Here is a 223,555-nt window from a genome sequence, read left to right as displayed (position 1 = left end):
ACTGGAAATTTTTTCGGATCTTTAATGGTGAAGATAGGCGGATAGCTGTGTTTATGGTTATTGTGTAATTTAGTCTGCCGGCTCTTTAGCACAAAAAGAACTGCAGGCTTGTACCGTCAATAACGATTACATCATTGTTGCTCAGTTTGAGGGAGTTATCATCCAAAGGTTGGTTATTGACTGTGATCTGACTCTTATTTTCCAGTGCGGCGATGAAGTAGCCTTCCTTTCTTCTCGATATGACGACCAGACCGCTACCGCTATGGCCAAGCCGCGTCATTGCATTTTTCAAAAGCAGGATTTTGCCTATATTCGGGCCATCCATAACCTGCAGATTAGCGGCAGTTATGGGTGGATGGGCGCCGGTTTTATGATCAGTTGGCTTGTTGTCCTTGTTGCTTGCGGCGTTCTGTCGAACCTGCTCTGATGCCGATTCAGTTGTATTGTAGATGATGTCATGCTTGCCGACAGAAATCGTGTCATTGTTATTGAGATGGCATTCTTTAACTTTTACACGATTGACGATTAATGGAAAATCATCATTCAACTGCTTGATGATGCAACTGCCGTCGCGAATGACAAGAGCCGCATGAGCCGGAGCCACTGCGAGGCTATCGATAGTTAAATCATTAGTCTCATCGCGGCCAATATGTATAACGCCGTTTTCAAACAGGTCTGAGTGGATCGCTTTATCTTTAAAGAAAACAGTGAGTCTTGCCATTGCTGCCGTAAATTAACTCCTAAACGGTTTTAATTATAGACGGATTCTTTTAGTTAGCCAAAAAAACACAAGTTTTTTGATGGGACTTATCGGTATGAATGCAACTGTCTATTTTTGCGGCAGAAACTTAACCAATTTAACGGTATTTTCATCGCGCTTTAGAATTTCCAATGGATAGCCGTGTAATTTTATACTGGTGCCCGGCTCCGGGATGGTTTCCATGAACTCAAGGATAAGTCCGTTCAGAGTCTTTGGGCCTTCAGTCGGTAGCGACCATTGCGTGACACGGTTTAATTCTCTTACAGTAATGTTGGCATCCACCAGAAAACTGCCGTCGCTTTGTTCTCTGACGGTGACATCGTCGGTAATCAGTTCGCCTACTATTTCTTGCAGCAAATCGTCCAGAGTAACGAGTCCTTCCACATCTCCGTACTCGTCAACAACCAGCCCGATGCGTATTTTCTCGATTTTAAACCGGTGGATCTGCTTATGCACAGGGGTGCTTTCCGGGATGAAAGAAGGCTTGATCAGCTGATTGATAATAGTTTGTTTGTCAAAATCCTCATTATTGACTACCATGAGGATTTTCCTTAAATGCAGGAAACCGATTACTCTATCGATGCTTTTTTTATAAACAGGCAGACGGGTGTGCGGGCTGGCCTTGATCTGCCGGATGATCTCTTCGATCGGCAATTCGAGGTCAATGCCGACAATTTCATTGCGCGGCGTCATGATGTCTTCAACCGTCGCCGATTCAAGATCAAGTATGCCCATCAGCATTTTCTGGTAGCGTGAAGGCATTAGGCTTTCTGCTTCAGCCACGATGCTTTTCAATTCTTCTTTATTGAGCAGGTCATGGTTGTGCTTTTTAACATTGATGCCGACCAAATTTAGTAGCTGGCCGGTAATCAGGTTGACGGTCCATACAATCGGATAGAAGAGCTTCAGTAAAGGGGTGAAGACCCATGCCGCCGGAAAGGCGAGAAGTTCAGGCTTGACCGCAGCCAGTGTCTTCGGCGCAACTTCTGAGAAAATGAGAAGCACGATAGTTAAAATCCCGGCGGCGATGGCAATGCTGGATTCGCTTTCGCCATATAAACGGATGGCAATGACTGTTGTTATTGATGAGGCAACAACGTTGACAAAGTTGTTGCCCAATAAAATCAGACTGATTAGGTGATCGGGTCTTTGCAGCAAATGATGAGCTTTTATGGCGCCGGAATGCTTGAGCTTCACTAAATGCTTCAAACGGTAACGGTTCAGGGTCATTAGAGACGTTTCGGAACCGGAGAAAAAAGCCGAAATAATAAGCATTAAAGCCAGTATGCCAAAGAGCATACTAAGGGGTATGTCGTTCAAAGAAGGATTGCTCTGAGTAGTGAAAACTCCTCTAGTGTCTACAGTGGGAAATTTTTGTCAAGCCTGAATGTAAGCTGAATGCGATCTTTATGCTTGCGTTTATTTTTAAATTATTTAGAAAAGTTATAAAACACTTTGAAAATTAAGGTTATTTTAACATTGGCCAGGTTTCTGTCCGTTTTTCGAGTTGTTCATGGCATCCTGATTTTCGCGCCATTGATGGCTGCGAAGATCATCAATACTATAAATATCGTTCAGTTTTGTCGTTTGAGTCTCTTACTTGAGAATCTTCAAGCAATGAGAAAGTTTTCTGCAAACTAAAGCCGATAAAAAATTAATATTGCTGATTTTTTAATCAGTTTAGATTCACTTTTGCCTTGATGTTTGTGTTTGGCCTTTCCAATGTTTTAAAAAGCCCCTATAATAGTTGGTTCTTTGAGGCATTCGGCCTCTCCTTGCTTTACCATTTTATTAAGAGAGATGGAAGGCTTTAAACCGTAAGGAAAAATTATGCGACATTATGAAATTGTCTTTTTAGTCCATCCCGACCAAAGTTCTCAGGTTCCTGCGATGATTGATCGTTATAGATCAACTATCGAAGGCGCAGCCGGCAAAATCCACCGTTTGGAAGACTGGGGTCGTAGGCATCTGGCTTATCCCATCAATAAAATTCATAAAGCTCATTATGTGTTAATGAATGTTGAATGCGATCAAGCTACATTGGAAGAGCTGGAAAGCGGCTTTCGTTTTAACGATGCCATTTTGCGTAGCATGACTTTGCTGCAAAAAGAAGCTATCACTACGCCATCCCCCATTGCCACAGCAACTGCTGAAGAAGGCAGAGCGGCTGAATCCAGAGCTAGAGATGCTGCAGCCAAAGAAGCGGCAGCAGAAGACAGCGACGAAGATGTCAGTCTGGACGATGAAGGTTTCGACATTGACGAAATCGCTTCTGAATAAAACTTTTAACACTTGGACAAGAGATTATTATGGCACGCAATGTAAGACGTAAAAAATTCTGCCGATTCAGCGCAGACGACGGCACACAGATCGATTATAAAGATCTGGATCTATTAAGCGATTATATTACTGAAACCGGCAAGATTGTTCCTAGCCGTATTACAGGAACCAGCGCTAAATATCAAAGACAGTTAGGTGTGGCAATTAAACGCGCGCGTTTTATTGCATTATTGCCTTTCTGCGACGCTCACAAATAATCAGTACCGGGGCCGTCAGTGAGCTTTTTAGCCGCTTACATCATGCGGGGACGGCTGCAAGCCATGATAGTGGCTTCCAGCCTCGCATTGCTATCGCTGATTATGCCTCCGGTAAGTATAGTAAGTTCAGCCTCCGTTGCTCTCGTCACATTGAGGCGGGGCGCTTTTGAAGGCTTGTATGTTTTAGTCTGTTCAAGTGCGGCGGCCTCATTACTGGGGCTCTTCCTGTTAGGCAGTTACCAGTTTGCCTTGCTTTACAGCATGGTGTTGTGGCTGCCTGTCTGGTTGATTTCAATCGTCTTGAGAGAAGGGCGTCATTTATCTCTGGCGGTTGAATTTGCGGTGTTGATAGGTGTGCTCGGGGTTGTTGGTTTCTACCTCTATGAGGCGGAGCCTGCGGCCATGTGGAAAGAGGCTCTTTCTCATATGGTGCCACCCAATATGCCTGTTGATGAGATTCAACGCACTTTGGATGTTCTGTCTCATTATATGACCGGAGTGGCGGCAGCAGGAACCGTATTCGGTTTGTTGTTTGGCCTGTTTCTAGGGCGCTGGTGGCAATCGGTGCTTTATAACCCCGGCGGCTTCAAGCAAGAGTTTCTGTCGCTGCACACGAAACCCCGGCTGGCAATGGGCAGTATAGTCGTTGTAGCGGTTGCCTGGGCAAGTTCCGGAGCGCTCTCCGAGGTTGCCTGGAATATGACTATTTTGCTGTTTGTGTTATACACCTGTATCGGAACGGCCGTACTGCATGCGGTTTTTGCTTCGATGAAACTCGGCCGCTATCTGGTGCCGATGTTTTATCTGACATTGTTTTTGATACCCCATGCCATGTTGCCCGTGGCTTTAGTGGGCTTAAGCGACGCATGGATGAACTTACGAAACAAAATTTCAAATCAAACTAACGCCTGACGGCGAAAAATAATTAGCTAAAACCGAAAGGTGAGGTATTAAAAGATGGAAGTTATTCTTCTTGAAAAGATAGCAAACTTGGGTAACCTGGGCGATAAAGTCACAGTTAGACCCGGCTATGGCAGAAACTATCTGGTTCCACAAGGCAAGGCTGTTGCTGCAACGGCTAAGAAAATTGCTGAATTCGAAGCGCGCCGCGCAGAGCTTGAAAAAATCGCCGCTGAAAAATTGGCCGCCGCTCAAGCACGTGCGAATGCGCTGAGCAAGCTTGAAGTCGTCATTACGCACAAAGCGGGGGACGAAGGCAAACTGTTCGGCTCTATCGGTACACACAATATCGCTGATGCGATCACTGCAGCAGGTGTTGCGGTTGAAAAGCAGGAAGTGCGCATGCCGAAAGGCGTTATTCGTCAAGTTGGCGAATACGACATCGACATCAACCTGCATACCGATGTCGTCGTAACGATGCCTATCAAAATTGCTGCTGAAGCGTAATAGTTAAAGGCAAAAGGTGCAAGGCAAAAGGTGAAGCGACGGCTTTTCAACCTTGCGCCTTGAGCCTTGCGCCTTTCTAGTATGCGTTTTTTCTATTCACTCCTTTTTTACCTGCTCGTCCCTTTTATACTGTGCCGCCTGCTTTGGCGGAGTGTCAAAGCGCCTGCCTACCGCCATCGATGGCTCGAACGGTTTGCCTATTATCCTAAACATTATGCGCCAGGCGTCATCTGGTTCCATGCCGTTTCAGTCGGCGAGGCTGAAGCCTTATTTCCGTTAATCCGGCAAATACAAACTCTGCATCCTGATGCGCGACTTTTAATAACGACCACGACGCCGACCGGATCCGCACGTGTCAAGGCGGTGCTGCAGGAAACGGTTGAGCATGTTTATCTGCCGTATGATACGCCCGACGCTGTCAATCGTTTTATGCATTGCTTTAAACCGGGCATCGCCGTGATTGTGGAGACGGAAATCTGGCCCAATCTGTTTGCCTGCTGCGGCAGAAACGGTATTCCGCTCTATATGATCAATGCCCGGTTATCTGAAAAATCGGCGCGCGGTTATCAAAAAATTCCCTCGCTGGTTCATCCAGCCTTGGCGCAAGTTAAATCAATTGCCGCGCAAACCCAGGATGATGCGGACCGATTCATTGCTATCGGCGCCGAAAAACGGCAGGTGACTGTCGCCGGCAATATCAAGTTTGACATTGACATCGCCAATGAAACGATAGAGCAGGGCCGGCAGCTAAAGGAGGATTTGTTCAAGAGTCGATTCGTCTGGATTATTGCTAGCACGCATAAAGATGAAGAAGCGATATTTCTTGAGATTTATAAACAGATAAAGCTGCAAATCCCCGAGTTGTTGCTGGTACTGGTGCCGAGACATCCCGAGCGCTTCGGCGAAGTCGAGAAATTGTGTAAGCTGCGGCAGTTGTCAGTAATAAGGCGCACATCCGATGAGAGCTGTCATCAGGACGTTGATGTATATCTGGCCGATACCATGGGGGAGCTGAAGATGCTGTATGCGAGCGCTGATGTCGCGTTTGTCGGCGGCAGCATGGTGGCGGTAGGCGGACATAATGTGCTTGAGCCTGCTGCAGTGGGCGTGCCGGTAATGTTCGGACCTTTTATGGCCAATTTTAAAGAGATTGCCGGAGGGATTCTGCAGCGAGGCGCGGCCATACAATGCCAGAATAAAGACGATGTTGCCAGAGCCGTCTATGCACTATATGAAGATGCCGGCTATAGGGCGTCGTTAATTGAAAAAGCCAAAGTATTTGTCTGCCAGAACCGGGGCGCGAAAGCCAAACTCTCTGACATGCTTGATCAGGCCATTACTCAAGTGGCGCGGTGAATCCATTCAACACCATTCAGGCTCTGGCGCATGCCCAGACGTCAACCCGACTGGCTCCGGCTTTTTTCAATAGCGCGGCAAGTTCATCGACGGTAGAGCCGGTCGTCATGACATCATCGATAATGGCTATGTGTTTGACCTGAATCGGCTTCATCAGCGAGAAGGCATTTTTCAGGTTTTTACGCCGCTGCTTGGCCAGCAAACTGGTTTGATGCGGCGTATTGCGATGTCTCTGGCAGGACGAAAGATCGACGGGCAGCTGTAATTCACGGGCGACGGTTCTGGCGATTTCAATAGACTGGTTAAATCCGCGCTGGCGGTAGCGGGCTTTATGCAACGGTACGGGCATGATGCAGTCCGGCCTTTCCGCCGACTCTTTGATATGTTCCGCCAGTAATTGGCCCAACAGGCGTGCATTCTTGTAATGGGCATGAAATTTTAGCGAGGTAATCAGGTGTCGCATGGCGCCCTGATGCACGAATGGCGCGTAAGTTCGATCATAGGCCGGCGTTCGGCTTTGGCAGCGGCCGCATAGAACCGTTATTGACGTCGGCGTTTCAAAAGGCTGGGCACAGCGATAACAGCACGGGTCGTTTCTGTGTAAATGCCGGTAACAGGAATGGCAGAGGTCGCGAGAGGAAAAGCCAGCGTTTCCGCATAAGATGCAGATAGGCGGAAGCAGGTAATCCTGTATAATATTGATCCAGTTGTAATCTATTTTCATTTGAATAGGTTGACAAGTACCGTGACTGTCTTCCTTAAAATAATAATGTAGCCGGAGATTAACAGAATGTCTGCAAGCCCTGCAATAAGCCCGACCCAACAGTCGACGACCATTCGTCATGACTGGCAATTGGATGAAGTTCAAGCGCTTTATGCGTTACCGTTTAATGATCTGATTTTTAAAGCACAGACGATTCATAGAGAGAACTTCGATCCGAATGAGATTCAGGTGAGCAGTCTGCTGAGCATTAAAACCGGTTCATGCTCGGAAGATTGCGGTTATTGCCCGCAAAGCGCGCGCTATGATTCGGATTTGACGCCCGAAGCGCTAATGCCGGTTGAGGTTGTTTTGAAAGCCGCCCAAAAAGCCAAGGAGCAGGGTGCATCCCGGTTCTGCATGGGCGCGGCTTGGCGCCAGCCGAAAGACAGAGACATCGAGCGCGTGGTCGAAATGGTGCAGGGTGTCAAGGCGCTGGGCATGGAAACCTGCGTCACGCTGGGCATGCTGACCGATACGCAGACAGCGAGGCTGAAGGAGGGCGGACTCGATTACTACAATCATAATCTGGATACGTCGGAAGATTATTATTCCGAGATTATCACGACACGCACTTATCAGGATCGGCTCGATACGTTGGCGCGCGTCAGAGAGGCCGGCATTAATGTCTGTTGCGGCGGTATCGTCGGTATGGGCGAAAGCGACGTCGACCGCTCAAAGCTGCTGATAGAACTGGCCAATCTGCCCAAACATCCTGAAAGCGTACCGGTTAATATGCTGGTGCAGGTCGAAGGAACGCCGCTGATGGGTACCGAAGCGCTGGATCCGCTTATTTTCATCAGAACCATCGCCGTGGCACGCATCATGATGCCTAAGTCGCGCGTGCGCCTGTCGGCAGGCCGCAATAATATGAGTGATGAAATGCAGGCTTTGTGTTTTCTGGCCGGCGCCAACTCGATCTTTTACGGCGACAAATTATTGACGACCGACAACCCGATGACCAACCATGATCGCCGGTTATTCGAGCGTTTGGGCCTGCATTCAGGCGGTTCCAGCTACGCAAATGACTGATGCATTCTCGGCTTTGCCCGGCAATCTCGAAGCCATTGCCGGGCAGGGACTATACCGTTCGCGACGTATTACAGAATCGTCTCAAGGCATCCATCTGCAGATCGACGGCAGGAAAGTACTGAATTTTTGCAGTAACGATTATCTGGGGTTGGCCAATCATCCTGCCGTGGTGCAGGCGTTTAAGGCAGGGGCTGATCGTTACGGGGTTGGCAGCGGATCGGCGCATCTGATTTGCGGGCACAGCGCCGCGCATCATGCTCTGGAGGAGGAGTTGGCAGCCTTTACCGGTCGAGATAGGGCTTTATTGTTTTCGACTGGTTACATGGCGAACATGGGCGTTATTTCAGCCTTGATCGGACGAGGCGATACAGTGTTCGAAGACCGCTTGAACCATGCTTCCTTGCTGGATGGCGGTTTGCTGTCCGGTGCCAGGTTCAATCGTTATGCCCATGGCGACATCAGTCATTTGAATGCCAATATCGCAACAGCAAAAGGGCGCAAGTTGGTCGTGACAGACGGCGTCTTCAGCATGGACGGCGATTTGGCGCCGTTGCAGTCATTGTCGGAAACGGCAAAAAGTCATGATGCCTGGCTGATGGTCGACGATGCGCATGGCTTGGGCGTGATTGGCGAGCAGGGCCGCGGCATCGTTGACTATTATGGCCTGGGCCAGGACGATGTGCCGATACTGATCGGTACGTTGGGCAAGGCCTTCGGCACGTTCGGCGCCTTCGTGGCAGGCTCTGATGTATTGATCGAAACGCTGATCCAAAAAGCCCGGACTTACATTTACACGACGGCATTGCCGGCGGCCGTTGCCGAAGCGACAAGGGCCAGCTTAAAAATAGTCGTGGCCGAAAGCTGGCGCCGGGACAAGCTCAAAATGTTGTCCGAGCGTTTCAGACAAGGTGTACAGCAGCTCGGTCTGCAGTTGATGCCGTCTTCCTCGGCCATTCAGCCTGTCTTAATAGGCGACAGTCAGCGCGCTGTTGACATCAGCAATGCCTTGCTGAACGCAGGGTTACTGGTCAGCGCGATACGCCCGCCTACCGTGCCGCAGGGCAGCGCCAGGTTGCGTGTGACTTTCTCGGCGCAACATGAAGAGCAACACGTCGACCGGTTGCTTGCCGCACTGGATAACTTGCGTCCATGATAAAACTCCATAGTGAAACATTCGGCCAAGGCGCGCCGGTTGTGCTTGTGCACGGCTGGGCCATGCATTCCGGCGTGTGGCGTGATTTTGCCAGGGCGCTGGCACGGCATTGCCGAGTCACTTGCATCGATTTGCCGGGGCATGGGCGCAGCGAAAAAATCAGTCCGTTTACACTGGAGCAGATTAGCGTTGCATTGGTCAATTCGCTGCCCGAACAGCCATGCAGTTGGCTGGGCTGGTCCTTGGGCGCGACAGTCGTGCTCGACATCGCCGAGCGCTTTCCCGAACGCGTTAGCTCGCTGGTGTTGCTGGCCGGTAATCCGCTGTTTATGCAAGCAGAAGCCTGGCCTGGCATGGAAGCGGGTTTGCTGGATGCGTTTGCCGATGGCTTGAATGATAATTGTCAGGCGACCTTATCACGTTTTCTGGCTCTGCAGGTGAATGGCCTGGCGGATTGCAAGATTATATTGAAAGAGCTGAGAGAATCCGTGTACGAATGCGCTATGCCGGACTCGCAGGTATTGCAGAGCGGTCTGGCTATCTTGAAACAGTCGGACCTCAGGCCGGTCCTGTCCAGGCTGAAATGCCCTGTATCGGCCATATTGGGCGGCAAAGATATGCTGATTCCTGTCGCAGTCGGTCGGCAGTTATCACAGCTGAATGCCGGTTGCGAAGTCAATATTATTGAACAGGCCGGTCACGTGCCGTTTTTATCGCACCAGCAAGAGGTTCTGGCTGTTGTTTCACGTTTTCTTGGTCAAGCATGAGTGCTGTTTCATGTTAGATAAAAGCAAAGTCAAGCGCTCTTTTTCTGCAGCCTGTGCATCTTACGATGCTGTCGCCGAATTGCAGCGCACGGTAGGCAGAGACCTGCTGACCCGTATCGAAACAGACAGTTTGACCGGTACGATACTGGATATCGGTTGCGGTACCGGGTTTTTAACCGCGGAATTATTGGCTTGGCCGGGCAGCAAGTACATGCTGGCGCTGGATATTGCATTGCCTATGCTGCAAATCACGCGCAGAAAATTGGCTGATGCTGACAATGTCATGTACTTGTGCGCCGATGCGGAATCATTGCCGGTTGCCAGTCATATTGCCGATCACGTGTTCTCGAATCTGGCTTTGCAATGGTGCGAAAATCTGGAGGAGGTTTTCACCGGTATCAAGCGCACGCTAAAGCCTGGCCGCCAGTTGATTTGTTCGACATTCGGCCCCCATACCCTGCAGGAATTGAAAAGCGCATGGGCAGAGGTTGACGACTATAGTCACGTTAACGAGTTTTATAATCAGGAGCAGATCGGTTGTTTTCTTAGAAGAGCCGGCTTTCGTCAGATAAAGATGGAAAGCAAGATGCACAGGCCGGCTTATGACTCCGTTTTGGCGTTGATGAAGGAGTTGAAGCATATCGGGGCGCACAACATGACGGTTGGGCGCAACAGGAGCATCACCACCAAAGCACAAATGCAGGGCATGATTGCGGCTTATGAAGTCTATAGATCCCAGGGCCTAATCCCGGCGACTTTCGAAGTTATCATGATTACAGCGCAGGCGTGACAGCATGAAGCAGGGTTATTTCATTACCGGTACTGATACCAACGTTGGAAAAACCTGGGCTACGATTGCGCTGATGCGTTATTTCAAGAGGCTGGGCAAATCCGTCGTCGGCATGAAGCCGGTAGCGTCCGGATGCCTGATGCAAAACGGCGTCTTGCGAAATGAAGATGCATTGCTGATTCAGGAAAATGCCTCATTATCTGTTGAATATGAACTGATTAACCCTTATGCCTATGAGGCGCCCGTCTCGCCTCATATTGCCGGTGCCGATAATCCGGTGCTGCTGCATAAAATTGTTGCCGACTTTAATACTTTGAAAAAAAAGGCTGACATTCTGTTGGTTGAAGGGGCTGGCGGCTGGATGTCGCCGATCAACGCTACTGAAGATATTACCGACCTTGCAAAAGCGCTGGCCCTGCCGGTCATTATCGTCGTGGCGATCAGGCTGGGCTGCATCAATCATGCAAAATTGACTTACCAGGCCATTCGCTCTTCGGGTATCCCCTGTGCAGGCTGGATTGCAATGTGCACTGAACCTGGCTTGTTGAGCCAGGATGAAAATATTCAGACTATAGCTACCTCCTTGGATTCGCCTTTACTAGGCGTATTGCCACACTGTGCTCAAGCTGACTTTGATGCATTCTCATTAAATCTCTCGGTTGATCTAAGCAAAAATTGATTTAGGTCAACATTTGAGAGAGAGTAAAAACTATAATTTTTGTGCGGTTATTAATTACTATAACAATTTTGAGGAGTACATTTATGGCTTTAATCACTTGGACAGCTGCACAATTCGGCACTAATGTAGGGTTTGCCGATGAAGAGCACCAAATTCTGTTTGATAAATTGAATAAATTATATGATCTGGCAACCGGTGGCGCTGACCGTTCCGCTGTGGGTGCCCAGCTGGACGATTTGATCTCTTATGTCGTAGGGCATTTTGCTCATGAAGAAAGAGAAATGCTGGCGAAAGACTTCAATAATTACACTGCCCACAAGGCCGAGCATGAGGCTTTAATCGGCATTTGTGCCGGATTGCAGACAAAATTTCATGCCGGCGAAGCTGAAGTTACCGAAGAAGTCGGTCAAATGGTGAAAGGTTGGTTGGATAATCACATCCCTGTATTTGATAAGGCTTATGCCGATGCATTGAATAGCTGAGGAATAGTCATTCCATAAGTCTAAAAAGGCTTGTGAAGCGACGTTTCACAAGCCTTTTTTATATCATAAAACAAAAACTCAATTGGCACACTTTGTGCAGAGAGCATATCATTATGCATATGTTCTTCAAATTATATAAAGTTCAGGCAAATTTAATTATATTTTTAGTTTTTAACCCCTTGTATCTGTTTTTTTGGGTAAAAACAGCTAAAATTCATGTAGAAAATCTTTCGCATGAATTTTGAGAGTTAATGCATGATTATTTGCCAGAAATTGATTACTTGCGGTGAGGGACAAAATGACACTCATGGATTCCACGAGTGGAATAATATTTTTCCGCCATCAGATTCGGATGCTTTTAGTTTTGTCGATAACGGATTACCTGATCAGGTCTTAAGAAATCTTGTTTTTCGCATTTCCAGAAAGCCCAGGCAATTAATTACTCATATTCAGCGTATCTATTATTGTTACCATGCAAATTTATCGGAACAGCTTTTTGCCGCGCTTGTTGATTTTCTGGTTATTTTAGAACGGCGCGGCGCGGACATTAGTCGGCGCATGATAATCGGGACAAGCTCCAAATTATCTCGGGAGCAGTATAAGTCGCTAAGGGCATTCATGATGAACGAAATGGATGTTGCACTGTTAGAAGGAAATCAATATTCCATTTTCACAAAAGGGCTGCTCGGTACTCAAAACCTAGTGCAGCAGGTCATCTCTTCAGATGAACAAGCCTATGATCCGTTGGATTTGGCGCGTGATTATATTGAATATAGTCAGCTATCCGAGGCAAAAGATGTGCTGGAAAACGCTATCATAAACGAACCGCACAGGCTGGAGTTACATCAGAGCTTGTTAGAACTTTATAAATCAACACAGGATATTTCAGGATTGAAAAAAATGGTTGAATTTTTCGCCAGCTTGAATATACCTAAACCTGATGGTTGGGATGAATTAATGACGCTTTTCATGAGCGCTAGCAATGAACGATAAACGCAAAAGCTCTTTAAAAGTTGCGCTCCACGGCATGGATGGGCGCACTTATAAAACAATGGTGATGTATCTTCAAGGTCCTTGCAAAGGAGCCGCGGCTGTCGTTGAAGATTTGGACGCTGAAGTCGATATAATTGATGCCGATTCCATCAATGCCAAAGCATTGCTTGAACAGAAATTGGCTGAGAATTCTAGCAGGCCCATTATTGTATTATCTTTGCAGGAACTGAAACTGGATAATGCATTGTATGTAAGAAAACCGATCAAGACGGTCGAGATGTTAGAGGCCTTGAGCAAAGCCGAAGCTTTGTTGGCTGTGAAGCAGAAATCGAATGAAAATGTTCAGACTAGCAAGAAGCTGTTTATAAATACGGATGAGCGCAAAAAGACATCCAAACATCAAACGGCGATGCATCTTGATGAAGGGAATTTCAATGCGTTTATAGGTTCCATTCCTGGTCTGGATGTAAATGATCCGAAGCAATTTCCCAATGCTTCTTATAATCCCAAAGAATATTTTCAGGGCTATTTTCAGTCCGCTTGCCTTATAGCGCAGACAAAAAAGCAGGTATTACATCTTAACTCTGGCTGGAAGTCGCTGATTATCTTCCCTCATAATCATGAAATCTGGTTCGATGCGGATGACAAACAGCTGAGGTCGTTTGCCGGCTTACCAATAAAAAGCCTGTCAGGCGCAGGCATGTCGCTTACTCCGGCCAGCGCACATGCCTTATCTGCCAACAGAGAGTTGGATAAATTCCACAATGTGGACGCCTTTTTATGGAAACTGGCCGTATGGTCATCCAGAGGCCGCTATCCGGTTGCCCTGGATATTGATAGGCCGGTTTTTTTAAAACACTGGCCGAACTTTACGCGTCTCATTGTTACGCCCCATGCATTAAGGATTTCGGCATTGCTTATAGCGGGGCCGAGAACCTTACCTGATATTGCTGAAACTTTAAAAATTAAACCTCAATATGTATTTGTTTTTATCAGCGCAGCGCATGCACTTGGCTTGGTTAAACAAGCTAAACGGCAATCCGATGAAATCATCCAGCCGCCAGCTATCAAGAAAAATACTGAGCGGCAGGGATTATTAACTCGAATTCTTAGCAAATTACGCGGAAACAAATCATAAAGTTAGGAACAATATGAGCCAATACAAAATCATCTTTACCGGTCCTGTTGGCGCTGGTAAAACAACAGCTATTGAATCAATAAGCGATGTGCCGCCGGTTAAAACGGACGCGGCTGCCAGCGATATGACAAAGAACAAAAAAGCATCAACCACTGTCGCCATGGATTACGGAATCATGAATCTCGCCGGAGGTGAGAAGATTCACCTTTATGGTACCCCTGGGCAGGAACGCTTTGACTTTATGTGGGATATTCTTACTACAGGCGGCATAGGACTGATTTTGTTGCTTGATAATACCCGAGCGGATCCTTTCCAGGATATGAAGTTTTTTTTGGATTCGTTTCAGTCGTTTATAGCAAAAACGAATGTAGCCATCGGTGTAACGCAGATGGATCTGAGCGATAAGCCTGCCATCAATGATTATCATGTCCAACTGCAAGGAATGGGGCTCAATCCGCCGGTGTTCTCTGTGGATGCTCGCGTTAAAAATGATGTATCTATTTTAGTGCAGTCTCTATTGTACTCCTTGGACCCTGAACTCGAGGAGTAACGTATGAGCAACTATGTCTTGACGGAAGGATTGCATTTGTATCCGACTCCAGCTGGCGCTTATTATGCAGCCTGTTCTGTCAATAAGGATAAAACCCGGCAGTTCTTGAGAGCCTTGTTATTACAGGAGAAAACCCCAGCGCTTAACTTAGCCAATTTGCGGAAATTAATGGACCAGCATGAAGAAGCAAAATGCCTGGAACTGTTGCATCATTGCCAAAAATTAGGTTGGGTTCAAGGAATTGATACTGCACTGCATTATCCGCAGGATGCACTTGAAGATATTCTGCCTGATCTATTAAGTAAAATTTCGGAAAATGGCAAGGTGCTCCTGGCGGACAGTCAAGGTTTCTATCTGTCCAGCCATGGGTTTCCGCATGAAGTTGCTGAAGAGCTATCGGCATTAAGCGCGGAAATTGCTACCATTCACGAGCGGCGGTCAGGTTTATTGATGAACAATATGGGGCTGGCCAGCAACGCATGGGCTGTTATTGATGCGTACGGTAATAGCCAGCTTGGATTTTGGCCTTTATTTATTGGTAATAATCGTTTTGTTATTGCTATTTCAGGTATTCCCCATTTTAACCATCCGGAATTCGTTTCTCTGGTTTGGGCATTGAGCATGCGTTATGCCACTAAATAACGCTTAATAATTTATCAATTAATTATCCAAGATAAGAGACAAAAATATGCGCGCAGATATGCTAGCTTCAATACTCACAGAACTTAATGGCACTTCAGCAGATATTGAAGCATCGGGAGTAATATCGACTGACGGTTTAATGATGGCTTCTGTATTGCCTGCTGGACTGGATGAAGATCGGGTAGGTGCTATGAGCGCCGCAATGCTGTCATTGGGTGATCGTACTGCTCAGGAATTGGCAAGGGGATCACTAGAACAGGTTTTAATAAAAGGCGCCAAAGGCTATGTCCTGATGGTTTATGCCGGAAATGAATCGGTGTTAACCGTTTTGGCAAAACCTAATGCTAAGTTAGGCTTGATTTTCCTGGACGTAAAACGGGCTGCGAGCAGTATTTCTGAATTGCTGTAGGGACTTTATTTAGCACAGAATTAACTGGTTTTAAATATCCTACAGTTATTTGTCTAAATAACTATAGGGTTTATATGATAAAAACGAATAATTATTGAAATATTGCCAATAATATTATTGAGGTAATAAGTTCAATATATTCAATGCCAGGAAAAATAAATGTCATTAAATTTCAACGAATTAATTGAATATGCCAAGGCATTTTCCGGTTTGACGCCTGAGCTTGAGGCATGCCTGAAAGATATCGGTCCGGAAATCACACCACAACTGCAAGCTGTCACCGATTCCTTTTATGACCAGCTAGCTACCATACCTGAGACCGCTAAATATTTGGAAGGTCGCGTGGCAACTTTAAAAATAGCCCATTTAAGATGGATGACAGGGTTGTTTTCCAGCAATATCGATGCTGATTTTGCACGAAGCATGTATCAGGTAGGTGATATTCATGTCAAAGTCAATTTGCCTGTTGAATTTATGGCGGGTGCTATGACTTTGATCAATAATGAACTCACCCGCATAGTTATCGAGACATTCGGACATAATAGTGAAAAATGCACGAAAGCGCTGCAAGCGATCGCTTCGGTTACGGGGCTTGCGCTAATGATAATGCAACAGTCCTATCAAGAATCCACACTTGCCGAAGAACTGGAGAAGTTTCTCACTATCTCTGGCATGAGCAGAACGCTATTTGCCAATCTTGCCAAGGCGTATAAATAATCAAAAGTTAACTCCCAGTATCAATACTCAACCATTTCTGAAAATGGTTGAGTATTGATACCCTTGATTCTGCAGCGAAACAGCAGCGTTTTTGACCTAGATCACAAGAAATAGTAACGACTCAATTATTCTATGCGTCTACATTGAATTATTTGCCCCATAAAGTTAAGGCTCAGTTTATCGGGACGCTACCAGAATGGAGATATGCAATGCTTTATGATATGAAACCTGAGGATATAATCGGTGATTATCAGGAGGTTACTCTGAATTTATATGGCGGTATAAAGCGTAAGGTTTTATATACCCAAATTGAGACACCCTATCCTGACGGTAAACTGATCGTTTCAACGACAGATCCGGACGGCATTATTACTCATGTAAATCAAGCTTTTATTGAAATGTCCGGATACAACGAAGATGAGCTGATCGGTGCGCCTCATTCGATTCTCAGACATCCTGATATGCCCTCGGTAGCGTTCAAGGATTTGTGGGATACTGTGCAGCAAGGCAATAAATGGCAGGGATTTGTTAAGAACTTGCGTAAGGACGGCGGTTATTACTGGGTTAAGGCTACCGTTATTCCCAATGTAAGAAAAGGCAAGGTCGTTGGTTATACCTCTGTGCGGCGTAAGCCTTCCCGAACTAAAGTGGAAGAATGCGCCAAGCTTTATCCGACCTTGTTTTAACTTATACGGAGCCTAGTTATGCCGAACATGTTCACAGTCAGCCCAGATTTTCCTCCTGACCATATTTCCGGCTGGTATATCTTTAATACCTGGCTTCAAAAACAGAGCGGAGAGGCCATTCACTTGGAAATGTATGACAACTTCCCCAAGCAGAGAGAAGCTATCAGCCAGGATAAAATTGATTTGATTTATGCTAATCCATTTGATGCCGCCATGCTGGTACGCGAAAAAGGTTTTTTACCTTTGGTAAGGCCGGCCGGTAAATCTGATGAGGCCATTATCGCCATTAATGCCCAAAATACTGTGGATGATGTCGCTCATTTGTCGCCGGGTATTCGAGTTGCCGTTACTGAAGATCCTGATGTTCATTTGATGGGCATGATAATGCTGGAAGCTGGGGATTTGGATGAAAGCAATATAGAGACAATGGTTTGCGATTCGTATGTTCTGATTGCAAAACAGTTACTGCGAGGGAACGCCGATGTCGGTATTTTCTTGGCTGAAGCTTATGATAACTTATCAAATATCATTAAAAGTCAGCTAAAAGTGCTGGTCCGCAGCCAGATTAGTGTTGTCCATCATTCACTGATGATCGGGCCGAAATTGGCCGAAAAAAGAGCTGTCTTACAAAAATTGCTGGTCGACATGAATAATGATGAGAAAGGGCGGGGTGTTCTGGAAAGTCTGGGTTTTGACGCCTGGATGCCTGTCGATGATGAGGAAATGGAATTCATGATTGATCTGATGGATACTTTAAATACATAAAGTATCCATCTTCTAGTAAAACGCTTGTAAAAGTCTGCTTCAGCCAGTAAAGTTCGAGGCTGTCAGTTTAAATCACTGTCATCATTTCGCTTTTGCGCGTTCGTCACAAGGGAGGGGCTTGGCGTCGAAATGAGTCAATTCTGCTTATTCTTAAGGTTATTTCATGTGTATTTCTTCTGCTGTGCTTGAAAGAGTGGTCCGTGAAGCCGGATCTGTCGCTTTGAATTATTTTAGAAATCTGAAGCATCTGGAAGTTAGCAAGAAAAGCCCGCGCGATTTTGTGACCGAGGCAGATATCGCTGTGGAAGCTTTTTTAAAAGAAGCGCTATCTAGAGAGTATCCGCAATTCGGTTTCTGGGGAGAGGAAAGCGGAGAGACTGAAAATCAATCCTCCCGCTGGATTGTCGACCCGATCGATGGTACGCATTCTTTTTCCCGAGGCCAGTATTTTTGGGCACTGAGTGTGGCGCTGGAAATTGACCAGGAATTGGTGGCGGGTGTGGTCTATGCGCCTGCGCTTGATGATTATTATTACGCTGAGAAAGGTAAAGGCGCATGGAAAAATGGCCAGCCTATCACCGTTTCATCTCAGGCTGAACTTGCTACGGCGATGGTGTCAACGGGGTTTGCCTGTGTGCGCAATTATCTGGAACACAATAATCTGGAGCGTTTTTGCCGTATTGCCCAGGCTACGACAGGGCAGCGCCGTTTTGGCTCCGCCGCTCTGGATGTGTGCCTGGTTGCCGACGGCCAGGTCGATGCCTTCTGGGAGCAGGAGCTGATGCTGTATGATATTGCCGCTGGCGTTGTGATTGCTAGAGAGGCGGGGGCCACGGTAACGGACTTTCAGGGGAATGAGGGAATTTTTCCAAAGCAGATTTTAGTCACAAACGGGAAGATCCTTGAGCAGATCCTCCCGCTTATGTAGAGTTTTAAACGCTTATTCCGCTTTGGCTATTTCAGCGCGCATGGCGTCGATCACTGCTTTATAGTCAGGCTGGCTGAAGATGGCCGAGCCTGCTACGAAGGTATCGGCGCCGGCTGCTTTGATTTCGCGGATATTGTCGACTTTGACGCCGCCGTCAATTTCCAGACGAATATTCAGGCCGCTGTCGTCAATGCGTTTTCTGACTTCGCGCAGTTTGGGCAATGCGGACGGGATAAAAGACTGGCCGCCGAAGCCCGGATTGACCGACATCAACAAAATCATATCGATTTTATCCATCACATAATCCAGATAGCTTAACGGCGTAGACGGATTGAATACCAGGCCTGCCTTACAGCCGCAGTCATGGATCAGTTGCAGCGTTCGGTCGACATGAATCGACGCTTCCGGATGGAAAGTGATATAGCTGGCGCCCGCCTTAGCGAAATCAGGAATTATGCGGTCCACCGGCTCAATCATTAAATGTACGTCGATAGGTGCAGTAACACCGTGTTTTCTCAGCGCTTCACAGACCAGCGGGCCAATGGTCAGGTTAGGTACAAAATGATTGTCCATGACGTCAAAATGCACCACGTCGGCGCCGGCTTTTAAAACATTGTCGACTTCTTCACCCAGCTTGGCGAAATTCGCGGACAGGATGGAAGGAGCAATCCAGTTTTCATTCATTGTTTTATATCCTCTTAATGTAATTGAAATGATTGAATGTCTGAAATAGAAGCCGCCTAAGCTTTAGACGGCTTCTATTGCGATCTATGGCGGGAACGGGCTCTGATGAGCCTTCCGGTATGAACCTTATAAAGTAACGACTTCGTTGCCTTTGCCAACCAGCACGATATCGGCGCCTCTCAGTGCAAACAGACCGACGGTCACAACGCCCGGAATATTGTTAATGATTTTTTCCAGTTCGACAGGATTGGTAATATTCAGGTTGCGGATATCAATAATCTCATTACCGTTATCGGTAATGAAATTTTCTCTCCAAACCGGCTGGCCGCCCAGTTTAACCATTTCGCGTGCAACGAAGCTGCGAGCCATCGGAATGACTTCGATAGGCAGTGGGAATGCGCCTAATACGTCTACGCATTTGGTTTCATCAGCAATGCAGACAAATTTTTCACTGGCTTCGGCAATGATTTTTTCGCGTGTCAAAGCACCGCCGCCGCCTTTGATCAATTTCTTGTCGGGATTGACTTCATCCGCACCGTCTATGTAGATTTTAAGATCGTTGACAGCATTCAGATCCAGAACCGGAATACCGACTTTTTTCAAACGTTCGGTAGTGCCAATGGAACTGGAGACGGCGCCTTCGATATCGGCTTTATAGTCGGCCAGCATTTCTATAAAGAAATTAACCGTTGAGCCAGTGCCGACACCAATGATAGGAATATCTTTAACATATTGCAGGGCGGCTTCAGCAACTTTTTTTTTCAGTTCGTTTTGAGTCATAGGTCGTTTTTAATATGAAGGGTTAATGGTGCCGCATATAGGCGGTTCGTATTTTTCGTATTTAAAGCAATAACCGATAATCGGCTCGTTTAACAGCAATGGTGGGAAATTATATAAAAAATAACACCGTTTGAGTAATGGTAAGTAAGGATAATAAGCATTTATCACTGATTATAAGTCTTAACGCTGATCGCCCGATTGTCGGGCATCATCTTATAATCACTAGGTCTATTCAAAATCTTCACAACCATTTAGGAGGAAAGTATGGCGGCAACCGCTTCAAACATGATGCCTTTAGGCACTATTGCACCGGATTTCGATTTGTTCAACCCTGTTACAGGTTCTTACAATAGTCTTCATGAACTGAAGGGGAAAAAGGGTACGGTGGTGATGTTCATCTGTAATCATTGTCCGTATGTGCAGCATATCAAGGATCAACTGATCGATATTGCCCGGCATTACGCCCCGCTTGGGATCAGTACTATCGCGATCAGTTCCAATGATATCGAAAACTATCCAGAAGATGCGCCTGATAAAATGAAGGATATGATGGACGCCTGGGGACACCCTTTCGCTGCCTATTTATATGATGAAAGCCAGGGTACAGCCAGGGATTATCAGGCAGCCTGCACGCCGGACATTTACTTGTTTGATCAGGAATTGGCCTGCGTCTACCGCGGCCGTCTGGATGGCTCAACGCCTAAGAACGATGTGCCGTTGACCGGCGAGGATTTGCGCAATGCGCTGAATGATCTGTTGGCAAACAGGCCCATCAATGAAAAACAGCTGCCCAGCATTGGCTGCAACATTAAATGGAAGGAAGCCTAGAAAAGGTTCGCTACAGGATACATCTGTATCCTGTAGCGGTTGGGGAAAACTTATTTTCTCAGCGCAGCCGCTTCAGTGGCGCGGCGTTTGATTTCGTCCCAATCTTCCTTGTCCACGAGATCGGCAGGCGCCATCCATGATCCACCGATACAGGCGACATTGCTCAACGCCAGATAATCGGCCGCATTTTTCAGGCTGATGCCGCCGGTAGGGCAGAAAGTCACCTGCGGCAGCGGGCCGCCGATCGATTTCAGCATCGGGATGCCGCCGGCGGCTTCGGCCGGGAAGAACTTCATTTCGGTAATGCCTTTTTCCATCAGGCGCATGACTTCGCTCGGGCTGATGACGCCTGGCAAAATAGGTACACCGGATTTAATTGCCGCATCGATCAGGCTTTCGGTTACGCCTGGGCTGACAATAAATTCAGAGCCGGCATCGATGGCTTTCTGCAAGGTGTCCACATTGATGACCGTACCGGCACCGACAATAGCGCCTGGTACTTCGGCTTTGATTCGTTTGATCGCATCCAGGGCAATCGGCGTGCGCAGGGTGATTTCCAGCACTTTCAAGCCGCCCTCAACCAACGCATGCGCCAGCGGTACGGCATGTTCCAGTTTGTTGATGACCATCACCGGCACGACCGGGGATGTGTACATAATATCTTTAATAGATACAGTCATTATAAATTCCAGTTTATAAAATAAAAGATAGCCGCTCAGGCTCTGTAAAGAGGCGGCCCGGAATAGAACCCGAGCCGCAATATTGCTTAGTCTTCAGCCCACAGGTTTGAGGCGCCTGTTTCTGACGATGATGCGCCGCGGCGGAAAGCGCCGAACAGTTCGCGTCCCATGCCGTAGTGATGGTTAGTGGCTGTATTGACGGCCGGCGTACGCGCATTGAATTCGGCTTCATCAACCAGCACATTGATTTCGCCGGTCTGCGTATTCAAATAAATCATATCGCCGTCGCGGACTTTAGCCAGCGGACCGCCGTCGGCACATTCAGGGCACATGTGGATCGCTGACGGCACTTTGCCGGAAGCGCCGGACATACGGCCGTCGGTGACGAGCGCGACTTTGAAGCCTTTGTCCTGGAGCACGCCCAGCGGCGGTGTCAGTTTGTGTAGTTCGGGCATGCCATTCGATTTAGGACCCTGGAAACGGATGACTGCAATAAAGTCTTTTTCCAGTTCGCCGCGCTTAAACGCCGCCATCATGTCGTCCTGATCATCGAATACGACCGCTGGCGCTTTAACGATTTGATGCTCCTCCGCGACAGCAGATATTTTGGAGACGCCGCGGCCCAGGTTGCCGTGCATCACGTGCAGGCCGCCGCTGGTCGCGAACGGCTTGGCAGCGGTGCTGAGCACTTCGGTATCCAGTGGGGCTTCAGGGCAAGGTTCCCAAGTCAGCTTGCCGTCTATCAGACGAGGTTCCTGCATGTAGTTCTTCATGCCGCGCTCGTCAGCGACGGTCAGGAGGTCTTCATGCAACAGACCGTTTCGCAGCAATTCGGCGATTAGGACGCCCATGCCGCCCGCAGCCTGGAAGTGGTTGACGTCGGCCTGACCGTTCGGATAAATGCGCGTCAGCAGCGGAATGATGCGGGACAGTTTGTCAAAGTCATCCCAGTTGATGATGATGCCGGCGGCGCGCGCAATAGCAATCAGATGGATGGTGTGGTTGGTTGAGCCGCCTGTAGCCAATAAGCCAATGATGGCGTTTACGATCGCTTTTTCGTTGATCATGTGCGCGATCGGACGGAAATCATTGCTTTGGGCCGTGAATTTCAGAACCTGTCTGGCGGCGGCTTTAGTCAGTTCGTCACGCAGTGGTGTGTAAGGGTTGATGAATGAGCTGCCGGGCAGGTGCAAGCCCATGATTTCAACCATCATCTGGTTGCTGTTGGCCGTGCCGTAGAAGGTGCAGGTGCCGGCGCTGTGATAAGACTGCGATTCCGATTCCAGCAATTCCTTGCGGCCGACTTTGCCTTCCGCATACAGTTGGCGAATGCGGACTTTTTCCTTGTTAGGCAGGCCGCTGGGCATGGGGCCGGCCGGTACGAACACAGCCGGCAGATGGCCGAAGCTCAGCGCGCCGATCAACAGTCCCGGCACGATTTTGTCGCACACGCCCAAGTACAAGGCGCCGTCGAACATGTTATGGCTCAAGCTGACTGCTGTCGCCATGGCGATTACGTCGCGGCTGAACAGGGACAGCTCCATGCCGGGCTGCCCTTGCGTGATGCCGTCGCACATGGCCGGCACGCCGCCGGCAAACTGGGCAACGCCGCCCGCTTCCTTGATGGCTTGTTTAATCAGCGCCGGCGCGTCTTTAAACGGCTCATGAGCGGATAGCATGTCATTATAAGAAGAGACAATCGCAATATTGGGTTTCTCGCTGCCGGCCAGATCGGCTTTTTCACCGGCCGCACAGGCGGCGAAGCCATGCGCGAGGTTGCCGCACGCCAGCTTCGCGCGATGCGGGCCTTTTTCAATGGCCGCGTCGATGCGGGCCAGATAAGCGCTACGTTTTTCACGGCTGCGCTCAATGATTTCTTCAGTAACTTTTTCTAATACGGGATGCATAATATTCTCTTCTTACGACAGCTTATAATGACGGCTTAACATTTAATAATACCTCAAGGCGCCCAATACAGTTCAACCGGCACTTTGTTCTGGCGCAGCACGGCGCGCACAGGCATGTCTTCTACAGGACCTTCGGCCATGGCCTTACGGAATACGGCGAGTTTTTCTTCGCCGGTCAATAAAATGATCAAGCGTTCGGATTGCAACAGGCCGTTCAGCGTCAATGTCAAGCGTTCAGTGTTAGGTCCTGTAACATCGCTCTGCTTGGCAGTGATGGGCGCGGTAAGCTGCTGATTATCTTCCGACAGCGCTTCCGCCAGGCCATTCGCATGCGGAAATAGGGACGCTGTATGGCCATCATTACCCATGCCTAAAATGGAGATGGCGAACGGTTTGGGCAACGCCTGATATAAGGACTCTGTTTCAGCACAGCCTTCAGCAGCGCTTTTGGCTGCCGTCTTCATGCCGGTGAAAGGCGCTTTAGCCGCATTATTGATCAGCAATGAACGGTAGATAAGTGCTTCGTTGCTGGCGCTGTGCTCTTTGTCCACCCAGCGTTCGTCGACCAGCGCGACATTGATGTTATTCCAATCCAGATCGGACAGGGACAAGGCTTCAAATAATGGGGCTGGAGTGCTGCCGCCTGAGACCATGAAGGTTGTGGCGCCTCGGTCAGCCAGGGCTTTTGCCAGATGCGCCTGGCAATTGCTTGCCAAGGCGGCAAATAAGCCGGCGCGGTCTTCATATAAAAATTCTTTAACCATGAAGTATGCTCTTTAATTCTTTATATTTATAGCCCTCTCCGTATAGACAAAGAGGGCGGCCTTTTATTTATAGCAAGGTTCTATCCAGGCTCTGCCGTCCCGGGCAAGCAGCTCGTCAGCTTCGGCAGGTCCCCAAGTGCCTGCCGGGTAAGGTTTAGGGGTTGCATCAATATGCTTCCAGGCGTCCTGGATGGAATCAATCCATGTCCAGGCCTGCTCAATTTCTTCACGGCTGATAAAGAGCGTAGGATTGCCTCGCATGGCTTCTAGCACCAGCTTTTCATAACCGCCGAAAAGGCTGCTTTTTCTGAAGGTTTCGTCAAAGCTCAAGTCCAGTTTGGTTTTGTGTAATCTGATTTGCTCATCAATACCCGGCACTTTGTTCAGCATGACAAAATCGATGCCTTCATTCGGTTGGAGGTGGATGATGAGCTTATTGGATGGCAGAACGTCGAAGCTGTCTTTAAAAATATTGTGCGGCAGCTGCTTAAAGTAAACGACAATCTCGGTGCGCTTGCCGGCCAAACGTTTGCCCGTACGCAAATAGAAAGGCACATCCGCCCAGCGCCAGTTATCGATGTCGACGCGTAGTGCGACAAAGCTTTCCGTTGTGCTGTCCTTGTTGGCGCCTTCTTCGTCCAGATAGCCTGGCACCGCGCTGCCTTTGATAACGCCGGTGGAGTATTGCCCGCGCACGGTTTTTTCTTCAACATTTTCGAGGGTGATGGGGCGCAGGGCTTCAAGTACTTTGATCTTTTCTCTATGGATGTTCTGTGCTTCCAAGTTGACTGGCGGATCCATGGCGACAAAAGTCAGAATCTGCAGCAGGTGGTTCTGCAACATGTCGCGCAATTGCCCGGTTTTATCGAAATACTCCCAGCGGCCTTCAATGCCGACTTCCTCTGCAACCGTAATCTGAACATGATCAATAGTATTGTGATCCCAGTTGGAGGTGAAAATGGAATTGGCAAAGCGCAGCGCCAATAAGTTCAGCACGGTTTCTTTGCCTAAATAATGATCGATGCGGAAAACCTGATCTTCACTGAAAACTTCAGCGACGACATCATTGATTTCTTTAGACGACTGAAGGTCATGGCCGATAGGTTTTTCCATGACCATGCGTGATTCTTTGTTTAAAACCCCTGATTGATCAAGCCCATGACAGATGCTTTTGAATAAAAACGGAGCCACGGCAAAATAATTGACCATAACCCTTGAATCTGGATCAAGGACGTCATGCAATTTCTTGTATTGATCCAGTTGAGTCAAATCGATTTGCAGATATGAAAGTCTCGCTGACAGCAGTTTCCATACGCTGGTGTCGATTTCTTCATTCAAAAACGCTTGCAGGCTTTTATAAGCAATATCGACATAGGTTGCGCTGTCTTGATCAACTCTATCTACGCCTATGATTTTCGTATCAGGCTCAATTAAATTGGCTTTTTCGAGCCGATACAAAGAAATGAGCAGCTTGCGGCGGGATAAATCTCCCATGGCCCCATAAATGACTAAATCGCAGGGTTTAAATGTTATTGTTTGCATTTTTATTATGTTGAGAAATAAGATGAAATTTAATGAATATCGTTGTTGCTATTGGGAATCAGGCTGACGCGCGCTATTTGCATTTGCTGATGAAAAAAACAAATATAGTGAAAACTCGGGAATAATTCCGGCACTGGCTGGAAAAAACTGAAAAGTATTATCGGCCCAGAATTTATTACCTAGAAGATAACTATTGCCTGTGCGTCGGGTAATGGTGGAAGATAGTTGCTTCATGGGCTTTTTGACAAGCAAATAGTTAATTATGTTTCCAAGGAATAGTTGACGTGTCAATACTTTTCTGCTCTTTGGTATTTCATGCCGTCCCGACACATATAATAGCGGACAGGCTCTTATCTACCGATTAAATATCCATAATCCAGGCAAGTGGATCATCCAGTTATTATACATGAAGGTCTTTATGCTGCTCGAGCCAGGTGTAATGTTCTTCTCTTGAAGGAATGCCCAGGCGAGCGCCTATCTTCGTGCAGCAAAGTGCCCCGGCAGCGCTGGCGTAGCGCAGTAGTTCAAGCCATTCCATGTCTAAAGCGACACCGGCGGCAAATGCGCCATGAAAAGCATCGCCCGCGCCGGTTGTATCGATTGCAGCAACTGGAAATGCAGGCATGGCGCCGCCGTGCTTTTTGCCTCGCCGCCAAAGCAGTCCTTTTTCGCCCAGCGTGACGACGACGGCAGGAACTGCTTCCGACAGGCGTGTTAAGGCTGCCTCTACATCGCCGGCAAATTGCCGGGCAAATTTTTCCGAACAGACCAAATAATCGACCTTGTTCATTAAGGCTAGTGTGCCTTCATGCAGGGAGCCGGCATCCAATACGCTGGGAATGTGATCGCGGCGGGCATGCTCGGCCAAAGGCACGGATAAATGCGGCTCATGGCCATCGAACAGAATGACTTTGGGTTTGACTGAAGAGAAGTCCACCGCATTTGACGGCAAGGCTTGGGTATCGCCTTTGTAATTAATCAAGGCTCTTTTTCCATCCGGCTTGACCAGTATTGTCGACAGCGGCGTAGGCGATGGGCCTCGGGCGATGAGTTGGGTATGCACATCGTACTCGGCGAACTCCTGGGCGTGCTTGTCTCCATAAAGGTCCTGGCCCAGATAACCGGCGAAGGCTGATTTGAGCCCCAATCGCGAAACCATTACCGCTGCATTAGCGGCCGGCCCTCCGCCGCAGCTGATAAGGCTGTCCGCGAAAATCTTTTCATCTTCGGTCGGGTGATGCGGAACTGAGAAAATCAGATCGTAAGAAGCGTGGCCTACGCACAGTACGTCCACTTGCATTGGGTAAGTCGTCATTAAGTCAAAGTGATTCGGTATCAAAAACAACCTGTATTAAGAGGGTAATTTTGCAGATTATCATTTCGCCGCATTTACTGGCAAGCCATTACATTAAGAGAAGAATAGTCAGGATTTTTGCCTATTTGATCAAATTGTTCTGATTTAATTATATTGAGTACGGATCTGACATCTCAACTGGACAGGATGATAAATTGCACGCTATTCTCCTGGTTCTCAATGTTCTGAATGGGAAACAGCTATGCAACTCACTCCTCAATTATTGCCTGACCTGATTCAGGTCATAGCCGATGCAATCGAAAATAACGCTGAAGAAGTAACTGCTCTGGATCAGGCTATTGGCGACGGCGATCATGTGTTTAACTTGCAGCGCGGCATCCAGGCCCTTAAGGCACAAAGCGCCGAATTAGGCCAAATGGATTGGGCTGCTGCCTGGCAGAAAATTGGCATGACATTGATGACAACTATAGGCGGTGCGTCGGGCTCACTATATGGCACCTTGTTTATGGCCATGAGCAAAGCCGCTCGCGATCGATCTTTGGATTTGCGCGCTTTTGCAGAGGTTTATGCTCAGGGCGTGGAGGCTGTTAAGCAGAGAGGAAAAGCTGATGTTGGTGAAAAAACCATGCTTGACGTTCTGGTTCCTGTGGCGGACAGCCTGCTTCAGTCATCAGCGGAGGCTGTTGAGTTGCCTGTGGCATTGGGCAAGCTGACGGATGTCGCACTCGCGGGCATGGAGTCTACCCGCGATATGGTGGCTACCAAGGGCCGTGCCTCTTTTCTGGAAGAGCGGAGCAGGGGGCATATTGATGCCGGCGCCAAAACCGCTCAGTTAATGATCTGCGCGATAGTCGCTTTGCTGGTCGAGCGTCTAGCAGCCCCAACGTAAAGCCGCGGTATGGACCGGCGCATCCCAGAGGCGAATCAATTCATCATCAAGCAGCGTCAGCGTGACTGAACAGCCGGCCATATCGAGTGACGTGGTATAGTTGCCAACCAGAGAGCGGCAGATAGTAATGCCGCGTTTTTCAAAGAAGCTGGCAGCCAAGTCGTAAACCAGATGCAATTCCATCAGCGGTGTAGCGCCGAATCCATTGATATGCAACAACACCGGCTGGCCTTTTTGCGGCTTCAGTTCTTCATCGATGGCATGTGCCAGATGCTCGACAATTTCGGTAGCGCTGGTTAATGCCATCGTTTCACGCCCTCGCTCGCCATGTATGCCGACACCCATTTCCATTTCATCGTCGCCAATGGTAAATGTAGGATGGCCGAGAGCCGGTACGGTGCAACTGCTCAGCGCCACGCCCATGGATGCCGTAGCCAGATTGACGCGCTCGCCGAGGGCTTTGCAGGCAGCCAAATCCGCACCGTTTTCTGCTGCCGCGCCGACGATTTTTTCTACAATCAATGTGCCTGCTACGCCGCGTCGTCCGGTGCTGTGGTTTTTAGGCAACGATACATCATCGTTTACCAGGACGGTTTCATGCGGGCAGTCCAGCATTTCCGAGGCAATCTCGAAATTCATGACGTCTCCGGCATAATTTTTGACTATGAACAAGACGCCGCCGCCATTCTCGACGGCCTGCGCAGCGGCCAGCATTTGATCGGGCGTAGGCGAGGTGAATATCTGGCCGGGGCAGGCGGCATCCAGCATGCCGCTGCCGACAAAGCCTGTATGCAAAGGCTCATGGCCTGAGCCGCCGCCGGAGATCAGCGCTACCTTACCCGCAAGGGGAGCACTTATGCGCCTGACAAAGTGAGGCTGAGTGTTGAATTGGATAATATCAGTATGGGCTCTGGCGAAACCGCGCAGGCTTTCGTCGAGCAACGTGTCAGTACTGTTAATGAATTTTTTCATGGCGGCGATTCCGGTTTTTTATAGTTTTGCTTATGGTAGCGTGCACTGATGAAGCGATCAATCGACTTCTGAGGCACTGGTGTTTGATTTATAGCTACAAGAAATATTCCGGTTGGCCTTGTAATGCCTGGGTTATGGTGCGGATATCGGGCATGACCCAGGTCGGCTGATAATCCGACTTTTGCAAGTCTTTTTCAGTAGATATGCCCGATAGAACCATAAGACTGCGTATGCCGGCGCGTACGGCGCCCAAAATATCCGTTTCCAGCCGATCGCCGATAGCCACCGTTTGCGATGGATCAGTTCCCAGTAAAGAAAGCGCTTGCTGATACATGATCGGTTCCGGTTTGCCTATGATGGTTGGCGTTACACCGGTGGCGACCTGAAGGGCGGCCAGAATGGCGCCATTGCCAAGTATGGTGCCGTGCTCTGTTGGCAATGTGGTATCGGCATTCGTGCCTATGAATGTTGCTCCTGCCCGGATATTCAAGGTTGCTGTCGCGAGTTTGTCCCAGGTCAGCGTATGGTCCTTGCCGCAGACGACAATATGCGCGCCCAGGTTGGACGTTTCTTTGCTGCTGTCGTTGACTTCATAGAGTCCTGTAAGCGTAAAGCCTTGATCCAGAAGCGGGCGCCTGAGACCTTCTTCACCGACAATAAATACCCGGGTTGCCTCGGGGCGGTTATGTTTAGCTAGATATAAGGCTGTAGCCGTGGCAGAAGTCAGGATATTATCCCGAGTTACCGTCGTTACGCCCATGCGTGTGAGTTTCGCAACATACTGTTCCGGCGTCAGGCTGGCGTTATTGGTTGCCAAAATAAACCGGATCTGATGATCATGCAGGGCTTGAAAAAAGCCCTGTAATCCTGGTTGCGGTTGCTCGCCGTGCCATAAAACGCCATCCATATCGATGATAAAGGCGCGGATATTATTAAAAGAGGCCATTAGTAAAATTTCTCAAATAATTAATTGTATTGGATTGAAAGTGTAATAAAGAATTAGGTGTAGTCTACCGCTTAAATGTGAGATATGCTGATTCAACGCATTGAATGCAAGGCCAAAGCTGTCTCTGATTTTCCTGTATTGGCCTAATTCACCGGCTATCGGTTAAGTCGTTTGCGCAGAGAGTAATAGGGTTGGTTTTACGTCGAACTGCGTTTTCAAGGTATTTTACTTCATTGCTTAAAGCCCTGTGCATTATGCTCATCTAGCTTGCTGGTATGGAAATGCATTAAATTTTTAGAGAGGCTGTTTTAGATCGAAGGATTAATGGTTTTCTTCGCAATGGCGGTTGTAACTGCTCAATTCCATATATAAAAATGCATAATTGCAGGTTTGAAAATGCCAGTTCCAATACATTCGATCAGTTCTCATCCTTGTATTGCCGTCGGGATTGGGCATTGACAGGCGTCCCCTTTCTAATTTACAGTTAGCATCGCATTAAATTTATGTAACCAAACTATAAATAAATAAAACATATCGGAGCACGATCATGGCAAAACCATTAATTCAAATGGCATTAGATTCATTAGATTTCAACGCAACAATTGCACTTGCAGAGCAAGTAGCGCCTCATGTTGACATTTTTGAAATCGGAACACCATGCATTAAGCATAACGGCATCAATCTGGTTAAAGACTTGAGAAACAGATTCCCAGATAAATTGCTGTTAGTTGACTTGAAAACAATGGACGCTGGCGAGTACGAAGCAACTCCTTTCTATGCTGCAGGTGCTGATATTTGTACAGTTCTGGGTGTATCAGGCCTTGCAACTTGCGCTGGCGTTATCAAAGCAGCGAATGCGCATGGTGCAGAAGCGCAAATCGACTTGATCAATGTTGAAGATAAAGCAGGCTGCGCACGCGCTACTGCTGAATTGGGCGCTCATATCATGGGTGTTCACACTGGTCTTGACGCACAAGCAGCTGGTCATACTCCATTCGGCGACTTGAACGATATCGCTAGATTAGGCTTAAACGTCAGAATTTCAGTTGCTGGCGGTATTAAGCAATCTACTGTTCAAGACGTTGTAAAAGCTGGCGCAAGCATTATCGTTGTTGGTGCAGCAATCTACGGTGCTCCATCCCCAGCAGAAGCAGCTAAAGAAATCCGTCAATTGGTTAATGCAGTTAGGGTATAAGTATGCATCAGCGACTTATCATTGATAAAATTTCCGGTATTCTGGCAGCTACAAACGACTCATACGACGTACAGCTGACTGAGATGCTTGATAAAGCGTCTCGCATTTTTGTTTCAGGCGCAGGCCGGTCAGGTTTGATCGGAAGATTCTTCGCCATGAGACTGATGCACAGCGGTTATGATGTGAGTGTCGTTGGTGAGATTGTTACGCCGAGCATTAAAAAAGGTGACCTGTTGATCATTATCTCAGGCTCCGGAGAAACTGAACAATTGGTGGCCTTCACCAAACGTGCTAAAGACATAGGCGCTCAAATTGTTTTAATCACGGCGAAAAGCGAATCAACCATTGGCGATATGGCAGATGCGGTATTCCAAATCGGCACTTCTGAACAATATGGTAAAGTTGTCGGTATGCCAATGGGAACGGTATTTGAATTGTCCACATTGCTCTTTTTGGAAGCCTTAATTTCTCATGTAATCCATGAAAAAGGAATTCCTGAAGAAGAGATGAGGTCAAGACACGCTAACTTAGAGTAGCGTTGAAAAGCGAGTGGCGATCGCCACTCGCTTTTAACCGTATCAGATGTCAGATATCGAAATTATGTCGTGACAAAGTTGATAAGGCTGATTAATTCATCATTTATACTCAACGCAGATCAAAATTCGGATAATTTTATTCTCTTTTCTATAACCGAAAATAAACGGTAAGAAGAGATATAATGATCCGGGTTTTGGTCTGTAAACATTTTAGAAACTTATCTCTAAGGAGAAGAATATGACTTCGCGCCGAGAATTAGCGAACGCCATACGCGCTTTGAGCATGGATGCCGTACAGAAAGCAAATTCTGGTCACCCAGGTGCCCCTATGGGCATGGCGGACATTGCTGAAGTTTTGTGGAATGACTTCATGCGCCATAACCCGACCAATCCAAAATGGTCAAACCGCGACCGCTTCGTTCTATCCAACGGTCATGGTTCAATGCTGATTTATTCACTGCTGCATCTGACCGGCTATGATCTGTCTATCGAAGATCTGAAAAACTTCCGTCAATTGCATTCTAAAACAGCAGGCCATCCTGAATATGGCTATGCTCCCGGCGTTGAAACCACTACGGGTCCATTAGGTCAGGGTATTACCAATGCTGTCGGTATGGCTATCGCTGAAAAAGCACTGGCTGCTGAATTTAACAGACCCGACCATAAAATTGTTGACCACCACACCTATGTGTTCATGGGCGACGGTTGCTTAATGGAAGGTATCTCGCATGAAGCTTGTTCTTTGGCGGGCACCTTGGGATTGGGCAATCTGATTGCGTTCTGGGACGACAATGGCATTTCCATTGACGGCCATGTTGAAGGCTGGTTCACTGATAACACGCCAATGCGCTTTGAATCGTATGGCTGGCATGTAATCCCTGATGTTGACGGCCATGATTCGCAAGCTATTCATAAAGCGATCGAGATGGCTAAAGCCATGACCGACAAGCCAACATTGATCTGCTGCAAGACAACAATCGGCTTTGGCTCTCCTAACAAAAAAGGTTCTCACGCTTGTCACGGCGCCCCTCTGGGTCAAGACGAAATCAACCTGACCAAAGCTGCTTTAGGTTGGGACCATGATGCGTTTGAAGTTCCAGCTAATATCTACGCCGGTTGGGATGCAAAAGCCAAAGGCGCTAAAGCTGAGCAGGAATGGAATGAAAAATTCGCTGCTTATAAAGCAGCTTATCCTGAATTGGCAGCCGAATATGAGCGTCGTATGTCTGGCGAGCTGCCAAGTAACTGGACAGCCGAAGCAGACAATTTTGTCAGCGCCGTTAATGCTGAAGCTAAAACTACGGCTACACGTCTTTCTTCACTGGCTTCAATTGAAGGTTATGCAAAAGTATTGCCTGAAATCTTTGGCGGGTCAGCTGATTTAGGTTGCTCTAACATGACTGAATGGTCCGGTTACAGACCAATGCGCGCAGATAAACCGCATGCCAATTACATCAATTACGGTGTACGTGAGTTCGGTATGTCAGCCATCATGAACGGTTTGGCGTTGCATGGCGGCGTTATCCCATTCGGTGCAACTTTCCTGATGTTCTCAGAATATGCACGTAATGCGATCCGTATGGCGTCATTAATGAAGATCCGTTCGATCTTTGTTTATACTCATGACTCTATCGGTCTGGGTGAAGACGGTCCGACACATCAGCCAATCGAACAGACCGCTACTTTGCGTATGATTCCAAACATGCACGTATGGCGTCCATGCGATGCGGTAGAAACAGCCGTATCGTGGAGATCTGCCATTGAACGTAAGGATGGCCCTTCAGTTCTGGTATTTTCACGTCAGAACCTGCCACACATGGCTCGCACTCAAGAACAAATTAGCGCCATTTCCCGTGGCGGCTATGTTTTGAAAGACAGCGATGGCCAACCTGAAGCTATCATCATCGCTACCGGTTCTGAAGTTGAGCTGGCAGTGAAAGCTGCGGAAGAGTTGACAGCTAAAGGGCGGAAAATCCGTGTGGTCTCTATGCCTTCTACTAACATTTTCGACGCTCAAGATGCAGCCTATCGCGAGTCAGTATTGCCATCTGCCGTGACCAAACGTGTAGCTGTGGAAGCGGGTGTGACCATTGGCTGGTGGAAATATGTGGGCACCAACGGCAAGATCGTAGGCCTTGATCGCTTCGGTGAGTCAGCGCCAGCGGGAGTACTCTTCAAAGAGTTCGGCTTCACCGTTGAAAACGTAGTCAAAAACGTAGAAGCAGTACTTTAATTTAAAAGTAATATATACACTATAAATTTGGCGAGGGTCCCCTTTTATATCTGGATGAATCCAATTGCCCGTCCAGCCTTAAGGGGGCCCGATCCGTTTATTATGACTCATAGGTGAACAACGTGAAAAAGAATAATTTGACGACAGGCGTGCTTGCAGCGCTGCTGCTGGCAAGTCCTATAGCGGGAGCAGAAACAGAATATCCAGCATCCGATTTCAAACCGAAAGTTCTGTACAAGGACGCTGAATATAAGCATCAGGCCGCTACTCCATCTGCATCGGCTGCGAAATCTAAACCAGTTGCTGCAGAAACTGCTAAACCAGATCCAAACTATCCTGCGGCAACCTTCAAACCGCAAGTTGTCTATAAAGATGCCGAGTATAAGCACTCTTCATCGGCTCCTTCTGCTCCAGCATCAAAACCAGCTGCTTCTGAATCAGTTTCTGGTGGCGAGTCAGAATCTACTGGCGCGGTAGCTACTACAGAAAAGAAAGAAGAACAGTCAATGACTAACTATTTAGTCGGTTTAGGCGCATTTGCACTGGCTGGGCTGTTTTTCTTTGGCAGAAAACCTAAAGCTCAAGCTGAAAGACCTGCTCCTGTATATACCAGAGACACTACTGGCGGACTTACCGGTGTTGCCAAATACCTGAAAGAACAGGAAGCCGCTTCAGCAACTGGAGTTACCAAATACCTGAATAGACAGGTTGCGTCTGAAGAAGTGGCAACTGCTGCGGCTCCAGTGACTGGTGTTGCCAAGTATCTGGATAAAAAAGCAGAAGCAGATGCAACGGGCGTAGAAAAATATCTGCGCAAACAGGGTTAATACATACCTGAAATCCGGGGCATATCCGCTGCCCCGAATCCAAGAGAACTAGGTTCCTACTCAAAGCAAGAGTGCTTAAGTGGGCTCGATTGGTGTGTGACTGCCCCCGACTATTCGAGGGCAGTGGCCTTTTCTTGACGAGAAGCGGAAAATCCGCGCTTAAATGGCATTTAGTTATCATTGACCAAATAACTGATTCACGCCAGCATCCTGATCACGGATGAAAAAATCGTTGCTGGATCGCTTGAAGCCGGAATGATTCCATTCCGGAGCAAAACGTCACAAAGAAATTACAATCCCCATATTTCTTAACTTAGGATTGAGGTAAGATATGCTCACGGATTTACTTCAATGGTGAGTTGTCCGCTCACAGTCTAACTAGTGCATTCTTTATTATATTTTGATTATAATGAGCGGCTCTGCGGATTTTTTTAATTTGAAAACGAAAGGTACCATTTATGGCAAAGAACTTACTTGAACAACTGAGGGAAATGACCGTGGTTGTAGCCGATACAGGCGATATCCAGGCCATTGAAACTTTCAAACCACGCGATGCTACAACCAATCCTTCATTGATTACTGCCGCTGCTCAAATGCCTCAATATCAAAGTATCGTTGATGATACACTGAAAGGTGCCAGAGCAACATTGGGCGGCAGCGCATCGGCAGCAGAGGTTGCTAATCTTGCTTTCGAACGTCTGGCTGTTGCTTTCGGGATTAAGATACTCGAAGTTATTCCAGGCCGCGTTTCTACTGAAGTAGACGCACGTCTGTCTTATGACATCGAAGCCACTATCGCTGTTGGCCGTCAGTTAATTAAGATGTACGAAGAACAAGGTATCTCACGCGAGCGAGTACTTATCAAAGTTGCAGCAACTTGGGAAGGTATTCAGGCTGCGGCGGTACTGGAAAAAGAAGGCATTCATTGTAACCTGACGCTGTTGTTCGGCTTGCACCAAGCGATTGCTTGCGCCGAGAATGGCATTACCCTGATTTCTCCGTTTGTCGGACGTATCCTCGACTGGTACAAAAAAGATACCGGCCGTGATTCTTATGCACCTGCCGAAGATCCAGGCGTAATTTCAGTTACTGATGTATATAACTATTACAAAAAATTTGGTTATAAAACTGAAGTCATGGGCGCCAGCTTCCGTAACATCGGCGAAATTACAGAATTGGCCGGTTGCGACCTGTTGACTATTGCTCCATCTTTATTGGGTGAATTGCAAGCTACCGAAGGCGAATTGGTACGCAAACTGGATCCGCAAAAGGCGGCCGCTGCATCAATTGAAAAAATCACTATGGATAAAGCCACTTTCGATCGCATGCATGCCGAAAACCGTATGGCTAACGAAAAACTGGCAGAAGGCATCGACGGCTTCAAAAAAGCCTTGGAAACGCTTGAGAAACTGCTTGCGGACAGATTGGCTGTACTTGAAGGCTGATCCTTGAGTTTATCCGACTGTAAGCAACTTATCGCACTAACAGTCGAATAAAATTTGTTCATCACTCCCGTGCTAAGCATGGGAGTGATGAACCATACTAAATCTGCATTCTCACCGTTGGCTAGCTCTAAGCATAGCATTAACTTCTTTATTGCATTTCCCGCAATCTCCACCTGCACCGAAACACCGGTTAGGCCGCATGTGACTGCAAATACTTATTCTCATAGTAACCTGAATATATGAGCCGGTTGCGGCTTGGCAAATGCCAATATGCTTTGTTGATTCGTGCTTCTAAGGTTGAGCGGATTCATTGATTCTACGCCGTTTAACCTGCGCAGGATCTGCGGTGATCTGACGATAGATTTCCACGCGATCGCCATCCTGAACAGTGGCGTCCAATTTGGCGATTTTGCCGAAAATGCCAACTTTCTGCTTGCTCAAATCGATCTCAGGGCAATGGACTAATAGCCCGGACAGATGGATGGTCTTTTCCACAGTACAGTTATCGGGCACTTCCAGTCGCAGCCATAATTGCCTATCAGCCTGTGCGTAACATACACCCACATTCATCGTATTTCCTCCGGTATCGCTTCGGATAATAATGTCGCCTGCGCCTTGTTCGCGACTCGTTTCCGGTCCAGTAACCGTTTGCCGGCAATGATAAACGCCAGCATAATGAAACCGCCCGGAGGCAGCGCCATCAACAAAAAACCTTTGTAATCAGGAATTAAAGTTAATTCTATAAACTTAACCCCATCACCGAGCAGCAACGATGCATTGGCGAATAATGTTCCGGCCGAGGCGATTTCCCTGGCTGCGCCCAAGGCGACCAGGGCCATGGTGAAACCTAATCCCATCATGAGGCCGTCCCATAAGGAGAGCGCAACAGGCTGCCTGGAAGCGAACGATTCGGCGCGCCCCAATATCGCACAATTGGTTACGATAAGCGGAATGAAAAGGCCCAGTACTTTATGCAGCTCATGCAGCCAGGCATCCATGAGCATATCCACGACGGTAACCACTGCAGCAATCAACAGTACGAAAATGGGAATGCGGACTTCCGAAGGAATAAGATAACGCGTAACCGAAACGATGGCGTTAGTGCTGATGAGCACCGCCAGGGTTGCCAGTCCCATGCCTAATCCATTAGTGGCTGTAACCGTAACAGCCAGTAAAGGGCACAATGCCAGGTACTGGCTAAATACAATATTATTGTCCCAGATACCGTCCCGCATTATTTTTCGATAGCTTTCGGAAATGAACATATAACCACCTTCTGTTTAAGAGCCGATTAATTCGTTACGGTGCCGGTTAAAAAACTGCAAGCCTCGATGAGCGGTTTTTACAACCGCGCGGGGCGTAATAGTTGCGCCGGCAAACTGGTCAAAAACGCCTCCGTCTTTTTTGACCGCCCATTGTGCATCGGCGAGGCCAAGCAGGGATTGGCCATTGAAATCCAGTATCCAGTTTGATTTCGCGATCTCGATTTTATCGCCCAAGCCAGGTGTTTCGGCATGATTGACGACGCGTACGCCTAGAATTTCACCATCGCGGTTTATGCCTATGACCATGTTGATTATTCCCGAATAACCGTCAGGCGCAGCAAGTTTGAAACAAACCGCGCTGACTTGTCCGGCTTTTCTGGCGATATAAACGGTCGTTTCATTGGCGCCCAGGTTATCCTCACCGGACGGGACAGTTACCGTATCCTGCAGCAAATCATTGTCATGCAATGTCGACGGTACAACTTCTGCCAGTGATTTCTGTAGATCTTCATTCAGCCGCTGCTGGATGGCATCGTGTGTACTGCAGTGGGTGACGCCGAGCAGAAAGCTGGCGATCAGGGCGAATCCGGCCAGAACACCGGTCTGAAATGCCAATCTGGGCCTCAGCCGTTCAAGGTTCGACGGCTCCAGCCAGCGTTTCAGGAATTCCTTATAGGCGACCGTTTCTTCGATCAGCCACTTGATGTGGTCCGAATCAGATTTCATTGCTTATGCTCCTGTACAGCGACTTTTTGCGCCAAAGGCTTTCCGTTGCGATAGCGGCCGTATATCCTGGGCCGCATGTAATGGTCTATCAGCGGTGTCGCCGCATTCATGAGCAGCACGGCAAAACCGGCGCCTTCGGGATAATTCCCCCAAGTGCGGATAACAAAGATCAACAGCCCGCAGCCTGCGCCGAAAACGAGCTGTCCTGCCGGTGTATTCGGCGATGTGACATAATCCGTGGCAATAAAAAACGCGGCGCACATCAAAGCGCCCGAACTCAAGTGCACCAACGGGGAAAGATAATGTTGTCCATCCATCAGATGAAAAATGCCTGACAGCACCGTGACAGTCAGTAACAGAGAAATCGGGATATGCCATTTGATCACGCCCTGACGGATCAGCCAGACCCCGCCTGCAGCCAGCAGCAGCGAGGAGGTCTCGCCCAGACTGCCGCGCGTCCAGCCCAGAAAATCCAGGAAAATGGAATGATCCGCCAGGATGTCAGGCAGCCAGTGTTTTTGCGAAAATTCGGTCTTGATATAGCCCAGCGTTGTCGCGCCGGTCATTGCATCGGCAGAGGCCATGCCACCCAGGCCGTAGAAGGTGATTGACCAGCTCTCGATAAGGCCGGGCGCCTGTGCTGAGAAAACAGGCGCGACATTGGGCCACGTCGTCATTTCGATAGGAAAAGAGATCAGCAGGGCGATCCGGGCCAGCATGGCCGGATTGAACAGATTCTGCCCCAGACCGCCGTAAACCTGCTTGCCCAGTATAATTGCAATTCCGGCACCGGCAACGCCTATCCACCAGGGCGCCCACGGAGGCAGCGTCATGGCGACCAGCCAGCCGCTCAAGAGCGCCGAGCCATCCATGATCACCGGTCTGGCAACCCTGCCTGCCAGACGCAGACAGAAGGCTTCAAACAGAACGGCAGACAGCAGGGTAATAATGAACAGATTCAGGGCGGGCCAGCCGAAACAGAAAAGCCCGAACGCCGTCGCCGGCGATATCGCCAGCATCACCTGCCGCATAATGTGCTGGACTGTCGTGTTCGCTCCTATATGAGCGCCGCTGCTGAGCTTGCTGTGTACAATCATGCCAATGTTCCTTGTTCGTTTTGTAAACGTTCTCTTTCGGCTTTGGCCGCCAAACGCGCCTGTTCTTCTTCTTGCTGCTGTTTTTTGATGCGGTCCATGCGCGCATTGCGTTCGTCCATCAGACGCTTAGTGTGCTCCGATTTGTGCTGTGCCTGCTGCCTGGCTGCGAGTTCGCCGCTGGCGTATTTGAAATACTGCACCAACGGAATGTTGGAAGGGCAGACATAAGAACAGGAGCCGCAACTGATGCAGTCCTTGAGGCCGATATCGACGGCCGCGTCGAGCTGGTTGTTGCGGATCCGGTTAGCCATCTCCAGCGGCAACAGGCCGGCCGGGCAGGCGCTGACGCACTGCGCGCAACGGATGCAGGGCTGCTGGGCCTTGTTTCGGATCTCCTCCTGAGTCAAGGCCAGGATGCCGCTGGAAGCCTTGACGATAGGCAGGCGGCTATGCGGCAGCGCATCGCCCATCATCGGCCCGCCCATGATGATGCGTTTGGCGGCTGTCTGATCAACGCCGCAGAAGGCGAACAGTTCATTGATCAGCGTGCCGATGGGCACTTCGATATTCATCGGCGAGGCTACGGCACCGCCCGAGACTGTCACGATGCGGCTGACCAGCGGCTGATTGAAGCGGACGGCCCGGTGCACCGCATAGGCTGTGCCGACGTTATGCATGATCACGCCCACGTCGGCGGAGCGCCCGCCGGCCGGCACTTCCCGGCCGATGAGGTAGCGGATCAGCTGTCTGTCCCAGCCCATCGGATAACGGGTCGGCACCTGTTCAACCTTGATGAACGGATAGGGCAGGCCGGCCTTCCGCATGGCTGCATAGGCTTCGGGCTTGTTATCCTCGATGCCGACAATCGCCTGTCCGGTTTCCATGCCATGCAGCATCAGTCGTATGCCGTCGATAATGCCTACGGCCCGCTCCTGCATCAAGCGGTCGTCACAGGTCAGATACGGCTCGCATTCGCCGCCGTTGATCAGCAGCGTGTGAATTCTGTTTTCACGGCCCAGATTCAATTTGACGGCCGACGGGAAGGCGGCTCCGCCAAGACCTACGATGCCGGCCGCACCGACGCGCAGGCTGACCTCTTCGGGCGCCAGTTGAAACGGGTCATCGACAGGCGGAGCGCTGATCCACTTGTCCTCGCCATCGGTTTCCAGCACGACCGTTCGTATCGGCAGCGCCGAGGGGTGCGGTGCCGGATAATCGTCGATATCGATGATCACTCCCGAACTCGATGCATGCACCGGTGCGGAAATCATCCCCTGGCTGTGAGCCAGCAATTGCCCTTTCAGTACATGATCGCCGACCCTGACTACCGGTTCCGCGGCTTTGCCGACATGCTGCTGCAACGGGATATAGAGTTTTTTTGGCAGCGGTAAATCAATCACGATAGGCTGGCTGGAGGTCGAGGCCTTATGCGCCTCGGCATGAACCCCGCCGCGAATGCGCGGCTCTTTAAACAGGGTGGACAGGCTCAGCATGTGGCAACTCCTTCGGCAACAGCCGGTTTGGGCCAGCGCCAGTTCCGCAAGGTGACCTCAACCGGATGCATTTGCAGACACTCAGTCGGGCAGACGGCTATGCATTTCTTGCAGCCGATGCAGGCGTCACTGATCACGGCATGAATCTGCTTGGGCGCGCCGACGATCGCATCGGTGGGGCAGACCTTGAAGCAGCGCGTGCAGCCAATGCAGGTATCTTCACTTACTCTGGCGACCAGCTGTTCTGGGTCTTGTACATCGTTCAGATCGATTTCCACGCCCAGCAATTTTGCCAGCTGCTCGGCCAGCGAACTGCCGCCGGGCGGGCACAGCGTGGGCGGCGCCTCGCCTGCGGCTAGCGCTTCGGCTGCCGGCCTGCAGCCCGGATAACCGCATTGGCCGCATTGAGAGCCGGGCATTAATGCTTCCAGTTCATCGACGATCGGGTTGCTTTCAACTTTCAGATACCTGGCGGCGATACCAAGCAGGAACCCTAAAATTAGCCCTAATGTCGTCAAACTTACAATGGCAGTTAAAATGTACATGATGTCCCCTCAGGCAGGCTATTTGTACAGTCCGGCGAAACCCATGAAAGCCAGCGATAAGATTCCGGCCGTGATAAAGGCGATCGGCGTGCCGGCAAACAGGCTCGGCACGCTCATCAAGGCCAGGCGCTCGCGCAGGCCCGCGAACAGCACCATGACCAGCGTAAAGCCGATGGCCGACCCAAAACCGAAAACCATGCTTTGCATGAACCCGTATTGCGCCTGCACGTTCAGCAGGGCCACGCCCAGGACCGCACAATTGGTGGTGATCAGCGGCAGGAAAATCCCCAGTATCTGATACAGCACCGGGCTGGTTTTATGGACCACCATCTCGGTGAACTGAACCACAGCCGCAATCACCAGAATAAAGGCCAGTATGCGCAGAAACTCAATATGGAACGGCGCCAGAATGAAATGCTCGATCACCCAACTGGCGATGGCCGCCAGCGTCAGCACGAAGGTGGTTGCCATGCCCATGCCTAGTGCCGTATCCAGCTTGTTGGACACGCCCATGAACGGGCAAAGCCCCAGGAATTTGACCAACACCACGTTATTGACAAGGGCAGTGCCTAATAAAAGTAACAAATATTCACTCACTGTTTTTTCCAAGCTGTTTTTGCTCAAAATACAGCATCAAGTGTGCCAGATTGACAAAAACAGCCATTCATAAGCTAAATGCCTAAAACGAGTGCGGATATGCACCTGAATGGTGCGTAAATCCTGTCGGAATTAGGACATAACCCCACAGCGCATAATTTTTATGTCGCAAACCTTACATTAAGTCAGGTGCAACCAATAAGGCGGTAGAGGTGATGCTGCATACGTGCCTTTCATTTTTTAATTCCCTTATAAAATTTGGCTTCATTTTTGCTTGAGTGGTTAAGCTATTGTTCAATTCCTGACATGACGTATGAAAAAAACATCGTTGCAATTTTTGTGGACTCACAGCAGTAAAGGCAAATGCATTAATAAAGAGCTTGAAGCCATTATGCTCGGAGAGGACATCGACAACCGGGGGCCATGTGGACTGTTTATCGAAACGGTCGAGCAGGCGCCTATCGCTATTTCCATTACCGACAAGAAAGCCAGCATTCTTTATGTGAATGAGGAATTCACCTTGGTCACCGGTTATAACCCGGCCGATATCCTGGGTCAAAACGAATCCCTGCTATCGGACAAGTCCACGCCGCGGCATGTCTATCACGATTTGTGGCGCACCATCAGCAGCAAAAAAGTTTGGCATGGCCGGCTGGTTAACCGGCATAAGTCAGGTCATCGTTATCTGGCTGACCTGACCATCACGCCCATGCTGAACAGCGAGAAGCAAATTACGCACTATATCGGCATGCATCGCGATGTGACTGCTGCCTATGAATCCGAGAAAAAAGTGCACAATCAGAAACTGCTGATTGAATCTGTGCTCAATTCATCGCCGATTGCTATGGTGGTGCTCGATGACCAGGATCGGGTCATTCTGGATAACCAGTTGTATAAAGCGTTGGTTACCGATCTTAACAAAGGCGAGCCGGCGCTGTTTTTTCTGAAGCTGCTGCGCGATGAGATGGGCGATTTATGGCAGCAGCTGCAACTCGCCGAACAGGGCTTCAATAACCGGGAGTTCAGGGTGGAAACCCGCGGCCAGGGCGTACGCTGGTTTTCCTGTGCCGGCAATTGGTTTGTGGAAAAAGAAATCAATGCCGATGCGTTTTTTGAAGACAACTCCAAACGCTATTTGATCCTGACCCTGACCGACATCACCAAGCAACGCCGGCAGATGGAAGAGCTGCATATCCAGACCCTGAAAACCATGATGGTCGAGGATGAGCGGGTGCGCGGCATTCGGGAGACGCTGCTGGGCGCCATGCACCAGATTCAGATGCCGATGAATCAGATCAAGGCCGCTGAGCAGATCATCCGGCACAAAGGCGACGCCCAGCATGACGGCCTGCTGCAGATTTTGCGGCAGATTCAGGCATCGGGCGAAGAGGCCGTGGCCATGATGAAAAAATGCATTCCCCAGATTTATCAGGCAGCCGTTGTGCCGGTCAATCTCAATAAAGTGCTGCATGAGATGATGATGCTCAGCGAGTCGCGTTTCCAGAGCCATGACATCGAAGTGCACTGGCAGCCCATGCAGGCCTTGCCGACGATTCTGGGTTCCGAAAATCGCCTGCGCATCCTGTTCAAGCAACTCATCGATAACGCCATCGAGGCCATGGTGCAGTCCGACTGCCCGGAGCAGCGGCTTAGAATCACCACCGATTCAGATGCCGATCTAGCTTATGTCATCGTTGAAGATACCGGGCCCGGCATTCCCGTCGGCAAACGTGCCAAAGTATTCGAGCCCTTCTATACCACAAGACCCATGGGCGGCAATCAGGCCGGCATGGGTCTGGTCATGGTCAAGGAAATCATCAACCAGCATCAGGGACTGATCGAGATAGACCCTAATTACCATCAGGGTTGCCGCTTTATTATCAGTTTTCCCATGCGCAGAGTTTCGGCATAGAGAGTCAATAGCATGATTGAGCGTACAGAGTTAATCGAAGCTGAACTGGATACCCTATACCTGATCAGCCAGGTACTGAACAGCACCCACGACTTGCAGGCCAAACTGCAAGGCGTGCTGGAAATTCTGCATAAAAGATCGGGCATGCGCTCCGGGATGATTACGTTGCGCGAGACGGAAAACGACGCCATGGTCGTCACGGCCGTACACAGCGACAGCGCCGTCAAGCCGGCCCAACCGGTCAGGTATCAGTCCGGCGAAGGTCTGATCGGCACCATACTGGACGCGGGTAGTACCCTCGTCGTTGAAAAAGTGGCCGAGGAGCCGCGCTTCCTGGGCAAATTGGGGCTTTATGATCCTGAATTGCCGTTCATAGGCTCGCCCATTTATGTGGAAAAAAGCGAGCTGGTCGGCGTGCTGGCGGCGCAGCCCACCAACAGCCTGTTCCTGGGCGAGCGGGCCCGGTTCATGGAAATGGTCGCCAACCTGATCGCGCAAAGCGTCAAGATGCTTCGGGCCATGGAACGCAAGCAGCGCGATCTGCTCAGCGAGCGCGATCATCTGAAGCAGGCGCTGATCAAGAATTACAGCTTTGAAAACATCGTCGGGCATTCGGCGCCAATGCTGAAAGTGTTCGATTCGATCCGCCAGGTCGCCAAGTGGAACACCACGGTGCTGATACGCGGCGAGTCGGGCACCGGCAAGGAAGTCGTCGCCAACGCCATCCATTTCAACTCGGGCTGCGCCAGCGGGCCGTTCCTGAAACTCAACTGCGCGGCCCTGCCTGATACGCTATTGGAATCCGAATTGTTCGGCCATGAAAAAGGCGCTTTCAGCGGTGCCCTGGCGCAACGCAAAGGCCGCTTCGAACTGGCCGACAATGGCACCCTGTTTCTCGATGAGATCGGCGAGATATCGGCCTCGTTTCAGGCCAAGTTGCTGCGCGTGCTGCAGGAAGGCGAGTTCGAGCGCGTGGGAGGCACCAAAACCATCAACGTCAACGTGCGCATCATCGCCGCGACCAACCGCAACCTGGAAGAGCAAGTCACCGAAGGCACGTTTCGCGAGGATTTGTATTATCGGCTGAATGTCATGCCAATCCACATGCCGGCTTTGCGCGACAGAACCGAGGACATCCCGCAACTGGCCGAATTTTTATTGGGCAGGATCTCAGCCCAGCAGGGAGGACGTTACCTGGAAATCAAAGACAGCGCCATCAGGATATTGATGAAGCACAGCTGGCCCGGCAATGTCCGGGAACTGGCCAACCGCCTGGAGCGCGCCGCGATCATGAGTCCCAACGGCATCATCGACAGGGATGTCATGGTCAATACCGGGCTCGAAGATGAAATTGGCCATCAAGTCGCGCTCAAACCCCAGAAAGTGCCTCCGGTCGATCTCAACGATGAAACACTCGATGACCGCGAGCGCGTGATCGCTGCGCTGGAGCAATGCGGCTGGGTGCAGGCCAAGGCCGCAAGGCTGCTTAACATGACGCCGCGTCAGATCGCCTATCGCATCCAGGTGCTGGATATCGCCATGAAGCAGATTTAGCAAGCCTTATCATTCCTACGCTCCAGCGTGGGAAGGATAAGACTCGCTTGGAATGCGGATTGAGTCCTTTCGTGAGACGATCTTTGGAATAACTGCGACCATTTCGTTGTCATGATTCTTATATGAACTATGGACGCCGGAAATCTATGGGGAGCAGTAATGACGACAGTGAACATCATATGGGCGTCTCGCTTTAATCGTGCCAGCCGTCAGGTTCCTCGGTGACCAAGCGAGATGATCAATGGATGGCCTTTCTGCAATGGGCCTTGCCGCGCCTGGAGCTGCGCTGGCCGGGATTCCGTAAAGTGCGGCGGCAGGTGATCAAGCGCATCACCCGGCGTATCGAGGAATTGCAGTTAGTCGATCTCGATGGTTACCGCCGCTATCTTGAGGCGCATGAACAGGAGTGGCTTCGGCTCGACGGTTTCTGCCGGATCACGATCTCGCGCTTTTACCGCGACCGTTGGGTTTTCGATGCTCTCGCCCAAGAAGGATTGCCGGAACTGATCCGTTTATGCCAAAACCGCAATAAACGCAGGCTCGACATTTGGAGCGCAGGCTGTGGTGCTGGCGAGGAAGCGTATACGCTGGCGCTGATCTGGGCGCTGCAAATCGCGCCGCAGGCTCCGGCTGTCCCGCTTGCGCTGACTGGCACGGACGCCGATCCGGTCCAGGTCGCGCGAGCCCGGCGCGGATGCTACCCGTCAAGCAGTCTTAGGGAATTGCCCGCACCTTGGCGCGACCTTGCCTTTACTGCGGAGCAGGGACAGTACTGCATCAAGTCGGAATATCGCCGGCCGATAAGCTGGGCCGTGCAGGATCTGCGCAAAGCCTTGCCGGACGGTTCTTTCGATCTCATCCTGTGCCGGAATCTGGCGTTCACCTATTTCTCGTCCGACCTGCAGCGGGCAATCCTGCGCCATCTTGATGCCCGACTGTCGCCGAGCGGATTATGCGTGATCGGCGTGCACGAATCGCTGCCGGAGATGCCGGCTGCGTGGAGTCTGTGGCGGCCGGGGCTACCCATCTACCACAAAGCCGGGTAAGCTGGGCGCATTCAGGCATCACAATCCTTGGGGCTGTTGTTCGATTAATTACAAAAAACTCATACATACCTGTTGCGTGTGCGACATCCTCCACATAAACAAAAGCAAAAAACAAATAAAAATCAGTAAGATAAGATATTGGCACGGCCTGTGCATTCATCCAGAGTAACAGCAACTTACCGAGGTCAATATTATGGAATTGCCAGTACTCAATGATGCACCAAAAGCAGGCGGATGTTCAGCAGGTTCTTGCGGTTCAACCGATGACCAGATGAATCAACTGCCCGACTCGATCCGGGAAAAAGTACAGAATCATCCCTGTTATTCGGAAGACGCCCATCACTATTTCGCCAGGATGCATGTGGCGGTGGCGCCAGCCTGCAACATCCAATGCCATTATTGCAACCGTAAATACGATTGCGCCAACGAATCGCGCCCCGGCGTGGTGTCCGAACTGCTGACGCCGGATCAGGCCGTGAAAAAGACCATGGCCGTGGCTGCCACGATTCCGCAGATGACCGTGCTCGGCATCGCCGGCCCCGGCGATCCGCTGGCCAACCCGGAACGCACGTTCGAAACTTTCCGCCGTTTAAGCGAGGAAGCGCCCGATATCAAATTGTGCGTATCCACTAACGGCTTGGCTCTGCCCGATGCGGTCGAGGAGTTGTCCAAACACAATATCGACCATGTCACGATCACCATTAACTGCGTTGACCCTGAAATCGGCGCGAAAATCTACCCGTGGATTTTCTGGAACAACCGCCGCATCAAGGGCGTCAAGGCTGCGAAAATCCTGATCGAACAACAGCAAAAAGGTCTGGAAATGCTGATTGCCAAAGGCATCCTCGTCAAGGTCAACTCGGTCATGATTCCGGGCGTCAATGACAAGCATCTGGCGGAAGTCAGTAAAGTCGTCAAATCCAAGGGCGCATTTTTGCACAACGTCATGCCGTTGATCGCCGAAGCCGAGCACGGCACATTCTACGGCGTCATGGGGCAACGCGGTCCTACGCCCGACGAGCTTCAAGACCTTCAGGATGCCTGCTCCGGCGACATGAACATGATGCGCCACTGCCGCCAGTGCCGTGCCGACGCCGTCGGGCTGCTCGGCGAGGACCGCGGCGACGAATTCACGATGGACAAGATCGAAACCATGGAAATCGATTACCAGGCGGCCATGGAAAAACGCAAGGTCATCCACGATGCCATTCAGGCCGAGATGGACAGCAAGCGTCTGGAGAAAGCGGCCAAGACTGAACAGTTCAAACAGGAGCCCAAACTCAATACGCGTCCGGTGCTGATGGCCGTGGCGACCAGCGGGCAGGGCCTCATCAACGTGCACTTCGGCCATGCCAAGGAATTCCTGATCTACGAAGCCTCGCCGGAGGGTGTGCGCTTTATCAGCCATCGCAAGGCCGATCAGTACTGTGGCGGCGATACGACCTGCGGCGAAACCGAATCGACCCTGATGCGCACGATCAGGGCGCTGGAAGGCTGCGAAGCGGTGCTGTGTTCGAAAGTCGGTTATGAGCCCTGGGAGATGCTGGAAACGGCCGGCATCCAGCCGAACGGCGAACATGCCATGGAACCGATCGAGGATGCCGTCATGGCCGTGTACAAGGAAATGGCCGCGGCAGGCAAGCTGGATGCAAAACCTGACGCAGCCAGAGCGAGTGCTTAGAAATCACAAAGTAGGGTACGCACTGCGTACCATTTTTTAAAGGTACGCAGTGCGTACCATTTTTTAAAGGTACGCACTGCGTACCCTACGATTAAGGAGTTTGTTTTATGGCAGTAAAAATTATTGAATCCTGCGTTAACTGCTTTGCCTGCGAGCCGGTGTGTCCCAGCAAGGCTATTTATGAAGCCAAACCGCATTTTCGGGTCAACAGCAATAAATGCACGGAATGCGAAGGCGATTATCCGGTTTATCAATGCGCCAGCATTTGCCCGATAGAAGGCGCCATACTCAATTCGCTGGGTGAGCCGATCAATCCGCCGGGATCTTTGACCGGCATTCCGCCGGAAAAAATGGCCGAGGCGATGGCCGAGTTGCAGGCGCATTAAAAGGACGGCAGCCGTGGCTACGGTTTACTTCTACGAAAAACCCGGATGCATCAACAACACCCGGCAGAAGCAAATGCTGACGGCGGCGGGCCATCAGGTGATCGCGCGAAATTTGCTGACCGAGCCCTGGCAAAAGGAATGCTTGCGTGCTTTCTTCGGCAGCGAACCCGTGCATCAGTGGTTTAATTACAGCGCACCGGCGGTAAAAAACGGCGCGCTTGACCCTAACCAGATCTCGGAAGAACAGGCTCTGGCCTTAATGCTGAAAGATCCGCTATTGATCCGCCGTCCTTTAATGCAGGTGGGCGATGTCAGGGTTGCAGGATTCGATCAGCATAAGGTTCATCATTGGATAGGGCTGACGGAAATCCTGGGGGCGGATCTGGAAAGCTGCCCCCGGTCATCCGAACCCAAGCCGCACGCCTGTCTGTCCAGCGCAACGGAAAAATGACCCCAATTTCAAGGAGCCGCTTTATGGTTTCAGGTATTTTTTCAATCTTCCATGCCGCGACCGGCCCGAGATTAGCATCATGTCCATAGCGCTCAAACTTCAGGACGACAGGATAAGCCTGTATGCCCGGCTGAAATCGCAAGCAATGGCCACGCCCAACCAAGAATGGCTGGCCTGCATGGTTTCCAGCTGGTGCCTGGGCAAGAGCGCCCTGCCCGATTGCCTAGGGCTGGAACCTGCGCAGTTTAAAAGGCTGGTCGGCCATTATTTTCCGGACTGCCGCATACCCGAACTGGCGCCTTCGGGCATTCGGCCGGATTTCAGCCGCATGCTGGAAAGAGACGACCTGGTTAATCTGCTCAAGCATTACAGCCAGTCCGACGGCTTCGAAAGCGACTGCATCATCGGCATTATCGTGGCCGGTTGCCTGGGCAACGATCACCTATGGCAGGATTTGGGCCTGTTAGACCGCGGTCAGTTGAGCGCCATGTTGCACTACAACTTTCCCGAACTGGCTGCCAAAAATGACAAGGACATGAAATGGAAAAAATTCCTGTACAAGCAGCTCTGCGAAGCGGAAGGGCTGTATCTCTGCCGCGCGCCGTCCTGCGCTGTTTGCAGCGATTACCCGAAATGTTACGGTCCTGAAAATTAAACAATAGATTGCGGGGGAATTGCGGGGGCGGCTTTGCCCAAGGAATGGGCAAAGCCGCTCTCACACTTTATTTCCATCACCAAAATTAGACCTTCAACAAAAGTCGTAATTATCGTAGACTTTTCACCCTTAAAGCCAACCTGGCACAGCAGGTTTGGCCTGCCATACCAGATCAATAAACCGTCCTGACTTTTTTGGAGTGGAAAATAGTGGACAGAGAGAATTTACAGAAAAAACTGGATGAATTGCTGCCGATGGTCGAATCCTTCCGGTTTGACGAACAATACGACAACGAAGAGCTTTATACCAAGCTCAACATTCTGGAAGCCGATATCCGGGCCATACTGAAAGTGCTGGCCAATCCCAAGCCCAATCCCTTCATGGTGGTTTAACTGCCATTCGCCGCGTAACGCGCCGGTAAATCGATGCGTTACGCGCTTCCCTTACAACCGCAACGGCGCGACCTGGCCGGTCATACGGTAATTGCGGTAATCATCCAGCACCATCGCATGATCGAACGCCAGCTCGGCGGGAAGATTGTCGAAGGTAAAAATGCCGCAGTTTTTGGCGTCATCGGCCGCGACAGGCATGCCATGCGCTTCGGCGATATAGCAGGCCGTCACGGTATGATTGCGCGGATCGCGCTTGGGATTGGAATAGATGCCCAACAAAGCCGTCAGCCTGATATCGAGGCCGATTTCCTCCTTCGCCTCGCGCACGGCGGCCATCTCCATCGTCTCGCCGACATCGACAAACCCTCCCGGCACGGCCCAGCCGTAAGGCGGATTGGCGCGCTCGATCAAAACAAACGGCCGACCGGGCAGATCGATCAGTTCGATCAAGGTATCGGCGGCGAGCAACGGTGTGACGGGTTTGAACATTCTGGCTCCTGATGATAAACGGTAGTGAAAAACGTCCGGTAGGGTCGTTTTGAGAAGCGCTGAGTATAAAGTATTTGTAACCGGGGGATAAATCTTATGGTTTCAGCGCGGGAATGATCCAGTCAGTTTTATTTTGTAGGATAAATACCTAATATAATGAAATTTTATCTAATGGGAACGACAGTATGGCTAAGAAATACAGGGTGCGCCTAACAAGGGCTGAGCGTACGTATTTGGTAGGGTTTGATCCGCAAGGGGAAAGCATCTGCTCACTAACATCCGGTCTAGCCCCGATTCAATAAAGCGTATTGTTAGAGTTCTTCGTCTTCTGCAGTTAGGAGCAGATCAATTTGAGCCTTAAGTCTTGCTTTATCCGCATCGTAAAAAGGAGTCGGAATGAAAAGCCAAGCTCGACGTCCGCCTGGAAGACGAACTGGAATTCGATCCAACTCGGCGTCATCCACCTCTACTTGAGGGATAGCTACTGCTGATGATGGAGTAGTTAGGCTTACTTTGCCAGCAGAAGATTGAAAATCATTTGCAACCAGAATTGAGTTGTCCTGGGCATCGTAAACACTCCCCTCAACTTCATCACTGGGTTCGCCACCGAAATAATCAGCAAAAATGACTGACCGTTTAAATACAACTAATGCAGATTCTGCGGCTTGAGGTGCAAAGCCTCGTTGTATCAAATCAAATTTTAAGTTTGCATCCGAAGGTAGCCCTGACTCATACTTCTCTAACAATTCACTGTATAGCGCCGGACGTTCGAGAAAACCTAGCAGCAAAGAACGCCTCAGTTTTTCATCTGGTGCAAAGTTGTATGACTCTACTTCTTTAGCCACAGCAAGCATTCCCTCTTTTGGGCGCCCCAATAACCCAAAATACCGAAGAGACGCTAAAGTACTCAATGCGCTTCCATTGTTGGCACTTTTATAGCCCAAATGCTGTGCAACAATTTCTATGGGGGTAGAATGCAACCTTTCACGATCATATACTTTCATGACTCGCGCAAGCGCTTCATCTAGAGACATGGACGGCGCACGTGGACTTTTTTTTCGTATAATCTCAGACATACTTACCTAGAAAATTTAATTAAGAGTAAAATTTATACGTTTAAATTTACCCCGTATAATTATGTTTATTCTTAATAACACATTTATCTATTGTTTTACAATGATTTTTTTATAGGTTTTTCTATAAGCCGCTTACAATTTTTATTTTTAATAAAGTTAAAAAGAGTTTAAATGCTGTTTTTAGTATTCGCGAATAGCGAATACTTGTTAAATTTTATCTAAAATGAGATGATAAATTTATTATTCTGGATTCGCGAATAGAGAAAACTCATGGTTAGAATTGTGACTCGACAAAAGCAACCAGTATTAAAACCACAAGACCTTCTTGTAGCATTAAAGATTGCAGTAAACGAGAACAGGATCATAACCTTTGCCGAATTAGGGCACGAGCTATCGATGTCAGCGTCAGAGGTATATGCCGCTACTCAAAGGGCTGTGATGTCTCGGTTAGTGATACGAGAAGATGGTCAATTACGAGCTGTTCGTTTATCACTACAAGAATTTATTCTGCATGGGGTAAAGTATGTATTTCCCGCCTTAGAGGGAGGTATTACACGTGGAATGGCAACAGGTATTGCGGCTCCTCCATTAAAGAAGTTCTTTGCGCAGTATGAAGCATTAAACCCTGTGTGGCCAGATCCCCAAGGTGAGGAACGTGGTTTAAGCTTACAACCCCTCTATCCATCTGTGCCATTCGCCGCACGTGCTGATTTCCAACTATATGAAGTTCTTGCACTAGTTGATGCTTTAAGAGCCGGTGCAGCACGAGAACGAGAGATCGCTGCATCCGAATTAATGGAGCGCTTGTCGTGATAAAAAATGACCCGAATATCGAAACGCTCGAATTGGCAGCTCACGCACTAAAGCCACTATTAAATGAGCTAGTGCTTGTCGGTGGCTGCGCCGTAGGCTTATTAATTACAGACCAAGCACGACCACCTGTAAGACATACGGTTGATGTAGACCTACTGGCAGAAGTTACTCCTCTCTCCAATTATTACAAACTATGCGATAAACTTAGAGATCTAGGGTTCAAAGAACAAAGGGATATTATTTGCCGCTGGATCAAAGGCGAACTCGTGATTGATGTTATGTCAACAGACGAAAAGGTTCTCGGGTTCACTAATATATGGTACAAACTAGCTGCGGAGATACCACTTACAAGCAAGTTACCGAGCGGAATCGAAATTCAGCATATTTCAGCTCCACTATTGATAGCGACAAAAATTGAATCATTCTATGGTCGTGGTAAAGGCGATTACCTTCATCATGATATCGAAGACATTGTTAATCTCGTAGATGGTCGGCCAGAAGTTATAGATGAACTCCGTGAATCACCTCAAGATTTACGAGAATTCGTTGAACAGGAAATTGACGATCTACTTGCCGATATACGTTTTATTGATAGCATCCCAATGCATCTTAATCCTAGTCAAGCAGAGCAGTCGAGAGTACCTATTTTAATACGGCGGTTGCGTCAAATAGCTGGGCTATAGTATCGAACAATCAGCTCGATAGGTTAGCTTGACAAACCCAGCAATTTACCGCTCCGATATGCTGGGTTTCCGCAAAGCTCCAGCCCAGTCTGCTTGGCTGAGCCTCGCGTTATGTATTAAAAAACAAATGGAGAATTATGTGAATCATCTCAATGGATCATGCCTGTGCGGAAAAGTTAAATTCAAGCTTAACTCTGAGATACGGAACGTCGTCAATTGCCATTGCAATTTTTGCCGCTCACATTCAGGGGCTGCATTTTCCACTTACGTAGCCTTGCCGCATTCTGCGCTTGAAATAACTTCTGGCCACGACAGCCTGCATTCCTTTCAAATCAGAGGGGTCAAAAAGCATTTTTGCCGCGAATGTGGCACTCCCATTTTCAATTTAAACGACAAATATCCAGGTGCATGTATGGTGTACTTTGGCACCTTTGAGCGGTCACGAGACATATTCCCCCAAGTAAACGTCTGGTGTGAAAGCAGGTTGGGATGGATTGATTCATTGCCATCGCTGACTTCTGTGGGCCGAGGGGTTGAAGAAAAAGCGCGGTTAGGCTGAAGCCAGGTAGGGTACGAGACTGTGAAAGTATTCAATTTAAAAGATTTAACCACGAAGGACACGAAGAGCACGAAGTTTTAAGCTTTTGATTAACTTAATTTTTTCTTCGTGTCCTTCGTGATCTTCGTGGTGAATAAGGCTTTTTATGACGTTTTTCACTAATTCTTTCACACTCTCGTACGCATTGCGTACCGTACCATTTTCCACATGTTCAGGTGACTGAAACTCCCAAAGGTACGCGGTGCGTACCCTACTTCTTTAAATTTGATCATACAAGGTTGGATTGATAAAACCAGCTTCACCGCTCCGATATGCCGGGTTTCCGCAAAACTTCCATTCAGCCCGCTTGGCTGCTGCATATATAAAATCTAAATAACATAAGCTATCATGTATTTGTAGTAGTTGCGTACTACATAGAACGGATTGTCGAAAATACGACGCCATATATTGCGTTAAACAATAAAAACAAAAGGAAAACAATGAGACAAAGACTAATAATATTGCTTGCGGCTTTAATGCCGTTTACTGCGTTAGCCGATTCGAAGGCGGATAAAGTCAAGACTTTAATGGATGCGACCGGGCTGACTGAAACATGGACTACACAGTTTCAGGCAGTGAAGGCTCAAACGGAGAAAGTGGGGCAGCAGACTCTGGATCAAGTACTGGCTCAGCTGAATCCTAATGAAGAATTCAAGAAACGACTCGCCAATGCTTATGCAAACTATACAAAAAAATTGGTAATTCCCTGGTCCGATCAAAAAATTGTAGATGTATGGGTGGGGTACTACGGCCCGAACTTTACGGAAGAAGAACTGGATAAGCTTATTGAGTTTCATACATCCGATTTAGGTAAAAAAGATATTGCCGCCAAGAAACAGGCAATGGGCAAGTTTATTGAAGAATATCAGCAAGCATGGCAGCCGGTATTAACAAAGGCAAACAAGGAATATGTCGAAGAGTTGAAAACTGTTGCGGCCGAGTGCAACTGTAAGAAGACGGCTCCTTAATAGGACACAGTAAGGCGGTGCTTCGTCCAGGTGGCGATTCATCCGGACCTGGCCCTTCGATCAATCGGGACCCGGCCTATGAATCTTAAGCCAGTTTTGCGCGGGATTGTTGTTTCGTGACTTCGGCCAGATTCATCCCTGGCCGGATCCGGTGATCTAGGGGAAACTGAAGCATGTTTGATATTCAGAACTACGCGAGCTTCATCGCAGCAATTCTCGTTTTTCAGTTAATCCCCGGGCCCGGCACGCTGACGATTCTCAATGCCACTGCGCACAGCGGCATCGGAGCTGGGTTCGGTGCGGTTATAGGCACTTTGCTTGGCGATTTCATATATATGGCCGGCGCTGCCCTCGGCCTGGCAGCCGTGATGCATGCGCACCTGCTTGTGTTTGAGATGTTGCAATGGTTTGGTTCCGTCTATCTGTGCTGGCTGGGCATCCAATTGCTCAGATCGCCTGTTTCCATCGATGCGAGTGCGTCCGATCAGAAAAAGAGCGGGCGGCTTTATTTTCGATAGGCATTTATGGTCAGCCTCACCAACCCCAAGGTCATCCTGTTCTTCATGGCTTTCTTTCCTCTGTTTCTGCGTACCGATGCATCATCCGTTGCCCTTGGCATCCTGATGGCGCACGTTACCATCATCAGCTTCTTGTATCAGGCTGGCCTCGTGTTCGTCGGCAACGCTCTGGCACGCAAGCTGTCGTCGCTGCCATCGGCGCGCAAAGCCGCGGCTCGGCTTGCGGGCATGGCGATTATTGGATTTGGCATAAAATTAGCCGTAAATAACCGATGAGGCTGCCGTTCAGCCCATTACTCCACGGGGCTCATTGCAAGCGGCGTTCACCAGTATCTCAATGATTTTCTTTACGATTGACGGGAATGGATTGCTGCCGTCATAATCGAGCGAAGTGCCTTGGCAGCCCCGCATGAGTTTTAGTCGGACAGGTTCAGGCACTTCATTTTTACCATCATCTGAATAGTACTATGGTTAACGATTACTTCCAGCCAATGGACGAGACGTCGTGTTTCTCACCATTCCTTAATGCATGGGGCTGAATCAAATTGTCAGATATCAACAAAAAAGGAAACATGCTGTGAACGAACTAACAGAAATAGCCGAGCGCCCAACCTCGATAACAGTCATCTGTGTGATTGGGTTCGTCGGCTCATTGATAGCACTGCCTTTGATTTTTTCACCCGTAGCTCAGCAATTGGGTTTCGGGTATCTGCTATACCTGGGCCTTTCGTCTTTCATAGGACTGGCGTGCATGTTCGGCTTGTGGATGATGAAAAAATGGGCCGTTTATACTTACACCGGTCTTACAGCGCTCAACCAGATTGTCCTGCTGGCAATGGGCTTATGGAGCGTCATGGCACTGCTTATGCCGGCAATGGTTATCTTCTTTGCACTGAAGCATGTTTCCAAGATGTCATGATCAGGTTACCCCTCAAGAAGCTCATTTCAGCCAGGTAGGGTACGCACCGCGTACCTTTTGGAGTTTCAGTCACCTGAATATGTGGAAAATGGTACGCAATGCGTACCCTACTTCCTACAACAATCAGCTCGGTAGGCTGATGATATGGACTCCTCTTCACTCCCACGGTGTCATAATGCACCCAAGAGTAACAACGGAGCAAAGAGGAGCCCGAAATGAATAATAATGTAGTTGGCCTGGACATCGCAAAGAACATTTTTCACTGCTATAGCCTGAGCGCCGAGGGCAAAGCGATCAGGAAAAAGCTCAAGCGAGCAGAATTGCTGGCTTTTTTCGCCAATTACCCCGCGAGTCTGATTGGCTTAGAAGCTTGCGGTGGCGCCCATCATTGGGGGCGGGAACTGACTAAGCTGGGGCATCAGGTTGTGTTGCTGAATGCCCGTTACGTCAAAAACTTCGTGGTGGGCAATAAGAACGACTTTAACGATGCGCAGGCGATCTTTGATGCCGTGACCCGGCCGAACAAGCGCGTGGTGGCGATCAAGACGTTGGAACAACAGGATGTGCAACTGGTTCATAACATCCGGCAGGATTTGGTGGACCAGCGTACGGCACTGGTCAATCAGCTCCGGGGCCTGTTGAGCGAAAGAGGCATTGTCATAGCCAAAGGGATCGATCGGGTCAGAAAAGAACTGCCCTTGATTCTGGAAGAGGCGGAAAACGGCTTGGCCCCGCTCAGCCGTGAAGTGTTGGCCGAACAATATAAACAACTGAAGGCGTTGGATCAAGCCATCAAGGACCAGGACCGACGGATCAGCCGGCTGTGCAATAGTAATGCCTTAAGCCGGCGATTTCTGGACGTGCCCGGCGTGGGGCCGATCACTGCCACGATCGTCGCCGCCGACCTCGGTCACGGCAAGGACTATGCCCGCAGTCGGGATTATGCCGCCAGTTTGGGCGTCGTGCCCAGGCAGCATAGCAGCGGGGACAAAGCGGTGTATTTGGGCATCAGCAAACGGGGCAATCGCTATATCCGCACCAAGCTGATCCATGGCGCCCGGGCGGTGGTCAAGTACTGCAGTGGCAAGACTGATCCATTAAACCGATGGCTGCAAGCCCTGGTCGAACGGCGGGGCTTCAATAAAGCCGCGGTCGCCCTGGCCAACAAGAATGCTCGGATCCTGTGGGCGATGGCGACTAAAGAGCAAGCTTACGAGCCTAAGGTAGCCTAATAGGCGCCGGGTTATCCACGCTTTGCCCACCGACTGCGTGAAAGTGAAGCACTGCGTCCGTGGGCAAAGCGTGGATAACCCTCTTGGGACATGTTTTAACCGAGTACACAAGATTACGGAGGCAAGTTAACCATCAGTGATGACAACAACAGGTCAGACCGGTGCTTTCCAAACCCGTTCAACCCAGAGAGTTCATTAAGAAACCGTTAGGCTGGTTGAGGTGAAAGCGCGCGGATAGATTCATCAGGAGTCCTGAGGTATGAAAACCTCTGTTGAGAGACCGAATATATGGCGGCAATCTTGATCTCTGTTACTGACATTACAAAATTGAAAACTTGGCTTGCAATAATCGAGGAGTCCATATATGGGTTGATAAACCCAGCATTTACCGCCCCCGATATGCCGGGTTTCCGCAAAGCGCCAGCCCAGCTTCCTCAATCGGACGGCCAAGGCCGCACTTTCGCCCCGGCCTTTTGTCTTAACGGTAACAATGATACTGAAGGCGGAACACAGAGTATGGTATTCAGATCAGGCTTACTGAATAGTGCTGCTTGCGGGAAACGCGCACAATGCGTATCGAAGAAAAGGTAGCCTTTCTTCGGCAACCGGACAGCTATCCGGACAGGCCTGCATATGTCGAAGTCATCAAAACTCACATGTCCTGGGTTTTTCTAACCGATAGGCTGGTTTACAAGCTGAAGAAATCCGTTCGATATGATTACCTGGATTTCAGCACCTTGGAAGCCAGGCACAAAAACTGCGAGCGTGAAGTAAATCTCAATCGGCGGTTGGCTAAACATATTTATCTCGGCACCGTGCCGCTCACGCTGGAAGCCGATGGCGGCATGAAACTGGGCGGCAAAGGGCGAGTGGTGGACTGGCTGGTGCAAATGCGCCGCCTGCCCGCCGACCGCATGCTCGATGTTGCGATTCGCGAAGGGACGGTCTCGGCCGCGGATATGCGGAAGGTGAGCCAGGTGCTGGCCGATTTTTATCAATTTTCGCCTTCCTTAGCCATAAGCCCGGCCGAGTATCGGCGCAGCTTCGAGGCGGATATTCGGAGCACTCTGATCGAATTGAGCGACAGCCGATACGCTTTGCCCGGCGTGCAGGTGGACGGGCTCATGGCGGCGCAAAGGCAATTTCTGACAGAACAGGGAGACCTTCTTGAACAGCGCGCAAGGGACGGGCGCATCATCGATGCACATGGCGACCTCAGGCCGCAGCATATCTGTCTGATCTCAGAGCCGGTGATCATCGATTGCCTGGAGTTCAACCGGCAGTTCCGCACGCTGGACCCCGTTGACGAATTGGCTTACCTGGCCCTGGAATGCGAGCGTATCGGTGCGCCCGTTATCGGCGACCAGATTCTGGCGTACTACAAGAAAGCCGTCCGCGATGCCTGTCCCACTGAACTGATCGCGTTTTACATGGTTTTCCGTGCCTGCCTGCGCGCCAAGATCGCTGTATGGCACACGGTGGATCATGACGTTGAGGATCATCAGCGCTGGCTAAGCCTTGCCCGAACCTATCTCGACCAAGCAGAGCGGTATGTGCCTCATTGATGAAGGCAGGGATGAAGTGTGTTTGCGCCTACAGGAACTCTACGCTGGAACCGCTGGTGTGAATATGCCGGATGGCGTCCGCGAATAGCGGCGCGACGTCCAGCATCGTCAGCCGGTTGCGCACGAGTTCCGGGTCGAGCCGAAACGGCGGCAGCGTATTGGTGACCACCAGGCTATCCAGGGCGGGATCGGCCACGACCTGATCGGCCTTGCCCACGAAAATGCCGTGGGAAGCGGCTGCATGGATGCTTTGTGCGCCCTGTCTGCGGCAGGCATGCGCGGTCCGCAGGATCGTGCCGCCGGTGCTGATCATGTCGTCGATGATGATGGCGACTTTGCCTTTTACATCGCCTACCAGCGCTTCGCCGCTGACGACCCCGGCGCTGCGCTGCTTTTCCATGAAGGCGCTGCCGGCAGGCCCGCTCAGCCGCTGGCTCAGCGCTTCGCGAAACAGTTCCGCACGTTTGACGCCGCCGACGTCCGGAGAAACGACGACCACATCGGCATCGGCAAACCGCGCTGCGAAATGTTCGACGAACAGTTCCTTGGCTTCCAGATGGTCCGTAGGACATCGAAAAGCGTTTTGAAAAGCGGCAAGGTTATGCACGTCGAGGGTCAGCACCCGATCCGTTCCCACGGCCTCCAGCAGCTGCGCCATGTAGCGGGTCGTCACCGGATCGCGCGACTTGGTTTTCCGGTCTTTGCGCGCATAACCGAGATAGGGCAGGACGGCGGTCACCGATCGGGCCGAGGCATCTTTCAGGGCGCCGATGAAAAACAGCAGCCGGCACAGCTTGTCGTTGACGCTTTTTCCAGGCTCGCTGTACAGCGACTGGATCACGAAAACGTCGCAGCCCCGCACGCTCTCCAAAGGGCGTATCTTGTGCTCGCCGTCTTCAAAGTCTCGTTCCTCGTGCAGAGCCAGCGGTATATTGAGAGCCGCTCCGATTTTTTCTCCAAGCACCCGGCTTTCGCTCAGTGCAAACAGGCGCATCGCGTCGAGATTCATGAGCCGGACAGATAGCGCAGGAACCAGTCACGGGTGAGCTTCGCCACCTGTTCCAGTTTACCCGGTTCCTCGAACAGGTGAGTGGCGCCGGGAACGATCTCCAGGCGATGCTCGGCCTGCAGATAGCGGGCCGCCTGTTGGTTGAGCCCGATGACCACAGCGTCTTCCCCTCCTACGATCAACAGCGTAGGCGCTCTCACCTTGGCCAGATGGCGTAGCGCCAGATCAGGCCGTCCGCCGCGCGAGACGACTGCGGCGACTTTCCTGGTGCGTGCGGCGGCAGCGCCCAATGCAGCCGACGCGCCGGTGCTGGCCCCAAACAGCCCAACGGCAAACCCGGCGGTCGTTGCGTTTTGGCTCACCCAATCGATCACGCCAATGAGCCGGTCGGTCAGCAATTCGATATCGAAACGGAATTCGCGCGTGCGCAGATCGATGTCTTCCTCATCCGAAGTCAAAAGATCGAAAAGCAGCGTGGCAAGCCCGGCCTCGTTCAGGATTTCGGCCACGAAACGGTTGCGCCGGCTGAACCGGCTGCTGCCGCTGCCATGAGCGAAGACTACCAGACCCTTTGCACGCTCAGGAACGGTAAGGCTGCCGTCAAGGGAGATGCCTTCAAACATCATGCTGACTTCAATGGGCGCCGGGGATGCGGGATGAGTCATGGCTTTTCCGTGTAGTTTGCGGAACTGAATTCCGTAGACCAGACGGATTCGAGGAGGGACTTGACGTCCTCATCGGTGGTCTGGGAAAAATCCCTGTACCAGCGGCCGACGGCTGAAAATGGCTCTGGCATGGCCAGGCAGATCACCTCATCGGCTTCCTCTTTCAGCATCGCTACCGTATCAGGCGGAGCTACGGGGATGGCCACTATGACCGAAGCGGGATTGCGTTGCCTCAAGGCGGCGACAGCGGCACGCATGCTCGCCCCCGTAGCCAGACCGTCGTCCACCAGAATCACATGGCGGTTCTCGACAACAGGTAGCGGATGATTGCCCCGATAGGCCTGCTCGCGCCGTTGCAGTTCCTGTTGCTCTCTTTTAATGGCGGCTTCCATGAGCTCCGGACCGATATGAAGTCGTGACACCAGCTCAGCGTTGAACACTGTTATGCCGCCGCTGGCGATTGCGCCCATGGCCAGTTCCTCATGGCCGGGCGTTCCGAGTTTGCGCACCAGCATGATATCCAGCGATGCGTTAATCGCCTGGGCGGCCTCGAACCCTACCGGGACTCCGCCGCGGGGCAAGGCAAGGACAATCACGTCCGGCCGGTTGGCGTATTTGGCCAAGGCCTGTCCCAGCAGGCGCCCGGCGTAGGCGCGGTCTTCAAATGGCAGTCTCAAGGCGGCTTCCTCATCTACACATCATAAGTTTGTTCCTATGACCGGAATACCTGGTCTATGTATCCATGTCAGGCGATGAAAACTTATAGCCATTTTTGCAAACTGGTATTCGGAGCTTTCGGATGGAATGATGGTCAATGGGACTATTAACCTACCTCTATTTGCCGGCGATGCGTGATTATCAGTTAAAACCGAGAACGCGAAGGGATTTCCTGAAATTAGCCGGGCTTACGGCGATCGCACTGGGCATGGCCGATGCGCGATCAGCGCCGGACAGGAAAGAAATGATGTACGATCAAGGCCTTTCAGCTCAGACGACTTCCCGCGATAACCGGACAGTTACGTTATTTCTGTGCGGCGATGTGATGACCGGCCGGGGTATCGACCAGGTGCTGCCGCATCCTTCCAACCCGCGGATTCATGAGTCTTATATGAACTCCGCCCGAGGCTATGTGCAGATCGCGGAGGAGGCCAACGGCCCCATTCCGGAACCGGTCGGTTTTGACTATATCTGGGGCGATGCGCTTGAAGAACTCCGGCGCACCGGTCCCGACGTCCGCATCATCAATCTCGAAACGGCAGTAACGACCAGCTCTGATTTCTGGCCTGGCAAGGGCATCAATTACCGGATGCATCCGAAGAACATCCCCTGCATTACTGCGGCAGGTATCGACTGCTGCGTGCTGGCCAACAACCATGTCCTGGACTGGGGCTATGATGGCCTGAAAGAAACCTTGACCACTCTGGCCGATGCCGAACTCAAGTGCGCCGGGGCGGGCCGGAGCCTATCGGAAGCCGAAGCGCCAGCGATTATCGAGGTGGCAGGGAAAGGGCGCGTGCTGGTATTCGGCTTCGGCGATGACAGCAGCGGCATTCCCTTGCAGTGGGGCGCCCGCCACGATAAGCCGGGCGTGAATCTGCTGCCGGATTTCTCAGAGCACACGCTGAGCCGTATCGCCGAGCGGATCGCGGATCTTAAGCAGAGAGGCGATTGCGTGGTGGCCTCGATACACTGGGGCGGAAACTGGGGTTACAAGATAGTAAATGCGCAAAGAGAATTTGCGCACCGGTTGATAGATCTGGCCCATGTGGACGTGGTGCATGGCCATTCATCGCACCATCCCAAAGGCATCGAAGTCTATCAGGGCAAGCCGATCCTGTACGGCTGCGGCGACTTTCTGAACGACTATGAGGGCATTTCAGGCCACGAAGAATTCCGGGGCGATCTCTCGCTGATGTACTTGGTAACGCTGGACCTGACGACAGGAAAACTGGTCAACCTGATGATGTCGCCCCTGCAAATCAAACGCTTCCGGTTGAATTACGCGACGCCTAAAGATGCTTTCTGGCTGCAGCAGGTGCTGGACAGGGAAAGCCGAGTGCTGGGCACGAAGATTGATTTGATCGACAGAGACCGACGTCTGGCTTTGTCGGTCAGTTGTTGATGACTGATTGCCCGACTGCCTGGGCATTATCGTTAAAATTCATGATGAGCGATGGCGGGATAACAGGTCAATGTTCCAACAATTTCATTTTGCTGGCATTGGCAAACGCTCTAATACCCGGATCGTTGATGAGGGGGCTGGACAGTTGATCAACCATATCAAAACTTAACGCAAAATCGAACCCGATATCGGACTCATCGTTGTCGGTCTCTTGATCGTTTAATCCCAGCAAGGTCATTTTTTCTCTGATCCAGTTCAGCAACATCTCTATACCTGTCGTTCTTTAAGTGGTGGCCGCCAGCATAGAGCAGTCAGATGACATTTGTATGACAGCTGGCTTAATGAGCCGGTCTTTAATTGAAAGACAGGCGTATCTGCCCGGCATTGGTTTGCTGTACAAGTATCGGATAATGCGGTAAAAATGATTCAATGACGTTAAAATATAAGGACTTTGGAAAGCCATAGGCTTAAACAAATCCTGTTAAATTCCATAACCTACAAGTCGAGTGAGAAATATGTCATCCGCATGGGCAGGTGGCACCGATGCCATCATGGAGCGAATGGAACAAATGACCACGCTCTTTATTGAAGAAACACGAAAATCAATGTATACCGGCGAATCGGCTATCGATTGCGAAGAATGCGGCGAACCGATACCGGAAAGTCGCCGAAAGGCTATCGCCTGCAAATATTGTTTGCCTTGCCAGACGGCATTGGAAAAAAATTCAAAATAAGGCGATAGGCGCACTTTGCCGCTGACGCCTGCAAGTATCCGGTTCGAGGGCACGGCTCAAGAACTGAAGACGGCGCCTGACCTGTCTGTTGACGGCCAGGCGTTGTGCCATGTGAACATTTTTCAGGTATCTTTCATGTCCGACTCGCTTATGCCTCCGTCTACTGATGCTTATAATCACTTTATTTCGACGCCGCTGGATGCGCTTCTGGCAGAGCACCAGACCGTCAATCCTGAAGACAAGGCGCTGGCCCTGTTTCGCCGGTGCGTAGCCGAGGTTCCCGCTTACCGGCAGTTTCTGGAGTCGCAAGAAGTAAATCCCGCTGAGGTTAACTCCTATCAGGATTTCCAGAAACTGCCGCTGATGACCAAGGCCAACTACATGCAGGCTTATCCGCTGCCGGAGCGCTGCCTGGGCGGCAGTCTTCGCGGAGCTGACCGCGTGGCGGTCTCTTCCGGCTCTACGGGACAGCCGACTTTCTGGCCGCGCTCTGCCGATTATGAACTGGCTGTGGCCCAGCGCTTCGAGCAGATCTTTCACGACAGTTTCCATGCCCATGAGCGCAGCACGCTGGCGGTGGTCTGCTTCGCGCTGGGCAACTGGGTGGGCGGTTTGTACACGACGTCCTGCTGCTGGCATCTGGCGCGCAAGGGCTACCCGTTGATGGTGGCGACGCCCGGCAACAACAAGGCGGAAATCTTTCGGGTCGTGCGCGAGCTGGCGCCCCATTTCGAGCAGACGGTGCTGCTGGGCTATCCGCCGTTCGTCAAAGACGTGATAGACGCCGGCGCCGCCGAAGGTATCCACTGGCCTAGCTTTAATCCCAAGCTGGTTTTTGCCGGTGAAGTGTTCAGCGAGGAATGGCGCAGCCTGGTGGGGCAGCGCATCGGCTCCGGTTCGCCCTGCTTCGATTCGGCTTCGCTGTACGGCACGGCCGATGGCGGCGTGCTCGGCAATGAAACGCCGTTCAGCATTGCAATCCGCCGCTGGCTGGCCGATCATCCCGAAGCGGCCCGTACCTTGTTCGGCGAATCGCGGCTGCCGACGCTGGCGCAATACGATCCGGCCCGGCGCTTCTTCGAAGTGCACGAAGGCACGCTGGTGTTTTCAGCAGAAAATAGCGTGCCCCTGGTGCGCTATCACATTGCCGACAAGGGCGGTATACTGGATTTTGATGAGTTGTGGGGTTTTCTGCAGGCGCAGGGCGTGCGGTCATTCAACGAATTAGGTCTGGACGAAGATTTTCAGCCTCGCCATTTGCCGTTTGTGTATGTGTTTGGGCGGGCCGATTTTACCGTGTCCTACTACGGCGCCAATATTTATCCGGAAAACGTCACGGTCGGCCTGGAGCAGCCGGAGATCATGAATTGGGTGACCGGTAAATTCGTGCTGGAAACAGCGGAAACCGAAGCGGGCGACAGTTATCTGCACATTGCCGTGGAACTGCTGCCCGACGTTGAGCCCGACGAAACCATGGTGCCCGTGATAGCCGAATCTATTCGCGCGCAGTTGCTGCGCTTGAACAGCGAATTCGCCAATTACACGCCGCAGGAGCGGCAATTGCCCCAAATCACTCTGCACACGTTTGCAAGCCCTGATTATTTCCCGGCAGGGGTGAAGCATCGGTACACCCGCCGTTGAAAAGAAGGCGGGCTAAAGCCGGGCAAGACTGGAATCTATTTTACGTTTTCGATCATCTGACAGGCCGGATTTCCGCAGAGCGCCAGCCCAGCCTGCACAAATCGCCCAAAGCCGCACTTTCACCTCATCCCCTTGTCTTAATGGCAATAATGACACTGGAGGCAAGCGATGAAAGACACGGCATGGTATTCAAATATGGCCAGACTGGCGTCACGGATCAGCGGACGCCCGATGACCTTTAGCGTAGCGGTAGGGTTTATTATTGTCTGGGGCATCACCGGCCCCTTTTTTGGTTTCAGCGATACATGGCAACTGGTCATCAACACAGCTACGACCATTGTGACGTTCCTGATGGTGTTCCTGATTCAGAATACGCAGAACCGCGACACCGAGGCCATTCAGATTAAGCTTGATGAGTTGATTCGGGCCACCCAGGGCGCCCATAACGCATTGCTGGACCTTGAGGAAATGGAGCAGGCTCAGCTCGATGAATTCCATGACCATTACGAGAAACTGGCGGAGGAGGCAAGGCGAGGGTTGAAGAAAGGGCATCTGGATACGAATAATCCAGAGCCCGAGCAAGCCGCCGCGGATAAAAGAATACACTGACCGAAGCGCCGGCTGGGGGATGCTAGGCCCGGCACTGACGGCTACATCTGCGACTGCAGATAATTTTGCAGGCCGATTCTATCGATCAGGCCCAGTTGCTTTTCCAGCCAATGGGTATGGTCGTCCTCGGTGTCCTCCAGCATGCCTTCCAGAATCTCCCGGGTGACGTAGTCATTGACCGACTCGCAATAGGCAATGGCTTCCTTTAACGCGCTGATCACCTGCATTTCCAGGGCAAGGTCGTTTTTCAGCATGTCAGGAACCGTGCTGCCGACAGCCAGAGGATTTCGGACCGACAGGTTCGGCATGCCCTCAAGAAACAGGATGCGCTTGATCAGCGCATCGGCATGGCCTGTCTCGTCCTGCATTTCATGATTGATGCGCTCGTACAATTTATTGAAACCCCAGTTTTCATACATGCGCGAATGAATGAAATATTGATCCATGGCGGTCAATTCGCCGGCCAGTAATTTATTCAGCCGGTCAACCACTTGATTGTTGCTCTTCATAGAATTACCTTGTGTTTAATTATTGTTGCTTATTTGCTGGGCGGGATGTGCTTTTTTTGCATCTAGTCCGGATTAGAGCGCATAAACCCAATCCTGTCAAAATACTAACGCGCCTCTTTGTTCCGTAAATGGTCATAAGGCGGCAAAGTCTGCAGCCGCGTGTCTTCCAGCGGCATGCCCACGGTGAAATGGTACAGGCTCTGGAGCCGGTCAGACTTGATGCCGAGAATTTCGTGGACGCTGTCATCGAAATAACAGCCGATGCCGGTGCCGCGCACGCCTGCCGCCTCGGCTTCCAGATATAGCGCCTGGCCGATCAGGCCGCATTCCCAAAACAGCCGGCGGTAGATCCAGGGTTGATCGCCGAAGCCGAATTCGGCCACCATGGCCAGGCTGAAGGCACTGTCGCTGGCGATTGACTGGTGGCAGGACAGCGTTTTGGCGATCTGCCGGCAATCGCCCATGTAGAGCTGATAAAGCGGCAGGATGTCCGATACGGGCTGCCAGTCAAAGTCGGCGAGTGTGGCGTTCTGCAGTTTATCAAGCGCTTCAGGATCGCGAGGCAAGGCATATATGCCCGGAGCCAGGCTTTCAATGCGGTGTACAAACAAAAACAGATGGATTTTCGCGGGCCAGCGCCACAGATCGAAAGGCGGTTTGCGAGCCGGCATGACAGCGCTCAGCAGTCGGTAGAAGTCGGTCAGCGGCAGGGTGGTTTTGCCGTCGAAATGCTGGGCGCTGCGGCGCTGGCGGATAAGGGCCGTTGCCGTCTGTCGGCTGGATAAGGTGACGACCGGCTGCGGGGCGGCCTGCCAGAGTGGTTCTCCGGTGCGCGGCTTGGCGGCGGCAGCGGAGACCTCGTCTATGATGGGCCATTTGTACATGTGATAGGCCTTCAGGTTGCTTGCCCGGCCTGACCACGCGGCTGATTGTAGGGTTTCCGACAAAGTTTCGATTTCAAAAGGTGTGCCTGTGCCGGAAGCCGTATGTATGCGGCAGATCAGGTCGGGCGATTCCCGTTCGTCCGGCTTGAAGTCATCCTGACGGTCAAGCCCCAGCAATGCGGCTATGTCATCATCGGCGCATTCGGCCAGCAATTCAACCGACCAGCCCAGCGCCGCCGCGGCGTAGCGCAAGGCGCCCAGCGCATGGCCGGTATCGTGCTGGCAGTAGCGGTAAGCCCGCTCGCCGTATTTCCAGGCTTCGCGCCAGTGTACCGAGCTCAATCCGATCAAAATGCCTGTATTATCCACATCATCGGCAAATCGGCAGCGCCGCTCCAGATGATGGTCATGGCTGACATAGTGGTAAACGCCCGGCTTCATCAATGAGCTGTCTGTATTGATCAGATAAGCCTCAGTCGGATGCAGATTGCCGCTGGACGGGTTGCAGCGCAATGCCCAGCGGTCAGGTCCGTACTGTTTCCAGGCCGCCAGGCCGAAGGACAGCTCCAGCAGCAAGCCCAGCGATTCCAGCGTCAGTGCCTGGGGGGCGATGGCCTGCGGGTTGTCCAGTTCGCTGAACAGGATGGGCAGCTCGGCGCCGGGTTTAGGCAGTGGCATCGATTCGCAGCCGGCGAAGCGTCGGAACGGATCGGGCTGGTCGTCCCAGTCCAGGGTTTCAGGTCCTTTTGCGTAGCGGTCCAGATGGTGCTTGGTGCGGTGGTGGTAGTCGATGACGGTCTGTGTTTGTTCGTTCATATTATGGTTATTGCTTGCTGTTGCACAGTGAGTAGGCTGGGTTGGCCACAAGTGGGACGGGGTTTTCAGCCCCGTCCTGTCTCAGATAGGGTACGCATCGCGTACCTTTTAAATCTTGACGGTTCATCACGACTCCGAAAAGGTAGGCTATGCGTAACCCTACGACTTCGTGGCGGTATAAGGTTATGAAAATTCAAACCTTCCCCAAGCATTCTCATGCCGGCTCTCCAGTCTCAAATCTTCAGGCCAGCACCCGATGGGGGTGCCCAGATTCATTTCCCTGTCTTCAAAGCGCACTATATAAACGCTGCGCTCCGGCTGCTCTTCCACATGGCCGATCATGGTGATGACGCCGCGAGCCCCGGCTTCGGCCAGCACTTGGCCGTGCATGCCATTCGGCATGGAGCCGTCATCGGTGATCGCGTGAGCTGCATAAACAACATCGCCTATATCAAGGTCTTCAATTCTCATGTGTTATCTCCTCAAAGCTTCCGATTGTTTTGTAGCAAAGCCTACAAAGTTTCAAGTGATTGTCTGTTTAGAACCTGCCCTGGCCAGTCCGTCATATTATTCCTGCTTTATTTCTTCTTTATTAAACAAGGCATTAAAAAAATAAAAGGGTGATGGCATACAGGTTGCTTTAAGTATTAACAAGAACGATGCCAACCCTATTCAGGAGACTTACATGATTACATTGACTGAAAACGCTATTAACGCTGTCGGGCGATTTATCGCCGGTTCCGACAAGCCTACAGCCGGCTTGCGGATTGAAGTAACCGATGGCGGCTGTTCGGGTCTGCAATACGGCCTGAAGCTGGAGGAAAATCAGAGCGCAGAAGACACCGTTATCGATTGCGGCAGCGTCAAGGTGTTCATCGATCCTAACAGTATGCCCATGCTGGACGGCATGTCCGTCGACTTTATCGACAGCATAGAAGGGTCGGGGTTCAAGTTCAGCAATCCAAATGCCGTTAAAAGTTGCGCCTGCGGCACATCGTTCAATACGTGTTCGTAAACAGCCCTAATCAATAGCTTCTGGAGGATTAAACGATGTGGGATTACTCAGAAAAAGTCCAAGAACATTTTTTCAACCCTAAAAATGCCGGAGCTGTCGCCGATGCCAATGCGGTCGGCGAAGTGGGCTCGATCAGTTGCGGCGACGCGCTCAGGCTGACATTGAAAGTCAACGAAGAAACCGAGATCATCGAGGACGCCGGTTTCCAGACCTTCGGCTGCGGTTCCGCGATCGCGTCATCCTCAGTGCTGACCGAAATCATCAAAGGCATGACGCTGGATGAGGCGCTGAAAGTCACCAACCAGGACATCGCCAATGAACTGGACGGCCTGCCGCCCGAAAAAATGCACTGCTCGGTCATGGGGCGCGAAGCCCTGCAGGCCGCTGTCGCGAACTACCGAGGCGAAGAATGGAAGGACGATCATGAAGAAGGCGCGCTGATCTGCAAATGCTTTGCGATCGATGCCGTCATGATCGAGGAAATGGTCGTAGCCAATAACCTGCGCACGGTCGAGGATGTCACCAACTTCACCAAAGCGGGCGGCGGCTGTGCGGCCTGCCATGAAGACATCGAAGGCATCCTGGCGAAAGTGCTGGCCGAGCGGGGCGAAAAATTCGATCCGAACGCCGCGCCGATCGAGGTGGCCGCATTGGCCAAGACCAAGGCGCCGATGACCAACCTGCAGCGCATCAAGAAAATCGAAGAGGTGCTGGATAATTTAAGGCCGCAACTGATGGCCGACGGCGGCAACGTGGAGCTGGTCGAAGTCATCGGCAACACCGCTTACGTCAACATGACCGGCGCCTGCAACGGCTGCCAGATGGCCGCCATGACCGTGGCCGGCATTCAGCAACGGCTCATGGAAACGCTGGGTGAATACATCAAGGTCGTCCCGGCCTCACAAATGCCTAAAGCCGCCGCGGCAGGAGCGTAAATCATGAACGCCATCTATCTCGATAACAATGCCACCACGCGCGTCGATCCGCTCGTGGTCGATGCAATGCTGCCGTATTTCACCGAACAGTTCGGCAACCCGTCATCGATCCACCGGTTCGCCGACGGTGTCGCCAAGGGTATCAAGCAAGCGCGCCATCAGGTTCAGGAACTGCTGGGCTGCGAGCACGATTCGGAGATCATCTTCACCTCCTGCGGCACCGAATCCGACTCGACGGCCATCCTGTCGGCCATCAAGGCGCAGCCGGACCGAAAGGAAATCATCACGACAACCGTCGAGCATCCGGCCATCCTGAACCTGTGCGAGCATTTGGAAAAGGAAGGCTACACGATTCATCGCATGCCCGTGGACAAAGTCGGGCGCCTGGATCTGGACGCTTACAAAAAACTGCTGTCCGATAAAGTCGCCATCGTTTCGGTCATGTGGGCCAACAATGAAACCGGCACGCTGTTCCCGGTCGTGGAAATGGCCGAAATGGCCCATGCCGCCGGCGTCATGTTCCACACCGACGCAGTTCAGGCGGTCGGCAAGATTCCGATGATGCTGAAGGACACCAAGATCGACATGCTGTCGCTCTCAGGCCACAAGCTGCATGCGCCCAAAGGCATCGGCGTGTTGTACCTGCGGCGCGGCACGCGTTTCCGTCCGCTGCTGCGCGGCGGCCATCAGGAACGAGGACGGCGCGCCGGCACCGAGAATTCGGCGGGCATCGTCGGCCTCGGCAAAGCCTGCGAACTGGCGCTGGCGCATATCGAGTACGAGAACACTTACGTCAAAGCCATGCGCGACCGCCTGGAGCAGGGCATCGTAGGGCTGATTCCGAACTGCTTTATCACCGGCGACATCGACAACCGTCTGCCCAATACCACCGATATCGCGTTTGAATACATCGAGGGCGAGGCCATCCTGATGCTGCTCAACAAAGCCGGCATCGCCGCTTCCAGCGGCTCGGCCTGCACCTCGGGATCGCTGGAGCCTTCGCATGTGATGCGCGCCATGAACATCCCGTATACGGCTGCGCACGGCACGATCCGCTTCTCGTTCTCGCGCTACAACACGATGGCGGAAGTCGACGAGGTCTTGAAAGTGATGCCCGACATCGCCGCGACCCTGCGCAAGCTGTCGCCTTACTGGGACGGCAACGGACCGGTGGTCAATCCCGAACAGGCGTTTCAGCCGACCTATGCATGACAGGAAATGTAGGGTACGCACCGCGTGCCTTAATTAAAACCCAACAAATGGTACGCGATGCGTGCCCTACGTAAATTATGAAAGCTCAATCTACGTAAATTATGAAAGCTCAATCTCGCACCATCATCATTGACGACACCACGCTCAGGGACGGCGAGCAATCGGCCGGCGTCGCCTTTTCGCTGGATGAGAAGCTGGCGATTGCCGCTAAGCTGGCGGCTTTGGGCGTGCCGGAGCTGGAGATCGGCATTCCGGCCATGGGCGAGCTTGAGCGTGACGAGATCAAGGCTATCGTGGCCCTGGGATTGCCCGCCAAACTGCTGGTCTGGTCCAGGATGCGGCGCGAGGATTTGCGGGCCTGCCTGAACCTTAATGTTGATAAGGTCGATCTGTCGATTTCGGCATCGGACCAGCATATTGAGAACAAACTGAAACAAAGCAGGCCGTGGGTCCTGAAGACCATCGCTTCCTGCGTGCGCGAGGCGCGCGATCTAGGCCTGGAGGTCTGCGTCGGCATGGAAGATGCCTCGCGCGCCGATACCGGCTTTCTGCTGCAAATGGCCGAAGCCGCGCAAGCGGCAGGGGCGAGCCGCATCCGCTTTGCCGACACGGTCGGCATCATGGAACCGTTCGGCGTGTTTGAAACAATCAAGCGCTTGCGTGCCGCAACCGATCTGGAAATTGAAATGCATGCCCACGACGATTTGGGGCTCGCCACGGCCAATACGCTGGCCGCAGCCCTGGCCGGCGCCATGCATCTGAACACCACCGTCAACGGCTTGGGCGAGCGGGCCGGCAACGCTGCGCTGGAAGAAGTCGTGGTCGGCCTGAAGCAGTTGTACGGCTTTGAAACGGGCGTCGATCTGACTAATTTCACAGCCTTGTCGGAGCAGGTCGCTAAAGCTTCCGGCGATGCCATCGGCAGCCGCAAAAGCCTGATCGGCAAGGACGTCTTCAGCCATGAAGCGGGCATTCATGTCGATGGCCTGCTGAAAGATCCGAACAATTATCAGGGCGTTGATCCGGCCATCGTCGGACGCCGTCACCAACTGGTCCTGGGCAAGCATTCGGGCACGCGCGGCGTCATGCATGCCTATCAGCAACTGGGCATACAGCTGACGCGCCTGCAGGCGCAGCAATTGCTGATGCAGGTCCGGCAGTTCGTCAGCCGTACTAAACGTTCGCCGACCGCTGCCGACCTGGACCGGTTTCATCAAAATCTCTCCGGAGGATATTGCTATGAATGATCAAGCCAAACAACCCTCAGCGGAAAAGACCGCGGACATGCCCGGACAAACGCTGCCGGCAGAGCCTCAAAGACGAGAGCAGGGCGATGACCGCTATCCGGGTTCCTTTTTCAGGATACCGGGCCTGGCGGTGCCGGGCAAAACCGGCTGGAGTCTGAGCTGATGGCTGCCGTGTCTATAGACGAGCGCCTGGAAGCGCCGCTGAGCCTGATAGCGCAATGGCGGGAAGACGTCCATTGCGTGTTCGCCCGCGATCCGGCAGCGCACAGTGTCTGGGAAATCCTGCTGACCTACCCGGGCGTACACGCGACGTTGTTTCACCGCGCCAATCACCGGTTGTGGAAGGCGGGCTGGAAATTGCCGGCCAGAATCCTCGGCTCGGTTGCACGGATGCTGACTAATGTCGATATCCATCCGGGCGCCACCATAGGCCGACGCCTGTTCATCGACCACGGCCTGGGCGTCGTGATCGGCGAAACCGCGATCATCGGCAACGACGTCACGCTCTATCATGGTGTGACGCTGGGCGGGACGACCTGGAACAAGGAAAAACGCCATCCCACGCTGGGCGATAACGTGCTGGTCGGCTCCGGCGCCAAGGTGCTGGGCGCCATCACGCTAGGCGACAACGTGCGCGTCGGCGCCAATTCCGTGGTCGTCAAGGACGTGCCGCCCTGCTGCACGGTGGTCGGCATTCCCGGCCGCGTCATCCAGAGCAAGGGCACCAAGATACAGAACCGGCACGGCATCGATCTGGACCATCATCTGGTGCCCGATCCGGTCGGTAAGGCCATCAATTGCCTGATGGAGCGCATCGACGAACTGGAAGCGCGGCAGACCGAAGTCAGCAAAGTATTGCACGAGCAGCATTGCGAGGCATGTGAAGCCGAAAGCCTCTGCGCGGCCGAGCAGGAAATCGTCATCAAGCGCGCGGTGGGGGAATAAATGGATCTGCTCGATTTTGAAGCCAAAGATCTGTACTTCGACCGGCCGGATGCGCCCGAGGTCGAGGGGCTGATTAAAAAGGCAGCCGAAAACTATAGCAGCGAGGCCGAATTGCCTTTGCTGAGGGCCTATTTCCTGGCGCCCGAGTCGCTGAACGTGCTGGTGGCCCTGAACCGTTTTTACTACTACCAGCACCGGCTGGAAGATGCTCTCAACGCGACCGGCAAGGCTTTGGACGTGGTCAGGCTCATGACCGGTTTTCCTGAAGACTGGCGCGATCTGCGGCAGAGCCATATCGATGCGGTTCCGCCCGATTCGCTGACAAGAGTCCGCTTGTACCTGTTCACCCTGAAAGCCATCGGCTTTCTGAACATGCGCCTGCACCGGCTAGATTTAAGCCAGGCGGTTTTCGAGAAGCTGGTCGAGCTGGACCGTATGGACCGCATCGGCGCCAAGGGGCTGCTGGAATTGCTGCAGCAATGCCGGGCTGAGGTTGTAGGGGCGAATTCATTCGCCCTAGGCGATTGAAATCGTCCCCACACAGCTTCGTGGTCAATTAACTTCGGAGCCATGATGAACCGGCACGCTTTAAAAGGTACGCGGTGCATACGAGACTGTGAAAGTATCGCAGCCGGACGGGGCATGTTGCCCCGTCCGAAAGTTTGGTGTCGGTTAAGGACGGCCACTTGGACAGGAGTGCACGGAAACGTTAGGGACGGGGGTTACAAACCCCGTCCCGCTTGGCGATTTCAATCGCCCTGGGCGAATGAATTCGCTCCTACACATGCGCTGATTTCATTAGTTGTAGGGTACGCATTGCGTACCTTTTGAGAGTCGTAATGAACAATCAAGTTTTAGAAAGGTACGCGGTGCGTACCCTACTTTGTGGTTAATTTGTTTAGGAGACGGTCATGTCGAAGTCAAACGAAAAACCCTATTCCATGCTGATGACCGTGACAACGACAGCACTGTTCGTCCTGCTGGCGTTATACCTGCTGTTTCAGGACACCTCATTAGTCGGGCCTATTTGAATGTTTGGAGAAAAACGATGAGTTTCGAAGAAGAAATGGAAGAGCTGGAATCAGCCGAAGACTTCCTGCAGTATTTCGAGCTGGAATACGATCAGCGCGTTGTGCACGTCAACCGCCTGCACATCCTGCAACGTTTCCATGACTACCTGCAAAAAGCCGGAGACAGCATGCCGGATGACGAGGAGGCCAAACGGGCTGTGTACAGCCGGCTGCTGATGCGCGCCTACCAGGATTTCGTCGAATCCGACGCCCAGACCGAGAAGGTATTCAAGGTCTTTTCCATGGGCCAGCCGCAGACTGCGTTTGTTTCACTGAGCGATATAAAAACATGAACCCCGAACGCTTTGACGAAGGCCGGTTTGAATACGGCGAGGCCGTGCGCGTAACGCGCAACATCCGCAACGACGGCACCTATCCGGGCCTGGAGGTGGGCCATCTGCTGATCCGGCGCGGCAGTGTCGGCAACGTGGTCGAGGTCGGCACTTTCCTGCAGGACCAGGTCATCTTCACGGTGCATTTTCTCAATCACGGCCGCATGGTCGGCTGCCGCCTGGAGGAACTGATCAGCGCCGACGATCCCTGGAATCCCAGCCGTTTCGAGTTCAGGGACCAGGTGGTCTGCGCAGTCGATCTCGGCATCCAGGGCCAAATCCTGTATCCCAAAGGCACGCAGGGAGAGATTTTCAAAGTGATCAGGGACAACGAGATGATTCAGTACCACGTCAATTTTACCGGACGGATGCTGCAAGTGCCGGAATCGGCGCTGGAACCCGCCCATCCCGAAACCTTTAACGAGCCGGAGGGTTGACTATGGAAACCGTTGAAAAAGCTGCCCGGACAGAACCCTATGCGTTGCTCCGCTCCTCGCTGGCGCTGTTTAGGAAAGCGCCGGACAAGCTGGACCCGGCCCAGTTGCAGCAGGCCGAAGCGCAGGCCAGGAACGAATACCGGCTGGAAAGCCGGGTGCTGAATGCGCCGGAAGCGGCTGGCGTGATCATCCCCGAGCGCGAATGGCAGGCGGCCTATCAGGAAATCCGCGACCGTTACGAAGACGAGAGCGCTTTTCTGCGCGAGTTGGCGAAAAACCGGCTGACCGAGGAGACCTTGCGTGCGGCATTGTACCGGCAATGCAAGGTCAATGCCGTGCTGGAGAAGATCGCCGCGCGTTCGCCCGAAGTCAGCGAAGTAGAAATCGGCATTTACTACCATCTGCACGCCGAGCAATTCAACCGGCCGGAGCTGCGCGAAGTCAGCCACATCTTCATCAGTATCAATCCGGATTTTCCCGAAAACACGCGCGAGAATGCTTGGGACCGCATTCAGGATGTCCGCGCGAGACTGCTAAAAAAGCCGCATAAATTCGCCGAGCTGGCCCTGAAGTATTCGGAATGCCCGACCTCCCTGAACGGGGGGACGCTGGGCAAGGTGCCGCGCGGTAAGCTGTATCCCGAACTGGACGCCGTGCTGTTCAGCATGAAGGCCGGCGAAGTCAGCCAGGTTCTGGAATCGGAAATCGGTTTCCATGTCCTGCTCTGTAAACAGATACACCGGGCGGAAACCATCTCATTAAAAAACGCGACGCCGAAAATACGCCAGCTGATGAAGGAGCGCTATAGACGCAACTGCCAGCGCGCCTGGCTGGCCAGTTTGCCGGTCGCCGAAACGGAGGGAAAAAGTTATGGCGGATAAAGAAACCAGACACTGTTCTTTTTGCGGTATCGAACAATCGGCTTCCGTGCCACTGATCGCCGGCGCCGAAGGCACCATCTGCGAGGCCTGCGTCTTGCTGTCCAGCCAGGTCATATCGAGCTGGAGCCGGCGCAAGGAGCTGGCGGAAATGCAGGGACCGCTGCCGATTCCGGCCAAGATCAAGGAATATCTGGATCAGTACATCATTGGCCAGCATCTGGCCAAGGAAATACTGTCGGTCGCGGTCTACAACCACTACAAGCGGCTCAAGCACGTCAGTGGCGATGCGGGCCTGGGCGAGTTCGACAAGGACGTGGAGATCGGCAAGTCCAACATCCTGCTGATCGGCCCGTCCGGCACCGGCAAGACCCTGCTGGCCAGCACGCTGGCCAAGATCGTCGGCGTGCCGTTTGTGGTGGCCGACGCCACGACGCTGACGCAGGCCGGCTATGTCGGCGACGACGTGGAAAATATCCTGGTCCGGTTGCTGGATGTGGCCAATGGCAATATCGGCAATGCCGAATGGGGCATCGTCTATCTCGATGAGATCGACAAAATCGCGCGCAGCCCGGAGCAGCAGACCGGCACACGTGATGTCTCCGGCGAGGGCGTGCAGCAGGCCTTGCTGCGGCTGGTCGAAGGCTCGCAGGTCAAGGTGCCGTCCAAGGGCCGCGGCAAGGACGGCGCCGATACGATCATCGATACGCGCAATATCCTGTTCATCGCCGGCGGCTCGTTTCCGGGCCTGGAAAGACACGTCGAGCGCCGCCTCGTGCCCACCGATACGGCCATCGGCTTTCATGCCGCCGTCAATAACCCGAACAAAAAGCCGGCTCTGGAAGAGATGCTCAATGCCACACAGCCCAGCGATCTGCGCAAGTTCGGCCTGATTCCCGAATTCATCGGCCGCTTTCCGGTGCTGGCGCCGCTGGAGCCGCTGGATGTGGACGCCTTGATACAGGTCTTGACCGAACCCAAGAATGCGCTGGTCCGTCAGTATCAGCAACTGTTCGCCTACGAGGGCGTGGAGCTGAAATTCGAGCAGGAGGCACTGGTTGAAATCGCCAACAAAGCCATCGAGCGGGAAACCGGCGCGCGCGGGCTGCGCAGCATCATGGAGCAGATTCTCAGAAAGACCATGTTTGAGATCCCCTCTCGCGACGATGTTGAGCAGTGCGTCATCGATGCGGCCACCGTCAGGGGCGAAGGCGAAATCAAAGTGATCAGGAAAGAAGCGGTCAAGATCAGGCAGCAGGCGTCATAACGGCGGCTTTACGAAGTTCGGGCGACTAAAGTCGCCCCCACAAAGGAAACACGGGAATACCATGAAAACCGAAGACAAAATCCGCCAGCAACTGGCATCCAACCCGATCATCATCTACATGAAAGGCATACCGGCCAATCCGCAGTGCGGGTTTTCGGCCAAGGCCATCGACTTTCTCAACAAGACCGGCGTCGCCTATGCCTATATCAACGTGCTGGAGGCGCCTTTCATCCGCGAAAAGCTGCCGGGCATCTCGCACTGGCCGACTTATCCGCAATTGTTCGTGAACGGCGAACTGGTGGGCGGCTGCGATATCATTGAAGCCATGGCCAACGAGGGCAGTCTGTCGCCGCTGCTGCGGCAGGCGGTCGCCAAAGACGCGCAGCCGGAAGGCGATACGTTGAGCGCCGCCGAGGTTGAAGCGCTGGTGCGTCAAGGGCTACCGGATGCGCAGGTTTTTATCGAAGGCGCCGGCTGTGACTTGTCCTTAGTGGTCGTCAGCAGGCAATTTACGGATCTGTCGCCGGTAAAAGAGCAGCAGCTGGTGCTGGCAACGCTGAAGGAACCCTTGGCCTCAGGCAAGCTGCATGCGGTCAGCGTCAAAGCTTATACGCCCGATGAGTGGCAGGCGAAGCAGACGCGCCCTGATTCAGGCCTGTTGCAGATACAGGGTTAAAGGGGTTGGCGGCCATGTAGGGGCGAATTTATCTCCCCAGGGAGATAAATTCGCCCCTATAGTACTGCCTCTCCAATACCAATTAATTGGAGCAAAACCATGATCGAAGAATTAGCCGTCGTCGTAAAAACAGAAAACCATCAGGTCTGGGTCGAAAGCCGGCAGGGCGGCGCCTGCGCGGGCTGCAGGCAAAAAGCTTCGTGCTCGACGTCGGCAATCGGCAGCGTGGTCGGCAAAAAAGCCGTTGTCGTCGACAGCCGGATCAATCTGCATGTGGGCGATGAAGTCATCGTCGCCATCGATGAAGTCTGGGTGCTGAAAGCCTCATTGTTATTGTATCTGTTGCCGTTGATAGCCATGTTCGCCAGCGCCGGCATGACCAATTGGCTGTTGCCCGATGCCAGCGCCGGCGTCGAACTGTGGACAGCCGGCAGCGCCTTGCTCGGCCTTTTGCTTTCGATGCGGCTGATCAACAGACTGCAGAGGCGGTTCTTGTTGAGCCACTGCACCAGACCGATCGTGCTGAAAAAGCTTTAGACATGGTCAACGTTTGGGCTGTCGATAAGGATATCGCGCTGAAGCTGTTGCTTCTGGAACTGGTGCGTCTGTACGGTGAGAACACGCTGGCATTGAAAGCCTCAGATCCAAACCGTCAGGCGGTCGAGCTTTGCCTGACCGATGATCCGGCCCTGTCTGTCTATGTCTACACGTTTGCCCAGAACCGCGGATGCTACGGCGTCGACTTGAAATACCCGATTCCGGAACACAATATCATCGGCGAAAATGAAAATCTGCCGCTGGACCGGACCTTGGAAATTATCGCCATCCATTTATTTTCTTAACAGTAACTGCATGAATCAGGAACCCTCGCTTATCTGCCGCCATTTCGTCAGCTACAGCGGCGTCAAACTGCCGTTAAAACTGGTCAATGAACTGACCGAAGCCGGCTTGAACAATCGCAACACCTTTTATCGTGGCTATTTCGATACTCTGGGCCGCCTGCGGGTCTGCCAAAAGATCGTGTACGGCGAAGTCGAATCCGAACACCGCTATCAATATGATGACAAAGGCGTGTTGAAACACGCGTTGATTATTGAAGACGGCGAGGAACGCGGACTTGATTTTAATGAACAGGTGTAGTGCGCACCTTTATGCCTTGAAAAAGTTTTGCGCGCCATTTTCGAAATTCCAGATGGATTGAATCCCAACAATATACTTAATGCGTATCGTAACAGATGATAGTCAGCAAATTTTTACTAGAGCATTTATCTGTTACCTAAGATCAAGCCGTATTGCTAAAATGGGGCTTCATTGAATGAGAATGACCGAAGATGCCCAAACCTTACTCAGAAGACTTGCGCTTGCGTGTCGCGAAGGCTGTTGACAGCGGCAAAACGACACGCGAAGTCAGCGCGCACTATCAAGTCAGCCCCTCCTTTGTCTCCAGAGTGCATCAACTCTGGAAAAACACCGGCGGCGTTCAGAGCAAGCCGATCGGTGGTTACAGACGGGCCCTGTTGGAACCCTATGCAGCCGCCATCAAGGAACAGTTGGCGAACAGCCCATCGATGACCTTGAAGGAACTGCAGGATTGGCTGGAAACTGAACAAGCCCTGAGTGTATCGATTTCGGCCATTGATAAGTTTATCCGGCACAAACTGGGCTATCGCTATAAAAAAAACGGTCGTTGCCAGTGAACAGCAGCGCGAGGATGTCGCCAGGGCTCGCGAGCAATGGCAAGCCTGGCAGCAAACCTGCGATCTGTCGAAGTTGGTGTTTCTGGACGAAACAGGGCTATCTACCAACATGATCCGTCGTTATGGACGGGCCTTGGGTGGTGCTCGCTGCCGGGATGCTGCCCCAGCTGGTCACTGGCAAACGCTGACTTTTATTGCCGGCTTGCGTGCCGACAAACTCACGGCACCCTGGTGTGTGGATCAAGCCATGACGGGCGAAGCCTTCAAGGAATACCTGCGTTCGCAGCTGGCGCCAACTTTGAAACCCGGTGATATTGTTATTTGTGACAACCTGCCTGCGCATAAGGTGGCGGAAGTCCGGGATATTGTTGAAGCACACGGGGCGACGATCAAATACCTGCCGCCTTACAGCCCTGATCTGAATCCGATCGAGCAGGTTTTCGCCAAGCTGAAGGCGCTTTTGCGCAAGGCAGCGGCACGAACTTATGACAATCTCTGGCGCACTGTCGGCCAATTAATGGAGCGGTTTCATCCCGACGAATGCCTGAACTTCTTCAGGCATTCAGGCTATGTTTCTGACTAAAAAATAAATGCTCTAACATATGGAGTTGAAATTGTCAATTGTGTAGTCTCGGGTTTTTCTGTGAACTTTCTCATATTTTTGAAAATATTCTGCTACTATACTCAAGCCCTGCATTAAGTAATGTGCAGTTGTGCAGCAGTCTCTTACAGGCTGCTAATGTTTTGAATTATAAACGGAATTAAAGGTAATGGTTATGAAGAAATTAGTTTTATTGAGCAGTATTGCACTGTTGGCTTCAGTGGGTTCGGCGAATGCCGCGCCGGTGCAATATGCTGGCAATGGCCACTGGTATGATTTTATCAGTACTGGAAATATCAGTTGGGATAACGCAGTGAACGGCGCTGCAGGCTCCCTTCACAATGGAGTGAATGGACATTTGGCTACTGTTTCAGATGCCGGCGAAGATCAGTTCATATCATCTATAGCGGGTAACGCTTTTGGTTATTTGGGCGCCTTTGATGCAGGACATGAAGGGATATGGGAATGGATAACCGGGGAAACGTGGTCTTATACAAATTGGGCAGGAGGGGAACCCAACAATTGCTGTGGCGGCGAAAATTATCTGATGAAATGGACTAACAACTATTGGAATGATATTGGGTCAGCTGACAGTTGGATAACCGGATATTATGTAGAGTATGAGAATGCTCCTAGTGCCGTACCCGTTCCTGCCGCAGTCTGGCTTTTCGGTTCAGGATTACTAGGTTTACTTGGCGCTAGACGTAAAAGTCAGCAGGGAATCTTGTAGTCTGACAGGATGCGCTGACCACTGCATCGGCAGGAAATGATCCCGTCATTTTCTCCGCATAAGCCACATCCATAGGGCTTATGCGGGGATAATCCAATAGGGCGCAAGGAGCAACGCAGCCAGAGGGGATGAGTTGAACACAGTGAATCGCATCAAGGGTGTCGATGGGTTCTTTAGGATATCAGCGCACACTGTCAACTAGAGCATTTATCTGTTACCTAAGATCAAGCCGTATTGCTAAAATGGGGCTTCATTGAATGAGAATGACCGAAGATGCCCAAACCTTACTCAGAAGACTTGCGCTTGCGTGTCGCGAAGGCTGTTGACAGCGGCAAAACGACACGCGAAGTCAGCGCGCACTATCAAGTCAGCCCCTCCTTTGTCTCCAGAGTGCATCAACTCTGGAAAAACACCGGCGGCGTTCAGAGCAAGCCGATCGGTGGTTACAGACGGGCCCTGTTGGAACCCTATGCAGCCGCCATCAAGGAACAGTTGGCGAACAGCCCATCGATGACCTTGAAGGAACTGCAGGATTGGCTGGAAACTGAACAAGCCCTGAGTGTATCGATTTCGGCCATTGATAAGTTTATCCGGCACAAACTGGGCTATCGCTATAAAAAAAACGGTCGTTGCCAGTGAACAGCAGCGCGAGGATGTCGCCAGGGCTCGCGAGCAATGGCAAGCCTGGCAGCAAACCTGCGATCTGTCGAAGTTGGTGTTTCTGGACGAAACAGGGCTATCTACCAACATGATCCGTCGTTATGGACGGGCCTTGGGTGGTGCTCGCTGCCGGGATGCTGCCCCAGCTGGTCACTGGCAAACGCTGACTTTTATTGCCGGCTTGCGTGCCGACAAACTCACGGCACCCTGGTGTGTGGATCAAGCCATGACGGGCGAAGCCTTCAAGGAATACCTGCGTTCGCAGCTGGCGCCAACTTTGAAACCCGGTGATATTGTTATTTGTGACAACCTGCCTGCGCATAAGGTGGCGGAAGTCCGGGATATTGTTGAAGCACACGGGGCGACGATCAAATACCTGCCGCCTTACAGCCCTGATCTGAATCCGATCGAGCAGGTTTTCGCCAAGCTGAAGGCGCTTTTGCGCAAGGCAGCGGCACGAACTTATGACAATCTCTGGCGCACTGTCGGCCAATTAATGGAGCGGTTTCATCCCGACGAATGCCTGAACTTCTTCAGGCATTCAGGCTATGTTTCTGACTAAAAAATAAATGCTCTAGACCATCCAGCCATCCCACCGATGACAAATCACCAGGAAGCGTCTCAATTTGTATCGTCATTTTCGGTACAGATGGTCATGTGACTGCACATCAAGGCGGCCATAGACTCCGTGCCGCTCATCACCCGGCCCTGCGGTAAAGAACAGGGTATTGACTGGCCGAGTCAGAAAGCCGTTGCCAAAGGTGAATCCATACAAGCCTTTAATCCGAACGGGAACATTATCGGTAGATTCCAGTTGGCCGATAAATTCCCGGTCGCCAGGTCAAAGGCATTAATCCTGCAATCGCCGAAATTGCCCACCAAAAGACGGTTGCCGAATTCGCCAAAGCCTGCCGGAACCAGGGCCATCCCTCAGGCGCGTTCAGTTTTTGCCGTGATGCCGCTCGACAGCCACGAGACGGCTGAACAATACGCCGTTGGGATGAACACATTGGCTAGGCCCGGCCCTTTTCTTTATGTATCTTAGTAAATCTTAAATTTTTCTTAAATATTTCTTAAACGTGAAGATGATCACGGCTTTTAACTAGCGTTTGAATTAAGGTGATTGCGCTCTTAATTGTTTGTCGTATTCCGGCTTATTTGCCTGCCGGCATATGTACCGGGCAGATTCTCCAGTAGATATCAATGATACTGGAGAACAAATAACTCAGAGCCCAGCGTAACCAGGGAACAAACCTGTTGGAAGATTCTGACTGTTACAAAGGATTTAGATGATGCTTAAAGTAACCTTTAACACGCTTTATTTTTTGCATTGCACGAAGGCGCGGTCTTTCGCTGAGCGCAAATTCCGGTCGGCGACTTTTTTGCTACTGCTGGCACAGAAGCAATCTTACTTAAACAAGACGCTTTAAGTAATGCTTAGTGAATTCGTCAAAAACCGATATGTATCTATGAATTATGAAAAACGAAAAAAAGGCCTATGAAAAATTAAAGGGTTCAGGTTTCACGTCGCTTGAGCTAATGATCGTAATTGCCATTATCGCCATCCTGGCGGCGCTTGCCGTTCCTTCATTCGGCACTGCTCTCGACAAACAACGCATCACCGGCGCGGCTGAAGCCATGTTAGCCGATCTGCGCTGGGCGCGGGCCGAAGCGATTAAGCGCAATAAAAAAGTCAGAGTCACTTTCACTCCTGGCAGTTCATGGAGTTATACCGTCCATGTCGATCCCGCCGGCAGCAACACGCTGCTTAAATCAGTTAACGGCGGCGATTTCCCCGCAATAACCTTATCATCGGCTAGTTTCGCCGGTGGCGTTGCCTATACCACTTTTGATCCGATACGAGGCATCAATCCCAATAACGGCACAGTCACAATCACTTCCAGCAACTTTAGCGCCGAAGTCAAAGTCAGCACGCTGGGTCGCGCACGGATTTGCGGTTCAATGGGAGGCTACGAAACATGTTAATAATCCATAAACAGCAAACCGGTGTAACACTGATTGAACTGCTGATCGGTATGCTGATCGGCCTGATTATTGTTGCCGCTGGCATCAGTGTTTTTGTCACTTCGGTCAGAGGGCAATCCGATAACATTAAACTCAGCCGTCTGAATCAGGATATGCGTGCCATGATGGATATCATAGAGCGCGACATCCGACGGGCAGGGTTTGTGACATCTGACCCTGCGACTAATTTGGCTTCGCTGCAAGACAATCCTTTTTTTGACGCTAACGCTGAACTGGCGGTTTATGATAGCAATACGTGTATTGTTTACGCCTATAACAGGGATGAAAGCGATGATAAAGATGATGATGGAGATGGTCGCATAGATGTAGTGTCAAGCGATAGACTCGGTTTTAGATTGGTTAGTGGCAATCTGGAAATGCGTACCAGTGGCACAACCAATGCAAACTGCACCGATGGCACTTGGGAGTCCATCACCGAATCGGAAGTGGAAATCACCGGGTTGACGTTCAATCTGATCTCAACAACTCTCAATGTCAGCAGCATGGCCAATGATGATGACGGCGATGGCGTCTCGGAAACCGCCGATACCGATGGCATTCCTTATGGGGATGACAATGATAACGGCTTTTGCGATAGCGGCGAGGTCTGCAACACCTGCGCCCGTGATGGTAGCCCCGATCCTGCCTGCCTATACGTGCGTAATGTCACTATTACATTGATCGGCCGTTTACGCGACGACAATGCCGTCACGCAAACCATCACCGAACAGGTGCGGGTGCGCAACGACAAGTATATGGCCCCGATTCCTTAACCGCTACGCTTTGTGGAGTCAATCATGACGTTTCCGAACCTCAACTTGAAAGCCCGCCAGCAGGGCGCCGCCACATTATTTGTTGTGATGATGCTGGCGATAATCATGGCCGTTATTTCATTGACCACGGCGCGAACCGGTCTTATGGAGCAGAAAGTTACCGGCAATGATCTGCGGGCCCGCGAAGTGCAGGAGGCGGCCGAGGCCGGGCTGGAATACGGCATAGGCTGGGCAAAACACAATAGCCTTCCTAATACCGTCACCTGTTCCTCAGGATCATTGCCGCCGGGATGCCCAACGGCCTTAACAACGGTGACCGGCTCATCGACGGGAGAGAGCTATTTCTACACATTGACTTACACAAAAGGCATCGACTCGATCAAAATCACCTCGACAGCGCAAGGCGTTAATGATGGCAGCATTGCCGCGACCTCGGAAGCCTTTGTTAAACAGGTCGCCTTAGAATTGTTCGAGCCCGGGTTGCCCATGCCGCCCCCGTGGGTGATAGCAGGGTGCATTACCGGTGCGCCAGTCGGCACGCCCGATACGTTTGTGCTCAATGCCTCAAACAATGCCGTTCTCAGTGGCAGTGCAGCTACTGAAGGCTGCTTGCCGCAAGGGCATCTGGATGTTACAGCCTGGAATGATGCCAATGGCAACGGCATCAAGGATTTCGGCGAGGAAGGTGCTGGAACGGCATTTAACCGCGGCTTTTTCTCCGGTTGCCCCGATGCTCACTGTGCCTGGAACAGCAGATTCAAAATGGATTTCATGGAAGCTTTTACAAGAGCCACCGATGCCGGCCATGTTTACTCTGGCCCTGACTCTATACCCTGCGGCCCCGCTATCTCTTCGCCCTCTATTTATGTGATCGATGACGATGGTCCAATCAATAATGGCAGCATGATCGGTACATGTTCCGACACGGGTGTTGATTCCCTCACGATAGGCGCACCCTATAAACCGATTCTTTTAATTATCCCCAGTACCAGAGGTTGCCCGAGATTTAATGGGACAATCACGATATACGGCATCATTTATTTTGAATCGGGGGCTGAATGCGATGCTAACGGCTGGGGGGGCGCAACTATTTACGGTTCGGTCATTTGGGAAGGCGACGTTAATAAACCCAATGCCAACACACAGTTTATAGAAGTTGATTACGGTACTGACTTAAATACTGTATTCAATATAGGCATGGACGATGCCACACGCATTCCCGGAACCTGGAAAGACTTTTAAAGGAAAATGACCATGAAAAAATTGCTGCATGCTTCTCAGGGAGGCTTTACCTTGTTAGAAGCATTGATCTCCGCACTGATCTTGGCGGTGGCGATGCTGGGAATGGCTAGATTGCAAGGCATTACGCTGATCAGCAGTGCGGATAGCCGCATGAAAACCCATGCCTTGAATCTGGCGCAAGACAAAATAGAACAACTGCGCGGCTTCGCCAATCAAAATTCTTATATCAGCTATTCGGGATCGGATAACGATACTGCCGTCGGTGCCAACAGCACTTTTACCCGGACCTGGACGGTTGATGACTGCGCCAATTCTGTCAATTGCAAGCAACTTAACGTCAAAGTGACTTGGACAGATCCGAGAAACGCTACACAAACCGTACAGCTTACTTCGTATATCGCCGAGGTCGATCCGGTTAAATCGGGCGTGGCATTATTGGTGACAGGTGGAGGCGCTGGCGGAGGTGGTGGTGGCGCTGGTGGCGCTGGTGGCGCTGGTGGAGGTGCTGGTGGTGGCGGTGCAGGTGCTGGAAATGGCAACGGCAATGGCGGTGGCAATGGCAATGGCGGTGGAAACGGTGGTGGTAATGGCGGTGGAAATGGTGGTGGCAACGGCCATGGCAAGTGATAACGACGCACCTACATTCACAACTGGAAGGAGGCAGCGCTCAGCTTATTGATCCAGTCCCATGATCTTTGAACCGTTCGGGCCGAGAGGGCCGAAGCCCTGCCGCCTTTCGACACGCTCAAGGCGAACGGAGTTAACACTTTCAAGGGCCGGATCAATAATAGGATGAGATGACCCAAAGCAGGCAATGCAGTGAAGCGCATCAACTGCGATCGATGCACACCTAAGAAGCCGCGTCGATCGCGTTCGATTAACCGGGCCTGTCAGCTCTTCTTAACAAACTCCGATTTCAGCTTCATGGCACCGATGCCGTCGATTTTGCAGTCGATGTTATGATCACCCTCGACCAGGCGGATGTTTTTGACTTTGGTGCCGACTTTGACCACTGAGGATGAACCCTTGACTTTGAGGTCCTTGATGACGGTGACGCTATCGCCGTCTTGCAGTATGTTGCCGTTGGCATCCTTGACCACCAACTCATCGGAACCGGCTTCGGCTGTCTCGCCTTTTGGCCACTCGTGCGCGCATTCAGGGCAGATGTACATATCGCCGTCTTCATAAGTGAATTCCGAGCCGCATGCAGGGCATTTTGGGAGGTTACTCATTGCTTTACCTTATACAGTTTGTTTCAACCTTGTGGAATACAAGGCATAGTGAGGCGGCATAATGCCAGATTCGGACGTTTATTGTCCACCATGGCGGGATAAATTACGGATTTTCTTGATATTTCTCAGTCCGACTGCTTGATGGCATTTTTAATGACTTCTTTAACATAAGCATAAATGGCCGGGCAACTGCTCTGTCTCGGGCCAGCCACATTCAGGACGGCAATATGATGGCTTTCGATGAAATCACAGATAACCTTTGATGCCAGGCCGCAACCCACCAGACTGATATCGATGAGCTTATAAGGCTTATGGAACTGCATGCAAAACGCCAGCGTCTGTTCTGTGCCGCCATGCGGCGCTGAATCATAGAAAATGACAGTGCCGTGCGAGATGTCGACATTTTTCCGGGTTCTCTGCCGGTACCCGCCGCCGAGTTCCGTCAACGGATACCGGGCATCGATTTCACCGTCTTCCGCCAGCCTGTCGGCCGGACAATAACCGCCAACCGGAAAGCCCAGTTCGATGCCGGCATCCAGGGCCGCTCTGTCGGCGCCTGTCTGTCCACCGCTCACTATTTTATTCAGCATGATTCTGCCCGCACGCCAGTTTTGATTTCAAGTTTAAGGCTGGTTCCGTAATCCTAAAAGCGGATACTGGCTTTTTATTTCCCGATACAGCAAGACCAGGTCATAGCTGAAACGAGCGTTAAACAAGTGCATAAAGACGGCTGACAGCCCTCTCGCATTACGTTAGAATCCGCTCATTTGTTACCACGATTGAGTTGATTTTCGATGAAAACGCAGCCGAAGCAAGCAAAACAACCTTCTCCCGCTGAATTGCAAGCCTTGCACCAGTTCTTTCAGGCCGGTCGTCTGCAACAAGCCGAAGCGACGGCGCAATCGATGCTAAGCAAGTATGCCAAAGCGCCCATCCTGTACAACATACTCGGGCTTTGCCAGCAAGGCCAGGGCAAGTACCGTGAAGCGGTGGCCAGTTTCCGGAAACTGCTGGCCATCGATCCGCGTATCGCTGAAATTCATTTCAATCTCGGCGTGCTTTTCACCCAACTCAATGATGTCAAAGAAGCCATAGCCAGTTATCGTAAAGCGCTGCAGCTCAAGCCGGCTTTGACGGTCGCTCATTTCAATCTGGGCATTTTGCTGCAGGGCCAGGGCCTGTTGAACGAAGCGGCACAGCATTATCAAGAGGCGATTGCCCTTGAACCCGGCTTTTTTGCGGCGCTGGGCAATCTCGGCACAATCCTGCAGCAGCAGGGCAAGCTTGAAGAAGCCGAGCAGTGTTACCGCAGGGCGCTGGCGCTCAATGCCGATGCGCGCGGGCATTTTAACCTCGGGGCGGTCCTGTACGGACTGGGACAGCACGAGGAAGCGGTCCGGCAGTTTCGGGAGGCCGTCGGTCAGGACCCTCAGTTTGCCGAGGCCTGGAACTCGCTTGGCGAAACGCTGCGCGACCGCGGCGAGATGGATGAAGCGATCCGCTGCTATAAAAAGGCCATTGAGGTTCAGCCTGATCATGACCGTGCCAAATACAACCTGGGCGAATATCTGTGCCTTGCCGGCCGGCTCAATGACGCCATCCCTTATTTCGAGGCCTCCGACTTTGCCGACAGCAAGGAGAGGGCGCTGCAATGTTTATACAAAACCGGGCAATTCGAACTGTTCAAGCAGCGCTTCGATGCGCTGACCGCTAATGCCCGGACAACTACCGTTCTGCTTGGTGCTTTGTCGACCCATTACGCCAGCAATTTTCATCAGGAAAACCCTTACCCTTTCTGCGCGGCGCCGATGGACTATGTGCGGCATACGCACATCAATGAATTGACTGATCCCGACAATCCGCTGCTTCAGGAATTGCTGCACGACATTCAGCATCTAGCTATCGCCGAAAGGAAGCAGGGACGGCTGTATTACGGCATACAGTCCGCCGGAAATTTACTGCTGCGCTCCGAGCGGTCCTTTCAGCAGCTTGCGGCCTTGATCAGCGAAAAGATCATCGAATACCGGCAGCATTACGCAGGAACCAGCGACCGATTGATCGTGGATTTTCCGCAGGAAATCGAGTTTACCAGCTCCTGGTATCTGCGCATGAAAAAAGGCGGATACCTGGGCTCACACATCCACGAGGAAGGCTGGATCAGCGGCTGCGTCTATCTCAAGCTGCCGGAGCGGATCACCGATCATGAAGGCAGTTTCGCGTATAGCACCGATGGCGACGATTATCCGAGACTGCATGACGACTTTCCGAGCCAGATAGTGGATGTGCAGGTGGGCGATCTGGTGCTGTTTCCTTCATCGCTGTTCCATCACACCCTGCCTTTCCAGTCCGACCAGGAGCGGGTCTGCGTGGCTTTTGACGTTAAGCCTGCTGCGTAGCTTGTGAGCTGGGTTGGATCTTTAGTGGAAACCCGGCGCGGATGGCTAATTCAGGAAGCAGGGTACGCACCGCCTACCATTTTTCAAAATATTCAGATGAATTAAATCCAAAAGGTACTCAGTGCGTGCCTTACCGGGCTGGGCGGGTAGCTTGGCGGAAGTCCGGCCTGGCCTGCCGCTGTTCAGTTTGAAATTTCAGCAAAAAACCAGAAAATCAAAGTCCTGCGGGATGCAGTATCAACAGAACCTGACGCCTTGTTAAGCATTCTTTAGGTGTATCGCGTGCTGTAGTTTTGACCGGGCAGATTAATTACACTATACTTGGTATCGATTCGATATTATATTAATAATAATCAGGGAGTATATTTATGTATAAATTTAAACCGATGGGGTTGGTTTTGGTTTTGGCAGTCGGCATATACGCACCGGTCAGCCAGGCTGATGATGAAAAAAGCTATTTTGACCAAGTAGGCGATAAGTTTTTAACAGGGTCTGCCAATCTTTTTACCGGAATTGGAGAAGTCCCCAAAAATATTGTCAATATGAGCAAAGATACCAATCCAATCGTCGGAGCGACCGGAGGACTGATATACGGTACTTTGCATACATTAGGCAGAACCGCATCGGGCGTATTTGACATACTCACCAGCCCGATCCCGACCAAAAGCATGGCCGAACCTAAATATGTCTGGTCCGACTTCGATCAAACCACGACCTACGGCGGTACTTTTGAATAATAGCCATTTTATCTCCCCGATAGTTCGGGGAGATTTTTTTCCTCCATCCCCGTTTCCCGCGCCCAGTCTATAGTCTAAGCTGAAGCTATGCGGGAATCCGGCCAGAGCGGTTGCAAAGGGAATGCACCGCTTACCATTGTTTTAGTTTCGTGTTCCGCGCGGACGTTTTATCAGGAAAGTTTTTTCGAGATTTCAGAACCGCAAATCCTCGTTTTTACAAAAAATTCCTCGGCTATTGCTTTATTTCCTTATTTGCCCAACGCACATTTCTAACGTTCAGACGGAGTTATAGTACTGACAAACTCCCGTTACAGGCATACATTCAAAACGCCGGATTTGTGAACTCAGCCCAGGTGGCTATAATGATATCCAAATGGTAAACAGAGGTGACTCTTATGGGCAACAATTCGAAATTACGCTGGGGCATTTTGGGTGCGGCGCGCGTCAATGAGCGGCTGCTGCCCGCCATTGTGGAAGCGCATAACTCTGAACTGATCGCGATAGCCAGCCGGCGGCCCGGCGCGGCCGCGCAAACATTGACGCAGTATGCGCCGCAACAGCAGGGCGTTCATACGTATGACGATCTGGATGAGCTGCTTCATAATCCCGACATTCAGGCCGTTTATCTGCCCATGGCGAATCACGAGCATGCGGAATGGGCATTGCGCGCCATCGAACAGGGCAAGCATGTGCTGTGCGAGAAGCCGATGGCGTTGACGGTGGCTGATATCGAAGCCATCGAAGCCGCGGCGCGCCGTCGCAATGTCACGGTCATGGAAGGCTTCATGTACCGCTTTCATCCGCAGCATGCGCGGGTTCTGGAGCTGATCCGCTCGGGCCTCATCGGCGAGATCCGGTCAGTGCGCGCCAGCTATTCGTTCATGATGCGGCCCGCGCGCATGTACCGGCTGGCCGAAAGCGTCGGGCGCGGAGGCGGCGCCATGTGGGATATCGGTTGTTACGCGATTCATTCCGCGCGGCTGTTTTTCGATCATGCGCCGCTGGCGGTAACGGCCATGGCCAGATATGTCGAAAGCGGGGCGGATATTACCACCAGCGGCATCATGGATTTCGGTGATGGCAGATTCGCTCATGTCGATTTCAGCTTTGAAAGGGCGCGCCGGTGTGAATACGAGGTGATCGGCACGAAAGGCGGCGTTAAATGCCATACGGTCTGGCAGCTGCCCGGCGATGTGCCGGTGCTTTCCTGGTGGACCGAAGATGGGCAGCAATGCGAAGAGCGCCTGCCGGCGGCCAACCATTTTCGGCTGGAAATCGAGCATTTCAGCGATTGCGTGCTGAACGGCAAACCGCCGCAGCTGTCGTTCGACGATGCCAAAATCAATTGCAAGACAATTGTCGCGGCCTTGCAGTCCGCCGCTCAGGGTCAGAAGGTGACATTGGCTTGAACAATAAGCCCTGTCTGTCTAAAAAAGGCAACCAAGCTTCAGTGGAAGAAATACGGCGGGTTTAATCGATAAATTTAAGAGAGGGTAAACATTATGCAAACGTTACATATAGTGGTCGGATTGGCTGCGCTGGCACTCATTCTTATATTCTGGGCTGTCAAACGCTACTTGATCAAACAAAAGGCGGCCAGAAGCAGTGCGGCAAAGCCAAGCCCGAAAAGACCCGAAAGCGCGCCTGCCGCCGCGGCAAGCCGGAAGGATGCGCTCAACGTACAGGCGGAAAGCAGTTTTCAGGTTTCAGACAGCGATCAGCCTTTCGTTGAGAGACGCCATCTTGGCGCCGAAGACAGGCGTCATCACACCCCAGAGGAACCAAAAGCAGAGCCTGTTCCAGTCGCTGTGCGCGAGACGGCTTCCGCGGCTGTTGCGGAAACAGCCAGAATAGCCGAAGCGCCGAAGGCAGAGCCGGCTCCAGCCCCTGTTCATGAGGAAATTCCTGCCACTGTTGCGGAAGCCCCGAAACCGGCACCGGCAACCGCTCGCGAAGAACTGCCGGCAGACTGGCTCCCGGAGGATTCCGTGCTCAGACGGCACTATCTGACGCATTTGCAGGCCGAGCGCGAGGCGCTGACCAATCCCTACCCGACCGATTCCACCTTGCGCCGGCATTATGACGCCATGGTGAAAATCCAGCTGGACGGCCCATCGATACAGGCGCGCGAAGAAAATGTGCCGACGCCGGAGGAAAGCAGGCTCACGGATGCCGCAAGCGGTCAGTCCGCCATTGCAAGCCTGCAGGAGGAAATCGAATCGGAGCGCGAGTCCTCTTCGGTGGCAACTTACGATGAGGTGCACGCCGAGGCAGAGTCGGCGAAAGAAGACTGGCTGCCTGAGGATTCCGTGCTCAGACGGCATTATTTGGCGCATTTGCAGGCCGAGCGCGAGGCACTGACCAATCCCTACCCGACCGATTCCACTCTGCGCCGGCATTATGAAACCATGATAAGAGTGGTGCTGGGCTGGCCATCGGCTCAGGCAGGCGGCGAAGAAGCGCCTGCGCCGCAGGCAAGCGCAGTTGCAGCGCCGGCAAGTAGTCAGCCCGTTGTTCAAAGCAGCCAGCCTGAAGCCAGAGTGCAACCATCACTGGCGGTCGTTCGCGAGGAAGTTCGCGTTCATGTCCCGCATAAAATGAGGATACCGGAAGATTCCGTGCTCAGACGGCACTTCCTGACCCATCTTCAGGCCGAAATTGAGTCCGAGCTGCCGGAGCGTCCGACTGATTCAGTGCTCAGGCGCCATCATGAGGCAATGGTGTCTGCCAGAATGGCTGAGCGTCTGGAGCGGTTGCAAGCCTAGTTGAACAGGGTGGGCGCAGGTCTTTGCGCCCACCTTGCCGTTATCCTGAATTCAAGTCCGCCACGGGTGCGCCGGCAGATCGGTAAGGCCAATGACCTCAACCCCGGCCTTGGCGACCTGATGGTCGTTTTCCACCGTACTGCCGCTGACGCCGATTGCGCCGATCAGAACGCCATCCTCGTCGACGATGGGGATGCCGCCGGGAAAAGTGATCAGGCCGTTGTTCGAGTGCTCAATGCCGTAAAGCTTGCCGCCCGGCTGCGACAGCTCGCCGATCTGCCCGGTATTCATGCCGAAGAAACAGGCCGTCTTGGCCTTTTTGATGGCAATATCCACGCTGCCGACCCAGGCATTGTTCATCCTCACGAACGCTTTCAGATCGGCGCCCGAATCTACTACCGCAATACACATCTGGGTGTTGATCCTCGTGGCTTCCTCAATGGCCGCCGCTATCGCCATTTCCGCCTGTTCATAGGTTACGTGCATGGTCTGGCCCTCCGGATATTTTCAAGCAAACGTAGCATGGCAAAAGCGATCAGGACAAGACGGGCAAATACTTAGTGGGGCAAGGCTCAGGTTTTTGCTTGAACAGTCGGCTAAAGCCGCCTCCGTAGGCTTGCGTATTTTCTGTGAGCCTTATCCGGAATAAAACAGTCAGAAAAGGCACTAAGTATTTGTATCCGGGGTGCGCCGTTATTCGGGGCCGGCATCAACGCATTATTTGGTTATCCAGGCTATTGTTTAATCGAGAATGGCTTGAGCGTTTAACGTTAATAAAAATGGAAGAGATCATATGGCTAATCACGTAAAAACCGATGCACCTGCTTTAAAGCCAAGCAGCATCCCAAGATCGGAGCCTTTGCCCTGGGAATTGCCCAAACCGGCCGAGGAAGATCCGGAAGCCCCGCAACGGCTTAAAAAAATTCTCGCCAGCCCCAGTTATCGCCCGGCCGATCACGATCTCGAGTTCCTCTATCAGGATGATCTGCGCTTTTTCCGGTTGCAGGTCGATTTTTTAAAAGCCGAAAGGCTGCTTCAGGAAAATCAAATCAAACATACCATTGTTGTGTTCGGCGGCACCCGCATCAAGGAACCCGGCGGCGCAAAGCGGAAAGTCGAAGCATTGCGGGCTGTATTGGAAAACAGGCCGGACGATGTGGATTTACAAAAAAAACTGGCCATCGCTGAACGCATCTATGCCAAAAGCGGTTTTTACAATGTCGCTCGCGAGTTTGGTCGTTTAGTTGGCGAATCCGGCGAGGGGCCTTCCGATTGCAGCTGCGTCATCATGACCGGCGGCGGGCCGGGCATGATGGAAGCCGCCAATCGCGGCGCTTTCGACGTCGGCGCCAAAACGGTTGGGCTGAACATTCATCTGCCCTATGAGCAATATCCAAACCCTTATATCACGCCCGATCTTTGTTTTCAGTTTCATTACTTTGCCATACGTAAATTGCATTTTTTATTGCGGGCCAAGGCATTAGTCGTATTTCCGGGCGGCTATGGCACGTTTGACGAACTGTTTGAAACGCTGACACTGATGCAAACCCGCAAGATCCAGCAGGTGCCGGTGATTCTGGTCTCCGAGGCGTACTGGAGACAGGCTTTCAATATCGATTTTTTAATTGATGAAGGCGTGGTTGATCCGGAAGATCGGCAATTATTCTGGTATGCGGAGACAGCCGAAGATATCTGGCAGGGCATTCTCGACTGGCATAAGGTCAACGGCATTCCACTGTTTTAAATACGCTTTATGATGAGAAAACTGAGCCTTCTGGCCCGAAGGTTATTGCCTCTGGCGCCGATTGCCGCGCTTTTAATCCTGATCGGGCATGAGCTGGAACTGCATCTTCCGGATATTGAGCACTGGGTGCAAACTCTGGGACCTTGGGCGCCGCTGGGCTTCATCGGTTTATTCGTGATTTTGACGCCCTTGGTCGTGTCTGTGGATGCGCTCTGCTTTGCCGCAGGTTTGCTATTTCCCATTGGCGAAGGCATGTTTTGCATCATTATTGCCACTTATCTTGCGGCATCGCTGATCTTTGTGCTGGGCCGTTATTTATTCAGGCAAAAGGTAGCCCGTTTCATCGCAAAAAGCGAAAAGTTTGCCGCGCTTAATACCGCTTTGGCCACTCAGTCTTTGAAATTGATGTTTTTGTTGCGGCTGACGCCGCTGCCGTTTGCAATGCTCAGTTATGCCTTTGCCATTGCGCCGGTCCGGTTCTGGCCTTATTTGACGGCGACCAGCGGCATATTTATCTACAATCTGACGCTGGTCTATATTGGCTACACGACCAAACATATAGCAGGCTGGGCCAGCGGCTCTCCGGCGCATCCAGCGGTGTCGTATCCGTTACTGGCGCTCGGATTGCTGTTTGCCTTGGGGATAGTGTTTTATATCTCGAAACTGGCCGGTAAAGTGCTTGATGATTTACATAGTTGACAATGCTTAAGAAAAGCAACGCGTACCTTTCGGATGCTTAAAAGCAGGGCCATGCTTAGGATAGGGCGAGAAATAACTTCCCTGAATCTTGACGAGCAACAGGTGTGGGGCGACTTCGCCTACCAACAGTAGGCGCTCTAAGCGAAGCGTCTACTGTTGGAAGTCGCCCAGGGCGAATACCCCAAAAGGCATAAATGAATTCGCCCCTGCATAAGCGCTGATTTCATCGACAAATCGGAAAGTTATTTTTAACCGAATCCTTAGATGCGCGAACTTATTCTTATCATTGTTGGTATAAGATCCAGACCGAGTAGAAATTTCAATCGTTAGGAGGCAGCAATGAAGTTCAATTTATCCAGTCCAGCCGGATTCACGCAATCGATGCTTTTAATTTCGGCCTTTGCGTTCCTGTCTGCTTCATGTTCCACTTTGGAGCCTAAACGGGAGGCTATGTCGGAGGAAGAGATTTGTACTCAACTGCACGGAATAATAGAAGCGCATCCTAATGAGTTTGTCGGTTATAAGAAAAACAAGCGTTTCACCAGAAGAATGACCATTTGGGATGCAACAGTATTGTTTCCTGAGGCCGATGACTGTCAGGTCTGGGAATGGAGCGACGGCTTGGACAATTACTTTTGTGAATGGAAAGCCGATGACATCAATGGAGCGAAGGCCGATTTTCAGAAAGCTGAAGGGATCTTGAAACGGTGTTTGGGACCGCAATGGACCCATCAGACAAATACGACCACTTCCGGCGGCGAACACACCCGATTCAGTAAAGAGGGATCCAAGACTATTGTCTCAATTCGTTATTTTAAAGATGAATATTGGCAGACTGCTTTATACATCGGCGATAAAAGTAATGTGAATACCCCGCTCCAATAAAGTTTATCGCTCAGCCGGCATGTACCGCATTTAACCTAAGGCCAAATATTTCAGACGGGGCAATATGCCCCGTCCGGCTATAGAATATTTGGAACCGATTCAAACAGCCGCCGCGTCAGCGATGCCTTATCAGCCCTTGTCACCCATGACTAAAGCGCACCCGCTCTTCGGCAGGGCGTCCCAGCGCTTTCGCAAACCAGGGCGGCGGCGCATCAAACACTTTCTGGAATTCTTTCAGCTTATCGGCCGCTTCGATGACATCAGGCACCTTGATCGGATAGACGTCGGCGCGGATGACTTTTGCGGCCGCAGGCCCGCCTATTGACTGCACGAACAGGACATGGCAATCCTTGATCAGATTGGCGCGAAACAGATTTTTGTCGTCGGCGCCATCGGCTTCGATGGTTGAACGGATATCGACCAGCTTGCAGTCGGTGCGCGACAACTGGTAAACCAGGAAACGGATGCAGGAGCCGAAATGCCCATTGAGCAGCGCGCCGCTGTTCGAGCCTATGGCGACGCGGATCGATTCGGGCATGTCGCCGTCCTTGTAGGGCTGGATGGCTGGCAGGCCTTCATCTTCCAGTTCATCGCCCCACAGGTAGCGTACCGCCAGTTTGATGTTTTCAAGGCCGATGCCGATGTCCTCGCCGTCTTCCTCGCCATCGAGGCTGCCGATGCCGGTTTTGAGGTTGGTGACGGTGATCGATTTCAGCTTTTCATCACTCAGCGGCGAGCCTACGCGCTCATGCAGAATGTCCAGCAATTTCGGCACGCCGATGCCGGGCAGGACGCGGGTCGCCAGGGCGATGCGCAGGGCTAGTTCACGAGGTAAGGGATGCATATCAAACTCCTGATCATTGTGTGCTTTGGGGTTGGGAGGAGGTAAGTAATAATTTCAGTATTTTTTTGGTCGATGCCAGTTCCAGTGCAGTGAAATCGTCATGAACTTTCAAATCGGGATTCGCGCCGGCTGCCAGCAGCCGTTCAACGACCTGCTCCCGGCCGCTGGAAGCGGCAAAGATCAAGGCGGTGGCGCCCGAATCGGGGTTTTGGTAATCGATGTCGATGCCGGCATCGAGCAGGGCATCAATACAGGCGATGTCCTGCGCACAGCAGGCGGCCCACAAGGCGTTATTGCCGTACTGGTCGGTGATATTTAAATCGGCGCCGTGCCCGAGCAGGTATTCGACGATGTCGCTGCGGCCCTGCTGGCAGGCTAAAATCAATGGATGCACGCCGGCTTCGTTCTGTTTGGCGGAAGAGCAACAGCTCCGCAGCCAGTCCGCAATCTCAGGCTGCATCGGTGGCATCCTTGCGGCGTTCCTGCCAGCCGGCATAGCCGCCTTGCAGGCTGTAGACATCCTTGAAGCCGAAGTCAGCGAAGAATTCAGCCAGGTGTTCGCTGGCATGGCCGTAATAGCAGTAAATCAACAGACTGCGCTGTTTGTCGCCGCGTTTGACCAGCGATTCCTTCAGGCCCTCGTGCACATGCAGCGCATCCTCCAGATGGCCGGCCTTGTAATCTTGCAGGCCACGGCAATCCAGAATCAGCGGCTGGGATTCCTTGATCAGTTTTTCAGATTCGGCAGCGGAGATTTTTTTATATTTCATCGTTATGTAATGACTGCGACAGTCACTCCTCGCAAAGGTACGGTTGTTTGTAGTAAAGCTGACAATTTGACCGTGTTTTTCGCGCCCGCGGAAAAACCTTGCTAAATGTTTTCAATCGCTTAGCCGGCGTCAGCAGGTTCTGTTGATTAATCATGCAAAACGTTTGCCAGTTTTTTATTGCAATCTGATGCAGGCTGTCTTTCGGGCAAAAAAAAGCGCCTTATCAAAAAGATAAGACGCCGAGCTCTGCTTCATGGGCAAATGAGAAGGATGATGAGAGAGGTAACACTTACGAACAGCAGCACTAATAGCGCCAGATTAAAAATTCCTGTTTACTCAATGGGTTGTTACAGTTGTGGTTAATTTCAAGCCCCTTCTTGCACCAAAATCGGCTTCAAGCTATCCAGTTTGGTGCGTCTGAAACTGGCTAGACCGCTCCGACCGCCGCTTCCTTGACCACAACAATGGTATTTTTTTCGGCTTCTTCAAAAGAAACGATCTCGGTATTCGGCTTATAGGCTTTTGCCTCTCTGTAAGCCGTCGCAACTTTGTCTTCGGCGGATTGGCCTTTCAAATCGTTTTTCTCTATATACAATTCGTCAAGCAGTTCATTCCAGACCAGGCCTTGTTTGTACGGGATGAGTTTATAAGTCACGCCTTCCAGCACCACTTGCATGCCCTTGCCGATATTCTCGACATAAATCAGGGCAATGCAGTCTTCGGCCAGGTCGTCTTTGTATTTTTCGACCAGCACGGGCAGCAAGCTCAGCTCCGGCAGCAGACCGTTGATGAATTTGATTTTGTCGTTTTCGATCAGCAGGGCGGAATGAATCAAAAGCGCTTCGGGCGGGTTGCGGTCGTTTGTATTGGTAGTGCCTTCGCGCAATTTGCCTTCCTTCAAAACCAGATCGCCACGGTAAGCGTATACACCGGCATCGCTGGTCTGGCCGTTTACCAGTGTGACCGTCAGTAATCCTTTCGCTTGATAAGTGTCGAGTAGCATTGTTTTTTCTCCAGAACTTTTAATATAGATAGTGGCTTTGTTTGGGTTTCCCCTTTTATCTGGAGAAAAGCAAAATGCTTGCCAACATCGTTGGGTGTTGTAGAAAACACAAGCAGAAAGCCGTCAAAGCCAGTATTGATACCGGATACAAGGCTTTTTTTCATTGAAAAATCGGTTGAACAAAATCAAGGGAAAACCGCTCAAAGGCGTAACAGTAACGGTTTTTTGAAGTAATGCGGACAAGATAATGTCGGTAATCTTACAAAAATACCGATTGGGGGTTTAACAGGTTGTTAGTGTCTAAAAAATAGCCTGTATTTGTTGTAGTTAAGCTGTGAAAAGGAGACATGACCATGTGGTTACTATTCCTGACACTGATTTTGTTCGTGATTCTTATCAAGGTAGAAAGAAATATGCCTTTCCTCAAGGACCCTCCTCGTAAAGTCCTTGAATCTTACAGGACCAACTTCAAGCTGTTCATGTTCAATGAAATAGCCCTGGCGATACTGTCTGTCGAATCGATCTATCTATTAGTCGATAAATTCTCCGGTTACGGGCTGCTGAGCGGCATGGCCGATGGACCGGTCAAATACCTGCTGGCTTTTGTGCTGATGGATTTGACGCTTTATTTATGGCATCGCTCCGAGCACATTTTCAAGTTCCTCTGGGGATTTCATCAGATCCATCATAGCGATGCCTGCGTCAACGTCACGACGGCCGTGCGCTTCCATACCCTGGCTCTGATACTGGTTGTCGCGGTCAAGGCGCTGTTTTTTATCGCGATGGGGCTGAGTTCTGTGCTTGTCCTGTATTTTGAAGGCATTACGACCGCGTTCGTCATTCTCCAGCATGCCAATCTCGTATTTCCCTATGAACGATACATCGGGAAGATCTTTATCGTGCCGCATTTGCACAGGCTTCATCATTCCCGGGCGCTGAGCCAGCGCGACAAAAACTTCGGCGTGGTTTTCTCTTTTTGGGACAGGCTTTTTGCCACGCATCTGGATGCCGTGCCTGAAGGAATAGGCCTGCCGCTCATGGAACGCCCCAGTTTCGTGCAATTGCTGAAAATGGGCTTTGTCAACGCCGTGGAAGGAATCGGTGGCTTTTTTCGCACAACCAGAAGGACCTATAGTGCGCTCAACCAGTTTTTGCACTTTAACAATTAGGGAATATGATGAATAATTGGCGCGGCCAATTGAAAGATTATGAATTAATGATAAAAAAGTTATGTTCAATTTTTACATTTAAATACTTGTTATTTATATGTGCATTGCTGCCGTTTTTACTAATGGCAGGCGATATCATTACCGACAATCTCGGGGCGAATCCGATAGAGGAGCTGTTGAACCGAAGCGGTTTATGGACCTTGCGTTTCCTGCTGATTACCTTGGCGATCAGCCCTTTAAGGCTGCTGTTCAGAAAATGGCCGATCATGAAATACCGACGCATGCTGGGCTTGTTCGTTTTCTTTTATGCCACCGTCCATTTATTGGTATTCCTGGTCTTTGATCACTCCCTCAACGGCACCGATATCGTCGAGGCGATTACCATAAGCCCGGCCGTTCAGATAGGTCTGATTGTCTATCTGATCTTGATTCCCCTGGCCGTCACCTCGACCAATGACATGATGCGCCGGTTGGGCAAGCGCTGGGCGAAGCTGCACAATTTTGTCCATACCGCCGCCTTGCTGAGCATCGCGCATTTCGCCTTCAGCGAGAAAGTCGATATTTCCATTCCGCTGTATTACGGCGCCTTTCTGATTTTTCTTCAGTTGACTCGCATCGTACTCAACAAGCGTAAGCAGATTGCCTTGCTCAAGCGTCCGCATTTGCAGCAAGATGGCGAATTTGAGGCTTAAAAAGTTCCTCCGTAAACCCTCCCCAATGCTCTTTCTTGATTAACCGATGATCACCATACGAACCGCCGAGTCTCCCGATGTTGCGCAACTGGCGGAACTCCTGAAAGAACTGTTTGCCATCGAAGCCGATTTTGTTTTTGACCGGGACAAGCAGGTCAGCGGACTCAAGCAATTGCTGGAAAGCGGTAAGGATCGTGTTTTCGTTGCCGAATCAGGTGGGCGCGCGGTGGGCATGTGCAGCGTGCTGACCCTGATTTCTACGGCTGAAGGCGGTCCGGTGGGACTGCTCGAGGATCTGATCGTTACGGCGGAGTTTCGCCGCCAGGGCATCGGCGAAAAACTGCTGGCTGCAGCCATTGACTGGGCAGAAGAGCAGGGCCTCAAGCGGCTACAATTACTGGCGGACAAAAACAACCTGCCGGCTTTGAAGTTTTATGAAAAACAGGCATGGCGCCAGACGCAGCTGATTTGTCTGAGAAAGTGTTAGAAGTAGGGTACGCACCGCGTACCTTTGGGGAGTTAGGGTGAACTCGGTAAGCCTTGAAAAGGTACGCGGTGCGTACCCTACAAAGCTACAAAGCTACAAAGCTACAAAGCTAAACCCAGCATTAGGATCTGCCCATGCCAGGTTTCCGCTAAAGCTCCAGCCCAGCCCGCGCTAGCTGAAAATTAAAAATGGATATTTGCCATCGACAAACTGGTCAATAAAAGATAGATAGTTTTTATCTATATGCATCATTTACTGAAAACCGAATCTTTAGGAGCTTAAGATGAATATGCCGGAACGAGTGAATGTGTATGACTCACAGGCCAACGGGTACCATCAGGTATTCCAGGTCTTCCTCGACCATACGGACCAAAAGTTGAGGACACAACAATGGCTCAACCAGCTCATAAAGACGCTTCCGTCACGGCATGTTTTCATAGACGCTGGCGCCGGTAATGGAAAAGTAACCACTTGGTTCATCGACTCGTTCGATCAAACGATTGCAATTGAGCCTAATGAGTCATTACGAGCGGAACTGAAGAAGAATTGTCCTCGGGTTGAAGCGCTTCCTGAAGGGATTTTGGATGCAAAAATAACGGTTGCAGGGGACTTCGTGCTCTGTTCCCACGTGCTCTACCATATCAGTGATACAGAATGGATGCGTGTGCTGGAACGGCTTACATCATGGTTATCACCGGATGGCGTTTTGGTAGTGGTGCTTCAACGCCATAAGTCAGATGGAATGCAGATGTTGCAGCATTTCTTAGGCCAAAGCTTTGACTTAACCGAATTGGCGCGTATATTTCAGTGCGAAAAAGGGGATTGCTATGAAGTAGCGATTGAAACCGTTCCCGCGCATGTTGCCACGTCGGACTTTAACGCCGCATACACGATTGCTGAGTTCATGCTCAATTCGCTTCCGATGCCCAATCCGCCCGCTCGCGATGATCTTGAGGCGTATGTGCGCAGATATTTTACTTGCCCGGACGGAGGGTTTCGTTTCTCTTGTGACCAGGATTTCCTCCTGATTCAGCCACGGAAGTAACCTGGCGTATCAGCCGGTGTCCTGAATCAGTCCGGCAATCACCGCCACCGGATGCATGACCGCCACCTGCGGTTCTAATTGACCGGCGCCGGCCGCCAGATGCAACGCGCAGCCGATATTGGAAGTAACCAGCAGATCCGCACCGCTGATATGCAGTTGCTCGATTTTCTCGGCACCGAGCGGGTCGGCGATGTGCGGATGGGTCAGCCGGTGCGTGCCGCCGGCGCCGCAGCAGACAGCGTTGTCGGCCAGCGGGATCAGGTTGATGGCCGGGATGCGTGCCAGCAGGTCATAAACGGCTTGCTGGTTTTTCAGCGCGTTGCGCTGGCTGCACGGTTCGTGCACGGCGACGATTTTGCGGCAGGCTTGAAGCGGCAGATTGTCGGGCCAGTGCAGATTGATGAAATGGCTGACATCGATCAGCCGCTCTCTGAAAAAACCGAGTTCCTCGTCGTCGAAATCGTCAATAGCCAGTTGTTCGTATTCGCTTAGCATCAGGCCGCAGGCGCTGGCCGTGTAGATGACGGCATCGACATCCAGTGCGTTGAACACGCCGATATTGCGCCAGGCAAGTTGGGCCGCCGTTTCGGCACGGCCTCGGTGCTGGTGTATGGCGCCGCAGCAGCCTTGCTGACCGGGAACGATCACATCAAAGCCGATCCGGTTCAGGACGCGTATGGCGGCCGTCGCTGTGGCCCTGTCGAAGCTTTCGGCGATGCAGCCGGTAAACAGCGCCACGCTGCCGCGCCTTTCGGTTGTCGCCAGATAAAACGGCTGCAGCGGCGCTACATCGATGGCCGGCGGCAACAGGGATTCATAAGCCTCCAGTTTTAATACGGATAACAGGCCGGATTTACGCAACAGAGTTTGCAGGCCCGAGCATTGATAAATTCCGAGCAATCGGCTTAACAAGCGCAGCCGGGAATTGTGTTCAATCAATGCCAGCGACAGTTTTTCAACAAGGCCGGCCAGGCGGGAAGGCTCAGCCATTTCAGCGAGCTTTTGCCGGCTCTGGTCGAGCAGCTGGCCATAAGCCATCTTGCTGGGGCAGACTGTCTCGCAGGCTCGGCATTGCAGGCAGTTGTTCAGATGCGCCAGTTCTTCTCCGGAAGGCACGACGGACTGGTTAAGAATCTTGTCGATCGTGCGTATGCGTCGGCGCGGCGTTTCCTCATCGACGCGGTTGATCCTGAAAGTCGGGCAGTGGCTGACGCACAGGCCGCAGCGCATGCAGTCCGACGCTTCGGGAATGTACAGGCCGCTCTGTTCGTAAGCCGCGTCATCGAAAAATTCCAGCATGCTCACGACTCCATGATGTAAGCATAAGCGCGGCGCAGCAATTCCATTTCGGCCGGCGGCTGGCTTCTTAATTGGGTCAGGGTTCTGAACCGGCCGCCTTTGCTTTCCACGAGCTGGTGCGGCGGGTCCAGCAGATCGAAGCGGGCCAAGTAAACGGTGACGATGCCTTTTGAGGTCTCAATCCGTTCACGGTAGCCGGCCTCGGCTTTCAGCAAATGAATCGGCAGATCCAGCGCCGCGCCGGCAGCCTGCACGACCGCGGCCGGATGCGTGCATACCACGTCATGCGCCGTTTCTTCCGGCTCCAATGCCGAAGACAGCAGCGGCAAAGGTGAGGGCGCGCAGACGCTGCCAGTGGCATGCTGCACGAACAAGGTCAGGGCGCTGATGGCGCCATTGTAATAGAGGATAACACGGTTGTCTGTCATATGGCGGCTAGTGGTGAGCGTCCCAGAGGTTCTTGTAACTGCTGTCCATGCGCGAGAGGCGGGCGGTGATCTGGTCGAGTTTCTCGAATTCAGGATAACGGCCAGGTCTGCCGGCACCGTACCAAGCTTCCATGGCTTGAGTCAGCTGCTGTTTTTCGGCATAGCACTGGGCGATCTGGGTTTTCAGCCAGGCCATGCTGTTGTCAGGGCTTAGCGCCACGATCCGGTAGCGGGCGCCGTTCTCGAAAATGCGCACGCCGCCGCCTTCGGTCGCCGTCCGGTAAAGGCTGTCCGCATCCGTTACCTCAATGCCGGCCAGGTAGTCGATGCCGAAATCATGGAATTCCGGCAGCCACGGCACGGTCGGCCCCATCAGTACCGTGACGGCAGCGCGGGATAGTTCGGCCAGGCGCGGAAAGGTCTTGTTGATCAAAGAGCTGGCCGTCAGAAATACCCAGTCGGCCTCCGGCAGCAGGAATTCGCAGGCCGGATCGGGGTAATCGCCGGGTGCGGTCTGCCGCTCGATAATGCGCAGGTCGATCTGTTCGGCATAGCGCTCGATGCCCGGATAGCGGCCGATCACGACGACCTTTTTGCCCTGCAGCTCCGGCAGGAAATGCTCGAAGACGGCCAGATTGCCCAGGCCCGGAGCCGGTTGGAGGCTGAGGCCGGCCGGCAGCTCGTGCGCATTCAGGCTGCAATTGATCGCGGCCATGCCGACGGTGGCTTTGTAGGGCTCCCAGTCGGTGATCCAGCCGGCCAGCTCGCCCAGCGGTCTGCCGGCCAGCGTGCCGGGCCAGGAAAGGGTCCGGGTCGGTATGCCGGGGCTCATGGCCAGGCCCAGAGCCGCGCTGCCGTCCGGCTGCACCTTGCAGGCCGTCCACACCAGGCCGACGGTCAGTTCGTCCACGCGCGCAGTGCTGGCGGCATAATCCAGCAACAGTTCATAAATACGGTTCGGCTTGTTCATTCCGGCATCAACAGTAATTTGGCTTCGGCCGTGATCCTGTCCGCGTTGCCCCAGGCCGTGACGCCCTCGACGAACCACTTGGGTTTGGCCGGGTGCGGCCTGACCACATCGTATTCGGCGTAAAACGTGCCGTCGCTGTTGAATTGCAGGCTGCCGATGCGCCGCTGACGCTGGTCGTGCCAATAGCCGGTCAGGTTGTGTTCGCCCGTGTACGGGTCCTTGACCAGCTTGAAGCAGGCCGCGTCGAACAGCGGGTAGGAGAGGCTGCCGGTCGCGAAGCCGAGCCGGTCGATTTCATGGCCGAGCCGTGCGCATATCGAGGCGCCCAGCTCGCGTTTTGTCTGGATGTGTTCATTCAGTTCCATTGTTGCGCCTCCAGGGCGGCGGCCAGGTCCATGATCACCGAAGCGCCGGATTTATCCTGCGGGTCCAGTTGCTGCAGCAGCGATAAAATGAGCTGGCCTTCGACCATTTGGCCTTGCCGCAACTTGATGAACGCCAGCGCCTTCAGCGTATACAGGTAAAATAGGGTAATCTCGTTCGCGTACATATCCCATTTTTTCGGCTCCCTGACCAGCCGGCGAAAATCGCTGGGGAAGCCGCCCTGTCGGGCCGATTCCTCCAGGCCCGACAGGGCGATGCGTTCGGCGTCGGCCAGGCGCTTTTGATAGAAATAGAACTTGTACAGGGCGAAATAGGTTTGCAGGCAATGACGGTCCGTCGCCTGCGCCTGGATAAACAGGCTTTCCGCCCGCGCCTGATCGGCCGAACTGGCGATTACCGCCGCTTGCAGTAACTGATTGACTTCGGGCGGCATGTTCGGACTGAAGACGATCCTTTCTCCCACGTCCATAGCTACCAGACCTCGGCTGGCGCTACCAGATTGGCAACCGGCTCACCGCCCAGCAGATGCTGATCGATGATGGTTTTGACGTCGGTCGGTTTGACTTTGCCGTACATGATGCCTTCGGGATAGACCAGCACGCTCGGGCCCATCATGCAAGGGCCCATGCAGCCGGTATTGGTTAAGGCGATTTTCTCGAACAGGTTGCGGCTTTGTATCTCGTTCATGAATTCGTTCATGACCTCTGCGCAGCCGCTGCTGGTGCAGGAGCCGCGGGGATGGCCTTGGGGGCGGTTTTGGGTACAGATGAATACGTGTTTTTCTGGTCTGGGCATGGCTGTGTCCTTTTTGTCAGTATTGCTTGGTAATCAATAATGTGTCGCTGCCGCGACAATTATTTGAATCGGGTTGTTCGCACCCGAAGGCGAGTTACTTTCTTTTGCGTCGCCAAAAGAAAGTAACCAAAGAAAAGGCGACCCGGTTGCCGCTTGAATCCTGTGCTCCTCGCTTTCGACGAGGGTTGCCAGAAGGGCCATCCTTGGCCCTCTGGCAACGCGCTGCATCCATGCAGCGCCCCTGCGGGCTGTTCTCGCCGAAAGCTGCGGTGCTCGGCGCGGCAAACGGGAAAAGGGGCCCGTCGTAGCAGGCGTAGGCTGGGTTGGAGCTTTAGCGGAAACCCAGCTTTGTAGGGTACGCACCGCGTACCTTTTCAAAACCTGCCATACACTCCGACTTTCAGAAGGTACGCAATGCGTACCCTACTGGATTACGCGGCTTTTTTATGCGCATGCGTAAAGCAGTTTTTCGGGCACACCTTCGAGCAGGCTTCACAGCCGATGCAATCATTGGCATTTTTAATGCTCATGACCATGTTTTCATCGTCATCGTCCTCGAAATCGTCGAGGTCATCGGCGGCGAGCACGTCGGCCTTTTCCACCAGATCGAACACGTCGCGTGGGCAGACCTTGAAGCAGCGTCCGCAGCCGATGCAGGTCGTCTGGTTGATGTTGCTGACATAAGACGGCGTCCATTCCGCGCCGCCGAAGGTTACGCCGGTTACAAATTCAGACATGTGAAGGCTCCCTATCAGGCCGCATCGGATTGCGCGGCGTTAAATTTCTGGTTGGCCTCATCCCAGGCCTTGCAGGCATCGAAAGTGGCCTGTGCTATGCCCATCAGCTCCTGATAGGCATCCGGCAGGCGGTCTTCGATCAGGTCGTGCAGCACCATGGCCTGTTCGGCGGCTAGCCGTTTGGTCTTCTTGACCTCTTTTTCCAGTTTTCTCAATTCTTCAGGACTCACGGTAGCCTCCTAATCCGTTGCGGCGGCGCGGTATTTTTCGATCAGCTCCAGCGCTTTCGCGATGGTCTTGTCGCTTTGCTCGCACATCGCCTCCAGGCTGGGAAAGCCCCAGCGATGCACGTCGCGCAGGACTTTGTCGACCACGATCAGCTTGCCGACCATGACCAGCGCCCGGCCGAAGCCTTCGTGGGTCAGGTTGACCACGGGCACGGCCATGAGGCCGCTTTTCTGCTCGATCAGCGTCGCCAGCGAGTTGTAATAAGCCTTGATGCGCGCCACAGTGATGCCGTCCGGATCGCCGACGACGGGAATTTCGCGCTTGCGCTCCTTGGTCAGCACGATGGGATCGATGATCTTCGCGTTCGACCAGCCGTCGTACGTATCATAGGTATCGATGGCGCGCAGTTGTTTGATCAGATCCTTAACGAGCTCGGAATCCAGATGTACGTCGTCCTCTTGGACGACCAGTTCAGCGGTGGTCATGGTGTACTCCGTTATTAGTAATGGGGTGGAGAAAGTTCGTTATTCATCCCAGCCCTCGCTTTCCATTTGATCGAAACGGTTGGGATCGGGGCTTTTTTGCTTGTTGATGGCTTTCGCCAGCCAGCTGGACGGGCCGGCCTTTAATTCGTTCTGCAGATCGGCAATCAGATCCTTGATCTTGCTGCCCTCATGCACCTTGACCGGCTGTATGCCCTTGCCGATCAGCTGGTTGACGGCCGAAGCGCCGATGGCCTGGCAGTAAACCGCCGCGCAGCCGTCCAGCAGTTGGATTTTCACGGACAACTTGTCCTCGTTGCCGTCCTGCGCCAGTTCGCCGAACTGCGCCGCTTCCATGAGCTCGGAGTTTTCCATGTCGACGGCGTAAACCGCGAACGACCTGGCCGAGCCGAAATGCTGGTTGACGTATTCCATATCGGTGGTGGCAAAAGCGATTTTCAATGCGGTATCCATAAATTTGCTCTCATCTTTACTTTGCACGACGTGCAGTCTTCTGCTTAATGACATGACGATGCGCTTGCTTCGTTGGCCGGTTTCTGCGCGTAAACCGAGCGGTAAACGGGGATTTCCTCGTGTGCGTGATTGATGACCAGGTTGGCCAGATCAAACAGCGTCTGCCGCGCGCCCTTGTAGCCTATCCAGGTTTTCTGGTAGCCGCCGATGATGTCGTAGAGCGGAAAGCCGGCTCTCAGGATCGGCGTACCGAGCCGCTCGGCGCTGTCGACGGCGTGCGAGTTGCCGATCACCAGCTGCGCGTTGTTGGCTTTGGCGATCAGCTCCATGTCTTCCAGATCGCCGATCTTGATGCTGGCGACCGGTATGCTGGCCAGCTGCGGCGTATTGCAGGACGTGACCGCGGCCACGACCTCGGCGCCCATTTCCTGCACCTGATCGACCAGCGCATGCAAAAGGTCCGCATCGGCCGCGATGGCGATGCGCAGCTGGCCGAGCATGAAATGCGTATCGAGCATGGCGTCCTGCAACTGCGAGCGCTGGCGCTCGATGCGTTCCGGCACGTCCAGGCCGCTGATTTCGGCCAGCGCCGAGATCAGGGCATCGTTGGCGTGCAGGCCGTAGAGATGGTCGAACCGGTAAGTCGGCACGCCGGTCTTTTCTTCCAGCAGGTCGGCCGCTTTCTGCAGCGAGGCACCGATCACGACCGTCGCCTTCGCGTGGCCTAATGTGGCCATTTCCGACAGCGGCGTGCCGCCGATCGTGACTGGGCTGAAATCGTCCTCGGTCAGGCAGCCGTCCAGCGAGTCGGACAGGTCCGGCACGAACACCGGGCGCAGCCGGAACTGCTCGAAGATGTCGCGCAGCGCTTCCAGATCGCCCGGCGTCAGCATGTAGCTGACCAGCACGTTTACCTGGCGCCGGCGCCAGCCCGGCAGCGTGCCGACCTCCTTGGCATCGGGCACCAGTGTGCGGATGATTTCGGTCAGCGTCGCCGCATAGCCGGTTTCGACACTGCCGGTAAAGTCGGGCGTGTTGACCGCGACCACGGCCACATCGTCGAACTCGGGATGGGCGGCCCTGAATTCGCGGACGTTGCGGTGCACGTCGGCGCCTTGCGTCTCGGCCAGGCCCGTGGTCAGGATGGTAATGAGGGCCGGGCGCGATTTCTCCGCGATGGTCTTGAGGCCAACCACCACGTTTTCGTCCGCGCCCAGCACCGAACTGCTTTGATCCATGGCCGTACTTTGCAGCGGAATCGGTTCGCGGAAATGGCGCACGAAGAACACCTTGGCGAACGCCGTGCAGCCTTGCGAGCCGTGCAGCATGGGCATGGCGCGGTTGAAGCCCAATGTCGCCAGCGAGCCGCCGATGGGCTGGCTGGCTTTCAGTGGGCTGACCGACAGCGCCTTGTTGCGTTTCAGGATCTCGGTCATGCCGCCACCTTCGCCTTCTTCCACGGCGCCGGCGCCCTGACCGACTCCCAGACGGGGCTTTCCATGGTCAAGGCCAGTTGCCGCACCAGTTCCAGCATGCCCTGATAGCCTTCGTAGCCGAATTCGCGTTCCTGATTGATGTCGAGAAACGGGATTTTCGCCTTCAGCGCCGTGTACATGTTGCGGCCGCCCGCGATCAGGATATCGGCCTTGTAATCGTGCACGATGCGGATCAGCTCCCTCGGGCTGCCGTCCTCGATCATCAGCGTATCCTCGCCCATCAGTTCACGGATGCGTGCCTTGTCTTCCTCGGTCGATTTCTTGGTGCCGGTCGCGACGACCACCATGCCCAGATCCTGCAGCGCCGAAATCACCGACCAGCTTTTGACGCCGCCGGTAAACAGCAGCACGCGCTTGCCTTTCAGGCGCTCCTTCCACGGCGCCAGCTCGGCGCGGATGCGCGTTTCCTCGCGCTCGATGAGCCGTTCCGTGCGTTCGGTCAGATCGGGATCGTTGATGGCCTTGGCGAAATCGCGCAGGGCTTGGCTGGTATCGGTAATGCCGTAGAAACTGCCTTCAAACCAGGGCGTGCCGTATTTTTCATTCAGTTTGCGCGCGACGTTGAGCATGGCCTTCGAGCACACCATCATATTGACCTCGGCCTTGTGCATGGTCTGCACTTCGCGAAAACGCGCATCGCCGGACAGCGTGCACAGAATGCGCAGACCCAGTTCATCAAACAATGGCAGGACATGCCAGAACTCGCCGGCGATGTTGTATTCGCCGACCAGATTCACGTCGTGGATCTTGATCTCCGCGCGCTGGACCGACAACGGCAGCGGGTCGGGATCGCGCGTGCCGATCACATACTTGAACATGGCGTCGCCCGCGATGCGGTTGCCCAGGTTCTTGGTACCGTAAAAGCCGGCGCTGTCGATCGGCACGACCGGCACGCCCCAGCGCTCCTCGGCCGACCGGCATACCGCCCCGATATCGTCGCCGATCAGCGCCGGCACGCAAGTGTTGTAAATGAACACGGCCGGCGGCTGGTAGGTTTCGACGGCCTGCTTGATCGCATGGAACAGCCGCTTCTCGGCGCGGCCCATGACGATATCCTGCTCGGTCAGGTCCGTGGTCATGCCGATGCGGTACAGGCTCGCCCCGGAAGAGCGCGTGCCGCGGTTGTCCCACGAACTGCCGGCGCAGGCGATAGGCCCATGCACGATATGCGCGACATCGGCGATCGGCAACAGCGCAATCTGCGCCCCGTCAAACGCGCACCCGCCCGCCGAAGCGCCGGGCTTGGGCTTGGCGCAGCCGGACTTCTCCTTCTTGTTGTGCTCGCAGGAGGGTTCGTCCAGTAGTTCGGCAATGTCTTTGGTTGATTTCATGGCTCTGACCGGTAGTTTTGTTTTACTTTGGGCAGAGCAATGATTGTGCCAGTTTGTGGGGGTGTTGATTTTGCTGGGGGTTGTGGGGGAGGGGATTGTAGGAAATGCTACAAATTGGGGGTTGCTGTAGGAAGGGGTGTAGGTAAGCCTGGCCGTTAAAAATGGTCTATATTGGATTTACGCTAAAGCATCAATTTGGTCATACAAAATGATGATCAAAACCAAAAATAATGATAGAGCGACCATCTGATTATCCTGAAACTATCTGTATGGACATTTGTTTATTATCCAATTTTGAGGAAGTGCTCCTAAAAGATTTTTAATAGCTGAGATTGAGAGAGTATAAAATATCCCGAAATGCATAAACCTTTGTTAGCCGCCACACTTTCAGATTCTGCCAATGGATATTGAAATAATCAGACGAATTTGCCTTGCTAGGCACCTGTACGAGCTTAGCCGTGAAAGTCTTAAATCAGCCAATGACCTCTATCTCTTTTCTGGAGTGAACCTATTGCAAGATGCCGTTGAAGCATTTCTTGTTGCGACAGCGGATTTTGTTGGGGCTTCTCTCGATGAAAAAACAAACTTCGATAAGTATTTTGTGTTAATCAACGAGAAGATAGCGCCAAAGGAATTATCCTTTAAGAATAGATTACTTCGATTGAATAAGATTCGAGTAAGCTCAAAGCATCATGGAATCCAGCCAGCGAGAGATGAATGTCAGAGGCTTTCTATTGCCGTCCGGGAATTCTTTGACGAAGTCAGTTCTTCGATTCTGGGGGTGAACTTTTCTACTGTCAGTGCTATTGATCTTATGCATACTGGCGAGACAAAAGACCTACTTTTAGCAGCCAAAGTGGCATTTGATAATAAAGATTACGCGGCTTGCGCAATTGATTGTCGAAAAGCGATTTATTTAGAGCTAGAGAATTCGTATGACATAGCGAGTTTCAAGGATGATGTAAAACCGCGAGGACTGTTGGGGCCGTTCAGTAAGGCGCCATTCTTTGCTAGAAGCAAGGATTATATCGAGCAGAAGGTCTTAGAGCCTACGGATTATATCGTCTACGACCATATCGATTTGGACCAGGAGTTGTTGAAGTACTCTATTGACAGTACCGCCTTTTGGAATGTCTGGCGACTCACTCCTGAAGTTTATCGGACCATGGACAAAGAATGGGTATTGAAGCACGACTTTGGTAAGCTCGATAAAGAAATACTGACTGATACTATCGAATACATCTTCAATACCACAGTGGATATCCTGCTAGCCGTTCACGCTAAGAAGGAGTCTATTAAAACTTCGTCGAACCAAAAATATTATCTTGAACTTGCTAAAGAGGAAGTGCCTGTTTATGAGAAGGCAGACAGAAAGTCGAAGATCGTCTGCCGTACGCCGAAGGACCTTATGAGGGTGGACTGTGATTTCTATATTACAGGACTGCAGGGAGATGGTCCGTATTGGCACGTGTATAACTTCGGAGGCTCAGGTTTCTTTATCGGGTTTATTCACAATGAGGACGTTCGGTAATACATCTACCAAATTTCTCAAATATGTTCCGGTCCGTTGGAATTCCACTGGATAGCCAGGTAGGGTACGCTACAAAGCTAGATGTGGGACTAAACAGCTAGACAATAACATTAGGATTTAACAAATTAGGGAGGTCAGATGAATCAAAATTATGACAGGGATATGCTGGAAGCGTCTCTTTCGCAAACAGAATCCACCGCTTTTAATTTTGCACAGAGATATATTAATGATGGTAAGGTGAGACAGAGCTATATAAGTCAAACTCGAAAACTATCTCAAGAATATCGTGCAAGAGTCTCAGCAGGAAGCATTTCTGCTGAAGATGCCGCCAAGGAAGTCCAATCTATTCGCAATGAAATATTGGAAGCACAACGATTGCGTTCAAGTGATATTGGTAGGGCTAAAGCTATTAGTTTAAAGAAGACAGGACTGACTTTAGATGACCTGACGACCAAATATGCTAAAGAAAAATTTAAGAAGCCTTTTACTGATTTGCCTGTGCATCAGAAAAATTTGGTGTATTCAGAAATTATTGATAGTTCTGGACGCCCCAGACCCTCCGTAAATGCAGCTGCTAGGAGATATTCAGCTTTAGGTCGTGGTTTATTGGTAGTAACTATTGGAATCGCCATATATAACATTACTACAGCGGACAATAAAGCAAGAGCAACGGTTAGAGAAGGGGCGATAATTGGAGGAGGTTTCGCTGGAGGAGCTGCAGGTGGTGCAGTTGCAGGGTTAGCTTGCGGACCTGGAGCACCAGTCTGTGTTACGGTTGGTGTTTTTGTTGGGGGCGCATTAGGTGCGCTTGGCGCTGATCTATCTTTCGGTTGGTATCTTTAATGAGCATTATAGAGTCTGCCATTTTCCAGGAAGTGAGTACTGAGGAGCCAGAGAATAAGCCTCCAAGAATAATGCTCTGCCATTCTCAGACAAACAAAGTTATTGAAACCGTAGGAGCAGTGCTCGAAGCGCAATTTATGGATGGTGACAATCATCTGCTTTTTATTTCAGAGGGAATACCCTATGAAGAATCCCTTCATATTTTGTTGATTAGTTCTGATTTGATAATCAAAGACTCTATAGAGCTATCTGCAGCATATACGCCCGGAATGCTAAGGAACATTCGTATTGTCCAGCCGAACAAAATTCAGTTTTCATTTTTTAACCCTGAGGAAATATGGGTATTAGAACTTCTTGAAAAGCCCTATACACAACTATGGGGAAACAGATTTCCAGTAAAAAGAAAATCACCTTTTCTACATACAACCTGGCTGGCACTGAGGAAAGCGCGATAGACTGGATTGATAGCACGGTAGGCTGGGTTGTTAAACCCAGCATTCGAAGCCGTCCAGGCCGGGTTTCCGCTAAAGCTCCAACCCAGCCTACATAAGCTTATTCCCACGAATGTCTAAGGAGGCTGCCAATATTTCATAGCCAAGCGCCTGCGCCCCTTTAATGGACATGCTTATGCCAGCGCGGTAGGCTGGGTTGGTAAACCCAGCATTTCAATGCCACCCATGCTGGGTTTCCGCTAAACTCCAGTTACATAAGCTTATTCCCATGAATAGTCCTGGATATCTGGGGAGGCGGCCCAGTTTTCGGGGTACATGCCGCGCTGGACCCATTGCCGGAACGATGAATATGGCCAGTCTTTGGCTGCCTGAACGTAGCCGTGTTTGACAGGGTTGTAATGAATGTAATCCAGGTGGTTGTGGTAATCCCGCTCGCTGCGGATGCAATGCTCCCAATAGCGGCGCTGCCAGACGCCTCTTTCGCCTTTTCGCTTTCGACTGGCGGAAACGGCTTCACCAGCGGTCTGGCTCATTGAAAACCGCGCCTTGATCAAACGCCAACGCGTAGGAAAATCGTCATCGCCGGGCGGCAGGGTCCAGATGCAATGCAGATGCTCAGGCAGGATGACGATGGCGTCGATAGTGAAGGGATGGTCGTCGCGCGTTCGCCGGAAGGCGGCGCGCAAGTGGTTGATATGCTGGGTCAGTCGATCATTTTCCAGGCGCTCAGCAAGATTCACGGTAAAGAAATACTGTGCACCGGTTAGTCGGACTCGTTTATAGATTCGCATCTGCAAAGCTTAGATGAATTACCTTGGTTGTGCTATTTCAGTGTTTATGCTGGGTTTCCGCTAAAGCTCCAACCTAGCCTACCGCACTATTTCCGTAACCCAAAATTGCAAGCCAGGCTGAGTTGGGCACGAAACAGCATGTGCCCAACCTACAGTCTATGTGGACTGGACGCATATCCTGTCCGGCGAAGCAGGCGCCCGGTACAACCGGATTCAGGGTGTGCCGCAAGGTTGTGGCGCGGCGCCTGCGGTGCTGCCGACGGTCCGGTCAGCCCAGGACAGCATTTGGCTGTAGGCTGCATTCGCGTTGGTGTGCAAGTTGAGGTCATGGCCCGAATCGCTGATTACGGCCATATCGACGCACGCTTCGGCACTGTAGAAGGCCTTCTCGTAGTTCTGCACTGCGGCTTTATCGGAACAGTTCACGAGGTTGCCGCAGAAGACGTAGTCGAACTCACCGATGACAACTTGCACCGGTCCTTTGATCTGGAAAGAGATTGGATCGGAAACCATCGCTAGTCCTGTGCCGAGCTCACCGACGGTCACGGTTTGTTTGAGCGCTTCGTCGAGCGCGAGCACCTCGGGGTTGGCATTCGGCAGGTAATAGAATAGATCGCCGCGGGTGCCCGGCATGGTGGTCAGGTAGTCGGAATTCGGGAACTGTCCGGCGAATTTCTCATCGAGCGTGGCCGGATAGATGGCTGGCGCGAACGTGGAGTTGATAAAGGAGTCGCTGAGATCATGCAGAAAACCGGTCAGAATGATGCCGTCAGCCTCGCCCGGAAAGCTGCCGGCGTAATTAACGGCGGTGAAAGAACCCATCGAATGACCGACGACCATGACCTTTTCGAAACGCTGCGAGGCGACTTCGCCAGCGCGCAGGGCTTCAACTACCTGATGGACGACGAACGCATTGGCATCGATGTCGACGCGGTTGCCATCGGGATGGGCGCTGGCGCCATAGCCGATGCGGTCGAGATTGAAAGTGGCATATCCGCGCTTGGTGGCTGCGCGAACGTACGAATAATGCTCGGTCTGGTACGGGAAGTCCCAATAGTACCGGGCGTAAGTGGAACCGTGCAGCAGAATCTGGACGGTTTTGCCTGCGGCCGGTCCCTGCGAGCATAGCGTTCCTGCCAGCTGGAATGTCTCGGTCTCGCCGGGAGCCAGAGTAACATTCAGGGTATGGTCACTGCATTTCGGCATGGTTTCGGCTGCTGCCGGCTGAGCCGTTGCGAACACGCCCGCTGCCGTCATCAGTATGGCTATGATCAGGCTCTCGCGGTTCGCCAGTCGGCCGGTCGTTTGTTTGTCATGGTGTTTCATAGAACATTCTCGCTAAATACGTTAATTGCATGGGATTGAGCTACCTATACTCAGTGCAGCGCCATCTGATACATCTTGTAGATAGGATTGCGTAGAAAGGCAGCACAGCCGCCCATGAACAGGTTTTCACCATCGAATTTCCGGTTCATTTAAACCCGCGACAGACCTGTTTGATATGCTTGGGTTTGAGCCGCAATGGCACGGGCAACCGGGCTCAGCGCTAAGTACGGGCCAGTCGGTGAAGTCCATGGGTGTTGCTCTCAATGGCATTCCTAGCCTGGAAATAGCAGCTCTTAGCCGGAGTTGATATCAAGCCGTGATAATGCTTAGCTTGAGCTTGAGATTTTAGGTAAGCAAAACAACATATTCAAGCGCTATGTGCAAATCTGGCGTATAGAGAATCAAGCGGCATCCTGTTGCCGATCCCCGGTTTGCTTGATGCCGTTAATGAATTTCACGCCGGTGATAACATCAGCTAACTGTTGGTCGCCTCTTAGCGTCTAGAGTGGGTTGGCAAACCCGGCATTTCAGAATCGCCCATGCCGGGTTGAAAATAAGCGGCTACACGGAATTATTTACCCCCTCGTCCTATCTATAAAATCTGTAAAGTTGGCGGACTCGATCGACCAGATCCAGCAAAGCAAGATATTATTTTTTACGATAAACAATGATTGGGGAGACGAGCAACAGCAATCTTAAAGCATAACTGGAACTGTAGCCGCATTGAATCCTGGGAAAGAGTAATTCATCAAGGATGCCTTTCATTTAGGAGGAAAGCCAAAATGACTAATTATCGAAAGATTCCGGTTTATTTGCTGTTTGTAACTGCTGTCCTGTTTGCGGCGGGAGCGATTGCCAGAGGCGGCAGTATTACGCCGGAAAACAAGGTTCCTAAGAGTGTTGAAAGCAAGGCACGGCATCTAATGCACGTCCTAAAGAAGCAGGGTTTCGAGGTCAGCCGCGGCTATTTCAAGCTCTACACAGTCGATGATTGTGACTACACCTTTGACAAAATTGGAAGTTGCTACGGCAATAATCCTGCCGCCCCTTATGCAACCTTTGCGGTGCCGCCTTGGCCGGAGGAATTTATCGATCCCGTATTCAATAATATGTGGGGACCCTCTCAAGCGGGTTACAACGATATCTACCGCCTCGATCCGCGTGAAGCGATCATAATTCTCGGGCAGTTGCCTCCGCCGGGCGCTTTTTTTTCCGAACAGACATGGATTTTTACGCGGGAAGGGGCTTACGATAAGGACAGCCAGCGGTATAAGGATATTGAAAAGTATATGCCTGAATTCCTGTCGATTTTTTTCGCGAATGTGCCTGATCATCCGGAACGCATTCAGGTTTTATCCAGCCTGAGCAATCCCAACAACAATGTGGTCATCGAAAGACAATCCGGCGCAGCTTTCGACCAGATCCGCTATTTCATCATCACCCCGGACCAGGTCATGGACCAGGAGGTCCGGAAGGCCTTCAGCCGTGTCTCGGTGGAAGATAAGGACGTTTTTACCGAGCCGATCCCATCCGACATGAAGGTCGGTCTCGATCAAGGCGCGGATGACTTTACCCACCTTATGCGCTATGTCAAACCTGATGACGGAGGGGCGCCTGGCACGCGCTCGGATATCTGGAGAAAAGATCTGCCTCTGGTTGTACTTCGCGTCAGGGACAAACATTCCGATCGGGAGCCTCAACCGTACCCTCCGGTCCAGCTCGAAGCCAGAACAGCACAGGATGAGCTCTATCTCAAACCCGACCTGTTGAATCTGGTGAAAGCGGTCAGTGAGCGATGGGAGCAGCCTTGTGCCACTGCCGATTGTTCGGACCGGGCCGGGAGCTTCACAATGCTGCAGGAGTTCCCCACTTATATGGTGGGGCCGCTCTGCCTCTCGATTGGGCAGAACTGCCTTCTCGACACCTTGGACACTGCCTATCAGCTCTTCGGCCCCATGCCGCTCGACAACGGAGAGATCTATGCCGTTGCAGGCACGCTCGGAACGGAAACCGGCAATGCAACATACGTGGGCTTCGGCATCAATCAGCGATCACGCCTTGTAGGGGTCGCCAATCTGTTCAATGATGACCTGAGAGGCACTGCGAACGGATATGCGGGAAAAGCAAGCAATACCGGCAAATTCTATCTTTACTACTTCACGCGGGACTGTTCCGGCCTGGAAGACCTCACGGACGGCCACTGCTTTCCGCTCTCGGAGCAGATAATTCCGGCGGGCGATCAATTCATAGCCACTATACGCGATTACATTAAGCCGGGCACGCAACGAGGACCCGATTCAGCGCACGTTTTGCCTTCGATGGTGCTCAAACTACAGAGGCCGTGAAGGAGGTCAGGAAGCGGAACGATTGCGGAACGGTATACGACGTCCCCGCGCCGCTTTGGGGACGTATTCAATGCCAACAATTCTTGATTTTCAAAAGGTACTCGATGCGTATGCTACATAGCTACAAAGCCCGGTAGGTTTGGTTGGTAAGCCCGGCATTTCGAAGTCCAATGCCGGGTTTCTGTTAAATTTTCAACTCAGCCTATATACTAATGTGATTAATCAAAAATATAAGAAGGGATTGAAAATATGCTGATTGTAGCCAAGGTAGCCAGTTGGTCTTTTGAGAAACGGCTTGAAGAAACTTTTACCAGAACACTTCCCAAGTTAGGTCCTGAAGCCCGTGCCCAACTTCAAGCGGTAATCAACCCGACATCGCTTGCCATAATCTCGGGTGTTCTGATCGCATGGGTAGTGTCTCATGCTGTGGGAATCGGCGAGATAATTGACATAGTTATTCTGGCGTTAGGGATAACTGCGATTGGATTCGCTGTCTTTACGGGACTGGATTATCTTTATGACTTTGCAGCGGGCGTTTATCAAGCCAAAACTATACATGATATCGATAAGGCGGCAGACGACTTGGCAAAGGCGATCGGTATCCTTGGCATTCAGGCGGTGCTGGCAATATTGTTTCGAGGGGCAAAATCCCCGCGCACTGGCAAAGGGGGGCGCATTCCACGAAAATTGCTTGGTGCACCTCCGCCGAAAACACCAGGTATTCGGTATAAACCAACTGTAAGAGAAAGTCTTAGCCTCCCTGCAGGAGAAGGTAGAACTAGTTTGTGGGGCGATATCGCTGTCTCAACTCATAGCTCTGCTAATGGCCGTGCAGTGATTCTTCTACATGAACGTGTTCATCAGTTCCTTGTACCTAAGCTCTACGTTTTACGTGAATATAGAGTAAGTAATCGCGCCGCTTCCTATCTTCGCTCATCCCTGTATCGCTACATTGAAGAAGCTCTGGCTGAAACAGTGGCGCAGGTTGGAGTTTATGGTATCCGGCAGTTTCTCACCGGAATACGATTTCCAATTCAAAATGGTTATATGTTTTTAACCCAAGGAGGAGGCCATTATCCATATTTCACCGGAAGTGGCGTCATCATTGAAGCAGCCGGCCTGCTTTTTAACGGAATGGTATCTGGAATTGCGTTTGAACTACGGTTTCAACCTGCGAATGTTCCTGTTCGGGAAATTCCTGCCCAAAAATAGCATGAGGTAAGTAAACATGTTTCACATATTTGGCAGGTGGCTGAGTAAGAAAAAAAAGAGCCCCAAGACCCGGCTATCTGAAGACGAGGTAATTGTCATTGCACGAAAAGCAGCCTCTGATTATGAGAGTTGTGAATACCTCGGTCTTGTAACGTTAGAGGAAAATGCCGGTGCTTTAATATGGACAGTAGGGTCAGCCACAATTGGAAGCGCACTCGTAGTATGGATAGATGACGCTAGCGGCGAAGTGCTCGAAATAAAACAACTTGGAGTTCGCTGAGTGCGGTAGGCTGGACTGCTAAACCCAGCTTTGGGAGCCAGGTAGGGTACGTATCACGTACCATTTTCAAAGTTTTTCGATGAACCAAACTTCAAAAGGTGCGCGATACGTATCTACAGAGCTGCGGTTCTTTATTGGACATGTTTATGCCAGCTCGGCATGGCGATGATGCAGTTCGGCGTCAGCCCGGCCTTTTTCAGGACGTCAATCGTCGCGACCACTTTATTTCGAGTCATGTCGATGACGCTGACAGAGCCATCGTCCATCTCCGGAAGATTGATGAAGCTGTTTTGGACGAAGGCGTAGCGGTTATCAGGTGAAAAGACGAAGTGGTGAGCGCCTCCTGCGGTCGGAATGGTCGCAAGGAGCTTCGGCTCGTAAGGCTCGGTGATGTCGAAGATGTTGAAAGCGCCCGGCTTGGCCGTCGTGACGAAAAGGCGGTCGCCTTTGTCATTGAAGCCCATTTCCAGCGGCAGACTTTGGCCGGTGCCGACAAAATCGAATACCTGATGAAAACCGAAATCCCTGGACTGAGGACGCCAGGTCGCGGTCCAGAGCGTACCGCCGTACATATTGTCGATGTAGGCCATCGGAGGATTTTGACCCGGCGCAAAGAGAATTTCAACGGGCGCTTCTCCCGAAGGAGACGGCTTGGTCGAGAGTTTGTGCGTCGAAAGAATTTTCTGTGTCGATGCCTCAATGATCGTAACGGTCTCGCCAGCGTCTTTTGGGTCGTTCGGGTTTACCGTGCTGGTGACGAATAGCCGGTCCAGCTCGCCGTTCAACATGATGCCGTGCGGATATTTGATGAATTTATCGGTGGAGTCGCCGCTGTCGACGGTTGCTATGGGTTTGTCGGTCTGGGCGTCACCCACGATAATGTTGCTGGAGCCCATGCAGCTCAGGAACCAGCGCTTCTTATCGGCCGAGAAGGTGAGGTCCTCTCCGACCTTGCAGTCTGGAACCGGCACGATCGTTTTCGAATCGGGAAATTTCGCTACGTCATAGATGTAGAGCTCGGAGTGTCCGAGCGAAGTGACATAAGCCTTGGTCATATCCCTGTTGTAAAAGATATGGTGCGCCACGAAATCCGGGGGCAGCGGGGTATCTTTGATAATCTTGTTAAAGTTCGGCGAATTCGGGTCGACGTCTATGACGGCAATGCCTTCGTGCCGGTTTGGCCGGCCAACCTTGCTCTCGTAATTGAGCAGCGCCAACAATTCCGCGCTTGCGGTGACGGGGACACTTAGCGCCATTGCGCATAGAGTAAATATCTTAAAGGCGTGGTTCATAGATTTTTCTCCAGTGTTCTATCCGGTTAGCGGGCAGGCTGGGGTTGCTAAACCCGGCATTTCGAAGCCGTCCTGAAATTTAGCAAGCTATCAAATTGACATATTGCGCGGGATTTCGTTTCCCTTTCATCGTATTCGTTAATACATAAATGCGTGCAAATTTTGATGGCGCGATCCTTTGCCGGGAATGGGGCACAAAAAATATTTCCAATCTGCAGTTGAAAATTAGCTTCCCCGATACTATATCTTTTACATGATCAAGCAGAATTGCATTAATCATTGCTCTCCTTAGACCTATCTATTGAGCCCCTTAACCGGGGCTTTTTTTTGCCTTTTACAGTGATGGCAATTATGTGCGGCAGAAGCTGCACAATCAGGGACACCGCGCAGAGCCCATTTTCGGAAAAAAGTGAGATAGGGTGCGATTGCTTTTTTTGGAAAAGGCTGAGTGTCGTCAAAGAGCCTTCCCCATGATAGAATCCGTTAGGGTGCCTGATGTGCTATCTTGTTAAGAGGCTGCAGGCCACCTCGTTTAGCTTCTTCTGAAGAGCTATTGGCGTGGCGCTCATTAACTCAAAGGGTTAAACAAGGATCGCCCGTTTTTTATAAATAATTGAGTTTAGTCTGAAAGCAATGTTAATTGCTTGATATTCAGAATCGATCAATGGAATAAACAAGGAAAATAAAAATGAATCGAGTCATTGGAATAGCTGGAACATGCTTGTTATTAACTGCCTGTGGGGGGCAAGGCTTACCCGGAGTCCAAGTGGGCAACATCGGCGGCGTTAATGTCGATGCCGCCATGGGGGCAGTGTCCGATCTGGGGAAGGCTGCAACTTTGACGGATGAAGAAGTGAAAGAATCTTCCCGGCAAATGCGGTTATATGAAGAACAATCCAAGGAAACAGTCGCGCCTGCATCGAGCGAGTATGCTCAGCGGCTCGCCAAGTTGACCGATAAATTCCGCAAGTATGATGGCCTGGATATCAACTTCAAGGCTTATCTCAGCGACAGCGTTAATGCCAATGCGACGGCAGACGGCTCGGTGCGTGTCTACAGTGCGCTGATGGATTTGATGACTGACGAAGAGTTGCTGTTTGTTATTGGTCATGAAATAGGTCATGTCAAAAACGGCCATGCCGGAAAAGAAATGCGTACTGCCCTGGCTCTAAGCGCTGCCCGTAAAGGCGCGGCCGCGAGCGGAACAGCCGTCGGCTCTCTTGTCTCCTCTGAGTTGGGCGGGTTGTTGGAATCCGTCCTGAACGCCCAGTACTCCCAAAGCCAGGAAACGGATTCCGACGACTACGGGTTGCAGTTCATGCGTAAAACAGGCGGCGATCTGAGAGCCGCAGAGAGTGCGCTGCGCAAGCTGGCCGAATTGAGCGGAGGTCAGCATTCCATTCTGTCTTCTCATCCTGAACCCGGCCAGCGTGCCGATCGTATGGCGCAGCTTGCCAAGCAGGAGTAGATGTAATAGCACTGTACGCTGGGTTGCTAAACCCAGCGTTTCGGAGCCGCCAAAGCCGGGCTTCCGCTAAGGCTCCAGCCCAGCCTACACATTTTTGTAGGCTTCCTAATGTCCGTTTCAAAGTTGCCGGCGAAGCAGATATGAACAGATTCTCAATTCTTTGTTGCGTAATGCTTGCTTGTACGGCCTTTTCGTCTCTGGCAGCCGTGCCGGAGCTCGATCTTTCGGTAAGAATTAATCCGGACATAAATGAGTTCTCTGCCGAGGCCGAGCTTAAATTAGAGGCAATTGAAAAGTATGTATTCGGGCTTGCCCCCGGATTGGCGCTTGATTCCGCCGAAGCGGATGAGGTTGCGGTGCTTGCCCGCAACATCGGGAGTGCCAATCAGCCGCGCTTTGAGCTTACGCTGCCCAAGCAATTTTCGGCGCATAAATTGAAGATCCGCTATCACGGACGCCTCTTGAAATTGAATCCAGAGGAGCATCGAGAGACCTTTGCACCTTTGCCGCCCATGGCTTCCAAAGAAGGCAGTTATTTGCCGGCCGGGAGTGGTTGGTACCCGGAGCCGGGAGCGTTTTTCAGTTATAAGCTTGCCGTCCAGACTCCTGCAGGCCAGATAGCGGTGGCGCCCGGCACCCCAAGCCGCGAGGAGTTAAAGGGAGATAGCCGCACAGCTCTATTCACCATGGATCATCCGGTTGAAGGCATCGATCTCATGATCGGGCCTTACGTTCTGAAAGAGCGTGTCATTTCGACCGATACCGCTCCTATTGCTTTGCGAACCTATTTTCATCCCGATATCGCCGAACTCGCGGACGGTTATCTTGATGCGTCAAAGAACTATCTGCAGCGTTATGCAAGCCAGATCGGCGCGTATCCCTATAGCCATTTCAGCATCGTTTCCAGTCCATTGCCGACAGGGCTTGGCATGCAGTCACTGACTTATCTCGGGCGCGATGTGCTCAAACTGCCGTTCATCAAGGCGACTTCGCTGGGCCATGAGGTTCTGCATAACTGGTGGGGCAATGGCGTGTTCGTCGATCCTGTCGATGGCAACTGGTCGGAAGGCCTTACGACTTTCATGGCCGACTATGCCTTTAAAGAAGATGAAGGCCCTGAAGCGGCGAAGGAGATGCGCTACGGCTGGCTGCGGGACAGACAGGCGATCCCGCCCGGTGAAGAGCGGCCGTTGTCCGCCTTTCAATCCCGGCATCATGTCGCCTCGGCAAATGTCGGCTACGGTAAGGCGGCCATGCTGTTTCTTGCTCTGCGGGACCAGATCGGCCGAGAGAGCTTTTATGCGGCCCTGCGTCAATTCTGGCTTCAGCATCGGTTCAAAGCCGCCGGTTTTAAGGACCTGAGGCAGGCGTTTGAAAAGAGTTCGGGCAAAGATCTGTCAGATTTCTTTGCGCAGTGGCTTGAGCAGATCGGCGCCTCTATGTATTCATTGGACTCGGCGTTTTTTGACGGGAAAGCATTGCATCTAGCTATCGGCCAGACGCTGCCGGGTAATGAAATGCACCTTCCGGTGCGGGTGTATTCCGCCGGATCGCATGAAGACTTTTTTCTGGACCACAGCGGTCAGGAGTTTAAGGCGACCCTGGCGTCTAAGGCAGAGCCGCTCTCGCTGTCAATCGATCCTGGATTCACGGTTTGGCGCGCCCTCGCCCCGGAAGAATCCCCGCCTATCCTCCGGGATGTTGTTGCAAGCAGGCATCTGGCCTTGCTGGCCCTGAACGATAAGCTGGCGACGGCCGCGCTGTCATTTACAAAAGTCTTCGCCGAAGGTGAGGTAGAAAAAGTATCGGAACAGCAGGCAACGCAGGACAAGTTTGTCATCGTTTTGGGCGGGTCACAGGAAGTCGATGCTTGGCTGTCGCGCAGCAAACTGCCTCCACGGCCAGCCGTTGTTTCCGGAGGCGATATTCAGGTGTGGATGATCAACCATCCTTCCAGGCATGTTCTCGCGGTTTCAGTTCATGATCAGGATGAAAAAGCTCGCTCTTCGCTTGAGATTGCCGGCGAACGGCTGCCCCATCTCGCACGCTATTCCTGGCTAACCTTTGAGCAAGGGCAAACCAGGCTTCGAGGGACCTGGCCGGCAGAGCCGCCGCGCTATTTGATTAAAAGATAACGGCGCACAAAGTTTGTCAGGCAGCGCTATCCGGATGAGATTGAAGTAGCGCATAGGATGCGAAAAAGACAGCTGATAGAATGTGCCGGCTTGCAAGCGGTTTATGCCTTAAGCACGACAGCTTGCCTGTAAGATAAGTGTGACTTGAACCCATTCAATATTTGCGACAGAACCCCAAAACGCCGTGAAAACCATGCATTCGACTCTAAAACACGCCTATACCCCCTACGATAGCTGGCGCTCAATTTCAATTTCCTTATACATGACGCTGGTGGGGTATGGCGTCCAGGTTGCCATTCCTGTTATCAGCACTGCCCGGGTGCATTTACTCGGTTTTTCTGAAGTTGAAGTGGGATGGCTTGCAAGCGCCGACCTCGGAGGATTGGCGGCTGGCGCGGCGCTTGCCTCGTTTTTCATGGCGAACGCAAACCGGCGCGTTCTGGCTTTAATCGGTGCGGTTTTCGCGATCTTGGCCAATTTATTGTGTACGCGCTACACGCATTTCGAGCCGGTGCTTTATTTGAGAATCCTGGCCGGCATCGGCAGCGGCCTATACACCTCGGTCGCAGTCGCCAATCTGGGCGCTACATCAAAGCCGGCTCGCGCTTATAACATGATGCTGTTCGCATTTGCCTTTTCCCAGGCGCTGGAACTCCAGATTTTGCCGCAATTATCCATGAACGGGATTCACTACGTATTTGTAGGTGGATTTATGGCGGGGCTTTTAGGCTTGCGGTGGATTCCTGCTCATGCAGAAGACAAACCCTTGGATGTCGAAGTGGATGTCGAGGAAAGCAGCGGCCGCCATCATTCCGAGCATCGTCATGTCCCTGCCTACATCGTCTGGCTTTGCCTGGCCGCGATCTTCCTTACTTATATCAACATCGGAGGCTACTGGACCTATATTGAACTGGCGGCCCGCGATGCTGCGATAGCCGACGAACTCATCAGCAGATTATTGGTATGGGGTTCATTGTGCAGTGTAGCCGGCTGTCTGCTGGCTACCTTGATAAGCAACCGTTTTGGACTTGCCCGTCCTTTGCTGCTGGCGCTTCTGGCAATGACCACAATCGTGGGCATGCTGTACGAAGGCATCGATACGCCCAAACTGATCATAAGCATGCTCTCATTCAATCTCTTGTGGATCTTCATTGACGTTTATCAGATGGCTTTTGTCGCCAATGCCGATCATTCAGGCGCTTTTGCCTCCTTGATACCGTGCGCTCAAGGTTTGGGACAGATCGTCGGCCCAAACGTCGCCGCATCCATTCTTGGCAACTCCTTAGGCTACGGCAATGTGTTTTTGATGTGTGCGTTATTTGCGCTTTTAGGCGTATTAACGTACCTGACAGTGTATTTAAGACTTCGCCGTATCCTTCCTGCCTTGGCTGATGCATCCTGATTGCCGGAATGGGGAAATCGGATTTAGCCAGCGAGGATAGGGGGGCGCAGCGTGATCTTGGTTCAATACCGGCGATTTCCGATTTTTAAAAAATTACCGTCTCGCCTGCAGCGAGTTGCCGCGTTTATCCGGCAAATAGCGATAGTGTCCAGTAATAGGATAGGCAAACAGGACATCTTCCAACCGCGGCCCCTGCCCAATGTTGTGTACCACAAGCGGCCGTTTTGCAGCTATAGCCATTTCACCCGTGACGATCCCGATATGAGGCAGATTCCCCGGAAGCATCCAGGTAACGATATCCCCTGGCTTATAAGTCTCCGCCTTGTCTGAGACAGGCAGTGTTTGTCCGTGACGCTTGAAAAAAGCCTGCAGATTTGGAACTCGGCGATGGTCGATGTTCGGATCTGGCCGCGTCAGGCCCCATAATCTCTTCGAGGGGTAAGCGCTGAAATTCGCAACCATGTCCTTATGTACGAGAACTTGCAGATCAATCCCCAGCTTGCGATAGCTCCGGATGACTTCATCTGTGCAGACGCCGATTCCTTCGGGAACATCGCCCCCGGGGTACGGTATCCGAAAGTACCGGCCGTCATAAACCACTTTGTGCGCGGTTCTCTCAATTGCGGCAGCCGCAAGCTGGCCCGGTGCAATTTCTGCAAAGACATTTGATGGGAAGCATAGCGCTATAAGAACCCATTTCGCAGTACGTTTCATAGTTGTGAATGTCATCATGATGTAAATCGAAGGGCCTTCTCATTTTCCTCGCCACAGCCGTTTTCAATATGACAAAGCGAATGACAAGTCCCGTCCATGGGAAAGGTCAGGGCGCAGCCGGCGATCTCAAAAGATCATAAACAGTTAACGCCAGCATTTATCGGGAAAGACGAACGCGTGTTATCGCCGCCTAACTCGATAAATGCGCAAACCGCAGGATGCTGCCGACGTAAGGCCTGTCCTGAGCGCAGCCGAAAGGAACGCGGTCGGAGGGCGGCGCATCGGCCGCATTGGATGCGCTTCCTTACGTTCAGCATATCGAGTCGGGCCCCCGGATGAGCATTGGGCCGGAAAGGCCCTTCGCCTCTGGGTTTTGTCGCTCGATTGCCGGCATGAGGCGAAAAGCTTCGCTTAACCTTCCTGAAGAAGCTCTGCAAAAGGTACGAATGCATCACTGTGATGCTGGCTGCAGGCAACAAATCGGTACTTTTGACGATCGATGGTTATATCGAGCGTTTCCAGGTTGGTTTTGCGTCTGCATTGCGTGCTTTTCGAAGTGGCCGACTGGCATTGCGTGGCGTCCTTAGCCAGATCAATGACTTTGTCCGATTTTTTGGCGGCGGACGTTGATTTTTTTTCAGGTGCCTGTTCCGGTTGAGCTTTCTTCTCTTCGACAACAGATTTCTGCTCTGTTACCTTGGCCTTGGCTTCTTGTTGGACCGCTTCCGGTTGAGGCTTGTCGGATGGCGCGCTTTGCTGTCTAGACAGATATTTCTCTACACCCGTCGGCTTCTGCGTATTTGCTGGTTCCGCGGTTTCTGTTTTATTGCCGCCAAGAGTGGTTGTTATTTCTTCCACTCTGGACAGATATTTCTCTACACCTGTCGGCTGCTTCGGCGTATTTGCGGATTCTGTCTTGTCGTCGCCAGGGGCGGCTGCCGTTTCTTGTTCCAGTTTGGCCAGATACCTTGCCACACCTGTCATCTTGGCAAGTGCGGCTGCCTCTGCTGCCGCTTTTTCCTGATCTTCCTGCTGCATTTTTGCCAAGTATCTTGCAACGCCGGTCACTTTGGCGGTTTCAGCAGCTGCTTCCTGCTGCAGTTTAGCCAGGTATCTGGCGACACCCGTCGAGCCGTCTTCCGGAATTTTCGGCTGCTGTTCATTTCTGTAGGCCGATGGGCTGTATTGACCATGCGCCCCGGACGTTTTTAGGCCTACCATTTCAAGCAATTGATCTATGAAACTCTTTGCCATGTTAAGCTCCTCTTTATTATATTTTTGTGGTATTGGTTTATGTTTAGTTGGATATTTCAAACCCTTGTATTTGGAAAAGAAATATGGGCCGGGGGTAAGCATAGCCCAATCGGAGCACTGAGGTAAACGTTATTGATTTATGTCGATGAAATCGTACCGAGGAACTTGCTTGAGATAAGTAGAGATGGGGGCGATAAACCCGGCATTTAGAACTGTTCATGCCGGGGTTGTCAGTCAGACACGGGCTGTTTATGTGCTTACAGCCTGACTGTTGGCCACTTCATATAAACCGATAAAATCCTGCATGCCCAATGCCGCAATGCTGTTTTCTTCGTCATCGAGAATTTCATACATTACGCCTTCGGTTCCACGGATGCTGAACAGCACAATTGCCCCTTCATCGCCGCCGCATTCTCTGTGAGGCACCGGGTCAGGCTGGCTGACAGTATAGCTGCCGACGGTGCGGATGGCTTTTAATTCGCCATTGGCATAATAAAGCCGATGTTCGCCGTGAATCACAAAAAGGTGATTTAACGCGCAATGCCGGTGCAGGACTATCGGGTTATGAGGTTCAAATTTGAAAATGACGTCGACAGTTTTGTTGTCTTTATCGATATTCAGAATCGAGTAATGAAAATTCTCAAATTCGCCGAGTTGCTGCCACGCGATGTTTTTGTCATTAAAAAGGTAGTTGCTCATAGCGGTTCTCCTTATTTGAAGTGCAATCCTCACCCCGGCAACTATCCGGTTTAGCTAAAGCGCACTCATAAGCTTCGCCGCTGGCTGTACAGGTTGTGAGGGGGAATCTGAATGCTACTGGGCAAGCGTCGGGCTTGAAAGAGAAAATTACCTTTTGAAAGCGGGCATTTTGCCCGATGTTGAAAATTTCATTTTTCTTTAAAGTTCAGCACGGCAGGCTGGGTTTTCGCTAAAGCTCCAGCCCAGCCTGCATGACCGTCAACCTCATTCAGGGCTGACGTTGAACGAACATAAGTCGTTTAATCTTTACTACCAGGCTGCTTTCCAGCCAATGCCATAAGAACTGCCAGTGTCTGAAGAATGGCTGACGGAACCTGAGAATTTACCAAATTCACTGCCAACGCCAACCCCTAGCGAGCTATCACCCGTGCTTGGTGAATGTGTAACTGAACCTGAATACTTGTCATGACCAACACCTACACCATATGAGCTATGTCCCGTGTCTAAGGAATGACTGAACGAACCGGAGAGTTTATCGCGTTCGCTGCCCACGCCGAGCTTTAGTGAATTCCCGGTATCCGGCGAATGTTTAACCGAACCTGAATATTGGCCTTGCTGCGCACTTATAGATACGGTTCCATCTTTATTAACATCTAATTTACGTAACGAATCTTCTTTTTTTGATTCAATCCAGCCACCGGTCAATGGTGATGAGCTGGCTTTCGGGCTCTTGTTTACAGTTACTCCGGTAACGACTTTATTTCCATCTTCTTTGGTTGTAGAAACAGGAACATCAACCTCCGCGAAGACGGCATAATTTGTCAAAACCAGTGCTATTGACATAAATACGACGAGGATAGTTTTTTGCAATGTTTTCATAGTCACAGGAAGTTCATTGATGAGTTTGCAAAAGTTTGCTTTAGGTATTTCAATACCCAACCAAACGGCAAAAATTACGCGGCAACCCTAGCCTTTCAGCGGTTCCGGTTCGTTCTGCGTCCGTATCATTCTGCTCCCATGCTGTTCACGCAGATTCAGGCAAAAACACTCGATGCTGCCGCTATCGGGGGCTAAAAATCTTCAGCTCGATAACGCCCCGTTCCAGGATTTTCAGCGATTGCGGAACGAGTCATTCGGAACCATCGTTCGCCCTTGAACTTATCAATATTTCTTTAGGAATAACTTAATTATTTCGTTGAGTACCACAGCTCGGTAGAGACCGGGCTGGTAAAAAGAGACACTTCTGATCCAGCTGTGTTCCGCAAAGCCGAAATTATTTTGTTAGCAAATTCGTTTCGAAACCGCCCATACCGGATTCCCGCTAAAGCTCCAGCACAGCCTGCGCGGGATTTTGAGATGCGGCTATTTCGGACTCGCTGCCTTTTTATCCTCGACGCTGGGCAGCGGGCGTGTCTGCCCTGGAAATTTGCCTTTCAGTGCATCGACGCCGGCCTGTGGCTTGGCTTGGGCCTTTAATTCAGCACGTTCATTACGTTTCTCGTTGGCGCTGACTTTCATATGTTGATCGCGCTTTTCGACCAGGCCGGGCAGGGCTTCACCGTCCTGGTTGAATGACCACTCCAGCGTGGCCTCTCCCAACGGTATTTTGTCGCCGGCTTTTCCAAACGGGGCAGAGTTCCACACGTGCCAGGTCTTGCCGTAACTGTTCATTTTGCCTTTCATCAGCTCCTTTTCCGCTATGCCGGGAATACCGGGCGCAATGAGCAGGCCGGACAGAATCTCGTAATTATGCGGGTGCCAGTATTGTTTCTCCTGCTCGGGCAAGGATTCGAACAACGTTTCCGAAATAATATATTCGATGCCGATCAGGTTCGCCTGCCGGGTATTGCCGTCGAACAGGACGCATTGCGCGAAATCTTCATTAACCTGACGGCAGAAATGGTGGGCCTCCATTTGATGAGCCGGATTGTTTTTATCGGCATGAAAGCCGTCCAGATAGATATTCATGGGCTGCAAAGGCGAGTCGGTCTGTAAAATGGCCGCTCCCGATTCAAGCATCTCGGTTTTCGTTGTCTTTTCCTTGCCGGACGGATGCTGAGGCGCCTCAGTTTTCGGGTTGCAGGCCGTCAGGAGGCCCGCAGAGACAAGCGTCATGAGAGAAACAGAATGAAAGGTGGATGCCATCGTTTTCTCCTTTTGGTTTTCAGCCGCTATCTGTAGCGGATGCTGCACTGAAGGGTAGGAAATACCCGCCGCTTAGTTTCTTAAAAGCCGGATAAAGACAATATTGTCCGGCTATGCCGCAGGACAGCTTGTTGGCAAGTTCTAGTACTCAGTCTGTATTGAGAAGTCTGTAAATAGGCTTGAGGTAAATCCGTCAAGTTAGGATTGACTGAGTACTGGCATTAGCAGCTTTTATCTGCCTGGAGCATTCGATAAGCGCAATCTGCAGTAGTTCCTCATGATTGGCCGCATAGGGACATAAGCAGCCTTGAGGAACACTACTAACTGGGAGCGATGCAGAAACGGCGCACGTCCCGATTTTCTCGGCAGCCCGGAATTTTCAGGCTGACGTAACTCCGGCATTTCGAAGATGCTTATGCCGGAGTTACGCTAAAGTTCCAACTCAGCCCAGATGGCCTTGATCGGATTGAACATCCGGCCAGGAACTTAACATTCACGGCGATATCGCTCTATTTTTAACGGACTGTATCGAACCGAAGGCGACGTTGACAGGTCTCACAAAACAGACAACCGGTTTGAGACGTGTTGCCGGCAAACCGCCCTGGTTCAGGACTGCCGCTTATTGTGCCTTGGTTTGTTGCTTCGGGATGGGAATGCCATCCATCCCATTTCCGTAAGTTCGGCTTATCCACAAGGGTGTCACCTCTATTGATTAGAAGGTAAAAGCGATGAAATCCAACGTTGGAAGATGGGCTGTGGTTGTTTTGCTGAGCATCGACCTATTCGGTTGCTCCAGCGTTCGCGCCAGGAATGAAATCCCCAACCAGGAATGGACAGTCTATCCCGGCCCTCGGAAAGCCGTGGACGAGATGGGGGATATATTCAGCAGCAGGCGCTCGGAGCCGGATTGGATCAAGGGGTTGATAACAGCCATTCTGGTTGTGGACCTGCCTATAACGACTGTCTTCGATACGGTTGTCGTGCCTTATGATGTATATCGCATTTACAACCCCGAGGACTTTGAAAAGACCCGTAAATCATCAGAAGGCCCTGTGGAGAGGAAAGCTGAAGGCAAGGAAGCCGAGTAGGATGCGCACTGCGTACCTGTCAGGCTTGCGGTGCATTGGATGGGCACAGAGTGCAAAAGCTTGCTGGGCAGTCGTATTTTATGGCTAGAACCCGATACGCAAATTTAACACTTCGGTAATCCTTTCCCCCCTAGCGGAAAATACTCTAGGCAGCATTATTTAGGCTGAGGTTATACCTGTTTTCGATGTGTTAGTGTGCATAATAGAATTGGCAGGACTTACGAAAGCCTGTGGGGCGACTGCCAACAGTAGGCGTTCTAGGCAAAGTCGTCCCCACAGTTTTTAAAACCACTTGGTTCGGTGGCTGAACAGGTTTGAGAAACCCTGCATTTCGGAACTGTTTATGCTGGGTTTCCGCTAAAGCTTCAACCTAGCCTACATGGGCGTTTAAAAGAGCGATCACCGGTCGCCCTTGTGGCGCCGTTTAAGCTCTGAGCAGAGCCTTGACCATTCTTTCGGAAAGCTGCTCTGCCGTGAATTGCGGTTCGTTGGGTGGGTACAATTCCACTTCGTCCAGTTCGAAGCCATACTCTTTGGCGAGCCCTAAGATTTCCTTTATTTTCATGCAGGCAAGTAGCTTCTCCTTTAATTCAGGGTCGGCTTTCGCTTTTTCTGAAAATGCCTTGATGTCTGCAATTGCCATTGTATTTTTCTCCTAATCTATTGAAGATGATGATAGTGAGTGCGGGCACTCGGTGTTAAAAATCGTACGAAGCCGGCCCTGAGTAGACGCTGTAGGGCGTTTCTATCCAGTCTTGAAGCACGGCGGCATCGCGTACCGGCAGGTAGGCGAAATCGCCGCTGATGTCCTGAAAGACGGCGGCGCCCGTCTGCGGGGAGACCAGTTGGCCTTTCAGCATGTGGAAGAACCAGGCAAACGGATAGCCGGCCTGCCGGTCGAAGCGCGTCAGCGCGGTGTTGAGGGCTTTGCCTTTCTTGCCGGCGATAGCGTCCAGCCGGGGGAGGTTCTTTTTCTGCGTGTTGATGATTTCAACGCTGATGATTTGTTCGCCGAATCGGCCGATCGTCTGATGGGGGCGAATGAACCAGTCTTCGCAGAACACGGCTTTCTGGCCGGCGCTGCTGCGGTTCCAGTCGTGCAGGAAACGCCGGGCCGGGTGTTCGTCGTTGTGGTATTTATTGATTTCATCCATGAAAACCGGCACGTCAGTTTTACGTCGATAGGTGTAACGGGCCGTACCTATGCTGAATGACTGCAGCCATTCAGGCTCTAAAGGATCAATAAATTCTTCCAGGTCTTCCGGCGGCTTGTGCGGGCTGACCAGCAACCGGTCGGAAACCTCGTGCGTCTTGTCGATTTCCAGCTGAATGAAATCCTCGGCTCTGCGGCCGGTCTGGATGACGATGTATAGCGTATTGCCGATTTGCCGGGTAGCGATCAGGTTCTGTTCCAGTGTATGCTCGATCAAGGTTTGCAAATCGCGGCCGCATTCGATGAAGGTACGCTCGGCCCACTCGATCAGGTTGGCGGCGATGCGTCTGCCATTCCTGTCGACGATGCCGCCTATGCGGTACCATTCGCCGCCGATCGCGGCCAGACGGACAGGATAGTCGGGGATCAGCGCCTGGATTCTAGCCAGCAGGAACTCATCGTCGGGCAGGGCGGTTTTGCAGATTTCTGCAAGCTGATGCCCGTCCAGTTGGGGTTTGTCAGGGTGTAATGGGGGTACGGACATGCTTAAATTTCCGGTTTGTCATTCCCATGCGCTGCCTGGGAGTCATGATTCAATCGTTTCTGTGCGGCCTCGCGGACATCCGGTTCCGGATCGTCCAGCAGACTTGACAAGGCTTCCGGAGGCACGCGCTGGGCGGCCGTATAGCGTACGACCCAGTCGGAATCGTCGAGCAGGAGGACGGCATCGGCGGGATTCATGCGCTCGGCGACGATGCGCCTGACTTCGGGGGCTTCATCGTTCGCCATGAGCCCTAAGCTGACTTCGGGCAGACGTTCGGCGACGAGCTTGCGCACCTGCAGGTCTTCATCGCGGATGAACCGGAACAGGCGGCCCTGCGGCAGCCGCTTGGCAATGGTCAGCCGGACGATATAGTCCGGGTCGTTGGCCATTTTTTCCAGATCCGCGGACGCGATGCGGTCGGCGACGGTCATCCTGACTTCGCGGTCCGGATCGTCGATCAGCGGGTGCAGTTGTGTGACGGGCAGGCGGTAGGCTACCGCACGCCTGACGACTTCGTCCTCGTCATGGATCAGTTCGGCCAGCGCTTTCTGCGGCGCATAGCGTACGGCAATGGCGCGCCGCTCCCAGAATCTGTCGTGCAGGTAATGTTCGGCGTAAGCCGGATTGACGCGGAAAAACCGGTCGATCTGCCGGCCGCTTTCGGCCAGCACGCAGGTATCGCCGGGCATGCAGCGGCCGGCCAGCAGCGTCTTGCCGCGGAAGGGGCACAGGCTGCAGTCGGCGATGGGTAGCGTGACAGGGCTTTCTGTAGCGGACATGATCTAATCGGGGATGATTTCGGCGACGACGATGCCGGTCGCGACTTCAGGGTTGTTGGTCAGGCACAGGCAGTGCTCACGCCCGTCGACCAGGTACAGATTGAAATCGTCGTGCGTCAGCACCGGCTCGTTATTGGGAATGTCGTCGTCCATGCAGTAGGTGAAGTGAATGCCTGGATAGGCTTGCCTGAGTGTAGCAAGTACGCTTTCATTGATTCCCAGTTGGGCGATTTTCCCGGCAATTTCCCGAGTTTGTTCCACCGTTATCATTCCGTAGCTCCCCTAATCGAATCGGATGCGGTCGGTACCGGGCATGGCGCCTGTCGCCAGCCCGATACGCAAAGCCAGTCCCGTGAAATCGCGTTCCGGCACATGGACTTATGCCGTAAGCGGCAAAATGCAGTTGTCTATCGGGCAGACTTTGACGCATTGGGGTTTGTCAAAATCGCCTACGCATTCGGTGCAGGTTCGGGCGTCGATTTTAAAAACGACGGCGCCTTCGCTGATGGAAGTGGTCGGGCAGACCGGCTCGCAGTCGCCGCAGGAAATACAGTCAGCTTCAACTATATACAAGGCCATGGTTAAACTCCTTAATCATCTAAACGTTTTGCGCGTAGGGTAATGGGGAAGGCGGGCGGTGTGTCCATCGGCTCGAAGTAGTATTTCGAGCCGTCGCCGAGCACGACTTCGCCGCCCCATTTGTCGGGGCGGTCGAATTCGATCGATTCGGCCACTTCTTCCAGATCTTTTTTGGGTACATAGAAGACCAGTTTGCCTTCTCCGTTTTTCTTCAACATGACGCTGGGCATCGGGTTCTCCGTTGTTGTGTCGCTTACGCGACTGTTGTTTTAATCGGGTTGTTCGCACCCGAAGGCGAGTTACTTTCTTTTGCGCGGCCAAAAGAAAGTAACCAAAGAAAAGGCCGCCCGATTGCCGCTTGCATCCTGCGCTCCTCACTTTTAACAGGGGTTGCCAAAAGGGACTCCTGTCCCTTTGGCAACGCGCGGCATCCCTGCCGCGCCCCTACGGGCCTGATCTGTTAAAAGCTCCGGTGCTCGGCGCGGCAAACGGGACAGAGTGCCCGTCGTAACATCAGTCAGCACGGTTAGGCATAGCTGGACGGGGCATGTTGCCCCGTTCGAAACGTTTGGCACTTGAGGTTTCAATCGTAGGGTACGCACCGCGTACCGTTTCCAAAGTCTGTTGACTCCGAGAAGGTACGCAATGCGTACCCTACCTATTAACGGATCAAATCGTAGTTGTAATCCGTTGTTCCCATGCCTTTGGTTTCCTTGTCCAGTTGCTCCAGCACGGCATTCACCAGCGTGGTCAGCATGTAGATGGCGCCTTCGTAACCAAGCGTCGTCATTCTGTGCAGGTGATGACGGTCGAAGATCGGGAAGCCGATGCGGATCAGCGGCACTTCATGCTCTTCACCTTTATAAACGGTGTCGCGCTGGATGAATTTGCCGTATGAGTTGCCGATCATGAAGTCCGGTTTGTTCGTGAACATCAAGGAGCGGAAATGCCATAAGTCTCTGCCGATATGCACCTGCGTGTTCACGCCGTAAGGTGAGTCGGCCAGCATTTTGTTCATGGCTTTCTGCCAGCGCTTGCTGGCGTGGTTGCACAGCACGTCGCTTGGTTCAGCGCCCACTTCGAGCAGGAATTTGGTCATGCCCATGACGAAATCGGCATCGCCGTACAGGGCGAATTTCTTGCCGTGCAGCCAGGCGTGCGAGTCGGTCATCATGTCCACCAGACGGCCGCGTTCCAGTTCCAGCGATGCAGGGATCGGCTTGCCGGTCAGTTCGGAGACTTTCATCAGGAACTGGTCGGTCCATTCCAGGCCCATCGGGATGTTGATGGCGGTGGCCGGCTGGTTCCAAGTGGTTTGCACGAACTTCTTGGTTTTTTCCAATTGCCAAGGTTGCAGCAGCAGCGTGTCGATGGCGTTGGGCGCGTCCTTGATCTCGGCTTGCGTGGTGCCGCCCGCGTACATGCGGAAGGTGCCGTCGGCCGGCGTGTCGAGCACTTCGGAAGGATCGCTCAGCAGCGAGTAATCGACGCCCATTTCCTTCATCATGCGGTGCATGACGCGGAAGTTGCCCAGATAGGTTTCAAAACCCGGCACCAGGTTGATCTTACCGTTGGAGCCGACTTTCTTGTCATCCATGTGGTTCAGCGTGAAATAGCGGGCCATGCCTTCGAACATGTTGTCCCAACCGGTGGTATGGCTGCCGACGAAGCTTGGGGTATGTGCGTAAGGCGTCGGGTAATCCTGTTCGACATGGCCGGCGTTCTTGGCGTTGTTGATGAAGGCGTTCAGATCGTCGCCGATGACTTCGGCCATGCAGGTGGTGGATACGGCGATGATGTCGGGCTGGTACAGGGCTTTCGCGTTTTCCAGGCCCGCCATCATGTTTTTCTGGCCGCCGAAAACGGCCGCGTCTTCGGTCATGGAATCGGACACGCAGGCAATCGGCTCCTTGAAATGGCGATTGAAGTAGGTGCGGAAGTAAGCTACGCAGCCTTGCGAGCCATGCACGTAAGGCATGGTTTTCTCAAAGCCCAGTGCGCAGAGTACAGCGCCCAGCGGCTGACAGGCTTTTGCCGGGTTAACGGTCAGGGCTTCGCGGTTGAAATTGAGTTCCTGGTATTCCTTGGTGGTCGTCCACTCGAATACTTCGTCAATTTTTTCCTGAGGGTGGCGTTCTTCGTAAAGCGCGCGTTTATTAGCCAGGTTTTCCTTGTAGTCATCGTTTCTGAACAAAGGATAACTGGGTTGTATGTTTTCGACTTTTTGACTCATAAATAATCTCCTGTGCGCCACTAATCCGTGGACGACATATTGAGAATTGATAGGGTACGCACGCGCACCATTTCCAAATTTTCACGTAGGGTACGCATCGCGTACCAGCGGGTAAGGTACGCAGTGCGTACCCTACCTCCGTATTAGGCGCTCGCCGCCACGGCTACCGCATCGCTTTCAGCCGTTTTCCAGGGCACTTTCACTTGTTTCCAGCAGGGGTTGTTCAAGGTCATGTCCATATCGCGGGCGAAGATGGCGAAGCCGTCATAGCCGTGATAAGGGCCGGAATAATCCCAGGAGTGCATTTGCCGGAACGGGATGCCCATTTTCTGGAAGATGTATTTCTCCTTGATGCCGGAGCCGATCAGGTCCGGCTGGATTTTCTTGACGAATTCCTCGAATTCGTAGCCGGTGACGTCGTCATAGAGCAACGTTGCATTGCCCATTTCCTTGATCGTGCGGTCGTAGTCGTCGTTGTGGCCGAATTCATAGCCGGTGCCGACCACTTCCATGCCAAGGTCTTCATAGGCGCCGATCACATGACGAGGGCGCAGGCCGCCGACGTAGAGCATGACGCGTTTGCCCTGCAGGCGCGGTTTGTACTTGGCGATCACGGCGTCGTATTCGGCCTGATATTTGGCGATGACTTTCTCCGCGCCGGCCTGGATGGTTTCATCGAAGTGCGCGGCGATTTTGCGCAGCGATTCGGCGATTTTGGTCGGGCCGAAGAAGTTGTACTCGATCCAGGGGATGTTGTACTTTTCTTCCATGTGCCGCGCGATGTAGTTCATCGAACGGTAGCAGTGGATCAGGTTCAGTTTTACCCTGGGCGTGTTTTCCATTTCGGCAATGGTGCCGTCGCCGGACCATTGTGCCACGACGCGCAGACCCATTTCTTCCAGCAATGTACGTGAAGCCCAGGCATCGCCGCCGATGTTGTAATCGCCGATAACCGCTACGTCGTAAGGGGAGACTTCATAGCCGATTTCTTTGCCTTCGTTACCGTCGAGAACCCAGTCGCGGATGGCGTCGTTGGCGATATGGTGGCCCAAGGATTGCGATACGCCGCGGAAGCCTTCGCAACGCACCGGAACCACGGGTTTGCCGATTTCCTTGTTGGCTTTTTTGGCGACCGCTTCGATATCGTCGCCGATTAAACCGATCGGGCATTCCGACTGAATGCTGATGCCTTTGTTGAGCGGGAACAGCTCTTCGATTTCATTCATGATCTTCGCGAGTTTTTTATCGCCGCCGAACACGATGTCCTTTTCCTGGAAATCGGAGGTGAAGTTCATGGTGCCGAAAGTATTGACGCCGGTCGTGCCGACGTAATAGTTACGGCGGCCGGCGCGTGAATACTGGCCGCAGCCGACCGGGCCGTGAGAGATGTGGATCATGTCCTTGATCGGACCCCAGACCACCCCTTTTGAACCGGCATAAGCGCAACCGCGGATGGTCATGACGCCGGGTTGGGACTTGCGGTTCGAGGTAATGCATTTGTTCGATTTTTCAAGCGACTGGTCATTGACCGCCAGATGCTTGGCGCGGTCTTTTTTCGCTTGCTCCGGATAGACTTCAAGCACTTCCTGTATGAGCGCTTCGGTCTCTTCTCTTGTCATTGCTGCCATGTTGTTTCTCCTACTTATGCCGTGGGCAATCCCCCAACAGACAAGTTTTAGGACTGGAGAGCGGAGGCACCGCCCTCCAGTATTGCGGGACGGTTACTCTGCTGCGGCCACTACACCGATGATGGATTCATCTTCTTCGTCCATCAGGCCGAATTCCATCATTAATTCTTCCAGTTCATCCATGGAAATCGGATGCGGGATAATGAGGTTCTTGTTATCGCGGATCTTCAGCGCCAATTGGCGGTATTCGTCGGCCTGTTTGGCGTTCGGATCGTATTCGATAACGGTCATGCGGCGGATTTCGGCGCGTTGCACGACGTTGTCGCGCGGCACGAAGTGAATCATCTGGGTGCCGATTTTTTCAGCCAGCGCCATGATCAGCTCATCTTCACGTGCTGTATTGCGAGAGTTGCAGATCAGGCCGGCCAGACGCACGCTGCCTGAGTTGGCGTATTTGACGATGCCTTTGGCGATGTTGTTGGCCGCATACATGGCCATCATTTCGCCCGAACAGACGATGTAAATCTCTTGCGCCTTGTTTTCACGGATTGGCATGGCAAAGCCGCCACACACAACATCCCCAAGAACATCATAAAAAACGAAATCGAGTTCATCATCGTAAGCTCCTTCTTCCTCGAGGAAGTTAATGGCCGTGATTACACCGCGGCCGGCACAGCCGACACCGGGCTCTGGGCCGCCTGATTCAACGCATCTGACGCCGCCGAAGCCGACTTTCATTACATCTTCCAGTTCTAGGTCTTCAACGCTGCCGGCTTCAGCCGCCAGACTCATGATGGTTGTTTGCGCCTTGGAGTGCAGGATCAAACGGGTGGAATCGGCTTTCGGGTCACAGCCCACGATCATCACCTTGTTGCCGGCTTCAGCCAGCGCGGCGACCAGGTTTTGTGTTGTAGTGGATTTGCCGATCCCACCTTTACCGTAAATTGCACATTGACGTAATGCCATGATTTTCTCCTTACATAGAACGTTGTGGTTGATTACGCAAGGGTATAGAGCAAGGGGCGTGCCAATTGGTGAATGTCTTGTTAAGTCATTGATTGCTATGTTTTTAATGAGAATTGCGGCAGGCTGTTTCTGCGTAGTATTGCGGACATTTTGTAGGGTTTATGTAGATTTGTTCACAGAGGTTACAAGGCTGCCTGTAACTCCGTAGGGTACGCAATGCGTACCTTTTTAGCTGGGATTTGTCGGAAATGTCGCGAACAGAACAATCCACAATGAGAAAAAGCTGACATCACGCCATTGGGGAGTGAATTTAAATTATTGTTATTTATGGGTAAAAATTGATTAACAGCAATTGGATTGCTTCTTGCTTAAGTACCGATACACATAAGCCTTAAAGGAGTTAATCATGTCTTCCAATATATTTTCCGAAATATTAAGCGGTCTTTACGAGAATAAAATCGTGCCTTATTTAGGCCCGGGCGTACTTTTCGATGCAAAGAATAAAAAGACCGGCGAGCCGATGCCGGCCGACAGCACCAGCCTGATTCTAGCCATGAACAATGGCCAGCCTATGGCGCCCAAACTCATGTACGAGTTTCCCAGGGCGGCCATGAACCAGGAGTTAAAGCGGGGCAGGAATTTTCTGAGCCAGTTTCTCACCAAGGTCTATGGCGAAACGGAATGGACGCGCGCGGCTTTGCACGACTGGCTGGAAGAGTGGCGGCCGGCTTATGTCATCGACATCAATCGCGATATTCAATTGCAGGACAGTTATAAAGATGACGAGCATACGCTGATCGTGGGTATCGCAAGAATTGCCGCCCAGCCGCATCGCTACAAGCTGTATCATTTCGACGGCAGCGATTATTTCGAGATTCCGCAGGAGCAGGTCGACCCGCGCCTGCCGATTTTATTCAAGCCGATGGGAACGCCTAGGCCCGAGGCCAGCTATATAGCCTCGGATGCCGATTATGTCGATTACATCACCGAGCTGATGGGCGGCTTTGCTATTCCCGAGTTTCTGAAGGAGTACCGCAAGCAGAAGCAGTACCTGCTGATCGGCATGCCTTTGAACCGCGATTCCGAGCGCATGGTCATGAGCGATATTATTTATGGGGCAGCCGAGCCTAAAGGCTGGGTGCTGAATAAAAATCCGACCGACAAGGAAAAGCGCTTCTGCAAGAAAATGGGCCTGGAAATTCTCTATGCCGATGTGAGAGACCTGCTCGATGCCGCCGGTTTTTTGCCGCCTTATAAAAAATCGGCGTAGAAGCGTTTGTAGCGATAGCTTTGCTTAAGCCTTATTGACTAAACCACGAAGGGCCGGAAGCTCTTTGAGGTTTTTGCGCGAACTTCGTGGCGGGCATGTATCCTGAGTTGCATTTATTGGTCTGTCAGGACTTGACGCTGATGCCTGAAAAATTCATAGTGCCTGTTAAATAGTTATCACCGGCATCGGCTGCCGGTTGTTCAGTTTCTCAAAAAAACAGGTATATCAGTAATGCATGCTCGCGCACTTAAACTCTTGCAGCATCATCATGATTTTGCAGTCATTCATAAAAAAGGCGAAAGACGGACCAAACAGGTTCTGGTTCTCACATTCCTGACCATGGTCGTGGAGATTACGGCCGGCACGCTGTTCGGTTCGATGGCGCTGCTCGCCGACGGCTGGCACATGGGCACCCATGTGGCGGCCTTCATGATCACGATCATCGCCTATCGCTATTCGCGCATCCATGCCGACGACGACACGTTCGCCTTCAGCCCCGGCAAAGTGGGTGTTCTGGGCGGATTCGCCAGCTCCATCGCACTGGGTGTCGTGGCCTTGATGATGTTGATCGAATCGGCAGAGCGTCTGCTGAAGCCTCGCATCATCCTATTTGACGATGCTATCGCTATCGCGGCTTTTGGCCTGTTTATCAATCTGATCTGCGCCCTGCTGTTGAAAGAGCACCATTCCCATCATCACGATCATGATCACGCGCATGGCCACCACCATCATGATCAAAATCTCAAAGCCGCTTACATGCATGTGCTGGCTGACGCGCTGACGTCCGTGCTGGCTATTGCTGCGCTGGTGTCGGGAAAGTATTACGGCTGGACCTGGCTGGACCCGGTCATGGGGATAGTCGGCGGGATGATCATTATCCAGTGGTCTTACGGTCTCATGAAAGAGAGCAGCCCGGTATTGATGGATGAAAGCATCGATCCAGGCTATAAAATAGCCGTCAAGAGAAAAATAGAGAGCGATGCCGACAACCGCGTTTCAGACCTGCATATCTGGCGCGTGGGCCCCAAACACTACGCGATCATTTTGTCGGTCGTCTCGCATACGCCCAGGCCGCCTCAATATTACAAGGCGCTGCTGAAGGATTTTCACAGGCTTTCGCATATCACCGTCGAGGTTAATAAATGCTACGGGGATGAATGCATAATCGAGGAATAATTACGCGGGTCGAATTCATTCGATCGGAGATCGCTTCAGAATTCCCGAACAGGAACCTATTCGTTCAGTAAGCGGCCAAAGTTGTAACAATACATGATGCTGGGATTCCGGGCAGCCGGGCCGGGAGTTCCTTAATTTATGGGTAAGGCTTTTATGAAAATCCATCCTCCGCTTTATTACGGCGATTATCTGCAACTGCCTAAAATCCTGAACGCCCAGGCGCCCGAAAGCGCGAAATACGGCGAAGAAGTCCATGACGAGACGCTGTTCATCGTCGTCCACCAGACCTATGAGCTCTGGTTCAAGCAGATTCTGCATGAGCTGAATTCCATCCGCGAGATCATGGCGCAGCCGTTTGTGCCGTCCACGGACCTTTACGTGATCAATGCCCGGCTGGAAAGAGTCACTGCCATTCAGCAGGTTTTGATCGATCAGATTCAGGTCATGGAGACCATGACCACATTGGACTTCATGGAGTTCAGGGATTATCTGGTGCCGGCCTCCGGCTTTCAGAGCCTGCAGTTCCGCCTGGTGGAAGCGGTACTGGGCATCAGGTCCGAACACCGGATGGACATTGAAAAGCAATTCATCAATTCCCGCCTCAAACCGGAAGACAGGCAGGCGCTGGAGAAGGAAGAAAGTAAAGTCGGCATTTTTGAACTGCTGGAGGCATGGCTCGCGCGCATGCCTTTTTCCCGGTTTGAAGACTATGATTTCTGGGGCGAGTACGAGCTGGCCGTACATAAAATGCTCAAACAGGATCATGAGATCATCCTGAACAATCCGGGACTGGACGAGCCTTTGAGGGCGATGGAGCTGAAAAACCTGGAAACGACGCGCGAAACTTTCGCGACGCTGCTGGATGCCGATAAATTTGCCGGGCAGCGGGCACAAGGCCGGTTCAGGCTGTCGCAGAAGGCAATGCTGTCGGCCGTGTTCATTTTTCTGTATCGCGATTATCCTGCGCTGCAGATGCCTTTTGAAATTCTCAGTTCTCTGGTCGAAATCGACGAGAAATTCACGACCTGGCGTTTTCGCCATGCGCTCATGGTGCACAGGATAATCGGCACCAAAATCGGAACCGGCGGCTCTTCAGGACAGGAATACCTGAAATCGACCACGGAAAGAAACCGCGCCTTTCTGGACCTGTTCAATCTGGCGACCTTTCTGATGCCAAAATCCCTGGCGCCGGCGTTGCCAAAGGCCATTAAGGACCAGCTGGATATCGTCTATGACGCCCGCCAATCCTAAACGGTTTTACAGCCGGTTCCTGAAAGGCCATGCCGGCAAATTGCATTTCCGCGCCCATTCCCATCATTTCTGGCCCGATGTCAGCCGTGAAGCCCAGATCGCTTATTGGGACGATTGCGCCGTGCTTAGCGATGAAAAATGGGACAGGATTTTCTCCGAAACGATTCCGAAAACGCAGGACCATATCGCCAAAATCCTGGGGCTGAAAGAGGCGCGGCAAATCGCGCTGGCGCCCAATACCCATGAGCTTTCCGTGCGGCTGCTGTCGCTGTTTCTGGGCAGGAAAAGCTTGAGGGTTCTTACCACAACCAGCGAATTTCACTCTTGGCGCCGGCAGTTTCTGAGATTGATGGAAATTCCTGAGATTACCATTCGCCAGGTCGATACGGCGGATTTTCTTCGGGACAGGGCGGCTTTTCTGGATGATATGCGCTCTGAGCTTGCCAGAGATTACGACCTGGTTTTCCTGAGCCAGGTTTTCTTCGATTCGGGCGGGGCCCTGACGGATGGCGACATTGAATCGCTGGTGGCGGCGGCGCCTGATTCGACGCTTTTTGTCGTCGATGGCTATCACGGTTTCGCGGCCATTCCCTGCAACTTGTCCAGACTGGAAGGGCGAATTTTCTATCTGGGCGGCGGCTACAAATACGGCCAGGGCGGCGAGGGCGTGGGTTTTATGGTCGTTCCGAAAGGCAACTGGCGTCCGGCCGATACGGGCTGGTATGCCGAGTTTGCGCAACTGTCCAGGCCGGCCGGGGGAGAAGTCGGCTACCCGGATGACGGCATGGCCTTCATGGGTTCGACACAGGACCCGAGCGGGTTTTATCGTTTCAACGCCGTCTGGGATTTGTTCGAATCGCAAGGACTCGATATCCGGTGGATTCACAGTTATGTTGCAGGATTGCAAAAGGCCTTTCTTGACAACTTGCCTCAAGCTTTCTGTCAGAATTGGTCGCTGACGCCTTTGTTTGATCCGGTTCCGGACTGGCACGGGCATTTTCTGACTTTCGAGGCGGCTTCTCTGGAAATCGCCGACAAATGCCTGCAAATTCTGAACGATAATGATATTTTGATAGACCGCAGAGGGCCTCGGCTGAGATTCGGATTCGGTCTTTATCAGGATGAGGCCGATGTCATTGAACTCTGCCGGCGCCTTGGGGAATTGACGGAATAATCTCAATAACTGATGTGTAAAATGCTGAATTTGATTTGACCGTTTCAAGCATTCGTTTGGAGGAAATTTAACGGTGATGATCTCAGTTCGGCCAATTTCTACTGGTCTTTGTGCATTTTTCAGCGCCTGCTATAGGTCACAAATTGCTCGCTGAACAAGGAATGTAGCCTGCTGCCGCGCGAGGCGATTGGTGCAAACGACGATGGCTTCAGCGGTCCAATTGACCGGATTGTTAGGCAATGGCATCCGGTTCAATTTGGCACCATATACACCGAAACAGGAACACCTTTCCTCATTTTCCAATCGGCTATGCAGAAATAAAAATCGAAATTGTAATTCTCAAGCAGACACGGTTTTACGATCGCCTTATCTCGCGTAATCCGTTCTCCCTTTTTGGACTCACGTTTAGAAATAATGTCGCCAGTCAAAACATTGAAATCGAGATTAAGGAAATGTGCTCCATGTTCCGGACCTAGATCGGCAGAGTCGTAGGTACTATGAGTCATGCCAATTAATCGCCATTCACCTCGATAGAGTTTGAACTGATGTGTTCCTTGTGTCGTGCTTTCTATCGCTTCGAGGGTGATATATAGACTCCCATTTTTTATGGCCAACTCTACTGCGCCATTGTGATAGCCGGCGGTCTGCGATTCTTGGGCCAGGCGAAAGCTGCCACTTCGATTTTGAAGAAGTACATATAACTTTGGCAGAACTTCGCTATTTGGCTGGTGAGTAACGATGGCTCGATCATCAAAGCCATCACCATCAAGATCTCCTTCTACGACCTGCCATATGGGAGCGGGAGATAGAGTATCCAAGAATTGAGCAACGCTCTGGAATTCTCTTTCAGCAGCGGTAGCACTGATAGTTATGAATAAATACAACAGTCCAATAAGTTTGCAATTGAGGTTCATATTTAGAGTCTAATACTTGAGATTAGCCTTATGACTGCTTCGGACGTGTCGACTGCTCGACTGCAGCGATTTGTTAGCGCCTCTTTGGCTACCGAACCCTACCAGGCGACAAACCCGCTCAGGTCTCATCTGACCCCAAAATTCTAGGCTCCATATTTCGAGCGCAGATGGTCCAACAACTCGTCATCAGGCCAAGTAGAACACTGCTCCCAGATCGTTCTCGGCTGCCTTCGCATAGAACGCCACCAACTTGTCGAATTGCTCGAGAAGATACTCTTCACCGTCGTCGAAAAAGACATCGAGGTGATAGATATTCTCGTCTCCATCAAGCCTCCGAAGCCCCTCCAAGACTTCCTCATGCGACCACCTGGAAAGTCCCTGCTGCTGTTCCTTCACGTGCTTTGGCGTAATGATGGAACAGCCATTGCTGAGGACGCGGTCTATCTGGGCAGTGGCCAGGAAGCCTGTACCGCTCAGAACGTTCGACAGAACATCCCAGGCTGTTTCCACATCAGTGGAATGCAACGATTTGTCCGCCTTCCACACCCACTCATCTATCAGCGAATAGTCCTCGAACATGGCATTGATCTGGTCACGGCTAAAAGACTTGAAAAAAGCGTTCATGCTCATTTGCTCCCCCTTGTCGAAAGCGCTAACAAGTAATTATTATACGGTTTCCCTATATCTTCAGTCTTTCGAGTCATTTCTGCAACAAATCTATGGTATTAGGCAAGGTTGTTAACAGCCTATCATCCTAAAATCGAGTGATAAACAGATCCAGATATTATGGCATGTAGTTGAGATCCATACGAAAAGTATAAATCAGCTGGGGAAACTGGGAGTCCGCTAACTGATAGAGAGCAGACTCTCAATCAATTAATGCGACAGGCAGCAAGGGGTCATGAACCATTCAATGCCTAGCATCCTAACTGCGCCTGAAAATCATCAACGTAATGTCATCTTCGAATGATTCAGTCTGGCTGAATTGTTTCAGCTGTTCGAGCAGGGCTTCAATAATCATTTGAGGAGACTGCTCTGCGTATTGAATCAGAATGTCGTTGACGCGTTTCAGGCCGAAAAATTCTCCCTGGATGTTTTCGGCTTCGGTTATTCCGTCCGTATACAGCAGGATTAGATCGCCTTGCGCAAGCATCGTGGTCTTTTCCTCGAAATCGACCTGTTCCCGTATGCCCAGTATCAGTCCATCGGCGTCAAGCTGCCGGCATTCGGATTCGGAGGGGTTGAACAGCAGGGGCGGCGGGTGTCCGGCATTGGCAAAGCGTAGCTGGTGGCTGCGAATATCGTATTGCAGGTAAAACAAGGTGATGAAGTAGTCCGAATTGTCCAGGTCCTCGTAAAGGAATTTATTGAGGAGCCTTAGCGTCTCGGCCGGTGTTTCCAGCCCGGCGGCGCGCGTCCTGATCGCGCTGCGGGCTTCGACCATGAACAGGGCGGGGCCGATGGAATGGCCCGAAACATCGGCAATGATCATGTCCAGGCGGTCTTCATTGCGGATGAAATAGTCGAAATAGTCGCCGCCGACCTGATTGGCGGGCAGGCAGAAACCGGTGACTTCAAAATGCTCCGATTTGATCGATGACGTCGGCAGCAAGGATGCCTGTATCTGGCGGGCGATTTTGATTTCGCTCTGGGCGATCGCCAGTTTGACCTGGGTCTGGCGGATCTGCTGTTCCGCGGCCTTGCGGTCCGTGATGTCGTGTATGAAGCCGCTGAAAATATAGGTATTGCCCAGCTTCAGGGGGGAAATGCTGAGTTCGACAGGAAATTCGGAGCCGTCGCGGCGCAGGGCCACATGTTCGAACTGGCGATTCAGTAAAGGGCCGACGCCGGTCTGTAAAAAATGTTCTAGGCCTTTCTGATGCGCATTGCGGAACCGCGGCGGGATGATCAAGTCTTTAAGCTGCTGGCCTACCGCTTCATCATGGAGCCAGCCGAACATTTTTTCGGCACGGTGATTCCAGTCCGTGATGAGGCCTTTGTCATCCATGATCACGATGGCGTTGATGGAGCTTTCGATGATCAGGCGCGTGCGCTTCTCGCTGTCGATCAGAGCATCCTGAAAATGTTTCTGGGCGGTAATGTCGCGGTCGACGCCGCGCCATTTGATCAGTTTCCCTTGGGCATTGAACAGCGGCAGGCCGGTCGATTCGGTCAGCACCTCATGACCGTCTTTATGGCGGTAATGGTTGGTCAAGGCGCGGAAAGGCTCGCGCACGGCAACGTAGATCTGTAGGTCGGCTTTATCCCGGTCCGTTAACAGTTCGGTATAGTGTTTGCCGATAACTTCTTCGGGCTTAAAGCCGAGGATCTGGTTGACGGCTGTGCTGCTATAAATGTAATAACCGCCGGGGTCCTGCTCCCACAGCCATTCGCCGGCTATTTCCGCCATTTGCCGGAAACGCTCCTCGCTTTCGCTTAGCGCCAGTTCGGCTTCCTTGCGTAGCGTGATGTCTTCCGCTACGGAGATGAAATGCGTGATTTCTCCCTGCATATTTCTGATGGCGCTGATGTTTTCATAGGCCCAGTAAACCTCGCCGTTTTTCTTTTTGTTTTTGATTTCGCCGCGCCATTCGCCCTTGACAAAAAGCATTTCCCACATGGCCTGATATTGCTCCGGAGAGGTCGCGCCGGATTGCAGTATTCTGGGATTCTGGCCCAGCACTTCGTCCGGCGCGTAGCCGGTAAGCTCGCTGAACTTCGGGTTGATGTATTCAATGCGGCCGCTCGTGTCCGTGATGACGACAGCGCTGGCGCTTTGCTCCAAGGCCCGGTGCATCATGAACAGCTCCTTGTCGATGCGCTTTCTGTCGCTGATATCGTGAATCAGAAGCACGATATTGATGTCTTTTGCATCCTGGTCGGGCAGGACGGACAGCGAAACCAGTGCCTGAATGCTGTTGTGGTCTTTCGTGATGATGTCGCATTCCAGATTCTTGGCCGGGGTTGCGCCGGTCAAACAGGCCTGGACAGTTTGCTCCAATTCCGGGAGTGCTTCGGGGGAATAGACGATATTCAAGGGCTTATCAATCAGTTCTTGTTCGCTGTAGCCTAAAAGAGTCGCTGCGGAAAGATTGATTTTTTTGATGCGCGGCATAAATGCCGCTGCAGAGCGATCCAGCTCAATAATAATGAGATTGAAGTTGAGGCTGTCTATGAGTCGGTGCATTATTATGTTAAGGCTGGTCGGAAGAAAGTGCATGTCTTCCGGATACAAAAGGAATAGCCATTATCGCCATCGAGCGCTTATGCATCCGATTCCTGATGCCGGAGCGGTTTTTAGTCGCTCGGCATGGCAAAAGGCGTTTCAAAAATGTTGTTTTCTTTAGCGCCCAAAAGAATGGCATCCTGTTTGACCTCCTTAATGACAGACGGATCACCGCAGAGAAATAACTGCCAAAGGGACAAGTCTTCAATCGTGCCGAAGGCCATTTCGCTGGTTGACTTTTCAGGCACATCGAGCGCTACGTTAACGGGACTTTTGCCGTGGATGAAATGGGTGTAGCTGAAATTCGGGTATTCCGTCTGCAGCGCCATCAACTCCGGAATCAGATAGTATTCGTCGGGGCTGTGCGTCTGATGAAATAAGCGGATGTCGCCCTTGTGCCCGTGTTTTATCAGCGCATCGCGCAATATGCCGTATAGAGGCGCCAGTGCAATGCCCGTGCCAATCAGCATAATGGGCTGGCTGAGATCGCCGGGCAGATAGAAACAGTCGCCCGATGCGGGACTGATCCTTACCTGATCGCCGACCTGGAGTTCTCCATAAATCCAGGGAATCAGCGCGCCGTGCGATGTCAGGCTGATCTGTAATTCAAGAAAGTCATCGAGTCCCGGTACGCTGGACAGACAATACATGCGCCCGACGCCTTCATTGTTATAGAGCGTCAGGCATTGGCCGGCATAATAGTCATAACCTTCTTCGGGAAGGTACAAGCGTAACCGGATGATCGTGTCATTTAATTGGTCTTTCGCACCCAGATAAGTTCTGATTTTTTTAACGGCTGGTGACACCGCAGGCGTCTTCATTCTTTTTTAGTCCTCATTTTTACGTTAATTTTTTATTCATATAGCTTTAAGTTTAGTTAAATGTGGCCTAATTGCCTGAACTCAACCTGAACTACGTGATGATGTTGATAGTCCCACTGCCATCAGACCAAAAACAGACGGGCTGGTTCATGAAAATTCTGACCGTAAGCGATATACAAAGACTGATAAACATAGTCGGCATTGAATCGTTTTTCAGCCGGCTGCTCATTGCATTAAAGCAAGATTTTGCCCGCTGGCCCGCGTTTTACAAGTCGACCCGCCATGCCACGCATTATGCGCACGGCGTTATTGAACTGATGCCCTGTTCGGATGACAGTTTATACGCGTTCAAATATGTGAACGGTCATCCCGGCAATACGGCGGAAGGCAAACTCAGCGTCATAGCCATTGGCCAGTTAAGCGAAGTGGCTTCGGGGTATCCGCTTATGATCTGCGAGATGACGCTGCTGACCGCTTTCCGGACGGCCGCTACCGGCGTGCTGGCGGCGAGCTATCTGGCCCGGCCGGACTCCGATGTTTTAGCCGTTATCGGCACTGGAGCGCAATCGGAATTTCAGGTGTTGGGTTTCAACGGCGTTTTCCCGCTACGGCAGATACGCTTCTTCGATTTGGATATCGGAGCCATGCGCAAATTTGCCAGAAATCTATTGGCTTATCCGTTTGAGCTTGTGCCGTGCCGCAGCATTAAAGAGGCCGTGCGGGATGCCGACATCATTGTCACGGCTACAGCGGCAAAAAAGCGCCAGTCGCTGTTTGCACTGGAAGATGTCGCGCCCGGCGCTCATATTCAGGCAGTGGGCGGCGATTGCCCCGGCAAGACCGAATTGAGCCATGTTTTGTTGTCGGCGGCCAAGCTGGTTGTCGAATATATGCCGCAGGCTCTGGTGGAAGGTGAAGTGCAGCAGTGCGACGCAAGCCATGTTCATACCGAGCTGTGGGAGCTGGTCGGCGGGCATAAGCCGGGGCGGGAGAACACGCAGGAGATTACTGTGTTCGATTCGGTCGGGTTCGCGCTGGAGGATTTCTCGGTTCTGCGCCTGGTGTATGAACTGGCCTGTGAGCATCACTTGGGCACGGATATGCCGCTGATTCCGGAGCTGGACGATCCCAAGGATTTGTTTGGGCTGTTGTCGGCATAAAAGGCTTCGATGATGGCTCTGATCAGGTCCAGTGTTTTGTTGTCCTGATCGTTTTCCGGATTGTATTCGCTGATTTCCAGGCCGCATATTTTATCATTCCGGTTTACCGACCTGAGTGCGGCCATGAGCTCAGCCGCTCTGAAGCCGCCTGGCGCCGGCGTTTCGACGCCGGGCGCATCGATGGGATCGATGAAATCCAGATCGATGCTGATGCCGATCATGTGGCAGGTCCGGCTTAGCTGTTCCATTGCGCCCTGTAATGTCTGCGCGAGACTGGTGATCTGGTCGGCGAAAATAATCCGGACGCCCGCTTCTTGCAATAAAGCGTGTTCCTCCTGTTCATAGCTGCGGATACCGATCTGGATCAGGTTTTGCGGCTTGATGAAACGGTCGGCCGGATACAGGGCCGACAGACGGGCATCGGCCCTGCCCAGTAAAGCCGATACGGGCATGCCGTGGATGTTGCCGGAAGGGGATGTTTCAAAGGTATGGGCATCCATGTGCGCATCGATCCAGATCAGCCCCAGCTCTTCATTTTCCGGCAGCGCCTTCAAAACGCCCGGCCACGTACCCATGGCGCAGGAATGGTCGCCGCCGATCACCAGGAAAGGCCGGCGGGCTTCGGCCCAGTGCCGGGTGAATTTGCTGGCTTGCCGGTTGAGGCGGCGCAGCCTGTCATCTTTTGTGCCTTCGTTGTCAGGATGCACGATATGCCATTGCAGTTGCAGGCCGCCGTTCCGCAAAGGTTGCCTCGCCAGGCCGTCGCGCAGTAATTCGGCTGCGTAGCCGCATAGCCGCATGGGGCCGCCCAGGCAAGAGGCAATCCCCAGTGTTTGTAGGATAGTCATACCGATTCCTCCTGAAAAAGAGCCAAGTTAATTAAGGTTCTGAATCTTAGAGTCGATTCGAGCCGCTCTTATCAAGACAGACTTGTCATGCAATAAATCGGCCGGCAGGTCTTCTGGTATTTTTCTGCGTAAAAAATGCATTTCCCGCGAAAGACACGCCCCGGTCGCTCCATATTGATGAGGAAGACCTTAAGAATTGATTGTGCCTTGTTTGCCTGATACCTTACAATTTGGCTGGGTGAATATAAAAAAAGTCGTCGGGTGATTCTGGTCGCCCCAAAAGTCGCCCTTAAGGTTAGTAATCATTTTGGAGTATGGTATGTTTAAAATTCGTTCGCTGGTTTCAGCGATAATGCTCGCTGGCAGCATTTCTGTCGCTTCAGCCTGGGAAGCTTTGCCTACAGCAGCGCCTGAACCGGCTGATAACCCCTCCTCGGAAGCTAAAATCGAGCTGGGTCAAATCCTGTATCACGATCCGCGTTTGTCTTCGACCGGTACTGTTTCCTGCGCATCTTGCCACAACACTATGTTAGGCGGTGAAGATAACCGGCCGAATGCGATGGGTGTCCATGGCAAAACCGGCGGCCGCAGTGCGCCGACCGTCTGGAATGCCGCATTCAGCAAAGTCCAGTTCTGGGATGGCCGGGCGCCCACTCTGGAAGCCCAGGCTGCAGGTCCTGTGACCAATCCTATCGAAATGGGCATGAAGAACTGGGATGAAGTCGTAGCACGGCTGAAATCCATTGATGGCTATCAAGAGCTCTTCGAGAAAGCGTTTGGCAAAAATTCAATTTCCAAGGACAACGCGACCAAAGCGATTGCCGCTTACGAGAGAACTTTGATCACGCCTAACAGCCCTTATGACCAATATGTCAGAGGCGATGAAACTGCTTTGACGGCTCAACAGGTCCGCGGCATGAAGAAATTCGAAGAAGTAGGTTGCACAAGCTGTCACAGCGGTCCCGCCTTCAACGGCGAGGGAGCGTTCCAACGATTCCCTGTGGCTAAAAACAGCAGTTTTGAAGCAAAACATCATTTCACAAAAGATAAAGGTCTGGCCGAAGTCAGCCAAAATCCTGCCGATGAGCATTTGTGGAAAGTGCCTACTTTGCGCAATATCGCTCTGACCGCGCCTTATTTCCACAACGGTTCGGTTAAAACGCTGGATTCAGCCGTAGAAATAATGGCAAAACTGCAATTGAACAAGGAATTGTCCAAAGAAGAAACCGCTGATATCGTGGCCTTCCTGCAAGCGCTGACTGGCGAATTCCCCAGACAGAAAATGCCGGTTCTGCCAGGTACGCACGGCACTACTTTGAACTAAGCCTTTTACAGCTGGGGCACTCCCCGGCACTTGGCTTTATCCAGAAAGGGAGCTTTTAGCTCCCTTTTTTATTGTCGGCTATATGTCGTTATAAATGGATGCTGCCGCGATGCGAGCATCAATCTGCCTGACTACTTCCAGATAGGCTGGGCTGTTGATGGATTCGAAGCGCCTTTTGAATTCAGCTTCATCCATATTTTCAGGCAGATCGCGAGGATCTGGCATGAAATCGCTATAATCTTTTATTTTTGACATGGCTTGTTGAATTTTACGGGCATTTTCAGGCGATGAGGTGGCTATTTCGCCAAAGCGCGTGCCGGCTTTGTCGGCGGCCAGATCAATAAAGCTGAAGCCACTGCCTCCTTGAGCGTCGCTTAATTCCTTTTCCTCACCAATCATCTTGGCGACCTGGCCATTGGCTGATGCCGTCAGCGCGGCAGAGCCGATGAAATGTTTGGCTAGATCCACTCTTTTATACAGAAAAGCGGAATAGTGTTGTTGGGCAGCCGGTTTCGCTTCTGCCGCCGGCAGGAGTTTTTGCGTTTCCCACTTGTTGACGTAATCGTTGACGGTAAAAATCACGATCCTGTTCTCTTCGATGGCATTCTCCAGGGTCGAGCGCTGGTAAGCCAGTTCAAACAACGGTTTTAGCAGTTCGGCCAGCGACAGGCGCCAGGCCGGGTCATGATGTGCGATGATCTCGGCCAGTTTTTGTTCATAGATATTCTGCGCCTGGGTGTCACTGCTGTGGCCTTGAGTCAGGAAGTTTTTGGCCTGCCGCAATGTTTCGGCATCGGAATTGTAAGTAATAGTCAGTTTCTTGCCTTCAATCTGAACGGCTCTGATGGGACGCGTCGCCAGTATGAAGTACTCATTGAGCGACGAATGCTGAATGACCATGTCAATGACAAAAGCAGCAAGTTTGGCCGGCAGCAATAACTTTCCGGCCTTGAATTTTGTAATGCCGGGAAGGGCGTTATTGTCTTCGTGGCCTAGCCTGAAGCTGACGTTTAGATATTTGCCCAGGCTGTTGTGAGGCAGCGTCATGGTGACATTGAATCTGACTTTGTTCTGCTTTAGCTCTATTTTGACGGCGCTTTTACTGTAGCGGTTCAGCAGATAATTGCCGGCGAGATTAAGGTCGGCTTCGGTCAGCACGATCGTGTTGATTTCGTCAGGCCGGGTTTTGGCGCCTTCATGCAGAATCTGTTTCGCTCTGACCACGTCATCATGGGTCAGCGACCAGCCCGGTTCGGTTTCCGGCGTATCGCCGATAGCGAACAGGACGAGCATGATGCTGAAAATAACTGATGCACTAAGGCAATAGGCCAAGGTTCGTAATAAGGTTTTCATAAAGATGACTTATACAAACTCCAGTTTGAAGCCTGAAGATTTCAAATAGTCGGCTTCCTGAAGCAAATCGGCATAAGTCAGCGGCGACTGCGCCAGCCAGTTATCCGGAAACTGCAAACGTATTTTGGATTTTACAATGGCTATTTGGAACTCCGGCAGTTGATGTTCGTGGCGGTTGCGGCGCAGCAGTACGGCCAACCGCAGGATGATGGTCAGATAGGGAGCATCGATATCCCAGGGATACGGCAAATCGCTAAAACGGGCGCGCGAAAACTTACGCCGGTGCGATCTGACAAGCGTGGCCAACAAGATCTGGTCCTGTCTGGAAAAACCGGCCAGATCGCCATTCTCGATAATGTAGGCGCTGTGCTTATGGTACTGGTTATGCGCGATATCATGACCTATCTCATGCAGATAGGCCGCCCAGTCCAGAAATTGTTCACTGTTTTCGTTGTTGTAAAGGCAGGTCTCGCTGTTCAGTTGCGCCAGCATAGAGTGGATGGTCTGTCTGACGCGTTCAGCATGTTCCTTATCGGTATGATAGCGTTCGGCCAACGTCTGTACAGTCGCCGAGCGAATGTCGCGGTCGTAGATACGGCCCAGTAAATCCTGTATCAGGCCTTCTCTGAGCGCACCGTCGGAGACGGTCATCTGCTCGATGCCAAGGCTTTTGAAGGTGGCGTAGACGATCGCGACGCCGCCCGGGAACACCGGCAGGCGTTCCTGGTCCAGTCCCGGCAGGTCCAGTTCACTGACATGATCGCAACGATTGATATGGGCGATCAATTGCTCCAGACCTTCCAGCGTAATGCCGTTGTTGCTCCAGTTTTTGGCCATCAGAGCCTTGTCGATGGCGCGTAGCGTGCCCGAGGCGCCGATGGCTTCGTCCCAGTTTTTACGCTGAAATTTCTTTTCGAAAGGTTCCAACTGCTGGGCTGCAAAAAGGACGGCTTGAGTCATTGCGCTTTTTGATAATCGGCCGTTCTTGAAAAAGGCATTGCTGACCGAGACGCAGCCCATGGGCAGACTCTCTTTTTTCTTGGGCGTGGCGTCCTGGCCGATAATGTATTCGGTGCTGCCGCCGCCAATGTCCATCACGAAGCGGAGGTTGGCATTGCTGCCCAGGCTGTGCGAGACGCCCAGATAAATCAGGCGCGCTTCTTCTATGCCGGAAATGATGTCGATGGGCTGATTCAGGGCTTTTTCGGCTCTGGCCAGAAATTGTTCGGCGTTTTTAGCCATACGCAGGGTGCTGGTGCCGACGGCGCGGACGCTGCCGGGCGGGAAGTTGCGGATTCGCTGGCCGAATCGCTGCAGGCACTCCAGTGCTCTGTTTTGCGTGGCGATATCCAGATTGTGTTTCTTGTCCAGTCCGGATGCCAGTCTGACTGTTTCCTTGAGACGGTCGATCGTTTGCAGTTTGCCGTCGGTCAGGCTGCAAACGATCATGTGAAAGCTATTGGAACCCAAGTCTACAGCAGCGACGGTTTCAGGCGGTTTCTTTGGCACGGGCTATCCGGTTTTGTCTACGAAACTTTTAAAGATCTGATAGAATTACAAATTTTTTAGCTATCCATCTCGTACTTTCTAATGGATGCGGCGCTTAATTTAACTTATTTGAAGGCTCCCGTTAAGTGTTAGTTTCAGCATGAAGGCATTATCAATCCGCAATCTCAAAAAAATCTATAGTAATGGATTCGTAGCCTTAAAGGGCATTGATCTTGATGTCGAAGCCGGTGATTTCTTTGCCTTGCTAGGCCCTAACGGCGCCGGCAAATCCACGACGATCGGCATTATCAGCTCTCTGGTTAATGCCACCAGCGGTTCGGTCAGTATCTTCGGGCATGACCTGCAGCACGATAGAGCCCGGGCGAAAAGCTGCATCGGCCTGGTTCCTCAGGAAGTCAATTTCAACCAGTTCGAAACCGTCAAAAACATTCTGCTCAATCAGGCCGGCTATTACGGCATACCGCGCAAAACCGCCCTGCAGCGAGCCGAGCTCTGCCTCAAGCAAATGGATCTGTGGGATAAGCGCGATACGGTATCGAGGCGCTTGTCGGGCGGCATGAAACGCCGGGTCATGATTGCCCGTGCGCTGGTTCACGCGCCTAAATTATTGATTCTGGACGAACCGACGGCCGGCGTCGATATCGAAATCCGCCGCTCGATGTGGAAATTGATGCAGGAAGTCAACCGGCAGGGCACGACCATTATCCTGACCACGCATTACCTTGAAGAGGCCGAAAGCTTGTGCCGCAATATCGCCATTATCAACCACGGCCAGATCGTCGAGAATTCCGACATGGCGGGTTTATTGGCCCGGCTCAACATCGATTATTTTGTGCTGGATCTGGCCGAACCGATCGACACGGTGCCGGTCATTGATGGCTATCAGATAGAGCGCGTTTCGGATAAAGTGTTGAACGTGGCCGTACCCAAAGAGAACGGATTGAACACCTTGTTCAATTTGTTGACGGAACGGAATATCAAAGTGATCAGCCTGAAAAACAGGACCAACCGGCTCGAACAATTGTTTATGGATTTGATCGACCAAGAACCTGACGAGTTGCCGCTATGAATCATGCCATAGCCCTTAGAACCATTATCAAGAAGGAAGTCCAGCGCTTTATCCGCATCTGGCCGCAGACCCTGCTGCCGCCGGCCATTACGACTGCGCTTTATTTTCTGATTTTCGGCAAGCTGATCGGCGACCGGATAGGCACTGTCGGCGGCGCCAGCTATATGGACTATATCGTGCCGGGCGTCATCCTGATGTCCGTGATCAGCCATTCGTATGCCAATGTCGTGTCCTCGTTTTATTCGACCAAGTTTCAGCATAATATTGAAGAACTGCTGGTTTCGCCGGTAGCCAACTGGGTCATCCTGGCCGGCTATGTCAGCGGCGGCATTATCCGCGGTTTATTGGTGGGGGTCGTCGTAGCGCTGATATCGCTCGTCTTTGCCGATATTGCCGTCAACAATGTCTTGATTGCCTTATCGATAGCCGTGCTGACGGCCACGGTATTCTCGCTGGCCGGCTTTATCAATGCCGTGTTCGCGGATAGTTTTGACGATATTTCCATTATCCCGAACTTTATATTGACGCCGTTAAGCTATCTGGGCGGCGTATTTTATTCAGTCGATATGCTGCCGGGCGTCTGGCAGACGATTTCGCAGGGCAATCCGATCCTGTATATGGTCAATGCGTTTCGCTATGGCTTGATTGGCGTGACGGATGTGGACATCGGGATTGCCTTTGCCATGACCGGCGGTTTCAGCGTTCTGCTTATTCTGTTCAGTCTGTTTTTGCTGCATAAGGGTGTGGGGATTAAGAATTAGCGGGGTTGTTGGTCTCCGATTTTAAGCCTAATTAAAGCACGTGTAGGCTGGGTTGGAGCTTTAGCGGAAACCCAGCAAAGGCGACTCAGCTTGTTAACACAGCCCAGAAAAAGGCTGCACCGTCACCCATTCGCCGGCTTTGATATCGGCGCTGTCATGGTCAAGAATAATGAATGCGTTTGCCAGACTCATCGAGCGCAAAATCCCCGAGCCTTGCTTGCCGGTCGTTTTCACGGTCCACTCGCCTTTTTCATTCTGATCAATGATGCCGCGATAGATTTCGGTGCGGCCGGGTTTCTTGCGCAGGTTCTCCGTGGTTTTGGCCAGGAAGATCGGCACGATTGGCTTATTATTGATGCCCAGCATTTTTTCCAAAGCGGGCAGCACAAATTGATAAAACGTCACCATGACGGCGACGGGATTGCCGGGCAGGCCGAAAAACGCGGCCTTGCCGATCCGGCCGAAAGCCAGAGGCCGCCCCGGTTTGAGAGCTACTTTCCAGAAGTTGACCTGGCCGGATGCCTGCAGCGCGGTTTTCGTGTAATCGGCTTCACCGGCCGATACGCCGCCGGAAGAAATGATCACGTCGGCATAGGCGCCGGCTTCTTCAAAACTATTCAGCAGCGAGTCGGGGTCATCTTCCAGTATTCCTAAATTGATGATTTCGATATCGGGCCGGTCCAGCGCCGCCAGCAGGCTGTAGCGATTGCTGTCATAAATGCCGCCTGCACCGGGCGTCTGGCCGATGCCGAACACTTCATTGCCGGTCGAGGCGATAGCTATCTTAAGTTTTCGACACACACTGAGTTCGGCGATGCCGAGCGAGGCGCACAGGCCGATGTCGGGCGGCGTCAGGTATTTGCCCGGCTCCAGAACGGTTTGTCCCCGCCGAATGTCCTCGCCGGCTTGACGAACGTTCTGGCCGGCTTGGTGCCGGCTGTCCAGTTCGATGAAATGATCGGACAGCTGTACCTGTTCCTGCATGACCACGGTATCGAGGCCTTCCGGCATGGGCGCGCCGGTCATGATGCGGATGCACTGGCCTCGTCCCGTGCTGCCGTCATAGGGCCTGCCGGCAAATGCTTGGCCTATGATGTCCAGCCGGCGTGTGCCCTGGTCGGGCAGGTCTTCGGCGTGCAGCGCGTAGCCGTCGACGGCGGCATTGGTATGCGCCGGCACATTGAGGGTCGAGATAACCGGCTCGCAGAGCGTACGGCCTCTGGCATGTTCAATAGCGAGGCGCTCGTGGCCTTCGATCGCAGGCACGGCCGTCAATATCCGGGCCAGCGCATCTTTGACGGAGATCAGTCCGGGTTCATGGATATCGTTGCAGCTGGGTTGAGTCGTAATCATTTTCGCGTGCTGGGTCCGTTAGTAGGAATGCCGTTGCCCATAAAGCTTAAAAAATACTCCAGATTCCGGAACTCCAGGCTTTGGGCAGGGATAGGCGGGGCTTTGATCTGTTCCAGGCATTCTTTGAAGCGCCGATGCAGCGTGCCCATTTCGCCCCATTTTAACCGATAAACCGGCCAGTGGCTGGTATGCCCGAGGGACGGGCTCAGGATTTCTGAGCGTAGCTGTTTGCCTGCGTTTTGCACATGGCAGGTGGCGCAGGCGAAATTCAACTGGCCGCGGCGCTGGTAGTAAAAATCCTTGCCTTGCTGGTAGGCAGTCAGGGCGCGCGGGTCGTCGGCCGGTATCCTGATCGTAATCGGCTTGCCGCGCGAGGTGAATGCCAGGTAAGCGAGCAGCTGGGCGATGTCGCCTTTTTCATACGGCAGGGGGGCTTCCTGGTTGTCGATGCGGCAGTCATTGATGGCTTTCTCCAGGGTGATGACTTCGCCCTTATCGCGGTCCCATTTCGGATATTCGTGGGCAATGGCGATGCCTTGATTGGGAAAACAGTCGGCATAGCGGCGGCCGTTTTTAAAAGGCGTGTTGAACAAGGCTTCGCCCTGTTCGATGGCGCCCTCATAAGGCGGAAACTCTTCGATCGCCTGCCAGGACTGGCGCGCGATCGGATCGATCGCATAGACGCCGTCGGCATAGTCTGACAGTGTGAGCTTTGGGAACAGCTGCTGGTAATGCTGCCGGAACTTCTGCTGATCCTGCAGCGGATCAGCCTGCGAAGGGAGAGCCAACAGCAGGCCGATAAAACCGCCAACGCTACTTGATAATATGCTCTTCAGAATCCTGCCGGCCAAGATTGTCCACCCAACTGATCGTGATTTTATCGCCCGGCTCGCCGCCTTTCAGCATGAAGGCGAAATACGGGTCCTTGGAAACGCCGCCGCCTATCGCGCAATTGGCGATCACCTTGCCGTTATGTTTGACGGTCAGCTCCTGAATGAAGTGCGCGGGGATAGGCTGGTTCGTGCTTTTGTCGATGTTGCGGCCGTGCTCCATGGGATGCGTGATCAAGGTTCGGATCTGGGTCTTGCCGTCGATGCGTTTGGTGCGGATCTTGATGCTGCTCATGCTCAACCTCCGCAGCCGCCGATCGTGACTTTGACCGTTTGCCTGGCGCTGTACAGATTATCGCCGGCTTGTGCGATGACGATGACATCGGACGTTTCGGCCATCTTCAGGCGGGCCGAGACAAAAGGCTCAAGCTCGGGCGACAGATCGAACCGGGCTGCCAGCGGCACAGGGTTTTTCTCGACCAGGATGGAGATGGTGTCGACGCCGTCAAGATGACTGGTCACAGTGATCGGCACCACGGCGCCGTTTTCTGCAATCTGCGGGATCTGGATCTCGATTTTATCGCTTTCGGTGATTTTCGCGTCCTTGAACAGTGTTTTCAGCGTTTCTTCCAGTTTGCCCTGGGCAAACTGCTCAGCGATCCACTCCGCGCTGGCCGGACCGGATTTAACAAGACCGCTGGCCAGAGCCATTGAGTAAGCGCCGAGCGATACGGATTTTTTCAGAAATTCTCTACGATTGACGGGCATGGGGACTCCAGTCTTTATTGCTGATAAGTTACTCCAGACTCCAGAGATAATCGACGACCTTGTCGATTTCTTCCGCGTCGAGGATATGATTCTTGCCGAACGGCGGCATGCTGGTTTCAGGGTTAAAGCGCGTCGCGTCCCAGATCTGCTCGCGCAATTGCTGCTTGTCCTTAAACCGGCTCGGAACAGCCGCCAGCGCAGGGCCGATATTGCCCGGCGATTCGCCGTCGGCAATCACATGACAGGCCAGGCAATTGCCCTTGTTGCGGTCGAATGCAATTTGCCGGCCTTCGTCCAGTCGCTGTTTCGGAGCGTCGGCCATGCCGGCGCAGGGCAGCAACAGAATGAGGGCAATGAGGCCGATTTTCATGGCAGTACGGGTTCACCTTCGAACAAAGGCAGATACGCGCGGGCCGATTGTTCAGGCTGATGGTCGAAAATGCCGCCGATGACGGCCAGCAAGTCCGCGCCTGCTTCTAGCAAGGGTGCGCCGTTGCCGGGCAGGATACCGCCTATGGCCACGATTGGGATATGCAGCGTGCATTTGGCCTGTCTGAGCGTTTCGATCTGCGCAGGCGAGGCCAGCGGCTTCGACGAAGACGGGAAAAAGCGCCCAAAGGCCACATAGGTTGCGTCTTCTCTTTCGGCTGCGACGGCGCGTTCGATCGAGTTGTAACAGGATACGCCGATAATGGCGTTTGCGCCCAGCCGCTTTCTGGCCGCGGCGATGTGGCCGTCTTCCTTGCCCAGGTGAACGCCGTCGGCGCCCGATTGAACAGCCAGTTCGACGTCGTCATTGATGATCAGCGGCACGCCATGGCGATGGCAGAGCTTGACCAGTTCGCAGGCCAGCAGCACGGCATCGATGGGGCTCTTGTCGCGATACTGCACGACGGCCGCGCCGCCGCGGAGCGCCGCTGCGACTTCGCCGATAACCGTATCGATGGTTTTGTGTTCGGTCTGCGTGATGGCGTAGAGGCCGGTCTGCGGAAATTTCATCAGTCGTCGATCCAGAAAAAGCGGTTGGGGTTGTGCTGGCCTTGGCCGGGCCGATAGGCGGCTTCCAGCGCATGCCAGGTATAATCCTGGGCTTCCGTAGCAGCCTGGAACGGGTCAAGGCCTTGCGCGATCAGGCCGGCCACGGCCGAGGCCAGCGTGCAGCCGGAGCCGTGGTAACTGGCTGGCAGCCGGTCCCAGGTAAAGGTTTCCATGAGACGGCCGTCATGGAACAGTTGATTGCTGACCGCGGGCGAAGTTTCATGCGTGCCGGTAATCAGCACATAATCGCAGCCTTTATCAAGCAGCGCCAGGCCGCATTCATGCAGATCGCTCAGACCGGTCAATCGGCGCGCTTCCTCGCTGTTGGGCGTCAGCACGGTCGTGCAGGGCAGCAGCAGGTCTGTGACGGCCGCAATGAGCTTTTCGCTCGCCAGCTCTGCGCCGCCGCCCGCCGCCAGCACCGGATCCAGCACTACCGGAATTTGCGGGTAGCCGGTCAATATCGTCTGAATGGCGGCGGCCGTGTCATGATGGCCGATCAGGCCGATTTTAATGGCTTTGACCGGCAGGTCGGCCAATAGCGTGGCAGCTTGGCTGATGATGTCGTCCGGCCGTTGCGGAATCAGCTTTTTGACATTGTGCGTGTCCTGTTCGGTCAGCGCCGTAATCACGCTGGCGGCATGGCACTGCTGGCTGACCAGGGTTTCGATATCGGCCTGCACGCCAGCGCCGCCGCTGGGATCGTGGCCGGAAAAACAGAGTACGACAGGACGGTTCATCATCAGAACGGCTTAACGACGGCCAGAATCACGATGCCGAGCAGAAACAGCACCGGCATTTCATTCATCCAGCGGTAAAAGACATGACTGCGCTGATTGCGGTCGTATTTGAAATCGAGCAGCCAGAGCCCGCAGAAAACATGATAGACCACCATCAAGGCCAGCAGCGCCAGCTTGGCGTGCAGCCAGCCGGCCGACCCGTATAAGGCCCAGGCATAGTCGGCCAGCATCCAGATGCCGAAGACGAAGGTCAGGATCATGCCCGGCGTCGTAATGCCGTAATACAGTTTGCGCTCCATGACCTTGAAGCGCTCGTTGCTGATTTCGTCATCGCTCATGGCGTGATAGACATACAGACGCGGCAGATAGAACAGGCCGGCGAACCAGGTGACCATGAAAATCAGGTGAAATGCTTTTAACCAGAGCATGGCTTATCCTTTCAGCAAAGCTTCAATGCGGGTTTTCATATCGTCAGGGTCGAACGCGCCGATTTTCTGCAGCGCAATCGAACCATCAGGCGTGATCAGGAAGGTAGTCGGCGTCAGCCGGACATCGCCGAAGGCCCTGGCATGCTCGGCCTGCAAATCCAGGGCAACCTCATAAGGCAGCGACTTGTCTTTCGTCATGTTGACGACGTGATTGGGCGGGTCGTAATACATGGCGACAGCGATGATTTCCAGCCCCTGCGCATGATAGTTTTTGTAAAGATCGACCAGATGCGGGATTTCTTCCATGCAGCCGGGGCAGTCGGTAGCCCAGAATGTGACCAGCACGGGCTTGCCGCGCAGCGCATTTAAAGCGATTTTTTTGCCGGTAATGGTCGTGAAAGTCGCATCGGGCGCCGGCGTCACGGTTTTGCCAAGGCCTACCCAGATTCCTGCCGAAATTAACGCCAGCAATAATACCCCTAAGAACCAGTCTTTAATTTTCATTATCCTAAAATGTCAACTATTGGTAATATCGGGATTATAACAAAGCTGTTATTCAATAGATCAATTTAGCGCGTAGTCTTCCGGAGATTGTCTTATGAAAAAAATTCTTATTTCAGACAAGTTGGCAGAAGCGGGAATTAATTATTTGCATGATCAATCCGATATACAGTTGCATATCGAGACAGGATTGAATGAAGACGATCTCTGCAAGATTATCGGCGACTACGATGCGCTACTGATACGCAGCGATACAAAAGTCACTAAAAAAGTCCTGCAGGCCGCCAAACGCCTGAAGCTGATAGGCCGCGCCGGCATAGGCGTCGATAATGTCGATCTGGCTGCGGCCACGGAGCAGGGCGTTATCGTCATGAATACACCCGATGCCAATGCCACAACGACAGCCGAATTGGCTGTCGCGCACATGATGTCGCTGAGCCGGCGTCTGCCAACCGCCGACCGCTCGATCCGTGCCGGTAAATGGGAGCGCTCCAGACTGATGGGTTCCGAAGTCGCGCACAAGACGCTGGGCATCATTGGTTTCGGCACGATTGGCCGTATCGTTGCCCAGCGCGGATTGGGTCTGAAAATGCATGTGATCGCGCATGATCCGTTCGTAACGCCGGAGATTTTCGAGGAATTGGGCGTCGAGTCCGTGGAACTCGGCGATCTGCTGAGCCAGTCTGACTATGTCACCCTGCATTGCCCGCTGATCGAGAAGACGCGCGGCCTGATAGGCAGCAGTCAGCTGACCATGATGAAAAAGGAAGCCATGCTGATCAACTGCGCCCGAGGCGGTCTGATCGATGAAGGTGCGCTGTATGATGCCTTGAAGAACGGCCAGATCTCCGGCGCGGCGCTCGATGTTTATGAACATGAGCCGCCTGTCAATTCGCCCCTGCTGGAACTGGATAACATCGTGTTTACGCCGCATCTGGGGGCCTCCACGACGGAAGCGCAGGTTGCAGTCAGCGTGGAGATCGCCCGGCAGGCCGTGACTTTCCTGAAAACCGGCGAGGCGGTCAACGCCCTGAATCTGCCCAGACTGTCGGCCGAGGAGTTGAAACGGGCAAGCGAGTTTATGACGCTGGCCAACATTCTGGGCAAGGTGCTGGTTAATCTGGCGCCCAAGCCGCTGGAAAAAATCGAGGTGGCGCTGTTCGGCAAAGCAGCTGAGGTCGAGGCGCGCCCGGTTTCTGTGTCAGCACTGATTGGCGTGCTGAGCGGACAGGTTTCGGCGCCTGTCAATCGCGTCAATGCCGAAAATATCGCCCGTCGCCAGGGAATCTCCTTGATTGAGTCAAAAACGCAGGAAACGCAGGACTACCTGTCGCTGATCAAGGTGGCTGGGCATTACGCGGATCAAAGCATTACGCTGGCCGGCGTCTTGCTGGGCGGCCGCCATCCGCGCCTCATTTCCATTGATCAGTTCGACATTGAAGTCGTGCCCATAGGTACCGTATTGATTACGCGCCATGATGACAAGCCGGGCGTGATATCGGCTATCAGCGCCGTATTGGGCAATGCCGACATCAATATCTCCAGAATGGAAGTTAGTACGGCCGATGACCAGAATCAGGCCATGGCAGTCATCAGCGTCTCCAAACCGTTGACGGATGACTTATTGCAGCAACTGTGTGGCATTGCCGCCGTGCATAAAGCGACACAGATTAATTTGTGAGTTCAGAGTATGAGTTTCAATATCGTTTGTTTTGATTGTGACAGCACCTTAAGCTGGGTCGAAGGCATAGACGAACTGGCCCGGCGCGTTGGGCTGGGCGAAGAAATGTCCAGGCTGACCGAGGCGGCCATGAACGGCGAGGTGCCGCTGGAAGCGGTTTATGGGCAACGTTTGGCGCTGGTAAAGCCGGATCAGTCCAGCATCGACTGGCTGGCGGATTTGTACATTGAGGAAATCGTCCAGGGGGTCGAGCAGGTGTTCGAGACGCTGTCGGCGCAAGGCAAGGAACTGCATATCATCAGCGGCGGCATCCGGCAGGCGCTGTTGCCTTTGGCCCGGTATCTGGATCTGGCCGAAAGCCATGTGCACGCCGTCAATGTTTATTTTGACGAAGAAGGCTGCTATCGCGGCTACGACCAAGCTTCGCCTTTAGCCAGGACAGGCGGCAAGGCGGATTGTTGCCGGGAGTTAAGCAGGCCGCAAGCCTCTGTCGTTATGATTGGCGACGGTAAGACCGACATAGAAGCCAAGCGGGCAGGCGCTTATGTGATCGGTTTCGGCGGCGTGACGGACCGGGCTATTGTGCATGAGCAAGCCGATGTTTTTGTTTCTGGACCTTCATTGACCGACGTTCTGCCGTATATTTTATAAAGTGTATCGATTAGCGCCGTGCAGGATGTTAAAATTGATAAATTTTAAACTGTTACTAGAGAGAGACAATGGCTGGACATAGTAAATGGGCTAATATCAAACACCGCAAAGCCGGACAGGACGCCTTGCGCGGCAAGCTTTTCACTAAAATCCTCAGAGAAATTTCAGTAGCGGCAAGATCCGGCGGCGGCGACCCTGCGACTAACCCGTCTTTGCGGACAGCAATAGACAAAGGTCTGGGCGCCAATATGAAGCGCGATACCATTGAAAACGCCATCAAAAAAGCCACCGGTACGCAGGAAGGCGTCAACTACGAGGAAGTGCGTTATGAGGGCTATGGTCCAGGCGGTACGGCCGTCATGGTTGACTGCTTGACCGATAACCGCAACCGCACCGTTGCCGAAGTACGCCATGCCTTCAGCAAAGCGGGCGGCAATCTGGGTACCGACGGCTCCGTGGGTTATATGTTTACCAAGGTTGGCATTATCTCTTATGCCGATTCAGTCGATGAAGACGCGCTGATGGAAGCGGCTCTGGAAGCCGGCGCAGACGACGTCGTGAGCAACGATGACGGCTCGAAGGATGTCATGACCACACCGGAAAATTACCTGGAAGTCAAAGATGCCCTGATTGCAGCAGGTTTTCAGCCTGAAAATGCCGAGATCACGATGCAGGCGTCAACCAACACCGAGCTCGACGCCGAAACCGCAGAGAAAATGATGCGTCTGATAGAGCGGCTGGAAGACCTGGACGACGTGCAAAACGTCTACTCCAACGCCGATATCAGCAACGATATCATGGAACAGTTGTCTGAATAAGGCATATTGGCTTTTCAGTCTTGAAATTATCACTGGTAGACACCATTCATTGTGACGCGTATTTTGGGGATAGATCCTGGTTCAAGAATTACCGGCTACGGCATTATCGAGCATTCGCCGCGTGGTTATAGCTATATAGCCAGCGGCAGTATCCGCATTAATGCCGACTATTTCCCTGACCGGCTCAAGCAAATCTTTGACGGTATTCTGGAAATTGTCGACTTATATCAACCTGAGCAAATGGCTATAGAACAGGTGTTCATGCATAAAAATGCCGATTCCGCGCTCAAGCTCGGGCAAGCCCGCGGCGCGGCCATTTGCGCGGTTCAGGTAACCGGCCTGCCGGTGTTCGAATACGCCGCCCGCCAGGTCAAGCAGGCGCTGGTGGGCAAGGGCAGCGCCGAAAAGCTCCAGGTTCAGCACATGGTGAAAATTCTGCTGAATCTGCAGGGCGAGCTGCAGATCGATGCCAGCGATGCGCTGGGGCTTTCGCTTTGTCATGCCCACTACCGGCAGACTGCGTTGCGTTTGCAGCAGAGAGTATTGAGATGATAGGTTTTTTACGCGGCAAGTTGGTGCATAAAGCGCCGCCTATGCTGTTGCTCGATGTGCACGGCGTCGGCTATGAAGTCGAAGCACCGATGACGACTTTTTACAATCTGCCGGCCATCGGCGAAGAAGTCCAGTTGCACACGCATCTTGTCGTTCGCGAAGATGCCCATATTCTGTTCGGGTTTTCAACCGAAGCCGATCGCCTGATGTTCAGGAATCTGATCAAGGTCAACGGCGTCGGTCCCAAGCTGGCTTTGACGATTTTATCAGGCCAGAGCGCGGATGAGTTTCATCAGTGCATCCTGAACGGCGACATACAGGCGCTGGTTCGTTTGCCGGGCGTAGGCAAGAAAACCGCCGAACGGCTGATAATTGAAATGCGCGACAGGCTGCCGAATTTGGGGGATGCGGCGCCGGTGCGGGTCGATGTTTCGATGGCTCTGGCGGGCAATCCCAGGCAGGAAGCTATCAGTGCTTTATGTGCATTAGGCTACAAGCCGCAGGATGCCGCGAAAATGGTGCAAGGCATCAGCACGGAAGATAAAAGCTGTGAAGATATTATCCGGTTGGCATTGCAAGGCGCCTTAAGATGATAGAAAGAGATCGCATAGTGACTGCCCACAGGCTTTCCGATGAAGAGCGGCAGGATCGGGCTATCCGGCCCAAGCGCCTGGCCGATTACGTGGGCCAGAAAGAGTTGTGCGCGCAGATGGAGATTTTCATTCAGGCGGCTACTGCGCGTCAGGAAGCTTTGGATCATGTCCTGATTTTTGGCCCTCCTGGCCTGGGCAAAACCACGCTGGCCAATATCATTGCGGCCGAGATGGGCGTCAATATTCGCCAGACTTCAGGGCCTGTGCTCGACAAGGCCGGCGATCTCGCCGCGCTGCTGACCAATCTTGAAGCGCATGACGTGTTGTTCATCGATGAAATCCATCGTTTGAGCCCGGCGGTTGAAGAGATTCTGTATCCGGCGATGGAAGATTATCAGATCGATATCATGATCGGCGAAGGGCCGGCCGCGCGCTCCATCAAGCTGGACCTGCCGCCGTTCACGCTGGTGGGCGCGACGACCCGCGCAGGTCTTTTGACTTCGCCGCTGCGCGACCGTTTCGGCATCGTGCAAAGACTGGAGTTTTATACGGTCGATGAACTGGCCAGCATCGTCGCGCGTTCGGCAAGAATGCTGGGCGTCAACATGGAGCAGGCCGGCGCCTTTGAGATTGCGCGCAGGTCGCGCGGCACGCCCCGTATCGCCAACCGCTTGCTGCGCCGCGTGCGCGATTTTGCCGAAGTCAAAGGCAACGGCATCGTGACGCAGGAAATCGCCAACCAGGCGCTGACCATGCTGAAAGTCGATAACAACGGTTTCGATGCGCAGGACCGCAAGCTGCTGCTGACCATGATTGAAAATTTTGCCGGCGGGCCGGTGGGGCTCGACACGCTGGCGGCGGCCATCAGCGAGGAGCGCGGCACGATTGAAGACGTGCTGGAGCCGTATTTGCTGCAGCAGGGGTTCATTATGCGCACGCCGCGCGGGCGCGTGGTGACGCAGCACGCCTATCTGCATTTTGGCCTGCAGCCGCCGCAACAGCTGGGCGTATCGGAAGATATATTTACATAATAATTTTTTATTTGATCAGGAACGCAAGGACATAAAAGGGTGGCTTTTTAGTCGCCCTTTTTACGCTTTAAAGCGTATTTTTGATATCAGCGCAGTTTTAGAGGACTCATCAATGAGGGAATAAAGAATAATGAAAAAATTTATCTGGCCAGTACGGGTTTATTACGAAGACACTGATGCAGGCGGCGTGGTGTATTACGCCAACTACCTGAAGTTCTTCGAGCGGGCAAGGACCGAAATGTTGAGGGCGATGGGGTATGAACAGGATCAGTTGATGGCGGAGGGTATTATCTTTGTCGTGCGCTCTATCCAGGTCGATTACCTGACTCCGGCCCGATTCAACGAGCAACTACAGGTCAATGCCGACTTGAGCCTTGTCAAAAAAGCCAGTTTTGATTTTGAGCAAGAAATTACACGAGGCGATGAGGTTTTATGCAAGGGCATAATCCGAATTGCCTGTCTGGATGCGCAAACCATGCGCCCTAAAGCTATTCCTGAGAAATTACAAGAGCAGTTAAAGAATGAGTACTGATTTATCCATTTTTCATTTGATCACAGAAGCGAGTTTCGTCGTTCAATTTGTCATGCTGATATTGCTGACGGCTTCAGTCGTATCATGGACATTTATCTTTTCCAAACGCAAAGTGCTGATTCGGGCTCTGGAAATTACCGACGAGTTCGAAGAACAATTCTGGTCCGGCGTGCCGCTGGCCGATCTTTACAGAAAACTGACATCGAAAGACTTCGAGCCGGAAGGCATAGAAAAAATATTCCTGGCCGGCTACAAGGAATTCTCCCGCATGCGCCAGACCGGCAATGTCGAGCCCGCCGTACAAGTGGAAAGCGCCCAGCGCGCCATGCGCATCGAACTGTCGCGCGAACTGGACCGTCTTGATGAGCATCTGCCGTTTCTGGCGACCGTCGGCTCGACCAGCCCTTATGTCGGCTTGTTCGGTACGGTATGGGGCATCATGAATTCATTCCGTTCCTTGGGCAATGTCCAGCAGGCGACATTGGCGCAAGTGGCGCCAGGTATTGCCGAGGCCTTGATCGCAACGGCCATCGGCCTGTTCGCCGCGATTCCGGCCGTTGTTTCCTATAACCGTTTCTCCACGCGTCTGGACCGGCTGACAGGACGTTATGACTTGTTCGTTGAAGAGTTCGTCGTATTATTGCAAAGACAGGCGCACAACAAATGAGTCCGGTAGAAAGCAGCAAACGCGGCCGCGGCCGAAGAAAACCCATGGCGGAAATCAATGTCGTTCCCTACATTGACGTTACGCTGGTATTGCTGATCATCTTCATGATCACGACGCCTATGCTACAGACCGGCGTGAAAGTCGATCTGCCCAAGGCTGAATCGGCAACCGTGGAACAGAAGGATGATCCGCCGCTTGTCGTGACTATCGATAAACAGGAGCAATACTTTATCAGCAATGGCGACGGCAAGGATGAACCCATACAGCCGGAAGAAATAACTGGGCGCGTGACAGCCGTCCTGAGCGGCAAGCCGCAAACCCAGGTTCTGATCAATGCCGATGAAACGCTCGGCTATGGCAAGGTGGTCAAATTAATGGCTGAGCTGAAAAAGACCGGTTTACTGAGCAATGTAGGGTTGATGACTAAACCTGAAGATAAATAGAAAGTAAATGGATAGTCAAAAACGATTTGTAAAGCCATTTCTCCTGGCTTTAGCTTTGCATGTTGTTCTCTTTAGCCTGTTTGCGTTAAGTTTCGATACCAAGCCTAAACAAAGCAGCGAGCCAGCGCCGGAAATTATCCAGGCTTCGCTGGAAGAAATTGACGCGCCTCAGGAAGCCGATACTAAAGCTGAGAAGCAGGCTGAGCAAAAAGCCACTGCATTGAAACGCCAACAATTAGCCGAGCAGCAAAAAGCCGAAGCCGCCAAAGCCGAGGCGGAAAAAGCGGCTGCAGCCGAGGAAGCCGAAACTGCCCGAAAAGAAGCTGCTGAAAAAGCCGAGGCTGCAAAAGTAAAAGCCGTTGCTGAAGCAGCTGAAAAGGCTGCTGCCGAGAAAGTTGCCGCGGAAAAGGCCGCAGCCGCAAAGGCTGAAGCGGAAAGAACCGCGGCTGCTAAAGCCGCAGCAGAGCAGGCTGAAATAGCAAGAGCAAAAGCAGCTGCGGAAGCCGCTAAAGCCAAAGCAGCTGCTGAAAAGGCAGCAGTCGAGAAAGCAGCTGCCGAGAAGGCCGAGGCTGCCCGAGCTAAAGCTGCGGCTGAGAAAGCCGAAGCTGCGCGAAAAGAAGCGGCTGAAAAAGCCGAGGCTGCAAAAGTAAAAGCCGCCGCTGAAGCAGCTGAAAAGGCTGCTGCCGAGAAAGTTGCCGCGGAAAAAGCCGCAGCCGCAAAGGCTGAAGCGGAAAGAACCGCGGCTGCCAAAGCCGCAGCAGAGCAGGCTGAAATAGCAAGAGCAAAGGCAGCTGAGAAAGCCGAAGTCGCCCGAAAAGCCGCCGCTGAAAAAGCGGCAGCTGAGAAAGCCGAAGTCGCCCGAAAAGCCGCCGCTGAAAAAGCGGCAGCCGAGAAAGCCGAAGCTGCGCGAAAAGCCGCCGCTGAAAAAGCGGCAGCCGAGAAAGCCGAAGCTGTTCGAAAAGCGGCCGCTGAAAAAGCGGCAGCCGAGAAAGCCGAAGCTGCGCGAAAAGCCGCCGCTGAAAAAGCGGCAGCCGAGAAAGCTGAAGCTGTTCGAAAAGCGGCCGCTGAAAAAGCGGCAGCCGAGAAAGCTGAAGCTGCGCGAAAAGCGGCCGCTGAAAAGGCTGCAGCCGAGAAAGCCGAAGCCGTTCGAAAAGCGGCCGCTGAAAAGGCTGCAGCCGAGAAAGCCGAAGCTGCCCGAAAAGCTGCCGCTGAAAAGGCTGCAGCCGAGAAAGCCGAAGCTGCGCGAAAAGCTGCTGCTGAAAAAGCGGCAGCTGAGAAAGCCGAAGCTACTCGAAAAGCCGCTGCTGAAAAGGCGGCAGCTGAGAAAGCTGAAGCTGCGCGAAAAGCGGCCGCTGAAAAGGCGGCAGCCGAGAAAGCCGCCGCGGAAAAGGCCGCGGCTGCAAAGGCTGAAGCGGAAAGAGTCGCAGCAGCTAAAGCCGCAGCGGAGCAGGCGGCAATAGCAAAGGCCAAGGCCGATGCCGAAGCGGCCAGAGCAGCGAGAGCTGCAGCCGGAGATCAGGCGATAAATGCGATTAAGACAAAAGTAAATCACAGCTGGATTCGTTCGCCTACCGCTGCAGCCGGCATGAGATGCACTATCCAAGTCAGATTGACTTCTGGCGGTCAGGTAATCGGTGAGCCCGTTGTTATTGCATCCAGTGGCGATGAAATGTTTGATAATTCCGCGGTCAATGCCGTTTTAAAAGCTCAGCCGCTGCCTGTACCTACGGATAGGGAATTGTTTAACAAAGAGTTTAGATCGTTTACGTTCACATTCGAGCCGAGAGGATAAATGTGTTGTTCTACCCGTTGTTATTTAGGTAAGGACGTTTATTGGCAGGTCAGGTGATGTCAACCGGTTTTTTGAATTAAATGACAGAGGAAATAATGTGAGTTTTTTTAGAAGAATGTTGTTAGTCGGCCTGATCGGGTTTCATGCCCCGATCACCCATGCCGAAATGAATATTGAAATTACCGAAGGTATTGAGAGCGCCATGCCTATTGCTATCGTGCCTTTCGGTTTTCAAGGGGCATCCGGTATGCCTGTTGATATCAGTTCGATTGTTAATGCAGATCTGGGGCGTAGCGGTTATTTTAAAACGCTGGACGAACAGAGCATGCTGAGCAGGCCGACAACGGCAGATGCGGTCAGATTCAACGAATGGCAGTCTTTAGGGCAGAACTATCTGGTTATCGGACAAGTGGCAGAGGGCGCGGGACAATATAATATTGAGTTCCAAGTGTTCGATGTCTATAAAGGCACGCAGGTATTGGGCTACCGAATGGCCTCGCCGCCGTCTGAGCTGCGCCGGACGGCACACCAGATCAGCGATATTATTTATGAAAAGCTGACCGGCATTAAAGGAGTCTTCAGCGGCCGGATCATCTATATCACCAGCCAGTCGCAAGGCGGCAATCAGCGCATACACAGGCTGCAAGTCGCCGATGCCGACGGATTCAATCCTCAAACCATCGCGTCATCGCCTGAGCCATTAATGTCGCCAGCCTGGTCACCCGACGGCAGAAAAGTGGCCTATGTATCGTTTGAGAGAAAAACGGCCGGCGTTTATGTGCAGACGCTGGCAACAGGCGAGCGGCAAAAAGTGGCCGAATTCCCCGGCATTAATGGTGCGCCGGCCTGGTCGCCTGACGGACAGAAGTTGGCGCTGACCTTGTCCAAAGACGGCAACCCCGATATTTATGTGCTGGACCTGTCTTCGCGTTCATTGACCAAGCTGACTCAAAGCTATGCGATCGATACCGAGCCGACCTGGTCGCCTGACGGCAGCCATATCGTCTTTACATCGGATAGAGGCGGCAAGCCGCAACTGTATATCATGCCCAGCAGCGGCGGCGGGGAAAAAAGGCTGACGTTTACCGGCGATTACAACGCGGGGGCCAGTTTTTCACCGGATGGCAAAAATATAGCGATGGTGCATGGCAACCGTGGCGACTATCGTATTGCCGTCATGGACATGGCAACCCGTACAGTCAATGTCCTGACTGAAGGGCGTCTGGATGAGTCTCCCAGCTTTGCTCCGAACGGCAATCTGATTTTGTATGCGTCACGGAAAGGCGGCACCGGTTACTTATCGGCCGTATCAATCGATGGTAAAATGCAGCAAAAACTGGTCTTTGATAGTAGTGAAGTGCGTGAACCGGCTTGGGCACCCTAGTGCTCAGCCAATCCTGACTTGACGGATAAAAGTAAATCCGTTCGCCCTGCCTCTTCGACTGCACTCAGGACTAAAGGCTTTGTCGAAGGATGAGCGGATTTATATCAAGCCTATTGACCCGACATATCAATACTGGCTGAGAACTAGAGCTGTTGGCGATACCCTATTTTTAAAATAGAATTAATAATTTATTTATGGAAGTTAAAATGAAATTGAATAAAGCAATATTGGCATTGGCAATCAGCGCAACCCTCTTGACTGCTTGCAGTTCAACCGATGAGCAGGATGCAGGCTTTACCGACGGCAGCCAGAGTGGCGCGGCCGGCATCAATGATGCCTCAACCAGCGGCTTGAATGGCGGGGCCGGCATCTCCGGTTCGGAGATGGGCAGCGGCTCAGGTTTTGGCAGCGGAGGCGGCCTGGGACCGGAGTTCAGCGATCCGAACAACCCGCTGTCAAAACAAACTATTTACTTCATGCTGGATAGCAGCCAGGTACAGCAGGACTATGTGCCGGTTGTTGCCGCTCACTCACAATACCTGCTTGCAAATCCTGGACAACACATCGTACTGGAAGGCCATGGCGATGAGCGTGGCTCCCGCGAATACAACATCGCGCTAGGCGAGCAGCGTGCAAAAGCGGTCGCCAGCATGATGAAAGTGCAAGGCGTCAATGAAAGCCAGCTGGAAATCGTCAGCTACGGTGAAGAAAAACCGGCAGCATTTGGACATGATGAGTCATCCTGGCAGCTAAACCGTCGTGTTGAACTGGTCTACCAAGGCAAATAAATGAAAAAGCGTTTACTCATGCTGCTGTGTGCCTGCAGCACTGCTTATGCAGAACCAGGGGCATTGCCGCCTGTCATCGATAATTCAACCTATCCTTCCGGAGCGGCCAATCAGGGCTCAGTTCCGCCTAATGCCGTATATGAGCTGATGGCGCGTGTAGAGCAATTGCAATCTGAAGTGCAGCAGCTTACAGGCAAATTGGAAGAGCAGGCCAATCAGATCGCTGAACTGAAAAAGCAACAGGGTACTATGTACTCCGACTTTGATGAGCGTCTGAGCAGCATTGAGAATAATGCGGCTGGCGGTGCTCCAGCAGCTACAGGAACTGCACCTGGTCAAGAAGGTGCGGTTGCTCCGGCTGCCAATGCGGCCGATCCTGCTGCAGCACCAGCACCAGCACCAGTACCAGCACCAGCGGCGCCAGCTCCGGCTCCGGCGGAAAATGCTCCAGCACCGCAGCCTGCGCCTGCGGTGCAGCAACCGGCTGAGCCTCAGGTCTCAGACGGTGAAAAACAGCAATACCAACAGGCCTATGAAGCTTTGAGGAAAGGGCACACTAGCGAGTCAATCACGCAGTTCAATACCTTCCTAAGTCAATATCCGAACGGCGCCCTGGCAAGCAATGCCCAATACTGGCTAGGCGAGGCGCATAAAGTCAACCAGGACCTTAATTCGGCGCGTGCCGCCTTTAATGCCGTCATCCAGAATTATCCGAGTAGCGCCAAGGCGCCGGATGCCTTATTAAAGTTGGGGTATATTGAATTTGATCAGCAAAACTGGGTCAAAGCGCGAGAATATTTAACCCGAGTTACTGTTGATTTCCCTAGCTCAACTGCAGCGCATTTGGCAAAAAAGAAATTGCTGCAGCTTGAGGAAGCCAAGCCCTGATTGTGAGTTCATTACGTATAACCGAAATTTTCCATTCGCTACAAGGTGAGTCGAATACGGTAGGGCTGCCTACCGTGTTTATCCGGCTCACCGGTTGCCCATTAAGATGCGTCTATTGCGATACCGCCTATGCGTTTACCGGCGGTACAAAAACAGAGATTGATGCCATCATTGACCAGGTTGATCAGTATGCGACCCGCTATGTGACTGTCACGGGCGGAGAGCCTCTGGCTCAGCCCTCATGCCTAGAATTAATGACAAGATTGCTCGACAAGGGTTATGTTGTCTCGCTGGAAACAAGCGGCGCGCTTGACGTTTCCGCCGTAGATCCGCGCGTGAGCAAAGTCATGGATCTCAAAACCCCAAGCTCAGGCGAATTAAGCAGGAATCGCTATCAAAACATCGACTATCTAACGCCCAGGGACCAGGTCAAGTTTGTGATCGGCAGTGATGAAGATTATGAATGGTCGAAAGCGATCCTGGCCGAGCATGATTTGCCCAACCGCTGCGAAATCCTGTTCTCGCCGACCATGGGGCAACAGAATCCAACCGAACTGGCAGAAAAAATCCTGCGCGACAGGCTGCCTGTTCGCTTTCAAATACAACTCCATAAAATACTTTGGGATGATGCCCGAGGTAAATAACCTGAAATGTCAAAAAAAGCCGTTATTCTGCTGTCAGGCGGATTAGATTCAATTACCGTACTTGCTCTCGCCAAAAAACAGGGTTTCAAGTGCTATGCCTTAAGTTTTGATTATGGTCAGCGGCATAATGCCGAGTTAAAAGCGGCTGCGCAGATAGCGTCTGACTATCAGGTCGAGGAGCATAAAGTCATCAATATCGGCTTAAGCTCAATCGGCGGCTCGGCCCTTACCGATGAACATATCGCTGTGCCTGATACGGCACAGGAAGGCATTCCGGTTACTTACGTGCCGGCCAGAAATACTATCTTTCTGTCTTTCGCATTGGGTTGGGCGGAAGTCTTGAATGCCCACGACATTTTTATTGGGGTCAATGCCGTCGATTATTCCGGCTATCCCGACTGTCGGCCTGAATTTATCAAAGCGTTTCAACAACTGGCGAATCTGGCTACTAAAGCCGCGGTAGAAGGCGAGCATTTTGCTATCCATACGCCGTTGATCTCGCTTAGCAAAGCCGAAATCATCAAACTGGGCACCGAATTGGGCGTTGATTATAACCGCACAGTTTCCTGTTATTCCGCTGATGAGCAAGGCCGCGCGTGCGGTGTTTGCGACGCCTGCCGTCTAAGAAAAGCCGGTTTCACCGAGGCTGGAATAGCAGATCCAACGCGATATCAGAAAAAATAATTAAAGAAATTAAAAAAAGAGTTGCAAGATCTAAAATAATCCTTATAATAAGCATTCTTTGTTGAGGGTCGTTAGCTCAGCCGGTAGAGCACCGCACTTTTAATGCGATGGTCGTGCGTTCGAATCGCACACGACCCACCAACAAAACCGAATTCATACAAGGGCTTAGGTAATTTACCAAGCCCTTTTTTATTGCCTGAAGGTTTCTGTGGGACACTGGCGGGGCACTTCAATATAAAACACTACAATAACCCGCAACAAACCCCAGAGTGTTTCAGGCATTTAATTAGGTTTGGGTTTTTAAATAACCGAACTTTAAATGGTAGTGGGAAGCAATGTCAGAAGAACAACGTCGTCGGTTACAACAACAGCTTTGGAATATCGCTAACACCCTGCGCGGCAAAATGAATGCCGATGAATTTAGGGATTACATACTCGGATTCATCTTTTACAAATACTTATCAGAAAAAATTCAACGTTACGCGGATTCTTTACTTGAAGAAGATGGTGAACCGCCCCGGATTTTTCGGAGGCCGATGGTTGTGAGTCATGCCGCCTGAGCAGACTCAGTCAGTCGTTGATAATACTTTTCTTCAGCCTCTGCCGGTGGAATGTTACCGATTGGTTCCAGCAAGCGTCGATGGTTAAACCAATCAACCCAGGCCAGTGTCGCCAGCTCCACGGCTTCCCGGTTTTTCCAGGCCTGTCGATAAATCACCTCGGCTTTATACAAGCCATTAATGGTTTCGGCTAGCGCATTGTCATAGGAATCGCCTACGCTCCCTACTGAGGCTTCGATACCGGCTTCGGCCAAACGCTCGGTATAGCGGATCGACACGTACTGCACGCCTCTGTCGCTATGGTGAATTAAACCACCTGCCGGTCTCCTGGCATAGACCGCTTGTTCGAGTGCATCCAAGACGAAATCAGTGCGAGCGGAAGCGGAAACCTTCCAGCCGACAATAAACCTGGAAAAGACGTCGATCACGAAGGCGACATAGACAAAACCTTGCCAAGTGGAAACATAGGTAAAATCGGCTACCCACAACGCATCCGGACGCTCTGCCTTAAATTGCCGATTGACGCGGTCCAATGGATAAGCCTCATCAGGGCGGCTGATCGTTGTCTTGACTGTTTTGCCGCGCACCACGCCTTGTAACCCTAGCTGGCGCATCAAACGTTCCACTGTACAACGAGCCACGTTTTTCCCTTCACGCTGCAATTGTCGCCAGACCTTACGCGCACCGTACGCTTGGAAATTGTCCTCCCAAATCCGGCGGATCTGATGGCCTAAACTCTCATCCTGTTTAGCACGGGCTGATCGCAGATTAGGATTGGCCTGACACACCGCATGCCGATAATACGTCGACGGGGCAATCGGCAATACTTTGCAGATCGGCTCGACCCCATAGACATCACGGTGATCGTCAATAAAGGCTTTCATCGTTTGAATGGGCGGTCGAGCTCCGCCTGGGCAAAATAAGCGGACGCCTTACGCAGAATTTCATTGGCTTGCCGGAGCTCACGTACTTCGCGTTCCAAGGCTTTCAACCGCTCTCGCTCTGACGTTGTCAGCTGTTCTTGTGCACCACTCGTTTTTTCGGTTTCACGTACCCAGCGACGCAGGGTTTCAGCGGTACAGCCGATTTTAGCGGCAATTGATTGAATGGCGGCCCATTGTGAGGCATATTCGCTTTGATGTTCATGCAGCATTTGAACTGCGCGCTCACGGACTTCCGGTGAAAAGTTGGTGTTGGTTTTCTTGGTCATAGCTCCATTTTCTCATAAGTTGGAGCCTCCGAGAAAATCGGGGCGGTTCAATGGCGTTAAATTTGCCACCCTTGATGAAAGCAATGAAGAAGGCACTGCAATCATAGAAGCAGTTAAGGAAGCCACCGTCAAAGAGTTGGGCTATTTTTTAAAACCCTCGGAACTCTTTCATGCCATTGCCATGAAAGGCAATAATCAAGAAGACGCTCATTCACAAGGCGAAGGCCATAACTTCATTCTGCCCGACCTTACTCACATCTTAAAAAACATCGAGCAAAGCACGCTTGGCACCGACAGCGCCGATGACTTTAGTAACTTATTTGAAGACCTGGACTTAACGTCTTCAAAGCTGGGTAACACCGAAAGGGCCAAAAATGAACTGGTCGCCAAGGTATTAATCCACCTGGACCAGATAGACTTCAACTTAAGCGATACCAACGCCGATGTGCTGGGCGATGCTTACGAGTACCTGATTGGCGAGTTTGCCAGCGGCGCTGGTAAAAAAGCCGGTGAATTTTATACCCCGCAGCCGGTATCAATCCTGTTAGCCAAACTGGTGACCAGACAGAATAAAAATCTGAAAAATGTATATGACCCGACCTGTGGCAGTGGTTCGTTATTGTTGCGGGTAAAACGGGAAGCCGCGCAAGATTACAAAATCAAGATTTACGGGCAGGAACTCAACCGCACCACTTACAACTTGGCGCGGATGAACATGATTCTGCACGATGTCCATTATGCGGATTTTGATATACGGCAAGAAAACACCTTAGAGCATCCGCAACATCGCGATTTGCGCTTTGATGCGATTGTCGCCAATCCGCCGTTTTCCGCCCATTGGCACCCCAGTCCGTTGATGATGAGCGATGACCGCTTTAGTGTTTACGGCAAACTCGCCCCGGCCACCAAAGCCGACATGGCCTTTGTTCAGCATATGATTTACCAGCTGGCCGACGATGGCATCATGGCCTGTGTATTACCGCATGGCGTGTTATTTCGTGGTGCAGCGGAAGGCCATATACGGCAATATCTGATTGAACAACTCAATTGCTTGGATGCCGTGATTGGCTTACCGGCCAATATTTTTTACGGCACCAGTATTCCCACTTGCGTACTGGTGTTTAAAAAATGCCGTAAAAATCCCGATGATATTTTGTTTATTGATGCTAGCCAGCACTTTGAAAAAGTCAAAACCCAAAACAAGCTGTTGCCTGAACATATTGACAACATTGTTAAGGCTTATCTCAATCGCACCAATACACCCAAATATAGCCACGTTGTCTCATTAGCCGATATTAAAGCCAATGACTACAATCTCAACATTCCGCGTTATGTCGATACTTTTGAAGCCGAAGACGCAATTGATTTAAACGCTATTGCCGCGCAATTGACTGAATTGGAACAAGCCAGCAAAAGCACCGATGCCACGATTGCTGCGTTTTGCTTGGAATTGGGCATTAAGCCGCCGTTTGCTATACAAGGTGAAAGTGTATGAATGTGCCACGGTTGCGATTTAAAGAGTTTAGCGGAACATGGAACAATCAAACTCTTGGTGACATTTTTACTTTTAAAAATGGTGTTAATGCTTCAAAAGAACAATATGGTTCTGGATATAAGTTTATTAACGTTTTAGACATTATTAATAATGATTTTATTACGTATGAGAAAATCATTGGTTCAGTGAATATTTCTGAAGACGAATTCATTAAGGCTGAAGTTAAGTTTGGTGATGTTTTGTTTCAAAGAAGTTCAGAGACAAGGGAAGAAGTAGGGCAGTCAAATGTTTATATAGGGAATCAATCAGTTACGTTTGGTGGCTTTGTAATCAGAGGAAGAGGAGTTATGGAATACAGTCCTATTTTCTTCAATTACATTCTAAAAACTAGAGCATTTATTTTTTAGTCAGAAACATAGCCTGAATGCCTGAAGAAGTTCAGGCATTCGTCGGGATGAAACCGCTCCATTAATTGGCCGACAGTGCGCCAGAGATTGTCATAAGTTCGTGCCGCTGCCTTGCGCAAAAGCGCCTTCAGCTTGGCGAAAACCTGCTCGATCGGATTCAGATCAGGGCTGTAAGGCGGCAGGTATTTGATCGTCGCCCCGTGTGCTTCAACAATATCCCGGACTTCCGCCACCTTATGCGCAGGCAGGTTGTCACAAATAACAATATCACCGGGTTTCAAAGTTGGCGCCAGCTGCGAACGCAGGTATTCCTTGAAGGCTTCGCCCGTCATGGCTTGATCCACACACCAGGGTGCCGTGAGTTTGTCGGCACGCAAGCCGGCAATAAAAGTCAGCGTTTGCCAGTGACCAGCTGGGGCAGCATCCCGGCAGCGAGCACCACCCAAGGCCCGTCCATAACGACGGATCATGTTGGTAGATAGCCCTGTTTCGTCCAGAAACACCAACTTCGACAGATCGCAGGTTTGCTGCCAGGCTTGCCATTGCTCGCGAGCCCTGGCGACATCCTCGCGCTGCTGTTCACTGGCAACGACCGTTTTTTTTATAGCGATAGCCCAGTTTGTGCCGGATAAACTTATCAATGGCCGAAATCGATACACTCAGGGCTTGTTCAGTTTCCAGCCAATCCTGCAGTTCCTTCAAGGTCATCGATGGGCTGTTCGCCAACTGTTCCTTGATGGCGGCTGCATAGGGTTCCAACAGGGCCCGTCTGTAACCACCGATCGGCTTGCTCTGAACGCCGCCGGTGTTTTTCCAGAGTTGATGCACTCTGGAGACAAAGGAGGGGCTGACTTGATAGTGCGCGCTGACTTCGCGTGTCGTTTTGCCGCTGTCAACAGCCTTCGCGACACGCAAGCGCAAGTCTTCTGAGTAAGGTTTGGGCATCTTCGGTCATTCTCATTCAATGAAGCCCCATTTTAGCAATACGGCTTGATCTTAGGTAACAGATAAATGCTCTAGCTCAGTAAGAAATGAAATTACACAGCGTAGCGGTGGTAGTACAAGATATAACATAGGACAAAATTCACTAAGTGCTGTCCCAGTTTTTCTGCCTGGCATCCCCGAACAAACCAAAATCGCCAACTTTCTCACGGCGGTGGATGAGAAAATAGCCCAACTCACGCAAAAAGGCGAGTTGTTAGCGCGTTACAAAAAAGGCGTGATGCAGCAGATTTTTAGCCAACAGTTACGTTTTAAAGACGATAATGGGCAGGATTTTCCTGTGTGGGAAGAGAAAACTCTAGGTGATGTGACTGAGCTTTTTTCTAGGAGAAATAAAAACTTAATTGACGCGGAAGTTTTCTCAGTTACAAACTACAATGGCTTTGTTTTACAAAGCGAGCATTTTGAGGATAGAGTTATTGCTGGAGATGATTTGTCTGATTACAAAATAATTTATGATGGAGAATTTGCATATAATCCAGCAAGAGTAAATGTTGGCTCTATTGCGTTATTTACTGAAGAAGTAGGTATTATTAGTTCATTGTATGTTTGTTTTAAATGCCTCGCCTCACTTGATAATACTTTTCTATTAAATTTTTTAGAACTTGAATCAACAAAACACAGAATTAATTCTTTTGGCGAAGGTGGGGTAAGAATTTATTTGTGGTATCCACTTTTTGCTCAGATTCCAATTACATTACCATCCATTCCAGAACAAATTAAAATCTCTAATTTCCTCACTGTCTTAGATGACAAAATTAGCCACAACCAAATCCAACTGAACGCCCTGAAGCGATACAAACAAGGCTTGTTACAGCAAATGTTTGTTTAAATAAACTAGTGCACTGCCAACGCTAAGAATATGGGCTACCTAAAACTGTCTAATAGGCTTTTTTCCCAAACCGGAGACGAGACATGCCCAAGAAATACATTGTCCGCCTGAGCGATACGGAACGTCATCATCTTCAAGAGGTGATCAAAAAACTTCAAGGCAGCTCACAAAAAGTCCGGCGTGCGCAGATTCTGTTCAAGGCCGATGCGAATGGCCCGGGTTGGACAGACCAGCGGATTGCGGAGGCCTACGCATGCCGGATCAACACGGTCGAAAAGATCCGCCAGCGCTTTGTCGAAGAGGGCTTTGAACGGGCGTTGGAAGGCCGAAAACGCGAGTATCCGCCGACCCCGAGGTTATTGGACGGGGCACAGGAAGCGCGCATTATCGCCACGCGCTTGGGATCGCCGCCGGCAGGCTATGCGCGCTGGAGCCTGCGGCTGTTGGCCGGGCGCGTCGTGGAACTGGGGATTGTAGACGCCATCAGCCATGAGACCGTCCGCAAGCTGATTAAAAAAACGGCATGACGCAGCGGGCGATTGCCTATGGGGTGATTCCGCCCGAGCAGGACGCCGAATTTGTGGCTGCAATGGAAGAGGTGCTGGACGTGTATGCGCGACCGTATGAGGCCGCGCATCCGGTCCTTTGCATGGACGAACAACCGATACAGTTGATCAAAGAGACCCGTACGCCACGACCGGGGACGCTGACGCAGCCGCCACGGGTCGATTACGAATACGAGCGTGCCGGCACCGCCAGCTTGTTCCTGTTTACCGAGCCGTTAGTCGGATGGCGCGAGGTGACGGCCCGCCCTCAGCGCACCAAAGCAGATTGGGCCAAAGAAGTGGCCCGCTTGCTGGAAGGGCGTTATGCCCAGTGTCCCGTGGTGACGCTGGTGAGCGACAATCTCAACACCCATACCAAAGGAGCCTTTTATGAGGTCTTCGAACCCGAACGTGCCCGCAACCTCGTACGGCGGATCAAGTTTTGCCAGACGCCCAAGCATGGCAGTTGGTTGAATATCGCTGAAAATGAGTTGAGTACCCTGACCCGACAGTGCCTGGCGCATCGAAGGTTCGGTGACATGGAAACCTTACGGACTGAAATTAGCGCCTGGTCGAGCTCTGTTAATAGCAAACAACGCGGTGTCGATTGGCAGATGAAAGTGGACGATGCACGAACGAAACTGAAATCCATTTACCCTAAAATTAAGCTGTGACAATGCACTAGGGATTAATTATGGCTGCTGAGCAAAAATACACTTACGAAAAAGCCGAAGCCGATATAGATGAAGCTCTTAAAGAATTAGGTAAGTTGTTTGAAGACGCCAACATTCCCACCAAAAGGCAAGGGGATTCTGCCAATAGCCAAGCTAAAGAAGTTAATCCAGACAAATAGAAGAACATCGAAGAACAAGGCAAAGAGACTGAGAGCCGCTTTAAAAACAACAAGATTTTTACCGAAGAAGCTGCGCATAAAGCCTCAGAAAGATTGAGAGCCAAATTAAGCAAGCTTAATTGGACGTTAATAAAAAATAAAATAATGACTACACAATCCGAATACGCTCTGGAAGAAGCCCTGATTGCTCAGCTAAAGGGCATGGAATACAGCTTTGTGCGCATTGAGCATGAAGCCGGTATGCTGGCGAATTTTAAGCGGCAACTGGAAATCCATAACGGTGATATTATGCTGACTCAGTCTGAATTTGAGCGCATTCTTAATCACCTCAATACCGGCAATGTCTTTGAACGGGCCAAAGTTTTGCGCGATAAGTTTGCGTTAAAACGCGACAACAACGACACGGTTTATATCAGTTTTTTAAATTGTGACGAGTGGTGCATGAACGAGTTTCAAGTCACGCATCAAGTCACCATGGAAAGCAAGCGCAAAAACCGCTATGACGTGACGCTACTAATCAATGGCTTGCCGTTGGTGCAGATTGAGCTTAAACGGCGCGGTGCCGAACTGAAAGTGGCATTTAATCAGGTCAATCGTTACCAGCATGATTCTTATGATGCCGGAGCGGGCTTATTTCAGTATGTGCAGTTGTTTATCATCAGCAACGGAGTGAATACTAAGTATTTCTCCAACAACCTCAAGCAATCTTTCAAACAGACCTTTTTCTGGACGGATAAAGAGAATAACCGTATATCGGATTTGCATGAATTTGCGTCGGATTTCCTGAAGCCTTGCCACATCGCCAAGATGATAACGCATTACACCGTCATCAATGAAACCAGCAAATGCTTGATGATACTGCGGCCTTATCAGTTTTACGCAGCCGAGGCGTTAGTGGACCGGGTTAAAAATAGCATGGAAAACGCATATATCTGGCACACGACGGGTTCCGGTAAAACGCTGACCTCATTTAAAGCCAGCCAGATTATTATGCGTATGCCCAAGGTACATAAGGTGCTGTTTGTTGTTGACCGTAAAGACCTGGACTACCAGACAGCTAATGAATTTAATGCCTTTTCCAAAGGCAGCGTGGACAGCACTACCAATACCCACAAGCTTGTGTCGCAATTGACTGACGACAGCACCAAGCTGATTGTGACCACCATCCAGAAACTCAATAACGCGATTATGAAAGAGCGTTATGTTGGCAAGATTGAACATCTGCAAGACAAGAAGTTTGTGTTCATTTTTGATGAATGTCACCGCAGTCAGTTTGGTGATACTCATAAGAACATCAAGAAATTTTTTAATAACGCGCAAATGTTCGGCTTTACAGGTACGCCGATTTTTGCCGATAACGCTTTCGGTCCTGTAGGCAGCCAGCAAACCACCGCCTCACTGTTTAGTGAATGCCTGCATAAATATGTGATTGTCGATGCCATACGCGATGAAAATGTACTGCGTTTTGCAGTGGAATATGTCGGCAAATACAAACGCAAGGACAGTGCCAATGAACTGGATATTGAGGTCGAAGCGATTGATACCAAGGAGTTGCTGGAAAGCCCGCAACGCCTGGAAAAAATTACCGATTACATTCTGGCCCACCACCGGCAAAAAACGAAATCACCCGATTTTACTGCGATGTTTTGCGTGAGCAGTGTCGCTTCGCTGATTAAATATTATGATTTGTTCAAGCAGAAACAGGTAGAGGCTGCCCGGCCATTAAAAATTGCCACGATATTCAGCTATGCCGCCAATGAAGAAGACCCCGAGGCGAATGGCTTAATCAACGGTCTGATACCGGAAGAATCGCCGGATTTGCCTACGGGCACGAAAATCAATCAATCCAGCCGCGACAAGCTGGATGAGTTTATTGCCGACTATAACGCGCTGTTTGGCACCAAATACAGCACTAATGACAGTCAGTCCTTTTATAACTATTACCAGGACATTGCCAAGCGGGTACGCAGTGGGGAAATTGATGTTTTACTGGTGGTGAATATGTTTTTAACCGGCTTCGATAGTCCGCGTTTAAATACGTTATATGTGGATAAGAACCTGAAGTTTCATGGTTTGGTACAGGCGTTTTCACGTACCAACCGCAATCTGAATGAAAAAAAATCGCACGGTAACATTATCTGCTTCCGTAATTTGAAAAAAGCCACTGATGAAGCCATTGCCTTGTTTTCTAACAAAGATGCCAAAGAAACGGTGCTGGTGGAGCCTTACGAAGATTATGTAAAAGCCTTCAATAAAGCTACTCGGGAGCTACTTGAGATTGCCCCCACGGTGAAAAGTGTTGATGCCTTGCCAAGCGAAAAAGAACAGCTGGAATTTGTAACCAAGTTCAGGGAATTGCTGCGCATCAAAAATATTTTGACGACGTTTGCCGATTTTGATGAGTCCGATTTAAGTTTAACCGCCCAGACCTTTGAGGATTACAAAAGCAAATATCTGGATGTCTACGACAAAGTCAAAAGCGACCAGAGCAAAGAAAAAACTTCAGTATTGGATGATGTAGACTTTGAGTTAAGCTTAGTTCATCGGGATGAGATTAACGTGGCTTATATCCTCAATCTGTTAATGAGCCTGAATAAACTGCCCGAAGAAGAGCGCACCAAACGCCAAAAAGAAATTGTTGAATTGGTGGCCGGGGACGTGCAATTGCGCAGTAAGAAGGTACTCATCCAAGCCTTTATTGATGAGAATCTGCCCAACATCAAATCCACCGACAACGTGATTGCCGAATTTGAATCATTCTGGGCAGAAAACAGGCAAAAAGCTTTTAACGCCTTATGCGAGGAAGAACAGATTGTGCCCGAGCAGCTTGAAAAACTGTTAAATGATTACACCTTTGCCAATCGCTTACCTCGCGAACAAGAGATTGTCAGCTCACTGAGTTTTAAACCGAAAATATTGCAACGGAAGTCTATTGTTGAACGTGTGGCCGATAAGATTCAGGCTTTTATTAATACGTTTATTGAAGGGATGGGGGGGAGTGTTTGAGTGTATGATTCAGGAATTTTTAATAACTAAATTGAAAGCGACTCCCTCAATTCATTTTGGACTAGAAATTAATTCGTTAAATTCATAAGGATAATCATGAGCATTCTACAAAATGCAATAGATTCCATTCAAATCGGTATAGAAGATTACGAAACAAAAGATAACAGAAGAAGTGTCTCTGCTGTCAGAAATATATCTGCTGGGTTACTCCTCTTGTACAAAGAGAAGCTTTGCAGACTATCACCTGACCACGATAAAGAACTATTAATCCGAAAGGATATTAGGCCAATCATTGGTAAAACAGGGCAATTGACATTTATAGGGCATGGAAAAAGTACGGTTGATGTACAGTCAATACAAAATCGATTTGAAAGTTTAGGGGTTAAGGTTGATTGGAAAAGATTCAAAGAAATTAATGTATTGCGTAACAATTTGGAGCACTATTACTCGTCAGAAAGTCCTGATGCAATTAGAGAAATTATTAGTAAATCGTTTTTGCTTATCCGTGATTTTGTAAGCAGTGAGTTAGACGAAGAGCCACAGGATTTGATTGGGCAAGAGTGCTGGTCTGCCTTGCTGAATGTCGCAGAGGTATACGACGCCGAAGTAAAAGCCTGTAATGAAACACTCAATAAAATTGATTGGAAATATGAATCAGTCAAAGAAGCACTTGTAGAGCTTCGCTGCCCACTTTGCAATTCACCATTAATTCAAGCTCTAAGTGAAGATGATTCATATCCTAAAATCAATCTGCACTGCAAAACATGTAATCATGACTTTTGCTTTAGTGATGTTGTTGAGAAATGTATTGAAGAAAGCTTGTATGGAGATGCTTATATAGCAGCTACGCAAGGCGGCGAGCCTCCATATGATTATTGTCTTGAGTGCAATCAAAATACATTTGTTATTTCAGAAAGTTGCTGCGTAGCTTGTGATTATCAAATGGAATATACGCATTGTGAGATGTGCGGAGAGGACTTAACTCTTGATGAACAATGTTTAGATGGTACTTGCAGCTATTGTCAATACCATTGGGAAAAAATCATGGCTGAGTAAAACTAAAAACAAGTTGAGACTGATTTTATAAGAACGACTAGTCAAGTTCAGACTTTTATGAATTGACGTGGACCGCGTTATACCAAGTCGAAAAAATCATCTTGTCTAATCTGGTTCTAAAAGGAGATTCAGGTTGTTTTTATTTTCAGATGTCCCATTAGTGTCCCATCTTTGTGTAAATCAAAATAAATCTACTTAGGTATTGATTGTAAGTCAAAAGAACGACGCATTATGTATGCGTAGCTCTATCAATTTGAAGAAGAGCTTCAGTCCCTTTTATGCTGTATTTTTACAGTCATTCCTTTCCACTCTCCTTTATGCTGTCTATAGCAAGCGTCTACTTTGTGCAAAATATTGGATTTGATTGTGCTTTTATTGTTCCGGTTAATTCAGCAATGGAAGCCAAAGCGAAGGCGTCATTTAACTTTTTGCGCTTCATTCCGGACCTATTTCATCCGTTGCAGAAAACTGAGTTTGTTAATCAATATTCTGAAATTATCGGTTCAAAACTTCCGTTTCTCAGCGAGGGTAGGGCAAAATGTCTGATAGCTCGCCACTCACAGAAATTTATTCACTGATATGGTAAACCAATAGAGACGATCCCATTCATAAGGCAAGCATCAGAGTGGGGCAAGGTTGCCTAGACAACACACTGCTGGGCTAGAGACTATTAGAAGAGGGTAGAGGCAATCTTTATCAGTATGTCTTTGATCGGGATTTGGAGGGAGAACAATGCAGCGATAGGAATCAGAGCCGGTATCACTATGGCAAGCAATGAGGATCTATCGATCGGCATTATGCTCATCTTTCTGACGGCTTCATAAAGTGTCAGGGTATCAGCCACCGGTCCAAGCTCCTCCGCATGTAACAGTGAATCGTCTACTTCCGTTTTACCCAGAATCCAGCGCTGGCGCACCAAGCGCCCGTGTTCGCCGACCAAAGCGCCGTAGTCCAGCAAGGCACGGCGTTTGGCGGTGGCGAGAGGAACGACGAATGTCATAAGCGGCGCCAGACAAATCCCGACGAGGACAACCAGAAAAACTATGAGCATTAGCCTTAAAGACTGAACGTCGACTCCGTGGTACAGCACATTATGGGCCAGGCGCGAAGCCAGCACCGCCGATACGGCAAAGACGAACAGGCTGAATGCCTTCGGCAATCGTTTAAGAAAGCCCAAGCCACCGGCTCCATCCGGATGAGTGGGCACGATGGCGAGATCGAGCCGGGCAATGCGCTTCAACAGGATGAATATCAGGATCAGGCGCCAGATCCAGGCCGCCAAGAAGGCGACGAAGATAGGGCGGCTCACATACATGAACCACCAGCCGCCGAAGCCGAGATGGCCTACGCCGCCGTTTGCAGCCCAGTTGACTTCATGGTCCAGATCAGACCTGGCGGTTATTGGCTCTAAGACTGTCCAGGCTATGATGAGTGTGATGATCAACACCCAAGGCAGGGTTCGATCACGCAGGCGGGCAATACTCCTGATGATGCTTACGAAATCCGATGTCTGATTCGGCTGTACTAGGCCCGAAGTCAGAAAATAAGGAGTGAGCGTCGTGCTCAGCCGATGAATCATCCCCTCGCCCAGAATGAACAGCGGAACAGCGAGCAAAAAACGAACATGCACACCGAAGTGCCGAAGTAGTGGCTCGTCCACAGTGCCGGGCAATATTCGGCCTGTGGCTATGGCCCAAATGACGATAGGCAGCCAAGTGAGCAAAGCAAAAAATACCGCCCGGCGTACTGTGCCTAATCCCTGTTTAGGAATTAATCCCACTCGGCGTTGGAGACGAAATGGCAGGTCATTTCGGATCAGGGAAAGCGCCAGTGATTCGTCATCAGTTTGCTTCATGGTTTGGTTCCTTGTTGAGTAGAGCAGTAAATGATGCATTGGAGGACAATTACCAGTGACAACTGGTCCATCTGTTAGTAGCGAACCACCCGATTTTTTATCTCATCTATATGCTTATTAGGCCAACCCGTGGCAGTGAAGTTCGCATCGGTATTAATATTATTTATGTTAATAACGATAAAGAATTTTACGAAAACAGACAGCAGCAGCTCTACCTCTAAAAGTTTACGTGCTGAAGGCAGGCCAGCATCATCGCAACCTAGATTGAATGCATTTTGTGATCACCAGTCTTGCAATATGATTATTCATTTCGGCCCCCTATTTGCTGCTCATCTTTTAACGTTTGTTGCCTTATGGCATCAAGAAGTGAGTCAGAATTTATGTCATCATTCTAGAGCAGGAGTAACCGACCAATTTCTCTCATTAATGATAATTTTGTTACAGTTTGACCACTGGCGCGGCCTCCAGAAGCTTTTGAGCAACGATCAATAACGGTTCCATATCCATCTTGTTCATGAAAGTCGAGTAAGTCAGAAGCGCCAGCAAATAGCGCGGATCACTCACCCAGGGCGGCAGATAGCGGGGCGCTTTGCACAAGCCCATCTCATAAAGCTCGCAGAGGGCAGGGATGTCCAGGAAATCCAGCTTTCCGCAAAAGAGTAGCTTCAGACAGTCGGAGCGACCGGAGGCGAAGAAGGTGCGAATGGCATTGCCGACTCCCAGCAGTCCGAACAGGTAAACCACATCTTTAGTAAACGGTGCGCCGCCTGTGATAACTCCTCCCCGAAATACCCGACGAGCATTCTCGAAAGCCTGATCGCGGTCGCCGACCCGCTCCAGAAAATAGCGGTATACCTCCAGGAAATCCGCGCCATCAACAGCCATCTGGATGGCGAAGACCCGATCGGCCAGCCGCCGCATTCTGTCCAATTCCATTGAGCCGCTGATGAGTTCCGCGAACACAGCCAGTCCCTCCTGAGTCCTCGTCGTGCCTGGATGTCCTGCCGCAAGAATGGGCAGGTCAGTTTGGGCGCGGCCATTGAGGGAAGTGGCAACATGAATGTAAGCTTCGTGATTTAAGAGCTGGCTGGCATCGCGATCGGTGAAGCGAGCGTTACGGCGGATGCGGATGGTGCTTGCTGTGGCCAGCGCATTGGCGGAAAGCTTATCGACCAGTTCTATCTTGGGGGCACTCTCGCCGAAATGTTTTTGGACCGCGCGTTCAATGTCTCCGGCCACTTTCTCGGCAGTATGGTATTCGGGTGGCGCAATGTCCATCTCGATACGGATAAGCTGATCGATCGTATCGCAAATGCTCTGGGACAATTCCAGGGGGGTATGGGGAAAGTAGCGCAAGGGTGTAGTAGGTTCACCATAAAGCTGGCGGGAATATTCAAAAAAAGCAGGCGTGCCTACGTTAGCGAGCATTCTGGCCGCGCGCTCGAGCCCATCGGCTTGCCTTTCCAGCCACAGATCGATGGAAGACGAAGGTACAATCAAGCGGCGTGCTTCACGTACGGCTTCCAGAACAGGCGCAGGATCGATGGGCGTGTAGCTGACTTGGGGAAGCTCTTGGGCACCCTTGGCGAAAAACACGTCTTTGACCTCGCTCGGCCAGTTGATAGTCCTCAAAATTCGAATCGGACGGCTGGCTTGATACAGTAAACCCGCTGCTTGACGGATTCGAACTTTTTCGCGATCACTGGCTTGGGCATTCATCTTTATTTTCTCTGCGAGATACAAGGCTTGTCGGTGCCGATTGAATTTCGACTACTTATATCCGTTGAATTTGAGCCATAAGGTAATAGAAACCTGAATATTACCTAAGCCAACTAGGGAGGCTGAGCTTTTCGCCAGCCCGGCTGCAAAACTCGGCTAATGCTTGTGATAACTCGTGGCATTTGGTCAGGCGGCGGCTGAAGCTGCGCGATTGAAGTTAACGTGACAATGCCGTTTTTAGAGGTGCCCAATGGGCACTTTCCAGGCCGGACAAGACAACGTCAGCCGCTCCTACCCTTGTTGCCGGTCCCAATCCGAGGGAATACATCCCTCCTGCCCGGGCAGCTTCGATACCGGCAGCGGAGTCTTCGACCACGACGCATTCGGCGGCGTTCAGTCCCAGTAGCTGGGCAGCATAGAGGAATAAGTCGGGAGCGGGTTTGGATCGCTGTACACTATAGCCATCGGCAACAGCATCGAAGCAGTTGGCAATTCCCAGGCGGTCGATGATGGTTCGGGCATTTTTACTGCCCGAGCCGAGGGCAATCTTCAGTCCCGCTGCCCGCAATTCTTCAATAAACGCCATCGCTCCCGGCAGTAGATCAGTCGGACAGATGTTCTGAATGAGTTCCTGGTAGTAGCGATTTTTGCGCTCCATCATCTCTTGAATTTGGGCTTCGCTGTACTGGCGATCGCCCACAATCCGCAGCAGGGATTCCCGGCGCGACAGCCCTCGCAGGGCCTCATTCTGTTGGCGGTCGAAAGGCAGACCTTCCTCATCTGCCAGTTTCTGCCAGCCCTGGTAGTGGTATTCGGCAGTATCGGTGATTACGCCGTCGAGGTCGAAGACAAAGCCGCGAATTTCCGGTTTGGCACTGCCAACTGCCGGCTGGAGATCGAAGTCGTGCCACTGACCGCGCCAGTGGAGCTTGAATTTGAGGCGCTTCCAAGTGGGCGGCAGTTGGGGGTTGGCAGTAGGGCCGCCTTCGCTGAATTTCACGCCGGCGACGCCGAAGATGACCGCCTGCCAGATGTTGCCGCAAGAGGCAGCGTGAATGCCGTGGGCGGCGTTGCCCCGGTTGTCTTCCAAATCGACGAGGGCAGCCAGTCGGACGTATTGATACGATTTTTCCTCTTCGCCGACGGCGGCTTCTACCAGCCCGTGAATCGCGGGACCGAGGGAGGAACCGTAGGTCAGGTCGGTGCGGGGGCCGTAGTACTGCCAATTTTTCTTGAGTACTTCGACTCCGTAGTCGGTTTCCGGGGACAATCCCATTATGTAGAGGAGCATCAATACATCAGGCTGCTTCAGCACTTGCCGCTGGTTCGCCCCTTGAATACCCAGGATGGCTTGCATGGACGAGGTACGAGGCTCGTATTGGGAGAGGTCGATGTCTTCTAATTTGAAGAAGCCATCGAACTGTTCGATCAGTCCGGTTTCCGGGTCGTAGGGAAACCAGAGGTGCTCGACAATGTCCTGCCAGCGACGGCGGCGCTTGGCGGTTAATTGCAACTTCTCTGTCAGCTGTACTGCCTTCTCTGGGAAGTTCTGCTCGAGCCAGTCGTAGATTTGCAGCGCCTTCTCTAAATGCCACTGCACCAGTCGGTTGGTAAAGGCACTGTTGTTGACATCGTCATGATATTCGTCCGGACCGATGACGCCCAGAATTGACCAGCACTCGCGCTTGACATCATACTCGACCCGGCTGCTCCAGAAGAGGGCGGTATCGAGGATGATCTCCGCGCCGCAGTCCCGCATCCACGCGTCATCCTGAGTGCTGTACCAGTACCACCAAATTGCGTGTGCCACGACGGAACTGATGTGGATTTCCCGGGTGCTGCACCTGATGGAAACGTCTTCACCATAAGGATGTTCCGCAATGCCCCAGCGGGGAGTTACATCATCGCCAGTGGCGGCACTTTCCCAGGCATACATGGCTCCCCGATAGCCATAGTGGGCGGCCTTGCGCCGCGCCCCTTCCAGGGTGTGGTAGCGGTAGCTGAGCAGGTTGCGGGCAATTTCCGGCTGGGTGTGGATGAAGAAGGGGAAGGTGAAAAAGTCCGTATCCCAAAAGATATGGCCGCGATAGCCCAAGCCGGAGAGGGTTTTGGCGGGAATGCTCACGCGATCGTCGTGGCGGGGAGCAGCAATTAAGAGTTGAAAGAGATTGTAGCGCAGCAACAGTTGGGACTGGCTGTTGCCTTCAATTTCAATGTCGCTTTTCTGCCAGACCTCTGCCCAAGCTCGTTCTTGTGCCGCCAACAGTTCGAGATAAGGGGGAAGAGAGGCCAATTTCTCTCTGGCTGTTGCCAGAGGATTGGGAACTTCTCGGGAGGTCAAGACGGTGGCGGTCTTTTCCAGAGTGACGGTCTGGCCGGCGGCAGCGTGAAAGGCGGCAGCGAGGGTAGGTGCTTCCGAGACGCTGGCATCCTGTATCTTTCCTTCTGCCCCAGCGAGGGTCAATTTGGCAGCCATCCCCAGTTCAATGCGAGATTTGCGGGTGCGGACTTGCAGCCAGGCGCTGGGACTGCCATCGCTTTCTGCGTCATGACCTTGGTCGAGGATCACCCAGTGGTTGAAACCGTCATTTTCCGGGGTACCGTCAATGCCTGCATACACTTTGAAATCCCCCTCACAATCGACGGGGGTAATCTGACAGCGCAAGGCCAGTATGTGCTGGTCCGCCTGGCTGGCGAATCGTTCACAAGCGATGTCGAGGGTTTTGCCCTTGGGGCTGCGCCAGCGAAGCTTGCGGCTGAGAAGTCCCTGCTTGAGATCGAGCTGGCGCTGGTAGCTGACAAGTTCTCCCCGGTCGAGGCGAAATTCTTCGCCTTCTACAGCAATCGTCAAAGGCAGCCAGTTAGGACAGTTGGCGAGTTCTGTAAAGAAAATGGGGACATCGTCGTAAACGCCATTAATCAAGGTGGCGGAGTTGGAACCGGGATAACCTTCTTCCAGACTGCCGCGCGTGCCCAGGTAACCGTTGCCGATGGTGAAGACGGTTTCCTTGTAGTTAAGCTGGTCAGGAATGAATTGGGTTTCAGTCAGGAGCCAGTCTTGATAGAGTAAATGGGGATCGACGGGAGTAGTCATAGGCATTTTGGATTTTAGTTGACGAAACCGTGTGGCTGTCAGGACGGGCCCGATCGCTTGCCATTACCACGGCCCGGCGGTTGGCTTCCCGGTGGCTCACGATTTGATAGACAGTTTCCTCCTGGGCCCGGTTCAAATCCGGGCAGCAGCTCTCCGGGGCATTGTCATGTTAACTTCAGGCAGTCATCGAAAGCCTGAGCGGGATATGGCTCCCTCATGCCGCTGCATCTGTCGCTCACGTTGCCGTGTTGGCTGATGTGAGCTATCAGCCCGGTTATTTAGATACCGGCTTTGCTGGTGCTCGATACTCTTGAGAATCTGCTTCTTGGCCGCGCCGTAGCTGATTGGGCACTAACGAAGTTCACATTGAACTTCTAGAAGAAGAAAGGATCTTCAGTAAAAGCGGCGTATTTTTATTACTAGACTCAACAAGCGCTACGTGGTGTCCACTGTTTCCACAAAAAAATAGCGGCGATCTTAATGGAGTTCTCTAAACAAATGACAAGATTAAAAGGACATAGAGCTAGATTAAGAGTTAACAGCAAGCAAGCCGCGATGTTGTGGCAATGTATCGATATTCGTCGCGTGAGCTTTAACTATATGCTGGACAAATGGCAGCACATGAACGAGGCCAGGAAAGAGGGCAACCCCCAATCTCAGCCTTCGGCTTCTTCGACCGACAAGCTGTTCAATGAGGAAAGAAGCCATAGAGATATCAGGTCATGCATGAAACGCCTATTCCTGCTCGCCATAATGGCAGTTGTCCAGGCTGGCTGTGGCGAAATTTATCTCGATGCCCCTCGCGGGAGCAACATCAATTTAATGGCGGAGAAAAAGCCTGCACAAGTGAAAGTGGAGCAGGTTGTCTGGTTCAAGTACTGGGGGAACGAGCCCTTTTCTGAGCCAGAAACGCACGCGGCAACGATTATCCATGACAAACATCTCAATGAGGCCCGCATCCTTATGCTCAACACCGTGGCCGACGGCCTCATCAGTACCTTCACAAGTCCGTTCGGCTTCATCCGGCGGACACTGATCGTCGAAGGCAATCCAGGACCGGAAGGTAATGCTCAACAGGTTGAGCCACAAGGCGATACCGTTGGGAAATAATGAAACGATGGGAATGTGATATAAGACTATGCATCTATTTCGCTTCATCCAATTGATTCTCAGCTTGGCGCTTCTATCAGGTTGTTTCCAGACGAAACTGGACGCGCCTCCAGGCCGCGAGGTGCGCATTTTGTCCCGAGAAGAACCGGCCGAGTTTAAAAAGGAGTACAAGAATTGGTATCTTTTCTATGGAATGATTCCGGTTTGGACGACTCAGCCAGTGGAGATCATCAGGAAAGAAAATCTGGTTGAGGTGCGAGCCCAGACGATGGATACGGTTGCCGATGCAATTATTACATTGACCAGCTCGTTGCTTCCGGTGCTGGTTTTCCCCCAGCATGTCATCGTGGAAGGCAACCGCGAACCAACGGTTGCCGGCAGGAAAATGGACGGTGTTGTTCATATGTCCGCAGGGCCTGTTGCTGCGGGGACTGGTACCCTAAGTTTTCAAGGACGGGATTACGAATACGATATAAAAGGGCTGAGTATCGCTGATGCCGGCGTATCAAGCCTTGCAGTTGACGGAGCTGTCTATAACCTCAAGAGTGTGAATGACTTTAATGGTATTTATCACGGCGTAAAAGCCAGTGTTAACGTCGGAGGGGGCGCAGAGGCTATTGCGTTAAAGAATGATCGTGGCGTAATAATCGTATTGACCGGGAGTCAGCAGGATTTAAAGTTTTCTTTTCCCCTGGGCGTGACTATCCAACTAAAACACTAATCTGTCAAAACGGGAGGAGCCCATATACGAACTCAGGTTAATTTATGCGGTCAAATTCGATGTGATTTACTGGCAAATATTCAACGCTGAATAAACATATCCTCAATTTACTATTAAAATTTAGGAGTAGCCAATGAAATATAAATACCTAGCCTTTATTTGCGCTATTGCCGCCGTTAGTCTTCCTGCGATAAATATTACACAAGCAGAAACAACTGCCCCCGTCGAAGGTCACGACAAAGCTGTGAAAGAAGCAGCCGAAACCGCAGTTGCGGCTGATGAAGGAAAGGCACTCGATATGTTCCGTTTCAGTCTGCGTATGGAGAAATTGGACTTCATCAAGAAAGCGATGAAACTGCCCCCAGAACAAGAAGAAAAGTTTCTGGGTCAATACGATCGTTATGACACTGAATTGAAACAGTTAAATGACAAGCGTCTGGCAGTCATCAAAGATTATGCGGATAAGATTGACAACATTAAGGGTGCAGAAGCAGACAAACTGGTCAAACGCATGTTTGATTTCCGCAAAAAACGCACGGCACTGCTTGAAAAATATTATGGCAAAATCGCAAAAGCCACATCAAAAACCGTTGCTGCACGTTTTGTGCAAATAGAAAACATTTTGCAAGCTACTAGCGACGTGAAAATTGGTTCTACACTTCCTTTGATGCCTCAATAACGAATAACCTGCGTGGGGCGTTACAGAATGGTGTTATTACTTCTGTATTGCTCCATGCTGACTTCATCTTGAAAAGCAACTGCGGCGAAGTGAAGACATTGGAAAAAACATCGGTTGGCCTGCCACATACGGGAATAGTCTTGCCTTTCGTGCTGCTGGCCGCCGGCTTGCTCGGCGGATGCCAGCTTGAGCCCGCTTATATAGACTTTTCACCGCCTCCCATAATCTCCTTGCCGGACGCGGCAGACGAGCGCCAACCGAAACTTTCCGACCGCCAGCCGAAACTTGCCGACATCGCCACCCGCAAATTCGCTCTCGACAAAGACCACAACATCGTTGGCAGTCTTGCCATGATCAATGCGCGCGATGGTGACACCTTGCCCGACATTGCCCGGCATTTCGGCTTGGGCTATAACGAGATCACCATTGCCAACCCCACTATCCTCCCTTGGACACCTAAAGCAGGCGCACGTGTGCTGCTGCCGTTGCAGTTCATCCTGCCCGATGCGCCGCGTAAAGGCATCGTGCTCAATCTGGCGAGCATGCGGATGTTTTATTACCCTCCGAAACAATCGGACACCTTGTTTACCTATCCAATCGGTATTGGCCGTCAAAACTGGAATACCCCATTAGGGCAAACCACTATCATCGCAAAAACCGCCAACCCGACATGGATGGTCCCGGAGTCCATTCGCCGGGAACACGCGGCAAAAGGCGATCCGCTGCCCCAAGCAGTGCCCTCTGGTCCCGACAACCCCCTCGGCAAACATGCGCTACAGTTAGGTTTTAAACGCTACCTGATCCATGGCACCAACAAGCCTTATGGCGTCGGCATGCAAGTCAGCCACGGTTGTGTGCGTCTTTACCCCGAAGACATCGAAGTGCTGTTCAAAAAAAAGCCGGTCGGGATGCCGGTGCGGATCATACACCAGCCTTATATGACGGCATGGAAAGGGGACATGCTATACCTGGAAGCCCATGAGCCGCTTGAGAAATGGGCCAAGCAAAAGTCCAAGCTGAAAAAGAAATTGATCAATGATCTGAAGCAAATCAGCGCCAAGCGAAATGTAGCGATCGATTGGGAAAAAGTCGACCGCATCCTGCAAAGCGCCGACGGCATTCCCGCTCCGATACTGACGGCCAGCCCGGATTTACCGGAGCTCGTCGCGAACACGCCGGAATTGGAGCATCCCAAGCATTTCTACGGGACACCGAAGGTCCCAAAATTGACCGGCAGCGACTGGGCGATTTTAGTCGCCGCCTTCGACAACGAGGGGGAGGCGCAGCAACTGGCGGCGATGCTCAATCATCAAGGTCCGCCAATCCCGGCGCGAAAAGTTGAAAAAGACGGCTCTTATCAGGTGATCGCAGGCCCCTTCAAAAACCAAAAAGCAGCTGAACTGGCTGCACATCGTATCAAAATGGATTTTGAGTTGAATAGCGAGCTGTTACAGCCTGAGATAGTGGCCTCGCCACAGCCCTCGCATCAGCCAGGAAAAAGTGCTCAAAACGATACGCAACGCCAGCGCCGGCATTATCTGAAGATAAAAAATACACAGACTCGTTGGCAAACGATCAAGCAGACAGACAGTCCGCTTGGTTTTGATCTTGAACGAAATGAATAAAATATAATTGGACTAGGCTAATAATGCCGCGATTAGACAAGAAGCATGGGTTCTGTTGCGTTAATTTCCGTCAATCGCAACTTGGCTATTCCAAGCTGGTTTTAGGCAGCCAATGAATAAAACTGTCCTGCAGCGGATAGATTTTGGTTAATGCGGCTTCCAGCTTCGGCGTGAATTTTCGGACCCAGCGGTAAATGTTGGAATGATCAATTGGCACACCCCGTTCAGCCATCATTTCCTTCAGGTTTCGGTAGCTCAGCGGGTAAGCCAAGTACCAGCGGATAAAGATCAGGATGATGGCTTTTTCATATCGGTGTCCTTTAAAATTAATCATGAGAGTAATTTACGCGGTGTTGGGTGAGCGCAATAGCTTACCGAAAACGACGCTCTCTGCTAACGCAACAGAACCCCCAAACCTTCTTATCGGTTCATGTCCACGTCAGCAACCTTTTCCGAGCTCGCCATCGTTACGAGATAGCCGCCGACTATCGCGGCGCTCGTCGTCGGGCATTTGGAGCTAACGTGTGCCCATAGTGTTGCCTGAGAGCATTTATCCCGTCAATTGACGATGAAGCGTGTCCATCGTAAGAGCCCTTGCTCTACGTTGCCGACAACTTGACAGTACCAGATAAAGGAATGAAAACATGAATGTGCCGTCCAACTTTGATCCCGACCTAGAAAAGCGTTTGTCCGACCGACTGATGGATGTTTTCATCCGAGCCGGATTAATTCTCGCCATGGTCATACTGTGCTACGAGATTTTTTCCCCCTTTCTTTCCCTGATGGTGTGGGCTCTGATTCTGGCGGTAACCCTATATCCGCCCCATCAAAAGCTGGCAAACAAGATGGGAGCTAAGCAGGGACGTGCGGCTACGGTGATAGTGTTGGCAGGTATATTGCTGATCGTGGTGCCCACTACCGTGCTGGTCAACTCGCTAGGCGATTCCGTTGATCATTTGATCAATGGCATAAGGGATAATACTTTGCAGATTCCCTCGCCATCTCAGGCGGTGGCTGAGTGGCCGGTTGTTGGCAAGAAGGTGTACGGTGTTTGGTCAAAAGTCCATGCTGATCTGCCGTCTTTTGTGCAGAGCATGCAACCGAAAATCGGTGAGCTATCGAAAAAGGCCTTGGCAATGGTTGCCAGCATAGGAGGCAGTCTCGCTATGTTCCTGTTCTCCTTCATCATCGCTGGAATCATGATGGCCTTCGGTGAGGCCGGCGTCCAGAATATGCGAGCTATTTTCGATCGCATTGTCGGCACCGCGCGAGGCGGAGAACTTATAACACTCTCTACATCCACTATTCGCGCAGTCGCCCTAGGTATCCTCGGGGTCGCTTCGATCCAGTCCATTATTATTGGACTATTATTGATCATCGCCGGTGTTCCTTTGGCAGGAGGATTGTCCCTGATTGTGCTGGTTCTGGGCATCGCGCAGATTCCGGCCATCATTGTTATCTTACCAGTAATTGGCTATATCTGGTCTAGTGGGGACTATACTACCGTGGCAGCTATCAGCTATACGGTTCTACTGTTCATCGGCGGTTTGTCTGACAACGTCCTGAAACCGCTGATGCTGGGTCGCGGAGTCGGTGCTCCAATGCCCGTGATACTGCTGGGCGCTCTGGGTGGAATGGCAACCAGCGGTATTCTAGGCATGTTCGTTGGAGCGACCTTGCTGACACTGGGCTATCAGATCTTCATGCAGTGGGTGGCTGCTAATCCCGACACAAAACAGGCGTAGTTAGGGGCGTAGTTCACCGAAACCTATAACGCCTGCTGTTAATGCAATAGCCGCCTTGAATTGGCCGAATAGACCCAGAACTGCCTGAGCAATACTTAGGGAGGAATCGCATTTCAAGAGTCATTAAGCACGATGGGTGTGAATATTGAATATTTATGTTTAAAGAGCTGTCTGTATTTCGGTAAGTTCTGCCTATATTTCAATAAACAGCTTAGTGGAGGTAGATCAAGTTTGATACAAAGTCCATAAGTTTGATGATCGGTGGAGCCGGTTTGATCCTAGCCAGTGCGGCACAGGCGCAAGGCCAAATTACACTTCAACAGGCACAGGCCGAATGCCAGAGCATAGCCCAGCAGCAAAGCGGCTATAACCTCAGCGCAGCCCCCACTAAGACAGAGCCGCAGGCTGGCGGCCGAGCCCGCGGTGCGACGGCCGGAGCCATGGCGGGTGCGGCCAAGGGTAAATCCAAGGCGAATCAGTACGGCAATGTGCCGGACGAAATGGCCGAGGAATACACCAAGAATCAGATGCAGGATGCTGCCAAAGTGGGCGTGGTCGCTGGTGCAGCCAAACAGCGTCAGCAGCGTCGCCAAGGCACGACGAACCAACAGTCGTCCGAAGCGGCGGCCAATACTTATAATCAGGCTTATGTCTCGTGTATGACGGCTAAAGGATTTCCTGGACAGTGAAGATGGCTGCATTCCGAGGGAGTGGGCTTCAGCCCAAAACTGGTACGTTGGGTTGTGAAGAATGGTTGACCGAGCGCTGCGAGGCGGGCAGTCGACTTGAGCGGAATAGGGATTTTGCACGTATTGGCACAAGGTGACTTGATGATCTATCTCAAATCCAGACAAAGCCCTGCGCAGCGGCAACAGGACCAGAATCATTGCCATGCATGGGCTGTGTAGCAGTCCGATTTCGATCCCGCCAATCCACCGGCTCAGTCATCGAGCCGAGCCGTGGCGCTACCGGAAAATACGCCCTCCATGGGCAGCGTATGGAGAGCGGCTGCCGGGGCTGCCATCGGGCGTAACTGCAGGCTGGATAGATTGTGCGTTCAAGGAGTGGAACCAGCAAAAAAAGCCGAGACGGCGAGCCCTCCCGGCCTCGACAACTATAATCGGGCCATGGCCTCCTGCCTGGAAGCATTAGGGCATACCGTGGAATAGCCAATTCGGGACTTGTGGTCTGCGATGATTCCATCTGGACAATATAAGTCCATGGGAGCTTGCTGCATCGGAACACCAGTAGCAGTACGGTATCAATGGTCAAAAGGAGGAACGGGAATAAAGCAGAAAAACCATGATCATAACGACATTTCAACCCTTATCATTGAAGGAGGGCGTTCATGAAGACGACACGACATCCGGAAATACGCATGGCGCTGTGCGTGGTACTTTTGGCGATAATAGCGGGCTGTGCGCAGGAGCGGGCAGCGACACGCCCTGAACCGTCGGCAGCCCGGACACCGGGAACGCAAGCTGTGGCAGAGTCGGCGGACGCTAGAGGTATTCTGATGCGTATGGCCGAGTTTCTGGCCAATACTCCACAGTACAGTGTGAACATCCAGGACAATTACGATGTAGTCCAGGAGTCCGGCCAGAAAATCGAATTCGGGGAGAGACGGAAGGTCACACTGAGCCGTCCTAACGGGCTGCGCATCGAAGCGGACCATAGCAATGGCGATAAACATCTCGTCCAGTACGATGGCAAGGATATCACGGTGTTCAATCCGACCTTGAACATCTATGCGCAAGTTACAAAGCCCGGCGGAATCGACGAGGCGGTCATGTATTTCCTGAGAGATCTCCACATGCGATTGCCGCTTGCCATGCTCTTGACCAGCCGTTTGCCGAGCGAACTCGAAAAAAGAACCCAAGCGCTTGACTATGTGGAGAGAACCGAAATCCAAGGGTCGCCGGCCCATCACCTGGCCGGACAAACCGAGACGGTGGATTATCAGGTCTGGATCGCGGAGGGCTCCCAGCCGTTGCCGCTACGCGTGGTGTTGACTTACAAGAACGAGGAAGGTCAACCTCAGTTCCGGGCGCAGTTTTCCGATTGGAATCTGGCGCCTGAGATCGATAATTCCCAATTCGCGTTCACTCCACCCGAAGGGGCACAGAAGATCGCCTTTGTGGCGCAGTTGCCCCAACCCACGTCTCAGGGGGCAACACCCTCAGAGCAAACCGGAGGACAGAAATGAATACTAAACCTTCAGTGATTGTTACGGCCGTTATAGCGGCATTCATTTTCCTGATGGGAACCGTTGATGATGTATCCGCCCGCGGAATTGGGGGCGGAGGAGGCTTCTCCCGAAGCGGGACTGCGGCCAGTGGCAGCTTCTCGGCCGGAGCGGGACGCGCCCAAGGCAGCGGGGTTTCCCGTCAGGCTTATTCCGGTTCGGCGGCACAACATCAGCAGAATCGACAACAATACGGACAACAAGCGCAACAGAGTCGACAGCAATACGGACAACAGGCGCAGCAGAGCCGGCAGCAATACGGTCAACAAACGCAACAGAGTCGGCAAGCGCAGCAGCAACAAGCGCAGCAAAGCCGGCAACAGGCCGCGCAGTCCTATTACCCTCCCGGCTCCCGTCCACCACCAGCCGGCTATTCTTATGACGAGGACAACTGGGATGATGGCGAAGTCGCGGCCGTGGCGGTCGGCGCCGCAGCGGTGGGTGCCATTGCGGGCCATGCGACGGGCGAGTCATCGTCTTCTACCGAACCATCCACGACGGTGGTCCAGACCGCACCCCCACCTTCAGGGGCCGCGAGCCCACCCTGCGCCGCCAGTCCCACAGTCGTTGGAGGGGTGACTTATTATCAGTGCGGATCCACCTGGTATACCCAGGCTTACGGCAGCGGCGGCGTCGTTTATATGCCCGTGCCTCCACCCTGATATCAGGTCATCAATGCAAATGCAGGGTGATATTGCCTTACCCGCAGAAGAAAACTGAAATTTTTAACCGCGTGACTGGCACGAGGCAATTTCCCTAACCCTATTTTTTATAGTCATCGCAATTAATCTGTCACTGGAGGATTGTCATGAGAGGGCTTAACCTTACTGTGCCAAGTTTATTTGCCCTGATCATTCTGCTTGGATACGCATCCAACACTGGCGTCGCTGCATGCCAGCCATAACATGGACAAAAAAATTGACCGACCCGATCGCATCATTGTCCATGAATTATTTACGGCATGAGGTGGGGTGATTGATATTGCCCGGCAAGCTGCTCGATTTCCGTCATGTATCGTTCGTAATCCGGCGAATCCGCACGGCTGTAGTTCCAGTTTTTATAAAGCCCGGTAATTCGGGTAAAGAAATCGCGCGCGGCATCTTTATCCTGAAATTTAAATTCGGCCGTCAACAGCTTTTTCAATAAGCGAAAACTGGCTAACTGTCGCTCGCGCGGCATGTTGGCATCCACTTCGTCAAAGGCGTCCTGCTGCAGATAGGCCATGTCTAAAAGCACCGATTTTTGCCATTCGATGAAGTCTTCCAAGGAAATGCCTTCTTCGCCAGTAACCTGCATGACCTGATAAATGCCGTCGCCGCGCTCCAATAAAGCCATCATGTCTTTAACGTCGCTAATCCATTGCGGGTCAAGTTCGCTCTTGAACCATGGCGCCAGTTGATCCAGATACCGCGACCACGACAGCAGTGGATCAATGGCCGGATAAAAGCGTTTATAGGCGCGGTCGGCGGACAAACCCAGAAACGTTTTGACCGTGCCCAAAGTGGATTGCGTGACGGGTTCCTCGAAATTGCCGCCCGCCGGGGAAACGGTACCGATCAGTGTCAGCGTGCCGGTGCTACCGTCGGCGCAACGGATGACACCGGCGCGTTCATATAGATTTTTAATGGCCGAATCGAGATAAGCTGGAAACGCTTCCTCGCCCGGAATTTCCTCCATCCTGCCTGATGTTTCGCGCATTGCCTGTGCCCAGCGCGACGTTGAATCGGCGATGAGCAGGACGTGATAGCCCATTTGCCGGAAATATTCCCCTAGGGTGATGCCGGTATAGATGGAGGCTTCACGCGCCGCAACCGGCATTGAAGACGTGTTGCAGATAATGATCGTCCGGTCCATCAACGTCCCTCCGGTGCGGGGATCGGCCGTTTCGGGATATTCGTGAATGGTCTCGACGACCTCGCCGGCTCGCTCGCCGCAAGCGACGATAATCACGATATCGACGCTGGAGTAACGCGCGATCAGGCTTTGCAGGACCGTTTTACCGGCGCCGAATGGCCCCGGAATACAGCCGGTGCCGCCTTGGGCGATGGGAAAAAAGGTATCGATGATGCGGGTTGCCGTAGTCAGCGGTATGGCCGGAAACTGCCGTTCGATATAGCGCTTGCGCAGCAGGTTTTCCGGGATAGGCCGCCGGATCGGCCAGCGCTGGGCCAGGGTTAATTCCCGCTCCTCTCCGGCAGGCGTTTGATAGCGCGCGACAACCTCATCGATGCTGTAACTGTCGCTGCGGAGCCAGGTTACCTTGACCGGTTCCGCTTCATTGAAAGGAATCATGATCTTGTGCTTGAAGGGCCCTTCCGGTACCGATCCCAGGACGCCGCCGGGCGGCAATGTGACGCCAATTTCTATCGCCGGCGTGAACTGCCATTTTTTATCGGGGTCCAGCGGCGAAATCGAAACGCCGCGCGGCAGGAAAAAGCCGTATTTTTCTGCCAGCACATGCAAAGGATTCAACAAGCCGTCGAAAACCTGCCCAAGCAGGCCGGGGCCCAGGGTGGCCGACAGCATTTCGCCGGACAGTTCCACCCGGTCGCCGACCCGCACGCCGCGGGTGTCCTCGAATACCTGCATGTCTGCGGTCCGCCCGCGAACCCGGAGAATTTCGGCCTTGAGCCGTTCATCGCCTACGTGCACATAACCGACTTCGTTTTTCATCACGTCGGCAGATTCATCGAACTCGATCAATATCAAGCTTTCCTTGACGCCAATCACGGTCGCAAAGACGGCGCCGGTTTTTTCACTGGACATGTTTAACCTCATCGATCAATTTTTTGAAGTGGTGTTTCGCGGTATCGGCATCGCGAAGCAGCCAGGCTTGCAGGATATCCCACTGAAACACATAGGCGACGATCGGTTCAAAACCGAAAGGATTGGTATCAGCCAGGCGCGACAGGTGTCGCCATACGACCTCCATCAATAAGCGGTCCAGAGCGACGGCATCGGCAGCGGCTATAAGGCGGTCGGCTTCGAGCAGCCACGGATAGACGTGGCTCAGATGGAAATCGGGGACATCCCAGTTCGCTTCGATCCGTCTGACATGGCTGCCCATGCCCCAGATTTCAGCGCCGGGGGGGATTCGCTGGGCTTGCCTGATGCGTAACGCGGCAAGCAGCGTTTGCATATCCAGACGGTATTCCACGAATTCCCGTAACACCGGTTCACTGATGTCCTGAAGGCTGCGGTTTATCCGCTCGATGGCTTTGGCGCCGCTGCCGAACTGGGCGGTCGACGATGGCCGCCAGCCCACCAGTCTTTCGGCCAGATAGATTTGCCGGGTTTCGCTCTCGTCAAGCATGCGCAGGCGCTGTTCCAGGCGCAAGCGGGTCAGCGGCAAGCGCTCGGCATCGGCAAAGTAGGGCAGGTGCGGCAGACTCGCGACGACGGTATAGTAATCCTTCATAATCCGGTCAGCCTCTACTCGATGCCCGCCAATATGGCTTGTAAACGCGGGGACAGGCGCTCTGCCAGCATTTTGGCGATCGCCTTGTCAGATAAGTCGATTTCCAGCTGTTCGTTGACCAGACGCACTTTCGCGCCACCCGAGATGCTGCTGTCCGGCCGCAGTTCAACACCTTGGCGCAGCATGTCGCTGGATAAACTCAATATGACCTGTTTGCCCAAATCCCGAAGCTTTGGATCGGATTGCCCGGCCAATACGGCTTCGGAGAGCATAATTTGAATGTCTTTATCCTTGATGAACTCGTCTACGCTATGACCGGCCAAAACTAAAACCAGATTCTTGAGCAACTCCTGGTCTTGCGTAGCGGTTGTCACCAGGCGGCGCACAAAGCCTTCGAAGGCCGTGGACACCAGATTTTTCAGTTGCAGTACGGTATCGCGCGCGGAAAGTTTCAAGGCTTCCGATGCCGCGGCGCGCTCGGCTTCAATTTCCGAAGTCGTCTCGGCGCGCATCTGGTCGGTCTCTTTTTTCGCATCGCTGATGAGTTGCGCCGCTTTGGCTTCCGCTTCTGCGAGAATGCGCGCGGCATCCTCTCTGGCTTTCTGTACGCCCTGATCGCGGATTCTGTCGATTAACGCCTGTACACTGGTAGTGTCGCTGATATTTTCCGACATAATTTGCCCCCGTCAGCTTATTTGGGAATGCCGCCGGACAGCACCAGCGCAAAGACGAATGAGAACACCGAAAAACCTTCCACCAACGCGGCCGGCGCCAGGGAAATGCCGAAAACCTCCAGTTTGTTTTTCGAGGCATTGATGGCCGCAGCACAGGTGCTGCCTTGAGCAAAGGCGCTAATCATCAAAGCCAGTCCGGTGAGGATGCCTATGCCGAAAATGCCGGGCGAATTGTCGATGGTCAGATCGCGCCTGAGCGCCATGGTGACGACAATACCGTAGATAGTCTGGGAGGAAGGCATCGCGGCGACACCGATAAACCGGCCGTATCCGCTTTCCAGATCCAACAGTGCGCCGCAAGCCGCCATGCCGGCGCGGGCACAACCGATCCCGCTGCCGATTGCGCCCAAAGCCAGCGGAGCGAACATGCCCAGCCAGCCTAATGATATGATGATTGAATCCACTGCGAACCTCCTGTCGTCTAAAAGTTACAGAGAAAACCGAAGTAGTCTTGTCGTGTGCTATGGTCTCATCTCTCGTTGCGGCGGAAAGGCTTGAACTGCCATCCTTCCTCCTTCAATCCCCAATTAAAAAACTCAATAACGTTAAGTCGCAAACCGTGAATGACGGCGCTCGCCAGTCCCAGTACGAGATTGACCGTATGACCCAGCAGCAGTACCAGGAAACCGAAAACAATGCCTACCCCCGGCATGGCGTCATAGATGCTTGTGGTCATGCGGTTAAATTCCAGCGCCAGGGCGCCACTGGCGAGACCCAGTGCGAATAAGCGCAGATAGCTGAGCACGTCGCCGAAAGCGCCGGTCACTTTGGTCAGGCCGAGAAGGCCTTTCAGCAGTCGGCTCAAAGGCTTATCGTAAGGCGCCGCAAACAGCAGCACCAGGAGTGCGCCCGCTCCGGCGAGCAGCACTGACAGCGGTTTCAGAACACCAGGCGCATAAGCCGTAGAAATCAGGAAAACCAGCCCGGCCGTGACGACGCAGGCCCAGCCGACCGATTCGAGCCCTTCTATAAGGTTCTTATGTCGCATCGCATCCATCGAGGCTCCCAAAATGACATGTATGCAGCCGATAAAGACTGAAATGGCCATCATCAGGTTGGTATTGCTCATGTCCAATACATGCAGCGCCGCCAGCGGCGTACCGCTAGGCGGCGCGACGCCGAAATAGCTGCCGATCAGCATTCCGTAAAGCAGCGAAAAGCCAATGATGGCCAGGCACAAAGGCCGGAAGCGTCTTCCTGCCCGCGAAGCGCCCATCTTGCGCCAAAAGAAGAGCAGCAGAATGCCCAGCAGCAGCGCATAGCCGGCATCGGCCAGGATCATCGCGAAAAACAGCGCGAAAGAGATGAACACGACCGGTGAAGGGTCCCAGGTACGGTAACCCGGCGTCATGTAGAAATTGACCAGATCCTCGCCGGCCGAAAGCCAGGACGGATTCTCCAGATAAGTCGGCGGGTTTTCCTCCGGCTCTGCTTCCCGGCTATCGATATGCACCCGGTGGCGGCGCGCATGATCGGTCAGCTGCGGGAGGTGATCCTGCGGCACCCAGCCGCGCAACCCGAACATTTCATGGCGCGTGTAAGTCTGATTCAGCGCGGCTGTCAATGCGGCTTGATCTTCCAGGGTGGCGATATTGTCTTTGAGTAATGCGTACCAGCGGGTCAGATAGGCGCGTTCCGCCTGCACGTCCTCGATGGCCAGTTCCACGTCTTCAAGCTGCGCCTCCAAAACATGCCGGGGCTGGTAGCCGATATGCGTGCGATTGACGGGCATGCCTTCAGGTTCGTTTTCGGAAATGACCACAACATAATTATTACGGTTATCCTTTTTGACGATCTCATAGGGCAACCCCAGTTCCGCCACTCTGGGCATATCGCGGTGCGGCACCACATAGAACCAGAAGCGGAGATTGCCCATTTCAGGCAGCGGCGAAAAAGCGAAATCGCCCCACGGACGCATGTCCTGAATGCGCTTGATCAAAAAATCGCGCTCATCGGTGAGTTCCAGCAATCGCCGCCGGACATCGAGCGTCTTGCCTTCGATTTCCAAGGCATCGAAACGGCTGATGTCCCGGCTTTGCCGCCTTCGATGCGGATATTCGCGCAGAAATTGCAGCGCTTCCCGCGCTCCCCCGCTAGGGCCGACGGCGGTGGCAGGCGTCTCGGATTCCGGGGCCAGCGGTTCGATATGCAGACAGCCCAGATTCTGTAAATCCTGCAGCAAGCGTTCCCGGTCTTCCGTCAAGCCGACAAAAGTGACCTTGTTCAGACGGGCTATGCTCATTCCGCCGGGCCCTCCGTTAGCACGTCCCGCTCCTTCAATTGTTTCGATTTGGCGAGTTTCGAAGTGACCACGGCGGCGCGTTCGGCTTCACCCAGATATATCCGGATGCGTTGAATATTGCTATGCGCGGTCGGAATCAGAATTTTTTCGAACAGATTGACGCGTTGGGTCACCCGGCGCAACTGCACGCGCAGAATCTCCAGCCGCTGGCCGGCAATTTCAGCGCGCAGCCGGCTGGTGATGGCATCCTTCAAGCGCTGCACCAGTATGTCGATCCAGGGCGGCGTGATCAAAGGCGAGTATTCCGCGATCCGGCAGTCGAGCGATTCCAGCACCGGCAGCCTCACACCTACGACATTTTGTTCGCCTAACCGGTAACCGGTTACCTCGACCAAGTCCCGCAAACGCAGGCTTTCGTCAGCCAGCATCGGCAATTCCTGGCCGATGCGTGTTTCCAGCGCTTCGCTGGCGGACAGCGCTTCAGTGTATTCATTCTGGGCCTTCTGCGCTTCCATCGTCAGTTGCCGGCGTTTCAAATCGAGCGAAGGCAGCAGGCGCTTGTACAGCTTTAACTGTTCCTGCTGCTGATGCAATGCCTGCTTGCTGAGTTTCAACTTGGCCATGGAGGACTACTCCCGGTTCGTTGCGGAAACCTGCTGCGGGAAATATTTGTCGACCAGATTCTTTTTCATCAGCAGTTCCTCGGGCGTGAAACATTCCGCCAGCGTCTGCCAGCATAAATCCAGCGCATCGATGACGCCCAGGGAAACACTGATGTCCATGAAGCGTTCCTTAAACAGCCTGCCGAACTTCAATAACTTGTGATCCAAAGGCGACAATTCGAAAGCCATTGCCTGCTTCTTTTGCGCTTCGACGGCGCCGGAATAAAAACGGATCATGGTGTTCATGATCTGGCTGTGGTCTTCGCGCGTCGCCTTGCCGACGACGTGCTGCTTCAGGCGCGACAGGGAGCCGAACGGATCGATAATGCCGTCGTGCAGATAAAACTGGCCTTCTGTGATATAGCCGGTATTGTCCGGCACGGGATGCGTCACATCGTCGCCCGGCATGGTGGTGACGGTCAGGATGGTCAGCGAGCCGGCGCCTTTGAAATCGCAGGCCTTCTCATAGCGCTGCGCGAACTGCGTGTACAGATCGCCCATGTAGCCGCGCACGGCCGGAATGCGTTCCTGAGCCACGCCCAACTCTTTCATCGCATCGGCATAGGCGGTCATGTCGGTCAATAACACCAGCACGCGCTTGTTTTCATCCACCGCCATTTTCTCGGCCACCGCCAACGCCATGTCCGGTATCATCAGGCGCTCGACCAGGGGATCGGACGCCTGATTGACGAACATGACGGTACGGTGGAATACGCCGTGAGTTTCGAAAGACGTGCGGAAGAAATGATAATCGTCGAAAATCAATCCCATGCCGCCGAATACCAGCACGTCGGCGTTGGCCTGAAAGCCGATGCGCGCCAGCAGTTCGTTATAGGGTTCGCCGGCAACCGAGAAAATAGGGATCTTTTGGCTTTCAACCAGACAATTGAACAAATCGATCATCGGCACCCGGGTCTCGATCATATGCGACGGCATGACGCGCATGGCCGGATTGACGGTCGGCCCGGCCACCGGAATGCGCGGATCTGCAGTCAGGTCCGGGCCGCCGTCGATGGGTTCGCCGGAACCGCGGAAAATCCGTCCTAAAATATTCGGAGAATACACGACGTCCAGGCTGCGTCCGAGAAACGTAACCGTCGCGCCGGTCGATAAACCTTTGCCGCCGGCAAACACTTGCAGGCTGACAATGTCACGGTCTAAATCGACGACTTTCGCCAGGGATGTCTCGCCGTCCGTGTTTTCAACGCTGGCCATTTCGCCGAAAGTCCGTCCCGTGGCACGCACTCTCACGGTATCACCGACGATCTCCAGAAGGCGGGTATGGCGGGTAAGATTCTGAATCTGATTCATCACATAGCTCCAAACGAGTACCGGAGAACGATGTTGATAAAGGGCAGAGATTCCATTTCTTGCCTTCACACATTCATGCAACAAGGCATGCACTGAATCATTTCCCTCAAACCGCGCAGGAAAGATGCTAGTGAGAACGCTACGCCGACAGAAAGTTTCCGAATCACCGGAAAAGTCAAGATTTCGCATCAACTCCGTATTTGATTGCGCGTGGATAGGTCCATGCGAACTTTTTCTTAAACTGAGCATCTATTTCGTTATTAATGCTGCGAATTTAATGCGTATCCTTCATCATTCAGTGACAACCAGGGTATTTGTTATGACCTCGAAGCAAGTAAATACCAACCATCGCCGCCAAGGCCATAGAATATTGCTCCGAGCGGTATTGCTAATCCTTGCCATGCACGCAGTCGGGTGCGACAAAGAGGAACAACAGGAAGCTAAAACGGCGGCACAAGGCCCTTCTTCCGAAGCACCACCATCCAAAACCGAATCTCCCGGCACTCCGCCTTCGTCCATCGCTGAAAAAACGCCCACCATGCCACCGCCAGGAACGCCACCTTTAACGGGCTTGGAATCGCTAGTGGCGCCGATCGCCCTCTATCCCGATCCACTGCTGGCGGAAGTGCTGGTCGCCGCCACGTATCCGCTGGAAGTGGTGCAGGCGGCCCGCTGGCTCGAAACCAAGCCGGATCCGGCGACTGTACGCGACAAAAACTGGGATGCCAGCGTTGTCCGTCTGACGGCAGTTCCCTCAGTCATTGCGATGATGAACAAGCATCTGGACTGGACCACTCAGTTAGGCGATGCCTTCTTGTCGAACCCTTCGGAGTTGATGGATGCGGTCCAGGCACTACGCAAGCGAGCCTCCGATGCCGGATTTTTAAAGGATTCCGAACAACAAAAGGTGGAAGCCAAGGCCGTATCGCTCTCCGAACCGGCCGAAGGACCAGAAGCCAAGGTGACACCAGCCGTTGTGACCAAGGAAGTGATCACCATCGAACCGGCAAAGGCCGATACCCTGTCGGTCCCGAGTTACAACTCCGAGGCGGTGTATGGGGCACCGCTTGCGCCACCGCCGGCAACGACGACGGGTTATGCCGCGGGAGCGGCGCCAAGCTATTATCCGGCCTATTACCCGCCTGCCACAACCACTACAACTACCACCACTTCTTCTTCCAGTGATCAATGGATCAACTTCGGGACTGGCGCGGTTGTCGGCGGGCTGTTGACTTGGGGCATTATGGAATGGGCCGACGATGACTGGGACGATTACCATGTTTCGCATTATTATGGCGATGCCGTATGCCATGGAGGGAATTGCTGGCATGGCGGCGGGGGAGGCGCTTATGGCGGCCGGTATGGCAATGTGAACGTAGACCGGGGCGACATCAATCGTGATGTCAACATTTCCGGCAATGAAATCAATATTAACCGGGAAAGCACTTTCAAGTCGGACCAACTGACGGCCTTGAAAGACCAATCCAACCGTTGGCGGCCGGATGCGCGCCATCGCCGAGGACAGCCTTATCCGCAGGCGGCACAGCAGCGTCTGGGGCGTCTGCAGCAACCGGCCCTGGCCGGAAGCCGGCTGAGCGGCGCCGAGAACCTTCCGGCGGAAATGCGCGGATACGGCAACAAGCAGGCGGCACAACTGGCTGCGCAACCCCGTCCTTCCAGCAGTGAAATCCAGCAGCGGCTGGCTACAAAACCCGGCAAGCCCCCCCCGCCAAGCAAAGCCGAGGCTCGGAAGCGCCCATTACCCAAAAGCAGTGAAAGCGCCTTGGCAGACTTACGCGCAAGCGGGCAACGCGTCAAGGCCGAGAGCAGGCGAGGCGCATCAAGCGTAAACTCCCGATCGACGGAAGTCCGCAAGTCCACCGGCAAGCAAGGCGCTGGCATTAGCCGTCAGCGACCTGAAAGAACGTTGGCAGAAAGTCGCAGACCGTTGCAACAGGGGGGACAAAGATCGGCCTACGATACCCAAAGATTCCAAAACCGACGGAATCAGGAAGTCCAACGCTCCCGATTGCAACAACGCCGGGAAGCCTCGCGCCCGAGTGCATTTGAAAGCGTTCGAGACCGCGGCCGTTCCCGCGATTTCAGCAGCCGCGGCAATGCCAGCCGCGTGAGCGCCCAGTCCAGCAGACAAATCGGAGCCTCTGGCGGCGGCCGCGCTGCAGGTGGAGGCGCTGCGCGAACCCGCGGGGGAGGCCGGCGATGAACGGGTGCCGATATAACATTGTTTTGCATTATTCGGATGCGATGCGCAGGCAAGCCGGTTGTTTTTTCAGCGTGCACCTGTCATCGACCTTTAATCATGCGAGGATTCAATCGTGATATCTTTCAAGCTCCGTCATACCTTTTCTGCATGTTTATTTGCAACGTTAGTGCTTTTCTTAAGTGCCGTATCCGCTGCCGACTCCGCAGCTGAAGCCGCGGGGCAAAGTTTCGCATCGCCTGAAGAAGCGCTCAAAGCCCTGGTCAATGCCGCACGTGACGGTAGCAGCGAAAAAATCTCCGCTATTTTCGGGAGCAAATACGCACAACTTTTCTCATCGGGTGACCCAACGGAAGATAAGAACAATCGAGCGGACTTTCTCAACATGGCCGAAGAGAAATCGTCCGTTGAAATGGAAGGTGCGGACAGGGCCATCCTGCATTTCGGCAAGGACGCCTGGGCGTTCCCGGTGCCGGTAGCAAAGCATGGCGAGCAATGGCAATTCGATGCCGCGCAAGGTGAAAAAGAAATTCTCAATCGCCGCATCGGCCGCAACGAGTTGCAAGCGCTGAGCGTAATACAGGCTTATGTAGAAGCCCAGGTCGAGTACGCAGCCAGTGACCGCGACGGCGATGAAGTATCCGAGTTCGCCGTTAAATTGCGCAGCGAGCCGGGCAAATACGACGGACTGTTTTGGGAAGCGGCGCCCGGTCAGCCTGAAAGCCCGCTGGGTCCGCTCGTGGCTCAAGCCAAAGCGGAAGGCTACAGCACAAAAAGCGCTGCCGGTGAGCCAACCCCTTACCATGGCTATCTGTACAAAATTCTCACGCAACAGGGCGGTCATGCACCGGGCGGAAAATACAATTACGTCATAAACGGCAATATGATCGCAGGCTTCGGCCTTGTGGCATTTCCCGCAGTATACGGTTCCTCGGGAATCATGACATTCATAGTCAATCACCAAGGCAAAATTTACCAGAAAAACCTGGGACCGCAGACGGCGAAAACGGCAATGGCAATGAAGCGCTATGACCCGGATGCGTCATGGCAGCTCGTGGACACAAACCCGGCCAAGTGAACTACTAAGGTGCCCATCATGAAACGATTCGAGCTTCTCAAGCAAACCCGCCAGAGTACCGAGTATTCCTGCGGCGCTTCAGCGCTTCAGACAGTATTGGGCTATTGGGGCTGGGAAGTTGATGAAGCGGAGCTGATGCAACTTTTGCACACGACTCCGGAAACCGGTACTTATCCGGAAGATATTGTGCGGGTCGCCCGCTCCTTGAGATTCGAAGCCGAGATAAAAGAAAATCTCACTTTAGAGGAAATCGAGCAAGCCACAGCAGTCGGCAATCCCGTGATCATTCTGGGACAAGCCTGGCGAAGCCGCCAGGATTCGGATAAGTCCGCAGTGGACGACTGGGAAAACGGCCATTATTTCGTAGCGCTCGCAATCGATCAGGATTACCTGTACTTTGAAGATCCTTATGTGTGGATGGGCAAAGGCTTCATGCCCCTGCAGGCCTTTGAGGATCATTGGCACAATGTCATGGGCGGCGATCTTGAAAAGTCCCCGAAACAAAACCGGCTGGGGATATTCATTCGCGGCGAGAGGCCGGCGAAACCGCAAAAATTGCAGGATATCGATTTGTCTGCGCTGGATTTCGGAAAAATCGGCTCTTTGAATCTGATCGTGACCCAGTTCGAAGGCGCACTTTTGCCGTACGACTTTGTTAACGAACTGCGCGATCTCTGGGAGACCGGGGTTCTCAGACCGGACGCCTTTATTTTTCTGAGAAAAGACCAGGAAGGCAAAGTATCCGCGATGGAAGGCGGGCGTCTTCAGGAAGGAGAGGATGTGATGGAAATCAATGTGCTGGTTGCTGCTCTCGCTGGTCTCGAGCTAGAAGGCCCTGGTGCGGTCCGCGCCAAAGCGGAGTCTGCAATCGAAGCAGCCGCAGAAGGCGACTTTGGCCTTGCGGTCAAAGATATTCACAAAATAGCGGCGAGGCTTCCTGATGGCCACTCAGCGGTTATCGTATTTTTTGAGAATCGTTGGGAAAGAAAATTTAAACAGATCGCCGGCAAGTATAACGGCACAGTAATAGCCCAAAAGATTGTACCTTCAGCAAGTTTTGACGAACTGGTCAAGGGACCGGCTAAAGTCGGCAGATCTTAACATGGGAAGATGCCTTGTCCTTCAGCCTGTGTAGGCTGGGTTGGAGCTTTAGCTGAAACCCAGCATGGGCGGCCGAAATGTTGGGTTTATCAACCCAGCCTACCGCTCAGTAAATTGAGAGCGATGAGTTGCTGTGTGCGCTTCGGATAGGGGATGACGGCAGTTAGATAATCAATGCTGGATAAGGAGTCTGAATGATTTTGCAATTAATACGAAAGAGCTCAAAAGCGGCAGTGGGCATCATGCTATGTATGGCCTGCGGGGCATTGTTTTCTGCCTGCGGGAAGAATGAAGAGCCCGTCAAAACCGTCGAGCCGATCCGTCCGGTAAAACTGATGAAGGTCAGCGGTTCGCTGGCGGGAAAAACCCGGAAACTGCCCGGCACGGTGCGCGCTTCCGACCGAGCGGATTTAGCGTTTCAGGTGCCTGGCACATTGATTGAACTTCCGGTTAAAGAAGGCCAAAAAGTCAAGAAAGGCACTCTCGTCGCGCGCCTCGATCCCCGGGACTATGAAACCAATCTGCGCAACGCGGAAGGCGTGCTGGCAAAAGCTCAAGCGGCGCTTGTCTATGCCACTGCTGAACACCGGCGTTATGTCAAAGTTAAAGAAACCGACCCCGGCGCGGTGAGCGATTCGATGGTGGCGCTGAAACTCGCGGCTGAAAAGGTCGAACGCGCTAATCTGCAATCCGCGAAAGCTTCAGTTGCCACGGCCAGGGATCAATTGGAATATACCCGTTTGAAGGCGCCTTTCGATGGCTTGATCGCTCAAAAGTACGTCGACAACTATCAGGAAGTGCAGGCCAAGCAGGCGATACTGAGCCTGCAGAACGTGACCGACGTGGAAGTGCTGATGGACGTGCCGGAACTGATGATTGCGCCGATCCGTAAAGCAAAACCGCATTTTTATGCCGAATTCGCCGCCGATCCCAGCCGTCGTTTCGATTTGGAGGTGAAGGAATTTGCCACGCAAGCCGACCCCGCTACACAAACCTACCGCGTGGTACTGGTGATGCCGGCGCCTGCCGGCATCCGCATTCTGCCGGGCATGACGGTCAATGTCGGGATCGAATTTGCCGAGGATGTCGAAGCGGGCACGGAAATGATCGTGCCGGCCATTGCCGTATTCGCCGACGACGCAGGCCGGCCACAAGTCTGGGTTGTCGATCCGCAAACCAGGCAAGTCCATCGCCGCGCCGTAACAACCGGCGAGTTGACCGGAAGCGACAGCATTCGCATCGTAAGCGGACTGAACGCGGACGAAACCATTGCCGTCAGCGGCGTCAGCAAACTGCGCGAAGGCCAAACGGTTCGGGCGCTCAAATAACTGTCATCGCATTAAGAGGCGGCAGCCTGCCGGAAAATTGAATTATGCGGCTCATTCTAATTGTTAGTTAGACAAGAGGACTCAAAATGAATTTGGCGGAATGGAGCATACAAAAAAGTATCATCACCTGGGTGATGATCGTGCTTATTTTGGTAGTTGGCTGGAAATCCTATGAATCCCTGAGCCGCCTGGAGGACCCCGAATTCACAATCAAGGAAGCCGTCATATCGACGCCCTATCCGGGCGGTTCAGCGGCGGAAGTGGAAGAAGAGGTCACCAACGTGATCGAAAAAGCCGCACAGGAAATGGGTCAGCTGGAAAAGGTTGAATCGCATTCGTACCGCGATCTTTCGATCGTAAAAGTCAAAATGAAGGACCAATATGACAAATACTCGTTGCCGCAGGTATGGGACGAACTACGCCGCAAGGTTAACGATGCGCAGGGAAAACTGCCGCCCAAGGCAGGCCCTTCGCTGGTCAACGACGATTTTGGCGATGTGTACGGCATTTACCTGGCGATCACTGGCGAGGGCTACAGTTACAAGGAACTATACGAATACGCCAAATATCTGCAAAAAGAATTGCTCAAAGCGACCGATGTGAAGCGCGTCGTTCTTTACGGGGAGCAAAAGGAAGCGATTTACGTGGAAATGCGCCGCGAAAAAATGGCGCAGCTCGGCATATCGCCGCATGATATTTACAACACCTTGCAGGCGAAAAACGTTGTGGCGAGCGCCAGCAACCTCAGCCTGGGGCAGGAATTCATTCCCATCAATCCAACCGGCGAATACAAATCGGAACAGGAATTCGGCGATTTGCTCATTACCTCGCGCGGACCGAAATCCCAGAGCCTGATTTATCTGCGCGATGTGGCCGACATCAGGCGCGGCTATCGCGAGCCGCCTGCGACAATGCTGCGCTTTGACGGACAGCCCGCCGTCGGGCTGGGCATATCGACCGTGCTCGGCGGCAACGTCATCGTCATGGCCGATTCGCTGGAACAGCGCTTGAAAGAACTCGAATCGATGCGTCCGGTGGGTGTGGAAATCCATATTATTTCCCACCAGGCCCAATCGGTAATGGTCGCTTTGAGCGGCTTCATCGTCAACCTGATCGAGGCGGTGGCCATTGTGATTGGCGTGCTGCTGATATTCATGGGGTTGCGTAGCGGCCTGATTCTTGGTTTGGTGTTGCTGGTGACCATTATGGGCACGTTCATTGTGATGCATATGCTTGATATCACGCTTGAACGCATTTCCCTGGGCGCGTTGATTATTGCCCTAGGGATGCTGGTGGATTGCGCCATCGTGGTGACCGACGGCATGCGCATGCGCATGGCCCAAGGGCAAAACGGCTATGATGCAGCGCGCGATGTCGTCGGCCAGAATGCGCTGCCGATGCTGGGCGGCACCGCCGTGGCGATCATCGCCTTTGCCGCAATCGGCACTTCCCAGGATTCCACCGGCGAATACTGCCGCAGCTTGTTTTCGGTCATCCTGATCTCGCTTTCCTTGAGCTGGCTGACTTCGGTGACCTGTACGCCGCTGTTGTGCAAGGTATTTCTCAAAACCGGCGCGCCCGCTGCCGGTGACAGCGTCGACCCTTATTCGGTCGGGTTCTATGCCCAATACCAGCGTTTTCTGAAATTCTGCCTGCGTTTCCGCTGGATTGTGGTGGGCATCGTAGTGGCGCTGTTTGTCGTGGCGTTATTGGGATTCAGTTTCGTCAAGAAAAGCTTTTTTCCGGACTCCACCCGTCCGCAATTCTATGTCGACCTGTGGTTTCCCGAAGGCACGGACATCCATGAAACCGATCGGCGCGTTCAGCAGGCCATGCAGCTCATCAAGAAACACGAAGGCGTCACCCATCTCACCAGTCAGTTGGGAGGCGGGCAGGTGCGTTTTTTGCTGACTTATACGCCGGAACACAATTACCGGAGCTTCGGCCAGATTCTGGTGGATGTCGACGATTACACCCGCATCGCCGCGCTGGCTCCGCAGGTACAGGAGGAACTCGAAGCATCCTTTCCCGACGCCGTCGTCAACACGCGGCTGTTCATTTTAGGCCCGTCGACCGGCGGCAAGATCCAGCTGCGTATCTATGGTCCGAACGCCGAGGAACTGCGTCGTATGGGAGACCAGGCCGAAGCTGTCCTTTTAGCGGAACCGACCGCCAAGGCGGTGCGCAGCGAATGGCGGGACAAGGTCAAAGTACTGCGGCCGCAATTATCTGAATCCCAGGCAAGACGGGCCGGCATCGACCGGCCGGAAGTAGCCGATGCGCTGACAATGGCATTCGAGGGCAAAAAGGTGGGCGTTTACCGCGAGCAGGATGAACTGATTCCGCTGATGGCACGCGCGCCATCGGCTGAAAGCGCCGATCTGGACAGTCTGGCGGCCGTACAGATCTGGAGCCCGGCCGCGCGGACGATGATTCCGATGGGGCAGGTGGTCTCCGATTTTCCGCTTGAGTTCGAAGATGCCCATGTCTGGCGCTGGGACCGGCGAAAAATGCTGCGCATTCATGCCGATCCGCGTGAAGGATTGCCCAGTGAGGTCTTCGCCAGGGTTAAAGCGAAAATCGAACAAGCCCTGGACGTGGATGTAGCCGCAGCGCTTGGCAAACCCGCTGATGAACCGATTGAGGAATTCGATTCATCCACACTGAAAGTCGGCGATAACGATCTTTGGCCGCTCAAGAACAAGCCGGGCTACTACATGGCCTGGGGCGGCGAGGCCGAAGATTCCTCGCGTGCCAATTCGCGTCTGGCCAGCTCGATACCGGTGTTTTTCGGCTTGATGGTGCTGACGGTGCTGGTGCTGTTCAATTCCATCAAACAGACCCTGATCATATGGCTGACAGTGCCGCTGGCCATCATCGGCGTCACCCTCGGGTTGCTGGTTTTTAACCAGCCGTTCGGCTTTATGGCGCTGCTGGGGTTAATGAGCCTTTCGGGCATGATCATCAAGGCGTCCATCGTGTTGATCGACGAGATCAACGTGCAGCTCGCCCAAGGCGCGGCGCCGTTCCAGGCGGTGATGCGTTCCGGTGTCAGCCGTCTGATCCCGGTCACCATGTCGTCCGGCACCACCATGCTGGGCATGATCCCGTTGTTCACGGACGCCTTCTTTATCGCCATGGCGGTGACTATCGTTTTCGGACTGGGCTTTGCCACTTTGCTGGTGTTGATCGTGGTGCCGGTGCTGTACGCCATTTTTTATAAGGTGGAAGTAGACGAAGCGCAAACCGGACATCGCGATCTGGGCGGAGAGAAGGTGTGATGATCAAACAAGGCAAGAAGCGAGGCGGTATGCAACCCAATTTCAGCGCTATTCGCGCCCTTCATGGCGTGGCGGGAATTACTGCGGTACTGCTGATGAATGCCGGCTGCACCCTGGTCGGGCCGGATTATGCCAAGCCTGAAGCCGCCGTGGAAAACAACTGGATCAACCAATCTGATCCCCGGCTCAGCCGGCGTGCAGCGGAACTGGGCAATTGGTGGAAAGTGTTCAAGGACACGGATCTGGACCGGCTGGTCGGGGAAGCGCGGCAACAGAATTTGACGCTGCAGTCGGCTGGCGTGCGCATTCTGGAAGCGCGGGCGCAGTTGGGCATTGCCACGGGTTTTGAATATCCCCAAACGCAGCAACTGAACGGCGATTTGAGCTACCAGCAAATCAGCGCCCACGCACCTAACACGACCCGCATCATCGACCGCAATTTCGGCGTCGCCAGCATAGGCTTCGATGTCGCCTGGGAGCTCGATCTGTGGGGCAAATTCCGCCGCGGCGTGGAAGCAAGCCAAGCCAATCTGGACGCCTCGATCGCGGGTTTCGATGACGCGTTGGTATCGCTCACTGCCGAGGTGGCGCGTACCTATGTGTTGCTGCGCACCACTGAGGCCCGCATCCAGGTTGCCCGCGACAACGTGAAAATACAGCAACGCACCTTGGAGATTGCCGATACACTGTTTGCCGGAGGATTGATCACCGAACTCGATTACCTCCAGGCAAAAAGCCTGCTGAACAGCACCCTGGCCACCATTCCGCCGCTGGAAGCCAGCGCGCGTCAGGCGAAAAACGCCTTGAGCGTATTGCTCGGCCAGCCGCCGGGGCGCATAGACGCTTATCTGGCGCATGCCCGCCCGGTGCCTGCCGCACCGATGACGGTTGCGGTAGGCGTGCCCGCCGACTTGTTGCGCCGGCGTCCCGATATCCGCCTCGCCGAACGTCAGCTTGCAACGCAAAGCGCGCTGATCGGCGTAGCCAAAGCCGATCTTTATCCGCATTTCTCGCTGCTCGGCTCGATCAATCTGCGCGCCAGCGACGCCGCGCTGACTTTTGCCTCGGCCGGCGGCAGCGAGCTTAGCGATTTGTTCAACGCCAAGAGCTTCGAATACTTCATCGGGCCTAGCTTAAGCTGGGACATTTTCAATTACGGCCGCATCACCAACCAGGTGCGCGTTGAGGATGCCCGTTTCCAGCAATTGATCGCCGATTACCGCAATACGGTCCTCAATGCCGCCAAGGAAGCGGAAGACGCCACGATCGCTTTCCTCAAGGCGCAGGAACAGCGCGATGAATTGCAACAAACCTATGAGGCGGCCAGACGCTCGACCGAATTATCGTTGTATCAATACCGGGAAGGATTGGTGGATTATCAGCGCGTTCTGGACTCGCAGCGCAGTCTGCTTGCCTCGCAGGAATCGCTGGTGCGTATTTACGGCGATATCGCCGCCAACCTGATTGCGCTTTATAAAGCCATGGGCGGCGGCTGGGAAACCCGGCAGGAGAAAGATTTTGTGGTCGAGCCTATCAAGCGGCAAATGCGTGACCGGACCGATTGGGGCGATATTATCGAGCCAGGGCAGCTTGATTTGCCGCCCAAGGAAAAAGATAAACGCTGGCGCGCGCCGGATTGGTAAGCGTGGGCCGGCTGAGGAACTTGGCAAATAGGCATACAGTCACAAAAGAGATTTTGAGGACGAATTGCTAGTTGCTATCCACTCGGCATGCGAGCGTACTACAGTCCTATCGCTCATGTCGGCGCCACGATAATCCTGACAATCAGACTGTGAGGAGAAAAATGATGAGCGATACCAGCCAAAATCCGCAGACCCCTCTGAGCGACGAAGAACTCGGCAAAATGGATGCTTGGTGGCGGGCATGTAATTACCTCTCCGTCGGCATGATCTACCTCAAGGATAACCCGTTGCTCAGAGAGCCGCTCACCGCCGAGCATGTGAAACACCGGTTGCTGGGGCACTGGGGGGCGAGCCCGGCGCTGTCTTTCGTCTGGGCGCATCTCAACCGGCTGATCAAGCGCGACGACCTTAACGTGATCTTCATGGCGGGCCCGGGCCATGGCGCGCCGGGCGTTTTAGGACCGACCTATCTCGAAGGCACTTATTCCGAGGTCTATCCCGACAAAAGCGAAGATATCGATGGCATGCGCAAGTTCTTCAAGCAATTTTCCTTTCCGGGACACATCGGTTCCCACGTCACGCCGGAAACACCCGGCTCGATACATGAAGGCGGCGAGCTGGGTTACAGTGTTTCACATGCCTACGGCGCCGCCTATGATAACCCTGATCTGATTGTCGCCTGCGTGGTCGGGGACGGCGAAGCGGAAACCGGACCGCTAGCCACGGCCTGGCATTCCAACAAGTTTATCAATCCGGTCCGCGACGGTGCAGTGTTGCCCATCCTCAACCTGAACGGCTATAAGATCGCCAATCCGACGATCCTGGCTCGTATCAGCCCTAAGGAACTGGAAGCGCTGTTTGTGGGTTACGGTTACAAGCCTTATTTTGTCGAAGGATCGGACCCCTCTGAGATGCATCAGAAGATGGCGGCTACCCTGGATGAAGCGATCGCCGAAATCCGCGCTATCCAGCAGCAAGCGCGGGAGACAGGCGATGCCGAACGCCCGTTCTGGCCGATGATTGTGCTGCGCAGTCCCAAGGGCTGGACCGGACCCAAGGAAATCGACGGCCACAAGGCGGAAGGTTTCTGGCGTTCGCATCAGGTGCCGTTCTCGGATGTGATCGGCAATCCCTCCCATCTGAAGCTGCTGGAAGACTGGATGAAGAGCTACAAGCCCGAGGAGCTTTTTGATGACGGCGGCCGGCTGCGCCCCGAACTGCGCGCTATTTCCCCGCAGGGCCCGCGGCGCATAAGTGCCAATCCCCATGCCAACGGCGGGTTGCTGCGCAAGGAGCTGAAATTGCCGGATTTTCGTGACTACGCTGTCAGTGTGCCGCAGAGCGGTTCCAGCGAGTACGAGAATACCAAGCCTCTCGGCGAATTCCTGCGCGACGTGATGAAAATGAACCCGAACAATTTCCGTGTGTTCGGTCCGGACGAGACGGCTTCCAACCGTTTGCAGGCGTTATACGAGGTGAGCAAGAAAACCTGGATGGCTGACCTGTTGCCGGAGGATGCCGACGGCGGCGAACTCAGCCGCGACGGGCGGGTCATGGAGATGCTTTCGGAACACACGCTGATCGGCTGGCAGGAGGGCTATCTGCTCTCCGGGCGGCATGGCTTCTTCCATACCTATGAAGCCTTCGCTCACGTGGTCGATTCGATGTTCAACCAGCACGCCAAATGGCTGGATATCAGTAAGAACCACGTGCCATGGCGCGCCTCGGTGTCATCGCAGACCATTCTGTTGTCTTCCACTGTGTGGCGGCAGGATCACAACGGTTTCTCCCACCAAGATCCCGGTTTTATCGACCTGGTGACCAATAAGAGCCCGTCAGTCACGCGCATCTACCTGCCGCCGGACGCCAACACGCTGCTGGTGGTGGCGGACCAGTGCCTGCGTTCCACTGACTGCATCAACGTCATCGTCGCCGACAAGCAGAAGCACTTGCAGTTTCTGACCATTGACGAGGCGATCATCCATTGCGCCAAAGGTATCGGCATTGCACAACGGGCCAGCAACGATGCGGGCGTGGAGCCGGACGTGGTGATGGCCAGTTGTGGCGATGTGGCGACAATGGAAGCGCTGGCAGCCACTGCTATCCTGCGCGAACGGCTGCCTGACCTGAAGGTGCGTTTCGTCAACGTGGTCGATCTGTTCAAGCTGCAGCCGGCCTTGGAGCATCCTCACGGTTCCACCGAGCGGGAGTTCGACAGCCTGTTCACCACCAACAAGCCCATCATCTTCAATTTCCACGGTTATCCCTGGCTCATCCACAAGCTGGCCTACCGCTTCAAGAACCACGCGAATCTGCACGTGCGCGGCTACAAGGAGAAGGGTAACATCAATACGCCCATGGAACTGGCCATCCTCAACGAAGTGGACCGCTTCCATCTGGTCATCGACGCCATCGACCGGGTGCCGGGGCTTGCCGCGAAGGCCGCGCATCTGAAGGAGGAAATGAAGAACGAGATAATCCTGAATCTGAATTACGCTCACGAGCATGGCACCGACCGTGAGGAAATCACCAGCTGGAAGTGGCCTTATTGAGATCGGACTGGAGATGCATATGACCTACAATACCGGTTCTTTAGATATGCCAAAAACAAATGCAGCCCCGGTTGAAGCGCTTCCTTTGTCCGCAGAAAATGAGCGCACCGGCCTGAGTGTGATGGC

General features: G+C 52.3%; 235 protein-coding genes, 1 tRNA gene, 3 pseudogenes and 1 other annotated feature (2 of these 240 running past the window's edge). Of the genes and pseudogenes, 144 read left to right on the top strand and 95 right to left on the bottom strand.

Translation table 11 applies throughout. The features are described 5' to 3' along the window. Positions 1–25, top strand: the 3' portion of a protein-coding gene (gene radA, locus ACTNE6_RS16305) for a DNA repair protein RadA (RefSeq protein ID WP_442497485.1). The gene continues 1,352 nt to the left of window position 1, outside the view; only the last 25 of its 1,377 coding nucleotides appear in the window; its start codon lies beyond the left edge, outside the window; its stop codon occupies positions 23–25. Positions 26–85: 60 nt separating this feature from the next. On the opposite strand, the gene ACTNE6_RS16300 is transcribed toward radA, so the two are convergent. Next, the gene (locus ACTNE6_RS16300; RefSeq protein WP_194968492.1) at positions 86–721 is read right to left on the bottom strand and encodes an FHA domain-containing protein; all 636 of its coding nucleotides are present in this window, start codon (positions 719–721) and stop codon (positions 86–88) included. 108 nt (positions 722–829) lie between these two features. Beyond that, positions 830–2,080 carry an HlyC/CorC family transporter gene (locus ACTNE6_RS16295; RefSeq protein ID WP_442497484.1) on the bottom strand — a complete coding sequence of 417 codons (1,251 nt, stop codon included), beginning with the start codon at positions 2,078–2,080 and terminating at the stop codon, positions 830–832. A 510-nt stretch (positions 2,081–2,590) separates the two neighbouring features. Between ACTNE6_RS16295 and rpsF the strand changes: the two genes are divergently transcribed. The 5 genes from rpsF (at position 2,591) to waaA (ending at position 6,060) form a co-directional block, all read left to right on the top strand. Further along, the gene (rpsF, locus tag ACTNE6_RS16290; RefSeq protein WP_194968494.1) at positions 2,591–3,040 is read left to right on the top strand and encodes a 30S ribosomal protein S6; all 450 of its coding nucleotides are present in this window, start codon (positions 2,591–2,593) and stop codon (positions 3,038–3,040) included. Positions 3,041–3,069: 29 nt separating this feature from the next. Next, positions 3,070–3,297 (top strand): 30S ribosomal protein S18, encoded by a 228-nt coding sequence (gene rpsR / locus ACTNE6_RS16285; RefSeq protein ID WP_194968495.1) that lies wholly within the window; start codon positions 3,070–3,072, stop codon positions 3,295–3,297. 63 nt (positions 3,298–3,360) lie between these two features. Next, entirely contained in the window at positions 3,361–4,209 is an 849-nt protein-coding gene (locus ACTNE6_RS16280) for a hypothetical protein (RefSeq protein ID WP_442497483.1), read from the top strand. Positions 4,210–4,254: 45 nt separating this feature from the next. Beyond that, entirely contained in the window at positions 4,255–4,704 is a 450-nt protein-coding gene (gene rplI / locus ACTNE6_RS16275) for a 50S ribosomal protein L9 (RefSeq protein WP_194968496.1), read from the top strand. Positions 4,705–4,785: 81 nt separating this feature from the next. Beyond that, a complete protein-coding gene (gene waaA, locus ACTNE6_RS16270; protein ID WP_442497482.1) occupies positions 4,786–6,060 on the top strand; it encodes a lipid IV(A) 3-deoxy-D-manno-octulosonic acid transferase in 1,275 nt (424 codons plus the stop codon). A gap of 16 nt (positions 6,061–6,076) precedes the next feature. Here the strand turns inward: waaA and ACTNE6_RS16265 are convergent, their stop codons facing one another. Both ACTNE6_RS16265 and ACTNE6_RS16260 read right to left on the bottom strand, forming a co-directional pair. Continuing rightward, positions 6,077–6,523 carry a ComF family protein gene (locus tag ACTNE6_RS16265; protein ID WP_370526901.1) on the bottom strand — a complete coding sequence of 149 codons (447 nt, stop codon included), beginning with the start codon at positions 6,521–6,523 and terminating at the stop codon, positions 6,077–6,079. A 66-nt stretch (positions 6,524–6,589) separates the two neighbouring features. Next, positions 6,590–6,784: pseudogene (locus ACTNE6_RS16260) on the bottom strand (double zinc ribbon domain-containing protein); the annotation flags it as partial. A gap of 66 nt (positions 6,785–6,850) precedes the next feature. On the opposite strand from ACTNE6_RS16260, the gene bioB reads away from it, so the two are divergent. The 15 genes from bioB to ACTNE6_RS16185 all read left to right on the top strand — a co-directional run bounded on the left by bioB (position 6,851) and on the right by ACTNE6_RS16185 (position 18,551). Continuing rightward, on the top strand, positions 6,851–7,852 hold the full coding sequence (gene bioB, locus ACTNE6_RS16255; protein WP_442497481.1) for a biotin synthase BioB: 1,002 nt from the start codon (positions 6,851–6,853) through the stop codon (positions 7,850–7,852). Next, positions 7,845–9,005, top strand: coding sequence for an 8-amino-7-oxononanoate synthase (gene bioF / locus ACTNE6_RS16250; protein ID WP_442497480.1), 1,161 nt, complete (start codon positions 7,845–7,847; stop codon positions 9,003–9,005). Before bioB ends, bioF begins: the two co-directional genes overlap by 8 nt. After that, on the top strand, positions 9,002–9,772 hold the full coding sequence (bioH, locus tag ACTNE6_RS16245; RefSeq protein WP_442497479.1) for a pimeloyl-ACP methyl ester esterase BioH: 771 nt from the start codon (positions 9,002–9,004) through the stop codon (positions 9,770–9,772). The genes bioF and bioH overlap by 4 nt, the downstream gene beginning before the upstream one ends. A 10-nt stretch (positions 9,773–9,782) precedes the next feature. Then, positions 9,783–10,562, top strand: coding sequence for a malonyl-ACP O-methyltransferase BioC (bioC, locus tag ACTNE6_RS16240; protein WP_442497478.1), 780 nt, complete (start codon positions 9,783–9,785; stop codon positions 10,560–10,562). Positions 10,563–10,566: 4 nt separating this feature from the next. Next, entirely contained in the window at positions 10,567–11,241 is a 675-nt protein-coding gene (bioD, locus tag ACTNE6_RS16235; protein WP_442497477.1) for a dethiobiotin synthase, read from the top strand. 83 nt (positions 11,242–11,324) lie between these two features. Beyond that, the gene (locus ACTNE6_RS16230; RefSeq protein WP_442497476.1) at positions 11,325–11,723 is read left to right on the top strand and encodes a bacteriohemerythrin; all 399 of its coding nucleotides are present in this window, start codon (positions 11,325–11,327) and stop codon (positions 11,721–11,723) included. Between the two features lie 255 nt (positions 11,724–11,978). Next, on the top strand, positions 11,979–12,716 hold the full coding sequence (locus tag ACTNE6_RS16225; protein ID WP_442497475.1) for a type IV pilus assembly protein FimV: 738 nt from the start codon (positions 11,979–11,981) through the stop codon (positions 12,714–12,716). Next, entirely contained in the window at positions 12,706–13,854 is a 1,149-nt protein-coding gene (locus tag ACTNE6_RS16220; RefSeq protein ID WP_442497474.1) for a hypothetical protein, read from the top strand. The genes ACTNE6_RS16225 and ACTNE6_RS16220 overlap by 11 nt, the downstream gene beginning before the upstream one ends. A gap of 13 nt (positions 13,855–13,867) precedes the next feature. Beyond that, positions 13,868–14,404 carry a GTP-binding protein gene (locus ACTNE6_RS16215; protein ID WP_194968507.1) on the top strand — a complete coding sequence of 179 codons (537 nt, stop codon included), beginning with the start codon at positions 13,868–13,870 and terminating at the stop codon, positions 14,402–14,404. 3 nt (positions 14,405–14,407) lie between these two features. Next, complete coding sequence (locus ACTNE6_RS16210; RefSeq protein WP_434482792.1) at positions 14,408–15,046, top strand: hypothetical protein; 639 nt, start codon at positions 14,408–14,410, stop codon at positions 15,044–15,046. 46 nt (positions 15,047–15,092) lie between these two features. Then, on the top strand, positions 15,093–15,455 hold the full coding sequence (locus tag ACTNE6_RS16205; RefSeq protein ID WP_194968509.1) for a roadblock/LC7 domain-containing protein: 363 nt from the start codon (positions 15,093–15,095) through the stop codon (positions 15,453–15,455). 159 nt (positions 15,456–15,614) lie between these two features. Next, positions 15,615–16,172, top strand: a complete 558-nt coding sequence (locus tag ACTNE6_RS16200; RefSeq protein ID WP_442497473.1) for a protoglobin domain-containing protein — start codon at positions 15,615–15,617, stop codon at positions 16,170–16,172. A 209-nt stretch (positions 16,173–16,381) separates the two neighbouring features. After that, positions 16,382–16,858: a PAS domain-containing protein gene (locus ACTNE6_RS16195; RefSeq protein ID WP_442497472.1), complete on the top strand. Its 477-nt coding sequence runs from the start codon at positions 16,382–16,384 to the stop codon at positions 16,856–16,858. Between the two features lie 18 nt (positions 16,859–16,876). Next, positions 16,877–17,623 (top strand): phosphate/phosphite/phosphonate ABC transporter substrate-binding protein, encoded by a 747-nt coding sequence (locus ACTNE6_RS16190; protein WP_442497471.1) that lies wholly within the window; start codon positions 16,877–16,879, stop codon positions 17,621–17,623. A gap of 163 nt (positions 17,624–17,786) precedes the next feature. Next, a complete protein-coding gene (locus ACTNE6_RS16185) occupies positions 17,787–18,551 on the top strand; it encodes an inositol monophosphatase family protein (protein ID WP_194968513.1) in 765 nt (254 codons plus the stop codon). A 12-nt stretch (positions 18,552–18,563) separates the two neighbouring features. Here the strand turns inward: ACTNE6_RS16185 and rpe are convergent, their stop codons facing one another. Together rpe and rpiA are read right to left on the bottom strand one after the other, a co-directional pair. After that, the gene (gene rpe / locus ACTNE6_RS16180) at positions 18,564–19,235 is read right to left on the bottom strand and encodes a ribulose-phosphate 3-epimerase (protein WP_194968514.1); all 672 of its coding nucleotides are present in this window, start codon (positions 19,233–19,235) and stop codon (positions 18,564–18,566) included. A 126-nt stretch (positions 19,236–19,361) separates the two neighbouring features. Beyond that, positions 19,362–20,015, bottom strand: coding sequence for a ribose-5-phosphate isomerase RpiA (gene rpiA / locus ACTNE6_RS16175; RefSeq protein ID WP_194968515.1), 654 nt, complete (start codon positions 20,013–20,015; stop codon positions 19,362–19,364). A gap of 264 nt (positions 20,016–20,279) precedes the next feature. On the opposite strand from rpiA, the gene ACTNE6_RS16170 reads away from it, so the two are divergent. Next, positions 20,280–20,843 (top strand): thioredoxin family protein, encoded by a 564-nt coding sequence (locus ACTNE6_RS16170; protein ID WP_442497470.1) that lies wholly within the window; start codon positions 20,280–20,282, stop codon positions 20,841–20,843. Between the two features lie 50 nt (positions 20,844–20,893). Here the strand turns inward: ACTNE6_RS16170 and ACTNE6_RS16165 are convergent, their stop codons facing one another. From ACTNE6_RS16165 to ACTNE6_RS16145, 5 genes are all read right to left on the bottom strand, one after another. Further along, positions 20,894–21,523: a bifunctional 4-hydroxy-2-oxoglutarate aldolase/2-dehydro-3-deoxy-phosphogluconate aldolase gene (locus tag ACTNE6_RS16165; RefSeq protein WP_442497469.1), complete on the bottom strand. Its 630-nt coding sequence runs from the start codon at positions 21,521–21,523 to the stop codon at positions 20,894–20,896. 86 nt (positions 21,524–21,609) lie between these two features. Further along, on the bottom strand, positions 21,610–23,430 hold the full coding sequence (gene edd / locus ACTNE6_RS16160) for a phosphogluconate dehydratase (protein ID WP_442497468.1): 1,821 nt from the start codon (positions 23,428–23,430) through the stop codon (positions 21,610–21,612). 53 nt (positions 23,431–23,483) lie between these two features. Next, positions 23,484–24,194, bottom strand: coding sequence for a 6-phosphogluconolactonase (pgl, locus tag ACTNE6_RS16155; RefSeq protein WP_442497467.1), 711 nt, complete (start codon positions 24,192–24,194; stop codon positions 23,484–23,486). A gap of 63 nt (positions 24,195–24,257) precedes the next feature. Beyond that, complete coding sequence (gene zwf, locus ACTNE6_RS16150) at positions 24,258–25,736, bottom strand: glucose-6-phosphate dehydrogenase (RefSeq protein WP_442497466.1); 1,479 nt, start codon at positions 25,734–25,736, stop codon at positions 24,258–24,260. Between the two features lie 400 nt (positions 25,737–26,136). After that, entirely contained in the window at positions 26,137–27,036 is a 900-nt protein-coding gene (locus tag ACTNE6_RS16145; RefSeq protein ID WP_442497465.1) for a carbohydrate kinase family protein, read from the bottom strand. A gap of 256 nt (positions 27,037–27,292) precedes the next feature. Between ACTNE6_RS16145 and dhaL the strand changes: the two genes are divergently transcribed. Continuing rightward, the gene (dhaL, locus tag ACTNE6_RS16140; protein ID WP_194968522.1) at positions 27,293–27,940 is read left to right on the top strand and encodes a dihydroxyacetone kinase subunit DhaL; all 648 of its coding nucleotides are present in this window, start codon (positions 27,293–27,295) and stop codon (positions 27,938–27,940) included. Here the strand turns inward: dhaL and dhaK are convergent. Both dhaK and ACTNE6_RS16130 read right to left on the bottom strand, forming a co-directional pair. Beyond that, a complete protein-coding gene (gene dhaK, locus ACTNE6_RS16135; protein WP_442497464.1) occupies positions 27,923–28,912 on the bottom strand; it encodes a dihydroxyacetone kinase subunit DhaK in 990 nt (329 codons plus the stop codon). The genes dhaL and dhaK overlap by 18 nt on opposite strands. A 94-nt stretch (positions 28,913–29,006) precedes the next feature. Continuing rightward, a complete protein-coding gene (locus ACTNE6_RS16130; RefSeq protein ID WP_442497463.1) occupies positions 29,007–29,858 on the bottom strand; it encodes an HAD-IIA family hydrolase in 852 nt (283 codons plus the stop codon). Between the two features lie 547 nt (positions 29,859–30,405). Here ACTNE6_RS16130 and hxlA point away from each other — a divergent pair. The 5 genes from hxlA (at position 30,406) to ACTNE6_RS16105 (ending at position 36,094) form a co-directional block, all read left to right on the top strand. Next, positions 30,406–31,053 carry a 3-hexulose-6-phosphate synthase gene (gene hxlA, locus ACTNE6_RS16125; RefSeq protein WP_194968525.1) on the top strand — a complete coding sequence of 216 codons (648 nt, stop codon included), beginning with the start codon at positions 30,406–30,408 and terminating at the stop codon, positions 31,051–31,053. Between the two features lie 2 nt (positions 31,054–31,055). Then, positions 31,056–31,589, top strand: coding sequence for a 6-phospho-3-hexuloisomerase (gene hxlB / locus ACTNE6_RS16120; protein WP_194968526.1), 534 nt, complete (start codon positions 31,056–31,058; stop codon positions 31,587–31,589). A gap of 238 nt (positions 31,590–31,827) precedes the next feature. Beyond that, positions 31,828–33,822 (top strand): transketolase, encoded by a 1,995-nt coding sequence (gene tkt, locus ACTNE6_RS16115; protein ID WP_194968527.1) that lies wholly within the window; start codon positions 31,828–31,830, stop codon positions 33,820–33,822. Between the two features lie 122 nt (positions 33,823–33,944). Beyond that, positions 33,945–34,649: a hypothetical protein gene (locus tag ACTNE6_RS16110; RefSeq protein ID WP_194968528.1), complete on the top strand. Its 705-nt coding sequence runs from the start codon at positions 33,945–33,947 to the stop codon at positions 34,647–34,649. 458 nt (positions 34,650–35,107) lie between these two features. Continuing rightward, on the top strand, positions 35,108–36,094 hold the full coding sequence (locus ACTNE6_RS16105) for a transaldolase (protein ID WP_194968529.1): 987 nt from the start codon (positions 35,108–35,110) through the stop codon (positions 36,092–36,094). A 291-nt stretch (positions 36,095–36,385) separates the two neighbouring features. On the opposite strand, the gene ACTNE6_RS16100 is transcribed toward ACTNE6_RS16105, so the two are convergent. The 7 genes from ACTNE6_RS16100 to rsxA are packed head-to-tail and all read right to left on the bottom strand — an operon-like array spanning position 36,386 to position 41,817. Further along, complete coding sequence (locus ACTNE6_RS16100; RefSeq protein ID WP_194968530.1) at positions 36,386–36,664, bottom strand: RnfH family protein; 279 nt, start codon at positions 36,662–36,664, stop codon at positions 36,386–36,388. After that, positions 36,661–37,359, bottom strand: a complete 699-nt coding sequence (locus ACTNE6_RS16095; RefSeq protein WP_442497462.1) for an electron transport complex subunit E — start codon at positions 37,357–37,359, stop codon at positions 36,661–36,663. Before ACTNE6_RS16095 ends, ACTNE6_RS16100 begins: the two co-directional genes overlap by 4 nt. A gap of 15 nt (positions 37,360–37,374) precedes the next feature. After that, positions 37,375–38,085: an electron transport complex subunit RsxG gene (gene rsxG / locus ACTNE6_RS16090; protein WP_442497461.1), complete on the bottom strand. Its 711-nt coding sequence runs from the start codon at positions 38,083–38,085 to the stop codon at positions 37,375–37,377. Then, positions 38,082–39,182 (bottom strand): RnfABCDGE type electron transport complex subunit D, encoded by a 1,101-nt coding sequence (locus ACTNE6_RS16085; RefSeq protein ID WP_442497460.1) that lies wholly within the window; start codon positions 39,180–39,182, stop codon positions 38,082–38,084. Before ACTNE6_RS16085 ends, rsxG begins: the two co-directional genes overlap by 4 nt. Further along, positions 39,179–40,675, bottom strand: coding sequence for an electron transport complex subunit RsxC (gene rsxC, locus ACTNE6_RS16080; protein WP_442497459.1), 1,497 nt, complete (start codon positions 40,673–40,675; stop codon positions 39,179–39,181). The genes ACTNE6_RS16085 and rsxC overlap by 4 nt, the downstream gene beginning before the upstream one ends. Continuing rightward, positions 40,669–41,220 (bottom strand): electron transport complex subunit RsxB, encoded by a 552-nt coding sequence (gene rsxB / locus ACTNE6_RS16075; protein ID WP_442497458.1) that lies wholly within the window; start codon positions 41,218–41,220, stop codon positions 40,669–40,671. The genes rsxC and rsxB overlap by 7 nt, the downstream gene beginning before the upstream one ends. 18 nt (positions 41,221–41,238) lie before the next feature. Beyond that, positions 41,239–41,817, bottom strand: coding sequence for an electron transport complex subunit RsxA (gene rsxA / locus ACTNE6_RS16070; RefSeq protein WP_331821155.1), 579 nt, complete (start codon positions 41,815–41,817; stop codon positions 41,239–41,241). A gap of 313 nt (positions 41,818–42,130) precedes the next feature. Here rsxA and nifL point away from each other — a divergent pair, with 313 nt between their 5' ends. From nifL to ACTNE6_RS16030, 8 genes are all read left to right on the top strand, one after another. After that, positions 42,131–43,729, top strand: coding sequence for a nitrogen fixation negative regulator NifL (nifL, locus tag ACTNE6_RS16065; protein WP_194968536.1), 1,599 nt, complete (start codon positions 42,131–42,133; stop codon positions 43,727–43,729). Positions 43,730–43,741: 12 nt separating this feature from the next. Further along, positions 43,742–45,283 carry a nif-specific transcriptional activator NifA gene (nifA, locus tag ACTNE6_RS16060; RefSeq protein ID WP_194968537.1) on the top strand — a complete coding sequence of 514 codons (1,542 nt, stop codon included), beginning with the start codon at positions 43,742–43,744 and terminating at the stop codon, positions 45,281–45,283. A 245-nt stretch (positions 45,284–45,528) separates the two neighbouring features. Further along, on the top strand, positions 45,529–46,329 hold the full coding sequence (locus tag ACTNE6_RS16055) for a CheR family methyltransferase (protein ID WP_194968615.1): 801 nt from the start codon (positions 45,529–45,531) through the stop codon (positions 46,327–46,329). Positions 46,330–46,522: 193 nt separating this feature from the next. Beyond that, entirely contained in the window at positions 46,523–48,010 is a 1,488-nt protein-coding gene (gene nifB, locus ACTNE6_RS16050; protein WP_434482771.1) for a nitrogenase cofactor biosynthesis protein NifB, read from the top strand. 107 nt (positions 48,011–48,117) lie between these two features. Further along, the gene (locus ACTNE6_RS16045) at positions 48,118–48,396 is read left to right on the top strand and encodes a ferredoxin (RefSeq protein ID WP_194968539.1); all 279 of its coding nucleotides are present in this window, start codon (positions 48,118–48,120) and stop codon (positions 48,394–48,396) included. 13 nt (positions 48,397–48,409) lie between these two features. Beyond that, positions 48,410–48,847: an ArsC/Spx/MgsR family protein gene (locus ACTNE6_RS16040; protein WP_442497457.1), complete on the top strand. Its 438-nt coding sequence runs from the start codon at positions 48,410–48,412 to the stop codon at positions 48,845–48,847. A gap of 79 nt (positions 48,848–48,926) precedes the next feature. After that, entirely contained in the window at positions 48,927–49,502 is a 576-nt protein-coding gene (locus ACTNE6_RS16035) for a nitrogen fixation protein NifQ (protein ID WP_442497456.1), read from the top strand. Positions 49,503–49,711: 209 nt separating this feature from the next. Next, positions 49,712–49,894: a hypothetical protein gene (locus ACTNE6_RS16030; RefSeq protein ID WP_194968542.1), complete on the top strand. Its 183-nt coding sequence runs from the start codon at positions 49,712–49,714 to the stop codon at positions 49,892–49,894. 51 nt (positions 49,895–49,945) lie between these two features. Here ACTNE6_RS16030 and ACTNE6_RS16025 read toward each other — a convergent pair whose 3' ends face one another. After that, complete coding sequence (locus ACTNE6_RS16025) at positions 49,946–50,383, bottom strand: NUDIX domain-containing protein (protein WP_442497455.1); 438 nt, start codon at positions 50,381–50,383, stop codon at positions 49,946–49,948. A 311-nt stretch (positions 50,384–50,694) separates the two neighbouring features. Further along, positions 50,695–51,387, bottom strand: a complete 693-nt coding sequence (locus tag ACTNE6_RS16020) for a hypothetical protein (RefSeq protein ID WP_442497454.1) — start codon at positions 51,385–51,387, stop codon at positions 50,695–50,697. 342 nt (positions 51,388–51,729) lie between these two features. Here ACTNE6_RS16020 and ACTNE6_RS16015 point away from each other — a divergent pair, with 342 nt between their 5' ends. The 8 genes and pseudogenes from ACTNE6_RS16015 (at position 51,730) to ACTNE6_RS15980 (ending at position 58,755) form a co-directional block, all read left to right on the top strand. Beyond that, positions 51,730–52,272 (top strand): hypothetical protein, encoded by a 543-nt coding sequence (locus ACTNE6_RS16015; RefSeq protein WP_442497453.1) that lies wholly within the window; start codon positions 51,730–51,732, stop codon positions 52,270–52,272. After that, complete coding sequence (locus ACTNE6_RS16010; protein ID WP_442497452.1) at positions 52,269–52,955, top strand: hypothetical protein; 687 nt, start codon at positions 52,269–52,271, stop codon at positions 52,953–52,955. Before ACTNE6_RS16015 ends, ACTNE6_RS16010 begins: the two co-directional genes overlap by 4 nt. A 58-nt stretch (positions 52,956–53,013) precedes the next feature. Further along, positions 53,014–53,514: a GFA family protein gene (locus ACTNE6_RS16005; RefSeq protein ID WP_442499709.1), complete on the top strand. Its 501-nt coding sequence runs from the start codon at positions 53,014–53,016 to the stop codon at positions 53,512–53,514. A gap of 479 nt (positions 53,515–53,993) precedes the next feature. Then, on the top strand, positions 53,994–54,521 hold the full coding sequence (locus ACTNE6_RS16000) for a DUF2059 domain-containing protein (protein ID WP_442497451.1): 528 nt from the start codon (positions 53,994–53,996) through the stop codon (positions 54,519–54,521). Positions 54,522–54,694: 173 nt separating this feature from the next. After that, positions 54,695–55,315, top strand: a pseudogene (locus ACTNE6_RS15995) (LysE family translocator). A gap of 301 nt (positions 55,316–55,616) precedes the next feature. Beyond that, entirely contained in the window at positions 55,617–55,958 is a 342-nt protein-coding gene (locus ACTNE6_RS15990) for a hypothetical protein (RefSeq protein WP_442497450.1), read from the top strand. A 215-nt stretch (positions 55,959–56,173) separates the two neighbouring features. Beyond that, positions 56,174–57,190 (top strand): IS110 family transposase, encoded by a 1,017-nt coding sequence (locus ACTNE6_RS15985; RefSeq protein ID WP_442497449.1) that lies wholly within the window; start codon positions 56,174–56,176, stop codon positions 57,188–57,190. A gap of 569 nt (positions 57,191–57,759) precedes the next feature. Beyond that, positions 57,760–58,755, top strand: coding sequence for a hypothetical protein (locus ACTNE6_RS15980; protein ID WP_442497448.1), 996 nt, complete (start codon positions 57,760–57,762; stop codon positions 58,753–58,755). A 28-nt stretch (positions 58,756–58,783) separates the two neighbouring features. Here ACTNE6_RS15980 and ACTNE6_RS15975 read toward each other — a convergent pair whose 3' ends face one another. Genes ACTNE6_RS15975 through ACTNE6_RS15965 form a run of 3 tightly spaced genes read right to left on the bottom strand, consistent with a single transcriptional unit; the run spans position 58,784 to position 61,106 of the window. Beyond that, positions 58,784–59,764: a ribose-phosphate diphosphokinase gene (locus ACTNE6_RS15975; protein ID WP_442497447.1), complete on the bottom strand. Its 981-nt coding sequence runs from the start codon at positions 59,762–59,764 to the stop codon at positions 58,784–58,786. Continuing rightward, positions 59,761–60,429 (bottom strand): dienelactone hydrolase family protein, encoded by a 669-nt coding sequence (locus ACTNE6_RS15970; RefSeq protein WP_442497446.1) that lies wholly within the window; start codon positions 60,427–60,429, stop codon positions 59,761–59,763. The genes ACTNE6_RS15975 and ACTNE6_RS15970 overlap by 4 nt, the downstream gene beginning before the upstream one ends. Continuing rightward, on the bottom strand, positions 60,426–61,106 hold the full coding sequence (locus ACTNE6_RS15965) for a phosphoribosyltransferase (protein WP_442497445.1): 681 nt from the start codon (positions 61,104–61,106) through the stop codon (positions 60,426–60,428). Before ACTNE6_RS15965 ends, ACTNE6_RS15970 begins: the two co-directional genes overlap by 4 nt. A gap of 137 nt (positions 61,107–61,243) precedes the next feature. Between ACTNE6_RS15965 and ACTNE6_RS15960 the strand changes: the two genes are divergently transcribed. Further along, the gene (locus ACTNE6_RS15960; protein WP_442497444.1) at positions 61,244–62,551 is read left to right on the top strand and encodes a CapA family protein; all 1,308 of its coding nucleotides are present in this window, start codon (positions 61,244–61,246) and stop codon (positions 62,549–62,551) included. 67 nt (positions 62,552–62,618) lie between these two features. Here ACTNE6_RS15960 and ACTNE6_RS15955 read toward each other — a convergent pair whose 3' ends face one another. Further along, on the bottom strand, positions 62,619–62,816 hold the full coding sequence (locus tag ACTNE6_RS15955; RefSeq protein WP_442497443.1) for a hypothetical protein: 198 nt from the start codon (positions 62,814–62,816) through the stop codon (positions 62,619–62,621). Between the two features lie 250 nt (positions 62,817–63,066). Here ACTNE6_RS15955 and ACTNE6_RS15950 point away from each other — a divergent pair, with 250 nt between their 5' ends. The 3 genes from ACTNE6_RS15950 (at position 63,067) to ACTNE6_RS15940 (ending at position 65,535) form a co-directional block, all read left to right on the top strand. After that, positions 63,067–63,285 (top strand): TraR/DksA C4-type zinc finger protein, encoded by a 219-nt coding sequence (locus ACTNE6_RS15950; RefSeq protein WP_194968554.1) that lies wholly within the window; start codon positions 63,067–63,069, stop codon positions 63,283–63,285. Positions 63,286–63,420: 135 nt separating this feature from the next. Next, the gene (locus ACTNE6_RS15945; RefSeq protein WP_442499708.1) at positions 63,421–64,926 is read left to right on the top strand and encodes a phenylacetate--CoA ligase family protein; all 1,506 of its coding nucleotides are present in this window, start codon (positions 63,421–63,423) and stop codon (positions 64,924–64,926) included. A gap of 168 nt (positions 64,927–65,094) precedes the next feature. Continuing rightward, positions 65,095–65,535, top strand: coding sequence for a low affinity iron permease family protein (locus ACTNE6_RS15940; RefSeq protein ID WP_442497442.1), 441 nt, complete (start codon positions 65,095–65,097; stop codon positions 65,533–65,535). Between the two features lie 41 nt (positions 65,536–65,576). Here the strand turns inward: ACTNE6_RS15940 and bfr are convergent, their stop codons facing one another. From bfr to ACTNE6_RS15925, 3 genes are all read right to left on the bottom strand, one after another. Further along, positions 65,577–66,044, bottom strand: a complete 468-nt coding sequence (bfr, locus tag ACTNE6_RS15935) for a bacterioferritin (RefSeq protein ID WP_442497441.1) — start codon at positions 66,042–66,044, stop codon at positions 65,577–65,579. A gap of 104 nt (positions 66,045–66,148) precedes the next feature. After that, positions 66,149–67,744: a SagB/ThcOx family dehydrogenase gene (locus ACTNE6_RS15930; RefSeq protein ID WP_442497440.1), complete on the bottom strand. Its 1,596-nt coding sequence runs from the start codon at positions 67,742–67,744 to the stop codon at positions 66,149–66,151. A gap of 183 nt (positions 67,745–67,927) precedes the next feature. Further along, complete coding sequence (locus tag ACTNE6_RS15925) at positions 67,928–68,215, bottom strand: nitrogen fixation protein NifZ (protein ID WP_331816764.1); 288 nt, start codon at positions 68,213–68,215, stop codon at positions 67,928–67,930. 214 nt (positions 68,216–68,429) lie between these two features. Between ACTNE6_RS15925 and ACTNE6_RS15920 the strand changes: the two genes are divergently transcribed. From ACTNE6_RS15920 to ACTNE6_RS15800, 25 genes are all read left to right on the top strand, one after another. After that, complete coding sequence (locus ACTNE6_RS15920) at positions 68,430–68,759, top strand: HesB/IscA family protein (protein WP_442497439.1); 330 nt, start codon at positions 68,430–68,432, stop codon at positions 68,757–68,759. Positions 68,760–68,794: 35 nt separating this feature from the next. Beyond that, complete coding sequence (gene nifU, locus ACTNE6_RS15915; protein ID WP_442497438.1) at positions 68,795–69,694, top strand: Fe-S cluster assembly protein NifU; 900 nt, start codon at positions 68,795–68,797, stop codon at positions 69,692–69,694. Positions 69,695–69,697: 3 nt separating this feature from the next. Then, positions 69,698–70,906 (top strand): cysteine desulfurase NifS, encoded by a 1,209-nt coding sequence (gene nifS / locus ACTNE6_RS15910; protein WP_442497437.1) that lies wholly within the window; start codon positions 69,698–69,700, stop codon positions 70,904–70,906. Between the two features lie 101 nt (positions 70,907–71,007). Then, positions 71,008–72,153 carry a homocitrate synthase gene (gene nifV, locus ACTNE6_RS15905; RefSeq protein WP_442497436.1) on the top strand — a complete coding sequence of 382 codons (1,146 nt, stop codon included), beginning with the start codon at positions 71,008–71,010 and terminating at the stop codon, positions 72,151–72,153. Then, a complete protein-coding gene (locus tag ACTNE6_RS15900) occupies positions 72,146–72,316 on the top strand; it encodes a hypothetical protein (RefSeq protein WP_194968564.1) in 171 nt (56 codons plus the stop codon). The genes nifV and ACTNE6_RS15900 overlap by 8 nt, the downstream gene beginning before the upstream one ends. Further along, positions 72,316–73,098, top strand: coding sequence for a serine O-acetyltransferase (cysE, locus tag ACTNE6_RS15895; protein ID WP_442497435.1), 783 nt, complete (start codon positions 72,316–72,318; stop codon positions 73,096–73,098). The genes ACTNE6_RS15900 and cysE overlap by 1 nt, the downstream gene beginning before the upstream one ends. Further along, positions 73,099–73,626 carry a hypothetical protein gene (locus ACTNE6_RS15890; protein WP_442497434.1) on the top strand — a complete coding sequence of 176 codons (528 nt, stop codon included), beginning with the start codon at positions 73,099–73,101 and terminating at the stop codon, positions 73,624–73,626. It abuts the gene before it with no gap. A gap of 520 nt (positions 73,627–74,146) precedes the next feature. Further along, positions 74,147–74,461 carry a nitrogenase-stabilizing/protective protein NifW gene (nifW, locus tag ACTNE6_RS15885; RefSeq protein WP_331816778.1) on the top strand — a complete coding sequence of 105 codons (315 nt, stop codon included), beginning with the start codon at positions 74,147–74,149 and terminating at the stop codon, positions 74,459–74,461. Next, positions 74,458–74,937, top strand: a complete 480-nt coding sequence (locus ACTNE6_RS15880) for a nitrogen fixation protein NifZ (RefSeq protein WP_442497433.1) — start codon at positions 74,458–74,460, stop codon at positions 74,935–74,937. Before nifW ends, ACTNE6_RS15880 begins: the two co-directional genes overlap by 4 nt. A 2-nt stretch (positions 74,938–74,939) precedes the next feature. Beyond that, the gene (nifM, locus tag ACTNE6_RS15875; RefSeq protein ID WP_442497432.1) at positions 74,940–75,818 is read left to right on the top strand and encodes a nitrogen fixation protein NifM; all 879 of its coding nucleotides are present in this window, start codon (positions 74,940–74,942) and stop codon (positions 75,816–75,818) included. Further along, entirely contained in the window at positions 75,808–77,082 is a 1,275-nt protein-coding gene (gene clpX, locus ACTNE6_RS15870) for an ATP-dependent Clp protease ATP-binding subunit ClpX (RefSeq protein ID WP_331816782.1), read from the top strand. Before nifM ends, clpX begins: the two co-directional genes overlap by 11 nt. Positions 77,083–77,143: 61 nt before the next feature. Continuing rightward, positions 77,144–77,758 (top strand): Grx4 family monothiol glutaredoxin, encoded by a 615-nt coding sequence (grxD, locus tag ACTNE6_RS15865; RefSeq protein WP_442497431.1) that lies wholly within the window; start codon positions 77,144–77,146, stop codon positions 77,756–77,758. Between the two features lie 99 nt (positions 77,759–77,857). Further along, positions 77,858–78,295 (top strand): SoxR reducing system RseC family protein, encoded by a 438-nt coding sequence (locus ACTNE6_RS15860; RefSeq protein ID WP_442497430.1) that lies wholly within the window; start codon positions 77,858–77,860, stop codon positions 78,293–78,295. A 2-nt stretch (positions 78,296–78,297) separates the two neighbouring features. Continuing rightward, complete coding sequence (locus ACTNE6_RS15855) at positions 78,298–78,600, top strand: hypothetical protein (protein WP_442497429.1); 303 nt, start codon at positions 78,298–78,300, stop codon at positions 78,598–78,600. A 10-nt stretch (positions 78,601–78,610) separates the two neighbouring features. Beyond that, positions 78,611–78,898 carry a DUF6156 family protein gene (locus ACTNE6_RS15850; protein WP_194968574.1) on the top strand — a complete coding sequence of 96 codons (288 nt, stop codon included), beginning with the start codon at positions 78,611–78,613 and terminating at the stop codon, positions 78,896–78,898. A gap of 191 nt (positions 78,899–79,089) precedes the next feature. Beyond that, positions 79,090–79,455, top strand: a complete 366-nt coding sequence (locus tag ACTNE6_RS15845; protein ID WP_442496983.1) for a helix-turn-helix domain-containing protein — start codon at positions 79,090–79,092, stop codon at positions 79,453–79,455. Next, on the top strand, positions 79,394–80,038 hold the full coding sequence (locus tag ACTNE6_RS15840; RefSeq protein WP_442496982.1) for an IS630 family transposase: 645 nt from the start codon (positions 79,394–79,396) through the stop codon (positions 80,036–80,038). The genes ACTNE6_RS15845 and ACTNE6_RS15840 overlap by 62 nt, the downstream gene beginning before the upstream one ends. A 193-nt stretch (positions 80,039–80,231) precedes the next feature. Further along, a complete protein-coding gene (locus ACTNE6_RS15835; RefSeq protein WP_442497314.1) occupies positions 80,232–80,786 on the top strand; it encodes a lectin-like protein in 555 nt (184 codons plus the stop codon). A 273-nt stretch (positions 80,787–81,059) separates the two neighbouring features. Next, the gene (locus tag ACTNE6_RS15830; protein ID WP_442496983.1) at positions 81,060–81,425 is read left to right on the top strand and encodes a helix-turn-helix domain-containing protein; all 366 of its coding nucleotides are present in this window, start codon (positions 81,060–81,062) and stop codon (positions 81,423–81,425) included. Further along, complete coding sequence (locus tag ACTNE6_RS15825) at positions 81,364–82,008, top strand: IS630 family transposase (protein ID WP_442496982.1); 645 nt, start codon at positions 81,364–81,366, stop codon at positions 82,006–82,008. The genes ACTNE6_RS15830 and ACTNE6_RS15825 overlap by 62 nt, the downstream gene beginning before the upstream one ends. Before the next feature lie 126 nt (positions 82,009–82,134). Continuing rightward, the gene (locus tag ACTNE6_RS15820) at positions 82,135–82,491 is read left to right on the top strand and encodes a hypothetical protein (protein ID WP_442497428.1); all 357 of its coding nucleotides are present in this window, start codon (positions 82,135–82,137) and stop codon (positions 82,489–82,491) included. A 431-nt stretch (positions 82,492–82,922) separates the two neighbouring features. Further along, positions 82,923–83,432, top strand: a complete 510-nt coding sequence (locus ACTNE6_RS15815; protein ID WP_442497427.1) for a GspH/FimT family pseudopilin — start codon at positions 82,923–82,925, stop codon at positions 83,430–83,432. Then, positions 83,426–84,244: a PilW family protein gene (locus ACTNE6_RS15810; protein WP_442497426.1), complete on the top strand. Its 819-nt coding sequence runs from the start codon at positions 83,426–83,428 to the stop codon at positions 84,242–84,244. Before ACTNE6_RS15815 ends, ACTNE6_RS15810 begins: the two co-directional genes overlap by 7 nt. Positions 84,245–84,268: 24 nt before the next feature. Beyond that, complete coding sequence (locus tag ACTNE6_RS15805) at positions 84,269–85,486, top strand: pilus assembly PilX family protein (RefSeq protein ID WP_442497425.1); 1,218 nt, start codon at positions 84,269–84,271, stop codon at positions 85,484–85,486. Between the two features lie 12 nt (positions 85,487–85,498). Beyond that, positions 85,499–86,113 (top strand): type IV pilus modification PilV family protein, encoded by a 615-nt coding sequence (locus ACTNE6_RS15800; protein ID WP_442497424.1) that lies wholly within the window; start codon positions 85,499–85,501, stop codon positions 86,111–86,113. A 263-nt stretch (positions 86,114–86,376) separates the two neighbouring features. Here ACTNE6_RS15800 and ACTNE6_RS15795 read toward each other — a convergent pair whose 3' ends face one another. Both ACTNE6_RS15795 and ACTNE6_RS15790 read right to left on the bottom strand, forming a co-directional pair. After that, complete coding sequence (locus tag ACTNE6_RS15795; RefSeq protein ID WP_268117840.1) at positions 86,377–86,718, bottom strand: zinc ribbon domain-containing protein YjdM; 342 nt, start codon at positions 86,716–86,718, stop codon at positions 86,377–86,379. 125 nt (positions 86,719–86,843) lie between these two features. Next, positions 86,844–87,308, bottom strand: coding sequence for a putative molybdenum carrier protein (locus ACTNE6_RS15790; protein ID WP_442497423.1), 465 nt, complete (start codon positions 87,306–87,308; stop codon positions 86,844–86,846). 204 nt (positions 87,309–87,512) lie between these two features. Here ACTNE6_RS15790 and ACTNE6_RS15785 point away from each other — a divergent pair, with 204 nt between their 5' ends. The 4 genes from ACTNE6_RS15785 to ACTNE6_RS15770 all read left to right on the top strand — a co-directional run bounded on the left by ACTNE6_RS15785 (position 87,513) and on the right by ACTNE6_RS15770 (position 92,616). Beyond that, complete coding sequence (locus ACTNE6_RS15785) at positions 87,513–89,114, top strand: tetratricopeptide repeat protein (RefSeq protein ID WP_442497422.1); 1,602 nt, start codon at positions 87,513–87,515, stop codon at positions 89,112–89,114. A gap of 368 nt (positions 89,115–89,482) precedes the next feature. After that, a complete protein-coding gene (locus ACTNE6_RS15780; protein ID WP_194968586.1) occupies positions 89,483–89,851 on the top strand; it encodes an exosortase system-associated protein, TIGR04073 family in 369 nt (122 codons plus the stop codon). A gap of 395 nt (positions 89,852–90,246) precedes the next feature. Further along, positions 90,247–91,260, top strand: coding sequence for a Gfo/Idh/MocA family protein (locus ACTNE6_RS15775; protein ID WP_442497421.1), 1,014 nt, complete (start codon positions 90,247–90,249; stop codon positions 91,258–91,260). Positions 91,261–91,353: 93 nt separating this feature from the next. Further along, complete coding sequence (locus ACTNE6_RS15770; protein ID WP_442497420.1) at positions 91,354–92,616, top strand: hypothetical protein; 1,263 nt, start codon at positions 91,354–91,356, stop codon at positions 92,614–92,616. A gap of 51 nt (positions 92,617–92,667) precedes the next feature. Here ACTNE6_RS15770 and ACTNE6_RS15765 read toward each other — a convergent pair whose 3' ends face one another. After that, the gene (locus tag ACTNE6_RS15765; protein WP_434482727.1) at positions 92,668–93,102 is read right to left on the bottom strand and encodes a GlcG/HbpS family heme-binding protein; all 435 of its coding nucleotides are present in this window, start codon (positions 93,100–93,102) and stop codon (positions 92,668–92,670) included. Positions 93,103–93,409: 307 nt separating this feature from the next. Here ACTNE6_RS15765 and ACTNE6_RS15760 point away from each other — a divergent pair, with 307 nt between their 5' ends. The 3 genes from ACTNE6_RS15760 (at position 93,410) to ACTNE6_RS15750 (ending at position 95,944) form a co-directional block, all read left to right on the top strand. Further along, a complete protein-coding gene (locus tag ACTNE6_RS15760; RefSeq protein WP_442497419.1) occupies positions 93,410–94,360 on the top strand; it encodes an LOG family protein in 951 nt (316 codons plus the stop codon). Between the two features lie 9 nt (positions 94,361–94,369). After that, positions 94,370–95,059 carry a TVP38/TMEM64 family protein gene (locus tag ACTNE6_RS15755; protein ID WP_442497418.1) on the top strand — a complete coding sequence of 230 codons (690 nt, stop codon included), beginning with the start codon at positions 94,370–94,372 and terminating at the stop codon, positions 95,057–95,059. A gap of 339 nt (positions 95,060–95,398) precedes the next feature. Beyond that, positions 95,399–95,944: a hypothetical protein gene (locus tag ACTNE6_RS15750; protein ID WP_442497417.1), complete on the top strand. Its 546-nt coding sequence runs from the start codon at positions 95,399–95,401 to the stop codon at positions 95,942–95,944. A gap of 139 nt (positions 95,945–96,083) precedes the next feature. Here ACTNE6_RS15750 and ACTNE6_RS15745 read toward each other — a convergent pair whose 3' ends face one another. From ACTNE6_RS15745 to ACTNE6_RS15730, 4 genes are all read right to left on the bottom strand, one after another. Beyond that, positions 96,084–96,788 carry a dinitrogenase iron-molybdenum cofactor biosynthesis protein gene (locus tag ACTNE6_RS15745; protein ID WP_194968593.1) on the bottom strand — a complete coding sequence of 235 codons (705 nt, stop codon included), beginning with the start codon at positions 96,786–96,788 and terminating at the stop codon, positions 96,084–96,086. Positions 96,789–96,801: 13 nt separating this feature from the next. Further along, on the bottom strand, positions 96,802–97,248 hold the full coding sequence (locus ACTNE6_RS15740; protein ID WP_442497416.1) for an ankyrin repeat domain-containing protein: 447 nt from the start codon (positions 97,246–97,248) through the stop codon (positions 96,802–96,804). Next, positions 97,238–97,558, bottom strand: coding sequence for a rhodanese-like domain-containing protein (locus tag ACTNE6_RS15735; protein WP_442497415.1), 321 nt, complete (start codon positions 97,556–97,558; stop codon positions 97,238–97,240). The genes ACTNE6_RS15740 and ACTNE6_RS15735 overlap by 11 nt, the downstream gene beginning before the upstream one ends. Positions 97,559–97,985: 427 nt before the next feature. Next, positions 97,986–98,561 carry a hypothetical protein gene (locus ACTNE6_RS15730; RefSeq protein WP_194968596.1) on the bottom strand — a complete coding sequence of 192 codons (576 nt, stop codon included), beginning with the start codon at positions 98,559–98,561 and terminating at the stop codon, positions 97,986–97,988. A 353-nt stretch (positions 98,562–98,914) separates the two neighbouring features. On the opposite strand from ACTNE6_RS15730, the gene ACTNE6_RS15725 reads away from it, so the two are divergent. From ACTNE6_RS15725 to ACTNE6_RS15710, 4 genes are all read left to right on the top strand, one after another. Further along, on the top strand, positions 98,915–99,730 hold the full coding sequence (locus ACTNE6_RS15725) for a sterol desaturase family protein (RefSeq protein ID WP_194968597.1): 816 nt from the start codon (positions 98,915–98,917) through the stop codon (positions 99,728–99,730). Positions 99,731–99,852: 122 nt separating this feature from the next. Beyond that, positions 99,853–100,422, top strand: coding sequence for a sulfite oxidase heme-binding subunit YedZ (locus tag ACTNE6_RS15720; protein WP_442497414.1), 570 nt, complete (start codon positions 99,853–99,855; stop codon positions 100,420–100,422). A 46-nt stretch (positions 100,423–100,468) separates the two neighbouring features. Further along, positions 100,469–100,909 (top strand): GNAT family N-acetyltransferase, encoded by a 441-nt coding sequence (locus tag ACTNE6_RS15715; protein WP_442497413.1) that lies wholly within the window; start codon positions 100,469–100,471, stop codon positions 100,907–100,909. Positions 100,910–101,192: 283 nt separating this feature from the next. Next, positions 101,193–101,954, top strand: coding sequence for a class I SAM-dependent methyltransferase (locus tag ACTNE6_RS15710; protein ID WP_442497412.1), 762 nt, complete (start codon positions 101,193–101,195; stop codon positions 101,952–101,954). A 9-nt stretch (positions 101,955–101,963) separates the two neighbouring features. Here the strand turns inward: ACTNE6_RS15710 and ACTNE6_RS15705 are convergent, their stop codons facing one another. The 12 genes from ACTNE6_RS15705 to nifE form a co-directional block, all read right to left on the bottom strand. Further along, positions 101,964–103,253, bottom strand: coding sequence for a (Fe-S)-binding protein (locus tag ACTNE6_RS15705; RefSeq protein ID WP_442497411.1), 1,290 nt, complete (start codon positions 103,251–103,253; stop codon positions 101,964–101,966). Between the two features lie 2 nt (positions 103,254–103,255). Continuing rightward, positions 103,256–103,681 (bottom strand): hypothetical protein, encoded by a 426-nt coding sequence (locus ACTNE6_RS15700; RefSeq protein ID WP_442497410.1) that lies wholly within the window; start codon positions 103,679–103,681, stop codon positions 103,256–103,258. A 7-nt stretch (positions 103,682–103,688) separates the two neighbouring features. Continuing rightward, positions 103,689–104,651 carry a Rossmann-like domain-containing protein gene (locus ACTNE6_RS15695; RefSeq protein ID WP_442497409.1) on the bottom strand — a complete coding sequence of 321 codons (963 nt, stop codon included), beginning with the start codon at positions 104,649–104,651 and terminating at the stop codon, positions 103,689–103,691. Beyond that, complete coding sequence (locus tag ACTNE6_RS15690; RefSeq protein ID WP_442497408.1) at positions 104,648–105,016, bottom strand: hypothetical protein; 369 nt, start codon at positions 105,014–105,016, stop codon at positions 104,648–104,650. The genes ACTNE6_RS15695 and ACTNE6_RS15690 overlap by 4 nt, the downstream gene beginning before the upstream one ends. Further along, positions 105,007–105,504 (bottom strand): hypothetical protein, encoded by a 498-nt coding sequence (locus ACTNE6_RS15685; protein WP_434482702.1) that lies wholly within the window; start codon positions 105,502–105,504, stop codon positions 105,007–105,009. Before ACTNE6_RS15685 ends, ACTNE6_RS15690 begins: the two co-directional genes overlap by 10 nt. 2 nt (positions 105,505–105,506) lie before the next feature. Beyond that, complete coding sequence (locus ACTNE6_RS15680; RefSeq protein ID WP_194968606.1) at positions 105,507–105,830, bottom strand: (2Fe-2S) ferredoxin domain-containing protein; 324 nt, start codon at positions 105,828–105,830, stop codon at positions 105,507–105,509. Positions 105,831–106,261: 431 nt separating this feature from the next. Further along, entirely contained in the window at positions 106,262–106,567 is a 306-nt protein-coding gene (gene fdxB, locus ACTNE6_RS15675; RefSeq protein ID WP_442497407.1) for a ferredoxin III, nif-specific, read from the bottom strand. 14 nt (positions 106,568–106,581) lie between these two features. Continuing rightward, on the bottom strand, positions 106,582–106,797 hold the full coding sequence (locus ACTNE6_RS15670; RefSeq protein ID WP_331816871.1) for a CCE_0567 family metalloprotein: 216 nt from the start codon (positions 106,795–106,797) through the stop codon (positions 106,582–106,584). A gap of 9 nt (positions 106,798–106,806) precedes the next feature. Further along, complete coding sequence (locus ACTNE6_RS15665; protein WP_331816873.1) at positions 106,807–107,280, bottom strand: NifX-associated nitrogen fixation protein; 474 nt, start codon at positions 107,278–107,280, stop codon at positions 106,807–106,809. Between the two features lie 39 nt (positions 107,281–107,319). Then, positions 107,320–107,751, bottom strand: a complete 432-nt coding sequence (gene nifX, locus ACTNE6_RS15660) for a nitrogen fixation protein NifX (RefSeq protein WP_442499707.1) — start codon at positions 107,749–107,751, stop codon at positions 107,320–107,322. Positions 107,752–107,795: 44 nt separating this feature from the next. After that, a complete protein-coding gene (gene nifN, locus ACTNE6_RS15655) occupies positions 107,796–109,187 on the bottom strand; it encodes a nitrogenase iron-molybdenum cofactor biosynthesis protein NifN (RefSeq protein WP_442497406.1) in 1,392 nt (463 codons plus the stop codon). After that, positions 109,184–110,578 (bottom strand): nitrogenase iron-molybdenum cofactor biosynthesis protein NifE, encoded by a 1,395-nt coding sequence (gene nifE, locus ACTNE6_RS15650; RefSeq protein ID WP_442497405.1) that lies wholly within the window; start codon positions 110,576–110,578, stop codon positions 109,184–109,186. Before nifE ends, nifN begins: the two co-directional genes overlap by 4 nt. Positions 110,579–110,978: 400 nt before the next feature. Here nifE and ACTNE6_RS15645 point away from each other — a divergent pair, with 400 nt between their 5' ends. From ACTNE6_RS15645 to ACTNE6_RS15635, 3 genes are all read left to right on the top strand, one after another. Next, entirely contained in the window at positions 110,979–112,109 is a 1,131-nt protein-coding gene (locus ACTNE6_RS15645; protein WP_442497404.1) for a hypothetical protein, read from the top strand. Between the two features lie 138 nt (positions 112,110–112,247). After that, positions 112,248–112,952, top strand: coding sequence for a hypothetical protein (locus tag ACTNE6_RS15640; protein WP_442497403.1), 705 nt, complete (start codon positions 112,248–112,250; stop codon positions 112,950–112,952). Next, positions 112,952–113,407 (top strand): hypothetical protein, encoded by a 456-nt coding sequence (locus tag ACTNE6_RS15635; RefSeq protein ID WP_442497402.1) that lies wholly within the window; start codon positions 112,952–112,954, stop codon positions 113,405–113,407. Before ACTNE6_RS15640 ends, ACTNE6_RS15635 begins: the two co-directional genes overlap by 1 nt. A gap of 257 nt (positions 113,408–113,664) precedes the next feature. Here ACTNE6_RS15635 and ACTNE6_RS15630 read toward each other — a convergent pair whose 3' ends face one another. Both ACTNE6_RS15630 and ACTNE6_RS15625 read right to left on the bottom strand, forming a co-directional pair. Further along, positions 113,665–114,195, bottom strand: a complete 531-nt coding sequence (locus ACTNE6_RS15630; RefSeq protein WP_442497401.1) for an REP-associated tyrosine transposase — start codon at positions 114,193–114,195, stop codon at positions 113,665–113,667. 213 nt (positions 114,196–114,408) lie between these two features. Continuing rightward, a complete protein-coding gene (locus ACTNE6_RS15625) occupies positions 114,409–115,521 on the bottom strand; it encodes an alpha/beta hydrolase (protein ID WP_442497400.1) in 1,113 nt (370 codons plus the stop codon). Between the two features lie 782 nt (positions 115,522–116,303). Between ACTNE6_RS15625 and ACTNE6_RS15620 the strand changes: the two genes are divergently transcribed. From ACTNE6_RS15620 to ACTNE6_RS15610, 3 genes are all read left to right on the top strand, one after another. Further along, positions 116,304–117,866, top strand: coding sequence for a hypothetical protein (locus ACTNE6_RS15620; RefSeq protein WP_442497399.1), 1,563 nt, complete (start codon positions 116,304–116,306; stop codon positions 117,864–117,866). Between the two features lie 249 nt (positions 117,867–118,115). Further along, the gene (locus ACTNE6_RS15615) at positions 118,116–119,078 is read left to right on the top strand and encodes a hypothetical protein (protein WP_442497398.1); all 963 of its coding nucleotides are present in this window, start codon (positions 118,116–118,118) and stop codon (positions 119,076–119,078) included. Positions 119,079–119,094: 16 nt separating this feature from the next. Continuing rightward, a complete protein-coding gene (locus ACTNE6_RS15610; RefSeq protein ID WP_442497397.1) occupies positions 119,095–119,358 on the top strand; it encodes a hypothetical protein in 264 nt (87 codons plus the stop codon). Between the two features lie 131 nt (positions 119,359–119,489). Here the strand turns inward: ACTNE6_RS15610 and ACTNE6_RS15605 are convergent, their stop codons facing one another. Beyond that, positions 119,490–120,650 (bottom strand): YncE family protein, encoded by a 1,161-nt coding sequence (locus ACTNE6_RS15605; RefSeq protein ID WP_442497396.1) that lies wholly within the window; start codon positions 120,648–120,650, stop codon positions 119,490–119,492. Positions 120,651–121,416: 766 nt separating this feature from the next. Between ACTNE6_RS15605 and ACTNE6_RS15600 the strand changes: the two genes are divergently transcribed. From ACTNE6_RS15600 to ACTNE6_RS15590, 3 genes are all read left to right on the top strand, one after another. Beyond that, positions 121,417–122,118, top strand: coding sequence for a M48 family metalloprotease (locus ACTNE6_RS15600; protein WP_442497395.1), 702 nt, complete (start codon positions 121,417–121,419; stop codon positions 122,116–122,118). Between the two features lie 140 nt (positions 122,119–122,258). After that, entirely contained in the window at positions 122,259–124,253 is a 1,995-nt protein-coding gene (locus tag ACTNE6_RS15595) for a M1 family metallopeptidase (protein ID WP_442497394.1), read from the top strand. Positions 124,254–124,446: 193 nt separating this feature from the next. After that, entirely contained in the window at positions 124,447–125,655 is a 1,209-nt protein-coding gene (locus ACTNE6_RS15590; RefSeq protein WP_442497393.1) for an MFS transporter, read from the top strand. Positions 125,656–125,748: 93 nt separating this feature from the next. On the opposite strand, the gene ACTNE6_RS15585 is transcribed toward ACTNE6_RS15590, so the two are convergent. The 5 genes from ACTNE6_RS15585 to ACTNE6_RS15565 all read right to left on the bottom strand — a co-directional run bounded on the left by ACTNE6_RS15585 (position 125,749) and on the right by ACTNE6_RS15565 (position 130,467). Then, on the bottom strand, positions 125,749–126,369 hold the full coding sequence (locus tag ACTNE6_RS15585; RefSeq protein WP_442497392.1) for a DUF1287 domain-containing protein: 621 nt from the start codon (positions 126,367–126,369) through the stop codon (positions 125,749–125,751). Between the two features lie 411 nt (positions 126,370–126,780). Beyond that, the gene (locus ACTNE6_RS15580) at positions 126,781–127,725 is read right to left on the bottom strand and encodes a hypothetical protein (protein WP_442497391.1); all 945 of its coding nucleotides are present in this window, start codon (positions 127,723–127,725) and stop codon (positions 126,781–126,783) included. Positions 127,726–127,872: 147 nt separating this feature from the next. After that, on the bottom strand, positions 127,873–128,322 hold the full coding sequence (locus ACTNE6_RS15575; protein WP_442497390.1) for a regulator: 450 nt from the start codon (positions 128,320–128,322) through the stop codon (positions 127,873–127,875). A 309-nt stretch (positions 128,323–128,631) separates the two neighbouring features. Continuing rightward, positions 128,632–129,201 carry a hypothetical protein gene (locus ACTNE6_RS15570; protein ID WP_442497389.1) on the bottom strand — a complete coding sequence of 190 codons (570 nt, stop codon included), beginning with the start codon at positions 129,199–129,201 and terminating at the stop codon, positions 128,632–128,634. Positions 129,202–129,684: 483 nt separating this feature from the next. Beyond that, entirely contained in the window at positions 129,685–130,467 is a 783-nt protein-coding gene (locus ACTNE6_RS15565; protein WP_442497388.1) for an OBAP family protein, read from the bottom strand. A 728-nt stretch (positions 130,468–131,195) separates the two neighbouring features. On the opposite strand from ACTNE6_RS15565, the gene ACTNE6_RS15560 reads away from it, so the two are divergent. Next, a complete protein-coding gene (locus ACTNE6_RS15560; protein WP_442497387.1) occupies positions 131,196–131,555 on the top strand; it encodes a YceK/YidQ family lipoprotein in 360 nt (119 codons plus the stop codon). 424 nt (positions 131,556–131,979) lie between these two features. Here the strand turns inward: ACTNE6_RS15560 and ACTNE6_RS15555 are convergent, their stop codons facing one another. The 9 genes from ACTNE6_RS15555 to nifH form a co-directional block, all read right to left on the bottom strand. Beyond that, on the bottom strand, positions 131,980–132,198 hold the full coding sequence (locus tag ACTNE6_RS15555) for a Nif11-like leader peptide family natural product precursor (protein WP_194971330.1): 219 nt from the start codon (positions 132,196–132,198) through the stop codon (positions 131,980–131,982). Positions 132,199–132,253: 55 nt separating this feature from the next. Further along, positions 132,254–133,252 (bottom strand): hypothetical protein, encoded by a 999-nt coding sequence (locus ACTNE6_RS15550; protein ID WP_442497386.1) that lies wholly within the window; start codon positions 133,250–133,252, stop codon positions 132,254–132,256. A 2-nt stretch (positions 133,253–133,254) separates the two neighbouring features. After that, on the bottom strand, positions 133,255–134,031 hold the full coding sequence (locus ACTNE6_RS15545) for a 4Fe4S-binding leucine-rich repeat protein (protein WP_442497385.1): 777 nt from the start codon (positions 134,029–134,031) through the stop codon (positions 133,255–133,257). A 3-nt stretch (positions 134,032–134,034) separates the two neighbouring features. Beyond that, a complete protein-coding gene (locus tag ACTNE6_RS15540; RefSeq protein ID WP_442497384.1) occupies positions 134,035–134,301 on the bottom strand; it encodes a DUF6129 family protein in 267 nt (88 codons plus the stop codon). A 108-nt stretch (positions 134,302–134,409) separates the two neighbouring features. Continuing rightward, positions 134,410–134,610, bottom strand: a complete 201-nt coding sequence (locus ACTNE6_RS15535) for a 4Fe-4S dicluster domain-containing protein (RefSeq protein WP_194971326.1) — start codon at positions 134,608–134,610, stop codon at positions 134,410–134,412. A gap of 11 nt (positions 134,611–134,621) precedes the next feature. Then, the gene (gene nifT / locus ACTNE6_RS15530) at positions 134,622–134,840 is read right to left on the bottom strand and encodes a putative nitrogen fixation protein NifT (protein WP_331817093.1); all 219 of its coding nucleotides are present in this window, start codon (positions 134,838–134,840) and stop codon (positions 134,622–134,624) included. 431 nt (positions 134,841–135,271) lie between these two features. After that, positions 135,272–136,843 carry a nitrogenase molybdenum-iron protein subunit beta gene (gene nifK / locus ACTNE6_RS15525; protein WP_442497383.1) on the bottom strand — a complete coding sequence of 524 codons (1,572 nt, stop codon included), beginning with the start codon at positions 136,841–136,843 and terminating at the stop codon, positions 135,272–135,274. Positions 136,844–136,986: 143 nt separating this feature from the next. After that, the gene (nifD, locus tag ACTNE6_RS15520; protein ID WP_194972098.1) at positions 136,987–138,471 is read right to left on the bottom strand and encodes a nitrogenase molybdenum-iron protein alpha chain; all 1,485 of its coding nucleotides are present in this window, start codon (positions 138,469–138,471) and stop codon (positions 136,987–136,989) included. A gap of 93 nt (positions 138,472–138,564) precedes the next feature. Continuing rightward, positions 138,565–139,437: a nitrogenase iron protein gene (nifH, locus tag ACTNE6_RS15515; protein WP_442497382.1), complete on the bottom strand. Its 873-nt coding sequence runs from the start codon at positions 139,435–139,437 to the stop codon at positions 138,565–138,567. 406 nt (positions 139,438–139,843) lie between these two features. Here nifH and ACTNE6_RS15510 point away from each other — a divergent pair, with 406 nt between their 5' ends. From ACTNE6_RS15510 to ACTNE6_RS15495, 4 genes are all read left to right on the top strand, one after another. After that, on the top strand, positions 139,844–140,707 hold the full coding sequence (locus ACTNE6_RS15510) for an SIR2 family protein (RefSeq protein ID WP_442497381.1): 864 nt from the start codon (positions 139,844–139,846) through the stop codon (positions 140,705–140,707). Positions 140,708–140,938: 231 nt separating this feature from the next. After that, positions 140,939–141,883, top strand: coding sequence for a CDF family Co(II)/Ni(II) efflux transporter DmeF (dmeF, locus tag ACTNE6_RS15505; protein WP_194972101.1), 945 nt, complete (start codon positions 140,939–140,941; stop codon positions 141,881–141,883). A 153-nt stretch (positions 141,884–142,036) separates the two neighbouring features. Then, positions 142,037–143,134, top strand: a complete 1,098-nt coding sequence (locus ACTNE6_RS15500; RefSeq protein ID WP_442497380.1) for a tryptophan 2,3-dioxygenase family protein — start codon at positions 142,037–142,039, stop codon at positions 143,132–143,134. Then, the gene (locus ACTNE6_RS15495) at positions 143,115–144,308 is read left to right on the top strand and encodes an aminotransferase class V-fold PLP-dependent enzyme (RefSeq protein WP_442497379.1); all 1,194 of its coding nucleotides are present in this window, start codon (positions 143,115–143,117) and stop codon (positions 144,306–144,308) included. Before ACTNE6_RS15500 ends, ACTNE6_RS15495 begins: the two co-directional genes overlap by 20 nt. 251 nt (positions 144,309–144,559) lie before the next feature. Here ACTNE6_RS15495 and ACTNE6_RS15490 read toward each other — a convergent pair whose 3' ends face one another. The 4 genes from ACTNE6_RS15490 to ACTNE6_RS15475 all read right to left on the bottom strand — a co-directional run bounded on the left by ACTNE6_RS15490 (position 144,560) and on the right by ACTNE6_RS15475 (position 149,269). Continuing rightward, entirely contained in the window at positions 144,560–145,222 is a 663-nt protein-coding gene (locus tag ACTNE6_RS15490; RefSeq protein WP_442497378.1) for a hypothetical protein, read from the bottom strand. 186 nt (positions 145,223–145,408) lie between these two features. Then, a complete protein-coding gene (locus tag ACTNE6_RS15485) occupies positions 145,409–145,852 on the bottom strand; it encodes a DUF1877 family protein (RefSeq protein WP_442497377.1) in 444 nt (147 codons plus the stop codon). A gap of 295 nt (positions 145,853–146,147) precedes the next feature. Continuing rightward, positions 146,148–148,409: a PAS domain S-box protein gene (locus ACTNE6_RS15480; protein ID WP_442497376.1), complete on the bottom strand. Its 2,262-nt coding sequence runs from the start codon at positions 148,407–148,409 to the stop codon at positions 146,148–146,150. Between the two features lie 110 nt (positions 148,410–148,519). Next, a complete protein-coding gene (locus tag ACTNE6_RS15475; RefSeq protein ID WP_442497375.1) occupies positions 148,520–149,269 on the bottom strand; it encodes an oxygenase in 750 nt (249 codons plus the stop codon). 149 nt (positions 149,270–149,418) lie between these two features. Between ACTNE6_RS15475 and ACTNE6_RS15470 the strand changes: the two genes are divergently transcribed. After that, positions 149,419–150,429, top strand: a complete 1,011-nt coding sequence (locus ACTNE6_RS15470) for an ornithine cyclodeaminase (protein WP_442497374.1) — start codon at positions 149,419–149,421, stop codon at positions 150,427–150,429. On the opposite strand, the gene ACTNE6_RS15465 is transcribed toward ACTNE6_RS15470, so the two are convergent. After that, entirely contained in the window at positions 150,354–151,277 is a 924-nt protein-coding gene (locus ACTNE6_RS15465; RefSeq protein ID WP_442497373.1) for an arginase, read from the bottom strand. The two genes, ACTNE6_RS15470 and ACTNE6_RS15465, sit on opposite strands and share 76 nt — an antisense overlap. Before the next feature lie 319 nt (positions 151,278–151,596). Here ACTNE6_RS15465 and ACTNE6_RS15460 point away from each other — a divergent pair, with 319 nt between their 5' ends. Continuing rightward, positions 151,597–152,601 (top strand): cytochrome-c peroxidase, encoded by a 1,005-nt coding sequence (locus ACTNE6_RS15460; protein ID WP_194971197.1) that lies wholly within the window; start codon positions 151,597–151,599, stop codon positions 152,599–152,601. A gap of 78 nt (positions 152,602–152,679) precedes the next feature. On the opposite strand, the gene ACTNE6_RS15455 is transcribed toward ACTNE6_RS15460, so the two are convergent. Further along, positions 152,680–153,954 (bottom strand): hypothetical protein, encoded by a 1,275-nt coding sequence (locus ACTNE6_RS15455; RefSeq protein ID WP_442497372.1) that lies wholly within the window; start codon positions 153,952–153,954, stop codon positions 152,680–152,682. Between the two features lie 9 nt (positions 153,955–153,963). Next, the gene (gene ppx, locus ACTNE6_RS15450) at positions 153,964–155,463 is read right to left on the bottom strand and encodes an exopolyphosphatase (protein ID WP_442497371.1); all 1,500 of its coding nucleotides are present in this window, start codon (positions 155,461–155,463) and stop codon (positions 153,964–153,966) included. 139 nt (positions 155,464–155,602) lie between these two features. Here ppx and ACTNE6_RS15445 point away from each other — a divergent pair, with 139 nt between their 5' ends. Next, a complete protein-coding gene (locus tag ACTNE6_RS15445; RefSeq protein ID WP_194971194.1) occupies positions 155,603–156,532 on the top strand; it encodes an ABC transporter ATP-binding protein in 930 nt (309 codons plus the stop codon). Further along, positions 156,529–157,293, top strand: a complete 765-nt coding sequence (locus ACTNE6_RS15440) for an ABC transporter permease (protein WP_331817606.1) — start codon at positions 156,529–156,531, stop codon at positions 157,291–157,293. Before ACTNE6_RS15445 ends, ACTNE6_RS15440 begins: the two co-directional genes overlap by 4 nt. Before the next feature lie 93 nt (positions 157,294–157,386). Here ACTNE6_RS15440 and moeA read toward each other — a convergent pair whose 3' ends face one another. The 9 genes from moeA to ACTNE6_RS15395 are packed head-to-tail and all read right to left on the bottom strand — an operon-like array spanning position 157,387 to position 162,954. Continuing rightward, on the bottom strand, positions 157,387–158,646 hold the full coding sequence (moeA, locus tag ACTNE6_RS15435) for a molybdopterin molybdotransferase MoeA (protein WP_442497370.1): 1,260 nt from the start codon (positions 158,644–158,646) through the stop codon (positions 157,387–157,389). Beyond that, positions 158,643–159,497 (bottom strand): sulfur oxidation c-type cytochrome SoxA, encoded by an 855-nt coding sequence (gene soxA / locus ACTNE6_RS15430; RefSeq protein WP_442497369.1) that lies wholly within the window; start codon positions 159,495–159,497, stop codon positions 158,643–158,645. Before soxA ends, moeA begins: the two co-directional genes overlap by 4 nt. Then, positions 159,460–159,771, bottom strand: a complete 312-nt coding sequence (soxZ, locus tag ACTNE6_RS15425; protein ID WP_442497368.1) for a thiosulfate oxidation carrier complex protein SoxZ — start codon at positions 159,769–159,771, stop codon at positions 159,460–159,462. The genes soxA and soxZ overlap by 38 nt, the downstream gene beginning before the upstream one ends. Before the next feature lie 2 nt (positions 159,772–159,773). Further along, on the bottom strand, positions 159,774–160,244 hold the full coding sequence (gene soxY / locus ACTNE6_RS15420) for a thiosulfate oxidation carrier protein SoxY (RefSeq protein WP_442497367.1): 471 nt from the start codon (positions 160,242–160,244) through the stop codon (positions 159,774–159,776). A gap of 28 nt (positions 160,245–160,272) precedes the next feature. Continuing rightward, entirely contained in the window at positions 160,273–160,614 is a 342-nt protein-coding gene (gene soxX, locus ACTNE6_RS15415) for a sulfur oxidation c-type cytochrome SoxX (protein WP_442497366.1), read from the bottom strand. Further along, the gene (gene thiE, locus ACTNE6_RS15410; protein ID WP_442497365.1) at positions 160,611–161,243 is read right to left on the bottom strand and encodes a thiamine phosphate synthase; all 633 of its coding nucleotides are present in this window, start codon (positions 161,241–161,243) and stop codon (positions 160,611–160,613) included. The genes soxX and thiE overlap by 4 nt, the downstream gene beginning before the upstream one ends. Beyond that, positions 161,243–162,022 (bottom strand): bifunctional hydroxymethylpyrimidine kinase/phosphomethylpyrimidine kinase, encoded by a 780-nt coding sequence (thiD, locus tag ACTNE6_RS15405; RefSeq protein WP_442499706.1) that lies wholly within the window; start codon positions 162,020–162,022, stop codon positions 161,243–161,245. Before thiD ends, thiE begins: the two co-directional genes overlap by 1 nt. Positions 162,023–162,024: 2 nt before the next feature. After that, complete coding sequence (hemJ, locus tag ACTNE6_RS15400) at positions 162,025–162,450, bottom strand: protoporphyrinogen oxidase HemJ (RefSeq protein WP_442497364.1); 426 nt, start codon at positions 162,448–162,450, stop codon at positions 162,025–162,027. Positions 162,451–162,453: 3 nt separating this feature from the next. Next, the gene (locus ACTNE6_RS15395) at positions 162,454–162,954 is read right to left on the bottom strand and encodes a peroxiredoxin family protein (RefSeq protein ID WP_434482918.1); all 501 of its coding nucleotides are present in this window, start codon (positions 162,952–162,954) and stop codon (positions 162,454–162,456) included. Between the two features lie 94 nt (positions 162,955–163,048). On the opposite strand from ACTNE6_RS15395, the gene serA reads away from it, so the two are divergent. From serA to ACTNE6_RS15310, 17 genes are all read left to right on the top strand, one after another. After that, positions 163,049–164,632, top strand: coding sequence for a phosphoglycerate dehydrogenase (serA, locus tag ACTNE6_RS15390; protein ID WP_442497363.1), 1,584 nt, complete (start codon positions 163,049–163,051; stop codon positions 164,630–164,632). A gap of 9 nt (positions 164,633–164,641) precedes the next feature. Beyond that, positions 164,642–165,283, top strand: coding sequence for an HAD-IB family phosphatase (locus ACTNE6_RS15385; RefSeq protein ID WP_194971183.1), 642 nt, complete (start codon positions 164,642–164,644; stop codon positions 165,281–165,283). A 68-nt stretch (positions 165,284–165,351) separates the two neighbouring features. After that, positions 165,352–166,101, top strand: coding sequence for a YebC/PmpR family DNA-binding transcriptional regulator (locus tag ACTNE6_RS15380; RefSeq protein WP_194971182.1), 750 nt, complete (start codon positions 165,352–165,354; stop codon positions 166,099–166,101). A 51-nt stretch (positions 166,102–166,152) separates the two neighbouring features. Next, a complete protein-coding gene (ruvC, locus tag ACTNE6_RS15375; protein WP_442497362.1) occupies positions 166,153–166,653 on the top strand; it encodes a crossover junction endodeoxyribonuclease RuvC in 501 nt (166 codons plus the stop codon). Next, on the top strand, positions 166,650–167,246 hold the full coding sequence (gene ruvA, locus ACTNE6_RS15370) for a Holliday junction branch migration protein RuvA (protein ID WP_442497361.1): 597 nt from the start codon (positions 166,650–166,652) through the stop codon (positions 167,244–167,246). The genes ruvC and ruvA overlap by 4 nt, the downstream gene beginning before the upstream one ends. Further along, on the top strand, positions 167,243–168,277 hold the full coding sequence (ruvB, locus tag ACTNE6_RS15365; RefSeq protein ID WP_194971179.1) for a Holliday junction branch migration DNA helicase RuvB: 1,035 nt from the start codon (positions 167,243–167,245) through the stop codon (positions 168,275–168,277). The genes ruvA and ruvB overlap by 4 nt, the downstream gene beginning before the upstream one ends. A gap of 130 nt (positions 168,278–168,407) precedes the next feature. Continuing rightward, entirely contained in the window at positions 168,408–168,809 is a 402-nt protein-coding gene (gene ybgC, locus ACTNE6_RS15360; RefSeq protein WP_442497360.1) for a tol-pal system-associated acyl-CoA thioesterase, read from the top strand. Continuing rightward, on the top strand, positions 168,799–169,476 hold the full coding sequence (tolQ, locus tag ACTNE6_RS15355; protein ID WP_331817621.1) for a protein TolQ: 678 nt from the start codon (positions 168,799–168,801) through the stop codon (positions 169,474–169,476). The genes ybgC and tolQ overlap by 11 nt, the downstream gene beginning before the upstream one ends. Continuing rightward, positions 169,473–169,919, top strand: a complete 447-nt coding sequence (tolR, locus tag ACTNE6_RS15350; protein ID WP_442497359.1) for a protein TolR — start codon at positions 169,473–169,475, stop codon at positions 169,917–169,919. Before tolQ ends, tolR begins: the two co-directional genes overlap by 4 nt. A 7-nt stretch (positions 169,920–169,926) precedes the next feature. Next, the gene (gene tolA, locus ACTNE6_RS15345; RefSeq protein ID WP_442497358.1) at positions 169,927–171,711 is read left to right on the top strand and encodes a cell envelope integrity protein TolA; all 1,785 of its coding nucleotides are present in this window, start codon (positions 169,927–169,929) and stop codon (positions 171,709–171,711) included. 115 nt (positions 171,712–171,826) lie between these two features. Then, the gene (tolB, locus tag ACTNE6_RS15340; protein WP_442499705.1) at positions 171,827–173,095 is read left to right on the top strand and encodes a Tol-Pal system beta propeller repeat protein TolB; all 1,269 of its coding nucleotides are present in this window, start codon (positions 171,827–171,829) and stop codon (positions 173,093–173,095) included. Positions 173,096–173,301: 206 nt separating this feature from the next. Next, positions 173,302–173,883: a peptidoglycan-associated lipoprotein Pal gene (gene pal / locus ACTNE6_RS15335; protein WP_442497357.1), complete on the top strand. Its 582-nt coding sequence runs from the start codon at positions 173,302–173,304 to the stop codon at positions 173,881–173,883. Beyond that, the gene (gene ybgF / locus ACTNE6_RS15330) at positions 173,884–174,771 is read left to right on the top strand and encodes a tol-pal system protein YbgF (protein ID WP_442497356.1); all 888 of its coding nucleotides are present in this window, start codon (positions 173,884–173,886) and stop codon (positions 174,769–174,771) included. Positions 174,772–174,773: 2 nt separating this feature from the next. Next, entirely contained in the window at positions 174,774–175,415 is a 642-nt protein-coding gene (gene queE, locus ACTNE6_RS15325; protein ID WP_442497355.1) for a 7-carboxy-7-deazaguanine synthase QueE, read from the top strand. A gap of 6 nt (positions 175,416–175,421) precedes the next feature. Beyond that, positions 175,422–176,099 (top strand): 7-cyano-7-deazaguanine synthase QueC, encoded by a 678-nt coding sequence (queC, locus tag ACTNE6_RS15320; RefSeq protein ID WP_442497354.1) that lies wholly within the window; start codon positions 175,422–175,424, stop codon positions 176,097–176,099. Between the two features lie 65 nt (positions 176,100–176,164). Beyond that, a tRNA-Lys gene (locus ACTNE6_RS15315) sits at positions 176,165–176,240 on the top strand. Between the two features lie 194 nt (positions 176,241–176,434). Continuing rightward, positions 176,435–176,659 (top strand): type I restriction-modification system subunit M N-terminal domain-containing protein, encoded by a 225-nt coding sequence (locus tag ACTNE6_RS15310; protein ID WP_442497353.1) that lies wholly within the window; start codon positions 176,435–176,437, stop codon positions 176,657–176,659. Here ACTNE6_RS15310 and ACTNE6_RS15305 read toward each other — a convergent pair. Then, positions 176,647–177,869 (bottom strand): IS3 family transposase gene (locus ACTNE6_RS15305; RefSeq protein ID WP_442497352.1). Its coding sequence is split into 2 segments (ribosomal slippage): positions 176,647–177,578 and positions 177,578–177,869, totalling 1,224 coding nucleotides; the frame shifts between segments, so codons are not numbered across the junction. The two genes, ACTNE6_RS15310 and ACTNE6_RS15305, sit on opposite strands and share 13 nt — an antisense overlap. After that, positions 177,469–177,585: a sequence feature (AL1L pseudoknot), on the bottom strand. It overlaps the preceding gene by 117 nt. Between ACTNE6_RS15305 and ACTNE6_RS15300 the strand changes: the two genes are divergently transcribed. Beyond that, positions 177,862–179,364 (top strand): type I restriction-modification system subunit M, encoded by a 1,503-nt coding sequence (locus ACTNE6_RS15300; protein WP_442497351.1) that lies wholly within the window; start codon positions 177,862–177,864, stop codon positions 179,362–179,364. The two genes, ACTNE6_RS15305 and ACTNE6_RS15300, sit on opposite strands and share 8 nt — an antisense overlap. Then, complete coding sequence (locus ACTNE6_RS15295; protein WP_442497350.1) at positions 179,361–179,771, top strand: hypothetical protein; 411 nt, start codon at positions 179,361–179,363, stop codon at positions 179,769–179,771. The genes ACTNE6_RS15300 and ACTNE6_RS15295 overlap by 4 nt, the downstream gene beginning before the upstream one ends. Here ACTNE6_RS15295 and ACTNE6_RS15290 read toward each other — a convergent pair. Both ACTNE6_RS15290 and ACTNE6_RS15285 read right to left on the bottom strand, forming a co-directional pair. Next, a complete protein-coding gene (locus ACTNE6_RS15290; RefSeq protein ID WP_442496982.1) occupies positions 179,768–180,412 on the bottom strand; it encodes an IS630 family transposase in 645 nt (214 codons plus the stop codon). The two genes, ACTNE6_RS15295 and ACTNE6_RS15290, sit on opposite strands and share 4 nt — an antisense overlap. After that, the gene (locus tag ACTNE6_RS15285; RefSeq protein WP_442496983.1) at positions 180,351–180,716 is read right to left on the bottom strand and encodes a helix-turn-helix domain-containing protein; all 366 of its coding nucleotides are present in this window, start codon (positions 180,714–180,716) and stop codon (positions 180,351–180,353) included. Before ACTNE6_RS15285 ends, ACTNE6_RS15290 begins: the two co-directional genes overlap by 62 nt. Before the next feature lie 91 nt (positions 180,717–180,807). Here ACTNE6_RS15285 and ACTNE6_RS15280 point away from each other — a divergent pair, with 91 nt between their 5' ends. From ACTNE6_RS15280 to ACTNE6_RS15255, 6 genes are all read left to right on the top strand, one after another. Further along, positions 180,808–181,605 carry a restriction endonuclease subunit S gene (locus tag ACTNE6_RS15280; RefSeq protein ID WP_442499704.1) on the top strand — a complete coding sequence of 266 codons (798 nt, stop codon included), beginning with the start codon at positions 180,808–180,810 and terminating at the stop codon, positions 181,603–181,605. Positions 181,606–181,688: 83 nt separating this feature from the next. Beyond that, entirely contained in the window at positions 181,689–182,132 is a 444-nt protein-coding gene (locus tag ACTNE6_RS15275) for a helix-turn-helix domain-containing protein (protein WP_268120897.1), read from the top strand. After that, positions 182,129–182,824 (top strand): IS630 family transposase, encoded by a 696-nt coding sequence (locus ACTNE6_RS15270; protein ID WP_442497301.1) that lies wholly within the window; start codon positions 182,129–182,131, stop codon positions 182,822–182,824. Before ACTNE6_RS15275 ends, ACTNE6_RS15270 begins: the two co-directional genes overlap by 4 nt. Positions 182,825–182,844: 20 nt before the next feature. Beyond that, complete coding sequence (locus ACTNE6_RS15265) at positions 182,845–183,003, top strand: hypothetical protein (protein ID WP_442497349.1); 159 nt, start codon at positions 182,845–182,847, stop codon at positions 183,001–183,003. Between the two features lie 144 nt (positions 183,004–183,147). Next, positions 183,148–186,009, top strand: a complete 2,862-nt coding sequence (locus ACTNE6_RS15260; protein ID WP_442497348.1) for a type I restriction endonuclease subunit R — start codon at positions 183,148–183,150, stop codon at positions 186,007–186,009. 96 nt (positions 186,010–186,105) lie between these two features. Next, on the top strand, positions 186,106–187,065 hold the full coding sequence (locus tag ACTNE6_RS15255; protein ID WP_442497347.1) for a hypothetical protein: 960 nt from the start codon (positions 186,106–186,108) through the stop codon (positions 187,063–187,065). A 670-nt stretch (positions 187,066–187,735) separates the two neighbouring features. On the opposite strand, the gene ACTNE6_RS15250 is transcribed toward ACTNE6_RS15255, so the two are convergent. The 3 genes from ACTNE6_RS15250 to pgmB all read right to left on the bottom strand — a co-directional run bounded on the left by ACTNE6_RS15250 (position 187,736) and on the right by pgmB (position 193,733). After that, entirely contained in the window at positions 187,736–188,920 is a 1,185-nt protein-coding gene (locus ACTNE6_RS15250; RefSeq protein ID WP_442497346.1) for a hypothetical protein, read from the bottom strand. 438 nt (positions 188,921–189,358) lie between these two features. Next, on the bottom strand, positions 189,359–190,552 hold the full coding sequence (locus tag ACTNE6_RS15245; RefSeq protein ID WP_442497345.1) for a flavohemoglobin expression-modulating QEGLA motif protein: 1,194 nt from the start codon (positions 190,550–190,552) through the stop codon (positions 189,359–189,361). Positions 190,553–190,856: 304 nt separating this feature from the next. Continuing rightward, entirely contained in the window at positions 190,857–193,733 is a 2,877-nt protein-coding gene (gene pgmB / locus ACTNE6_RS15240; protein WP_442497344.1) for a beta-phosphoglucomutase, read from the bottom strand. A gap of 498 nt (positions 193,734–194,231) precedes the next feature. On the opposite strand from pgmB, the gene ACTNE6_RS15235 reads away from it, so the two are divergent. The 4 genes from ACTNE6_RS15235 to ACTNE6_RS15220 all read left to right on the top strand — a co-directional run bounded on the left by ACTNE6_RS15235 (position 194,232) and on the right by ACTNE6_RS15220 (position 197,868). Further along, a complete protein-coding gene (locus ACTNE6_RS15235; RefSeq protein ID WP_442497343.1) occupies positions 194,232–194,843 on the top strand; it encodes a helix-turn-helix domain-containing protein in 612 nt (203 codons plus the stop codon). 28 nt (positions 194,844–194,871) lie between these two features. Further along, the gene (locus ACTNE6_RS15230) at positions 194,872–195,564 is read left to right on the top strand and encodes a hypothetical protein (protein WP_442497342.1); all 693 of its coding nucleotides are present in this window, start codon (positions 194,872–194,874) and stop codon (positions 195,562–195,564) included. A gap of 133 nt (positions 195,565–195,697) precedes the next feature. Then, a complete protein-coding gene (locus tag ACTNE6_RS15225) occupies positions 195,698–196,243 on the top strand; it encodes a hypothetical protein (RefSeq protein ID WP_442497341.1) in 546 nt (181 codons plus the stop codon). 149 nt (positions 196,244–196,392) lie between these two features. Beyond that, a complete protein-coding gene (locus tag ACTNE6_RS15220; protein WP_442497340.1) occupies positions 196,393–197,868 on the top strand; it encodes a L,D-transpeptidase family protein in 1,476 nt (491 codons plus the stop codon). A 157-nt stretch (positions 197,869–198,025) separates the two neighbouring features. On the opposite strand, the pseudogene ACTNE6_RS15215 reads toward ACTNE6_RS15220, so the two are convergent. Then, positions 198,026–198,202 (bottom strand): annotated as a pseudogene (locus tag ACTNE6_RS15215) (IS6 family transposase); the annotation flags it as partial. Between the two features lie 310 nt (positions 198,203–198,512). Between ACTNE6_RS15215 and ACTNE6_RS15210 the strand changes: the two are divergent. The 5 genes from ACTNE6_RS15210 to ACTNE6_RS15190 all read left to right on the top strand — a co-directional run bounded on the left by ACTNE6_RS15210 (position 198,513) and on the right by ACTNE6_RS15190 (position 202,520). Further along, entirely contained in the window at positions 198,513–199,613 is a 1,101-nt protein-coding gene (locus ACTNE6_RS15210) for an AI-2E family transporter (protein ID WP_442497339.1), read from the top strand. A 272-nt stretch (positions 199,614–199,885) separates the two neighbouring features. Continuing rightward, positions 199,886–200,302: a hypothetical protein gene (locus ACTNE6_RS15205; RefSeq protein ID WP_442497338.1), complete on the top strand. Its 417-nt coding sequence runs from the start codon at positions 199,886–199,888 to the stop codon at positions 200,300–200,302. Between the two features lie 270 nt (positions 200,303–200,572). Continuing rightward, positions 200,573–200,782, top strand: a complete 210-nt coding sequence (locus ACTNE6_RS15200; protein WP_442497337.1) for a hypothetical protein — start codon at positions 200,573–200,575, stop codon at positions 200,780–200,782. Between the two features lie 179 nt (positions 200,783–200,961). Then, positions 200,962–201,819: a DUF2092 domain-containing protein gene (locus tag ACTNE6_RS15195; RefSeq protein ID WP_442497336.1), complete on the top strand. Its 858-nt coding sequence runs from the start codon at positions 200,962–200,964 to the stop codon at positions 201,817–201,819. Then, on the top strand, positions 201,816–202,520 hold the full coding sequence (locus ACTNE6_RS15190) for a hypothetical protein (protein ID WP_442497335.1): 705 nt from the start codon (positions 201,816–201,818) through the stop codon (positions 202,518–202,520). Before ACTNE6_RS15195 ends, ACTNE6_RS15190 begins: the two co-directional genes overlap by 4 nt. 292 nt (positions 202,521–202,812) lie before the next feature. On the opposite strand, the gene ACTNE6_RS15185 is transcribed toward ACTNE6_RS15190, so the two are convergent. From ACTNE6_RS15185 to ACTNE6_RS15155, 7 genes are all read right to left on the bottom strand, one after another. Further along, the gene (locus ACTNE6_RS15185; protein ID WP_442497334.1) at positions 202,813–204,624 is read right to left on the bottom strand and encodes a V-type ATP synthase subunit A; all 1,812 of its coding nucleotides are present in this window, start codon (positions 204,622–204,624) and stop codon (positions 202,813–202,815) included. Next, complete coding sequence (locus tag ACTNE6_RS15180; RefSeq protein WP_442497333.1) at positions 204,614–205,276, bottom strand: DUF2764 family protein; 663 nt, start codon at positions 205,274–205,276, stop codon at positions 204,614–204,616. The genes ACTNE6_RS15185 and ACTNE6_RS15180 overlap by 11 nt, the downstream gene beginning before the upstream one ends. A 14-nt stretch (positions 205,277–205,290) precedes the next feature. After that, a complete protein-coding gene (locus tag ACTNE6_RS15175) occupies positions 205,291–205,950 on the bottom strand; it encodes a hypothetical protein (RefSeq protein WP_442497332.1) in 660 nt (219 codons plus the stop codon). A 17-nt stretch (positions 205,951–205,967) separates the two neighbouring features. Beyond that, positions 205,968–206,414: an ATP synthase subunit C gene (locus tag ACTNE6_RS15170; protein WP_194972078.1), complete on the bottom strand. Its 447-nt coding sequence runs from the start codon at positions 206,412–206,414 to the stop codon at positions 205,968–205,970. A gap of 65 nt (positions 206,415–206,479) precedes the next feature. After that, positions 206,480–208,252 carry a V-type ATP synthase subunit I gene (locus tag ACTNE6_RS15165; RefSeq protein WP_442497331.1) on the bottom strand — a complete coding sequence of 591 codons (1,773 nt, stop codon included), beginning with the start codon at positions 208,250–208,252 and terminating at the stop codon, positions 206,480–206,482. Continuing rightward, positions 208,249–208,875, bottom strand: a complete 627-nt coding sequence (locus tag ACTNE6_RS15160) for a V-type ATP synthase subunit D (RefSeq protein WP_442497330.1) — start codon at positions 208,873–208,875, stop codon at positions 208,249–208,251. The genes ACTNE6_RS15165 and ACTNE6_RS15160 overlap by 4 nt, the downstream gene beginning before the upstream one ends. 6 nt (positions 208,876–208,881) lie before the next feature. Continuing rightward, positions 208,882–210,225, bottom strand: coding sequence for a V-type ATP synthase subunit B (locus ACTNE6_RS15155; RefSeq protein WP_442497329.1), 1,344 nt, complete (start codon positions 210,223–210,225; stop codon positions 208,882–208,884). A gap of 319 nt (positions 210,226–210,544) precedes the next feature. Here ACTNE6_RS15155 and ACTNE6_RS15150 point away from each other — a divergent pair, with 319 nt between their 5' ends. The 8 genes from ACTNE6_RS15150 to ACTNE6_RS15115 all read left to right on the top strand — a co-directional run. Beyond that, a complete protein-coding gene (locus ACTNE6_RS15150) occupies positions 210,545–212,449 on the top strand; it encodes a DUF3300 domain-containing protein (RefSeq protein ID WP_442497328.1) in 1,905 nt (634 codons plus the stop codon). Between the two features lie 166 nt (positions 212,450–212,615). Then, positions 212,616–213,524 carry a DUF2950 domain-containing protein gene (locus ACTNE6_RS15145; RefSeq protein ID WP_442497327.1) on the top strand — a complete coding sequence of 303 codons (909 nt, stop codon included), beginning with the start codon at positions 212,616–212,618 and terminating at the stop codon, positions 213,522–213,524. An 18-nt stretch (positions 213,525–213,542) separates the two neighbouring features. Next, positions 213,543–214,625, top strand: a complete 1,083-nt coding sequence (locus ACTNE6_RS15140) for a cysteine peptidase family C39 domain-containing protein (RefSeq protein ID WP_442497326.1) — start codon at positions 213,543–213,545, stop codon at positions 214,623–214,625. Between the two features lie 194 nt (positions 214,626–214,819). Further along, positions 214,820–215,953 (top strand): efflux RND transporter periplasmic adaptor subunit, encoded by a 1,134-nt coding sequence (locus ACTNE6_RS15135; protein WP_442497325.1) that lies wholly within the window; start codon positions 214,820–214,822, stop codon positions 215,951–215,953. 86 nt (positions 215,954–216,039) lie between these two features. Continuing rightward, positions 216,040–219,234 (top strand): efflux RND transporter permease subunit, encoded by a 3,195-nt coding sequence (locus ACTNE6_RS15130; protein ID WP_442497324.1) that lies wholly within the window; start codon positions 216,040–216,042, stop codon positions 219,232–219,234. Next, positions 219,234–220,877, top strand: coding sequence for an efflux transporter outer membrane subunit (locus tag ACTNE6_RS15125; protein ID WP_442499703.1), 1,644 nt, complete (start codon positions 219,234–219,236; stop codon positions 220,875–220,877). The genes ACTNE6_RS15130 and ACTNE6_RS15125 overlap by 1 nt, the downstream gene beginning before the upstream one ends. Positions 220,878–221,041: 164 nt before the next feature. Beyond that, positions 221,042–223,429, top strand: a complete 2,388-nt coding sequence (locus ACTNE6_RS15120; RefSeq protein WP_442499702.1) for a phosphoketolase family protein — start codon at positions 221,042–221,044, stop codon at positions 223,427–223,429. Positions 223,430–223,448: 19 nt separating this feature from the next. Then, positions 223,449–223,555, top strand: the start of a protein-coding gene (locus ACTNE6_RS15115; protein ID WP_442497323.1) for a glycogen/starch/alpha-glucan phosphorylase. Its footprint extends 2,443 nt past the window's final position; the window shows 107 of its 2,550 coding nt (coding positions 1–107); the start codon lies at positions 223,449–223,451; the stop codon falls past the right edge of the window.

It is taken from the genome of Methylobacter sp. sgz302048, from assembly GCF_052162025.1.
In the GTDB taxonomy this organism is placed as follows: domain Bacteria; phylum Pseudomonadota; class Gammaproteobacteria; order Methylococcales; family Methylomonadaceae; genus Methylobacter.
Note: the sequence above shows the minus strand (reverse complement) of the source record. Positions and strands in the feature narration are given on the sequence as shown.

Excerpts from the sequence above, each read along its gene's own strand:
- ACTNE6_RS16300 (WP_194968492.1), bottom strand. The coding sequence starts at position 721 with ATGGCAAGACTCACTGTTTTCTTTAAAGATAAAGCGATCCACTCAGAC.
- rpsF (WP_194968494.1), top strand. The coding sequence starts at position 2,591 with ATGCGACATTATGAAATTGTCTTTTTAGTCCATCCCGACCAAAGTTCT.
- rpsR (WP_194968495.1), top strand. The coding sequence starts at position 3,070 with ATGGCACGCAATGTAAGACGTAAAAAATTCTGCCGATTCAGCGCAGAC.
- ACTNE6_RS16280 (WP_442497483.1), top strand. The coding sequence starts at position 3,361 with ATGATAGTGGCTTCCAGCCTCGCATTGCTATCGCTGATTATGCCTCCG.
- rplI (WP_194968496.1), top strand. The coding sequence starts at position 4,255 with ATGGAAGTTATTCTTCTTGAAAAGATAGCAAACTTGGGTAACCTGGGC.
- waaA (WP_442497482.1), top strand. The coding sequence starts at position 4,786 with ATGCGTTTTTTCTATTCACTCCTTTTTTACCTGCTCGTCCCTTTTATA.
- ACTNE6_RS16265 (WP_370526901.1), bottom strand. The coding sequence starts at position 6,523 with ATGCGACACCTGATTACCTCGCTAAAATTTCATGCCCATTACAAGAAT.
- bioB (WP_442497481.1), top strand. The coding sequence starts at position 6,851 with ATGTCTGCAAGCCCTGCAATAAGCCCGACCCAACAGTCGACGACCATT.
- bioF (WP_442497480.1), top strand. The coding sequence starts at position 7,845 with ATGACTGATGCATTCTCGGCTTTGCCCGGCAATCTCGAAGCCATTGCC.
- bioH (WP_442497479.1), top strand. The coding sequence starts at position 9,002 with ATGATAAAACTCCATAGTGAAACATTCGGCCAAGGCGCGCCGGTTGTG.
- bioC (WP_442497478.1), top strand. The coding sequence starts at position 9,783 with ATGTTAGATAAAAGCAAAGTCAAGCGCTCTTTTTCTGCAGCCTGTGCA.
- bioD (WP_442497477.1), top strand. The coding sequence starts at position 10,567 with ATGAAGCAGGGTTATTTCATTACCGGTACTGATACCAACGTTGGAAAA.
- ACTNE6_RS16230 (WP_442497476.1), top strand. The coding sequence starts at position 11,325 with ATGGCTTTAATCACTTGGACAGCTGCACAATTCGGCACTAATGTAGGG.
- ACTNE6_RS16225 (WP_442497475.1), top strand. The coding sequence starts at position 11,979 with ATGATTATTTGCCAGAAATTGATTACTTGCGGTGAGGGACAAAATGAC.
- ACTNE6_RS16220 (WP_442497474.1), top strand. The coding sequence starts at position 12,706 with ATGAACGATAAACGCAAAAGCTCTTTAAAAGTTGCGCTCCACGGCATG.
- ACTNE6_RS16215 (WP_194968507.1), top strand. The coding sequence starts at position 13,868 with ATGAGCCAATACAAAATCATCTTTACCGGTCCTGTTGGCGCTGGTAAA.
- ACTNE6_RS16210 (WP_434482792.1), top strand. The coding sequence starts at position 14,408 with ATGAGCAACTATGTCTTGACGGAAGGATTGCATTTGTATCCGACTCCA.
- ACTNE6_RS16205 (WP_194968509.1), top strand. The coding sequence starts at position 15,093 with ATGCGCGCAGATATGCTAGCTTCAATACTCACAGAACTTAATGGCACT.
- ACTNE6_RS16200 (WP_442497473.1), top strand. The coding sequence starts at position 15,615 with ATGTCATTAAATTTCAACGAATTAATTGAATATGCCAAGGCATTTTCC.
- ACTNE6_RS16195 (WP_442497472.1), top strand. The coding sequence starts at position 16,382 with ATGCTTTATGATATGAAACCTGAGGATATAATCGGTGATTATCAGGAG.
- ACTNE6_RS16190 (WP_442497471.1), top strand. The coding sequence starts at position 16,877 with ATGCCGAACATGTTCACAGTCAGCCCAGATTTTCCTCCTGACCATATT.
- ACTNE6_RS16185 (WP_194968513.1), top strand. The coding sequence starts at position 17,787 with ATGTGTATTTCTTCTGCTGTGCTTGAAAGAGTGGTCCGTGAAGCCGGA.
- rpe (WP_194968514.1), bottom strand. The coding sequence starts at position 19,235 with ATGAATGAAAACTGGATTGCTCCTTCCATCCTGTCCGCGAATTTCGCC.
- rpiA (WP_194968515.1), bottom strand. The coding sequence starts at position 20,015 with ATGACTCAAAACGAACTGAAAAAAAAAGTTGCTGAAGCCGCCCTGCAA.
- ACTNE6_RS16170 (WP_442497470.1), top strand. The coding sequence starts at position 20,280 with ATGGCGGCAACCGCTTCAAACATGATGCCTTTAGGCACTATTGCACCG.
- ACTNE6_RS16165 (WP_442497469.1), bottom strand. The coding sequence starts at position 21,523 with ATGACTGTATCTATTAAAGATATTATGTACACATCCCCGGTCGTGCCG.
- edd (WP_442497468.1), bottom strand. The coding sequence starts at position 23,430 with ATGCATCCCGTATTAGAAAAAGTTACTGAAGAAATCATTGAGCGCAGC.
- pgl (WP_442497467.1), bottom strand. The coding sequence starts at position 24,194 with ATGGTTAAAGAATTTTTATATGAAGACCGCGCCGGCTTATTTGCCGCC.
- zwf (WP_442497466.1), bottom strand. The coding sequence starts at position 25,736 with ATGCAAACAATAACATTTAAACCCTGCGATTTAGTCATTTATGGGGCC.
- ACTNE6_RS16145 (WP_442497465.1), bottom strand. The coding sequence starts at position 27,036 with ATGCAAGTGGACGTACTGTGCGTAGGCCACGCTTCTTACGATCTGATT.
- dhaL (WP_194968522.1), top strand. The coding sequence starts at position 27,293 with ATGCAACTCACTCCTCAATTATTGCCTGACCTGATTCAGGTCATAGCC.
- dhaK (WP_442497464.1), bottom strand. The coding sequence starts at position 28,912 with ATGAAAAAATTCATTAACAGTACTGACACGTTGCTCGACGAAAGCCTG.
- ACTNE6_RS16130 (WP_442497463.1), bottom strand. The coding sequence starts at position 29,858 with ATGGCCTCTTTTAATAATATCCGCGCCTTTATCATCGATATGGATGGC.
- hxlA (WP_194968525.1), top strand. The coding sequence starts at position 30,406 with ATGGCAAAACCATTAATTCAAATGGCATTAGATTCATTAGATTTCAAC.
- hxlB (WP_194968526.1), top strand. The coding sequence starts at position 31,056 with ATGCATCAGCGACTTATCATTGATAAAATTTCCGGTATTCTGGCAGCT.
- tkt (WP_194968527.1), top strand. The coding sequence starts at position 31,828 with ATGACTTCGCGCCGAGAATTAGCGAACGCCATACGCGCTTTGAGCATG.
- ACTNE6_RS16105 (WP_194968529.1), top strand. The coding sequence starts at position 35,108 with ATGGCAAAGAACTTACTTGAACAACTGAGGGAAATGACCGTGGTTGTA.
- ACTNE6_RS16100 (WP_194968530.1), bottom strand. The coding sequence starts at position 36,664 with ATGAATGTGGGTGTATGTTACGCACAGGCTGATAGGCAATTATGGCTG.
- ACTNE6_RS16095 (WP_442497462.1), bottom strand. The coding sequence starts at position 37,359 with ATGTTCATTTCCGAAAGCTATCGAAAAATAATGCGGGACGGTATCTGG.
- rsxG (WP_442497461.1), bottom strand. The coding sequence starts at position 38,085 with ATGAAATCTGATTCGGACCACATCAAGTGGCTGATCGAAGAAACGGTC.
- ACTNE6_RS16085 (WP_442497460.1), bottom strand. The coding sequence starts at position 39,182 with ATGATTGTACACAGCAAGCTCAGCAGCGGCGCTCATATAGGAGCGAAC.
- rsxC (WP_442497459.1), bottom strand. The coding sequence starts at position 40,675 with ATGCTGAGCCTGTCCACCCTGTTTAAAGAGCCGCGCATTCGCGGCGGG.
- rsxB (WP_442497458.1), bottom strand. The coding sequence starts at position 41,220 with ATGTACATTTTAACTGCCATTGTAAGTTTGACGACATTAGGGCTAATT.
- nifL (WP_194968536.1), top strand. The coding sequence starts at position 42,131 with ATGAAAAAAACATCGTTGCAATTTTTGTGGACTCACAGCAGTAAAGGC.
- nifA (WP_194968537.1), top strand. The coding sequence starts at position 43,742 with ATGATTGAGCGTACAGAGTTAATCGAAGCTGAACTGGATACCCTATAC.
- ACTNE6_RS16055 (WP_194968615.1), top strand. The coding sequence starts at position 45,529 with ATGGCCTTTCTGCAATGGGCCTTGCCGCGCCTGGAGCTGCGCTGGCCG.
- nifB (WP_434482771.1), top strand. The coding sequence starts at position 46,523 with ATGGAATTGCCAGTACTCAATGATGCACCAAAAGCAGGCGGATGTTCA.
- ACTNE6_RS16045 (WP_194968539.1), top strand. The coding sequence starts at position 48,118 with ATGGCAGTAAAAATTATTGAATCCTGCGTTAACTGCTTTGCCTGCGAG.
- ACTNE6_RS16035 (WP_442497456.1), top strand. The coding sequence starts at position 48,927 with ATGTCCATAGCGCTCAAACTTCAGGACGACAGGATAAGCCTGTATGCC.
- ACTNE6_RS16025 (WP_442497455.1), bottom strand. The coding sequence starts at position 50,383 with ATGTTCAAACCCGTCACACCGTTGCTCGCCGCCGATACCTTGATCGAA.
- ACTNE6_RS16020 (WP_442497454.1), bottom strand. The coding sequence starts at position 51,387 with ATGAAAGTATATGATCGTGAAAGGTTGCATTCTACCCCCATAGAAATT.
- ACTNE6_RS16015 (WP_442497453.1), top strand. The coding sequence starts at position 51,730 with ATGGTTAGAATTGTGACTCGACAAAAGCAACCAGTATTAAAACCACAA.
- ACTNE6_RS16005 (WP_442499709.1), top strand. The coding sequence starts at position 53,014 with ATGCTGGGTTTCCGCAAAGCTCCAGCCCAGTCTGCTTGGCTGAGCCTC.
- ACTNE6_RS16000 (WP_442497451.1), top strand. The coding sequence starts at position 53,994 with ATGAGACAAAGACTAATAATATTGCTTGCGGCTTTAATGCCGTTTACT.
- ACTNE6_RS15985 (WP_442497449.1), top strand. The coding sequence starts at position 56,174 with ATGAATAATAATGTAGTTGGCCTGGACATCGCAAAGAACATTTTTCAC.
- ACTNE6_RS15980 (WP_442497448.1), top strand. The coding sequence starts at position 57,760 with ATGCGTATCGAAGAAAAGGTAGCCTTTCTTCGGCAACCGGACAGCTAT.
- ACTNE6_RS15975 (WP_442497447.1), bottom strand. The coding sequence starts at position 59,764 with ATGAATCTCGACGCGATGCGCCTGTTTGCACTGAGCGAAAGCCGGGTG.
- ACTNE6_RS15970 (WP_442497446.1), bottom strand. The coding sequence starts at position 60,429 with ATGACTCATCCCGCATCCCCGGCGCCCATTGAAGTCAGCATGATGTTT.
- ACTNE6_RS15960 (WP_442497444.1), top strand. The coding sequence starts at position 61,244 with ATGGGACTATTAACCTACCTCTATTTGCCGGCGATGCGTGATTATCAG.
- ACTNE6_RS15955 (WP_442497443.1), bottom strand. The coding sequence starts at position 62,816 with ATGTTGCTGAACTGGATCAGAGAAAAAATGACCTTGCTGGGATTAAAC.
- ACTNE6_RS15950 (WP_194968554.1), top strand. The coding sequence starts at position 63,067 with ATGTCATCCGCATGGGCAGGTGGCACCGATGCCATCATGGAGCGAATG.
- ACTNE6_RS15945 (WP_442499708.1), top strand. The coding sequence starts at position 63,421 with ATGTCCGACTCGCTTATGCCTCCGTCTACTGATGCTTATAATCACTTT.
- ACTNE6_RS15940 (WP_442497442.1), top strand. The coding sequence starts at position 65,095 with ATGAAAGACACGGCATGGTATTCAAATATGGCCAGACTGGCGTCACGG.
- bfr (WP_442497441.1), bottom strand. The coding sequence starts at position 66,044 with ATGAAGAGCAACAATCAAGTGGTTGACCGGCTGAATAAATTACTGGCC.
- ACTNE6_RS15930 (WP_442497440.1), bottom strand. The coding sequence starts at position 67,744 with ATGAACGAACAAACACAGACCGTCATCGACTACCACCACCGCACCAAG.
- ACTNE6_RS15925 (WP_331816764.1), bottom strand. The coding sequence starts at position 68,215 with ATGAGAATTGAAGACCTTGATATAGGCGATGTTGTTTATGCAGCTCAC.
- ACTNE6_RS15920 (WP_442497439.1), top strand. The coding sequence starts at position 68,430 with ATGATTACATTGACTGAAAACGCTATTAACGCTGTCGGGCGATTTATC.
- nifU (WP_442497438.1), top strand. The coding sequence starts at position 68,795 with ATGTGGGATTACTCAGAAAAAGTCCAAGAACATTTTTTCAACCCTAAA.
- nifS (WP_442497437.1), top strand. The coding sequence starts at position 69,698 with ATGAACGCCATCTATCTCGATAACAATGCCACCACGCGCGTCGATCCG.
- nifV (WP_442497436.1), top strand. The coding sequence starts at position 71,008 with ATGAAAGCTCAATCTCGCACCATCATCATTGACGACACCACGCTCAGG.
- ACTNE6_RS15900 (WP_194968564.1), top strand. The coding sequence starts at position 72,146 with ATGAATGATCAAGCCAAACAACCCTCAGCGGAAAAGACCGCGGACATG.
- cysE (WP_442497435.1), top strand. The coding sequence starts at position 72,316 with ATGGCTGCCGTGTCTATAGACGAGCGCCTGGAAGCGCCGCTGAGCCTG.
- ACTNE6_RS15890 (WP_442497434.1), top strand. The coding sequence starts at position 73,099 with ATGGATCTGCTCGATTTTGAAGCCAAAGATCTGTACTTCGACCGGCCG.
- nifW (WP_331816778.1), top strand. The coding sequence starts at position 74,147 with ATGAGTTTCGAAGAAGAAATGGAAGAGCTGGAATCAGCCGAAGACTTC.
- ACTNE6_RS15880 (WP_442497433.1), top strand. The coding sequence starts at position 74,458 with ATGAACCCCGAACGCTTTGACGAAGGCCGGTTTGAATACGGCGAGGCC.
- nifM (WP_442497432.1), top strand. The coding sequence starts at position 74,940 with ATGGAAACCGTTGAAAAAGCTGCCCGGACAGAACCCTATGCGTTGCTC.
- clpX (WP_331816782.1), top strand. The coding sequence starts at position 75,808 with ATGGCGGATAAAGAAACCAGACACTGTTCTTTTTGCGGTATCGAACAA.
- grxD (WP_442497431.1), top strand. The coding sequence starts at position 77,144 with ATGAAAACCGAAGACAAAATCCGCCAGCAACTGGCATCCAACCCGATC.
- ACTNE6_RS15860 (WP_442497430.1), top strand. The coding sequence starts at position 77,858 with ATGATCGAAGAATTAGCCGTCGTCGTAAAAACAGAAAACCATCAGGTC.
- ACTNE6_RS15855 (WP_442497429.1), top strand. The coding sequence starts at position 78,298 with ATGGTCAACGTTTGGGCTGTCGATAAGGATATCGCGCTGAAGCTGTTG.
- ACTNE6_RS15850 (WP_194968574.1), top strand. The coding sequence starts at position 78,611 with ATGAATCAGGAACCCTCGCTTATCTGCCGCCATTTCGTCAGCTACAGC.
- ACTNE6_RS15845 (WP_442496983.1), top strand. The coding sequence starts at position 79,090 with ATGCCCAAACCTTACTCAGAAGACTTGCGCTTGCGTGTCGCGAAGGCT.
- ACTNE6_RS15835 (WP_442497314.1), top strand. The coding sequence starts at position 80,232 with ATGAAGAAATTAGTTTTATTGAGCAGTATTGCACTGTTGGCTTCAGTG.
- ACTNE6_RS15830 (WP_442496983.1), top strand. The coding sequence starts at position 81,060 with ATGCCCAAACCTTACTCAGAAGACTTGCGCTTGCGTGTCGCGAAGGCT.
- ACTNE6_RS15815 (WP_442497427.1), top strand. The coding sequence starts at position 82,923 with ATGAAAAACGAAAAAAAGGCCTATGAAAAATTAAAGGGTTCAGGTTTC.
- ACTNE6_RS15810 (WP_442497426.1), top strand. The coding sequence starts at position 83,426 with ATGTTAATAATCCATAAACAGCAAACCGGTGTAACACTGATTGAACTG.
- ACTNE6_RS15805 (WP_442497425.1), top strand. The coding sequence starts at position 84,269 with ATGACGTTTCCGAACCTCAACTTGAAAGCCCGCCAGCAGGGCGCCGCC.
- ACTNE6_RS15800 (WP_442497424.1), top strand. The coding sequence starts at position 85,499 with ATGAAAAAATTGCTGCATGCTTCTCAGGGAGGCTTTACCTTGTTAGAA.
- ACTNE6_RS15795 (WP_268117840.1), bottom strand. The coding sequence starts at position 86,718 with ATGAGTAACCTCCCAAAATGCCCTGCATGCGGCTCGGAATTCACTTAT.
- ACTNE6_RS15790 (WP_442497423.1), bottom strand. The coding sequence starts at position 87,308 with ATGCTGAATAAAATAGTGAGCGGTGGACAGACAGGCGCCGACAGAGCG.
- ACTNE6_RS15785 (WP_442497422.1), top strand. The coding sequence starts at position 87,513 with ATGAAAACGCAGCCGAAGCAAGCAAAACAACCTTCTCCCGCTGAATTG.
- ACTNE6_RS15780 (WP_194968586.1), top strand. The coding sequence starts at position 89,483 with ATGTATAAATTTAAACCGATGGGGTTGGTTTTGGTTTTGGCAGTCGGC.
- ACTNE6_RS15775 (WP_442497421.1), top strand. The coding sequence starts at position 90,247 with ATGGGCAACAATTCGAAATTACGCTGGGGCATTTTGGGTGCGGCGCGC.
- ACTNE6_RS15770 (WP_442497420.1), top strand. The coding sequence starts at position 91,354 with ATGCAAACGTTACATATAGTGGTCGGATTGGCTGCGCTGGCACTCATT.
- ACTNE6_RS15765 (WP_434482727.1), bottom strand. The coding sequence starts at position 93,102 with ATGCACGTAACCTATGAACAGGCGGAAATGGCGATAGCGGCGGCCATT.
- ACTNE6_RS15760 (WP_442497419.1), top strand. The coding sequence starts at position 93,410 with ATGGCTAATCACGTAAAAACCGATGCACCTGCTTTAAAGCCAAGCAGC.
- ACTNE6_RS15755 (WP_442497418.1), top strand. The coding sequence starts at position 94,370 with ATGATGAGAAAACTGAGCCTTCTGGCCCGAAGGTTATTGCCTCTGGCG.
- ACTNE6_RS15750 (WP_442497417.1), top strand. The coding sequence starts at position 95,399 with ATGAAGTTCAATTTATCCAGTCCAGCCGGATTCACGCAATCGATGCTT.
- ACTNE6_RS15745 (WP_194968593.1), bottom strand. The coding sequence starts at position 96,788 with ATGCATCCCTTACCTCGTGAACTAGCCCTGCGCATCGCCCTGGCGACC.
- ACTNE6_RS15740 (WP_442497416.1), bottom strand. The coding sequence starts at position 97,248 with ATGCAGCCTGAGATTGCGGACTGGCTGCGGAGCTGTTGCTCTTCCGCC.
- ACTNE6_RS15735 (WP_442497415.1), bottom strand. The coding sequence starts at position 97,558 with ATGAAATATAAAAAAATCTCCGCTGCCGAATCTGAAAAACTGATCAAG.
- ACTNE6_RS15730 (WP_194968596.1), bottom strand. The coding sequence starts at position 98,561 with ATGCTACTCGACACTTATCAAGCGAAAGGATTACTGACGGTCACACTG.
- ACTNE6_RS15725 (WP_194968597.1), top strand. The coding sequence starts at position 98,915 with ATGTGGTTACTATTCCTGACACTGATTTTGTTCGTGATTCTTATCAAG.
- ACTNE6_RS15720 (WP_442497414.1), top strand. The coding sequence starts at position 99,853 with ATGGCAGGCGATATCATTACCGACAATCTCGGGGCGAATCCGATAGAG.
- ACTNE6_RS15715 (WP_442497413.1), top strand. The coding sequence starts at position 100,469 with ATGATCACCATACGAACCGCCGAGTCTCCCGATGTTGCGCAACTGGCG.
- ACTNE6_RS15710 (WP_442497412.1), top strand. The coding sequence starts at position 101,193 with ATGAATATGCCGGAACGAGTGAATGTGTATGACTCACAGGCCAACGGG.
- ACTNE6_RS15705 (WP_442497411.1), bottom strand. The coding sequence starts at position 103,253 with ATGCTGGAATTTTTCGATGACGCGGCTTACGAACAGAGCGGCCTGTAC.
- ACTNE6_RS15700 (WP_442497410.1), bottom strand. The coding sequence starts at position 103,681 with ATGACAGACAACCGTGTTATCCTCTATTACAATGGCGCCATCAGCGCC.
- ACTNE6_RS15695 (WP_442497409.1), bottom strand. The coding sequence starts at position 104,651 with ATGAACAAGCCGAACCGTATTTATGAACTGTTGCTGGATTATGCCGCC.
- ACTNE6_RS15690 (WP_442497408.1), bottom strand. The coding sequence starts at position 105,016 with ATGGAACTGAATGAACACATCCAGACAAAACGCGAGCTGGGCGCCTCG.
- ACTNE6_RS15685 (WP_434482702.1), bottom strand. The coding sequence starts at position 105,504 with ATGGACGTGGGAGAAAGGATCGTCTTCAGTCCGAACATGCCGCCCGAA.
- ACTNE6_RS15680 (WP_194968606.1), bottom strand. The coding sequence starts at position 105,830 with ATGCCCAGACCAGAAAAACACGTATTCATCTGTACCCAAAACCGCCCC.
- fdxB (WP_442497407.1), bottom strand. The coding sequence starts at position 106,567 with ATGTCTGAATTTGTAACCGGCGTAACCTTCGGCGGCGCGGAATGGACG.
- ACTNE6_RS15665 (WP_331816873.1), bottom strand. The coding sequence starts at position 107,280 with ATGACCACCGCTGAACTGGTCGTCCAAGAGGACGACGTACATCTGGAT.
- nifX (WP_442499707.1), bottom strand. The coding sequence starts at position 107,751 with ATGGATACCGCATTGAAAATCGCTTTTGCCACCACCGATATGGAATAC.
- nifN (WP_442497406.1), bottom strand. The coding sequence starts at position 109,187 with ATGACCGAGATCCTGAAACGCAACAAGGCGCTGTCGGTCAGCCCACTG.
- nifE (WP_442497405.1), bottom strand. The coding sequence starts at position 110,578 with ATGAAATCAACCAAAGACATTGCCGAACTACTGGACGAACCCTCCTGC.
- ACTNE6_RS15645 (WP_442497404.1), top strand. The coding sequence starts at position 110,979 with ATGGATATTGAAATAATCAGACGAATTTGCCTTGCTAGGCACCTGTAC.
- ACTNE6_RS15640 (WP_442497403.1), top strand. The coding sequence starts at position 112,248 with ATGAATCAAAATTATGACAGGGATATGCTGGAAGCGTCTCTTTCGCAA.
- ACTNE6_RS15635 (WP_442497402.1), top strand. The coding sequence starts at position 112,952 with ATGAGCATTATAGAGTCTGCCATTTTCCAGGAAGTGAGTACTGAGGAG.
- ACTNE6_RS15630 (WP_442497401.1), bottom strand. The coding sequence starts at position 114,195 with ATGCGAATCTATAAACGAGTCCGACTAACCGGTGCACAGTATTTCTTT.
- ACTNE6_RS15625 (WP_442497400.1), bottom strand. The coding sequence starts at position 115,521 with ATGAAACACCATGACAAACAAACGACCGGCCGACTGGCGAACCGCGAG.
- ACTNE6_RS15620 (WP_442497399.1), top strand. The coding sequence starts at position 116,304 with ATGACTAATTATCGAAAGATTCCGGTTTATTTGCTGTTTGTAACTGCT.
- ACTNE6_RS15615 (WP_442497398.1), top strand. The coding sequence starts at position 118,116 with ATGCTGATTGTAGCCAAGGTAGCCAGTTGGTCTTTTGAGAAACGGCTT.
- ACTNE6_RS15610 (WP_442497397.1), top strand. The coding sequence starts at position 119,095 with ATGTTTCACATATTTGGCAGGTGGCTGAGTAAGAAAAAAAAGAGCCCC.
- ACTNE6_RS15605 (WP_442497396.1), bottom strand. The coding sequence starts at position 120,650 with ATGAACCACGCCTTTAAGATATTTACTCTATGCGCAATGGCGCTAAGT.
- ACTNE6_RS15595 (WP_442497394.1), top strand. The coding sequence starts at position 122,259 with ATGAACAGATTCTCAATTCTTTGTTGCGTAATGCTTGCTTGTACGGCC.
- ACTNE6_RS15590 (WP_442497393.1), top strand. The coding sequence starts at position 124,447 with ATGCATTCGACTCTAAAACACGCCTATACCCCCTACGATAGCTGGCGC.
- ACTNE6_RS15585 (WP_442497392.1), bottom strand. The coding sequence starts at position 126,369 with ATGAAACGTACTGCGAAATGGGTTCTTATAGCGCTATGCTTCCCATCA.
- ACTNE6_RS15580 (WP_442497391.1), bottom strand. The coding sequence starts at position 127,725 with ATGCTTACCCCCGGCCCATATTTCTTTTCCAAATACAAGGGTTTGAAA.
- ACTNE6_RS15575 (WP_442497390.1), bottom strand. The coding sequence starts at position 128,322 with ATGAGCAACTACCTTTTTAATGACAAAAACATCGCGTGGCAGCAACTC.
- ACTNE6_RS15570 (WP_442497389.1), bottom strand. The coding sequence starts at position 129,201 with ATGAAAACATTGCAAAAAACTATCCTCGTCGTATTTATGTCAATAGCA.
- ACTNE6_RS15565 (WP_442497388.1), bottom strand. The coding sequence starts at position 130,467 with ATGGCATCCACCTTTCATTCTGTTTCTCTCATGACGCTTGTCTCTGCG.
- ACTNE6_RS15560 (WP_442497387.1), top strand. The coding sequence starts at position 131,196 with ATGAAATCCAACGTTGGAAGATGGGCTGTGGTTGTTTTGCTGAGCATC.
- ACTNE6_RS15555 (WP_194971330.1), bottom strand. The coding sequence starts at position 132,198 with ATGGCAATTGCAGACATCAAGGCATTTTCAGAAAAAGCGAAAGCCGAC.
- ACTNE6_RS15550 (WP_442497386.1), bottom strand. The coding sequence starts at position 133,252 with ATGTCCGTACCCCCATTACACCCTGACAAACCCCAACTGGACGGGCAT.
- ACTNE6_RS15545 (WP_442497385.1), bottom strand. The coding sequence starts at position 134,031 with ATGTCCGCTACAGAAAGCCCTGTCACGCTACCCATCGCCGACTGCAGC.
- ACTNE6_RS15540 (WP_442497384.1), bottom strand. The coding sequence starts at position 134,301 with ATGATAACGGTGGAACAAACTCGGGAAATTGCCGGGAAAATCGCCCAA.
- ACTNE6_RS15535 (WP_194971326.1), bottom strand. The coding sequence starts at position 134,610 with ATGGCCTTGTATATAGTTGAAGCTGACTGTATTTCCTGCGGCGACTGC.
- nifT (WP_331817093.1), bottom strand. The coding sequence starts at position 134,840 with ATGCCCAGCGTCATGTTGAAGAAAAACGGAGAAGGCAAACTGGTCTTC.
- nifK (WP_442497383.1), bottom strand. The coding sequence starts at position 136,843 with ATGAGTCAAAAAGTCGAAAACATACAACCCAGTTATCCTTTGTTCAGA.
- nifD (WP_194972098.1), bottom strand. The coding sequence starts at position 138,471 with ATGGCAGCAATGACAAGAGAAGAGACCGAAGCGCTCATACAGGAAGTG.
- nifH (WP_442497382.1), bottom strand. The coding sequence starts at position 139,437 with ATGGCATTACGTCAATGTGCAATTTACGGTAAAGGTGGGATCGGCAAA.
- ACTNE6_RS15510 (WP_442497381.1), top strand. The coding sequence starts at position 139,844 with ATGTCTTCCAATATATTTTCCGAAATATTAAGCGGTCTTTACGAGAAT.
- dmeF (WP_194972101.1), top strand. The coding sequence starts at position 140,939 with ATGCATGCTCGCGCACTTAAACTCTTGCAGCATCATCATGATTTTGCA.
- ACTNE6_RS15500 (WP_442497380.1), top strand. The coding sequence starts at position 142,037 with ATGAAAATCCATCCTCCGCTTTATTACGGCGATTATCTGCAACTGCCT.
- ACTNE6_RS15495 (WP_442497379.1), top strand. The coding sequence starts at position 143,115 with ATGACGCCCGCCAATCCTAAACGGTTTTACAGCCGGTTCCTGAAAGGC.
- ACTNE6_RS15490 (WP_442497378.1), bottom strand. The coding sequence starts at position 145,222 with ATGAACCTCAATTGCAAACTTATTGGACTGTTGTATTTATTCATAACT.
- ACTNE6_RS15485 (WP_442497377.1), bottom strand. The coding sequence starts at position 145,852 with ATGAGCATGAACGCTTTTTTCAAGTCTTTTAGCCGTGACCAGATCAAT.
- ACTNE6_RS15480 (WP_442497376.1), bottom strand. The coding sequence starts at position 148,409 with ATGCACCGACTCATAGACAGCCTCAACTTCAATCTCATTATTATTGAG.
- ACTNE6_RS15475 (WP_442497375.1), bottom strand. The coding sequence starts at position 149,269 with ATGAAGACGCCTGCGGTGTCACCAGCCGTTAAAAAAATCAGAACTTAT.
- ACTNE6_RS15470 (WP_442497374.1), top strand. The coding sequence starts at position 149,419 with ATGAAAATTCTGACCGTAAGCGATATACAAAGACTGATAAACATAGTC.
- ACTNE6_RS15465 (WP_442497373.1), bottom strand. The coding sequence starts at position 151,277 with ATGACTATCCTACAAACACTGGGGATTGCCTCTTGCCTGGGCGGCCCC.
- ACTNE6_RS15460 (WP_194971197.1), top strand. The coding sequence starts at position 151,597 with ATGTTTAAAATTCGTTCGCTGGTTTCAGCGATAATGCTCGCTGGCAGC.
- ACTNE6_RS15455 (WP_442497372.1), bottom strand. The coding sequence starts at position 153,954 with ATGAAAACCTTATTACGAACCTTGGCCTATTGCCTTAGTGCATCAGTT.
- ACTNE6_RS15445 (WP_194971194.1), top strand. The coding sequence starts at position 155,603 with ATGAAGGCATTATCAATCCGCAATCTCAAAAAAATCTATAGTAATGGA.
- ACTNE6_RS15440 (WP_331817606.1), top strand. The coding sequence starts at position 156,529 with ATGAATCATGCCATAGCCCTTAGAACCATTATCAAGAAGGAAGTCCAG.
- moeA (WP_442497370.1), bottom strand. The coding sequence starts at position 158,646 with ATGATTACGACTCAACCCAGCTGCAACGATATCCATGAACCCGGACTG.
- soxZ (WP_442497368.1), bottom strand. The coding sequence starts at position 159,771 with ATGAGCAGCATCAAGATCCGCACCAAACGCATCGACGGCAAGACCCAG.
- soxY (WP_442497367.1), bottom strand. The coding sequence starts at position 160,244 with ATGCCCGTCAATCGTAGAGAATTTCTGAAAAAATCCGTATCGCTCGGC.
- soxX (WP_442497366.1), bottom strand. The coding sequence starts at position 160,614 with ATGAAAATCGGCCTCATTGCCCTCATTCTGTTGCTGCCCTGCGCCGGC.
- thiE (WP_442497365.1), bottom strand. The coding sequence starts at position 161,243 with ATGAAATTTCCGCAGACCGGCCTCTACGCCATCACGCAGACCGAACAC.
- thiD (WP_442499706.1), bottom strand. The coding sequence starts at position 162,022 with ATGAACCGTCCTGTCGTACTCTGTTTTTCCGGCCACGATCCCAGCGGC.
- hemJ (WP_442497364.1), bottom strand. The coding sequence starts at position 162,450 with ATGCTCTGGTTAAAAGCATTTCACCTGATTTTCATGGTCACCTGGTTC.
- ACTNE6_RS15395 (WP_434482918.1), bottom strand. The coding sequence starts at position 162,954 with ATGAAAATTAAAGACTGGTTCTTAGGGGTATTATTGCTGGCGTTAATT.
- serA (WP_442497363.1), top strand. The coding sequence starts at position 163,049 with ATGAAAAAAATTCTTATTTCAGACAAGTTGGCAGAAGCGGGAATTAAT.
- ACTNE6_RS15385 (WP_194971183.1), top strand. The coding sequence starts at position 164,642 with ATGAGTTTCAATATCGTTTGTTTTGATTGTGACAGCACCTTAAGCTGG.
- ACTNE6_RS15380 (WP_194971182.1), top strand. The coding sequence starts at position 165,352 with ATGGCTGGACATAGTAAATGGGCTAATATCAAACACCGCAAAGCCGGA.
- ruvA (WP_442497361.1), top strand. The coding sequence starts at position 166,650 with ATGATAGGTTTTTTACGCGGCAAGTTGGTGCATAAAGCGCCGCCTATG.
- ruvB (WP_194971179.1), top strand. The coding sequence starts at position 167,243 with ATGATAGAAAGAGATCGCATAGTGACTGCCCACAGGCTTTCCGATGAA.
- ybgC (WP_442497360.1), top strand. The coding sequence starts at position 168,408 with ATGAAAAAATTTATCTGGCCAGTACGGGTTTATTACGAAGACACTGAT.
- tolQ (WP_331817621.1), top strand. The coding sequence starts at position 168,799 with ATGAGTACTGATTTATCCATTTTTCATTTGATCACAGAAGCGAGTTTC.
- tolR (WP_442497359.1), top strand. The coding sequence starts at position 169,473 with ATGAGTCCGGTAGAAAGCAGCAAACGCGGCCGCGGCCGAAGAAAACCC.
- tolA (WP_442497358.1), top strand. The coding sequence starts at position 169,927 with ATGGATAGTCAAAAACGATTTGTAAAGCCATTTCTCCTGGCTTTAGCT.
- tolB (WP_442499705.1), top strand. The coding sequence starts at position 171,827 with ATGTTGTTAGTCGGCCTGATCGGGTTTCATGCCCCGATCACCCATGCC.
- pal (WP_442497357.1), top strand. The coding sequence starts at position 173,302 with ATGAAATTGAATAAAGCAATATTGGCATTGGCAATCAGCGCAACCCTC.
- ybgF (WP_442497356.1), top strand. The coding sequence starts at position 173,884 with ATGAAAAAGCGTTTACTCATGCTGCTGTGTGCCTGCAGCACTGCTTAT.
- queC (WP_442497354.1), top strand. The coding sequence starts at position 175,422 with ATGTCAAAAAAAGCCGTTATTCTGCTGTCAGGCGGATTAGATTCAATT.
- ACTNE6_RS15310 (WP_442497353.1), top strand. The coding sequence starts at position 176,435 with ATGTCAGAAGAACAACGTCGTCGGTTACAACAACAGCTTTGGAATATC.
- ACTNE6_RS15295 (WP_442497350.1), top strand. The coding sequence starts at position 179,361 with ATGAATGTGCCACGGTTGCGATTTAAAGAGTTTAGCGGAACATGGAAC.
- ACTNE6_RS15285 (WP_442496983.1), bottom strand. The coding sequence starts at position 180,716 with ATGCCCAAACCTTACTCAGAAGACTTGCGCTTGCGTGTCGCGAAGGCT.
- ACTNE6_RS15275 (WP_268120897.1), top strand. The coding sequence starts at position 181,689 with ATGCCCAAGAAATACATTGTCCGCCTGAGCGATACGGAACGTCATCAT.
- ACTNE6_RS15270 (WP_442497301.1), top strand. The coding sequence starts at position 182,129 with ATGACGCAGCGGGCGATTGCCTATGGGGTGATTCCGCCCGAGCAGGAC.
- ACTNE6_RS15265 (WP_442497349.1), top strand. The coding sequence starts at position 182,845 with ATGGCTGCTGAGCAAAAATACACTTACGAAAAAGCCGAAGCCGATATA.
- ACTNE6_RS15260 (WP_442497348.1), top strand. The coding sequence starts at position 183,148 with ATGACTACACAATCCGAATACGCTCTGGAAGAAGCCCTGATTGCTCAG.
- ACTNE6_RS15255 (WP_442497347.1), top strand. The coding sequence starts at position 186,106 with ATGAGCATTCTACAAAATGCAATAGATTCCATTCAAATCGGTATAGAA.
- ACTNE6_RS15250 (WP_442497346.1), bottom strand. The coding sequence starts at position 188,920 with ATGAAGCAAACTGATGACGAATCACTGGCGCTTTCCCTGATCCGAAAT.
- pgmB (WP_442497344.1), bottom strand. The coding sequence starts at position 193,733 with ATGACTACTCCCGTCGATCCCCATTTACTCTATCAAGACTGGCTCCTG.
- ACTNE6_RS15235 (WP_442497343.1), top strand. The coding sequence starts at position 194,232 with ATGACAAGATTAAAAGGACATAGAGCTAGATTAAGAGTTAACAGCAAG.
- ACTNE6_RS15230 (WP_442497342.1), top strand. The coding sequence starts at position 194,872 with ATGCATCTATTTCGCTTCATCCAATTGATTCTCAGCTTGGCGCTTCTA.
- ACTNE6_RS15225 (WP_442497341.1), top strand. The coding sequence starts at position 195,698 with ATGAAATATAAATACCTAGCCTTTATTTGCGCTATTGCCGCCGTTAGT.
- ACTNE6_RS15210 (WP_442497339.1), top strand. The coding sequence starts at position 198,513 with ATGAATGTGCCGTCCAACTTTGATCCCGACCTAGAAAAGCGTTTGTCC.
- ACTNE6_RS15195 (WP_442497336.1), top strand. The coding sequence starts at position 200,962 with ATGAAGACGACACGACATCCGGAAATACGCATGGCGCTGTGCGTGGTA.
- ACTNE6_RS15190 (WP_442497335.1), top strand. The coding sequence starts at position 201,816 with ATGAATACTAAACCTTCAGTGATTGTTACGGCCGTTATAGCGGCATTC.
- ACTNE6_RS15185 (WP_442497334.1), bottom strand. The coding sequence starts at position 204,624 with ATGTCCAGTGAAAAAACCGGCGCCGTCTTTGCGACCGTGATTGGCGTC.
- ACTNE6_RS15180 (WP_442497333.1), bottom strand. The coding sequence starts at position 205,276 with ATGAAGGATTACTATACCGTCGTCGCGAGTCTGCCGCACCTGCCCTAC.
- ACTNE6_RS15175 (WP_442497332.1), bottom strand. The coding sequence starts at position 205,950 with ATGTCGGAAAATATCAGCGACACTACCAGTGTACAGGCGTTAATCGAC.
- ACTNE6_RS15165 (WP_442497331.1), bottom strand. The coding sequence starts at position 208,252 with ATGAGCATAGCCCGTCTGAACAAGGTCACTTTTGTCGGCTTGACGGAA.
- ACTNE6_RS15160 (WP_442497330.1), bottom strand. The coding sequence starts at position 208,875 with ATGGCCAAGTTGAAACTCAGCAAGCAGGCATTGCATCAGCAGCAGGAA.
- ACTNE6_RS15155 (WP_442497329.1), bottom strand. The coding sequence starts at position 210,225 with ATGAATCAGATTCAGAATCTTACCCGCCATACCCGCCTTCTGGAGATC.
- ACTNE6_RS15150 (WP_442497328.1), top strand. The coding sequence starts at position 210,545 with ATGACCTCGAAGCAAGTAAATACCAACCATCGCCGCCAAGGCCATAGA.
- ACTNE6_RS15140 (WP_442497326.1), top strand. The coding sequence starts at position 213,543 with ATGAAACGATTCGAGCTTCTCAAGCAAACCCGCCAGAGTACCGAGTAT.
- ACTNE6_RS15135 (WP_442497325.1), top strand. The coding sequence starts at position 214,820 with ATGATTTTGCAATTAATACGAAAGAGCTCAAAAGCGGCAGTGGGCATC.
- ACTNE6_RS15130 (WP_442497324.1), top strand. The coding sequence starts at position 216,040 with ATGAATTTGGCGGAATGGAGCATACAAAAAAGTATCATCACCTGGGTG.
- ACTNE6_RS15125 (WP_442499703.1), top strand. The coding sequence starts at position 219,234 with ATGATCAAACAAGGCAAGAAGCGAGGCGGTATGCAACCCAATTTCAGC.
- ACTNE6_RS15120 (WP_442499702.1), top strand. The coding sequence starts at position 221,042 with ATGAGCGATACCAGCCAAAATCCGCAGACCCCTCTGAGCGACGAAGAA.